Origin of the sequence: Stutzerimonas degradans (assembly GCF_024448505.1) — a bacterium.
Taxonomy (GTDB): Bacteria; Pseudomonadota; Gammaproteobacteria; order Pseudomonadales; family Pseudomonadaceae; genus Stutzerimonas; species Stutzerimonas degradans.
This window is the reverse complement of the sequence record NZ_JAMOHV010000005.1, coordinates 1-230686: the sequence shown is the minus strand read 5'-3', so window position 1 is coordinate 230686 and position 230686 is coordinate 1. Positions and strand designations below refer to the sequence as shown.

General features: G+C 63.2%; 191 protein-coding genes, 7 tRNA genes and 1 pseudogene (1 of these 199 cut by a window edge). 85 read left to right on the top strand and 114 right to left on the bottom strand.

Annotated elements, in window-relative coordinates; all coding sequences use genetic code 11:
• The 19 genes from NAV27_RS09680 to NAV27_RS09590 all read right to left on the bottom strand — a co-directional run.
• Nucleotides 1-324, bottom strand: the 5' portion of a protein-coding gene (locus tag NAV27_RS09680; protein ID WP_146029400.1) for a hypothetical protein. Its footprint begins 1116 nt before the window's first position; 324 of the gene's 1440 nt are visible here — the first part of the coding sequence; it begins with the start codon at nucleotides 322-324; its stop codon lies off the left edge, out of view.
• A complete protein-coding gene (locus tag NAV27_RS09675) occupies nucleotides 321-5375 on the bottom strand; it encodes an AAA domain-containing protein (RefSeq protein WP_102829210.1) in 5055 nt (1684 codons plus the stop codon). Before NAV27_RS09675 ends, NAV27_RS09680 begins: the two co-directional genes overlap by 4 nt.
• A 178-nt stretch (nucleotides 5376-5553) precedes the next feature.
• Entirely contained in the window at nucleotides 5554-5748 is a 195-nt protein-coding gene (locus NAV27_RS09670; RefSeq protein WP_102829211.1) for a helix-turn-helix transcriptional regulator, read from the bottom strand.
• Between the two features lies 1 nt (nucleotide 5749).
• Nucleotides 5750-7861 (bottom strand): DEAD/DEAH box helicase, encoded by a 2112-nt coding sequence (locus tag NAV27_RS09665; protein ID WP_102829212.1) that lies wholly within the window; start codon nucleotides 7859-7861, stop codon nucleotides 5750-5752.
• A 24-nt stretch (nucleotides 7862-7885) separates the two neighbouring features.
• Complete coding sequence (gene brxD, locus NAV27_RS09660; protein WP_040259326.1) at nucleotides 7886-9205, bottom strand: BREX system ATP-binding protein BrxD; 1320 nt, start codon at nucleotides 9203-9205, stop codon at nucleotides 7886-7888.
• A 15-nt stretch (nucleotides 9206-9220) separates the two neighbouring features.
• Nucleotides 9221-12010 carry a BREX-2 system phosphatase PglZ gene (gene pglZ, locus NAV27_RS09655; protein WP_102829349.1) on the bottom strand — a complete coding sequence of 930 codons (2790 nt, stop codon included), beginning with the start codon at nucleotides 12008-12010 and terminating at the stop codon, nucleotides 9221-9223.
• Nucleotides 12011-12014: 4 nt separating this feature from the next.
• Entirely contained in the window at nucleotides 12015-15689 is a 3675-nt protein-coding gene (locus NAV27_RS09650) for a DUF6079 family protein (protein ID WP_102829213.1), read from the bottom strand.
• Between the two features lie 16 nt (nucleotides 15690-15705).
• Nucleotides 15706-19431 carry a BREX-2 system adenine-specific DNA-methyltransferase PglX gene (gene pglX, locus NAV27_RS09645; RefSeq protein ID WP_102829214.1) on the bottom strand — a complete coding sequence of 1242 codons (3726 nt, stop codon included), beginning with the start codon at nucleotides 19429-19431 and terminating at the stop codon, nucleotides 15706-15708.
• A gap of 43 nt (nucleotides 19432-19474) precedes the next feature.
• A complete protein-coding gene (gene pglW, locus NAV27_RS09640; RefSeq protein WP_102829215.1) occupies nucleotides 19475-23656 on the bottom strand; it encodes a BREX system serine/threonine kinase PglW in 4182 nt (1393 codons plus the stop codon).
• A gap of 255 nt (nucleotides 23657-23911) precedes the next feature.
• A tRNA-Pro gene (locus tag NAV27_RS09635) sits at nucleotides 23912-23988 on the bottom strand.
• 89 nt (nucleotides 23989-24077) lie between these two features.
• Nucleotides 24078-24434 (bottom strand): MerR family transcriptional regulator, encoded by a 357-nt coding sequence (locus NAV27_RS09630; protein ID WP_008569016.1) that lies wholly within the window; start codon nucleotides 24432-24434, stop codon nucleotides 24078-24080.
• Nucleotides 24415-24717: an integration host factor subunit alpha gene (ihfA, locus tag NAV27_RS09625; RefSeq protein ID WP_003282572.1), complete on the bottom strand. Its 303-nt coding sequence runs from the start codon at nucleotides 24715-24717 to the stop codon at nucleotides 24415-24417. Before ihfA ends, NAV27_RS09630 begins: the two co-directional genes overlap by 20 nt.
• A gap of 3 nt (nucleotides 24718-24720) precedes the next feature.
• Entirely contained in the window at nucleotides 24721-27099 is a 2379-nt protein-coding gene (pheT, locus tag NAV27_RS09620; RefSeq protein ID WP_102829216.1) for a phenylalanine--tRNA ligase subunit beta, read from the bottom strand.
• Nucleotides 27100-27133: 34 nt separating this feature from the next.
• Nucleotides 27134-28150 (bottom strand): phenylalanine--tRNA ligase subunit alpha, encoded by a 1017-nt coding sequence (pheS, locus tag NAV27_RS09615; protein ID WP_102829217.1) that lies wholly within the window; start codon nucleotides 28148-28150, stop codon nucleotides 27134-27136.
• A gap of 175 nt (nucleotides 28151-28325) precedes the next feature.
• Nucleotides 28326-28682: a 50S ribosomal protein L20 gene (gene rplT, locus NAV27_RS09610; RefSeq protein WP_008569012.1), complete on the bottom strand. Its 357-nt coding sequence runs from the start codon at nucleotides 28680-28682 to the stop codon at nucleotides 28326-28328.
• 27 nt (nucleotides 28683-28709) lie between these two features.
• Nucleotides 28710-28904 (bottom strand): 50S ribosomal protein L35, encoded by a 195-nt coding sequence (rpmI, locus tag NAV27_RS09605; RefSeq protein ID WP_003298367.1) that lies wholly within the window; start codon nucleotides 28902-28904, stop codon nucleotides 28710-28712.
• A 61-nt stretch (nucleotides 28905-28965) separates the two neighbouring features.
• Nucleotides 28966-29517 (bottom strand): translation initiation factor IF-3, encoded by a 552-nt coding sequence (gene infC / locus NAV27_RS09600; protein ID WP_177313814.1) that lies wholly within the window; start codon nucleotides 29515-29517, stop codon nucleotides 28966-28968.
• On the bottom strand, nucleotides 29517-31439 hold the full coding sequence (gene thrS, locus NAV27_RS09595) for a threonine--tRNA ligase (protein WP_102829218.1): 1923 nt from the start codon (nucleotides 31437-31439) through the stop codon (nucleotides 29517-29519). Before thrS ends, infC begins: the two co-directional genes overlap by 1 nt.
• A 223-nt stretch (nucleotides 31440-31662) precedes the next feature.
• A tRNA-Val gene (locus NAV27_RS09590) sits at nucleotides 31663-31739 on the bottom strand.
• A gap of 170 nt (nucleotides 31740-31909) precedes the next feature.
• On the opposite strand from NAV27_RS09590, the gene NAV27_RS09585 reads away from it, so the two are divergent.
• Nucleotides 31910-33193 carry an NAD(P)/FAD-dependent oxidoreductase gene (locus tag NAV27_RS09585; protein WP_102829219.1) on the top strand — a complete coding sequence of 428 codons (1284 nt, stop codon included), beginning with the start codon at nucleotides 31910-31912 and terminating at the stop codon, nucleotides 33191-33193.
• A 5-nt stretch (nucleotides 33194-33198) separates the two neighbouring features.
• On the opposite strand, the gene NAV27_RS09580 is transcribed toward NAV27_RS09585, so the two are convergent.
• Together NAV27_RS09580 and NAV27_RS09575 are read right to left on the bottom strand one after the other, a co-directional pair.
• Nucleotides 33199-34149: a PA2778 family cysteine peptidase gene (locus NAV27_RS09580; protein ID WP_180981453.1), complete on the bottom strand. Its 951-nt coding sequence runs from the start codon at nucleotides 34147-34149 to the stop codon at nucleotides 33199-33201.
• On the bottom strand, nucleotides 34146-34547 hold the full coding sequence (locus NAV27_RS09575) for a PA2779 family protein (protein ID WP_008569006.1): 402 nt from the start codon (nucleotides 34545-34547) through the stop codon (nucleotides 34146-34148). Before NAV27_RS09575 ends, NAV27_RS09580 begins: the two co-directional genes overlap by 4 nt.
• A 197-nt stretch (nucleotides 34548-34744) precedes the next feature.
• Here NAV27_RS09575 and NAV27_RS09570 point away from each other — a divergent pair, with 197 nt between their 5' ends.
• Nucleotides 34745-35038, top strand: a complete 294-nt coding sequence (locus NAV27_RS09570; protein ID WP_232249130.1) for an I78 family peptidase inhibitor — start codon at nucleotides 34745-34747, stop codon at nucleotides 35036-35038.
• 52 nt (nucleotides 35039-35090) lie between these two features.
• Here NAV27_RS09570 and NAV27_RS09565 read toward each other — a convergent pair whose 3' ends face one another.
• On the bottom strand, nucleotides 35091-36122 hold the full coding sequence (locus NAV27_RS09565; protein WP_102829351.1) for an acyltransferase family protein: 1032 nt from the start codon (nucleotides 36120-36122) through the stop codon (nucleotides 35091-35093).
• A 340-nt stretch (nucleotides 36123-36462) separates the two neighbouring features.
• On the opposite strand from NAV27_RS09565, the gene mobA reads away from it, so the two are divergent.
• The 3 genes from mobA to NAV27_RS09550 all read left to right on the top strand — a co-directional run bounded on the left by mobA (nucleotide 36463) and on the right by NAV27_RS09550 (nucleotide 37559).
• Nucleotides 36463-37044 (top strand): molybdenum cofactor guanylyltransferase MobA, encoded by a 582-nt coding sequence (mobA, locus tag NAV27_RS09560; RefSeq protein ID WP_102829221.1) that lies wholly within the window; start codon nucleotides 36463-36465, stop codon nucleotides 37042-37044.
• 65 nt (nucleotides 37045-37109) lie between these two features.
• The gene (locus NAV27_RS09555) at nucleotides 37110-37331 is read left to right on the top strand and encodes a YgdI/YgdR family lipoprotein (RefSeq protein ID WP_008569001.1); all 222 of its coding nucleotides are present in this window, start codon (nucleotides 37110-37112) and stop codon (nucleotides 37329-37331) included.
• 151 nt (nucleotides 37332-37482) lie between these two features.
• A tRNA-Pro gene (locus NAV27_RS09550) sits at nucleotides 37483-37559 on the top strand.
• Nucleotides 37560-37666: 107 nt separating this feature from the next.
• Here NAV27_RS09550 and NAV27_RS09545 read toward each other — a convergent pair.
• A complete protein-coding gene (locus NAV27_RS09545) occupies nucleotides 37667-37906 on the bottom strand; it encodes a glutaredoxin family protein (RefSeq protein ID WP_008569000.1) in 240 nt (79 codons plus the stop codon).
• A gap of 410 nt (nucleotides 37907-38316) precedes the next feature.
• Between NAV27_RS09545 and NAV27_RS09540 the strand changes: the two genes are divergently transcribed.
• From NAV27_RS09540 to NAV27_RS09515, 6 genes are all read left to right on the top strand, one after another.
• Nucleotides 38317-39585 (top strand): OprD family porin, encoded by a 1269-nt coding sequence (locus NAV27_RS09540; RefSeq protein WP_102829222.1) that lies wholly within the window; start codon nucleotides 38317-38319, stop codon nucleotides 39583-39585.
• Between the two features lie 190 nt (nucleotides 39586-39775).
• Complete coding sequence (locus NAV27_RS09535; RefSeq protein ID WP_102829223.1) at nucleotides 39776-40180, top strand: ElaB/YgaM/YqjD family protein; 405 nt, start codon at nucleotides 39776-39778, stop codon at nucleotides 40178-40180.
• Between the two features lie 13 nt (nucleotides 40181-40193).
• Nucleotides 40194-40574 (top strand): phage holin family protein, encoded by a 381-nt coding sequence (locus tag NAV27_RS09530; RefSeq protein ID WP_102829224.1) that lies wholly within the window; start codon nucleotides 40194-40196, stop codon nucleotides 40572-40574.
• Nucleotides 40571-40891 carry a hypothetical protein gene (locus NAV27_RS09525; protein WP_008568996.1) on the top strand — a complete coding sequence of 107 codons (321 nt, stop codon included), beginning with the start codon at nucleotides 40571-40573 and terminating at the stop codon, nucleotides 40889-40891. Before NAV27_RS09530 ends, NAV27_RS09525 begins: the two co-directional genes overlap by 4 nt.
• Before the next feature lie 136 nt (nucleotides 40892-41027).
• The gene (locus NAV27_RS09520; protein ID WP_102829225.1) at nucleotides 41028-42359 is read left to right on the top strand and encodes a deoxyguanosinetriphosphate triphosphohydrolase; all 1332 of its coding nucleotides are present in this window, start codon (nucleotides 41028-41030) and stop codon (nucleotides 42357-42359) included.
• Between the two features lie 2 nt (nucleotides 42360-42361).
• The gene (locus tag NAV27_RS09515; RefSeq protein ID WP_102829226.1) at nucleotides 42362-43459 is read left to right on the top strand and encodes an FUSC family protein; all 1098 of its coding nucleotides are present in this window, start codon (nucleotides 42362-42364) and stop codon (nucleotides 43457-43459) included.
• On the opposite strand, the gene NAV27_RS09510 is transcribed toward NAV27_RS09515, so the two are convergent.
• A complete protein-coding gene (locus NAV27_RS09510; protein WP_102829227.1) occupies nucleotides 43443-43787 on the bottom strand; it encodes a YggL 50S ribosome-binding family protein in 345 nt (114 codons plus the stop codon). The two genes, NAV27_RS09515 and NAV27_RS09510, sit on opposite strands and share 17 nt — an antisense overlap.
• Nucleotides 43788-44058: 271 nt before the next feature.
• On the opposite strand from NAV27_RS09510, the gene dacB reads away from it, so the two are divergent.
• Nucleotides 44059-45516, top strand: coding sequence for a D-alanyl-D-alanine carboxypeptidase/D-alanyl-D-alanine endopeptidase (dacB, locus tag NAV27_RS09505; RefSeq protein ID WP_102829228.1), 1458 nt, complete (start codon nucleotides 44059-44061; stop codon nucleotides 45514-45516).
• Nucleotides 45517-45568: 52 nt separating this feature from the next.
• Here the strand turns inward: dacB and rlmKL are convergent, their stop codons facing one another.
• Nucleotides 45569-47746 carry a bifunctional 23S rRNA (guanine(2069)-N(7))-methyltransferase RlmK/23S rRNA (guanine(2445)-N(2))-methyltransferase RlmL gene (gene rlmKL / locus NAV27_RS09500; protein ID WP_102829229.1) on the bottom strand — a complete coding sequence of 726 codons (2178 nt, stop codon included), beginning with the start codon at nucleotides 47744-47746 and terminating at the stop codon, nucleotides 45569-45571.
• 356 nt (nucleotides 47747-48102) lie between these two features.
• Here rlmKL and rmf point away from each other — a divergent pair, with 356 nt between their 5' ends.
• Nucleotides 48103-48318, top strand: a complete 216-nt coding sequence (gene rmf, locus NAV27_RS09495) for a ribosome modulation factor (protein WP_003289553.1) — start codon at nucleotides 48103-48105, stop codon at nucleotides 48316-48318.
• Nucleotides 48319-48425: 107 nt separating this feature from the next.
• Here the strand turns inward: rmf and NAV27_RS09490 are convergent, their stop codons facing one another.
• Nucleotides 48426-49457 carry a quinone-dependent dihydroorotate dehydrogenase gene (locus tag NAV27_RS09490; protein ID WP_102829230.1) on the bottom strand — a complete coding sequence of 344 codons (1032 nt, stop codon included), beginning with the start codon at nucleotides 49455-49457 and terminating at the stop codon, nucleotides 48426-48428.
• A gap of 90 nt (nucleotides 49458-49547) precedes the next feature.
• On the bottom strand, nucleotides 49548-49769 hold the full coding sequence (locus NAV27_RS09485) for a DUF2835 domain-containing protein (protein ID WP_054093161.1): 222 nt from the start codon (nucleotides 49767-49769) through the stop codon (nucleotides 49548-49550).
• 187 nt (nucleotides 49770-49956) lie between these two features.
• Between NAV27_RS09485 and NAV27_RS09480 the strand changes: the two genes are divergently transcribed.
• Entirely contained in the window at nucleotides 49957-50853 is an 897-nt protein-coding gene (locus NAV27_RS09480; protein ID WP_180981450.1) for a DUF6685 family protein, read from the top strand.
• A 44-nt stretch (nucleotides 50854-50897) separates the two neighbouring features.
• On the opposite strand, the gene NAV27_RS09475 is transcribed toward NAV27_RS09480, so the two are convergent.
• The gene (locus NAV27_RS09475) at nucleotides 50898-55760 is read right to left on the bottom strand and encodes an NAD-glutamate dehydrogenase (RefSeq protein ID WP_102829232.1); all 4863 of its coding nucleotides are present in this window, start codon (nucleotides 55758-55760) and stop codon (nucleotides 50898-50900) included.
• Nucleotides 55761-55945: 185 nt separating this feature from the next.
• On the opposite strand from NAV27_RS09475, the gene NAV27_RS09470 reads away from it, so the two are divergent.
• The 8 genes from NAV27_RS09470 to NAV27_RS09435 all read left to right on the top strand — a co-directional run bounded on the left by NAV27_RS09470 (nucleotide 55946) and on the right by NAV27_RS09435 (nucleotide 64626).
• Entirely contained in the window at nucleotides 55946-56905 is a 960-nt protein-coding gene (locus NAV27_RS09470) for an AAA family ATPase (RefSeq protein WP_003289560.1), read from the top strand.
• Nucleotide 56906: 1 nt separating this feature from the next.
• Nucleotides 56907-57866: a DUF58 domain-containing protein gene (locus NAV27_RS09465; protein WP_102829233.1), complete on the top strand. Its 960-nt coding sequence runs from the start codon at nucleotides 56907-56909 to the stop codon at nucleotides 57864-57866.
• Nucleotides 57863-58363, top strand: a complete 501-nt coding sequence (locus NAV27_RS09460) for a DUF4381 domain-containing protein (RefSeq protein WP_043297045.1) — start codon at nucleotides 57863-57865, stop codon at nucleotides 58361-58363. Before NAV27_RS09465 ends, NAV27_RS09460 begins: the two co-directional genes overlap by 4 nt.
• The gene (locus NAV27_RS09455) at nucleotides 58356-59375 is read left to right on the top strand and encodes a vWA domain-containing protein (protein WP_102829234.1); all 1020 of its coding nucleotides are present in this window, start codon (nucleotides 58356-58358) and stop codon (nucleotides 59373-59375) included. The genes NAV27_RS09460 and NAV27_RS09455 overlap by 8 nt, the downstream gene beginning before the upstream one ends.
• Nucleotides 59372-61087 (top strand): VWA domain-containing protein, encoded by a 1716-nt coding sequence (locus NAV27_RS09450; RefSeq protein ID WP_102829235.1) that lies wholly within the window; start codon nucleotides 59372-59374, stop codon nucleotides 61085-61087. Before NAV27_RS09455 ends, NAV27_RS09450 begins: the two co-directional genes overlap by 4 nt.
• Entirely contained in the window at nucleotides 61084-62706 is a 1623-nt protein-coding gene (locus NAV27_RS09445) for a BatD family protein (RefSeq protein WP_102829236.1), read from the top strand. The genes NAV27_RS09450 and NAV27_RS09445 overlap by 4 nt, the downstream gene beginning before the upstream one ends.
• A gap of 109 nt (nucleotides 62707-62815) precedes the next feature.
• Nucleotides 62816-64036 (top strand): CmpA/NrtA family ABC transporter substrate-binding protein, encoded by a 1221-nt coding sequence (locus NAV27_RS09440; RefSeq protein WP_102829352.1) that lies wholly within the window; start codon nucleotides 62816-62818, stop codon nucleotides 64034-64036.
• Nucleotides 64036-64626, top strand: coding sequence for an ANTAR domain-containing response regulator (locus NAV27_RS09435; protein WP_102829237.1), 591 nt, complete (start codon nucleotides 64036-64038; stop codon nucleotides 64624-64626). The genes NAV27_RS09440 and NAV27_RS09435 overlap by 1 nt, the downstream gene beginning before the upstream one ends.
• A gap of 16 nt (nucleotides 64627-64642) precedes the next feature.
• Here the strand turns inward: NAV27_RS09435 and NAV27_RS09430 are convergent, their stop codons facing one another.
• Nucleotides 64643-65587 (bottom strand): 1-phosphofructokinase family hexose kinase, encoded by a 945-nt coding sequence (locus NAV27_RS09430; protein WP_102829238.1) that lies wholly within the window; start codon nucleotides 65585-65587, stop codon nucleotides 64643-64645.
• 362 nt (nucleotides 65588-65949) lie between these two features.
• On the opposite strand from NAV27_RS09430, the gene NAV27_RS09425 reads away from it, so the two are divergent.
• Together NAV27_RS09425 and NAV27_RS09420 are read left to right on the top strand one after the other, a co-directional pair.
• Nucleotides 65950-67161 (top strand): MFS transporter, encoded by a 1212-nt coding sequence (locus tag NAV27_RS09425; protein ID WP_102829239.1) that lies wholly within the window; start codon nucleotides 65950-65952, stop codon nucleotides 67159-67161.
• A 17-nt stretch (nucleotides 67162-67178) separates the two neighbouring features.
• Nucleotides 67179-68852, top strand: coding sequence for a bifunctional protein-serine/threonine kinase/phosphatase (locus NAV27_RS09420; protein ID WP_102829240.1), 1674 nt, complete (start codon nucleotides 67179-67181; stop codon nucleotides 68850-68852).
• Here NAV27_RS09420 and NAV27_RS09415 read toward each other — a convergent pair.
• Nucleotides 68839-69147 carry a class I SAM-dependent methyltransferase gene (locus tag NAV27_RS09415; RefSeq protein WP_008570146.1) on the bottom strand — a complete coding sequence of 103 codons (309 nt, stop codon included), beginning with the start codon at nucleotides 69145-69147 and terminating at the stop codon, nucleotides 68839-68841. The two genes, NAV27_RS09420 and NAV27_RS09415, sit on opposite strands and share 14 nt — an antisense overlap.
• Before the next feature lie 474 nt (nucleotides 69148-69621).
• Between NAV27_RS09415 and nirB the strand changes: the two genes are divergently transcribed.
• The 17 genes and pseudogenes from nirB (at nucleotide 69622) to nuoN (ending at nucleotide 91163) form a co-directional block, all read left to right on the top strand.
• The gene (gene nirB / locus NAV27_RS09410; protein WP_102829241.1) at nucleotides 69622-72072 is read left to right on the top strand and encodes a nitrite reductase large subunit NirB; all 2451 of its coding nucleotides are present in this window, start codon (nucleotides 69622-69624) and stop codon (nucleotides 72070-72072) included.
• 24 nt (nucleotides 72073-72096) lie between these two features.
• A complete protein-coding gene (nirD, locus tag NAV27_RS09405; protein WP_102829242.1) occupies nucleotides 72097-72423 on the top strand; it encodes a nitrite reductase small subunit NirD in 327 nt (108 codons plus the stop codon).
• 82 nt (nucleotides 72424-72505) lie between these two features.
• Entirely contained in the window at nucleotides 72506-75211 is a 2706-nt protein-coding gene (locus tag NAV27_RS09400; RefSeq protein WP_102829243.1) for a nitrate reductase, read from the top strand.
• A 25-nt stretch (nucleotides 75212-75236) separates the two neighbouring features.
• Nucleotides 75237-75965, top strand: a pseudogene (cobA, locus tag NAV27_RS09395) (uroporphyrinogen-III C-methyltransferase); the annotation flags it as partial.
• A 242-nt stretch (nucleotides 75966-76207) separates the two neighbouring features.
• Entirely contained in the window at nucleotides 76208-76615 is a 408-nt protein-coding gene (locus NAV27_RS09390) for an NADH-quinone oxidoreductase subunit A (RefSeq protein ID WP_003289584.1), read from the top strand.
• Between the two features lie 10 nt (nucleotides 76616-76625).
• Nucleotides 76626-77300: a NuoB/complex I 20 kDa subunit family protein gene (locus NAV27_RS09385; protein WP_008570150.1), complete on the top strand. Its 675-nt coding sequence runs from the start codon at nucleotides 76626-76628 to the stop codon at nucleotides 77298-77300.
• 69 nt (nucleotides 77301-77369) lie between these two features.
• Complete coding sequence (gene nuoC, locus NAV27_RS09380; protein ID WP_102829244.1) at nucleotides 77370-79151, top strand: NADH-quinone oxidoreductase subunit C/D; 1782 nt, start codon at nucleotides 77370-77372, stop codon at nucleotides 79149-79151.
• Between the two features lies 1 nt (nucleotide 79152).
• The gene (gene nuoE, locus NAV27_RS09375) at nucleotides 79153-79647 is read left to right on the top strand and encodes an NADH-quinone oxidoreductase subunit NuoE (protein ID WP_102829245.1); all 495 of its coding nucleotides are present in this window, start codon (nucleotides 79153-79155) and stop codon (nucleotides 79645-79647) included.
• A complete protein-coding gene (nuoF, locus tag NAV27_RS09370; protein ID WP_102829246.1) occupies nucleotides 79644-80996 on the top strand; it encodes an NADH-quinone oxidoreductase subunit NuoF in 1353 nt (450 codons plus the stop codon). The genes nuoE and nuoF overlap by 4 nt, the downstream gene beginning before the upstream one ends.
• A gap of 128 nt (nucleotides 80997-81124) precedes the next feature.
• Nucleotides 81125-83854, top strand: coding sequence for an NADH-quinone oxidoreductase subunit NuoG (nuoG, locus tag NAV27_RS09365; protein ID WP_102829247.1), 2730 nt, complete (start codon nucleotides 81125-81127; stop codon nucleotides 83852-83854).
• On the top strand, nucleotides 83851-84843 hold the full coding sequence (gene nuoH, locus NAV27_RS09360) for an NADH-quinone oxidoreductase subunit NuoH (protein ID WP_008570156.1): 993 nt from the start codon (nucleotides 83851-83853) through the stop codon (nucleotides 84841-84843). Before nuoG ends, nuoH begins: the two co-directional genes overlap by 4 nt.
• Before the next feature lie 11 nt (nucleotides 84844-84854).
• Nucleotides 84855-85403 (top strand): NADH-quinone oxidoreductase subunit NuoI, encoded by a 549-nt coding sequence (gene nuoI / locus NAV27_RS09355; protein ID WP_003289595.1) that lies wholly within the window; start codon nucleotides 84855-84857, stop codon nucleotides 85401-85403.
• 78 nt (nucleotides 85404-85481) lie between these two features.
• Nucleotides 85482-85982, top strand: coding sequence for an NADH-quinone oxidoreductase subunit J (gene nuoJ, locus NAV27_RS09350; RefSeq protein ID WP_102829248.1), 501 nt, complete (start codon nucleotides 85482-85484; stop codon nucleotides 85980-85982).
• 3 nt (nucleotides 85983-85985) lie between these two features.
• Nucleotides 85986-86294 carry an NADH-quinone oxidoreductase subunit NuoK gene (gene nuoK, locus NAV27_RS09345; RefSeq protein WP_008570159.1) on the top strand — a complete coding sequence of 103 codons (309 nt, stop codon included), beginning with the start codon at nucleotides 85986-85988 and terminating at the stop codon, nucleotides 86292-86294.
• Nucleotides 86291-88135, top strand: a complete 1845-nt coding sequence (nuoL, locus tag NAV27_RS09340; protein ID WP_102829249.1) for an NADH-quinone oxidoreductase subunit L — start codon at nucleotides 86291-86293, stop codon at nucleotides 88133-88135. Before nuoK ends, nuoL begins: the two co-directional genes overlap by 4 nt.
• A 21-nt stretch (nucleotides 88136-88156) precedes the next feature.
• Entirely contained in the window at nucleotides 88157-89686 is a 1530-nt protein-coding gene (gene nuoM, locus NAV27_RS09335) for an NADH-quinone oxidoreductase subunit M (RefSeq protein WP_102829250.1), read from the top strand.
• A 7-nt stretch (nucleotides 89687-89693) separates the two neighbouring features.
• Nucleotides 89694-91163 carry an NADH-quinone oxidoreductase subunit NuoN gene (gene nuoN / locus NAV27_RS09330; protein WP_102829251.1) on the top strand — a complete coding sequence of 490 codons (1470 nt, stop codon included), beginning with the start codon at nucleotides 89694-89696 and terminating at the stop codon, nucleotides 91161-91163.
• A 92-nt stretch (nucleotides 91164-91255) separates the two neighbouring features.
• Here nuoN and NAV27_RS09325 read toward each other — a convergent pair whose 3' ends face one another.
• Together NAV27_RS09325 and NAV27_RS09320 are read right to left on the bottom strand one after the other, a co-directional pair.
• Nucleotides 91256-92434, bottom strand: a complete 1179-nt coding sequence (locus NAV27_RS09325; protein WP_102829252.1) for a cytochrome P450 — start codon at nucleotides 92432-92434, stop codon at nucleotides 91256-91258.
• A gap of 53 nt (nucleotides 92435-92487) precedes the next feature.
• The gene (locus NAV27_RS09320; protein WP_081002722.1) at nucleotides 92488-92886 is read right to left on the bottom strand and encodes a MarR family transcriptional regulator; all 399 of its coding nucleotides are present in this window, start codon (nucleotides 92884-92886) and stop codon (nucleotides 92488-92490) included.
• A 114-nt stretch (nucleotides 92887-93000) separates the two neighbouring features.
• Between NAV27_RS09320 and NAV27_RS09315 the strand changes: the two genes are divergently transcribed.
• Nucleotides 93001-93561: a YIP1 family protein gene (locus NAV27_RS09315; RefSeq protein ID WP_102829253.1), complete on the top strand. Its 561-nt coding sequence runs from the start codon at nucleotides 93001-93003 to the stop codon at nucleotides 93559-93561.
• 69 nt (nucleotides 93562-93630) lie between these two features.
• On the opposite strand, the gene NAV27_RS09310 is transcribed toward NAV27_RS09315, so the two are convergent.
• The 6 genes from NAV27_RS09310 to NAV27_RS09285 all read right to left on the bottom strand — a co-directional run bounded on the left by NAV27_RS09310 (nucleotide 93631) and on the right by NAV27_RS09285 (nucleotide 102113).
• Nucleotides 93631-95592, bottom strand: a complete 1962-nt coding sequence (locus tag NAV27_RS09310) for a PhoX family protein (protein ID WP_102829254.1) — start codon at nucleotides 95590-95592, stop codon at nucleotides 93631-93633.
• Nucleotides 95593-95613: 21 nt separating this feature from the next.
• Nucleotides 95614-96411 carry an energy transducer TonB gene (locus tag NAV27_RS09305; protein WP_102829255.1) on the bottom strand — a complete coding sequence of 266 codons (798 nt, stop codon included), beginning with the start codon at nucleotides 96409-96411 and terminating at the stop codon, nucleotides 95614-95616.
• On the bottom strand, nucleotides 96408-96881 hold the full coding sequence (tolR, locus tag NAV27_RS09300) for a protein TolR (RefSeq protein ID WP_008570167.1): 474 nt from the start codon (nucleotides 96879-96881) through the stop codon (nucleotides 96408-96410). The genes NAV27_RS09305 and tolR overlap by 4 nt, the downstream gene beginning before the upstream one ends.
• Before the next feature lie 11 nt (nucleotides 96882-96892).
• Nucleotides 96893-97609, bottom strand: a complete 717-nt coding sequence (tolQ, locus tag NAV27_RS09295; RefSeq protein WP_102829256.1) for a protein TolQ — start codon at nucleotides 97607-97609, stop codon at nucleotides 96893-96895.
• A 64-nt stretch (nucleotides 97610-97673) separates the two neighbouring features.
• A complete protein-coding gene (locus NAV27_RS09290; protein WP_102829257.1) occupies nucleotides 97674-99572 on the bottom strand; it encodes a phytase in 1899 nt (632 codons plus the stop codon).
• 60 nt (nucleotides 99573-99632) lie between these two features.
• Nucleotides 99633-102113 (bottom strand): TonB-dependent receptor, encoded by a 2481-nt coding sequence (locus tag NAV27_RS09285; RefSeq protein ID WP_102829258.1) that lies wholly within the window; start codon nucleotides 102111-102113, stop codon nucleotides 99633-99635.
• A gap of 347 nt (nucleotides 102114-102460) precedes the next feature.
• On the opposite strand from NAV27_RS09285, the gene NAV27_RS09280 reads away from it, so the two are divergent.
• Both NAV27_RS09280 and NAV27_RS09275 read left to right on the top strand, forming a co-directional pair.
• Nucleotides 102461-103375, top strand: a complete 915-nt coding sequence (locus NAV27_RS09280) for a GGDEF domain-containing protein (RefSeq protein ID WP_102829259.1) — start codon at nucleotides 102461-102463, stop codon at nucleotides 103373-103375.
• Between the two features lie 10 nt (nucleotides 103376-103385).
• Nucleotides 103386-104408: an AraC family transcriptional regulator gene (locus NAV27_RS09275; RefSeq protein ID WP_102829260.1), complete on the top strand. Its 1023-nt coding sequence runs from the start codon at nucleotides 103386-103388 to the stop codon at nucleotides 104406-104408.
• 186 nt (nucleotides 104409-104594) lie between these two features.
• On the opposite strand, the gene NAV27_RS09270 is transcribed toward NAV27_RS09275, so the two are convergent.
• From NAV27_RS09270 to NAV27_RS09260, 3 genes are all read right to left on the bottom strand, one after another.
• Nucleotides 104595-104679 (bottom strand) — tRNA-Leu (locus NAV27_RS09270).
• Nucleotides 104680-104731: 52 nt separating this feature from the next.
• A tRNA-His gene (locus tag NAV27_RS09265) sits at nucleotides 104732-104807 on the bottom strand.
• Between the two features lie 33 nt (nucleotides 104808-104840).
• Nucleotides 104841-104917 (bottom strand) — tRNA-Arg (locus tag NAV27_RS09260).
• A 275-nt stretch (nucleotides 104918-105192) separates the two neighbouring features.
• Between NAV27_RS09260 and folD the strand changes: the two genes are divergently transcribed.
• Nucleotides 105193-106047: a bifunctional methylenetetrahydrofolate dehydrogenase/methenyltetrahydrofolate cyclohydrolase FolD gene (folD, locus tag NAV27_RS09255; protein WP_102829261.1), complete on the top strand. Its 855-nt coding sequence runs from the start codon at nucleotides 105193-105195 to the stop codon at nucleotides 106045-106047.
• A 58-nt stretch (nucleotides 106048-106105) separates the two neighbouring features.
• Here the strand turns inward: folD and cysS are convergent, their stop codons facing one another.
• Both cysS and NAV27_RS09245 read right to left on the bottom strand, forming a co-directional pair.
• Nucleotides 106106-107491, bottom strand: coding sequence for a cysteine--tRNA ligase (gene cysS, locus NAV27_RS09250; protein WP_102829262.1), 1386 nt, complete (start codon nucleotides 107489-107491; stop codon nucleotides 106106-106108).
• Nucleotides 107491-109161, bottom strand: coding sequence for a glutamine--tRNA ligase/YqeY domain fusion protein (locus NAV27_RS09245; protein ID WP_102829263.1), 1671 nt, complete (start codon nucleotides 109159-109161; stop codon nucleotides 107491-107493). The genes cysS and NAV27_RS09245 overlap by 1 nt, the downstream gene beginning before the upstream one ends.
• 187 nt (nucleotides 109162-109348) lie before the next feature.
• On the opposite strand from NAV27_RS09245, the gene NAV27_RS09240 reads away from it, so the two are divergent.
• Nucleotides 109349-109843: a peptidylprolyl isomerase gene (locus NAV27_RS09240; protein WP_102829264.1), complete on the top strand. Its 495-nt coding sequence runs from the start codon at nucleotides 109349-109351 to the stop codon at nucleotides 109841-109843.
• Nucleotides 109844-109849: 6 nt separating this feature from the next.
• On the top strand, nucleotides 109850-110572 hold the full coding sequence (gene lpxH / locus NAV27_RS09235; RefSeq protein WP_102829265.1) for a UDP-2,3-diacylglucosamine diphosphatase: 723 nt from the start codon (nucleotides 109850-109852) through the stop codon (nucleotides 110570-110572).
• Nucleotides 110573-110576: 4 nt separating this feature from the next.
• On the opposite strand, the gene NAV27_RS09230 is transcribed toward lpxH, so the two are convergent.
• Complete coding sequence (locus NAV27_RS09230; protein WP_102829266.1) at nucleotides 110577-111224, bottom strand: MiaE family protein; 648 nt, start codon at nucleotides 111222-111224, stop codon at nucleotides 110577-110579.
• 168 nt (nucleotides 111225-111392) lie between these two features.
• Here NAV27_RS09230 and uspL point away from each other — a divergent pair, with 168 nt between their 5' ends.
• A complete protein-coding gene (uspL, locus tag NAV27_RS09225; RefSeq protein ID WP_102829267.1) occupies nucleotides 111393-112253 on the top strand; it encodes a universal stress protein UspL in 861 nt (286 codons plus the stop codon).
• A gap of 31 nt (nucleotides 112254-112284) precedes the next feature.
• Here uspL and NAV27_RS09220 read toward each other — a convergent pair whose 3' ends face one another.
• Nucleotides 112285-112761, bottom strand: coding sequence for a DUF1289 domain-containing protein (locus NAV27_RS09220; protein ID WP_102829353.1), 477 nt, complete (start codon nucleotides 112759-112761; stop codon nucleotides 112285-112287).
• Between the two features lie 402 nt (nucleotides 112762-113163).
• Between NAV27_RS09220 and acnB the strand changes: the two genes are divergently transcribed.
• Nucleotides 113164-115773 carry a bifunctional aconitate hydratase 2/2-methylisocitrate dehydratase gene (gene acnB, locus NAV27_RS09215; RefSeq protein WP_102829268.1) on the top strand — a complete coding sequence of 870 codons (2610 nt, stop codon included), beginning with the start codon at nucleotides 113164-113166 and terminating at the stop codon, nucleotides 115771-115773.
• A 236-nt stretch (nucleotides 115774-116009) separates the two neighbouring features.
• Here the strand turns inward: acnB and NAV27_RS09210 are convergent, their stop codons facing one another.
• From NAV27_RS09210 to ppsA, 7 genes are all read right to left on the bottom strand, one after another.
• Nucleotides 116010-116999, bottom strand: a complete 990-nt coding sequence (locus tag NAV27_RS09210) for an OmpA family protein (protein ID WP_102829269.1) — start codon at nucleotides 116997-116999, stop codon at nucleotides 116010-116012.
• A 98-nt stretch (nucleotides 117000-117097) separates the two neighbouring features.
• Entirely contained in the window at nucleotides 117098-117688 is a 591-nt protein-coding gene (sigX, locus tag NAV27_RS09205) for an RNA polymerase sigma factor SigX (RefSeq protein WP_008570187.1), read from the bottom strand.
• An 82-nt stretch (nucleotides 117689-117770) separates the two neighbouring features.
• A complete protein-coding gene (locus NAV27_RS09200; RefSeq protein WP_102829270.1) occupies nucleotides 117771-118595 on the bottom strand; it encodes a mechanosensitive ion channel family protein in 825 nt (274 codons plus the stop codon).
• Between the two features lie 2 nt (nucleotides 118596-118597).
• Entirely contained in the window at nucleotides 118598-118840 is a 243-nt protein-coding gene (locus NAV27_RS09195) for a CrfX protein (RefSeq protein WP_083862562.1), read from the bottom strand.
• 56 nt (nucleotides 118841-118896) lie between these two features.
• On the bottom strand, nucleotides 118897-119892 hold the full coding sequence (cmaX, locus tag NAV27_RS09190; RefSeq protein ID WP_102829271.1) for a divalent cation transporter CmaX: 996 nt from the start codon (nucleotides 119890-119892) through the stop codon (nucleotides 118897-118899).
• A gap of 74 nt (nucleotides 119893-119966) precedes the next feature.
• Nucleotides 119967-120455, bottom strand: a complete 489-nt coding sequence (rraA, locus tag NAV27_RS09185) for a ribonuclease E activity regulator RraA (RefSeq protein WP_102829272.1) — start codon at nucleotides 120453-120455, stop codon at nucleotides 119967-119969.
• Nucleotides 120456-120649: 194 nt separating this feature from the next.
• Nucleotides 120650-123019 (bottom strand): phosphoenolpyruvate synthase, encoded by a 2370-nt coding sequence (gene ppsA, locus NAV27_RS09180; RefSeq protein ID WP_102829273.1) that lies wholly within the window; start codon nucleotides 123017-123019, stop codon nucleotides 120650-120652.
• Nucleotides 123020-123171: 152 nt separating this feature from the next.
• Between ppsA and ppsR the strand changes: the two genes are divergently transcribed.
• Nucleotides 123172-123990, top strand: a complete 819-nt coding sequence (gene ppsR / locus NAV27_RS09175) for a posphoenolpyruvate synthetase regulatory kinase/phosphorylase PpsR (protein ID WP_102829274.1) — start codon at nucleotides 123172-123174, stop codon at nucleotides 123988-123990.
• An 84-nt stretch (nucleotides 123991-124074) separates the two neighbouring features.
• Here ppsR and prpF read toward each other — a convergent pair whose 3' ends face one another.
• From prpF to NAV27_RS09150, 5 genes are all read right to left on the bottom strand, one after another.
• Complete coding sequence (gene prpF / locus NAV27_RS09170) at nucleotides 124075-125262, bottom strand: 2-methylaconitate cis-trans isomerase PrpF (protein WP_102829275.1); 1188 nt, start codon at nucleotides 125260-125262, stop codon at nucleotides 124075-124077.
• 107 nt (nucleotides 125263-125369) lie between these two features.
• Nucleotides 125370-127979 carry a Fe/S-dependent 2-methylisocitrate dehydratase AcnD gene (gene acnD, locus NAV27_RS09165; RefSeq protein ID WP_102829276.1) on the bottom strand — a complete coding sequence of 870 codons (2610 nt, stop codon included), beginning with the start codon at nucleotides 127977-127979 and terminating at the stop codon, nucleotides 125370-125372.
• 75 nt (nucleotides 127980-128054) lie between these two features.
• Nucleotides 128055-129182, bottom strand: coding sequence for a bifunctional 2-methylcitrate synthase/citrate synthase (gene prpC, locus NAV27_RS09160; protein WP_054093198.1), 1128 nt, complete (start codon nucleotides 129180-129182; stop codon nucleotides 128055-128057).
• 83 nt (nucleotides 129183-129265) lie between these two features.
• Nucleotides 129266-130153, bottom strand: coding sequence for a methylisocitrate lyase (gene prpB, locus NAV27_RS09155; protein ID WP_043297102.1), 888 nt, complete (start codon nucleotides 130151-130153; stop codon nucleotides 129266-129268).
• Entirely contained in the window at nucleotides 130150-130869 is a 720-nt protein-coding gene (locus tag NAV27_RS09150; protein ID WP_102829277.1) for a GntR family transcriptional regulator, read from the bottom strand. The genes prpB and NAV27_RS09150 overlap by 4 nt, the downstream gene beginning before the upstream one ends.
• Before the next feature lie 284 nt (nucleotides 130870-131153).
• On the opposite strand from NAV27_RS09150, the gene rloA reads away from it, so the two are divergent.
• The 4 genes from rloA to pabB are packed head-to-tail and all read left to right on the top strand — an operon-like array spanning nucleotide 131154 to nucleotide 135613.
• Complete coding sequence (gene rloA, locus NAV27_RS09145) at nucleotides 131154-131690, top strand: retropepsin-like aspartic peptidase RloA (RefSeq protein WP_008570199.1); 537 nt, start codon at nucleotides 131154-131156, stop codon at nucleotides 131688-131690.
• Nucleotides 131691-131695: 5 nt separating this feature from the next.
• Complete coding sequence (rloB, locus tag NAV27_RS09140) at nucleotides 131696-133222, top strand: osmotic stress tolerance membrane protein RloB (protein WP_043297104.1); 1527 nt, start codon at nucleotides 131696-131698, stop codon at nucleotides 133220-133222.
• A 4-nt stretch (nucleotides 133223-133226) separates the two neighbouring features.
• On the top strand, nucleotides 133227-134210 hold the full coding sequence (locus tag NAV27_RS09135) for an alpha-L-glutamate ligase-like protein (protein ID WP_008570201.1): 984 nt from the start codon (nucleotides 133227-133229) through the stop codon (nucleotides 134208-134210).
• A gap of 59 nt (nucleotides 134211-134269) precedes the next feature.
• On the top strand, nucleotides 134270-135613 hold the full coding sequence (pabB, locus tag NAV27_RS09130; RefSeq protein ID WP_102829278.1) for an aminodeoxychorismate synthase component I: 1344 nt from the start codon (nucleotides 134270-134272) through the stop codon (nucleotides 135611-135613).
• Nucleotides 135614-135664: 51 nt separating this feature from the next.
• Here pabB and thrH read toward each other — a convergent pair whose 3' ends face one another.
• Nucleotides 135665-136282 (bottom strand): bifunctional phosphoserine phosphatase/homoserine phosphotransferase ThrH, encoded by a 618-nt coding sequence (gene thrH, locus NAV27_RS09125; RefSeq protein ID WP_102829279.1) that lies wholly within the window; start codon nucleotides 136280-136282, stop codon nucleotides 135665-135667.
• Here thrH and NAV27_RS09120 point away from each other — a divergent pair.
• A complete protein-coding gene (locus NAV27_RS09120; protein ID WP_256055299.1) occupies nucleotides 136166-137203 on the top strand; it encodes a phosphoadenylyl-sulfate reductase in 1038 nt (345 codons plus the stop codon). The two genes, thrH and NAV27_RS09120, sit on opposite strands and share 117 nt — an antisense overlap.
• Nucleotides 137204-137251: 48 nt before the next feature.
• Here the strand turns inward: NAV27_RS09120 and cysB are convergent, their stop codons facing one another.
• Both cysB and NAV27_RS09110 read right to left on the bottom strand, forming a co-directional pair.
• Complete coding sequence (gene cysB / locus NAV27_RS09115) at nucleotides 137252-138226, bottom strand: HTH-type transcriptional regulator CysB (RefSeq protein WP_008570207.1); 975 nt, start codon at nucleotides 138224-138226, stop codon at nucleotides 137252-137254.
• Between the two features lie 254 nt (nucleotides 138227-138480).
• On the bottom strand, nucleotides 138481-139440 hold the full coding sequence (locus tag NAV27_RS09110; RefSeq protein ID WP_102829281.1) for a putative 2-dehydropantoate 2-reductase: 960 nt from the start codon (nucleotides 139438-139440) through the stop codon (nucleotides 138481-138483).
• Nucleotides 139441-139686: 246 nt separating this feature from the next.
• On the opposite strand from NAV27_RS09110, the gene NAV27_RS09105 reads away from it, so the two are divergent.
• A complete protein-coding gene (locus NAV27_RS09105) occupies nucleotides 139687-140763 on the top strand; it encodes a 3-deoxy-7-phosphoheptulonate synthase (protein ID WP_102829282.1) in 1077 nt (358 codons plus the stop codon).
• Between the two features lie 37 nt (nucleotides 140764-140800).
• Here NAV27_RS09105 and NAV27_RS09100 read toward each other — a convergent pair whose 3' ends face one another.
• Nucleotides 140801-141094, bottom strand: a complete 294-nt coding sequence (locus NAV27_RS09100; RefSeq protein ID WP_102829283.1) for a GNAT family N-acetyltransferase — start codon at nucleotides 141092-141094, stop codon at nucleotides 140801-140803.
• A 396-nt stretch (nucleotides 141095-141490) separates the two neighbouring features.
• On the opposite strand from NAV27_RS09100, the gene NAV27_RS09095 reads away from it, so the two are divergent.
• Nucleotides 141491-141745 carry an Lpp/OprI family alanine-zipper lipoprotein gene (locus tag NAV27_RS09095; protein WP_008570211.1) on the top strand — a complete coding sequence of 85 codons (255 nt, stop codon included), beginning with the start codon at nucleotides 141491-141493 and terminating at the stop codon, nucleotides 141743-141745.
• A 90-nt stretch (nucleotides 141746-141835) separates the two neighbouring features.
• On the opposite strand, the gene NAV27_RS09090 is transcribed toward NAV27_RS09095, so the two are convergent.
• The 3 genes from NAV27_RS09090 to NAV27_RS09080 all read right to left on the bottom strand — a co-directional run bounded on the left by NAV27_RS09090 (nucleotide 141836) and on the right by NAV27_RS09080 (nucleotide 143852).
• Complete coding sequence (locus tag NAV27_RS09090; protein WP_008570212.1) at nucleotides 141836-142801, bottom strand: L,D-transpeptidase family protein; 966 nt, start codon at nucleotides 142799-142801, stop codon at nucleotides 141836-141838.
• A gap of 67 nt (nucleotides 142802-142868) precedes the next feature.
• Complete coding sequence (locus NAV27_RS09085; RefSeq protein ID WP_008570213.1) at nucleotides 142869-143150, bottom strand: hypothetical protein; 282 nt, start codon at nucleotides 143148-143150, stop codon at nucleotides 142869-142871.
• 84 nt (nucleotides 143151-143234) lie between these two features.
• Entirely contained in the window at nucleotides 143235-143852 is a 618-nt protein-coding gene (locus NAV27_RS09080) for an arylesterase (RefSeq protein ID WP_102829284.1), read from the bottom strand.
• A 10-nt stretch (nucleotides 143853-143862) separates the two neighbouring features.
• Between NAV27_RS09080 and NAV27_RS09075 the strand changes: the two genes are divergently transcribed.
• The 5 genes from NAV27_RS09075 (at nucleotide 143863) to NAV27_RS09055 (ending at nucleotide 149886) form a co-directional block, all read left to right on the top strand.
• Nucleotides 143863-144549: an ABC transporter ATP-binding protein gene (locus tag NAV27_RS09075; protein WP_102829285.1), complete on the top strand. Its 687-nt coding sequence runs from the start codon at nucleotides 143863-143865 to the stop codon at nucleotides 144547-144549.
• A complete protein-coding gene (locus NAV27_RS09070) occupies nucleotides 144546-147050 on the top strand; it encodes an ABC transporter permease (RefSeq protein ID WP_102829286.1) in 2505 nt (834 codons plus the stop codon). Before NAV27_RS09075 ends, NAV27_RS09070 begins: the two co-directional genes overlap by 4 nt.
• 63 nt (nucleotides 147051-147113) lie before the next feature.
• Nucleotides 147114-147611, top strand: coding sequence for a transcription elongation factor GreB (gene greB / locus NAV27_RS09065; RefSeq protein ID WP_008570218.1), 498 nt, complete (start codon nucleotides 147114-147116; stop codon nucleotides 147609-147611).
• A gap of 298 nt (nucleotides 147612-147909) precedes the next feature.
• A complete protein-coding gene (locus tag NAV27_RS09060; protein ID WP_102829287.1) occupies nucleotides 147910-148836 on the top strand; it encodes a triacylglycerol lipase in 927 nt (308 codons plus the stop codon).
• A gap of 48 nt (nucleotides 148837-148884) precedes the next feature.
• Entirely contained in the window at nucleotides 148885-149886 is a 1002-nt protein-coding gene (locus NAV27_RS09055; RefSeq protein ID WP_102829288.1) for a lipase secretion chaperone, read from the top strand.
• 140 nt (nucleotides 149887-150026) lie between these two features.
• On the opposite strand, the gene NAV27_RS09050 is transcribed toward NAV27_RS09055, so the two are convergent.
• Nucleotides 150027-151436: an MltF family protein gene (locus NAV27_RS09050; RefSeq protein ID WP_102829289.1), complete on the bottom strand. Its 1410-nt coding sequence runs from the start codon at nucleotides 151434-151436 to the stop codon at nucleotides 150027-150029.
• A gap of 158 nt (nucleotides 151437-151594) precedes the next feature.
• Here NAV27_RS09050 and NAV27_RS09045 point away from each other — a divergent pair, with 158 nt between their 5' ends.
• Together NAV27_RS09045 and NAV27_RS09040 are read left to right on the top strand one after the other, a co-directional pair.
• On the top strand, nucleotides 151595-152410 hold the full coding sequence (locus NAV27_RS09045; RefSeq protein ID WP_102829290.1) for a TatD family hydrolase: 816 nt from the start codon (nucleotides 151595-151597) through the stop codon (nucleotides 152408-152410).
• A 63-nt stretch (nucleotides 152411-152473) separates the two neighbouring features.
• Nucleotides 152474-153946, top strand: a complete 1473-nt coding sequence (locus tag NAV27_RS09040) for a methyl-accepting chemotaxis protein (protein WP_102829291.1) — start codon at nucleotides 152474-152476, stop codon at nucleotides 153944-153946.
• 39 nt (nucleotides 153947-153985) lie between these two features.
• Here NAV27_RS09040 and NAV27_RS09035 read toward each other — a convergent pair whose 3' ends face one another.
• From NAV27_RS09035 to NAV27_RS09020, 4 genes are all read right to left on the bottom strand, one after another.
• On the bottom strand, nucleotides 153986-154783 hold the full coding sequence (locus NAV27_RS09035) for an acyl-CoA thioesterase (RefSeq protein ID WP_102829292.1): 798 nt from the start codon (nucleotides 154781-154783) through the stop codon (nucleotides 153986-153988).
• 130 nt (nucleotides 154784-154913) lie between these two features.
• On the bottom strand, nucleotides 154914-156902 hold the full coding sequence (locus tag NAV27_RS09030) for a transglutaminase TgpA family protein (protein ID WP_102829293.1): 1989 nt from the start codon (nucleotides 156900-156902) through the stop codon (nucleotides 154914-154916).
• On the bottom strand, nucleotides 156899-157861 hold the full coding sequence (locus NAV27_RS09025) for a DUF58 domain-containing protein (RefSeq protein WP_180981451.1): 963 nt from the start codon (nucleotides 157859-157861) through the stop codon (nucleotides 156899-156901). Before NAV27_RS09025 ends, NAV27_RS09030 begins: the two co-directional genes overlap by 4 nt.
• A 40-nt stretch (nucleotides 157862-157901) precedes the next feature.
• Complete coding sequence (locus tag NAV27_RS09020) at nucleotides 157902-158819, bottom strand: AAA family ATPase (protein ID WP_003289818.1); 918 nt, start codon at nucleotides 158817-158819, stop codon at nucleotides 157902-157904.
• A 166-nt stretch (nucleotides 158820-158985) separates the two neighbouring features.
• Here NAV27_RS09020 and NAV27_RS09015 point away from each other — a divergent pair, with 166 nt between their 5' ends.
• On the top strand, nucleotides 158986-161670 hold the full coding sequence (locus tag NAV27_RS09015) for an HAD-IC family P-type ATPase (RefSeq protein ID WP_102829294.1): 2685 nt from the start codon (nucleotides 158986-158988) through the stop codon (nucleotides 161668-161670).
• Nucleotides 161671-161754: 84 nt separating this feature from the next.
• Here the strand turns inward: NAV27_RS09015 and NAV27_RS09010 are convergent, their stop codons facing one another.
• The 3 genes from NAV27_RS09010 to selD are packed head-to-tail and all read right to left on the bottom strand — an operon-like array spanning nucleotide 161755 to nucleotide 164202.
• Entirely contained in the window at nucleotides 161755-162033 is a 279-nt protein-coding gene (locus NAV27_RS09010; RefSeq protein ID WP_102829295.1) for a hypothetical protein, read from the bottom strand.
• A gap of 25 nt (nucleotides 162034-162058) precedes the next feature.
• Nucleotides 162059-163168: a tRNA 2-selenouridine(34) synthase MnmH gene (gene mnmH / locus NAV27_RS09005; protein ID WP_102829296.1), complete on the bottom strand. Its 1110-nt coding sequence runs from the start codon at nucleotides 163166-163168 to the stop codon at nucleotides 162059-162061.
• A complete protein-coding gene (selD, locus tag NAV27_RS09000) occupies nucleotides 163168-164202 on the bottom strand; it encodes a selenide, water dikinase SelD (RefSeq protein ID WP_102829297.1) in 1035 nt (344 codons plus the stop codon). Before selD ends, mnmH begins: the two co-directional genes overlap by 1 nt.
• A 161-nt stretch (nucleotides 164203-164363) precedes the next feature.
• On the opposite strand from selD, the gene NAV27_RS08995 reads away from it, so the two are divergent.
• Nucleotides 164364-165356 (top strand): patatin-like phospholipase family protein, encoded by a 993-nt coding sequence (locus NAV27_RS08995; RefSeq protein ID WP_102829298.1) that lies wholly within the window; start codon nucleotides 164364-164366, stop codon nucleotides 165354-165356.
• Between the two features lie 16 nt (nucleotides 165357-165372).
• Here NAV27_RS08995 and NAV27_RS08990 read toward each other — a convergent pair whose 3' ends face one another.
• The 8 genes from NAV27_RS08990 to NAV27_RS08955 all read right to left on the bottom strand — a co-directional run bounded on the left by NAV27_RS08990 (nucleotide 165373) and on the right by NAV27_RS08955 (nucleotide 171594).
• The gene (locus NAV27_RS08990; RefSeq protein WP_102829299.1) at nucleotides 165373-166461 is read right to left on the bottom strand and encodes an AI-2E family transporter; all 1089 of its coding nucleotides are present in this window, start codon (nucleotides 166459-166461) and stop codon (nucleotides 165373-165375) included.
• Nucleotides 166462-166510: 49 nt separating this feature from the next.
• Nucleotides 166511-167314: a DUF4892 domain-containing protein gene (locus NAV27_RS08985; protein ID WP_102829300.1), complete on the bottom strand. Its 804-nt coding sequence runs from the start codon at nucleotides 167312-167314 to the stop codon at nucleotides 166511-166513.
• Nucleotides 167315-167470: 156 nt separating this feature from the next.
• Nucleotides 167471-168325, bottom strand: coding sequence for an alpha/beta hydrolase (locus NAV27_RS08980; RefSeq protein WP_102829301.1), 855 nt, complete (start codon nucleotides 168323-168325; stop codon nucleotides 167471-167473).
• Entirely contained in the window at nucleotides 168322-169131 is an 810-nt protein-coding gene (locus NAV27_RS08975; RefSeq protein WP_102829302.1) for an alpha/beta fold hydrolase, read from the bottom strand. The genes NAV27_RS08980 and NAV27_RS08975 overlap by 4 nt, the downstream gene beginning before the upstream one ends.
• Before the next feature lie 121 nt (nucleotides 169132-169252).
• Nucleotides 169253-169681: a hotdog fold thioesterase gene (locus NAV27_RS08970; protein ID WP_008570237.1), complete on the bottom strand. Its 429-nt coding sequence runs from the start codon at nucleotides 169679-169681 to the stop codon at nucleotides 169253-169255.
• Nucleotides 169682-169756: 75 nt separating this feature from the next.
• Nucleotides 169757-170215, bottom strand: coding sequence for a phosphohistidine phosphatase SixA (sixA, locus tag NAV27_RS08965; protein ID WP_102829303.1), 459 nt, complete (start codon nucleotides 170213-170215; stop codon nucleotides 169757-169759).
• Entirely contained in the window at nucleotides 170212-170553 is a 342-nt protein-coding gene (locus NAV27_RS08960; protein ID WP_102829304.1) for a DUF4389 domain-containing protein, read from the bottom strand. Before NAV27_RS08960 ends, sixA begins: the two co-directional genes overlap by 4 nt.
• A gap of 18 nt (nucleotides 170554-170571) precedes the next feature.
• Complete coding sequence (locus tag NAV27_RS08955) at nucleotides 170572-171594, bottom strand: NAD(P)H-dependent glycerol-3-phosphate dehydrogenase (RefSeq protein WP_008570240.1); 1023 nt, start codon at nucleotides 171592-171594, stop codon at nucleotides 170572-170574.
• A gap of 383 nt (nucleotides 171595-171977) precedes the next feature.
• Between NAV27_RS08955 and fabA the strand changes: the two genes are divergently transcribed.
• On the top strand, nucleotides 171978-172493 hold the full coding sequence (gene fabA, locus NAV27_RS08950) for a 3-hydroxyacyl-[acyl-carrier-protein] dehydratase FabA (protein WP_003285418.1): 516 nt from the start codon (nucleotides 171978-171980) through the stop codon (nucleotides 172491-172493).
• Nucleotides 172494-172504: 11 nt separating this feature from the next.
• Nucleotides 172505-173722, top strand: coding sequence for a beta-ketoacyl-ACP synthase I (gene fabB / locus NAV27_RS08945; protein ID WP_102829305.1), 1218 nt, complete (start codon nucleotides 172505-172507; stop codon nucleotides 173720-173722).
• Between the two features lie 112 nt (nucleotides 173723-173834).
• On the opposite strand, the gene sstT is transcribed toward fabB, so the two are convergent.
• The 4 genes from sstT to NAV27_RS08925 form a co-directional block, all read right to left on the bottom strand.
• Complete coding sequence (gene sstT / locus NAV27_RS08940; RefSeq protein ID WP_102829306.1) at nucleotides 173835-175079, bottom strand: serine/threonine transporter SstT; 1245 nt, start codon at nucleotides 175077-175079, stop codon at nucleotides 173835-173837.
• A 237-nt stretch (nucleotides 175080-175316) separates the two neighbouring features.
• Complete coding sequence (locus NAV27_RS08935) at nucleotides 175317-176936, bottom strand: methyl-accepting chemotaxis protein (RefSeq protein ID WP_102829307.1); 1620 nt, start codon at nucleotides 176934-176936, stop codon at nucleotides 175317-175319.
• A 133-nt stretch (nucleotides 176937-177069) separates the two neighbouring features.
• Nucleotides 177070-177534, bottom strand: coding sequence for a DUF3859 domain-containing protein (locus tag NAV27_RS08930; protein ID WP_102829308.1), 465 nt, complete (start codon nucleotides 177532-177534; stop codon nucleotides 177070-177072).
• A 50-nt stretch (nucleotides 177535-177584) separates the two neighbouring features.
• Nucleotides 177585-178619 carry an amidohydrolase family protein gene (locus tag NAV27_RS08925; protein WP_102829309.1) on the bottom strand — a complete coding sequence of 345 codons (1035 nt, stop codon included), beginning with the start codon at nucleotides 178617-178619 and terminating at the stop codon, nucleotides 177585-177587.
• Between the two features lie 240 nt (nucleotides 178620-178859).
• Here NAV27_RS08925 and NAV27_RS08920 point away from each other — a divergent pair, with 240 nt between their 5' ends.
• Together NAV27_RS08920 and NAV27_RS08915 are read left to right on the top strand one after the other, a co-directional pair.
• Nucleotides 178860-179294 (top strand): OsmC family protein, encoded by a 435-nt coding sequence (locus NAV27_RS08920; protein ID WP_102829311.1) that lies wholly within the window; start codon nucleotides 178860-178862, stop codon nucleotides 179292-179294.
• A gap of 92 nt (nucleotides 179295-179386) precedes the next feature.
• Nucleotides 179387-179761, top strand: coding sequence for a YgaP-like transmembrane domain (locus tag NAV27_RS08915; RefSeq protein WP_102829312.1), 375 nt, complete (start codon nucleotides 179387-179389; stop codon nucleotides 179759-179761).
• Nucleotides 179762-179876: 115 nt separating this feature from the next.
• On the opposite strand, the gene NAV27_RS08910 is transcribed toward NAV27_RS08915, so the two are convergent.
• The 4 genes from NAV27_RS08910 to NAV27_RS08895 all read right to left on the bottom strand — a co-directional run bounded on the left by NAV27_RS08910 (nucleotide 179877) and on the right by NAV27_RS08895 (nucleotide 183727).
• Nucleotides 179877-180158, bottom strand: a complete 282-nt coding sequence (locus NAV27_RS08910) for a hypothetical protein (protein ID WP_043297142.1) — start codon at nucleotides 180156-180158, stop codon at nucleotides 179877-179879.
• Nucleotides 180159-180295: 137 nt separating this feature from the next.
• On the bottom strand, nucleotides 180296-181516 hold the full coding sequence (locus NAV27_RS08905; protein ID WP_102829313.1) for an aspartate aminotransferase family protein: 1221 nt from the start codon (nucleotides 181514-181516) through the stop codon (nucleotides 180296-180298).
• Between the two features lie 138 nt (nucleotides 181517-181654).
• Nucleotides 181655-182347 (bottom strand): crotonase/enoyl-CoA hydratase family protein, encoded by a 693-nt coding sequence (locus NAV27_RS08900; protein ID WP_102829314.1) that lies wholly within the window; start codon nucleotides 182345-182347, stop codon nucleotides 181655-181657.
• 93 nt (nucleotides 182348-182440) lie between these two features.
• Entirely contained in the window at nucleotides 182441-183727 is a 1287-nt protein-coding gene (locus tag NAV27_RS08895; protein ID WP_102829315.1) for an HD-GYP domain-containing protein, read from the bottom strand.
• 215 nt (nucleotides 183728-183942) lie between these two features.
• On the opposite strand from NAV27_RS08895, the gene NAV27_RS08890 reads away from it, so the two are divergent.
• Nucleotides 183943-184032, top strand: a tRNA-Ser gene (locus NAV27_RS08890).
• Between the two features lie 70 nt (nucleotides 184033-184102).
• Here NAV27_RS08890 and NAV27_RS08885 read toward each other — a convergent pair.
• Nucleotides 184103-184426 carry an AzlD family protein gene (locus NAV27_RS08885; RefSeq protein ID WP_102829316.1) on the bottom strand — a complete coding sequence of 108 codons (324 nt, stop codon included), beginning with the start codon at nucleotides 184424-184426 and terminating at the stop codon, nucleotides 184103-184105.
• On the bottom strand, nucleotides 184416-185132 hold the full coding sequence (locus NAV27_RS08880) for an AzlC family ABC transporter permease (RefSeq protein ID WP_102829317.1): 717 nt from the start codon (nucleotides 185130-185132) through the stop codon (nucleotides 184416-184418). The genes NAV27_RS08885 and NAV27_RS08880 overlap by 11 nt, the downstream gene beginning before the upstream one ends.
• A gap of 126 nt (nucleotides 185133-185258) precedes the next feature.
• On the opposite strand from NAV27_RS08880, the gene NAV27_RS08875 reads away from it, so the two are divergent.
• Nucleotides 185259-186125 (top strand): LysR family transcriptional regulator, encoded by an 867-nt coding sequence (locus NAV27_RS08875; protein ID WP_102829318.1) that lies wholly within the window; start codon nucleotides 185259-185261, stop codon nucleotides 186123-186125.
• Between the two features lie 16 nt (nucleotides 186126-186141).
• Here the strand turns inward: NAV27_RS08875 and NAV27_RS08870 are convergent, their stop codons facing one another.
• Together NAV27_RS08870 and NAV27_RS08865 are read right to left on the bottom strand one after the other, a co-directional pair.
• Nucleotides 186142-187926 (bottom strand): bifunctional diguanylate cyclase/phosphodiesterase, encoded by a 1785-nt coding sequence (locus tag NAV27_RS08870; RefSeq protein WP_008570259.1) that lies wholly within the window; start codon nucleotides 187924-187926, stop codon nucleotides 186142-186144.
• Between the two features lie 127 nt (nucleotides 187927-188053).
• The gene (locus NAV27_RS08865; RefSeq protein WP_008570261.1) at nucleotides 188054-188494 is read right to left on the bottom strand and encodes a hypothetical protein; all 441 of its coding nucleotides are present in this window, start codon (nucleotides 188492-188494) and stop codon (nucleotides 188054-188056) included.
• Between the two features lie 120 nt (nucleotides 188495-188614).
• Between NAV27_RS08865 and NAV27_RS08860 the strand changes: the two genes are divergently transcribed.
• The 3 genes from NAV27_RS08860 (at nucleotide 188615) to NAV27_RS08850 (ending at nucleotide 190535) form a co-directional block, all read left to right on the top strand.
• Complete coding sequence (locus NAV27_RS08860; protein WP_146029401.1) at nucleotides 188615-188872, top strand: hypothetical protein; 258 nt, start codon at nucleotides 188615-188617, stop codon at nucleotides 188870-188872.
• A gap of 35 nt (nucleotides 188873-188907) precedes the next feature.
• A complete protein-coding gene (locus NAV27_RS08855; RefSeq protein WP_102829319.1) occupies nucleotides 188908-189264 on the top strand; it encodes a rhodanese-like domain-containing protein in 357 nt (118 codons plus the stop codon).
• Nucleotides 189265-189401: 137 nt separating this feature from the next.
• A complete protein-coding gene (locus tag NAV27_RS08850) occupies nucleotides 189402-190535 on the top strand; it encodes a mechanosensitive ion channel family protein (RefSeq protein WP_102829320.1) in 1134 nt (377 codons plus the stop codon).
• A gap of 10 nt (nucleotides 190536-190545) precedes the next feature.
• Here the strand turns inward: NAV27_RS08850 and acs are convergent, their stop codons facing one another.
• The 3 genes from acs to NAV27_RS08835 all read right to left on the bottom strand — a co-directional run bounded on the left by acs (nucleotide 190546) and on the right by NAV27_RS08835 (nucleotide 195036).
• A complete protein-coding gene (acs, locus tag NAV27_RS08845) occupies nucleotides 190546-192501 on the bottom strand; it encodes an acetate--CoA ligase (protein ID WP_102829321.1) in 1956 nt (651 codons plus the stop codon).
• A 491-nt stretch (nucleotides 192502-192992) separates the two neighbouring features.
• Complete coding sequence (locus NAV27_RS08840; RefSeq protein WP_102829322.1) at nucleotides 192993-193991, bottom strand: TRAP transporter substrate-binding protein; 999 nt, start codon at nucleotides 193989-193991, stop codon at nucleotides 192993-192995.
• A gap of 145 nt (nucleotides 193992-194136) precedes the next feature.
• A complete protein-coding gene (locus tag NAV27_RS08835) occupies nucleotides 194137-195036 on the bottom strand; it encodes a LysR family transcriptional regulator (RefSeq protein ID WP_102829323.1) in 900 nt (299 codons plus the stop codon).
• Nucleotides 195037-195213: 177 nt separating this feature from the next.
• On the opposite strand from NAV27_RS08835, the gene NAV27_RS08830 reads away from it, so the two are divergent.
• Together NAV27_RS08830 and NAV27_RS08825 are read left to right on the top strand one after the other, a co-directional pair.
• Nucleotides 195214-196416: a CaiB/BaiF CoA transferase family protein gene (locus NAV27_RS08830; RefSeq protein WP_102829324.1), complete on the top strand. Its 1203-nt coding sequence runs from the start codon at nucleotides 195214-195216 to the stop codon at nucleotides 196414-196416.
• A gap of 103 nt (nucleotides 196417-196519) precedes the next feature.
• Entirely contained in the window at nucleotides 196520-197455 is a 936-nt protein-coding gene (locus NAV27_RS08825) for a hydroxymethylglutaryl-CoA lyase (RefSeq protein WP_102829325.1), read from the top strand.
• Between the two features lie 56 nt (nucleotides 197456-197511).
• Here the strand turns inward: NAV27_RS08825 and NAV27_RS08820 are convergent, their stop codons facing one another.
• From NAV27_RS08820 to NAV27_RS08785, 8 genes are all read right to left on the bottom strand, one after another.
• Nucleotides 197512-198402, bottom strand: coding sequence for an alpha/beta fold hydrolase (locus tag NAV27_RS08820; protein ID WP_102829326.1), 891 nt, complete (start codon nucleotides 198400-198402; stop codon nucleotides 197512-197514).
• A gap of 115 nt (nucleotides 198403-198517) precedes the next feature.
• Nucleotides 198518-199510: a TRAP transporter substrate-binding protein gene (locus tag NAV27_RS08815; RefSeq protein ID WP_102829327.1), complete on the bottom strand. Its 993-nt coding sequence runs from the start codon at nucleotides 199508-199510 to the stop codon at nucleotides 198518-198520.
• A gap of 54 nt (nucleotides 199511-199564) precedes the next feature.
• A complete protein-coding gene (locus NAV27_RS08810) occupies nucleotides 199565-200392 on the bottom strand; it encodes an HpcH/HpaI aldolase/citrate lyase family protein (protein WP_102829328.1) in 828 nt (275 codons plus the stop codon).
• Nucleotides 200393-200412: 20 nt separating this feature from the next.
• On the bottom strand, nucleotides 200413-201618 hold the full coding sequence (locus tag NAV27_RS08805) for a CaiB/BaiF CoA transferase family protein (RefSeq protein ID WP_043297162.1): 1206 nt from the start codon (nucleotides 201616-201618) through the stop codon (nucleotides 200413-200415).
• A 144-nt stretch (nucleotides 201619-201762) separates the two neighbouring features.
• On the bottom strand, nucleotides 201763-203115 hold the full coding sequence (locus NAV27_RS08800; protein ID WP_102829329.1) for an MmgE/PrpD family protein: 1353 nt from the start codon (nucleotides 203113-203115) through the stop codon (nucleotides 201763-201765).
• Nucleotides 203112-203504: a VOC family protein gene (locus tag NAV27_RS08795; protein WP_102829330.1), complete on the bottom strand. Its 393-nt coding sequence runs from the start codon at nucleotides 203502-203504 to the stop codon at nucleotides 203112-203114. The genes NAV27_RS08800 and NAV27_RS08795 overlap by 4 nt, the downstream gene beginning before the upstream one ends.
• 176 nt (nucleotides 203505-203680) lie before the next feature.
• Complete coding sequence (locus NAV27_RS08790; protein ID WP_008570277.1) at nucleotides 203681-204844, bottom strand: acyl-CoA dehydrogenase family protein; 1164 nt, start codon at nucleotides 204842-204844, stop codon at nucleotides 203681-203683.
• 157 nt (nucleotides 204845-205001) lie between these two features.
• Complete coding sequence (locus NAV27_RS08785; protein ID WP_102829331.1) at nucleotides 205002-205823, bottom strand: HTD2 family dehydratase; 822 nt, start codon at nucleotides 205821-205823, stop codon at nucleotides 205002-205004.
• A 124-nt stretch (nucleotides 205824-205947) separates the two neighbouring features.
• On the opposite strand from NAV27_RS08785, the gene NAV27_RS08780 reads away from it, so the two are divergent.
• The 3 genes from NAV27_RS08780 to NAV27_RS08770 all read left to right on the top strand — a co-directional run bounded on the left by NAV27_RS08780 (nucleotide 205948) and on the right by NAV27_RS08770 (nucleotide 209709).
• Nucleotides 205948-206880: a LysR family transcriptional regulator gene (locus NAV27_RS08780; protein ID WP_043297167.1), complete on the top strand. Its 933-nt coding sequence runs from the start codon at nucleotides 205948-205950 to the stop codon at nucleotides 206878-206880.
• Between the two features lie 33 nt (nucleotides 206881-206913).
• Nucleotides 206914-208239, top strand: a complete 1326-nt coding sequence (locus NAV27_RS08775) for a DUF2254 domain-containing protein (protein ID WP_102829332.1) — start codon at nucleotides 206914-206916, stop codon at nucleotides 208237-208239.
• 165 nt (nucleotides 208240-208404) lie between these two features.
• The gene (locus tag NAV27_RS08770; protein ID WP_054093242.1) at nucleotides 208405-209709 is read left to right on the top strand and encodes an MFS transporter; all 1305 of its coding nucleotides are present in this window, start codon (nucleotides 208405-208407) and stop codon (nucleotides 209707-209709) included.
• Between the two features lie 7 nt (nucleotides 209710-209716).
• Here the strand turns inward: NAV27_RS08770 and arfB are convergent, their stop codons facing one another.
• Nucleotides 209717-210130, bottom strand: a complete 414-nt coding sequence (gene arfB / locus NAV27_RS08765) for an alternative ribosome rescue aminoacyl-tRNA hydrolase ArfB (RefSeq protein WP_043297169.1) — start codon at nucleotides 210128-210130, stop codon at nucleotides 209717-209719.
• Between the two features lie 135 nt (nucleotides 210131-210265).
• Between arfB and NAV27_RS08760 the strand changes: the two genes are divergently transcribed.
• Nucleotides 210266-211306 (top strand): metal-dependent hydrolase, encoded by a 1041-nt coding sequence (locus NAV27_RS08760; protein WP_102829333.1) that lies wholly within the window; start codon nucleotides 210266-210268, stop codon nucleotides 211304-211306.
• A 60-nt stretch (nucleotides 211307-211366) separates the two neighbouring features.
• Here the strand turns inward: NAV27_RS08760 and NAV27_RS08755 are convergent, their stop codons facing one another.
• From NAV27_RS08755 to NAV27_RS08730, 6 genes are all read right to left on the bottom strand, one after another.
• The gene (locus tag NAV27_RS08755) at nucleotides 211367-213319 is read right to left on the bottom strand and encodes a HAMP domain-containing methyl-accepting chemotaxis protein (protein ID WP_102829334.1); all 1953 of its coding nucleotides are present in this window, start codon (nucleotides 213317-213319) and stop codon (nucleotides 211367-211369) included.
• 135 nt (nucleotides 213320-213454) lie between these two features.
• On the bottom strand, nucleotides 213455-215233 hold the full coding sequence (locus tag NAV27_RS08750; protein ID WP_102829335.1) for an ABC transporter ATP-binding protein: 1779 nt from the start codon (nucleotides 215231-215233) through the stop codon (nucleotides 213455-213457).
• Complete coding sequence (locus NAV27_RS08745; protein ID WP_102829336.1) at nucleotides 215226-215858, bottom strand: DsbA family protein; 633 nt, start codon at nucleotides 215856-215858, stop codon at nucleotides 215226-215228. Before NAV27_RS08745 ends, NAV27_RS08750 begins: the two co-directional genes overlap by 8 nt.
• 72 nt (nucleotides 215859-215930) lie before the next feature.
• The gene (gene trhO / locus NAV27_RS08740; protein ID WP_102829337.1) at nucleotides 215931-216866 is read right to left on the bottom strand and encodes an oxygen-dependent tRNA uridine(34) hydroxylase TrhO; all 936 of its coding nucleotides are present in this window, start codon (nucleotides 216864-216866) and stop codon (nucleotides 215931-215933) included.
• Nucleotides 216867-217009: 143 nt separating this feature from the next.
• On the bottom strand, nucleotides 217010-217306 hold the full coding sequence (locus tag NAV27_RS08735; protein WP_102829338.1) for a BolA family protein: 297 nt from the start codon (nucleotides 217304-217306) through the stop codon (nucleotides 217010-217012).
• A gap of 10 nt (nucleotides 217307-217316) precedes the next feature.
• On the bottom strand, nucleotides 217317-217823 hold the full coding sequence (locus NAV27_RS08730) for a DUF2059 domain-containing protein (RefSeq protein WP_102829339.1): 507 nt from the start codon (nucleotides 217821-217823) through the stop codon (nucleotides 217317-217319).
• A 145-nt stretch (nucleotides 217824-217968) separates the two neighbouring features.
• Here NAV27_RS08730 and NAV27_RS08725 point away from each other — a divergent pair, with 145 nt between their 5' ends.
• Nucleotides 217969-219363, top strand: coding sequence for a class II fumarate hydratase (locus NAV27_RS08725; RefSeq protein ID WP_102829340.1), 1395 nt, complete (start codon nucleotides 217969-217971; stop codon nucleotides 219361-219363).
• Between the two features lie 137 nt (nucleotides 219364-219500).
• Here NAV27_RS08725 and NAV27_RS08720 read toward each other — a convergent pair whose 3' ends face one another.
• Together NAV27_RS08720 and pap are read right to left on the bottom strand one after the other, a co-directional pair.
• A complete protein-coding gene (locus NAV27_RS08720) occupies nucleotides 219501-220685 on the bottom strand; it encodes a thiolase family protein (protein WP_043297178.1) in 1185 nt (394 codons plus the stop codon).
• Between the two features lie 109 nt (nucleotides 220686-220794).
• The gene (pap, locus tag NAV27_RS08715) at nucleotides 220795-222288 is read right to left on the bottom strand and encodes a polyphosphate:AMP phosphotransferase (RefSeq protein ID WP_102829341.1); all 1494 of its coding nucleotides are present in this window, start codon (nucleotides 222286-222288) and stop codon (nucleotides 220795-220797) included.
• Nucleotides 222289-222375: 87 nt separating this feature from the next.
• Between pap and NAV27_RS08710 the strand changes: the two genes are divergently transcribed.
• A complete protein-coding gene (locus tag NAV27_RS08710) occupies nucleotides 222376-223089 on the top strand; it encodes a 4'-phosphopantetheinyl transferase family protein (protein ID WP_180981452.1) in 714 nt (237 codons plus the stop codon).
• Nucleotides 223090-223098: 9 nt separating this feature from the next.
• On the opposite strand, the gene NAV27_RS08705 is transcribed toward NAV27_RS08710, so the two are convergent.
• Both NAV27_RS08705 and NAV27_RS08700 read right to left on the bottom strand, forming a co-directional pair.
• Nucleotides 223099-224715 carry an ATP-binding protein gene (locus tag NAV27_RS08705; protein WP_102829343.1) on the bottom strand — a complete coding sequence of 539 codons (1617 nt, stop codon included), beginning with the start codon at nucleotides 224713-224715 and terminating at the stop codon, nucleotides 223099-223101.
• Between the two features lie 28 nt (nucleotides 224716-224743).
• Nucleotides 224744-225463: a winged helix-turn-helix domain-containing protein gene (locus tag NAV27_RS08700; RefSeq protein WP_008570295.1), complete on the bottom strand. Its 720-nt coding sequence runs from the start codon at nucleotides 225461-225463 to the stop codon at nucleotides 224744-224746.
• A 681-nt stretch (nucleotides 225464-226144) separates the two neighbouring features.
• Here NAV27_RS08700 and NAV27_RS08695 point away from each other — a divergent pair.
• Together NAV27_RS08695 and NAV27_RS08690 are read left to right on the top strand one after the other, a co-directional pair.
• The gene (locus NAV27_RS08695) at nucleotides 226145-229006 is read left to right on the top strand and encodes a ribonucleoside-diphosphate reductase subunit alpha (protein WP_102829344.1); all 2862 of its coding nucleotides are present in this window, start codon (nucleotides 226145-226147) and stop codon (nucleotides 229004-229006) included.
• A 297-nt stretch (nucleotides 229007-229303) separates the two neighbouring features.
• Nucleotides 229304-230551: a ribonucleotide-diphosphate reductase subunit beta gene (locus NAV27_RS08690; RefSeq protein WP_102829345.1), complete on the top strand. Its 1248-nt coding sequence runs from the start codon at nucleotides 229304-229306 to the stop codon at nucleotides 230549-230551.
• Nucleotides 230552-230686: the final 135 nt, after the last annotated feature.

Below are 230686 nucleotides of genomic sequence, written 5' to 3'. Positions count from 1 at the left end.
CCTAGACCTGACGCTGGGAGAGTCTTCATTTCCTGAGAAAAGTCGAAGCCCTTTTTCTGAAAGACCAATCCGCCCATCTGGCTGGACAGAAACCTCGCCCTTCTGGAAAAAGGGTGTCAGTGCCGTACTCAACTCTTTCGAAGTGAAACCGAAGTATCTAGCTATATCAGCCGACATCAAAGGAGAGACTTTCAACAAACGCAGCAAGAACTCAGAAACGAATGGAAGCCCCCCCTTCTCAATCAGAGAATACTCAATTCTGAACTGCTGCGCTGGCACACAGATATCAACTTCAAACAAAACCAAAGCTTCACCAGCCATCATGCAGCTCCTTTTGCATTTACTACCGACGTGATCCTGTAGCGCTCACCATCCTGACGCTCTTGAATATAAGTGGCAACCCTACCCAACGGCAGGTCCGCGTTCCGCCCTGCCCACATACTCATGTCACCGACAATAACCAAACGATCCATGGCTCGGGACATTGCCACATTTATTCGATTCGGCAACCGCAAGAATCCTGGAGCAAGGTCTGCAGAGGATCGCGTCAGAGAAACAATGACAATGCGATTTTCTTTTCCTTGGTAACTATCAACAGTGTCAATCTTGACCAATTTTTTGAAATCTTCCGACCATGTCTTCTCGGCAAATTTTTTACGAACCAATTTCTTCTGCTCAGAATACATGCAGATGATCCCAATAGGAGGCTCCATAGTTTCTGTCATTTCCTCAACTAATGCTGAGCTGAATTCCATGTCGCTTTCGATATCTTTGAGCATCCTTATTATGGAGTTTGCCTCTGCATGGTTTACCAAGCTCGTACTGCCTTGCTGCTCCGAGTGATTAGCTTGTTTCCCGAGAACGCCCGTATCCAGCCAAGTTACGATTGAACCGATAACATTTGGGGCATTCGAAAAGCATTCCGGCACAGGCCGCGCACCAGTCATTAGCTCACCACCGTAGAAAACCTCCGAAACTAGATCCCCGATCGGTGGTTGCATACGGTACTGAACCTTCAGTGTGGCACTGACACCTCGGCCATAAGCAGACTCAAAAGCGCGCTCGAAATCGCTACGCATGATCCGCCGAAACTCGTCTGACTGACTATGCAGTCCCAAATCACGGGCGATGGCCTTGAGATGCTCGTCTGCATAGGTTGGGGGAAGCTGCCGATGATCCCCTACCAACAGAATTCGGCTTCCCACCTGCATGGCAATCGCCAGCTCGCTGGGTGAAGAACGTGCAGCCTCATCGATAATGACCCAGTCAAACCGGTTTTCAGCAAGTTTCAAGTGCGGTAGACCAACGCCTACACAGGTACCGCAGACCAGTGTTCTGGCGCGCATCAGAAACTCATCGTAATTAGCGCCATCAGTGGCAATACGTTGCAGCAACTCCTCAGACAGCTTGATCAGATCCATGCATCGCTTAAATTCATGCGGCCTGACACCATGGCTGGCGGTAACACTGGCATAGGCCTGCTCAAGCATATTCCGAGCAGTAGACTCTGGGGCTGCAGAGATACCATAGTCATTGGCAAGCGCCTCAAGCAGATCCTCCTGCATTCGACTCAGGCTTGCGGTCAATTGCTTGGACTCGAGAGTGCCCTCACCAGCATCTTGCAGATCCTTATCCAGGCGTTCAATGCTTTTGACCAGTCCGTGAATCCTCGACTCAAGCTCAACCAGGCTCGCGATAAATCCGGCGCTAACCCCAAGCGAGGGGGCCATCAGAGACAAACGCCTTTTTAGCTCAGCGCTAAAGCTCGATTGTTGCTGGGTAACAATCGACTTGGAATAGACATCCTGCAACTCATCTGAGACTACCTGTTCGCGGTTACTGAAACGCACAACATCGAGATCGGTATTCAATCTGCGGCAGTGGGCACGAATGCGCTCTGCCGCAGTATTTACAGCCTCATGCGACTGGCTAACAAGAAGGATATTCCTAGCCCCCTCTTCACTTATCAGGTAGTGGCAGAATGCGGCAATAAACTCAGTCTTACCGGTACCGGGCGGCCCCTGCAAAAAACCTACTGGCCCGTTTGTTATCAACTTTGAAAAAGCATCCTTCTGCGCATCGTTTAAACCAACAATCTGCCCACTTGAAGTCTCTCGCTGGTAGACTGCGAAACCTTCCTCAGTTGGCGGCACAGAAAATCGCTCAGGAACTATACTGCAGCCTTCGTCAAAATAATCAACCAACCCTGTTACAACTGATTGACGGCCCAATATACGCTCTATCGCCCGCTTACGACGAGTCAGCGAGGACCTGTTCTTATTGCTTTGAAGATAGAGCACATCATCAGTCTTTATAGCAGCCCTGGTTTTTCCTGAGTACACTAAACACAGGGCAGACTTTGTGCTTTTGCGAAGATCTACCTCACCAATATTGATTTGCTTTTCACCGTCCTTCTTGATGAGATTAATTTTGTCATCAACCTCGAACGACTCTAAAATCTCCCCATTGGCTGTATATGGAATCATGAGACCAGTTTTGTCTTTATTAAAGACAGGCTCACCCGACACTTCAAGTGTTGGCAGCCCCTCGACCTCTGTATCCATAATAGCCTTCCAGACTTTACTAGTCTGAATAGACCTCACTTTTATCTCTGGAACATGCTCTTCTGGGGTATCACTGTCAGCAGCCAAATCGGTGGAGTTTTGCGCACCTTCGTCCCCCTGGTTTTCTGAGGAAGCACGGGCAGCATCTAGAATACTGGCAACAAGCTCATCAAACGCCAGATTACTCCCCATAAAGGCTGACAGCTCTTTAAGGCTGCTAATTTTTGTAACAGCAACATTAATTTCGACATCAATCTCAAAGTCTGCGTTACGCTCGATCCAGTGCGGCACAGCCTCCTGCTGACTGGGCTTAAACCCCCTAACAAAGGATTTCGAGGCCCTCTCATATGCAGCTGAAAAACTTCCACCCACGCCACTAAAAGTAACAACAGCCTGTTTAGTATCCTTGGCATCAGGCTTGACACTGACAAAAAGGCGTCCATTGTCAGGATAAATCGCGTAATTGAGCGGGTCATTTCCGCGAACATCTACTGAGATGATCTGCCTAACTTGCTTCGGACAGAACTCGCGATTAAGAGCGTCATTAAATCGCTCTAGCGCAACGAAGCCTGAATCGCTCTGTAACTCCTCATCAATTGCCTTACGCAGCTCAGCCAGATCATGTTCCCCTGACTGATCCCAGTCCATACCGAGTAACTCTACCGCCATACGCATAACAGCAAAATTATCACGCTCGAAAGGTGTGCAACTTTCAGCGAGTGGACTGTATCGATTATTGAAAGGTTCGTCTCCTGAAATCGCGAGATCTGGAAGGTCAAGTAGGTAAATCTGAGCAGACTGCTCGCAATCAACCGGCACTACGACTTTGATATTCCCAGGATGGAGATCTCCGTGACTCAACTGCTGCTCATGCAGGCACTCAACTGCAGCAATCAACTTACGGATCAGCTCTTCGGCTCGCCGCGAACTCAGTGGTGATAATTCGTTCCAGTGTTGGCCATCAACAAACTGTTGAACTAGAAAAGGAGTACCGCTCCGCTCGTACCCAAACTGCTCTATCCCTGGTAAAAACTCGTAGCCACTTTTTTTCAGCAACTCGATCTTTTCAAAAAAACTGAGCAATAAAGGCCCCTGCCCCCCCTGTGGAGCATCTGCATGGATCGTAGGCCATAGTTTTACAATGCAATCACCCGACCGATAGACCTCCTTTTCAGGGGTATCAATGACTTCCTCATCCTCTGGGTAAATTTTGTAAATCCTGACACTTGAAGCGGAAAAACGCTCAAGTTGTGACTGATCGAAAGCAAACTGTGCTGTATCTTCCGGTGTTAGCTGGTTCAACTCGTCCAGCAGCTCACCCGCGTTGGCGTAGCGTGAGCATGGATTGTGTTCCACCGCCTTGGCGAGAACACCTGCGTACCATGTATCCGAACCCAGGATGTCATCCCGAATGCTATCGATGTAATCGGCATTCAGCTTGAGAGGTAAGGACTTGGCTTGAGCCAAGTGCCAGCAAAGGAGTCCAAGCGCGAAAACGTCACGATGGAACGGCGTACCACCGTGCCCTTCATCAGTACGATCTTCTGGAAGAGCAATAGAGCCAATACTCAGCTGGTCACGACGCGGTCCAACCGTCCCTGCTGGCTGATGATAGGCTGCAATGAAGTTGGACAAAGCAATGGCGCTGGATGGCGAGAACCATACGCTATGGTCGCCCAAATCACGGTGAGCGACCTTAAATCCGTGCATGGCAGCGAACTGCGCGACCAAGTTTTTGGCCAACTTTACCCGATCACTCTCGTCAAAGTTCTGCGCATACCGATTGATGAACTCGTTGAGCCGGTAGTGACTTGCCGGAAGCTCGCACAGTTCAGAAAACTCCTGAGTGACGGACTGCACGGAGGGGTTTCTGATAGGGCGCAGACAACGCTTGGCCAGCTCATGATCCCGCTGCCCCAGATAGACCAAAACATCTCGCTCCCTGGAAAGAATCTTGAAGCGCCCCTCTGGGGTTTTGGCATCTACATCATCGAGCTTATTGAAGTCCCACAAACGTAAAAGAGCACGATCGGCCTTGTTATTTTCGTTTGCAGCCTCGTACTCAACATAAACCTCCCCGGGATGCTTGAAAATCGGCTCCCCCTGCGCTCGAAACCCATCAACCATGAGTTCCTTCGGCTTGACACTTCCCTGATTGAGCAGCTCATCAAACACATCAAAATATTGATTCAGACCTGCCGCCTCGGGATGCGGGCGAAACTTATTATTAAATTGACGCTCGTTGGCCAGCTTCAAGAAGTCATCGAGATGCATTACATGCTCGCGCTCATTGTCAGGTAGCTGATCAAACGTACACTTACCGCTCAAGACCACACAAAATTTTATATTTGGCACAATCCCCTTCGGGAATTTCTGCCTAACTGCATTGAGCTTTTTTTTGAGTAGAAAGACTTTATTCTGAGTAACCGAGATTGGTGAGCGATCACGCTCATCACCATTCTGGTACCACTTGCCACCATGGCTGGTGATAACACCATTCCAATGCTTTAGCTCGACGATGATGACGTTTTTATGGGTCACAACGACGAGATCGAACTCGCCTTCTTTTCCGCGCGAGTCCGCAAAACGAAACCCTGCATACCCCTTCCAGGGCCACATACCAGAAGGATGATCGGCCCCTTTGCCTTTCAGAGACAGATTACTGAGCTGCTGAGCCAGAGACTTACCACCCGTTGGAGCGACCGTACCAGGTTGTTCTAGTTCAGGCTCGCCCTTGAAGGCCTTACGCATGCTCTCGATAGCTTCGACCTCATGCCGCAGCAGGCCTCCTTCCCAGTAACGTACTTCCATTTCTAATCTCCATAACTGCACCACCGCAGCTCATTTGGGCGGAGCAAAACTTCTGTGTCGAGCGCAGCTTACTGATACAAACAAGCGAGGCTCAGCTCGAAGGTAAGACAATCTATTACTAAATCGCCGACTGATTGAAAGATAACGGCGAAATATCATCGACCTCGCCGGTATCAAGTTATCGGCGAGGGTTAAGATCTCGCGCTGCAATCCTGCTCTTAATCCACTCCTGGACCTCGCTCTCAAGCCAACCAACACTACGGCCTACCAATGGGACGGGCCTCGGAAACCCGTCCTCACTGATGAGCTTGTAGATTGTTGATCGAGCAAGGCCGGTCGTCTCGATAACTCCGCTGAGACGGATAATTTTCATATCAGGCTTCTTCCTTCACCCACAGAACGGCGAGCGAGATTCGGCTGAACTGGTTGAAATCACTATCCACTGAGTAGCGTTCTCCCAGCTCACGATCAATTTCCTTCTGGCTCAAGCACTCAGAAAATTTCAGCTCTTGCACAAAGGCTTCATCCAGCAGAACCGCCAAATCATGAGCGTCACCCACAAGAATCTCTCGAATAGCACTCACCAGCGCCTCGGCTGAGTAGACGTGGCGAAAGCTCAAGCACTCGTTGTCGGCGATGAGCTTATCTGCCTCATCAGCCAGCAGATCCTTCATGGCCGAATTCAGCAGCTTGCCTGCGAAGTTCCACCAAACTGCATTGCCATCGGCATCAAAGATCAGAGTGCTTCTACCCGACTCCATCCATCCGTACTGATCACGGAGATCGGCAAGCAGCCCTTGAGCCCTGGATGAAAGACCTTCTGGAACGAGATCTGAAATCAACACATCAACAATCGCACGACACAGCTCATATCTCAAAGGTTGCGCATCACTGACCCATTGCGACTTACCACGCACCTCGGATGGCTCAACAAAGGCCTTTTTCCGCGGCCAGTCGATATAGGTCGTTTGCCAACTGCGTCCACCAAGAGTAAGCAGCGCCGGGCCGTTATCACGGACAGCGAAGGTCAGTTGGTGAACCTCACCTAGCTCCTGCTTACCCCAAAAAACCTTGACCATGGGGGGCGTCGTGAAGACCGAAAAGAGCTCCATGAAATTCTTCTCGCCAAACGTCCTCTCTCCGGCCTTGCCAATCCCGATGAGTCCCTCATCAGAGTGCAATATGCCGGCCCCAAGCATGTAGCTGATAACACCAGCCCGGTCATCCAACGTGACTCCAGCAAAACCCGGCATGCGCCCAACCCACCGGTCGACGTCGGCAGCGATGATGCCTTTTTGCTGAAGCGCCAATGCCATCGTTTGCTGGGCATAGATGTGCATTGGCCTCGCGGGCGGCTCGATAGGTTCGACATACCCCTTCCGCCATAGCTGCAACAATGCCAAAGCGCGAAGAAACGCATCTTCCTTGGTAGCCAGAAACAGACAGTTTCGAGAGCTGCCCGAGCGTCTGCCAGTGCGGCCAATACGCTGCAGGAACGAAGCAACCGTGTACGGGGCATCGATCTGGATCACCCGATCGAGGTCGCCCACATCGATACCCAACTCCAACGTCGAAGTAGAAACGATGACGCAGTCATTACCCTGGGAGAACGCTTCTTCAGCAGCTCTCCGCTCCTCCAGGCTTAAGGAACTGTGGGAGATGTAGGTGGCAACACCAAGGCACCGTAACTCAACAGCGAGCTCCTCAACCTTGGATCGGCTATCCACGAAGACGAGGCGCTTCTCGCCTTTGTGCAATCGTGAAATCACAACTGCTGCGTTTTTCAGCGATCCGACCCAATCGACTTGGACGTCAGGAATCACATTGTTCTCTGCAGGAGGGTTGATCACGCTTCTTCGGGCATTACAGCTACCGGCAAGCCAATCGCAGAGCGTGTCAGGATTACCTACGGTTGCTGAGAGTCCTAAGCGCTGGATCTCTCGGCCTGCTAGAACGCTGATTCGCTCCAGGACAGACAGCAAGTGCCAGCCACGGTCATCACCGGCAAAGGCATGAACCTCATCAATAATCACTGTCCGCACGTTGGCAAAAAACTGCTGATGATCAACCTTGTTGGAGACAAGCATGACCTCCAACGACTCAGGTGTTGTCAGCAGAATGTCTGGTGGCGAGGCCACAATCTTGGCCTTACGCGCGGCACTGATATCGCCATGCCATAGGGCGACGCTGCGCCCCAGGAGATGTCCGTAGTAACTCAATCGCTGCTCAAGGTTATTGAGCAGCGCCTTGATCGGGCAGATGTAGAGAACAGAAAGGCCTTCCCAGCTCTCACTGAGCATGCGTGAAAACACCGGAAAGCTTGCCGCTTCGGTTTTTCCGCCAGCCGTTGGCGCCAACAGAATCGCGTGCTCGCCATCCAGAACGGGCTGAATGGTGGCCTCTTGCAAAGGCCGCAAACCGTTCCAACCCAGAGAGTTGACGATGTGGTGCTGCAAGGCAGGGTGGAGCTTGTCGAACTCACTCATGCAACAAAGCTCCAATCAGGCAGCTCAAAGATCGAGCTCGATATCATCTACCGAGCTTGCCGCACTGGTAGCGCGCTCGACCGATGTCAGCTCGGTATCTGAAATGGTCAATGCGTAGTGCTGTCGCGGATTGAAGTCTTCGAACTGGTCAATACGATCCAGGACCTCACCCACCAGCTTTTTCAGGAAAATCCGCGGTGCAATTCCGACCTTGCCGCCCAGCTTACCGGTCACCGCCTTTGCCAGCTCAGCGATGTAATCATCGTCTGCCAGCCGCAGAATGCGGTCAGCCGTAACGCTGTTATCGGCATACAGGTTGCGCACCTTGCGACCAACCTCCTCCAGAGACTCCTGACTGAACCCACGGAGACGAATTTGCACGGCGCGAGGATTATCGAACCGAGCATCAGTGGTGAAGTCGACTGCCAGACGCTGAGCTAGAGGAGACAGCCGCTGGACACCCATAGGGCCATCGTAGAAGGCTGGAGTACCTGTGATAACCAGATAAAGGCCAGGGAATCGCCCAGAGTCGACCTCATCCATCAACTGACGCAGTGCGTTCAGGCTCTTGTCGCGAACATCTCCGCGCATACGCTGGAGTGTTTCAACCTCGTCGAGCACCAGTAGCAGACCAGGATGCCCTGAATCCTTGAGTATGGTTAGAACACCTTGCAGGAAGCTCAACGCGCCGAAATGATCGATGTCGCCCTTGATCATTGCATAGCGCTTAACCGCAGCAGAAATGTTCGGCTGACCTGCCATCCAGGCCAAAAGCCCGTTGGCGATCTCTTCCTGGCCTTCTAGGAGAGCTCTCCGGTAGGCACGTAGAGTTAGGGCAAATGCAGGTGCAGAGCGCACGACTTCGCCCAAGCGCTTTTCCATCAGTAAATCAGTGGCATCGATCAACGCTTCGGAGTCATTCGGATCGATGTCATGCTGGGCCAGCACATCCTCTTCAAGGGTGTAGAACCAGGCTTCGACGATATTCTGAAATGCGCCCGAGGGCATATCTGGCGTCGTCAAACGCTCCATCAGACGTCGATAGACCGTCTCCAGGCGGTGCAGCGGCGTCTCAGTCTCGGAAATTTGTACCTCGGCGCAGGCAAAGCCGAGTCGGTGTGCTTTTTCACGGAGCCAACGTGACGCAAAGGTTTTACCGCTGCCGTACTCGCCACGAATAGCCTTGAATACCGCCCCGCCTCGACTGACCTTTTCCAGCTCTTCATCAAAGGCGCGCTCGAAGGGCAACAAGCCAACAGCTAAGGCATCTAAACCATACTGCGGCACAGTTCCACGCCGCAGAGCGTCCAGAATATCCTGACGACGTTGTTGGCTAATCGACATGCCTACACCCTGTAGTTATTGAATTTCAAACTGCTTCTTCAGATCTGCAACGTTCAAACGCACTGTCTGGGAATCACGCTCGACTGAAAGGATCGGATAGCCATCCACATTGAGCAGTTTCTGTGCACCCGCGAGGAACCCACGAATCCGCAGTTTCGGGATCAGCAACTCGGAACAAAGCACCGCCTCCATAACCTGCCAGCGGTGCTTTTCCATCAGCCTCAGCAGCGCCTGCATTTGTTCATCGCTGATCGCTGTGCGGCCTGCTCTATCGCGAACTTGGCCATAGACCGGCGAACTGAGCAACTCAGCAACCCAATCGCTTGTAGCGACCACCGGAACGCTTTTGCTCAAGGCTTTCGCTGGCGATGCAAAGCCGAACATGTCCTCGACAACCTCAGCCACAGCCTGCTTCTTGCCAGCTGATTTCTTGGTGGGTGCTTCGACAGATACGGTGGGCTCATCAACCGCGCTCGGCGTGTCTGACTGAATGGCCTTCGTCGAATACCACCAAGCTGGCAGTCGTCGAGGCACCTCACGCCAACCCTCTACCCTTTGCCGCGTGGCGGCATTGATATAGACCCCAAGCGGTATCACAACCTCCTGGAGCGAACCACCACCGTGGTAACCATGGCTCTTACTTCGGGTGTAACGCAGGCGTTCTGACCAAGGCAGGATCACCTGCTTATTCGCCGTCACGACACGCTCACCCGACAACTGGACTTCCAGCTCAGAGGGAACAATGCCAGGGGCCACCGGGTGATAGCGCTCGCCGTTTTCGTCGGCGGACTGCTGGTAAACCGAATCATGATCCAGTACGTGGCCGTGATCACTGGTAATGATCACCACGCGACCCGCCTCGCGAGCGGCCTCCATGACATGCCGCAGCAAGGCCACGGTTTCAAAGGACCAATCGACCTTAACTTGCGAGCTACTGGACAGCTGATCATCGATCGCATTGATCACCACCGCCAGAACTCGGTGTTCCGTACCCGCAATTATCCCCCGAACGCTGCTATGCAAACTGCCAGATCCAGACTGGGACAAATCCTGCTTATGGAACACTTGCGGTGGAAACTTGGTGGAGGCCAGCTTTTTTAGCTGAGGGTGGCTACTGAAAGCCTTCTTCTCGTCGTTAGCATTGCCCTCACACAGAGCCCCCGATAGCAGCGAGCAACGGCTGACCTGAGTCACAGTGGGCAAGGCTGCAACCAGACATGCATCGCCCTGTGCACCAACGGGCTGTAGCTCCAACCAATGATTACGGGTGAGGTCTGCACTTAACTGCCTGTAGACGGCTTCGCTCATTCCATCCAGCACAAGCAAAAGCACTTGTCCCTGCTCGGCCAATGGTGCAACCAGATCATCCAGGGCGCGCTCGACAGGAATGAATCGAGCAGGCAGATGATCACCGCGAGCGATGCTTGCCAGTTGCTGCCCGAAAGCCTGGTTTTGCCGTTCCCTGTAACGCCCAACATGCTGCGAGAGCTTCTGGTACACCGTACTCAGGGACTCCTCAGCATCTCCCGCCCAAATTTCGGTTCGTGCCCAATCACAAAAACCACCCTGCTCGATGTAATCGCCGATCAGGCTAACTGCAGTTCCGTCCGCGTTCGGCGCCTTCTTGAGCCAACGTAGAAGGCGCATGGCCATATTGGCCCGAGCAACAGTCTCGCTATAGCGATCCAAGCCAGCCAGACGATGCCCCTCTATCTGCTGCAGAGCGAAATCCGCAGCCATGGAGTCCCCACCATCCAGAGCTTGATCCAAGGCAGAAGCAAAAGCGCTAAAGCGAGCATGTAAACCGCAAGGCAACAGCGAGGAATGCTCGGCGGCAGCCTGCATATCTAAGCTCGCAAGAATCTGCTCTGCTTTGGACAAGAAACGTGCATAGCTAGGGAAACCGAGAGCACCTATCCACTGCCTTACCAGAGTAACTGCGACCTCGCCCAGCGGCTGCAGGACTCGGAATTCGATCTTCTTCCCACCCAAAAAGCGCTCACGGAAAATCCCACGACTGATATGCAGCTGGGTTAAATCAAGCGCTTGCAGACGTTCAATGTCGGAGGAAAACAGCACGGAGCAGGCCAAGGCGACGGCGAGTAGATCACTCCCCTGATCATTCAGAAGCAACGTCGATACCACCTCATGAGTGTCGGGCAGGCCGCGGGCCAACCAATCCCCAAGGTTGTCTCGAATATCGCCTGGCAGAGCCGTAATCAGTGCACTGACATCACCCTTAGTGCTCCAGCTCAACACCGACTGCAGATCCAACGTGGCTTCTTGGTAGTTCAGATGAGCCATGGCGATAGAGCGCCAGGCTGTCTCCTCATCCAGAATCTCTCCGAAGCTGATTTTCCCCTGATAGCGTTCAACACCATTGAGCATCGCCTCAGCTACCCAACGGCTCTGCTTGCGTGTTAGGCGAGGATCAATGTCCCGGACACGAATCAGCTGCTGCAGGGTCTTCCAAGGGCTTATCCGTTGCGGCTCGTTGCGCCAAATTCTGGCCAACACGTCCATAGCTAGATCCGTCTCGGCAAAGCCGGACAGCAGCACAAGACGCTCGGAGGTTTCCTTTCGATCCTGGTGATGCTTGACCAAGGCCTCTCGCATCGCCAACTCAGAGACGCAGTAGACGGCCCTGACTTTTCGCCCTTCAACAACTTGCTCTACAGCTAAAGTCGCTAAAGGGTTTGGCCACACTAATGCCACGCAGTCAGCCTCAGCGTCACGCTGAAAAACTGCCTGCAGTTGGGTCACCACCGGCATCGGCAATGTCGCGCTCGCCTGCATGATCGACATCACCTCAATCCTCTGCCCCATCCATGCGCACAATGCTGTAGCTCACATCCAGCACATAGCCGTCCTGCAATTTACTCTCAATCTCGGCGAACAAAGTGCGCGCCTGCTTGCTGGTCAAACCGCTCTGCTGAACCTGCTCCAGCACCTTTCTGCCACCGGCACCTTTGATACTGGAATCGGCAGGCGGAACGTTCTGAACGGCCGGAGGAACGACGTTTCGCGTCAACTGCGATGTAGCATCTGCCTGAGCCTGTCGAAGCGCTTGGGCCAGCGCCGTCACCAGCTCATCTGCGGTCAGCGCAGCACTGACACGCTGCTTAATCTGCAGCGCCTCAGCTGCCCCTGACTTCCACACGGTTTCCAGCAGTTGCCAGTTATTGTCCTGGATCGCCTGGGTCACGCTGGCAGCGCTGACGATACTTTTGGCGAGAGCCATCGCGTTGGTGGGCGGCTGAATATCCGCCAGCGCAGCGATCAGGTCTGCCCCCTGCTTACCCTGCAAGGTCTGCAATAGACTCACGGCATACTCAGCATTACGCAGACGATTGCATTGTGTCCCCTGATTAACCCGGTTCAATGCACCTCTGAGCTCAGTAACCAGTTCCTCACAATGCCCAAGCTGGCGCTTAACCTCATCCTGCACATCTTTTTCCAGTGCATTCTGATGGTTGGCGGTGCGCAGCTTGTTAGGCGTCAGGCCGAAGATGGCGGAGGCGTTATCTACGCCCAGCTTCCAGATGTTCGGCTCGGCCAAATCCTGCTTGGTCAGTAACAGGTTATCCGGCATGTCCTTGAGCGTCGGCTCATAGTCCTGACCATGCAACGAAAAAGCGTACTGGCCATGCTCGGCAAACACCATGATCAGCAGGTTCTGCACAATGTCCGGCAGCCCTTTGGGTGTCGGCTGATCAATGGCCGAACGTAGGCGCCTCACCGTCACTGGATCCCCGGCGTATTCATCCTTGGCCAGCTCTCGAGTCATGTGCTTCGGCCAATCATCCTTGAAGATGAAATGCCGCTCATGCATCTCGCCAAGCTTCAGTGGCTGTGCAATCGAACGCATGATCGAGCGCAACGGCGTGTCGATATCGATGCGACCATTACTGGCATGCACAGCCCGACGCAGCTGCTCCATCACCTTGCCCAAGTCTGCCAGCCTGACCTCACCGTCAAACTCAGGGTGATCCGGATACTGGAAGCTCAGCGCCTGGTTAAGTAGGTGCTCGAAGGCCGCACGCAGATTACTGCCCACCGGCAGCTGCGGAGTAAATCCGGGCTCCAGCGAATAAACCTGGCTTTCCAGTTGTACCGAATCATCCAGCGAGCCCGGGATCGGTTGTGCCGCACCGAATGCACCCATGAGGTAATCACGAATGCGCTGGCGTAGCTGGCTACGCTGGTTATCGAGAAGCGTCCGCGCTTGGGCCCGCTCAAGTGGGCTCAGATGCTTACTAAAGGAGACGAAGCGATCTTCGCTTTTCAGTACGTGCTCAAGGGTCACCAAGGTTCCCAAATCACGCTGCGCCGACTGGCTAAAGAAATACGGCAACCAGCACAGCGTCTGTGTCGCATTACCAGTGGCTTCGTACTCCTGGATGCGTGCCCTATCGCTCGCGGGAGAATGGTTGCCCTGGTCAAAGGGAAAGTCGACCAGCACCTTCCAATCATCACCACGCGCCTCAAAGGTGGTGAAGTCGGAAATCTCGCGAATGTTCTGAAACATCACCTCTACGGTACGACGAGTGCCGCGCCAGGCAAATGGATGCTCAATAAACAGCTGATTGTCATCCTGAACGCCGAATGCCTCGAACAGCAAATCCTTGGTCAGCTTGCGACGTGCGCCATCGTTGTCATGGATTTTCGCCTGCTCAAGAATGCTCTCGGTATCGACGCCGGAAAGCTGAATCGCGATAACCGGGTTGGAGTCATCACTGATCTTGATCTCACCGACTCGCCCCGCCCATTTGCGGCACTTCTGCAAAACCGTCTGCGCTTCACGCCCTGGGATCGGTGATTTGATGGTGCCGTGGTTCAACGCAGCGAGCTTATTGGCCGTGAGCTGCTTGAAGCACTCCACCTCCGGAACCAGCGCCGACAGCAACAAGGTCTTAATCAAGCGCATGTCGTTGATAAAGGCGCGACGGCCTGGATCGTTCGCAGGCAGCTCCAGCAGCTGATCCAGCTTGAGGTTGTGTTCTTCCTCGAGTAGCGGCACCAGCTTGCGCTCGAACAGATGGCGAGCATTGTCGAAATGCATACGCATCACTTCTGAGAACGGCTCGGCCTCGGAGGCAATTACGTCGTAAAGGTCACCGACCGGAATGCAGCCGCCGAGCTCCAGGGTTTCGCGCTGATCGACCAACAGCATCAGCATGACCTTGAGCGCAGTACGCTCGCGCTGCAGCGCTGAAGACAGCGCCACCAGCGCCTGCACCAGAGCAGGACTGAAGGGGTACAACGAGCGGAACATCTCGCGGTCACCCTGGTTGGTCAGCAGGATTTCCTGCACCTCGCTGCGCAAACCCGCATCCATGGCCGCAAAGGCATTGTCGATTTCCGCCTTGGCAGCTGCATTGATCGGCTTGAGCAAGCGGCGCTCAGCGATCACTGGCAGGTTGCGGTCTTCCAGAGTGATGGTGTGGAAACGACCATCCCAGTACTTAAGCGAGTCGCTCAGTGCTTGCTGCTCCGCGCCGTTGTACTGATCACCCACAAATTCACGCAGATCACGCTGGCGAGCAATAAAGCTGGCCATGGGCAGTGCACGTTGCTCACTGGCTTCAACCAGCTTCACCACTTTCTGAATGTTGTTGGCGATAAAGCGCTGGTCAGAAAGATGGCTGGCCAGCCAGAGGATCAGCTCATCGAGGAACAAGATGATCGCGTCGTAACCGAGCGCTTTGGCATGCTCCGTCATGATGCGTAGGCCTTCATCGAAATCGACGTAGCCGCCGTACTCGCTGTTGGCCATATCCGCCATGGAGCTGTAGAAGGTGCCGATCAGATCCCCAACCAGACGAGCCTTATCGTCCGCGCCAGCTTGGTCGTTGAGCACTGCATCGAAACTCGCTGCATCCCAACCAGTCGACAGATCGCCCCAGCCGTCGTCCTCAGCCGCTGCTGCGCCTTTGTTCAATGTGGCGAAGAAATTCGCATCACCCATATTGCTGCGCAGTTGCCGAGCATCACGAAACAACCGGTCACTCATGTAGAAGCCAGGTACCGAGGCATCGGGATGCAGGTGCTTGATATGTCGCGCGTAGCCACCCAACACTCCCGCCTCAATACTGGCTGCGCCGATCATGTGGTAAGGCACCAACAGGATATTGGTTTGCTGCAGCCACTCATCATGCTTGGCTACAGCCGGCGCCAGCTCGTTGATCGCCCGGGCTTGGGGATTGCCCTGCAACAGCAGGTGCAGCACCGCCATAAAGTGCGACTTACCGCTACCGAAGCTACCGTGCAGATACGCGCCCTTCTGACGGTTCTGGTTGCCCACCACGGTACTCTTGATAAAGCTCAAGGCATCGTCGAACGAACGCTGCAGCTGCGGCGTCACCACATACTGCTCAAGCGTTTGGCTGATAGCTGCATCAGCCAAACCACTGGACAGGTTAAGAACGAAATCACCCCGTTGAACCTTTTCTGGGATCTCGATCAGCTCTTTAATCAATGTCATGCGTCAAACCCCAGAATCAGTTCTGCTCGGCCACTTTCTTTTTACGACCGCCACGTTTTCCAGCGACTGCAGCCGGCTGCCAGCTCAAAAGGTCGGCCCGAGTGATTTCCAGATTACGCAGTTCTTCGAGGAGGAAGCCTTCGTAGTAGTCGCCCATGCGAGCACCGAACTCAGCATCCACTTCGTTGTGCCATTGTTTCAACCAAGGGATCAGCTCATCCAGCGCCACCAGCATTGGCATAAGGCGCTCTGCTTCCCAGCCCTCACCCTCTTTGCGATCCAGATACCAAGCGGCAATGGCCTGAGCTCGTTGCAAATGGTTCAAACCGGCCCAGCCGATGACCAGTGTGGTATCTCCGCCTTTCTCGCAACCAGGCAGCGAGAAGAAACGCTCTTTGGGAACATCAAGCTTACCGCGCAGGCTCCAGTAAGAAGGCTTACGAAAGTCAGCTGACTTATACTGAGGAGGCAAAGGGATTTCGCCAACTTTTTCAGCTTTCTCCAGCCTGGCTTTAGTCAAGGCTAAATCGTACTTATTTTTCTTTTCAGGATCCCGAGCATCTTCTCCCGACAGAGGCCGACCAACACCATATTTGATATCAATAACATCCTCATCATGCTGCATCGCCCATATATCTTGCCAAGCGCGAAACTTGGGCATCGCAGTATGCTTTAGTCGTTCACAAGCAATTTGTGGAACATTATTTTCAGAAATCAGCTGAATTACAAACTCCTGCACATCCAGAAAACCCTCACCACTACAAGCTTTCAAAATCTCAAACGCACCATTATCAGCACGTAATCTATCTGCCAGCTGAGCACAAGTCTGCAATTGAGCAGAACCACACATTTCCTCAAGACGACCTAGAACAAACTCTTTCAGAGCAGCTTTCAGCATCTCTCCCCAGTTAATTTCCATCCAACGCCTTTTATACTCAGGGCGTTCAAGGATTTTTATCCAGGGATTAACATCCATAGCCTCCAACCGAAGCTTGATAAGCTCTTTATAATCCCTAGGAAAATCAGATGGTATTTCAGGACAAGGCTTATAACCGTGACGTTCAAACCAAATCAGATTACTCTCTCCCTCCCCTTCCACCCTAAGGTCTTTAGCCATCTTAATTTCGAATGCTCGCTGCCCCATACGGACCGCCGGCAGATCACCATCATAGCAATAGCCAGAGTCGGTCAGCCCATAGAGACTGTATACACACCAATCCAACTCTTCCTGAAGGGCAACAAGCTTATATTCACAATCCTTATATCTTAGCGCCGCAGAGTGAAGGGCACTCTCCAAACCTACCGCAGACTTTAAACCAATAATCTTGCTTGGCCGCAACTCAGACATCTCACGAGATACGAGCTCTATTTTCTCGACAATTCGCAAAACGTTGCGACCGAGATCCTTGGCAATAGGGAATTTTTTCATTCCTGTACCAGCTAGCTGATAACGTTCATCCCAGAGAGTTTTTCTGACACGAGCACCTTCACCCCCAACGTGATCTCCGCCTTTTGGATAAAAAACCTGCTTCATCCAAAAACACGCAACAGAGCTATTCAAAAAACCAAAAATATCGAGATAATCATTCTCAGCAGCATCGGAACGCAGCTTTATTACAGGAGCCGTACGATTGAAAATCTTACCCTCCCGATCAAAAGCAAAGTGATTATGAGTAGCAACCTCACCATAACAAATACTCAGAGGATCCTTATTTCGATCCCTAGGTATTTGATGGTATTCAGCAAAATGCCGACCCGCCTCTTTAAATGTTTTATCACCAAATGTATTTCGCAACCACAACAAACTACGAAGAGGCCAAAGATACTTATACTGAGAAGGAGAAATATCGAAATCCATATTCGAGTCATATGGAAACAGGACTTCAGAAGCAGGCTCAATCATCCAATTTCTGACTTTTTCCCCATCAACCATTGGACGGCGCTCTGAAGAGGTTAAAATTTCCCCAACGCGCCCCTTGGGCAAAACAAATGCTTCATCCTCGCCAAGAATTGCGCCAAATCCAATGACATCTATCCTGGAACTCAAAAGCTCCTTCTCATCCTCAAGCAACTCTTTTAAATCTGATGCTCCACCACCGCCCACACTCCATGGATGGCAACTAAAAGAAGATCTATCCTGATCCACAACACTAACATATTCGTTTTCAGAACCACCGAAAGGCAACAAACCCACTATGGAAGACCAAACTTTTGCTAGAGCGGGATTTTCAGGAACCTCCGTCTCCCCTCTAATGCCCAAAACCGCACGAACACAATCCGATTTTGGCAACTGGTTCCTACCAAACAAGACCACAGTAGGCGTTCCATGACCAGGGATATAAGCCACTGAAGTATCTATCACATGAGTCAAATCTTTGCGCGGAAGATAATCCTCAATTAATTTCTTACCAAACTCACGCTTCATGAAGCTATTGGCAGTAATCAACCCTATGAACCCAGCAGGTCGATTACTTTCCGTCGAAATTGCCAAGTCGAAGAAACGCTCAGTAAACGGAACGCCCAGAGAATATTTACGATGACAGGTTGGGTATCTGTCACGGTACGCTTGATTCAGCGCTTTATCTTTCACCGTGATGTACGGCGGGTTACCCACAACTACGTGATAACGCTGCCCGAGAATCTTATTTAGCCTTCCAGAATCTTCAACTTCGTATACGTGCTTCTTTTCCTCATCCAGCAAACCAGCCTGGATACCCTGCCCCTGCCACTCAAATCGACGGCCATGCAACAGTGAATCACCACAGGCCAGATTGAAATGAAAGTCGGGCGCACCCTTGATCTTGGTACTGCCTGCAGCCTTCATGGCAGCAATCAATAGACGAAATCTACAAATAGCTATGGCATAAGGGTTGATATCGGTGCCATGCACTACGTTAAGCGCTCGCTGTGCCAGCTCACGGGTATTAGTTCCTGGCTCGCGCTTCAACCACTGATTGAAAACCCGCTCGAAGGTCGTCAGCAGAAAGTGCCCTGAACCGCATGTAGGATCGATTAGGCGCAGCCCCGGCAGACCGAAAGTCTGAATCGCCGGCTCCAGGGTGTAATCGAGAATAAAGCTCTCAACGAATTCCGGGGTTTGCAGCAGCGCATAACGCTTGCGCACGGATTCAGAAAGATCCTGATAGAGGTCGCCAAGGAAGCGGGTATCCCATTCCCGGTCGGTAAAGTCGTGGAGGATCTCACCGCTGTCTGCATCGATCTTCTGGAAGAAGTCGATCAGACGTTTGGCACCATCAGCCGAAATCGGAATCTGCCAAAGAGGGTTATGGCGATGATCCAAAAGCTCTGCGATCACCGGATATTTTTCCAGCTCCGCGAATAGATCCAGCAGGTAGTGGCGCTCTTCAAAGGTGGGGTTCTCATTGAAGTAAGCCACCATGCGTTCTTTAGCCTGCTGCAAGGCATTACGCCCCTGCGCATCACTCACCGGGCCAGCCAAAACTGGCTCGTTCAGTAAGCCGTTGTCTTCAAGAAAACGCACAAACACACAGGTCAAAACCCAGGCCACTGCGGCCTGGGTTATTTGCGCTTCACGCCAGGAAACGAAGTGCTCGGCGGTGCGTTCAGCCTCAACCGCCGCGCGATATTCGCTCTGCAAATGTTCACTGAGCTCCACGCTGGACTCGCTGTAGGCGAGGATGTCCTTCTCAATATGCGGTAACAGGGACTGCAGGTTTTTCAGAAGATCGGCACGATTAATCACAGGTAAATCCTTGTGCATGTGGCCCAATACCTGCTGGCACTGGGTCTGCTATCAATTTTTATTAGGCAGTGGTTTTAACTGCCTCAGGTAGTAGCTGAGCATCGCCCAGCCAGCTACTGGGAATATGGGCAAACTCTTTGCTACCGGCGCCTGTAGGCACCAATACGTCATCGATCATGGCCGCGGAACGCTGCGCATCCACGGCGATGAGCAGAACCAACCCAGGCAACGCAATGCCACTGCGACCGCTAACGTTCATCAACTGTTGGCGCAGATCATTCAGCCATGTTGTCACCAGCTCATATCGCGCCAGCAGCCCTGGCTCCGTCAGAAGCACTGGTTGACCGGCCTGCAGAATCTCCTCAGCCATGCCCGGTAACGCACGCTGCACCAGACGCTGCAGGTTCTGCCAATCACGAGAACTGTGCTCACAGGCGTCTGCTTTGAGCACCACCTGCCAGTCCGGCGCTTTGGGCATGCTGGCGCATACAGCCTGTACATGGCGAAGGAGTAGCTCATCAAAGCTGATGAGCTTAAACGGATAGTCTCGGCAGAGTTTTTCCTGCGCTTGCCACCACTGACGCGGCCGGACGGTTAGCGCGAGGAAGTGAGAGGCAGTCACTGCCTTCTCCAGCATCAAACCCAGTTCTTTAACCGACTTGATTGTGGTGGTGTCGTCTTCGCCTTGTTGAGTCTGGCTGTAGTGAGTAGACCCAGCTGACGCGAAGCTGGTCATCCCTGCGCTTGGCAGGCAGTACCCCCCCCTATCGCCGTTGGCAAACTCAAAGCTGCCATTCCACTGGAAACCGATATCCAGGGAGCGCACCAGCTCATCAAGCTCAGGGCGGCCAGGTAGCTCCTGTGCTGCGGGATAGCGGCCGGCTACTCGGGTCTGAATATCTTTGACAGTAAGCGCCTTGCTGCCCAATAGCGCGCCTTGGGCCAACTCCAAAGCAAGCTTGGAGGGCATCCCTCGCGGATAGAATTCCACACGGCTGGATAGCGCTGCACTCTCGGATGCAGCTGCAGCCAAACGCAGAAGTCGGTGGTTGCTCAGACCTGCAAATGATTCTGGCGCTGGCACAGCACGGATCTTCTCCAGCGTACGAACGGGAGCCAGCAGTGGCAGCTGGCGAGCACACTCATCTGCCAGGCTGCCCAGGTCGCAAGCGTAATCGGCCAGTTCCTCCCCTCGCCCCTGGCGATTATCGGCAATCAGGAAGCGGTTACCGGAGCGACGCAAAAGCCAACGAGGCTCCTGCTTACTCAACTCCGTTTCCACGGCTGCCCGCACAACGGCATAGGCCCAGCGCTCACGCAGTGGGCTGTCTTGTACCGAGCCGCGACGAAGTAGGATGGCGTCAGCAACTTCGACCGCTGTCATCACACCGCCGTTATCTTCCAGCAGGCCGACGATGTCCTCTCTCAAGTCCGTAATCGCTTTGGTCTTACCCCACTGGGTCAGAACCTTATCGACCAACTCGCGCACCAGCAGAGTCTCAATGCCGAGGTGGCCGCTGATGGCTGCCGGCGTAGGCCAATGAACGTTGTGAGAGCCCTTTGGCGCATCCTCGTCCAATCGACCTAGGTATTCGTTAAGAAAGCTCAACCGAGTCTGATCAGTGGACTTCGGCAGAACGTGCTGGAACAGACGGTCGACACTTACAACGCTGGTGTCACCGGTATCCAATTGCTGAACTTGTTGACCGTCCAGAAGACGCGCCTGAAGCTGACCAATCACATCGGACAGCTCATTACGGGTCTTTACCCCCACCCCAGTCCAGACACGGACGCGGGAGCGGTTCAGCTTGATGAGGTCAGCAACGCTATTGATATTCCGACGACTGAGGGTATCCAGCGCTTGTGGGCTCAGAGCCAACAGGCCGATCTGCGTATCCAACTGAGCCTCGCTGATGGGGCACGTACGCTCCTGTGGCTGCTGGGTCGTGTGCAGAGACTCACTGCGCGCATCATGGAATGTCTTGCGCCACTCACGCAGCATCTCGCCGGCACTGGCAAAGCGCTTGCGCACATCACGAACCAAGGCCCGTTTGAAGAACTCAACCATGCGGTCGCGAATGCTCGGATCGAAGACGGTTCGATCAACCTCCAGCTCACCTTCGAGTTGATGTGGCAGCCCTTCAGAGGACGTCCACCCGGGCAAAGCCCCTGCAGCCATCTCGTAAAGGGTCAGCGCAACAGAGAAACGCTCTGCATGGTCGTCCCAACGACGGCGGCCAGGATCACGGATGAACGGATCCATGTAGGCCAGAGTGCCGGCACTGATATTGTCAGCACCGACACTGGACAGGGAGAAGTCAAAAAGCATGAGGTGAAGGACGCTGCCTTGCATCACCAAGCCGATGTTCTCCGGCTTGATATCACGATGCACTAACGCCTGGTTCTCTAGATGCACAACCGCACTGAGCAAGTCGTCACCGAAGCGCTCAAGCAACTCCAGCTGCACAGCGCCGACATGGCGGAGGCGCTGTGCCAGGGTGCCCTCGGTCGCGTAGTCGAGTAGCAGAGCGGTATGGCCAACGATATCTAGGGTTTTGTAGTAAGGAACAATGGCCTGGTGACGCAACCTGGACAGCACCTCGCCTTCTTTCGTAAGACGGCTATTGTGGTCAGGTGTCGAAGCGATCTTTAGAACGCGAGACTGCCCCTGGTAATCGACCAGGAATACGACTGAGCACGCACCTTTGCCAAGTGGCTGAACAACCTGGAAGCCTCCCGGCAGGAAGTCACCTTTACGGGCTTCAGTTGGGTTAGATCGAAGCGTGTTCGGCTGGCTAACCTCATCTTCAAGGTCATCCAGCCGTTTGATGAACTCACTGACCGATTCCAAGCGGCTGCCGACATCAGGGTGCGTGGCGTATTGCACCAGGTACTGCATAGCCTCGCTTGCACCGTTGATCTCATCGGTAACCTGCAGACCGCTGCCTCTGCGGAGCTTGTCCAGTAACTCGATGTCGGTTTGCGCGGGCTTTTTGCCTGTAAATAAGTGGTAGGCGATCGCACCCAGGGAGAAAACATCTAAGTGCACGCCGTCTGCAGCGCCAGTGTGCGCTTCCAGCGCGACATAAGGCCCTGCCTCTTCATGCACGAGGTTACTCAAACGGGTCAGCGCGCTGATATTGCGCGACTCACTCTCAAATATCCGCTCGGCAGTGGCCCAGTTGCTGATTTTGACACTGTACTTCTCTTCGCCCAGAGGCCTGACCCAGATGCACTGAGGGCTCAGGCCACGGTGATAAAGCTTTTGCCCATGCGCATACTGCACAGCCTCAGCAATTAGACGAAGCAGGTAGGTGGCCTGAACGGTATCCAGGCGCCGATCCTTACCCAGATGCATGAGAAGATGGTCAAGACGAAATGCCTTGGGATCATGCTCATAGACCAGTGCGGGGCCGCTGTCGTGATTCTGAAATTCGTGCGCTCGCAGGATTCCTGGATGCTCAATACCCTCAAGCAGGCGGAACTCAAGCTTGGCCGCTTTTTCGAGCCGAGAAACCTCTTCCTGCGGCTTACCCTGGGTCAGATAAATACGAACCTTGCGCTGCGCTCCAAGATCCGGGTGCAAGGCGAGCCAATCCTGATAGGTATCGGATTCGTCGAGTAGGCTCTGAAGCTCATAGCTGCCCACACGACGCATGCGCACGGACTCTTTAATGCCCGCTTCCTCTACAGCGCGTGAGATGACTTTGGCTGCATAAGCGGTAATCTGCCGATGCCTCCAGTTCTCATCGATTAGGGTGATTTCGCGGAGCAGCTCTTGCCGATTGACCACACCTTGGCGCGCATTACCTTCCAGCTTGATGACCAGGTCCTCTGCAGAGAGGAACACCAAAGCATCAATAAAAGGCACGGTTTCCTTGCTTCGATGAAATGAAGGCTGCAGCTTAAGCAGAGACGCCAGCTTTTGCGCTTTGCGCCGAGCAAGCAAGCGCGGATTATCGAAGATCTTCTGCCCACCCTTAGGCAAAGGTCTTTCCCAAACCCAGTTGGCAGCGTCACCACTAATGGTTCCAGGATGGGATTTGATCTCAATGAGGTACATCCCCTTGGGGGTGAGCACCATGAGATCAACTTCGTTGATGGAGCCGTCTTGGGCAATGAACTCAAAATTGGCCCACGCACGATAAGGATCGTGGTCAGGGAGCAGCTGCTTGGCAAACTCCAGCGCTTCCCGCTCCCATGTGTAATCGGATTGGGTGATCTGCTTCCAGAGTTTGTCCATCAATGGCCATCCTTGTTAATCGGCTGACGTTGGGAAGGTCAAGAGTATCCGTAAGGGATCGCTTACCATTTCCGCTCTACTTACTGCGGTTTCGCCCCAGCTCTACTCTTCAAGACTACCGTAAGCGAGTACCTAACATTTAGCTAACGGTGACCCAACGGTGACCAGCATGAGCAAAATCTTAACCTGCGGCAATAAATAGCGGGCATAAAAAAATCCAGTCACCGCTAAGTGACTGGATTTCTTGAGGATTTTTGGTCGGGACGGAGTGATTCGAACACTCGACCCCTTGCACCCCATGCAAGTGCGCTACCAGGCTGCGCTACGCCCCGTAGTCTTCTGTGAAAGCTGAAGACGGACGAAATTATACATTAAGCGACTGAAAATGTGAAGGTTTTTCTTCCGTTGGCTTTGCCCTGCTCTACTTACGCAGAACTTGTAGTACTTCCTCCAACTCGCAGATCATCTGGCGAATCAGTTGCTTGTATTGCGTGGTGTCTTCGCGCGCCTCATCACCTGACAAGCGCAGCCTAGCTCCACCAATAGTGAATCCCTGCTCGTAAAGGAGTGCACGAATCTGACGGATCATCAACACATCCTGTCGCTGATAGTACCGCCGATTGCCTCTTCTCTTCACAGGGTTGAGCTGTGGAAACTCTTGCTCCCAGTAACGCAGTACATGGGGTTTCACCGCGCAAAGCTCACTGACCTCACCGATAGTGAAATAGCGCTTGCCAGGGATGACGGGCAGTTCGTCGTTATGACTTGGTTCCAGCATAGGCCTCGACTCTGGCTTTGAGTTTTTGCCCTGGACGGAAAGTTACGACGCGGCGCGCCGTGATCGGAATTTCTTCGCCTGTCTTCGGGTTACGACCAGGGCGCTGGCGCTTATCGCGCAGGTCGAAATTGCCAAACCCTGACAATTTCACCTGCTCGTTATGTTCCAGCGCCTGACGAATTTCTTCGAAAAAAAGCTCGACCAACTCCTTGGCTTCACGCTTATTCAAGCCTAGCTCTTCGTATAGACGTTCCGCCATTTCAGCTTTCGTCAGAGCCCCCATACGCTATTTCCTTAACGTGGCGTTGAACCTTTCTTCCAGCGAGGTCAGGATGCTCTGCATAGCAGCGCCAACCTCTTCGTCATTAAGAGTGCGTGAAGGGTGTTGCCAGGTCAAGCCGACTGCCACACTTTTGCTAGAGGGATCAATACCTTTGCCCTGATACACATCAAATAGCTTGAGGTGAACCAAGTATTCCCCAGCCGCCTCGCGAATACACTGCGTCACCGCCTCAGCTGCGACGTCGCGGTCGACGAGCAGAGCAATATCCCGCCGCACTTCAGGGAATCTCGACAGCTCGCTGAACTGTGGGAGTCGCCCTTCGACAATTTCTGAAACGAGCAATTCAAACAGATATACCGGCTGATCGATTCCTAGATTACCGGCCAACTCCGGATGCAGTCTGCCGATGTAGCCGACCAGTCGCCCGTCCCGCTCAATACGAGCGGTCTGCCCAGGATGCAGAGCCGAATGCTCGGCAACAACGAACCGATACGACCCACCATCACCCGCGTAGGCCAGCAACGCCTCGACGTCCGCCTTAGCATCGTAGAAATCGACCAGTTCGCGTTCGTTAGCCCATCCCTCAGGCAAACGACTGCCGGACACCACACCGGCCAGCATGCATTCCTGTTTCAGCCCGTCCAGCTGGCCAACGAAACGCAAGCCGGCCTCGAACAAACGTACCCTCGACTGCTGACGATTGAGATTGTGCTGCAACGCTTTGATCAGGCCCGGCCACAGCGATACACGCATCACTGCCATATCAGCGGAGATCGGATTAGCCAATTGCAGCGGCGTTACCCCAGGCGCGAACAGCTCAAACAGTTTCGGATCGATGAAGCTGTAGGTGATTGCCTCCTGATAACCACGTGCGACTAGCAGACGCCGCAGAAGCGGCAACTCTGCACGAGCTTCAGCCTTCGCTTCCGGTGCAAGACGCGCCTGCGGATAGCGCACGGGAAGACGATCATAGCCATACAGCCGGCCCAGCTCTTCGATCAGATCGACCTCTAGGCTGATATCGAAACGATGACTGGGAACGCCGATCTGCCAACGGCCGATGCCGTCGTCGGTAACGCTCAAGCCGAGCGAGGTCAACAACCGAACCACCTGAGTAGGCTCGAGTTGCAAACCCAGCATCTGGCTGATGCGCTCTGCGCGCAACGTAATCGGAGCAATTTTCGGCAGATCGACTTCGCTTACTACCTCTGTGATTGGGCCTGCTTCGCCGCCAACAATCTCAAGCAGCAACGCTGTGGCACGCTCCATGGCGATTCGAGCCAATTGAGGATCGACACCACGCTCATAGCGGTGCGACGCGTCGGTATGCAAACCATAGGAGCGAGCCTTACCGGCCAAGGCGATGGTGTCGAAGAACGCGCTCTCAAGGAAAATGTCTCGGGTTTGCGCGGCCACACCGCTATGCTCGCCACCCATTACACCGGCGATGGCTAAGGCTCGCTGATGATCTGCGATCACCAACGTATCAGCGCGCAGCGTCACTTCCTGGCCGTCCAGCAAAACCAGTTTTTCGCCTTCGTCAGCCATCCGCACTCGAACGCCGCCGTTGATCTGCTTCAGATCGAAGGCATGGAGTGGTTGTCCGAGCTCAAGCATCACGTAATTGGTGATATCGACGACCGCATCAATGCTGCGCACGTCAGAGCGACGCAGACGCTCCACCATCCACAACGGCGTCGGGCGCGAGCAATCAATATTACGAATGACACGCCCCAGATAACGCGGGCAGGCTTGTGGGGCGGCCACTTCAATAGAAAGACGCTGTTCGTGGCTTTCCGCAACAGCCGGAACAGACGGAACGTTCACTGCGACGTCATATATCGCACCCACTTCGCGCGCCAAACCTTTCAGCGACAGACAATCCCCCCGATTCGGAGTCAAGCCGATTTCGATGGTCGCATCATCCAGCCCCAAGTAGTCACGTAAGTCGCGTCCAACCGATGCGTCATCGAGCAATTCCATCAAACCGCTGTCATCGTTACCGACCTGCAGTTCGGTTTCCGAGCAAAGCATGCCGTTGGATTCGATTCCGCGCAGCTTGGCCTTCTTGATCTTGAAGTCACCCGGAAGCACCGCACCGATCATGGCGAAAGGGATCTTCAATCCGGCGCGCACATTCGGCGCACCGCACACCACCTGGAAGGCTTCGACACCGTTGCTGACCTGACAAACACGCAGCTTATCGGCATCGGGGTGCTGCTCGACACTCAGCACTTGGCCGACCACCACGCCGCTGAACATGCCGGCAACGGGAGTAACGGCATCAACCTCGAGGCCAACCATCGACAGGCGAGCTACCAGTTCGTCACGAGAAACCTGCGGATTAACCCAGCTCCGCAGCCACTGTTCACTAAATTTCATTCTGTTCTCCTAAATCCGTTGACGGGCACCGCGCCTAGCGAAACTGCGCCAAGAACCGCAGGTCGTTGTCGAAGAACAGGCGTAAATCATTGACGCCATAGCGAAGCATGGCCAGGCGCTCGGCACCCATACCAAAGGCAAATCCTTGGTATTTCTCCGGGTCGATGCCGGACATCCGCAATACGTTCGGATGCACCATGCCGCAGCCCATGACCTCAAGCCAACCAGTCTGCTTGCATACCCGGCAGCCCTTACCGCTGCACATCACGCACTGCATGTCCACTTCGGCCGAAGGCTCGGTGAACGGAAAGAAGGAAGGTCGAAAGCGCACACCGAGCGGCTTTTCAAAGAACACCCGCAGAAATTCCTCGATGGTGCCTTTTAGGTCGGCGAAGCTGATGCCCTCGTCGATCAGCAAGCCCTCTACTTGATGGAACATCGGCGAATGAGTGATATCAGAATCGCAGCGATAGACTCGCCCCGGACAAACGATCCGGATTGGCGGCTGGCGGGACTCCATAGTTCGTACCTGAACCGGAGATGTATGGGTCCGCAACAGCATATTGGCGTTGAAGTAGAAGGTATCGTGCATCGCCCGCGCCGGGTGATGGCCCGGGATGTTGAGGGCCTCGAAGTTGTGATAGTCATCCTCAACTTCAGGCCCTTCGGCAACCCTGTATCCGATGTGGCTGAAGAACTGTTCGATGCGCTCGAGCGTACGGGTCACCGGATGCAGGCCGCCCGAGATCTGGCCACGCCCAGGCAGGGAAACGTCAATGCGCTCAGCTGCCAGCTGAGCGCCCAGCGCCACCTGCTCAAGCTCAGCCTTGCGGGCGTTGAGAACGTCTTGAATCTGGGATTTGGCCGCGTTGATCAATGCGCCTGCCTTGGGTCGCTCCTCCGGCGAAAGCTTCCCCAATGTTTGCATCACCAGAGTCAGCTCGCCCTTCTTTCCCAGGTACTGGACCCGAATCTGCTCCAAGGCGTTGACGTCTTCGCTTCGTTGCACAGCCTCGAGCGCTTGCGAGACCAGTGCCTCCAGGTTTTCCATGTACACAACCTCCAGAGGTTCTTGCAGAACCGCACTGGCCGCCGATCGAGGCGCAGATCGGTGCCACGCGCACTTTTGCAAAAGCCCCTCGCAAATACAAAATAGGGGAAGAGCATGAGACTCTTCCCCTATTGATGACGTTGCAGCAGGCTAGAAAGCCTGTGATTGCCGGGGCTTAAGCCAGAGAAGCTTTCGCTTTTTCGACAATCGCAGCAAACGCCGCTTTCTCATTCACTGCCAGATCGGCCAGAACCTTACGGTCGATCTCGATGGCCGCCTTTTTCAGGCCAGCGATGAAACGGCTGTAGGACAGACCGTTAACACGCGCACCGGCATTGATACGAGCGATCCACAGAGCGCGGAACTGACGCTTGCGCTGACGGCGGTCGCGGTAGGCATATTGGCCAGCCTTGATTACCGCCTGCTTGGCGACGCGGAACACGCGCGAACGCGCACCGTAGTAGCCTTTGGCGAGTTTCAGGATTTTCTTGTGACGGCGACGGGCAACGACGCCACGCTTAACACGAGCCATGAGTTATTCCTCTGAGTCTTGACCGGATTAACGAACGCGCAGCATGCGCTCCACTTTTGCAACGTCGGACGGATGCACTTGCGAGCAACCGCGCAGCTGACGCTTACGCTTAGTGGTCATCTTGGTCAGGATGTGGCTCTTGAAAGCGTGCTTGTGCTTGAAGCCGTTAGCAGTCTTCTTGAAGCGCTTCGCAGCACCACTTTTAGTCTTCATCTTTGGCATGTTCGATCTCCACAGTGTGGGTGATTACAAATAACCGCAAGGCCTGCCAGTGCCCTGGTGATTACTTTTTCTTCTTGGGAGCGATGACCATGATCAGCTGGCGTCCTTCCATCTTCGGATGCTGTTCTACGGAACCGTATTCAGCCAGATCGGTTTCGACCCGCTTCAACAACTCCATTCCCAGCTCCTGATGTGCCATCTCACGACCACGGAATCTCAACGAAACCTTGGCCCTGTCTCCCTCGCTAAGGAAACGAATCAGGTTGCGCAGCTTGACCTGATAGTCTCCCTCTTCCGTCCCTGGACGAAACTTGATTTCTTTTACCTGGATCTGCTTCTGGTTTTTCTTCGCCGCTGCGACCTGCTTCTTCTTCTCGAAGAGATGCTTGCCGTAATCCATGATCCGGCAAACCGGCGGAACGGCATCAGCGGAAATTTCCACCAGATCCAGTTTTGCTTCTTCTGCTACTCGAAGCGCTTCATCAATCGAGACGATGCCAATCTGCTCGCCGTCAGCACCAATCAAACGGACCTCACGAGCCGAGATATTCTCGTTGATCGGGGCCTTGGGTGCGGTTCGTTTGTCTTGTCTCATTTCACGCTTAATAGCTATTACTCCAAATCTTGGCGACCACGCCGGGAAACCGCCTGCGCCAGCAGCTGCGCGAATTGCTCGAGGGGCATGGAGCCCAGATCGACGCCTTCGCGGGTGCGCACAGCAACGGAGCGAGTCTCAACCTCCCGATCCCCGATAACCAAGAGATAAGGAGTCTTGAGCAAAGTATGCTCGCGGATTTTAAAGCCGATCTTCTCGTTTCTCAAGTCGGACTTGGCACGAAACCCGCTTTGACTCAAGGTTCTTTCAACTTCGAGAGCAAATTCGGCCTGCTTGTCGGTGATATTCATCACCACCGCCTGAGTCGGTGCCAGCCAGGCCGGGAAGGCTCCTTCGTAGTGCTCGATCAGGATACCGATGAAGCGCTCGAATGAACCGAGAATTGCGCGATGCAACATCACCGGATGCTGGCGGTCATTGTTTTCACTGACGTATTCAGCACCCAGACGAATAGGCAGATTGAAGTCCAGCTGCAACGTACCGCATTGCCAGACCCGGCCGAGGCAATCTTTCAGCGAGAATTCGATCTTGGGTCCGTAGAACGCACCTTCACCCGGCTGCAGATCGTATGCCAGTCCAGCGCTGTCGAGCGCCGCAGCCAGAGCCGCCTCAGCCCGATCCCACAGCTCATCGGAACCCACGCGCTTTTCCGGGCGAGTCGACAGCTTGAGCTGGATATCGTCGAAACCGAAATCAGCATACACCGCCTGAGTCAGCTTGATGAATGCCGCGGACTCGGACTGCATTTGCTCTTCGGTACAGAAGATATGCGCGTCATCCTGAGTGAAGCCGCGCACCCGCATAATCCCATGCAACGCGCCGGATGGCTCATTGCGGTGGCAGGCACCGAACTCAGCCAGCCGCAACGGCAGCTCGCGGTAGCTCTTGAGCCCCTGGTTGTAGACCTGCACGTGGCACGGGCAGTTCATCGGCTTGATCGCGTAATCACGACTCTCCGACTCGGTGGTGAACATGTTCTCGGCGTAGTTCGCCCAATGTCCCGACTTTTCCCAGAGAACCCGATCCACCACCTGGGGCGTCTTGATCTCCAGATAGCCGTTATCGCGCTGCACGGCACGCATGTACTGCTCAAGCACTTGGTAGAGCGTCCAGCCGTTCGGATGCCAGAAAACCATGCCCGGCGCTTCTTCCTGCGTATGAAACAGATCAAGGCGCTTGCCGATCTTGCGGTGATCGCGCTTCTCTGCCTCCTCGATGCGCTGGATGTAGGCCGCCAGCTGCTTCTTGTCCGCCCAGGCCGTACCGTAGATACGCTGCAGCTGCTCGTTCTTGGCATCGCCACGCCAGTACGCGCCCGACAGCTTGGTCAGCTTGAAAGCCTTAAGAAAGCGGGTATTAGGGACGTGCGGACCACGGCACATGTCCACGTATTCCTCGTGGTAGTACAGGCCCATCGACTGCTCGTCCGGCATATCCTCGATCAAGCGCAGCTTGTATTCCTCGCCACGCGAACTGAAGACATCAATCACTTCCTGGCGCGGAGTGACCTTCTTGACGACATCGTAATCCTTGTCGATGAGTTCGCGCATTCGCGCTTCGATCGCGGCGACGTCATCCGGCGTAAAGGGACGCTCGTAGGCGATGTCGTAATAGAAGCCCTCGTCGATCACGGGCCCGATCACCATCCGCGCCGTCGGATACAACTGCTTCACCGCATGCCCGATCAAGTGCGCACACGAGTGACGGATGATTTCCAGCCCCTCGTCATCCTTCGGCGTGATGATCTGCACGCTGGCATCGCGCTCGATCAGATCACAGGCATCGACCAGCCGGCCATCTACCTTGCCGGCGAGCGTCGCCTTGGCTAGTCCCGCACCGATGGACTGCGCAACCTCCGCAACGGACACCGCATGATCGAACGAACGCTGACTGCCGTCAGGAAGAGTAATGATGGGCATGGCGCCTCCTCTCCTAGTGGTGACCCCTACCAAAGGCCACATGGGTTGGGATGAGCCAGGAAAGCGATTCAGCGAATCTCCTGCCGCACAGTGGCAGATGCCGGTAGGCTCGAGCCGCACAAACCGAAGTCACTGGAAGAATGAAACAGACATGCTTTCAGAAAGCCACGCACCCTGACAAGCAAGCCAAAAAAAAGGGTCGCTTTCGCGACCCTTTCCGAATTGGTAGGCACAATTGGATTCGAACCAACGACCCCCACCATGTCAAGGTGGTGCTCTAACCAACTGAGCTATGTGCCTTCGATGGGGGCGCATTCTATAGCCAGCCCCGCGAGAGTCAAGCTTTTTTTCAGCTAAGCCGCTGATATCTGAAAAATTTACCGGGACGCGAGCGGATGGAGCGGCAGCGCTGGCGGAGCACCAGCGGTCGCGCTAGCATCGCGTCAAATATATACAACAGGTATATCGAAATGCCGCACACACCCTACCCCCCGTCTTTCTATGCTGCTTCAGCGAATCCAGCACCGGAACGGCCGCCATTACGTGAAAGCAAGCACGCCGATGTCTGCGTCATCGGCGCCGGCTACACCGGCCTTTCCGCCGGCCTGTTTCTCGCCGAACAGGGCTATCAGGTAGTGGTCCTGGAGGCGGCCCGGGTAGGCTTCGGGGCCTCTGGGCGCAACGGCGGCCAGATCGTCAACAGCTACAGTCGGGATCTCGACAGCGTGGAGCGCAGTGTTAGCGTCAACGAAGCGCGCCTGATCGGCGCGATGGCGTTTGAAGGCGGAAGGATCATTCGTGACCGCATCACGCGTTACGGCATCCAGTGCGACCTCAAGAACGGCGGCGTTTTCGCAGCCTTCACGCACAAACAAATGCACCACCTCGAGCAGCAGAAAGCGCTCTGGGAGCGCTATGGCTACGACCAGTTGGAAGTACTCGATCAAGATGCCATTCGCGAGATCGTCGCTTGCGATCGCTACATCGGCGGGACCCTGGACAAGCTGGGCGGCCACATCCACCCACTTAACCTTGCGCTGGGCGAGGCTGCGGCGCTGGAGTCGCTGGGCGGAATCATTTATGAGCAAAGCCAGGCAATCCGTATCGATCGCGGTCCCGCGCCAGTAGTGCACACCGCGCAAGGCTCGGTACATGCAAAATTCTTGGTAATTGCCGGCAACGCCTACCTTGGCGGACTGGTACCCGAACTCGCCGCCAAATCGATGCCGTGCGGAACCCAGGTAATTGCGACCGAACCGCTGGACGGTGATCTCGCCCACCGTCTACTGCCGCAGGACTACTGCGTCGAAGACTGCAACTACCTACTCGACTATTACCGACTCTCTGCCGACAAACGCCTCATCTACGGTGGTGGCGTGGCATATGGGGCACGCGATCCAGCCGATATCGAATCGATCATTCGCCCCAAGATGCTAAAGACCTTTCCACAGCTACAGGACGTCAAGATCGAATACAGCTGGACCGGCAATTTCCTGCTTACGCTGTCGCGGTTACCGCAGGTCGGACGCCTGGGAGACAACATTTACTACTCGCAGGGCTGCAGCGGCCACGGCGTCACCTACACCCACCTGGCCGGCAAGATCATCGCCGAAGCCTTGCGCGGCCAGGCGGAACGTTTCGATGCTTTCGCTAGTCTGCCGCACCATCCCTTCCCTGGCGGCCATCAGCTACGCGTGCCGCTGAGCGCGCTTGGCGCGCTGTACTACAGTCTGCGCGATAGATTGGGCATCTGATTAGATTAGCGACAGGCAGGAATCGCCTGGCAAGCCTGTCGCGCACCAGCGACGGGCAACGGCAGAGGCTCGGCAAAGCGCGTGTCCTGCGGCGAGATACTCGCCGCGCAAGTGCGCGCCTGCTGCGCTTCGTTGAAGCATCCTTTTTCTGCCAATACATGCGAAAGGTTGAACCAGCCGGGAGCGAATCCGGCGTCGCGGCTCACGCTGATGCGCAGCGCCTGCTCTGCAGCCTGCCGATCACCCAGTGCATATTCGCTGTTAGCTAGCGCAAACCACGGCATGCCGCCAGGCCAGCGCTCGCCGGCCACGCGATAGGCCACTTGCGCTGAATCCACCAGCCCCACCTGCTCAAGGTCATTCGCTGCCCGCAGCCAGACCGCCTCCTCGGCCGTCGCTGGCAATCGATCCGGCCTAACCGTCACGATTGCCCAGCGATCCCCCTTCGCCCAGCTACGCTCGAACTGGTGAAAACTGCCGACCCAACGCCGAGTGGTCCCGGAGCGCAGAATGATCTCTTGCTCGCCCAGGTCGTAGCCGATCACCACAGCGAAATGCCACTGCGGCCAGCGATCGAAGGCCAGGTTCTGCAAAACCAGAACCGGATTACCCGCGGCCACTTCCTCCAAGAGCGTTTCCAGCCGCGGGCGCAACGGATACACCAGCATCCCGTTCGCACGCGCAGCGGCCACCATCTCTACCTGCAGGCTTCCACGGCGCTGCGGGATATAGACCTGATCGACCAACTGTTCAGGAGTGACTGGCCGTCCGCCATGCGCCAGCATTGTCGCCAGCGCCGCAGGTCCGCACTGATAATCCTCCTGCGCGAAGAATGGCGTATCGACAAGTTCGATCCGCTCCGGCAGCTGCGCACTACCGATGTTCAGCGGTTTGTGTGCGCAGCCGCCGAGTAGAACGACGACCAGCAATACCAGCCAACCAAGGCGTCGGGTCAACGGTTGATGCAATTGACGAAATTGAAAATGTTAGTTGCACAAAGCATATCCGTGATGATGAAGATCACCAGGAACAGCACGATTATCCCAACCACACCGGCACCGGCCGGGGCCTGGTCGAGCTGCTGGTTGAACTGCGCCAGTTCTGCGGGGGTCAGGCTGTTAATACGCTTCTCTACCTGCGTCCGATCGACGCCCATCGACTCGAGTTTCTTCTGCACGTCCTGATCGTCCAACATCGTAAGCAGCTGTTGGCGATCGACTTGCTGTTGCTGCTCGGCAATCACTTCGGGCGTACCGATCATCGCCGCCTGCGCCATCGGAATCTGCGCAACCAGCATGAAATGCAAAGCCGCCACAACGGCAGCGACACGCTTGAGCAGGGATGAGCTGAACATGGTGCTACTCCTTTTTCGAGATCGGCCTGTGCAACTGCAAAAGGCCATCACCAGTAAGACGAACGACAGCCGCTTCGGTTCCCGCTTGTCAGGTATTTCGTGACGGACTTTGGTTGGCCGGCATTTTACCTTTTGCTTGTCCGTCACTAACGTTGATCGTAGTAGATCGAATTCAATCAGCCTAAATGGGAAAGCACATGTCCAAACCGCGTTGCGTAGTGTTGCTATTCGTCGCGTCATTTCTTGCAGGCTGCCAGTGGCATCCTGTAACCACCGAAGCCGCCGGCAATATGTGCGACTCGCAGCACGTGCAGCACCTACTGGGCCGAATCGCCACCCCACAATTGCTTGAGCAGGCACGCGAACTGGCCGGAGCTCAATCCGCACGCCTGCTGCGCCCGGATCAGGTCGTTACTCTGGAGTACGATTCACGGCGACTGAACATCCACACCGACAAGAATCTGAAGATCCAACGACTAACATGCGGTTAAGAACGCGCCCACCGGCAGGTGACCGCGCCCTAAACCTTCGGCTACGCCGCAGTTACTGCGCCATCGCCCTGCGCACGCGGAGATTGGATGCTGAAACGGGCTTGGGCGGTGTGAGAAGAAAACCAAGCCGGTAGCGATTGATCACGATCTGGGCAAGCAGCGGCGCCGCGATACCAACCAGCGTTCCCAGCACCAGATGCACCGGTATCGAATCGATACCTAGGAAGCTGGCAAGAATTACGCGCACGCCACTGCCTGCCAGGATGTGCATCAGATAGATCGTCATTGACGACGCACCGAGGAACAGCAACCAGCCCACCCGGAACTGCCCCAGCCACATGGAGAGCGCGACCATAAAGAAGATCGAAATGGTCGCCAGCGCCAGCACCGGCAAGCCACCGTCCACATAGTTCATCCCGAACGTTATGTGGAACAGGTACTGCCCGACCAGAAAAAGCGCTCCGAAGAACAGCGTCAGCTGTACGCAGCGCGCCAGAAAGAACTGTTTAACCTCGTTGAACCAGATGCCCAACGCGAAGAAAACGGTATTGCCGAGGATGAACTTGGTCGCCGTATTGCCCGTGAGCGCGTCCTTGAATATGAAAAGCACGCCAAACAGAACCACCATCGGTAAGAAGTAACGACGGTCAGCTCGCGCGTATAGAAAGGAGCAGAGCACGAACACCAGGAACAGCGCATACAGGAACCAGAACTGGGCTCGCGGCATCCACAACAGGGAGAACACCTCGGCCAGTGTTACCTGACCATTGGTGTAGTTGGAAAGCACAACCTCGATCAGACCTTGCAACAGCGACCAGACGATAAACGGGTAAACGATGGTATCGACCTTGTTGATGATCAACCCGCCCTTGCCACGTTTTTGCAGCGAGTCGAAGAAGAAAAGCCCCGACAGAAAGAAGAACAATGGCATGTGGAAGCTGTAGATAATGCTGTCCACCAGTACGTAATTGGCTTCATCCATAGGCAGGCCCGCGTTGAACACCCCGCGCGCGACGTGCCCATAAACGACCAGGATGATCCCTATCGCCTTGGCATAATCGACCCAGACATTTCTCTCCTGCATCATCATCGTTCTCCTTGTTGTGAAGGCATCGGAAAGCCGGCGCTCAGCCGGCGCTTGAGAGCGGATGCTGCAGATAGACAATGCTTTCGAGGATTTGTTTGGGCCTCGGCAAACGGACAGCCTGCAGCGGCGAGCAGCCATAACACTCAGCCCCGCTCACCAAATGAATAATCGACGTCAGAGGCATGCGAAACGTCTGATCCAGCAAGCACTACAGCGCGTTACCACGGAGAAGCCACACGCGAAAGCGTCATCGAAGCGATCGATCGCGACCTGGCGCACCCAGTTGTGATGCAAACAGACCGGGTGTATATCACTGCCTTTTTTCTCGGAGCCTGCTATGAGCAACCGTCTTCTGCCTGCGTGCTCCATCCTTTTGCTTGCCGGCGGTCGCGGCCGGCGTATGGGCGGCCAGGACAAGGGATTGATCGAGTGGCACGGACGACCGCTGATTGCCTGGGTGCATGAGACCGTTCGCGCACTAACCGACGATCTGTTGCTGTCATGCAACCGCAACCAGACCGCCTATGCACCTTACGCGGATCGCCTGCTCTCAGATGAAGAACCCGATTATCCCGGGCCATTGGCCGGGATTCGGGCGGGGCTTGCCGCTGCACATCATGATTGGCTGATGGTCTTGCCCTGCGACGCTCCGATGATCGATGCGCTGCTGCTGCGGAGCCTCCACGCAATTGCCACGCAAGATCGTCTGCATCCGTTGATGGTGCGCCGCTCGGCGCAGTGGGAGCCGTTGTTCAGCATGATTCCAACACACCTGGCTGCGCGTCTCGAAGCAGCTTGGCAGGCCGGAGCTCGCAGCCCTCGCCAGGTACTGCTGGCACTAGGATCACGAGCATTGGATCTAGCCGAGGACGATCCACGCCTGGCCAACCTCAACACCCCGGAACTACTCGAACGCTGAGGTTTCGGGAACTTAGCCTGGCGGACGCCCGTCCCACTTGCATCATAACCAAGGAGGCAAGGACCATGACCTCACGCATTATTCCTGCATTGCTTGTCATCGTCGGACTGGGAGCACTCACCGGATGCGCCAATCCGAGCGTTATCACCCTCAACGATGGCCGAGAAATCCAGACGCTCGACCACCCCGAGTATGACGATGAATCCGGCTTCTACGAGTACGAACAGCTCGACGGCAATCCTGGCAAGGTCAACAAGGATCAGGTTCGGACCGTCCGCGAACTCTGAGTATCCGCCCGATGGGTTGGCGCCCCCCTTCCGCCAACCCCCGGCTCTTCGCCAGGCCCAGTGCCTGATCGACCGCAGCCAAGCGCCCTCAAAAAAATCCTTACTAAGCCCTTGTGCGACAAAACTTTTTCTGTAGAATGCGCGCCATCTTCGGAGCGTAGCGCAGCTTGGTAGCGCGTCTCGTTCGGGACGAGAAGGTCGCTGGTTCGAATCCAGTCGCTCCGACCAATTCCCGAATCTCTTGCACGATCCAGCGCAAGATTAAAAAAAAGCCGACCTTGAAGTCGGCTTTTTTCGTTCCGCGAAATATGTCGCCATACAGTCGGCACGGAGCCTCAGACCTGCAGAAAACCCACTATCTGCTCAGCCTCGAACGGCCAATCCAATTCCGCTCCGGTATCAACTCGACGCAACACCGGAATGCGCAGACCGTAATCATCAACCCACTCCGGCCTTTCAGCGATATCCAGTAGCTCGACCAGCAGGCCATGCTCAACCAGCGGCATCAATATCTCCTCGGCCTGCTCACACAAGTGGCAACCAAGGGTTCCGAAAAGCTGACACTCAGGCAGCATAAGCGACTCATTCATATTTCCAGTTATGAAACGCATTCTAGCAGTCGCTTCGCGATTGGATGCCCTCGGTAGCCGCGTCCCCTCCGCATGATTTTGTGAAGCTCCACGCATCGCTCGGCTTGATTAACCGCAAAATTCGACTCTCGCGCACCGAAACGCTAGGATGCCGCAACCCGAAGCAACGGACAGATTGCAGGGTAATTCACATCCGACAGATGCCGCTTCGACAGTCAGGTGCGATATCACCGGAGCAGTCGATGCGGGGAACATACAGACCGCGCTGTCTAAACACGTTGACTGTGAGTTCCTGAAGACTAAAGTCTAAAGGTTGAAATTGTCCTGTAATGTTTTATTGCAGGACGCCGTAAAGAGCGACTTTCAGAGCATCATCCAACGAGGAGAAATAAGAAATGCTCAAGACCCCCATCGCCCGGGGCGTGGCCCTCGCCACTCTGGGAGCAACACTGGCTATCCCGACCATGGCTCAAGCTGCCTTTATCGAAGACACCAAGGCCGGCCTTGAACTGCGTAATTTCTATTTCAATCGCGACTGGCGCCAAGACGGCGGCAACAGCGGTCAATCAAAAGCCGACGAATGGGCACAAGGTTTTCTGCTGCGCGTTGAATCCGGTTATACCGAAGGTACCGTGGGTTTCGGTGTTGACGCCCTTGGTCTGCTCGGCGTGAAGCTTGACTCGAGCCCTGATCGCGTTGGTACAGGTCTGCTGCCTAGCGACGTTCAGAAAGTTAATGGTGCGCCGGATGACTACTCCCAATTGGGGCTGACTGCTAAGGCCCGAGTTTCCAAGAGCATTCTGAAGGTCGGCACACTGCAACCCAAGAATATGGCTATTGCAACCAGCGACAGTCGCCTGCTGCCGGCTACGATGCGCGGCGCCCAACTGGTCTCCAACGAGATTGACAACCTTACTCTGGATGTTGCCTATTTCGACCAGTTCAATGATCGTAACTCCACCGACGATCAGGACATCACTATCAATACCACAGGTAAAGGTATTGATGGCAATAAGGAGTCGGACGAGTTCGTTTACCTCGGCGGTACTTACAAGCTCACCAAGGATCTGAGCGCCTCCTACTACTACAGCAATCTGGAGGATAACTATAAGCAGCACGCAGTGAACCTGATTCACGTGCTGCCGATCGCTGATGGTCAGTCTTTGAAGACCGATCTGCGTTATCAGCGATCGAAGGATGATGGCAATACAAACGTCGATAACAAGGCGTTCGGTGCAATGGTCACCTACTCCATCAGCGGCCACAGTTTCGGCCTGGGTTATCAGAAGATGTCCGGTGACACCGGTTTCGCCTATATCGGCGGTGGCGTGGACCCCTATCTGGTCAACTATGTGCAGATCGGCGATTTCGCGCAGCCTGACGAAAAATCGTGGCAAGCTCGCTACGACTATAATTTCGCTGCCATCGGCATTCCTGGCCTGACCTTCATGACTCGCTATGTCACTGGCGACAACTTCGAGCGTGCTGGCGTCTCGGAGGGTAAGGAATGGGAGCGCGATACTGACATCGGCTACGTAATTCAGGATGGTGCGCTCAAGAACCTGGGACTCAAATGGCGTAATGCCACCTTCCGCAGCAATGGTGCAGCCAACGATATCGACGAGAATCGTCTGATCGTCAGCTATACCATCCCGTTGATGTAATCGCGTCTTTGCTGCATTGCAGCAAAAAAGAAACCCGCCTCGGCGGGTTTCTTTTTATTTGATGAGAAATTTAAATCCAACACCCACCGCGCTATCCCATGGAGCGAAGCGGGAACCTTACCTGCGGGCTATGCTCGAAACTTGCAGCACTGGAACACATCGTTCCGGCACAATCTCGAGGAGCCGCCCCATGTCTACCGAGTCTACCTTCGGCACTACCGACGAAACCCCGATTCCCGATGCATCTCATGAGCATCACACACCGCTGTTCGACAAGTCGGCTCATCGGCGCAATCTGCACAATGCGCAAAATGCCCTGATTGACGAATTTCATACGCTGATAGGGGATACCGAGCGCCTGCTCAAGCACACTCAGGAAACTGCCGGCGTACAGAGCGAAGAGCTGCGCGGCAAGATCAACGAGAACCTGGTTCGGGCAAAAGCGCTACTCAAGGAACGCGAAGCCTCCATGCGCGAGCAGAGCCAAGCCGCGATTCAGTGCACCGAAGACTATGTCCAGAGCCACCCCTGGCAATCGGTAGGCATTGCTGCCGGTGTCGGCTTCCTGCTGGGCCTGCTTTCTTCACGTCGCTAAGTCGAGGTAGTCAATGGAGGTCGAACCCGGCGAAGAGGCACCAAAGCCTTCGCTGAAAAAACTGGGCGGGGCGTTTGTCGGCCTGCTGCAAGGGCATCTGGAACTGCTCGGCATCGAATTTCAGGAGGAAAAAGCCAGGACAGTGCGGCTTTTTCTCCTCGCCGGGGTCAGCCTGATTCTGGGGCTGCTGGTGCTGATCGGCCTTTCCGCAGCATTGGTGATCGTCTTCTGGGACAGCTACCGAATCACCGCAATTCTGGTGCTTTGCGCCATTTACGCTGTCGGCATGGCGATCTGTATCGGTCGTGCGCTGAAGCTTGCCAAAGCGTGCGCCTCACCCTTTCAGGCCACGATTGAAGAACTTACCCGCGACCGGGAGCGCCTATTACCATGAGCCAGCAACTGAGCACCGCTAGCGATCTGGATATGCGCAAAGAGCTGGTTCGCCTGCGGATGGAAATGCACCGGCAGCAGTTGCTCTACCATGCGCAGCCGTTGAGCCATCCATTCGAACAGGCGCGAAGCATGCTGGCCAGACGTCGCGAAAGTGTGGACGGGGGCACAGGGAAGAAACCGCTAATGATGGCCGCGACCGTGGTCCTGGCGCTGTTTGGTCGTCGGCTGGGCAGAATCGGTACGCTTGCTCGCGTCGCTATCACGCTTTATCCGCTGATCAAAGGGCAGCAGAAGTTGCGCAGCAAATTGCGCTAGGAGTTGTGCTTCACGCGGAGCCATGGCAAAGCACCGTAAAACCTGCATCGATGCGACGGGACCTTAGCCGCATCGGTGTATGGCGACTACTGTGCTAGCTTAGTCGCGCCCGCTGGAAGCCATATGGAGATAGTCCTTGGACTGGCATACCCTGCTTACCCGTGAACGACTCGGCAAATCCACCCACAGCAGCGAGGAGCTGGGGCGGAGCCCGTTTCACAAGGATCATGACCGCATCATCTTCTCCGGCGCGTTTCGTCGGCTGGGTCGCAAGACCCAGGTTCACCCGGTTTCCAGCAACGATCACATCCACACACGCCTGACCCATTCGCTGGAAGTCAGCTGTGTCGGTCGCTCGCTCGGCATGCGGGTCGGTGAAGTGTTGCGCGACGGGTTGCCCGAATGGTGCTCTCCGGCCGATCTGGGAATGATCGTACAGTCCGCTTGCCTCGCCCACGACATCGGCAACCCGCCCTTCGGCCATTCGGGCGAAGACGCAATTCGTCACTGGTTCCAGCAGGCTGCGGATCGCGGCTGGCTGGATGACATGAGCGATTTCCAGCGTTCGGACTTCCTTAACTTCGAAGGAAACGCCCAAGGCTTTCGGGTGCTTACGCAATTGGAGTACCACCAGTTCGACGGCGGCACACGACTCACCTACGCCACGCTGGGGACATACCTCAAGTATCCATGGACCTCGCGGCATGCCGAGGCGCTGGGTTACAAGAAGCACAAGTTCGGCTGCTATCAGAACGAGCGACCGCTGCTCGAACAGATCGCGCTGAAGCTCGGCCTGCCATTGGTGGAGGATCAGCGCTGGGGTCGTCATCCGCTGGTCTACCTGATGGAAGCGGCAGATGACATTTGTTACGGGCTGATCGACCTTGAAGACGGCCTGGAAATGGAGTTGCTCGACTACCCGGAGGTCGAAGCCCTGCTGCTCGGCCTGGTTGGCGACGATCTGCCGGAAACCTATCGCCAGCTCGGCCCGAAGGACTCTCGGCGACGCAAGCTGGCAATCCTGCGGGGCAAGGCGATCGAGCACCTCACCAACGCCGCTGCTCGCGCTTTCGTCGCGCAGCAGCACAACCTGCTGCGCGGGCAATTGCCGGGCGATCTGGTCGAGCACATGCACGGCCCCGCCAAACAGTGCGTGCTGCAGGCCAAGGCGCTGGCGCGCGAGAAGATTTTCCAGGACAAGCGCAAGACGCTCCACGAGATCGGCGCCTACACCACGCTCGAAATTCTCCTTAACGCGTTCTGCGGCGCCGCACTGGAACAGCATCGCGGGCGCAGCCTCTCGTTCAAGAATCAGCGCATTCTCGATCTGCTGGGCCGTAATGCACCTAATCCGAACGCGCCGCTGTATCACTCCTTCCTGCGAGTGATCGATTTCATCGCCGGCATGACTGACAGCTACGCAACGGAAATGGCCAGCGAGATGACTGGCCGTTCCAGCCCGGTGTAGCCATGAGGCATCTGCTGACCGAAAGCCTGCGCTGGCATCCCGGGCGCCCCGCCTGGGGCGCGGCCGCGGTTGCCACGCTGGGCTGCGCCCTGCCCTTGTTGCTCGGCCTGTTCAGCGGGCACCCGGGGTTTCTATGGGCGACGGTGGGGGCATTTCAGGCCGCCAAGGCCAACCCGCTGCATCGCTTCGGCATGCTACGCATGTTGCTGCTAATCGCCCTGGGCGCCTGCAGCGCCGGACTGGGCTTCTGGTCCGCCACTCATCCGCTGATCAGCCTCGGCCTGTTTGCCTTCTACGGCCTGCTGCTGGCTTGGCTGCAGCGTTATGGCAACGAAGCCGGCAAGCTGGGCATCGGCCTGGCGATCTGCCTGTGCCTGGGGCAGGGCCAGTACGGCATCGCCGATTTCAACAACCCTTATGCGATTGCAATATTGTTTGCGCTCGGTGGGCTGTGGGTGACGCTGCTCGCGTTCGGCATGCGCGGCGTACATGGCTTGCGCATGTGGCCTTACATGCCGCGTCTGATGAGCCTGCTGCGCGTGCTGCGACGCCATGCACGGCGTACGCCGATCCGTCAGTGGAGGCAACATGCGCTGACCTATGTGCTGGCCTGTGCGCTCGGCGGCGCGATCGTCGAACTGGCGGACCTGCCACGCGGCTACTGGCTGACGCTGGCGGTATTCACCACGCTGCAACTGGATATGGAACGGAGTCTGATGCGGGCGCTACAGGCTTGCCTGGGCGTTCTCGGAGCGGCGGCCATCCTGATTTACATGGGGCACAGCCTGGCGGATCCACCGTTGATGGTGATGATCCTGCTGCCGCTGATCTTTTTCGGACGGGCGTTCCAGGCGCATCACTACGGACTGTTCGTCCTGCAGGCGACGCTTGGCTTCCTGCTGCTGGCCGAAACCCTGGCGCAGGACTGGAACCTGCCGCAAATGCGGTTGATCAATGCGACCATCGGCGTCGGGATCGCCCTCGGCGCAACGCTGGTCATGTACCTGCTGCGCCGACTCATCACCAGGCGGTCGTCGAAACGACCGCAGGCGACGGCTCAAGAGGACCAGGCGCGAGACGCGACTACGCCTCGGTCCTGATCGGGTTTTCCGGGTACCAGACATCCATCAGCGGACTGACGGAGTATTCGGCCAGCTCGGCACGCCCCTTCAGCCAGGCATCCACTTGCGCACGCTGCTCTTCGCTGACCGAGCCGCGACGAGCGAGGCAAACGAAACCATAATCTTCGCCACCGATATAGCCGAGACCCTTGGCTTCCATCGCTTCGGTAACGAACTCCTCAAGGAAGTCATCCACGGCCTTGGCGTCCACGCCTTCGCGATAGGTCAGGTTGATCTCGAAGCCGAGCTCCTGGAATTCGTCGACACAGAGCTTCTTGCGCAGGCGACGCGAACGGTTGGTAGCCATCTGGAGTGATCCTTTTCTAGTTTGATAACGGCGCGCACTGTACCAGCTACGCCGCGCTTAGGCGACGAAACCACCCTGCCCGCAGCACTGGCCGCCAATATTCATCGCACTGCCCTTTTGCAGGATGATGGCCTGCCCGGCTACGCTTATCGGAGTGGGGGCACCGTGCCTCCGGTGCGCAGGCATAATGCCCGCACCTTTTCCCTTGAAGCAGTGGGAATCCATATGCCGCGATCAGCAATTCGTGCCCGTTTTTCAGAGGCGCCGTCAGATGAATAACTTTCTCCGCTGCATGGCCATCGCCGCACTGGCGGCGCCGCTGGCCTGGCCCGCGCACGCTGCGCCGGTCAACCAGAACCTGCCGCCGCAGGTAGTCAAGGCGCTCAAGGCCAACAAGATCGAGACCAATGCCCTGTCGGTGGTGATGCTGCCGCTCAACGCCAAAGGCGCACCGACCTTCGTCAACGCCGACGTCTCGGTCAACCCCGCATCCACGATGAAACTGGTGACGACCTACGCCGCGCTGGAACTGCTCGGCCCCAGCCACCAGTGGAAGACCGAATTCTATGCCGACGGCCCGCTGGTCGACGGCACGCTCAACGGCAACCTCTATCTCAAGGGTGGCGGCGATCCGAAGCTGAACATGGAGAAGCTCTGGCTGCTGCTGCGTGATCTGCGGGCCAACGGCGTGCGCAAGGTCACCGGTGATCTGGTGCTCGATCGCAGCCATTTCATCCAGCCCGAACTGCCAATTTTCAATGACGATGGCGGCGACCAGAACAAACCCTTTCTGGTCGGCCCCGACTCGCTGCTGGTCAACCTAAAGGCGCTGCGCTTCATCGTGCGCAACGATGCAGGCAAGGTGAGCGTGGCCGTCGAACCGCCGATTGCCAACGTGAAGATCGACAACCGCGTCAAGCCGCTGCCAGCCGCCAAATGCCCAGGCTGGCCGGACGTGCTGTTCAATCCGGTCCGCGATGCCGACAGCGTGACGGTGGTGGTCAGCGGCAAACTGGCCGCCGGCTGCCGGTCCCAGACCTACCTCTCGCTACTTGACCATCCCAACTACGCCGCCGGCGCAGTGCGCGCAATCTGGCAGGAACTGGGCGGTAGCATTCTCGGCCAGGATCGCGTCGCCCAGGTGCCGGAGGATGCGCGCCTGCTCGCGCGGGCGTTCTCGCCGGACCTGGTGGAGATCATCCGCGATATCAACAAGTACAGTAACAACACGATGGCCCGGCAGCTGTTCCTCAGCCTCGGCGCGGAGTTTCGCAACGAAGCGGATGGCGACGACTCCAAGGCCGCGCAGCGCGTCATTCGGCAGTGGCTGGCGAAGAAGGGGCTGATTTCCCCGCATCTGGTCATCGAGAACGGCTCCGGCCTTTCGCGCGCTGAACGCGTGAGCGCACGCGAACTGGCCAGTCTGTTGCAGGCCGCGTGGCGCAGCCCCTATGCAGCGGAATTCATCTCCTCGATGCCGCTCGCTGCAGTGGACGGCACCATGCGCAAGCGTCTGCGCAACACCGAAGTCGCCGGCAAGGCGCACATCAAGACCGGTACGCTCAACACGGTGCGCGCGATTGCCGGCTACAGCCGCGACGGTGACGGCAACACCTGGGCGGTGGTGGCGATTCTCAACCATCCCCGCCCGTGGGGCGCGTCATCTATCCTCGATCAGGTGCTGGTCAGCCTGCACAACCAGCGTCACGCGGACACAGCCCAGCGCTGATTAATGCATGAGGGCGGCCTTCGGGCCGCCCTCATGCAATCGGCCAGTACCGTCAGCGAGCCTGTAGTCGCCAGGCGCGGTGGATCTTCGGGTTGCGCCGGAAATCCTCATCCAGCGTAGCGGCGCTGATCTCTTCCACCGCGTAGCGCTCGGCGATACTCAGGTCGAGCTCGAACTTGCGGAAATTGTTGGAGAAATACAGCGTGCCACCAGCCGCGAGCCGCGCCATCGCCAGGTCCAGCAGGGCGGCATGGTCACGTTGCACGTCGAACACCCCCTCCATTCGCTTGGAGTTGGAGAAGGTCGGCGGATCGATGAAGATCAGATCGTATTCGCCGCGATCAGCCGCCAGCCATTCCATGACATCGGCCTGTTCCAACCGCTGGCGATCAGAGAAACCGTTGAGCGAAAGATTGCGCCGCGCCCAGTCCAGGTAGGTGCGCGACAAGTCCACGCTGGTGGTGCTGCGGGCGCCGCCCTTGGCCGCGTGCACCGTAGCCGTCGCGGTGTAGCAAAACAGGTTGAGAAAGCGCTTGCCCGCTGCCTCGCGCTGGATGCGCAGGCGCAGCGGCCGGTGATCGAGGAACAGCCCGGTATCGAGGTAATCGGTGAGATTGACCAGCAGCTTCACGCCGCCTTCGATTACCTCCAGAAATTGCCCTTGCGCCGCTTGCCGTTCGTACTGGCGCGTCCCGCTCTGCCGCTCGCGACGCTTGACCACAACCTTCTTGCGCGGCACACCCAGCGCCTGCGGAATGGCCGCCAAGGCATCAAGCAGACGCGCCTGGGCCTTGTCCGGGTCGATCGAGCGCGGCGGCGCGTACTCCTGCACATGCACCCAGTCGCGATACAGGTCCACCGCCACGGCGTATTCGGGCATGTCGGCGTCGTATAGGCGGTAGCACTCGATACCCTCGCGGCGCGCCCATTTCCCCAACAGGCGCAGGTTCTTCTGCAGGCGATTGGCAAACATCTGCCCGCCTTCGCTCAGCCGCGCCACTTCGACGGGCGCCGGCGCGGCGTTTGGCTGCGGCGGCGCGGTGCGATTGTCGGTCACGAACTGGTCGAGCTCGACCTTGATTAGCAGCAGCTTACACGGCAGCGCGCCGTTCCAGAAGGCGTACTGCTTGTGGCTACGAATGCCCATGCGTTTTCCCAGGTCAGGCGCCGCGGTGAAGATCCCCGCCTCCCAGCCGAGGCAAGCCTGGCGCAGGCGCTCGCCGAGGTTCTGATAGAGATACAGCAGGCTCGCTTCGTCGCCCAGGCGCTCGCCATAGGGCGGGTTGCAGATGACCAGCCCCTTCTGGTTCTGGTCGGGACGCGGCTCGAACGTCGCCACATCACCCTGATAGATGCGAATCCAGCTCCCCAGCCCGGCACGCTCGATGTTGTTGCGTCCTGGCTGGATCAGGCGCGGATCGGCCTCGTAGCCCCGAATCCACAATGGCGGACGCGCCAGACCGGCCGCAGCGCGAGCCTCGGCCTCATCATGCAAGCGGTGCCATAGCGCCGGCACATGTCCGAGCCAGGCGCTAAAGCCCCAGCGCTCGCGCTTGAGGTTGGGCGCGATGTCCGCGGCGATCATGGCGCCCTCGATGAGGAAAGTACCCACGCCGCACATCGGATCGGTCAGCGCGCCGCCTTCCGCCGCAATGCGCGGCCAGCCGGCGCGGATCAGCACCGCCGCCGCCAGGTTTTCCTTGAGAGGCGCAGCGCCCTGCTGTAGGCGATAACCGCGCTGATGCAGGCTGTGCCCGGACAGATCGAGCGACAGCACCGCCTCGCCCTTGTCCAGGCGCAGGTGCACGCGCAGGTCGGGGTTCAGCTTGTCGACCGTGGGCCGCTCGCCGCTGGCGGTGCGCAGACGGTCGACGATGCCATCCTTGACCTTGAGCGCACCGAAGTGAGTGTTGTCGATACCCGACCCGCGCCCGCTGAACTCGACCGCCAGGCTGCCGCCAGGTTCCAGATGCTCGGCCCAGTCCACGCTGCGCACGCCTTCGTAAAGGGTCTCAGCGGTCGTGGTCGGAAAGCGGCTGATCACCAGCAGCACGCGATTGGCCAGGCGCGACCAGAGACACAGACGGTACGCGACTTCCAGGGCGCCGAAACCGCGGATTGCCGCGGTCTGCTCACGCGCGTCCTCCAGTCCCAATTGCCGGGCTTCCTCCAGCAACAAACCTTCGAGTCCCTTGGGACAGGTGAGAATGAGTTCGTGACGGTCGGTCATGGATGCTTCCAGTGAGTGTTCGAAGCGGAACGATCCGACCCTTCGTCGGAATGGCCCAGCAAAAAATTGCCCTGCGTCACACAGACGCGCGCCGGCGCTGTCGCACGGTTGCGGGCGGGTGGCTCTAGGCCCGGCAGTACACACTGCTTATGGGCTGAACCATAGTTTGGTTACCTACTTATGACAAAACGATCATTCCAGCCTCTCGGCCATTGGGTTAGAACTCGTCCCAATCGACCATCGCAATGAGGTCGATGGCGTCCGCCACGCCGGCAGCGGACCCAACGGCAGCCTGTCTGCCCGGTCTCGCCATGAGGCCACCAGGAACACCAGTCAACCACTGAGGGCAATACCCAATGAGAAGACTCAAGCGTGATCCGATGGAACGAGCATTCCTGCGCGGTTATCAACACGGCATACATGGCAAATCTCGCGACCTGTGTCCTTTCACCCATCCCACTGTGCGCCAAGCCTGGATCAACGGCTGGCGGGAGGGTCGCGGCGACAACTGGGATGGTCTGACCGGCACCGCCGGTCTGCATCGACTGAACGAACTCCACGCGGTCGGCTGATTACCCGACCTGACCGACTCTTCATCGCACGCCCCATCCGGGCGGCGGGCTAGAAGCCCAGGGGCTCCGATCCGGAGCCCCGCATCGGGCCGATTCCGACCTCTTAGTCACTGCACCTTCGCGCGCAACTCGGCAATTGCGTCCACCGCCTCGCGAATCAGCGCCGGCCCCTTGTAGATGAATCCCGAATACAACTGAACCAGGCTCGCCCCGGCGGCGATCTTCTCAGCGGCATGGCGCCCCTCGGTGATCCCGCCCACGGCGATGATCGGCAATCGCCCGCTGAGGGTCTGCGCCAGCACGCGCACGGTATGGGTGGATTTCTCGCGCACCGGGGCGCCCGACAATCCGCCTGCTTCGTCGGCATGCGCCAACCCTGCAACGCCCTCACGGCTCAACGTGGTGTTGGTCGCGATGATCGCATCCATTCCCGCTTGCAGAACCGCCTCGGCTACCAGCACGGTTTCGTCGTCGGTCATGTCCGGGGCGATCTTGATCGCCAGCGGCACCCGCTTGCCATGCTCGATCTCCAGATCCTCGCGGCGCAGGCGCAACGCTTCGAGCAGGCGCTTGAGCGAGTCGCCGAACTGCAGGCTGCGCAGCCCCGGCGTATTGGGCGAGCTCACGTTGACGGTCACATAGCTGGCATGGTGGTAAACCTTGTCCAGGCACAGCAGGTAATCCTCGTCGGCGCGCTCCACTGGCGTATCGAAATTCTTGCCGATGTTGATACCCAGCACGCCCTTGAAATGCGCGGCATCCACCCGTGCGAGCAGCGCATCGACGCCGTGATTGTTGAAGCCCATGCGATTAATGATCGCCTCGGCTTCCGGCAGGCGGAAAATGCGCGGCTTCGGATTGCCCGGCTGCGGGCGCGGCGTGACGGTGCCGACTTCGATGAAACCGAAGCCCAGCTGCGACAATCCGCAAATGGCCTCGCCGTTCTTGTCCAGGCCTGCAGCGAGCCCGACCGGGTTCGGGAAATCGATTCCCATGACGCGCACCGGCAGGCTGGCCGGCGACTTGCTCAGCAACCGGTTGATACCCAGACGGCCGCCCGCGCCAATGAGATCGAGCGACAGCTCGTGAGACGTTTCCGGGGACAGCTTGAACAGCATCTGGCGGGCCAGGTTATACATACGCAGCCTAGAATCTCGGGAAGTGATGGCCGCGGAGTATAGCAGGCGACGCGGTGTTTCAGCCGCCTGCAAGGCTGCTCAGAAGGCACCTCAGCGCAAGCGATGCAGGCCGACCAGCTGGCCTTGCTCGGCAAATTCCAGCTCGAAGGAACCAAATACCCCTTCGCGAGTCACAAAGGGCCGCAGATGATGAACCGGTAGGCTGATTCGTCTGCCGTCGCGGCTGCGTAGCAGGACGCGGTTGGCGTGCCCTTGATAGGCAGCCAGCAGGCGTTCGGCAGGTAGTGCGATATCCAGCACCAGGCTAGGCATGGAGGCTCCTCGTGTTCAATTGCAACAATCCTCGCACATCGGCGTACCGTTCCGGCCGCCATAGCCGATCGACTCGTCGCTACCCGGCCCATCATGCGCGCAAGGCAGGTGCGCTTCGCGGCTCGGTCTGCCACACTCCCAAGCGTACTTTCCGAGCTCAAGCATCGTGACGAGCCTGCCCGAGTCCATGCCTTCACTGTCCACTCACCTCACCCGCCTGGCCCAGCGCCTGGGGCTGCGCGCGCAACCCGGCCATCAGACGCTCGAGCGTGCGAGTCGGCTGAACCTGCCTTTCGCACCGCTTTACGAGCCGGAGCCAAGCATTTTCTGGAACGACGGTCCGTGCCTGCAGCGTCTACTGGAGCTGCCGCGCGGTGCGCTTTCGGGTCCGGTACAGGAAGACAAGGCGCGCGCGCATGCTGCGCTGAGCCGGTTGATTCAAAAAGACAGCCAGTCTCTGACCAGCATGGACCTGCGCCAGATCGACGGCCTCGGCGGCCAGAGCCCAGACGGGATCGCCTATTCGAGCATCGAAGCATTCGCCGCCACCGAGGCTTGCCGGCGCACTCGCATCATCAGCTACAAGGACTTCCTGCGTACCCTCGGCATCGCCCTGCCCGGCCATGCACAGGGTGAGCCCATCGAGCTGCGCCAGGCCGGCTGGCTGGGCGAGCGCTTGTACTGGGCGGGTGAGCACCATGTCGAGGCATTCGCCAGTGCGGTGGCCTACGCGCGCCTGCGTGGCCTGGAGCTGCTCATGCCTGCCGAGCTTGTCGTCTATCGCCTCGACCGGGCCGGACTGCGCGCGCTGGACGAGCAGTACCACGCCATCGCGATGCCCGCCCAGGCCTGGAGCGATGCGGAGTTCATGGCGCTGCTGCTCGACACGCAGGTGCCTTATGCGCGCCTGACCGTGCTGCGCGACGCCAGCAACTCGGAATTGCTGCTGTTGGAGAAACACCACCCCACCGCCAGCGCCATCGGCGAAGGGCTGAAACGTGCCGGCGCGCCGGACATGGTGCGCTATCTGCGCAACCTGCCGCAGATCACCCGCTTCAAGCTCGGCCAGCCGCAAGACTCCTAAAACAGTCCGCAGTGGCGGCTATCCTCAGCCGCCACCCTCGCCATTTATTCACCATGCCTCACGGGCGCCTGCGCCAGATCCTGCAGCTCGCGGCTGGCTACGACGTACATCGCGTAGTCGGGCGTGCTGGTGGCGCGCAGCTCGGCCAGCATGCCGCGCCAGCGATCGACGTGATAGCCACGCTGCTCCAGCCATTCCATGACGCAGGCGGCCGGCTGCTGTGCGCCACTCTCCATCTGCAGAATCGACACGGTGATGGCGCGCTGCTGGCTGTCGAGATCGTCACGAAAGCCCTCGCGCGCCAGTGCCTGCCAGGTGCTCTCCACCGGCAGGCTGGTGAGTTGCTGCAGATACCAGGGCAATTCCAGCGCACCGCCGACGGCGAAATAGGTCGACGCGACCTTGATTGGCGGCTGCCCGGTTTCGTCTGCCGCTTCGAGAATCGGCAGCAGCGTATACAGGTGACTGGTGCCGGCGACCATTCGCGCGAGCAATTCCGGAACACCCGCCGCGGTGTAACGCTGGTAGCGCGACTGCCAGAGTTCGCGCGTCGAACCTTCGAGCAACCCGTCAAGTTTGAGCCCCAGCGCGGCGACACGCGGGCCGAAATGCGCAACGTCGCGGGCGGCGTCCAGCTCGCTGCGACGGTTGCGCAGGAACCAGCGGGTTGCCCGGCGGCCGAGCCGGACCAGCTCGTCCATCAGCCGCAGCTGCAACTCGGCCGGCACCTTGTAGTCCAGCGCCTCGATCTGCCGGAACCAGTGCGGCAGATGGAAGATGTCGCGCACGATCACATAGGCACCGGCAACGTTGGCCGCACTCATGCCGGTAGCCTCGCTGAGCCGCTGAACGAAGGTGATGCCCATATGGTTGACCAGATCGTTGGCGATCTGCGTGCTGACGATCTCGCGTCGCAGGCGATGGCGCAGCATGACGTCGCGGTGGCGCTCGCCGAGCAGCTGCGGAAACGCACTCTCCATTTCGCGGGCAAGGTAATCATCGTCCGGCACGCGTGATTTGAGCAGCGCCTCCTTCAGCTCGATCTTGCTGTAGGAGATCAGTACCGACAGCTCCGGACGGGTCAGCCCCTTGCCCAGCGCCGCCCGTTCGGCGAGCGCGTCGTCGCTGGGCAGGAACTCGAGCTTGCGATCGAGCAGCCCTTCGCTTTCCAGCGCCGCGATCAGCCGCACGTATTCACCGGCGCGCTCACGCGAGCGGTATTGTGCCTGTGACAGCGCCTGGGTTTGCTTGTAGTTGTCGTACAGCACCAGCTCGGCGACCGCGTCGGTCATCTCGTGCAGCAGCTGATCGCGCTGCTTGCCGGTCATGTCGCCGGCGGCCAGCAGCTCGTTGAGCAGAATCTTGATGTTCACCTCGTGGTCGGAGCAGTCCACGCCGCCGGCATTGTCGATGAAATCGGTGTTGCTGCTGCCACCGTGCAGTGCGTACTCCACACGCCCCAGCTGGGTCATGCCGAGGTTGCCGCCCTCGCCTACCACCTTGGCGCGCAGCTCGTTGCCGTCCACGCGCACCGCGTCGTTGGCCTTGTCGCCCACGTCGGCGTGGGTTTCCGTGCTGCTCTTGACGTAGGTGCCGATGCCGCCGTTCCACAGCAGATCGACCGGCGCCTTGAGCAACGCATTGATCAGCTCGTTCGGCGTCAGTTGCTCGGCATCGATGGCAAAGCGTTCGCGCATCTGCGCGGTGATGACGATGCGCTTGGCCGAACGGGAGAACACGCCGCCGCCGGACGAGATCAGCGTGCTGTCGTAATCGGTCCAGGCCGAACGCGGCAACTCGAACAGCCGCCGGCGCTCGGCAAAGCTGCGTGCCGGGTCCGGATCGGGGTCGACGAAGATGTGCAGGTGGTTGAACGCCGCCACCAGCTGCACGGCAGGCGACATCAGTAGGCCGTTACCGAACACGTCGCCGGCCATGTCGCCGATGCCGATCACGCTGATGGCATCGCGCTGCACATCGATCCCGCGCTCGCGAAAGTGCCGTTGCACCGAGACCCAGGCGCCGCGCGCCGTGATGCCCATCTTCTTGTGGTCATACCCGGCCGAGCCGCCGGAGGCGAAGGCGTCGCCGAGCCAGAAGTCGTACTCGGCGGCGATGCCATTGGCGATATCGGAGAAGCTCGCCGTGCCCTTGTCCGCAGCCACCACCAGGTAGGGATCGTCCGCGTCATAGCGCAGCACGCCGGCCGGCGCCACCACCTGGCCGTCCTTGAGATTGTCAGTGAGATCCAGCAGACCACTGATGAAAATGCGGTAGCAGGCAATCGCCTCGGCCTGGATCTCGTCGCGCGAACCGCCGGCCGGCAGGCGGCGCGGGATGAAGCCGCCCTTGGCACCCCCCGGCACGATCACGGCGTTCTTCACCTGCTGCGCCTTGACCAGGCCGAGCACCTCGGTGCGGTAGTCCTCCTCGCGATCGGACCAGCGCAAACCGCCGCGCGCCACCTTGCCGGCCCGCAGGTGCACGCCCTCGACGCGCGGCGAATAGACGAATATCTCGAACATCGGGATCGGCCGCGGCATTTCCGGGATCGCGCGCGGATCGAACTTGAAGCTGAAGTACTCCTTGGCCCGGCCATTCGCGTCCGGCTGGTAGAAGTTGGTCCGCAGGGTCGCCTTGATCAGCGCCAGGTAGCGCCGCAGGATGCGGTCCTCATTGAGCACCGCGACCTCGTCCAGCGCGGTCAGGATGGCTTGTTCCAGCCGCTGTTGCTTGTCGGCCAGGTCATCCTCGCCGAGCTTGCGCGCCAGGTAGAAACGCATCTTGAACAGGCGCACCAGCTCGCGAGCGATATCGGTGTGGTTGAGCAGCGTGCTGGCGATGTAGCCCAGGTCGAAGCCCATGCGAATCTGCTTGAGGTAACGCGCATATGCGCGCAGCAGCGCCACCTCGCGCCAGGTGAGGCCGGCCGTCAGCACCAGGCGGTTGAAGGCATCGTTCTCCGCCGCGCCGTTGTTGATGTTGACGAAGGCATCCTGCAGCGGCTCGTTGATTTCCAGCAGGTCGATTTCCAGCCCTGCCGCATAGGTAAACGCGAAATCGTGAATCCAGCACTCGCGCCCACTCTTGTGCTGCAGGCGGAACGGAAATTCACCCAGCACGCGCAGGCCGAGGTTCTCCATGATCGGCAGCACATCCGACAGCGGCAGCGGCGTATCGATGTGGTAGAGCTTGCAGTGCAGGCGGTTCTCCTCGGCGGTGATCGGCTGGTAGAAGCTCATCACCAGCGGGCGCTCGTCACTCAGGCTGAGCACGTGCTGCATGTCCACCACCGCCGACTGCGCCGAGAAGCGCTCGCGGTAGCCCGCCGGAAAGCCCTTGGGATAGTCGCCGAGCAGGTTGATGCCCTGCGCTTCGCCGAAGCGTTCGACCACCAGCCCGGCGTACTCGTCCTGCCAGCTGCGGCAGGCCTGCAGCACTTCCTGCTCCAGCCGTTGCGGATCGACTTCCGGCAACCGGCTGGGGTCCAGGCGCAGGATGAACTGCACGCGAATCAGCACCGACTCGGAAAAGTAGGTGGAGAACTCGCAATCACTGGCCTGCAAGCGATCCAGCAGAACCTGCTGCATGCGCATGCGCGACTCGGTCGAATAGCTGTCGCGCGGCACGTAGACCAGGCAATAGCAGAAGCGCCGGTACGGATCGAAGCGCAGGAACAGGCGCAACCGCGCCCGTTCCTGAATCTGCACGATGGCCACGGCGTTCTCGTAAAGCTCCCGCTCGGAAGCCTGGAACAGCTCGTCGCGCGGCAACATCTCCAGCACCTGCACCAGCTCCTTGGCCAGATGCGTCGAACCGCCGAAGTCGGAACGCCGCACCACCGCATCGACCTTGCGCCGGATGTAGGGGATGCGCCGCACGCTCTGCGTGTACACCGACGAGGTGAACAGGCCCATGAAACGGCACTCGCGCACGACCTGGCCGTGGGCATCGAACTCCCGTATCGAGACGAAATCCGGATAAGCCGGACGATGCACGCGACAGGGCGTCGACGACTTGGCGAACGACAACAGCAGCGGCTCGCGCAGATAAGCCAGCGACGACGGCAGCAGCGAGCGTTCCTCAGCGCTCAGATCGACCCGCAGCTTGCGCGACAGTCCGAGCAGAGAGCCCTCGTCGTAGACAATGCAGCCGCCTTCGGGCGAGTCGCTGAGAGTGAATTCCTCGTAGCCGAGGAAGGTGAAATGATCATCGGCCAGCCAATCGAGAAAATCCTCGATTTCCGCCAGCTCGTCGCCATCGATGCGCTGGGCCAGATCGCCGGCTTGCACCAGGGTGCGCACCTCCGCCACCTTGCTCTTCATCGCATGGAAATCACCAACCGCCAGCCGCACATCGGCCAGCACGCCGAGCAGCGCCTGCTCCAGCTCACGCAGATCAGTTGGGCTGGCGCAGCGGTCGATCTCGATGAAGATCAGCGACTCGACCGAGCTGTCGTCAGCGACCACATCCGCCGGCAACAGCTCGAGCAGGCTGCCATCGGCCGCGCGGCGCACCTGCAGCACGCTATTCTGCAGGGTGTGGATGCTGTAGCCGCGGCGCGTCAGTTCCATGCGCACCGAGTCGACCAGAAATGGCATGTCCGGGTGCAGCACCTCGACCACGCTGTGCGTCGACTGCCAGCCGTGCTTCTCGTAGTCCGGATTGAATACCCGCACCTGCGGATGCTCCGGCTCGAAGCGCTCCAGCAGGCGCCAGGAGGCCAGGGTCGAGCCGACCAGATCGCTCATGCGTCGCTCGGTGAGTTCGGCCAGCGCAACGATACCGAAGAACTGCTCGGCGAACAGCGCCAGCTGGGCAAGCAGCTGTCCGTCTACGTGTTGTGCCAGCGCCGATTGCAACTGCTGCTGGAAATCGGCCTTGCTGGCAGCGGTGAAGAACGCCATGAAATGCTCCATCTGGCTTGCAGAAAGGGGGACCGTCGGTAGTGACCGAGGCCACAGGCTCATGGTTCAACGTTAGTCCAGATGCCCGCAAATGCAGTAAAGTGCGCGCTCGTCGGCGCGGCGCGGGGCCGCACGCCAGCAGCCGGGCACGCCGGCGTTTCCTCCCCACCGGAAGCCTTGAAACGATGGATCATCGTGAATCGATAATCGCGCTGCGACAGTTCCTTTCCACCCAGATCCTCGGGCAGGACCGCCTGATCGAGCGTCTGCTGATCGCCCTGCTCGCCGATGGTCACATGCTGGTCGAAGGCGCCCCCGGCCTGGCCAAGACCCGCGCGATCAAGGAGCTGGCCGAAGGCCTGGAAGCCGAATTCCACCGTATCCAGTTCACCCCCGACCTGCTCCCGGCGGACATCACCGGCACCGAGATCTACCGCCCGGAAACCGGCAGTTTCGTCTTTCAGCAGGGGCCGATCTTCCACAACCTGGTGCTGGCCGACGAAATCAACCGCGCGCCGGCCAAGGTGCAGTCGGCGCTGCTCGAGGCGATGGCCGAGCGCCAGGTCAGCATCGGCCGCAGCACCTACGACCTGCCGCCGCTGTTTCTGGTCATGGCCACGCAGAATCCCATCGAGCAGGAAGGCACCTACCCGCTGCCCGAGGCGCAGCTCGACCGCTTCCTGCTGCACGTCAAGATCGGCTTTCCCGACGCCTCGGTGGAGCGTCGCATCCTGCAGCAGGCGCGCGGCGAGGCCATCAATGGCGAAACCGCGCCGGAGCACCGCGTCAGCCAGCAGGCGATCTTCGCCGCACGCAAGGAAATCCTCGGGCTGTACATGGCCGACGCGGTGGAGGAATACCTGGTGCAGCTGATCATGGCCACGCGCACCCCGGCCAAGTACGACGCCGAGCTGGCCGAATGGATCGCCTACGGCGCCAGCCCGCGCGGCTCGATCTCGCTCGACCGTTGCGCGCGGGCGCATGCCTGGCTGGCCGGACGCGATTTCGTCAGCCCGGAAGACATCCAGGCCATGCTCTTCGATGTGTTGCGCCACCGCCTGATCCTCTCGTTCGAGGCCGAAGCCGCCGGCATCGACCAGGACCGCGTGCTGCAGCGCATCCTCGACGTGGTCGCGGTCGCCTGAAATGCACCCGGCCGCGCAGCCCTCCGCGCCGCCGGCCGAAACCGGCGTGCGTACCAGCCTGAAAGCACTCATCGACCTGCGCCATCGCGTGCGCGAGGTGCCGCTGTTCTCCACGCCGCACCGGCGCAGCCCGCTGGTCGGCCTGCATCACTCCAAGCTGCGCGGGCGCGGCGTGGACTTCGATCAGGTGCGTGTCTACCAGGCCGGCGACGACGTGCGCACCATCGACTGGCGCGTCACCGCGCGCACCCAGGAGCCCCACACCAAGCTGTTCCACGAGGAACGCGAGCGGCCCATCTACCTGCTGGTCGAACAGAGCCGCCGGCTGTTCTTCGGTAGCGCGCGGGTGTTCAAGTCGGTGCTTGCCGCCGAGGCCGCCAGCCTGATCGGCTGGGCCGCGCTGCTGCACAACGACCGGGTTGGCGGGCTGGTGTTCGGTAACGCCGAGCACCACGAGATCAAACCGCGGCGCAACAAGCAGAGCCTGCTGCAACTGCTCGACCGCCTGGCCCGCGCCAACGGCCGGCTCGACAGCGATACGCCCATCGAAGCGGATGCCTTCGGCCTGGCCCTGCGCCGCGCGCGGGAGGTGCTGCGTCCGGGCAGTCTGGCGGTGATCCTGTGCGACGAACGCACCCTGACCGACACCGCCGAGCAGCAGCTCAGCCTGCTGGCGCGGCACGTCGATCTGCTGCTGCTGCCGGTCTTCGATCCGCTCGACCACGCCCTCCCCGCCGCCGGCCTGCTGCGCTTCGCCGAGCGCGGCGCGCGACTGGAGCTGGACACCCACGACGCCACGCTGCGCCAGACCTACCGTCAGCTGGGCGAGGCGCGCAGCACTCGCTGGCAGCGCCTGGCCGACCGCCTGCGCGTGCCGCTGATGCCGCTCGACACGCAGCGCGACCCGGTCGAACAACTGCGCGAACACCTCAGCGTGCAGCACGCGGGGGCACACGCATGAACCCGCTCGATCAGCTCGCACCGCCGATCCTGCCGGCCGCGATTTCCTGGTGGCCGCCGGCACCGGGCTGGTGGCTGCTGGCGCTGCTGCTGATCGGCACTTTTGCCGGTCTGTGGCACCAGCGCTACCGTCTGCTGCAGCGGGTGCGCCCGCGCCGCGCACCCGCCGAAGCGCCGCTGGACCCGCAGCGCCAGGCCGCACTGATCGAACTGGCCAAGCTCATCAAGCCGTACGGCGGGCAGCCCGCGAGCCACTGGCTGCAACAGCTCAACGCCCTGCTCAAGCGGCTGTGCCGCACGCGCTACCCGGACAACCACCCACATACGCTCAGCGGTCGCGCCTGGCTGGCGTTTCTCGACAGCCGCTGCCCGGCCGCCGGCCTGACCCGCTGGATGGTGCTGGTCGAAGGCTCCTACCGCGCCGAATGCCGGCTCGACGACAAGGCCATCGACGGGCTGGAACAAGCCGTCGAAACCTGGATTCGCAAGCATGTTTGAGCTGGCCTGGCCGTGGATGCTGCTGCTGTTGCCGCTGCCCTGGCTGCTGCGCTGGCTGCTGCCCGCGGCCGACAGCGGCGAAGCGGCGCTCAAGGTGAGTTTTCTCGCCGAGCTGGAAACCCTGTCCGGCCGCCGCGCACGGGTCGCGCTTCCGGCGTGGCGTCAGCAGCTGCCCTACCTGACGATCTGGCTGCTGCTGCTGTTCGCCGCCGCCCGCCCGCAATGGCTTGGTGAGCCGCTGCCGCTGCCCACCAGCGGGCGCGACCTGCTGCTGGCGGTGGACGTGTCCGGCTCGATGGATTACCCCGACATGCAATGGCAGGACGAGCAGATCAGCCGTCTGGAGCTGGTCAAGCTGCTGCTCGGCGACTTCATCGAGGCCCGCCACGGTGATCGCGTCGGGCTGATCCTGTTCGGCAGCAAGGCCTATCTGCAATCGCCGCTGACCTTCGACCGACGCACCGTGCGCACCTGGCTGGACGAAGCCGTGGTCGGCATCGCCGGCAGCAACACCGCCATCGGCGACGCCATCGGCCTGGCCGTCAAGCGCCTGCGCGAGCGCCCAGCGCACAGCCGGGTGCTGGTGCTGATCACCGATGGCGCCAACAACGGCGGCGAGATCGCACCATTGATCGCGGCACAGCTGGCTGCCGATGAGCAGGTGAAGATCCACACCATCGGTATCGGTGCCGACGCCGAGGAAGGCGGCGTGCTCAGTCGCTTCGGCTTCAATCCCGGACTGGAGCTGGACGAGGCGACCCTGCAGGCCATCGCCGAGCGCACCGGAGGTCGCTATTTCCGTGCGCGTTCGAGCGCCGAGCTGCAAGCCATCGGCGATACCCTCGATCGTCTCGAACCAGCGGCGCAGCAGCCCGCCCGCGCCCGCATCGCCCAGCCGCTGTACGCCTGGCCGCTCAGCGCAGCGCTGCTGATCAGCCTGCTGCTGGTCGCCGCCGATCTCTGGCAGGCGCCGCTGCAACGCCTCGCCGCGGCTCTGGAGCGACGTCGATGAGCGCGTTCTGGCCGCATATGCTGCGGCCCTTCTGGCTGCTGATCGTACCGCTGCTGATCTGGCTGCTGTGGCGGCTCTGGCACCGCCAGCGGCAGATCGGCCGCTGGCAGCGCCTGCTTCCCGAGGCGTTCCACGCCGCGCTGCTAACCCGCGGCCGCCTGCGCAACAGCCGCCTGCCGTGGGTCGCCCTCGGGCTGGCCTGGCTGCTGGCCTGCCTGGCCCTGCTCGGGCCGAGCTGGCAGCGCCTGGAGCAACCCAGCCTGAAACGCGCCGATCCGCTGGTGGTGCTGCTCGAAACGACGCCCTCCATGCTTGCCGCCGACAGCCCGCCCTCACGCCTGGAACAGGCCAAACGCAAGCTGCTCGACCTGATCGAAAGCCGCCCGGACGCGCAGACGGCCGTGGTCGTCTATGCCGGCAGCGCGCACACGCTGGTGCCGCTGTCCGACGACCTGGCCACCACCGCCAACCTGCTGAACGTGCTGAGCCCTGCACTGATGCCCGAACCCGGGCGACGCGCCGACCTCGCCGTGGCGCAAGGCCTGGCGCTGCTCGAACAGGGCGCGCAGGGCCGCGGGCGACTGCTGCTGATGACCAGCGCGATCGACGATGCGGCGCAGCAACACATCGCCGAACTGCTGGGCGGGCGCGGCGAGCGCCTGGCGATCCTCGGCATCGGCAGCGAACAGGGCGCGCCGATCGCCGGCGAGGACGGCAGTTTCCTCAAGGACGAACACGGCGCCATCCTCATCCCGCGGCTGGACAACGCCGGTCTGCGCCGCTTCGCCGCCGAACTGGGGGCCCGCTACCAGCAGGCACGCCTGGACGATGCCGACCTGCGCAACCTCGGCCTGCTGGAGGCCAGCGGCGGCATGCTCAAACAGGACGAAACCACCCGCCTGGACGCCTGGCTCGATCAGGGCTACTGGCTGCTGCTGCCGCTGCTGCTGCTCGCCGCCTGCGCCGGGCGCCGCGGCTGGCTGTTCTGCCTGCCGCTCCTGCTGCTGCAGCCGCAACCGGCCAGTGCCCTGGAGTTCACCGACCTCTGGCTGCGCCCGGATCAGCAGGGCCAGCGCCTGCTGCAGGCGCAGCGACCGGCCGAGGCCGCGAAACGCTTCGACGACCCGCGCTGGCAAGGCATCGCGCTCTACCGTGCCGGTGAATACGCGGCCGCCGCCGAACGCTTCGCCACTGGCAACAGCGCCAGCGATCACTACAACCGCGGCAATGCGCTGGCACGCAGCGAACAGCTGGAGGCCGCCCTCGAAGCCTACGAACAGGCGCTGGAGCGGCAACCCGACCTGGCGCCGGCACAGCGCAACAAGGCGCTGGTCGAAGAACTGTTGCGTCAGCGCCAGCAGGAGTCAGCACCCGAGCAGCCGCAAACCGGCGAGCAACCCGGTGCCACATCACCGCCGCCGCCCACCTCACAGACCAGCCCCACCACGCCGGACACCACACAGCCGGCAACGCCGCCGCCCAACGCCGAACCGGGCGCCAGCGAAGCGCCCGCCAACGCGTCGCAGGCCAGCGAACCGCCGCCAGCCGAGGCGGATACCGAGGCCCCCGCAACGCCGCTCGAAGACCTGCCAGCCCGTGAGCGCCAGCAGGCGATGGAGCAGTGGCTACGGCAGATTCCGGACGATCCGGGCGAGCTGCTGCGCCGCAAATTCCTTTACGAACAACGCAAGCGCCAGGAACTGAATCGATGATCCGCCTGATGGCCTTTGTACTGCTCGCTCTCCTGGCTGTCCCGAGCCACGCCGCGGACCTGCATGCCAGTGTCGATCGCACGCAGCTGAGCCTCGATGAAACCCTCGAACTGACCCTCGAGGTGCGCAACGCCACGGTCTTCGGCAAGCCCGACCTGCAGCCGCTGGACGAGCTGTTCGAGGTCTTCGATACCCGCCAGCTCAACAGCCTGTCCAACGTCCAGGGCGAAACCCGCTCGACCACCCGCTGGCTCACCACCCTGCGCCCCCGGCGCAGCGGCCAGCTGGTCATTCCGCCGCTGCAGCTGGGCGAGCTACGCAGCGAGCCGATCACGCTGCTGGTAAAGGATTCGGGCAACACGGATGACGGCGACCAGCTGGCACCGATCTTCATCGACGCCAGCCTCGACCGCGACAGCGTCTACGTTCAGGCGCAGGTGATCCTCACCCTGCGCATCTTCCACTCCGTGTCGCTGTACGACGACAGCAACCTGTCACCCTTGCAGATGCAGAACGCGCGAGTGGAGCGCCTCGGCGAGCCGCGCACCTACGAAAAGACCATCAACGGCCTGCGCCACGGCGTCATCGAGATCCGCTATGCGCTGTTCCCGCAGCAAAGCGGCGATCTGCTGATTCCCAGCCAGCTGTTCAGCGCCACCACCGTCGCCAGCGGCAGTTCCCTGCTCGGCCCACGTCCGGGCAAGGCCACCCAGGTCAAGTCGCCGAGCATCCCGCTGCACGTCAAGCCCAGGCCCGCCAGCTATCCGGCTGACGCCCCCTGGCTGCCGGCCACCCGTGTAACCCTGGTGGAAGCCTGGAGCCCGGAGCCGGATCAGGCCATGCATGGCGAAGCCCTGACCCGCAGCCTGCTGCTCAAGGCCGAAGGCCTGTCCGGCGCGCAGCTGCCGTCCATCGGCACCGCGCGTATCGCCGGCCTGCGGCGCTATCCAGACCAGCCCAACCTCGCCGACGAGGTCGACAGCAACGGCCTGATCGGCAGCCGCGAGGAACGCGAGGCGCTGGTTCCGACCGGCAGCGGTGAGCTGCGGCTGCCGGCCATCGAAGTGGTCTGGTGGAACACCCTGGAGGATCGTCTCGAACGCACCACGCTCGCCGCGCGCACCCTGCAGGTCGCGCCCAACGCCAACCTCGACCAGCCACCGCTGGAACCGCTGCCGGCCGGCACGCGCACCCGTCCGCGCGCACTGCTCTGGCCGTGGCAGCTGAGCACCGCGCTGTTCGCGCTCACCACCGCACTCGGCTTCGCGCTGTGGTGGCGTGCACGGCGCCAGCCGGCCGTGCGCACCCTGCAGCCCGGGCCCACCCCCCGCAGCCTGCTGGATGACCTGCGTCGGGCCTGCCAGGCCAACGACACCCAGGCCACCCGCCAGGCGCTGGACGCCTGGGCGCGGCAGCAACCGGAAACCCTCGCCGATATGGCGGCGCGCTTCGTGCCGCTGTCCGATGCGCTCGACGGCCTCAACGGCGCCCTGTACAGCGAAACCGGCCAGCGCTGGCAAGGCGACGCGCTCTGGCAGGCGATCCAGACCCTGCCGCCGGCGCAGACTCCCGCCGCCGAGCAGGAACCCGGCGTGCTGCCGCCGCTGTACCCACGCTGACCTCCCCGCCGATGTGCCTGGCCGCAGCGGCCCTGGCATATCGCTTGCTACGGAGCTGACCGAAGCCGGTGCGAACTGCGTGCCGGCCCGCACCAACAAGGTCGCCCGCATGCCCGCAACGCCCCGCTCACCGCGCCATGACGCCCTCGCCTGGGTCGCCGGAAGCGATGCTCCGGAGAAAAGCAGCATCAACCTCGGCTTCATGGCGCTGACCGATGCCGCCTCGCTGATCGTCGCCGCTACCCAAGGCTTCGCCCAACCGTTCGGGCTGACGCTCAACCTGCGCCGCCAGCATTCCTGGGCCGGGCTGCGCGACAAGCTGCTCGGCGGCGAGCTGGATGCCGCCCACGGGCTCTACGGCCTGATCTATGCCGTGCACCTGGGCATCGGTGGCAGTGCGCCGGTGGACATGGCCGTGCTCATGGGGCTGGCGCAGAACGGCCAGAGCATCAGCCTTTCGATGCCGCTCAAGGAAGCCGGCGTGACCGATGCCGAAGCGCTGCACCGCTGCGTGCGCCAAAGCGGTGCACGGCTGACCTTCGCCCAGACCTTCCCCACCGGCACCCACGCGTTGTGGCTGTATTACTGGCTCGCCGCCCACGGCATCCATCCGCTGCGCGACGTGCGCACCCTGGTGGTTCCGCCGGCCCAGATGGTGGGCTACCTGCGCCACGGTCGCATCGACGGCTTCTGCGCGGGCGAACCCTGGGGCGCGCAAGCCGTGGCCGAACAGACCGGTTTCACCCTCGCAACCAGCCAGTCGATCTGGCCGGATCACCCGGAAAAAGTCCTCGGCTGCACCCGTGCGTTCGTCGAGCAATACCCCAATACCGCCCGCGCGCTGATCATGGCGGTACTCGCCGCCAGCCGTTTCATCGAGCGCAACGACGAGAACCGCCGCAGCACCGCGCAGCTGCTCGCCGCCCGCGACTACGTCGACGCACCGCTGACGGCCATCGCGCCGCGCTTTCTCGGGCATTACTGCGACGGCCTCGGCAACGCCTGGCAGGACGCCCATCCGCTGCGCTTCTTCGCCGACGGCGCGGTGAACATGCCGTTCCATTCCGACGGCATCTGGTTCATGACCCAGCTGCGCCGCTGGGGCCTGCTGCGGCATGACCCGGACTACCACGCCGTGGCCCGCGCCGTGCAGCAGACCGCGCTGTATCGGGACGCCGCCGGTGCGTTGGGTGTTGCCGTGCCTGTTGCGTCGAATCGCAGCAGCCGGCTGCTGGGCGACAGCCATTGGGACGGCAGCGATCCAGCCGCCTATGCCCGCAGCTTCGCCCTGCATGCGCTGGCCGATGATGTCTCGGGAGGTAGCCGCTGATGCAGAGCGACGTACTGCGCATCCTGCTGGTCGACGATACGCCGAAGAAGGTCGGGCGCCTGCGCAGCGCGCTGGTCGACGCCGGCTTCGAGGTCATCGACGCCTGCAGCTCGATCATCGACCTGCCCGAACGCGTCGAGACCGTGCGCCCGGACGTGGTGCTGATCGATACCGACTCCCCCGGCCGCGACGTGATGGAACAGGTCGTGCTGGTCAGCCGCGATCGCCCGCGGCCGATCGTGCTGTTCACCGACGACGACGACCCAAATACCATGCGCCAGGCCATCGGTGCTGGGGTCAGCGCCTATATCGTCGAGGGCATCCACGCGCGGCGCTTGAAGCCGATTCTCGACGTGGCGATGGCGCGCTTCGAGAGTGACCAGGCGCTGCGTGCCCAGCTGCATGCCCGCGATCAGCAGCTTGCCGAGCGCAAGCGCATCGAGCTGGCCAAGGGCATGCTGATGAAGCTGCGCGAATGCAACGAGGAGGAGGCCTACACGCTGATGCGGCGTCAGGCCATGAGCCGCCAGCAGAAGCTGATCCAGGTGGCCGAACAGATCATCGCGATGAACGAACTGCTCGGCCACTGAGCGGCAGGCGGCGGGCTCACGCGCCGGCGTCGAGCGGCCGTCCGGCGAACAGCCGCTCGACATCCGTGCGCAGGCAGAGCTGGGTGCCCGGACGCATCACCGTCGCCGCGCCAGCCGCCGCGCCAAAACGCACGGCCGCACCCAGCTCATAGCCTTGCGCCAGGGCATGCACGATGGCGCCCAGCATGCTGTCGCCGGCACCCACCGCGCTGACCACCGGCACCGCCGGTGAAGGCAGGCGTTCGAGCCGGTCGCCACAGGCGAACAGCGCGCCCTGCGCCCCCAGCGACAGCACGATGATCTCGGCGGCGCCACGCTGGATCAGCTCACGCAGCGCCGCCGCCTGCGCCGCCTCGCTTTCCAGCGGCCGCCCCATGAGACCGGCGAGTTCGTTCAGGCTCGGCTTGACCAGGTAAGCGCCTCCGCGCCGCGCGGCGTAGGCCAGCGGCTCGCCGGACAGATCGATCACCAGCCGCGCGCCGATCTGCCGCGCCAGCGCCAGCATTTCATCGAAGAACGCCGGCTCGATACCGGGCGTGAAGCTGCCGCTGACCACCAGATAGCCCGGCGCCGGATGCAGCCCGCGCAACGCGGCCAGGCAGCCCAGGCGCTCCTGCTCGCCGAGCACCGGACCGGGCAGCACGAAGCGGTACTGCAGACCGGTTTCCTGCTCGTCGACGGTGAAACTCTCGCGGGTGTCGCCGGCGATCGCCACCGGCAGATGCGCCAGACCGATGTCGTCCAGCGCGCGGCGCAGCAGATCGCCGAACGGGCCGCCGGCGGGATAGACGGCCAGCGAGTCGCCCCCGAGGATGCGCACCACCCGCGCCACGTTGATGCCGCCGCCACCGGGGTCGTGACGCGGATGCGCGCAGCGCAGCTTCTCGGTGGGCAGCACCCGTGCCGTGCTGACAGCCAGGTCCATCGCCGGGTTGAGGGTCAGCGTGGCGATACGCGTCATCGTTCACTCCTTGCAGCTTGCAGTCGCTTTGCGGCAAGCCTACCAGCAGCCCGGCGCCGTGCGTCAGCGCCCCGATTTGCACCCAGCATGCGCCATAAGCGCGCGTCGGCCACGCAAACCGGCCACCAGGGTTGCCCGCACGCCGCGCCACAGCACGCTCCGCCGCCTGGCACGCTTTCTGCTCAACGCTCTGCAACGGTAACCAACGGCGGCTACCGACCCCCGACAAAGGCGTCGCATCACCCTGTTCTGGCAGGTGTGCTGCGGCGCCTTTGTCGTTTCCGCCCCGCTGTCGGGGCCACGAAGCAACCGCCTCATGCGCGACGGCAGCGCCGCCGCGCCTTCCGAACTGGAGCCGAACGATGAACACGAGTTTCTGGAAATCCGGCCATGCGCCGACCCTGTTTGCCGCCTTCCTCTACTTCGACCTGAGCTTTATGGTCTGGTACGTGCTAGGCCCACTCGGCGTGCAGATCGCCGCGGACCTGGGCCTGACCACCCAGCAACGCGCCTTCATGGTCGCCACGCCGATCCTTTCCGGCGCGGTGCTGCGCCTGCTGCTCGGCATGCTGGCCGACCGCACCTCGCCCAAAAGTGCCGGGCTGCTGGGCCAGGTCGTGGTGATCGGCGCGCTGCTGGTGGCCTGGCTGCATGGCATCCGCAGCTACGAGCAGGCTTTGCTGCTCGGCCTGTTCCTCGGCATGGCCGGCGCTTCGTTCGCCGTGGCGCTGCCGCTGGCCTCGCAGTGGTATCCGCCGCAACACCAGGGCAAGGCGATGGGCATCGCCGGCGCAGGCAACTCGGGTACCGTGCTGGCGGCGCTGTTCGCGCCGGTGCTGGCGTCGATGTTCGGCTGGAACAATGTGTTCGGCCTGGCGCTGATCCCGCTGGTGCTGACGCTCGGTATCTTTGCCAGCGTGGCGAAAAACGCGCCCAACCGGCCCAAAGCGAAATCCGTCGCCGACTACCTGAAGGCGCTGGGCGACCGCGACAGCTGGTGGTTCATGTTCTTCTACAGCGTGACCTTCGGCGGCTTCCTCGGCCTGGCCAGCACCCTGCCCGGCTACTTCCACGACCAGTACGCCTTCGACCCGGTGAAGGCCGGTTACTACACCGCAGCCTGTGTGTTCGCCGGCAGCCTGCTGCGCCCGCTCGGCGGCGCCCTGGCCGATCGCATCGGCGGCATTCGCGCGCTGCTGGTGATGTACACCGTGGCGTCGATCTGTATCGCCGCGGTTGGCTTCAACCTGCCCAGTGCCACGGCTGCGCTGGCACTGTTCGTGGTCGCCATGCTCAGCCTGGGCGCCGGCAACGGTGCGGTGTTCCAGCTGGTGCCGCAGCGTTTTCACAAGGAGATCGGCGTGATGACCGGGCTGGTCGGCATGGCCGGCGGTATCGGTGGCTTCCTGCTCACCGCCGGGCTCGGCGCGGTCAAGCAGTCCACCGGCGATTACCAGCTCGGCCTGTGGCTGTTCGCCAGTCTCGGTGTGGTGGCCTGGTTCGGCCTGCAGGGCGTCAAGCGCCGCTGGCGCACCACCTGGGGCTCGGCGGCCGTAACCGCCGCGCGGGTCTAGCGCGGCCGGAGGTTGCCGTGTCTTTACAACTGTCTTTCGGCGAAGCCAGCGCCACCGGCCCGCGTGAAGAGAACCAGGACGCCATCCGCGTGGCGACCCCGCTGCCCGGGTTGGCTGCCAGCAAGGGCTGCCTGTTTGCCCTGGCCGACGGCGTCAGCCAGTGCACCGACGGTGGGCTGGCCGCGCGGGCGACGCTGCAGGCGCTGGCGCTGGATTACTACGCCACCCCGGAAACCTGGGCAGTGGCCCAGGCGCTGGACCGCGTGCTGGTCGCGCACAACCGCTGGCTGCAGGCCAGTGGCGGCGGCCAGCCGTTGCTGACGACACTCACCGCGCTGGTGCTGCGCGGCCGGCGCTTTACCCTCGCGCATATCGGCGACTGCCGCGCCTATCGCTGGCAGGGCGGGCAGCTGCAGCGGCTGACCGAAGACCACGTGTGGGAACAGGCCGGCATGCAGCACGTGCTCAAGCGCGCGTTGGGGCTGGATCAGCATCTGCGGATGGACTATCTGGACGGCGAGCTGCACGTCGGCGACTGCTTCGTGCTGCTCAGCGATGGCGTCTGGGCGAGCGTCGACGAGCGCACCATCGCGCGACTGCTGGGCGAACAGCCGGATCTCAACGTGGCGGCTCGCACGTTGATTCAGCAGGCCCATCGCAACGGCAGCCAGGACAACGCCAGCGCCCTGCTGCTGCGCATCGACGCCCTGCCCGACGCAGTGCTGGCCGACGCCCTCGCGCAGCTGCCGCACTGGCCGTTGCCGCCGCCGCTACGCACCGGCCAGCTGTTCGAAGGCTGGCGGGTGGAAAGCCTGCTGCACACGTCGCGCCAGTCGCTGCTGTATCGCGTGCGCGACGAGCAGGCCCAGGCCTGGCTGCTGAAAACCCTGCCGGCGACTCGGCGGGACGACCCCGAGGCGGCGACGGCGCTGCTGCAGGAGGAGTGGTTCATGCGTCGCGCCGCCGCACGCAGCGTCGCCCAGTTGCACCCGCTGCCACAACGCCAGCAGCTGTACTACGTGCAGCGTGAATACGCCGGCCAGACGCTGGCCGAGCGCGTGCAGCAAGCCGGTCCGCTGAATCTGGACGAGTGGCTGCCGCTGGCCACGCAACTGATCCGCGCGGTGGGCCTGCTGCATCGACGCAACATCCTGCATCGCGACATCAAACCGGAGAACCTGCACATCGGCGACGACGGCGAGCTGCGCATCCTCGATTTCGGCCTGGCGTTCTGCCCGGGGCTGTCACGCCATGCACCCGGCAGCCTGCCCGGCACACCGAGTTTTCTCGCCCCCGAGGCGTTTGCCGGCGCCGCGCCGAGCGTGGCCCAGGATCTCTATGCCGTCGGCGTCACCCTCTATTACCTGCTCAGCGGACAGTTTCCGTACGGTGAAATCGAACCCTTTCAGCACCGCCGCTTCGGCGTGCCGACGCCGCTCGGCCGCTATCGCCCGGACCTGCCGACATGGCTGGAAGCAATGCTGGCGCAGGCGGTCGCCGCCGATCCGCAACAGCGCTTCGAAACCGCCGAGCAATGGCTGCTGCGCCTCGAACAGGGGGAATGTCTGGCTACGCCGGAGCGCCCGCGCCCCTGGCTGGAGCGCGAACCGCTGAAAGTCTGGCGTGGCCTGGCGCTGCTCTCGTTGCTGGCGAATCTGCTGTTGTGGCTGGTGCTGCTCAGCGACGGGTGATCAAGCCCTGCCGCGCCACGCGGGTCAGTTCGCGGATGCATTCGTCGAGATTGTCCGGCGAAGGCGACTGGATCACCGCGAGGTCGAAACTGTCGTCGGCGAAGCGCGCCAGCGACTCATCGGCACCGGCGAACTGCACCAGCAGCGCACGCGAGCGACTGTTGCGCCGCGGCCAGCCATCGAGGTAGCGCAACAGGGACGGCTGGTGAGCGCCGCCAAGAAGAACCTTGGGATTGGAACGGATCAGGCCGCTGGTGATCGGGGCCAGGCGTAGCTGTGCGTGCGTTGCGTTCATGCTTTGGAGATTCCGCCTCACGAGTTCCGCTGGGCAGCGGTGGGAGGCTTCACCGGAACCAGCGCTTTAGCGGTATTTCGAAACCTCTCGGTTCCCGGCGCCCCGCAAGTAGCTGACTAAATCGGCGCATGGGCACGACTTTATGCAAGCGGCCGCGCGCCTGTCAATCGGCGCTCCGCTACAACAAGGGCGCACCAGCAGCGCGCATAAGGCCTCGCCGTGGTGCGTCCGGCAGCTGCACAGATCCCTCTCGCGCCCGCCTTCACCGGCATTTACGGCTCGCGACGAATTGGCATGGCATCTGCTATACCAATCACCAGCGAACATAGCGCCAGCCCCTCAACGACGAGAGCCTGGCTTCCCGATCGAGCGGGACACGGACAAAGGCGTCCTCACCGGATAACCGGTGGGACGCCTTTTTTGTTGTTGAAAAATTTCGAGCAGGCCGGACGGCAGCTGGCACGGAGAACGGGCATGAAGAAACTCAAACTGGTGATGATCGGCAACGGCATGGCCGGCGTACGAACCCTGGAGGAGCTGCTCAAGCTCACCCGCGACCTCTACGACATCACGGTGTTCGGCGCCGAGCCGCATCCCAACTACAACCGCATCCTACTCTCGCCCGTGCTGGCCGGCGAACAACAGTTCGAAGAGATCGTGCTCAACGACCTGAACTGGTACGCCGAGAACGACATCCGCCTGATGCTCAACCGCAAGGTGGTGAAGATCGACCGCGTCAGACGCCGGGTCATCGCCGATGACGGCAGCGAGGCGGAATACGACCGCTTGCTCATCGCCACCGGCTCCAGCCCGTTCATCCTGCCGATTCCCGGCAAGGACCTGCAGGGCGTAATCGGCTACCGCGACATTGCCGACACCCAGGTGATGATGGAAACAGCCAAAACCCACAAACACGCGGTGGTCATCGGCGGCGGCCTGCTCGGCCTGGAAGCGGCGAACGGCCTCAAGCTGCGGGGCATGGACGTCACCGTGGTGCACATCGGTGACTGGCTGATGGAACGCCAGCTCGACAAGACCGCCGGCACCCTGCTGCAGAGCGCGCTGGAAAGCCGTGGCCTGAAGTTTCTCCTGCCGAAGCACACCGCCGAACTGCTCGACAACGGCGAACGCCGGGTCTGCGCGGTCAAGTTCAAGGACGGTGAAGTGATCCCCGCCGACTTGGTGGTGATGGCCGCCGGCATCCGCCCCAACAGCGAACTGGCCGAACAGGCCGGCATCCCGTGCAATCGCGGCATTCTGGTCAACGACACCCTGCAGACCTACGACCCGCGCATCTACGCTGTCGGCGAATGCGCCAACCATCGCGGCATCGCCTATGGCCTGGTCGCGCCGCTGTTCGAACAGGCCAAGGTCTGCGCCAATCACTTGGCCATGCTCGGCTTCTCCCGCTATCTGGGCTCGGTGACCTCGACCAAGCTCAAGGTCACCGGCATCGATCTGTTCTCGGCCGGCGATTTCATCGGCGGCGACGGCACCGAGACCATCACCCTCTCCGACCCCATCGGCGGCGTCTACAAGAAGCTGGTGATCAAGGACGACGTACTGGTCGGCGCCTGCCTCTACGGCGACACCGCCGATGGCGGCTGGTACTTCCGCCAGGTCCGCGAGGGCCAGAACGTCGCGCAGATCCGCGACCATCTGATGTTTGGCGAGGGCGCCATCGGCGATGCCGGCCATCAGGGCCAGAGCAAGGCCATGTCCATGCCGGACGACATGGAAGTCTGCGGCTGCAACGGGGTGTGCAAGGGCACCATCGTCAAGGCGATCCAGGAACACGGGCTGTTCTCGGTGGACGAGGTGAAAAAGCACACCAAGGCCGCCAGTTCCTGCGGTTCCTGCACCGGGCTGGTCGAACAGATTCTGATCAACACCGTGGGCGGCGCGGCCGACGTCAAGCCGAAGAGCGAGAAGGCCATCTGCGGCTGCAGCGACCTCAACCACGGTCAGGTGCGCAAGGCCATTCGCGAGCACCACTTGACCAGCATCCCGGCGGCCATGGCCTTCATGGATTGGCGCACGCCAAACGGCTGCGCCACCTGCCGGCCGGCGTTGAACTACTACCTGATCTCCACCTGGCCGGGCGAAGCCAAGGACGACCCGCAATCGCGCTTCATCAACGAGCGCGCCCACGCCAACATCCAGAAGGACGGCACCTACTCGGTCATCCCGCGGATGTGGGGCGGCGTCACCAATGCCGCCGAGCTGCGGCGCATCGCCGATGTGGCGGACAAGTATCAGGTGCCGATGGTCAAGGTCACCGGCGGCCAGCGCATCGACCTGCTGGGCATCAGGAAGGAAGACCTGCCGGGTGTCTGGAAAGACCTGGATATGCCTTCCGGCCACGCCTACGGCAAATCCATCCGCACAGTGAAGACCTGCGTCGGCAGCGAGTTCTGCCGCTTCGGTACGCAGAACAGCACGCAGATGGGCATTGACCTGGAACACGCCCTTTTCAACATGTGGTCGCCGCACAAGGTCAAGCTGGCCGTCTCCGGCTGCCCGCGCAACTGCGCCGAATCCGGCATCAAGGACGTCGGCATCATCGGCGTGGACTCCGGCTGGGAGCTGTACATCGGCGGCAACGGCGGCATCAAGACCGAGGCCGGCGAGTTCTTCGTCAAGGTGAAGACGGCCGAGGAGGTCATGGAACACAGCCTGGCGTTCCTCCAGCTCTACCGCGAGGAAGCCTTCTACCTCGAGCGCACCGTGCACTACATGCAGCGCGTCGGCATGGACCACATCAAGAAGGCCGTGCTGGACGACGCCGAGCGACGCAAGGCGCTGCATCAACGGCTGTTGTTCTCGCTCTCCTTCGAGCAGGACCCGTGGCAGGAGCAGCTTTCCAAGCCGCAGCTGAAGAAGGAATTCGACCGCATCGCCGTCAAGCAGCTGGAAAACGCCTGAGAACCTGATCTGGAGGAACACCGCATGAACTGGCTCGATATCTGCGCACTGGATGAAATCAACCCGCTCGGCTCGCGCATCGTCGCCGGCCCCAAGGGTGATATCGCGATCTTCCGCACCGCGGACGATCAGGTCTTTGCCCTCGACGACCGCTGCCCACACAAGGGCGGCCCGCTGTCGCAGGGGATCGTCTACGGCAAGCAGGTCGCCTGCCCGCTGCACAACTGGCAGATCGATCTAGCCAGCGGCGAGGCGCTTGCACCCGATGTGGGCTGCGCACACCGCCACGAGGCACGCGTCGAGAATGGTCGCGTACAACTGGCGCTGAATAGCGCAGCCAAATGTGCCTGATACGACCGACGAAGCGGTGGACAAGCGAAGCGTTGTCCACCCTACGACGTCGCACCCGCTCGACCTTCCAGGAGACCACGCCATGCGTATGACAACCGCCTCGACCTGCTGCTACTGCGGAGTCGGCTGTGGCGTGCTGATCGAGCACGACGGCGAGCGCATCCTCGACGTGGCTGGCGACCCCAGCCATCCGGCCAACCTTGGCAAGCTGTGCAGCAAGGGCTCGACCCTGCACCTGACCGGCGACCTGGGGGCCCGCGCGCTCTACCCTGAGCTGCGTCTGGGCAAGGGCCTGGCCCGCAGCCGCACCGACTGGGACAGCGCGCTGGAGCACGCGGCCAACGTTTTCGCCGAGACCATCCGCGAACACGGGCCGGACAGCGTCGCCTTCTATGTCTCCGGCCAGCTGCTGACCGAGGACTACTACGCCTTCAACAAACTGGCCCGCGCCCTGGTCGGCACCAACAACCTGGATTCCAACTCGCGGCTGTGCATGTCCTCGGCGGTGGTCGGCTACAAGCGCAGCCTGGGCGCCGACGCCCCACCCTGCTCGTACGAGGACATCGAGCTGGCCGACTGCCTGCTGATCGCCGGGAGCAACATGGCCTATGCGCATCCGGTGTTGTTCCGCCGTCTGGAAGAAGCCAAGGCGAAGCGACCGGAGATGACCCTCATCGTCGTCGACCCGCGGCGCACCGACACCAGCGAGCTGGCCGATCTGCACCTGCCGATCCTGCCCGGCACCGATGTCGCGCTGTTCCACGGCCTGCTGCATATCCTCATGTGGGAAGGCTGGATCGACCGCCGCTTCATCGATGCCCATACCGAAGGCTTCGATGCGCTGAAAAGCCTGGTGCGCGACTACACTCCGGCGATGGTCGCCGACCTCTGCGGCATCCCGGTAGATTATCTGCAAACCTGCGCGCGGCTGATTGGAAGCGCACCAGCCTTCCTCTCCCTGTGGTGCATGGGGCTGAATCAGTCAACCGCCGGCAGCGCCAAGAACAGCGCGCTGATCAACCTGCACCTGGCCACCGGACAGATCGGCAAGCCGGGTGCCGGCCCTTTCTCGCTCACCGGCCAACCGAACGCCATGGGCGGACGCGAAACCGGCAGCCTGTCCAACCTGCTGCCCGGCCACCGCGACGCGGCCAATGCCGAACACCGCGCTGAAGTGGCGGGCTACTGGGGTGTCGAGCAGCTGCCGAAACAGCCTGGACTGTCCGCTATCGAGCTGTTCGAGGCGGTGCGCGCCGGCAAGATCAAGGCGCTGTGGATCGCTTGCACCAACCCGGCGCAGTCACTGCCGGACCAACAGAAAGTCCATGAGGCTCTGGCCGCCTGTCCCTTCGTCGTGGTGCAGGAAGCCTTCTTCACCACCGAAACCTGCCGCCACGCCGACCTGCTGCTGCCGGCCGCGAGCTGGGGCGAGAAGGAAGGCACGGTGACCAACTCCGAGCGCCGCATCAGCCATGTGCGTCGCGCCGTGCCGGCGCCCGGCGAAGCGCGCGCGGACTGGGCGATCACCTGCGATTTCGCCCGACGGCTGGAACGTCGCCTGCGCCCCGGCGAGCCGAGCCTGTTCGCGTTCGAGAATGCCGAGGCGCTGTTCGAGGAGTACAAGCCGCTCACCGCCGCCCGCGATCTGGACTACAGCGGCCTGAGCTACGCACTGATCGACACGCTCGGTCCGCAGCAGTGGCCATTCCCGCCGGGCAGCCAACAGGGCACCGCGCGGCTGTATGGTGACGGTGTGTTTCCCACTGCCACTGGTCGTGCGCGCTTTATCGCCGAGCACTACCAGGCGCCGAAGGAAAAGCGCGAGGCGCGCTACCCGCTAACCCTCAATACCGGCCGGCTGCGCGACCAGTGGCACGGCATGAGCCGCACCGGCACCGCGGCGCGGCTGTTCGGCCATGTCGAGGAAGCTCTACTCGGCATGAACGCCGAGGATATGCGTCGCCGACGTCTGCTGGACGGCCAGCTGGTACAGGTGAAGAGCCGGCGCGGCAGCCTGATCCTGCCGGTGCAGAAGGATGAAAGCCTGCGCGCCGGCCAGGCCTTCCTGCCGATGCACTGGGGTGATCGATTCCTCAAGGGGCTGGGCTGCAACGTGCTTACCCTGGCCAGCGTCGACCCTTTGTCGAAGCAGCCCGAACTCAAGCACGCCGGCATTGAAGTGGAACAAGCCGAATTGCCCTGGCAGTTCTTCGCGCTGGTTGAGGGCGATGTGCAGCGACGCTTCGAGGCGTTGCGGCCATTGTTCGAAACCTTCGACTACGCCAGCTTCAGCCTCGGCGGTCGCGAGCGCTCGGCGCTGCTGATCCGCGGCGCCCGAGATGCGGCGCCAACGGCCGTCGAGCTGGATACCATCGACCACCTGCTCGGCCTCGATGAAGGTCCGATGCTGGCCTATGACGATCCCCGCCGTGCTGTCGGCAAGCGCGTACGCATCGAGGACGGCCGCATCGTCGCCCTGCGCCTGGCCGGCGAAACCGTCGCCCGGCAGTGGCTGCGCGGGCTCTGGGAAAGCGGCAGTGCGGACGCCGAACTGCGCCGCTGGCTGCTGGCGCCACTCAGCGCGCCACCTGGCGGCGCGACCATCAGCACCGACCGTATTCTGTGCAACTGCATGAACGTCAGCCAGAGCAAGGTCCGTGCAGGCATCGAGCGCGGTCTCGATCTGACCGGCCTCAAGCAGGAGCTCGGCTGCGGCACCAGCTGTGGCTCCTGCGTACCCGAAATTAAGCGTCTGCTGGCCAGCCAGCCGGAACGCGCACTTCTCTGATACCAACCAAGACGAGGATTACCCCATGAGCGCAAAAGTCTGGCTGGTAGGCGCCGGCCCCGGCGACCCGGAACTGCTGACCCTCAAGGCCGTGCGCGCGCTGGGCGAGGCACAGGTGGTGATGATCGACGATCTGGTCAACCCCGCCGTGCTCGAACACTGCCCGAACGCTCGCATCATCCCGGTGGGCAAGCGCGGCGGCTGCCGCTCCACACCGCAAGCCTTCATCCACCGTCTGATGCTGCGTTACGCCCGCCAGGGCAAGTGCGTGGTGCGCCTCAAGGGTGGCGATCCGTGCATCTTCGGCCGCGGTGGCGAAGAAGCCGAATGGCTGTCGGCACGCGGCATCGAGGTCGAGCTGGTCAACGGCATCACCGCCGGCCTGGCCGGCGCCACGCAATGCGGTATCTCGCTGACCCAGCGCGGCGTCGCCCGCGGCGTCACCCTGGTAACAGCGCACACGCTCGACGACAGCAGTCCGGAATGGCAGGCGCTGGCCAAAAGCGGCACCACGCTGGTGGTGTACATGGGTGTGAGCAAGCTGGAGCAGGTGCAGGCCGGGCTGCTGGAAGGTGGTCTTGCCGCTTCGACGCCAGTGGCGATGATCGAGAACGCCTCATTGCCGCAGCAGCTCGAATGCCGCTCCAGCCTCGCCGACATGTACCGCGACGCCTTGACCTTCAAGCTGAAGAGCCCTGCGATTCTCGTGATCGGCGAAGTCGCAGCAAGAAGTAGCGACGGGGCTTTTTCTCGCGCCGACCACCATCGTAATTCGAAGCTGGCACGCACCCCAGACGGCCTGGTGCGGATGATGTCGAACTACGCTGCGAGCATTGATGAAATCAATTAAAGCTAGAGAAAACCTCAATAAGTTTCATACAGAAACATGTACTTAATTTTTGCAGACGCATAGAATGCCCGGCCATTAGGAGTTGCGACGCATGGTCGCTGTCGCAAGCTGGACTTATTCAAGCCGTTCCGTTAAAGGGGCCCGGCATGCCTGATGTAGCTCTGTCCCACAATTGGGGCTTCGCAGTATTTCTTCTTGGTGTCATCGCCCTTTGCGCTTTCATGCTCGGCGCCTCCAGCCTGCTGGGCAGCAAAGCCTGGGGCCGTGCCAAGAACGAACCCTTCGAATCCGGCATCGTCCCCACTGGCAGCGCCCGCCTGCGACTCTCCGCAAAATTCTATCTGGTCGCGATGCTCTTCGTGATCTTCGACGTTGAAGCCCTTTATCTCTTTGCCTGGGCCGTATCAGTGCGCGAAAGCGGCTGGGCGGGCCTCATTGAAGCTACCGTATTCATAGCAATTCTGTTGGCAGGTCTTGTCTACCTTTGGCGGGTCGGGGCGCTCGATTGGGCACCTGCGAGCCGTCGCGAGCGACAGGCGAAGCTAAAACAATGAGGCTCTTCACATGCAATACAAACTTACCCGGATCGATCCGGATGCGGTCAATGACCGCTATCCGATCGGTCAGCAGGAGACTGTTGCCGACCCACTAGAAGGACAAGTCCATCGCAACATCTACATGGGCAAGCTGGAAGACGTACTGAGCAATGCGGTCAACTGGGGACGCAAGAACTCCCTTTGGCCATATAACTTCGGTCTGTCCTGCTGCTACGTGGAGATGACGACTGCCTTCACCGCTCCGCATGACATCGCCCGATTTGGTGCCGAAGTGATTCGAGCATCACCGCGTCAGGCCGATTTCATGGTCATCGCCGGCACCTGCTTCATCAAGATGGCGCCGATCATCCAGCGTCTCTACGAACAAATGCTCGAGCCCAAGTGGGTCATCTCGATGGGCTCGTGCGCCAATTCCGGTGGTATGTACGACATCTACTCGGTCGTTCAGGGGGTCGACAAGTTCCTCCCCGTCGACGTCTACATACCCGGCTGCCCGCCCCGTCCTGAGGCATTCCTGCAAGGCTTGCAACTGCTGCAGGACTCCATAGGCAAGGAGCGCCGCCCGCTGTCCTGGGTCGTTGGCGACCAAGGCATCTACCGTGCCGAAATGCCTTCGCAGAAAGAACAGCGACGCGAACAGCGTATCCAGGTAACCAACCTGCGCAGCCCCGACGACGTGTGATCCAGCTTCCGCCTTCCCTCGCGGGAAGGTCTGCTCGCACCCCAACGTTGACCGAAAGCGACCGAGATCATGACTGCAGACAGCGCTCTGTACATCCCGCCCTACAAGGCTGACGACCAGGATATCGTCGTCGAACTGAATGCGCGCTTTGGCGCCGACCTCTTTACCGCGCAGCCCACCCGCACTGGCATGCCGGTCCTCTGGGTGCCACGCGAGCGCCTGATCGAGGTCCTGAGCTTCCTGCGCCAGGTACGCAAACCCTACGTAATGCTCTACGACCTGCACGGTGTCGACGAGCGCCTGCGCACCCAGCGCCAGGGTCTGCCCGCCGCGGACTTCAGCGTCTTCTATCATCTGATGTCGCTGGAGCGTAACAGCGACGTGATGATCAAGGTCGCACTGTCGGAGAAGGATCTCAGCCTGCCGACTGCTACCGGTGTCTGGCCGAACGCCAACTGGTACGAGCGCGAAGTCTGGGACATGTATGGCATCGACTTCACCGGACATCCTCGTCTTGCGCGCATGCTCATGCCGCCGACCTGGGAAGGGCATCCGCTGCGCAAGGACTACCCGGCACGCGCGACCGAGTTCGATCCCTACAGCCTAACCGCCGCCAAGCAGGACTTGGAGCAGGAGGCCCTGCGCTTCAAGCCCGAGGACTGGGGCATGAAGCGCAGCGGCCCTCATGAGGACTACATGTTCCTCAACCTCGGCCCGAACCACCCCTCGGCGCACGGCGCTTTCCGCATCATCCTGCAACTCGATGGCGAGGAAATCATCGATTGCGTACCGGAGATCGGTTATCACCATCGCGGCGCCGAGAAGATGGCCGAGCGCCAGAGCTGGCACAGCTTCATTCCCTATACGGACCGTATCGACTACCTCGGCGGGGTGATGAACAACCTGCCCTACGTGCTGGCGGTGGAGAAACTCGCCGGCATCAAGGTGCCGGACCGCGTCGACTTCATTCGCGTGATGATGGCGGAGTTCTTCCGCATCCAGAACCATCTGCTGTACCTGGGCACCTATATTCAGGACGTTGGCGCCATGACGCCGGTGTTCTTTACCTTCACCGACCGCCAGCGCGCCTACCAGGTGATCGAGGCGATCACCGGTTTCCGTATGCACCCGGCCTGGTACCGCATCGGCGGTGTGGCGCATGACTTGCCGCGCGGTTGGGACAAGCTGGTCCGCGAGTTCCTCGACTGGATGCCCAAGCGCTTGGCCGAGTATGAGAAGGCCGCGCTGAAAAACAGCATTCTGATCGGTCGCACCAAGGGCGTGGCTGCCTACAACACCAAGGAGGCTCTGGAGTGGGGCACCACCGGTGCTGGCCTGCGCGCTACCGGCTGCGACTTCGACATCCGCAAGGCACGCCCCTACTCGGGCTACCAGCATTTCGAGTTCGAGGTTCCGCTGGCGGTTAATGGCGATGCCTACGACCGCTGCCTGGTGAAGATGGGCGAGATGCGCGAAAGCCTGCGCATCATCGAGCAGTGCCTGAAACACATGCCCGAAGGTCCTTACAAAGCCGATCACCCGCTGACTACGCCGCCGCCGAAGGAACGCACGCTGCAGCACATCGAAACCATGATCACGCACTTCCTGCAGGTATCGTGGGGGCCGGTGATGCCGGCCAACGAGAGCTTCCAGATGATCGAGGCGACCAAGGGCATCAACAGCTATTACTTGACCAGCGACGGCAGCACCATGAGCTATCGCACGCGCATTCGCACGCCGAGCTTCCCGCACCTGCAGCAGATCCCGGCCGTGATCCGCGGCAGCATGGTCGCGGACCTCATCGCCTATCTGGGCAGTATCGATTTCGTCATGGCCGACGTGGACCGCTGATATGAGCACGCTTATCCAGACTGACCGTTTCGCCCTCAGCGCAGCCGAACGCTCGGCCATCGAGCATGAGATGCACCACTACGAAGACCCGCGCGCGGCTTCCATCGAAGCCCTGAAGATCGTGCAGAAGGCCCGCGGCTGGGTGCCGGACGGTGCCGCCGATGCGATCGGCGAGCTGCTCGGCATTCCCGCCAGCGATGTCGAGGGCGTGGCGACCTTCTACAGCCAGATCTTCCGCCAACCGGTGGGTCGCCACATCATCCGCGTCTGCGACAGCATGACCTGCTTCATCGGCGGCCACGAATCGATCCTCGAGGCACTGCAGCATCAGCTGGGCATCGCACCGGGTCAGACCACCGCCGACGGCCGCTTTACCCTCATTCCGGTGTGCTGTCTGGGCAACTGCGACAAGGCCCCGGCACTGATGATCGACGATGACACCTTCGGCGATGTACGCAGCGAAGGCGTCGCCGCCCTGCTGGAGGCCTACCCATGACGCGCAGCACGACGAAAATGCTCGCCTCCCTCGGCCCGGCCAACCGCGTGGCGCGCAACGAGGAAACCCACCCGCTGACCTGGCGCCTGCGCGACGACGGTCAGCCGGTCTGGCTCGACGAATACCAGCAGAAAAACGGCTACGCTGCCGCGCGCAAGGCGCTGGCCGAAATGGCCCAGGTCGACATCGTGCAGACGGTAAAGGATTCCGGACTCAAGGGTCGCGGCGGCGCCGGCTTCCCCACCGGCGTCAAGTGGGGCCTGATGCCAGCAGACGAAGCGCAGAACATCCGCTACCTGCTGTGCAATGCCGACGAGATGGAACCCAATACCTGGAAGGACCGCTTGCTCATGGAGCAGCTGCCGCACCTTCTGGTCGAGGGCATGCTGATCAGCGCCCGGGCGCTCAAGGCCTATCGCGGTTACATCTTCCTGCGCGGCGAATACGTCGATGCGGCGCACAACCTCAACCGCGCCATCGAGGAAGCCAAGGCCGCCGGCCTGCTCGGCAAGAACATCCTCGGTTCCGGCTTCGATTTCGAGCTGTTCGTACACACCGGTGCCGGACGCTACATCTGCGGTGAAGAAACCGCATTGATCAACTCCCTCGAAGGCCGCCGCGCCAACCCGCGCGCCAAACCGCCCTTCCCTGCCGCCGTCGGCGTCTGGGGCAAGCCGACCTGCGTGAACAACGTCGAAACGCTGTGCAACGTGCCGGCGATCATCGGCAACGGCGTGGACTGGTATAAAGGCCTGGCGCGGCCGGGCAGCGAAGACATGGGCAGCAAGCTCATGGGCTTCTCCGGCAAGGTCAAGCACCCCGGCATCTGGGAGCTGCCCTTTGGCATCAGCGCCCGCGAGCTGTTCGAGGACTACGCCGGCGGCATGCGCGACGGCTACCGCCTCAAGTGCTGGCAGCCCGGCGGCGCAGGCACCGGCTTCCTGCTGCCCGAGCATCTCGAGGCGCAGATGTATGCCGGCGGCATCGCCAAGGTCGGTACGCGGATGGGCACCGGGCTGGCGCTGGCGGTGGACGACACCATCAACATGGTCTCGCTGCTGCGCAACATGGAAGAGTTCTTCGCCCGCGAATCTTGCGGCTGGTGCACGCCATGCCGCGACGGCCTTCCGTGGAGCGTGAAGATCCTGCGTGCGCTCGAACGCGGTCAGGGGAGCCGCCAGGACATCGATACGCTGCTGCAACTGGTCGACTTCCTCGGACCGGGCCGCACCTTCTGCGCCCACGCGCCGGGCGCGGTGGAGCCGTTAGGCAGCGCGGTGAAATATTTCCGACATGAGTTCGAGGCAGGCGTCGCGCAAGAGGCGAAGGCGCCTATGCAGCCGGCATAGAGAATTGAACGACGCAGAGCGCGAAAGGCTCGACGCGAGGCGCATTCAGCCCGTCAGCCTCAGCGCTCCGCCTCAGAAGCAGATTTCCTATTAGCCTGACCCGCGCAAGCGGATGAGAAGACCTAGAAATGGCCACGATCCACGTAGACGGCAAAGCCTACGAGGTCGACGGTGCGGACAACCTGTTGCAGGCCTGTCTGTCCCTCGGACTCGACATTCCCTACTTCTGCTGGCACCCGGCGCTGGGCAGCGTCGGTGCCTGCCGCCAATGCGCGGTCAAGCAGTACAGCGACGAAAACGATACCCGCGGTCGCCTGGTCATGTCCTGCATGACCCCGGCCACCGACAAGACCTGGATCTCCATCGACGACGAGGAAGCCAAAGCCTTCCGCGCCAGCGTGGTGGAGTGGCTGATGATTAACCACCCGCACGACTGCCCGGTGTGCGAGGAAGGCGGTCACTGCCATCTGCAAGACATGACGGTGATGACCGGCCATAACAAGCGCCGCTACCGCTTCACCAAGCGCACCCACCAGAACCAGGAACTCGGCCCGTTCATCGCCCACGAGATGAATCGTTGCATCGCCTGCTATCGCTGCGTGCGCTACTACAAGGACTATGCCGGCGGTGAAGACCTTGGCGTGTTCGGCGCGCATGACAACGTCTATTTCGGTCGCGTCGAGGACGGCGTGCTCGAGAGCGAGTTCTCCGGCAACCTGGTCGAGGTCTGCCCGACCGGCGTGTTCACCGACAAGACCCACTCCGAACGCTACAACCGCAAGTGGGACATGCAGTTCGCCCCGAGCATCTGCCAGCAGTGCTCGGCCGGTTGCAACATCAGCCCCGGCGAGCGCTATGGCGAGATCCGCCGCATCGAGAACCGCTTCAACGGTGCGGTGAACCACTATTTCCTCTGCGATCGCGGCCGCTTCGGCTACGGCTACGTGAACCGCAAGGATCGTCCGCGCCAGCCGCTGCTGCGCGCCGGACAGGCCCAACTGGGCGTCGACGCCGCACTGGACAAGGCCGCCGCGCTGCTTGCCGGTCGTCGGCTGATCGGCATCGGCTCGCCGCGCGCCAGCCTGGAAAGCAACCATGCGCTACGCGAACTGGTCGGCGCGGACAACTTCTATTCCGGCATCGCCGCCCAGGAACTGCACAACCTGCAACTGATCCGTGAGCTGTTGCAGAACGGCCCGCTGCCAACGCCGTCGATGCGCGAGATCGAAGAACACGACGCCGTCTTCATCCTCGGCGAGGACCTGACCCAGACTGCTCCGCGTCTGGCGCTGTCACTGCGCCAAGCCGTCAAGGGCAAGGCCACCGAAATCGCCGCCGCGGCGAAGATTCCCGGGTGGCATCAGGCCGCCGTGCAGAACGTTGCCCAGCGCGCGCTGAGCCCGCTGTTCATCGCCTGCGTGAGCGAAACCCGCCTGGACGATGTGGCGGCCGAAAGCGTACAGGCCGCGCCCGACGACCTGGCCCGACTGGGCTTCGCCGTCGCACACGCCATCGACCCCAGCGCACCAGCGGTTACCGGCCTGGAAGCCGACGCGGTGCAACTGGCGCAACGCATTGCCGACGCCCTGCTCGCAGGCAAGCGCCCGCTGATCGTCTCCGGCGCGTCGCTCGGCTCCGAAGCCGTGCTCAAGGCCGCAGCGAACATCGCCCAGGCGCTGAAGAACCGCGAGAAGAACGCCTCGATCAGCCTGGTGGCTGCCGAAGCCAACAGCCTGGGCATGGCCCTGCTGCTGGCCGACGAGCGCGCCGACAAGTCGGTGGACGCCGCGCTGCAGGCGCTTCGTAGTGGCCAGGCCGATGCCGTGCTGGTGCTGGAAAATGATCTGTACCGCCGCGCCGCACGCGCCGAGGTGGACGCCGCGCTGGATGCCGCGCACGTGCTGATCGTCGCCGACCACCAGCATACCGAGACCGCCGCGCGCGCCGATCTGTTGCTCCCGGTCGCCAGTTTCGCCGAGGGCGACGGCACCCTGGTCAGCCAGGAAGGCCGCGCCCAGCGTTTCTTCCAGGTGTTCGAGCCGAGCTACTACGACAGCAGCATCCTGATCCGCGAAGGCTGGCGCTGGCTGCATGCACTGCAGTCGACCCGCGAGCATCGCCCGGTGGACTGGACCCGCCTCGATCAGGCGACCGAAGCCTGTGCCTCCAGCCATCCACTGCTGGCCGCGATTCGTGATGCGGCGCCGAAGGCCGAATTTCGCATCAAGGGTCTGAAAATGGCCCGCGAGCCCCTTCGCTACAGCGGTCGCACGGCGATGCGTGCCGACATCAGCGTGCACGAGCCGCGCCAGCCACAAGACATCGACTCGCCGTTCGCCTTCTCCATGGAAGGCTATTCCGGCTCGGCCGAAGCACGTCAGCAAATCCCGTTCGCCTGGTCGCCGGGATGGAACTCGCCGCAGGCCTGGAACAAGTTTCAGGACGAGGTCGGCGGCCATCTGCGCGCCGGCGATCCGGGCGTACGCCTGCTCGAATCGCGCGGCGCCACGCTGCCCTGGTTCGCGCCGACCGCAGCCTTCGCTCCGCAACCGGGGCATTGGCAGGCCGTGCCGCTGTATCACCTGTTCGGCAGCGACGAAACCTCGTCACTGGCCGCGCCGATCCAGACGCGTATTCCGCAACCGTATGTGGCACTGAACGAAGCCGAAGCCGCACGTCTGGGCGTCAACGACGGTGTGCGCTTGGCCCTGCTGGTGAACGGACATGAGCTGCACCTGCCGCTGCGTATCGTTGAAGACCTGGCGGTCGGGCTGGTCGGGCTGCCGGTCGGCCTGCCCGGCGTGCCGGCAGCGTTCGCGGGCGCGATCGTCAGCAATCTGCAGGAGGCTGCGCAATGAGCTGGCTGACTCCCGAAATCATCGACGTGATCATCCAGGTGCTCAAGTCCCTCGTCATCATGCTGGTGGTGGTGGTGGCCGGTGCGCTGCTGAGCTTCGTCGAGCGCCGTCTGCTCGGTCTCTGGCAGGATCGCTACGGTCCGAACCGGGTCGGCCCCTACGGCCTGTTCCAGCTCGCCGCCGACATGCTGAAGATGTTCTTCAAGGAGGACTGGACACCGCCCTTCGTCGACAAGCCGATCTTCACCCTGGCGCCAGTGGTGGCGATGGGCTCGCTGCTGATCGCCTTCGCCATCGTGCCAGTGACACCAACCTGGGGTGTGGCCGACCTGAACATCGGCCTGCTGTTCTTCTTCGCGATGGCGGGCCTCACCGTCTATGCGGTGCTGTTCGCCGGCTGGGCCAGCAACAACAAGTTCGCCCTGCTCGGCGCCCTGCGCGCTTCGGCACAGACGGTGTCCTACGAAGTGTTCTTGGGCCTGTCGCTGATGGGCATCGTCGCCCAGGTCGGCTCGTTCAACATGCGCGACATCGTCGAGTACCAGCAGCAGAACCTCTGGTTCGTCATCCCGCAGATTCTCGGCTTCGCGACCTTCTTCATCGCCGGTGTCGCGGTCACCCACCGTCACCCGTTCGACCAGCCAGAAGCCGAGCAGGAATTGGCCGACGGCTATCACGTCGAATATGCCGGCATGAAATGGGGCATGTTCTTCGTCGGTGAGTACATCGGCATCGTGACCATCTCGGCGCTGCTGACCACGCTGTTCTTCGGCGGCTGGCACGGTCCGTTCCTCGATACCCTGCCGTGGCTGTCGTTCTTCTGGTTCGCGCTCAAGACCGGCTTCTTCATCATGCTCTTCATCCTGCTGCGAGCGTCCCTGCCCCGGCCACGCTACGACCAGGTAATGGCTTTCGGCTGGAAGTTTTGCCTGCCGCTGACGCTGCTCAACCTGCTGGTGACCGGCGCGCTCGTGCTGGCCGCGCAGTAAGGAGAAAATTCATGTTTAAGTACATTGGCGAGGTGCTCCACGGCACCTACACCCAGTTGCGCAGCCTGGTAATGGTGTTCAGCCATGCCTTCCGCAAGCGCGACACACTGCAATACCCCGAAGAGCCGGTCTACCTGCCACCGCGCTATCGCGGCCGCATCGTACTTACCCGCGACCCCGACGGCGAAGAGCGCTGCGTGGCCTGCAACCTCTGTGCGGTGGCCTGCCCGGTAGGCTGCATCTCGCTGCAGAAGGCCGAGACCGAAGATGGTCGCTGGTATCCGGAATTCTTCCGCATCAACTTCTCGCGCTGCATTTTCTGCGGCCTGTGCGAGGAGGCCTGCCCGACCACCGCAATCCAGCTCACTCCGGATTTCGAGATGGGCGAGTACAAGCGCCAGGACCTGGTCTACGAGAAGGAAGACCTGCTGATCTCCGGGCCCGGCAAGAACCCGGACTACAACTTCTACCGCGTTTCCGGCCTGGCCATCGCCGGCAAGCCGAAAGGCGCCGCGCAGTGCGAAGCCGAACCGATCAACGTCAAGGGGTTGCTGCCGTGACCGTATCGCCGCGCCCCCGCTCCTTCCGCCCGCTCGCCTCATGGGCGAGCGACGCCACAGTTTCGAGGACCTGACGTCATGGACTTCGCGTTCTACTTCTCCGCCGGTGTAGCGGTGGTGTCCACCCTGCGGGTGGTCACCGGCACGAATCCGGTTCACGCCCTGCTCTACCTGGTCGTCTCGCTGCTGGCGGTCGCCATGTGCTTCTTCAGTCTCGGCGCGCCGTTTGCCGGTGCGCTGGAAATCATCGTCTACGCCGGCGCGATCATGGTGCTGTTCGTCTTCGTGGTGATGATGCTCAACCTCGGCCCGGCCATTGCCCAGCAGGAGCGAGCCTGGCTGACACCACGGATCTGGATCGGCCCGTCGCTGCTGGCCGGTGTGCTGCTGCTGCAACTGCTTTGGGCGCTGTTCGCCGAACCGAGCAATGCACCGCTGGCGCTCACCAGCGTTGGTCCCAAGGAAGTCGGCGTATCGCTGTTCGGGCCCTACCTGCTGGCGGTCGAACTGGCCTCGCTGCTGCTGCTCGCGGCGCTGATCGCGGCCTACCACCTGGGCCGCCATGAGGCGAAGGAGTAATTCATGCAAAGCATTCCTCTCGAACACGGGCTGGCAGTCGCCGCGATCCTCTTCTGCCTCGGGCTGGTCGGTCTGATGGTTCGGCGCAACATCCTGTTCATGCTGATGAGCCTGGAAATCATGATGAACGCTGCGGGCCTGGCCTTCGTCGTCGCCGGTAGCCGCTGGGCACAGGCGGACGGGCAGATCATGTTCATTCTGGTGATCACCCTGGCGGCGGCTGAAGCCGCCATCGGCCTGGCGATCCTGCTGCAGCTATACCGCCGCTTCAATACCCTCGATGTCGATGCCGCAAGCGAGATGCACGGATGAATCTTCTATTCCTGACCTTCGTTTTTCCGCTGCTCGGCTACTTCCTGCTCGCTTTTTCCCGCGGACGGATTTCCGAGAACCTTGCTGCGACCATCGGCGTCGGCTCGGTGGGGCTCAGCGCGCTGACCAGCGCCTGGATCATCTGGCAGTTCAACACCACGCCGCCGGCCGAGGGGGTCTTCACCCTGCAGCTATGGCAGTGGCTGGACGTCGCCAACCTGCAGGCATCCTTCGGCCTGCATCTGGACGGCCTGTCGCTGACCATGCTCGGCGTAGTCACGGGCGTGGGCTTCCTGATCCACCTGTTCGCCAGCTGGTACATGCGGGGTGAAGAGGGCTACTCGCGCTTCTTCGCCTACACCAACCTGTTCATCTTCAGCATGCTGCTGCTGGTGTTGGGCGACAACCTGCTGCTGCTGTACTTCGGCTGGGAAGGCGTGGGGTTGTGCTCCTACCTGCTGATCGGCTTCTACTTCAAGGAGCGCAAGAACGGCAACGCGGCGCTCAAGGCCTTCATCGTCACCCGCGTGGGCGACGTGCTGATGGCCTTCGGCCTGTTCATCCTGTTCGTCCAGCTCGGCACGCTGAACATCCAGGACCTGCTGACGCTGGCGCCGCAGAAGTTCGCCGAGGGCGATCTGTGGATCACCCTGGCCACCCTGGCGCTGCTTGGCGGCGCAGTGGGCAAGTCGGCACAACTGCCGCTGCAGACCTGGCTGGCAGATGCGATGGCGGGCCCGACGCCGGTGTCCGCGCTGATCCACGCTGCCACCATGGTCACCGCCGGTGTCTACCTGATCGCCCGTACCCATGGCCTGTTCCTGCTGGCGCCCGACGTGCACGAGCTGGTCGGCATCGTCGGCGGCGTGACGCTGGTGCTGGCCGGCTTCGCCGCACTGGTGCAGACCGACATCAAGCGCATCCTGGCCTACTCGACCATGAGCCAGATCGGCTACATGTTCCTTGCCCTCGGCGTTGGTGCGTGGGACGCAGCGATCTTCCACCTGATGACGCACGCCTTCTTCAAGGCTCTGCTGTTCCTCGCGTCCGGCTCGGTTATCCACGCCTGCCACCACGAGCAGAACATCTTTCGCATGGGTGGCCTGTGGAAGAAGCTGCCGCTGGCCTACGCCAGTTTCATCGTCGGCGGCGCCGCGCTGGCCGCGCTGCCGCTGATCACCGCGGGCTTCTACTCCAAGGACGAAATCCTCTGGGAAGCATTTGCCAGCGGACACAACGGGCTGCTCTATGCCGGTCTGGCAGGCGCTTTCCTGACTTCGCTGTATACCTTCCGACTGATCTTCATTGCCTTCCACGGCAAGCCGCAGACCGAGGCGCATGCCGGAAGCGGCCTCGCCCACAACCTGCCGCTGGCGGTGCTGATCGTGCTTTCCACGGTGGTCGGCGCGCTGATCACCCCGCCGCTGGCCGGCGTGCTGCCTGAGAGCCTCGGCCATGCCGGTGGCGAGGCCAAGCACAGCCTGGAGCTGGTGTCCGGCGCCGTTGCAATCGCCGGCATCCTGCTCGCCGCAGCACTGTTCCTCGGCAAGCGCGGGCTGGTCACGTCCATCGCCCAAAGCGCACCCGGACGCCTGCTGAGCACCTGGTGGTTCGCCGCGTGGGGCTTCGACTGGATCTACGACAAGCTTTTCGTGCAGCCCTATCTGTGGCTGTGCCGCCTGCTCGCCCGTGACCCCATCGACGCCACCATCGGTCTGGTGCCGCGCACCGCCCGTGGCAGCCACGCCGCCCTGAGCCGCAGCGAAACCGGCCAGTTGCGCTGGTATGCCCTGTCCATCGTCGGCGGAGCCGTGCTGCTGCTCGGCATCATCCTGCTCTGAATTGCCCAAGGACTCGAAATCGTGATTCTGCCCTGGCTAATCCTGATTCCCTTCATCGGCGGCTTGCTCTGCTGGCTGGTCGAACGCTTCGACCAAACCCTGCCACGCTGGATCGCCCTGTTCACCATGACGCTGCTGTTCGGTCTGGGCCTCTGGCTCTGGAGCAACGGCGATTACAGCCTGGCGCCGACGCCTGAAGCCGGCTCGACCTGGGCGCTGGAGTTCAAGCACGTCTGGATCGAGCGCTTTGGCATCAACCTGCACCTGGCACTCGATGGTCTGTCGTTGCTGATGGTGCTGCTCACCGGCCTGCTCGGTGTGCTGTCGGTGCTCTGCTCGTGGAAGGAGATCCAGCGCCACGTCGGTTTCTTCCACCTCAACCTGATGTGGATCCTCGGCGGCGTGGTCGGCGTGTTCCTCTCGCTGGACTTGTTCCTGTTCTTCTTCTTCTGGGAAATGATGCTGGTGCCGATGTACTTCCTCATCGCGCTCTGGGGTCACAGCTCCGAAGGCAAGCGTTCGCGGATCAACGCGGCGACCAAATTCTTCATCTATACCCAGGCCAGCGGCCTGATCATGCTGGTGGCGATCCTCGGGCTGGTGCTGGTGAATTACCACAACACCGGTGTACTGACCTTCGATTACGCCCTGCTGCTCGACGCCGAGCTCGATCCGAAGATCGAGTTCCTGCTGATGCTCGGCTTCTTCATCGCCTTCGCGGTTAAGTTCCCGATCGTACCGCTGCACGCCTGGTTGCCGGCTGCCCACGCCCAGGCCCCGACCGCAGGCTCCGTGGACCTGGCCGGCATCCTGTTGAAAACTGCCGCCTACGGCATGATCCGCTTCGCCCTGCCGCTGTTCCCCGAGGCTTCGGCGGACTTCGCGCCGATCGCCATGACGCTCGGCCTGATTGGCATCTTCTACGGTGCACTGCTGTCGTTCGGCCAGACCGACATCAAGCGTCTGGTTGCCTACTCCAGCATCTCGCACATGGGGTTCGTGCTTATCGGCATCTACTCGGGCAGCGAGCTGGCGTTGCAGGGCGCGGTGGTGTTGATGATCGCCCACGGCCTGTCGGCTGCTGCGCTGTTCATCCTCTGTGGCCAGCTCTATGAGCGCCTGCATACCCGTGACATGCGTGAGATGGGCGGTCTGTGGTCGCGCCTGCCGTGGCTGCCGGCGCTGAGCCTGTTCTTCGCCGCCGCCTCGCTGGGCCTGCCCGGTACCGGCAACTTCGTCGGCGAGTTCGTGGTGCTGTTCGGTGCTTTCGGCCAGTGGCCGTGGATCGTGGTGATCGCCACCTTCGGTCTGGTGCTCTCCTCGGTGTATTCGCTGGCGATGATCCATCGCGCGCATTTCGGTCCGGTCAAGGCCGAGGGCAGCCTGCGCGGGCTGGACGCGCGCGAGGTCGGCATGATTCTGCTGCTGGCGGCGCTGCTGGTGCTGCTCGGGGTCTATCCGCAGCCGGTATTCGACACCTCGCTGGCCACCATGAGTGGCGTACAGCAGTGGTTCAGTACCGCTTTCTCCCAACTCGCTTCGGTCCGGTAGTCGCGCTATGGAATTCACTCAACAACACTTCATCGCCCTGCTGCCGTTGCTCATCGTCAGTGCCACCACCGTGGTGGTGATGCTGGCGATTGCGTGGCGTCGCAACCATGGCCTGACCTACATGCTGACCGCAGCCGGGTTGGTTCTTGCGCTGCTATCGATTGCGCCAGCGTTGCAGGTAGCGCCGCTGGAGGTTACCCAGCTGCTGCAGCTGGACCGCTTCGCCTACTTCCACATGGCGCTACTGCTGCTGGCCACGCTGGCCTGCGTCACCCTGGCGCATGCCTATCTGGGCGAGAAGCCGGGCGGCCAGGGCTTCCCAGGCAATCGCGAGGAACTCTATCTGCTGATGGTGCTGTCGGCCCTCGGCGGTCAGGTGCTCGTGTCCAGCCAGCATCTGGCCGGTCTGTTCATCGGCCTGGAGCTGCTTTCGGTGCCGGTCTACGGGCTGGTCGCCTACGCCTTCTTCAACAAGCGTTCGCTGGAAGCCGGAATCAAGTACATGGTGCTGTCGGCCGCCGGCAGCGCGTTCCTGCTGTTCGGCATGGCGCTGCTGTACGCTGAGTCCGGTAGCCTGAGCTTCGCCGGCATTGGCGCCAGCCTGGCGGCGCAACAGTCGACCGTTCTGGTGCAGGCCGGCATTGGCATGATGCTGGTCGGGCTGGGCTTCAAGCTTTCGCTGGTGCCCTTCCATCTGTGGACGCCGGATGTCTACGAGGGCGCTCCGGCACCGGTTTCCGCATTCCTCGCCACTGCCAGCAAACTCGCCGTGTTCGCTGTGCTGCTGCGCCTCTACCAGCTGTCGCCAGCGACCAGTGGCGGCTGGCTGAACGATGGTCTGACGCTGATCGCCATCGCCTCGATCCTGATCGGCAACCTGCTGGCGCTGAATCAGAGCAACCTCAAGCGCCTGCTCGGTTATTCGTCCATCGCCCACTTCGGCTACCTGCTGGTGGCGCTGATCGCCAGCGAAGGCCTTGCTGTCGAGGCAGTCGGCGTTTACCTGGCGACCTACGTGCTGACCAGCCTCGGTGCCTTCGGTGTGATCACGCTGATGTCCAGCCCATTCCAGGGCCGCGACGCCGATGCCCTGTACGAGTACCGCGGCCTGTTCTGGCGCCGGCCGTACCTGACTGCGGTGCTCACCGTGATGATGCTGTCGCTGGCTGGCATTCCGATGACGGCGGGCTTCATCGGCAAGTTCTACGTGATCGCCGCTGGCGTGCAATCGCAGCAGTGGTGGTTGCTGGGCAGCTTGATCATCGGCAGCGCCATCGGCCTGTACTACTACCTGCGCGTGATGGTGACGCTGTATCTGGTCGAGCCCGGCATACGCCGTCACGACGCACCGCTCAACTGGGGTCAACAAGCCGGTGGCATCATGCTGCTGGCCGTCGCCGCCCTCGCCTTCCTCCTCGGTGTCTACCCGCAGCCACTGCTGGAACTGGCTCAGCATGCGATCTTCGCTACGCTCTGAGCACCGCACCAGATAACGAAACGCCCCGATTACTCGGGGCGTTTCTGTTTTCGGACTTCAACCTCAGGCACTGCGCGAGGTGCGCTCGTCGCTCAGCCGTGCGGGGTAGCGTTCTCGGCCTTCTCGATATGCAGGGGTAGCGAAGAAAACCCGCTGGCGGGAAAGAACGCCTTTACCGGTTGCTGATCCGCCAGCAGCGCCATTCGGCGGGTGCGCCCCAGCAGCTCCTCCATCACAACGCGCAGCTCCAGCCTGGCAAGCGGGGCTCCGGGACAGACATGGATGCCGGCGCCATACAGCAGATTCAGCTGCGGCTCGCGGTCGAGACGAAACTCATCGGGATCGCCGAACACCGCTTCGTCGCGATTGGCCGATGCCCAGATGAGCGCCAGACGCGTACCGGCCGCCAACGTGCGCTCACCCAGCGTGACCTCTCTGGTGGTGACCCGCCGGTTCATAACGAGCGGCGCGTGGATGCGCAGTATCTCGTCGATGGCGGCCGGCAGCAGCGCCGGCTGCTCGCGCAACTGCTGCTGCAACGCGGCATGGCCGGCGAGGTAATGCACGAGGATGCCGATCGAGGCGGCAATGGTACCCAGCTCGCCGACCGTCCAGTTACGCAGGATGCTGACGATTTCATCGTCGGTCAGCGGTCTGCCCAAGGCCTGATCGCGCAGCAGACGGGTGGTCACGTCGTCTGGCGCCGCGCTACCGGCGTTGCGGCGCGCCGTGAGCAGATCCTTGATGTAGCCGTCGAATTCTAGCGCAACCGCACTCATCGCCGCTTCGTCCCTGGCCAACGTCGCCGCCTGGTTCTTCAGCGTCCACAGGCGCAGCGGCTCGTGCAGCTCCACCGGCCAGCCCAGCCAGGCGCACTGAATCTGCAACGCGAAAATCTGCGCAAAGTCCGCCATCAGCTCGACATCCGCCTGCTCCGGCAAGGCCTGCACCAGCCGTACCGCAACCTCCCGGCACACCGGCGCGAAGGCTTCCATCTGCTGCGGCTCGAAGTAAGGCTCGATGAGCCGCCGGTACGCCGTATGCTCCGGCGGGTCCATGCCGTTGGGCACGGAGGGGAAACGCGAGACGGCGTTGCTGTAGGTCTCGTGGTCCATCAATACGTGCATGACATCCGCGTGTCGGAACAGCGAGGTGTAGCCGTAACGACTGGTTGCCACCGGGCAGCGACGGCGCATGTCGTCGTAGGTGGCCAACTGGTCCTTGAGTACCGCCTCGGATCTCGGATCCCAATCGGCTGATTTATTCTCCATAGCAACTCCTCTTGCGGACCTCTCGATAATCGGACCGCCTCGGTGGTGATGAATTATTCGGCCCTGTCCCAACCCGGCAGGCTGAACTCCGCACGCAGCAGTTGCACCTCTTCCTGATGCAATTCGGCGATGCGCGCCAGCAGCTCCTCGCCGGCAGGCAGCAGGTGAACCTCAACCTGACGCCGGTCTTCCCGCCCCGCCTTTCGCTCGACCAAGCCCATTTTTTCGCAGCGGTCGATCAGCGCCACGACGCTGTTATGTTTCGATTGCAGCTGTTCGGCGAGCTCACCAACCGTCGCCCAATCACGCGCCGAAGCGCCACGAATCTGGAGCAGCAGCTGGTACTGCAGCGCCGTCGCACCGTTTTCCAGGCACAGCAACTCGCTGTTGCGCAGGAATCGGCGCAGGCGATGACGGAAATGCGCCAGCCGCTGGTAATCGGATTTTTCCAAGAGACGATTTCCTCGTTGACCTTTTCGCAGCATTGTGCACGATATATATCACACCACGATATATATTTCACCGGAACCGCCCAGCCGATTCCGTCCGCCCCAGAAAGGAACGTCATGAATCTCCTTGTCCTCATGCGCATGCTGTTGTGCAGTGCACTCGCCCCTTCCGACTGGACGAGCGATCAACTGCCGCCTCGAATCCGGCTCTGGGCATTCATCGTGCCGCTGTCGCTGTTGCCGCCGACGATGATCGCCCTGCTGGACGCACCGCTGAGCGCCTACCTGCCCATCTTCCAGATCCAGCCCTCGACGGGCACGGCCGGCCTGTTCTTCGGTGGCGAAATATTTTCGGTGTTCGTGATGGGCTGGCTGATCAAACACGTCGCCCACGCCTGCAGCCACGACGTGACCTATGCCGAAGCTTATCTGGTAGCCACTATCGCCTGCGTGCCGCTATGGCTGTCATCTCTCGGCCTGCTGGTGAACAACCCGTTTCTGAACACGGTGCTACCGCTCAGCGCGCTGGCCTCGTGCTGCGTCCTGCTCTACCAGGGCACCTGTTCGCTGTGCCGGGTGGACGACCGCCTGGAGGCGGCCGCCATCACCCAGACGGCGTTCGGCGCGGCCGTCATCGTCTGGATGATGGTGCTGCCGTTCTTCTGGACGGCCGCCTGACGGCGATCTCGGGCCAACGAAACCGTTACAAGCCTCTAGCCACATCGCGCGGGCCGCGCCACAACAGCCTCAGGTGCCGATCACGCCACCATCGTCCCGCGTAATCAGCACCGTCGAAGAGCGCGGTCGCGACTGACCATCACTGGCCGGGAAGCTCAGCTCGGGGTGCTGCACGTTGATCCACATGGCGCGGTAGTCCGGGCTCCAGGTGATGCCGGTGATCTCGCAGCCACGCGGCCCGACCAGAAAGCGACGCACCTCACGCGTGCCGGGATCGGCGCATAGCAGCTGGTTGGTCCCCATGACCTGCATCGCCGGTTCGTCGTCGCCGTAGTCGGTCTGTATCCACAGCCGGCCATCGGCATCGAAGGCCAGACCATCCGGCGAGGAGAACGCATCGCCCTCGATGGTGCCGGTCAGATGTGCAGGCACGGGTTTGCCGTCCGCACCGCGCGCGCCCTTTCGCTCGCCAGCGAGCAGGAAAATTTCCCACTCGAAGCGCGTCGCCGCGGGGTCGCCTCCCGCCTCACGCCAGCGCAGGATCTGCCCGTGCAGGTTCTGCGGGCGCGGGTTCGCCTTGTCGACCGCCGCCTTGTCCCCGCGTTGATCGTTGTTGGTCAGGGTGACGTAGACCTCGCGCGTACGAGGATGCACCGCGACCCATTCCGGGCGGTCCATGGGCGTTGCGCCGAGCCGGTCGGCTGCGGCGCGCGCGTTAAGCAGCACCTCGGCCTGGCTGGGGAAGCCATGCTCGGCGGTCAGGCCGTTCTGCCCGTGAACCAGCGCCAGCCAGCGACCGCTGCCATCGGCGTCGAAACGCGCAACGTAGAGCGTGCCGTCATCGAGCAGCTGGCGATTCTGCTGATCCGCGCCGGGTACATAGCGGCCGCTGGGGACGAACTTGTAGATGTACTCGCCGCGCGAGTCGTCGCCGGAATAGAACGCCATGCGTCCGTCCTCCCCCAGCGACAACACCGCGCATTCGCGGCAGTAGCGACCGAATGCGGTGCGTTTGACCGGCTGCGCCTGCGGATCGAAGGGATCGATCTCCACCACCCAGCCGAAACGGTTCGGTTCGTTGACATAGCCGCCGTGCGGCAGGCTGGCATCGGGTGTGGCATCGAAGCGCTCGTCGGCACTTTCCCAGCCGTAGAGCTTGCTGCGCTCACCGCCGGCAACGCCGTAGCGGGCGTGCGCGGTACGTGCGGCCAGGTCCTCGGCATCGCGATTGAGGAAGTAGTTGTGCCAGTTTTCCTCGCAGGTCAGGTAGGTGCCCCACGGCGTGAAGCCGCTGGAACAGTTGTTCAGCGTGCCAATGATGCGGGTGCCGCTCGGATCGGCGGCGGTTCGGAGCAGTTCGTGCCCGGCCAGCGGGCCGCCGACGGCCATCGGCGTCAGCGTGCTGATGCGCCGGTTGTAGCGCGACGGATGGACCCGCTGCCACTGGCCGGAGGCATCCTTGCGCACCTCGATGATGCTGACGCCATGCGCCGCCTGCTCCTTGCGCACCTCTGCCAGCGGCCGGCGGCCATCCACCAGGCTCATGCCGTCGGGGTGCAGCGGCGGATTGACGTACTCATGGTTGATCGCCAGCAAACCGTGCTCGGTCGGCGCGTCCGTGAACGGGAAAAAGTGCATGCCGTCGTGATTGTCCCCGGCCTGCAGCAGTTGTGCCTGCCAGTCGTCGCTGGCATCGGCTTTCCATTGCGGTGCGTCGGTCTCCACCCGGTCGCCCCAGGAAAAGAACACCCGCGCACGATAGCCCGGCGGTACCTGCACGCTGTCGAAGGCCGGATCCAGCTGCGCCGGAACGGACTCGAAACCCAGCAGCCGACTGCGTGCCGCAACCGCTCCACAAGCGGACAGCCCGCCGCCGAGAAAGGCCATGCCCGCCAGGCCCAGGCTGCCCTTGAGCAGCCCGCGCCGGCTGTGGTCGACCAGATCGCTCAGGCTCGGCTGGCGGCCCGGATTGATCGACTGATCGTCGAGCGCCGCGAGGGCGGCGTGAAAGTCGCGAAAATCCTGTTTCATATCGATTGAATCCTGAACGCGTCATTCGATGCGGTAGTGAAAGGTGTTCTGTACGCCACGCACCGTCACGGCCTGGCCGTCGACGATGCGCGGGTGGTAGCGGAAACGCTTGGCCGCCTCGAGCGAGGGGCGGATGAACAGCGGATGGCACTGCCCCGCCACTTGCGGCGACACCACGCGACCGGTCGGATCGACGTCGTAACTGACCGTGCATTCGCCCTGCACGCCCGAGTCCAGCGCGCGCTGCGGATACACCGGCGGCGCCTTGGCGATGGGCAGGTACTGCCGGTCCGCCGCGGCGGCGGCCTCGCGCCGCGCCTGTTCGGCCGCCGCGACACGGGCTCGCTCGGCTTCGATTCGGCGCCGGGCCTCGGCAGTGCGTTCGGCCTCCTGAGCCAGACGCTGCTGTTCACGCTCGCGGGCCTGCCGCTCGCGCTCGACGGTCTCGCGCTGCTGGCGCAACTGCTGTTGGCGGGCCGCTTCGGCGACCCGCTTCTGCTCGGCCCGCTTGAAGGCCAGCTCGGCTTCGGTCGGTGCCGTGGGCTCCGCCACCGGCTCCGGTGCGGCAGCTTCGGGGGGCGGCTCGACCGGCGTTTCGGGCAGAGCTTGCGGCTCGACCGGCACCGGCAGGCTCACCAGCTGGGTGCGCAGGATTTGCGCATTGCTCGGTGCCTCGAATGTCGGCGTCCAGCTATTCAGCAGCACTGCTGCACCCAACGCCAGGTGCAGGCCGATCGCCCCCAGCAGCGCCAGCCCTTGCGAGGCGTGGGACGGCGCAGGTTCGCGCAGCATCGCCGCGTCCATCAGCGCCGCATTCATGGCTGTCCAGCCCCCGGCGCCAGCGTATCCGGCGCTTCAGTGATCAGCCCGAGGTTGACCACCCCGCCGCGCTGCAACTCGGCGATGGCGGCGACCACGCGCCCGTAGTCCGCGGCATCGTCGGCACGAACATAGACCTGGGCATCGCCGTGCACGGCGATGAGCGACGCCACCTTGGCGCGCATCTCCGCCAGCTCCACGGCCGTGTCCGCCTGTTGCTCGATGTCGATCTCGCTGCCCAGGTTCCAGTAGAAGCTGCCGTCCGCCTTGACCGAGAGGGTGAGCAGCTTGCGCTCGTTCTCCGTCGGCAGCGCCTCGGCGGCGACCTTGGGCAGCTCGATGTTCACGCCCTGCACCAGCATCGGTGCGGTGACCATGAAGATCACCAGCAACACCAGCATGACGTCGATGTAGGGCACCACGTTCATTTCCGCCTTCGGACCGTGCTTGCGCTGAGGCCTGACTAGCATGGGCGTTCTCCTCAGGCCGCGGCGGCGGCGAAGCTCGGCGCGCTGGCATGCAGTCGCGGCAACAGACGGGCTTGCAGTTCGTTGGCGAAGGCGTAGTAGCGGCCGGCGAGCGCTTGACCGCGGGCGGCGAAGCGGTTGTAGGCGATCACCGCCGGAATCGCCGCGAACAGGCCGATCGCCGTGGCGATCAGCGCTTCGGCAATGCCGGGCGCCACGGTGGCAAGGGTGACCTGCTGTACCTGGGAAAGCCCGATAAAGGCATTCATGATCCCCCACACGGTGCCGAACAACCCGATGTACGGGCTCACCGAGCCGATGGTGGCGAGTGCCTGCAGGCCGTGGTCCAGACGCTCCTCCTGCTCGGCGACCGCCACATAGAGGCTGCGATCCACCGCTTCGCCGAGCGTCTGCGGGGCAAGGCCGGGCTGGCGCTGCAGCTGGCTGAACATCTGCAGACCATCGCGGAAGATGCGCTGCAGCGCAGCCTCCGGCAACCGCGCCTGGTGCTCGACGTCGCGCTGCAGCTGGGCCAGATCAGCGCTCTGGCGGAACTGACGCAGGAACTCGCGCAGCAGGCGCTCACTGCGCCTAAGCACCACGCTGCGCTGGATGATCAGATACCAGCTGGCCACCGACGCCAGCACCAGAATCGCCATGACGGCCTGAACCACCACGCTGGCCTCGCTGACCAGCCCCCAGATCGACATCTGTTCGACTGCATGTTGCATCGCTGCTTCCTCCTGCCCGGCCGGGCAGCTGTAAGTGAATGACGGCCGCGTTACCGGAAGATGACTATTCCAGGCCCAGGGCATCGGCCACCGCGGTCCACGGCAGGTACTTGTAGTTCTGCGTGCCCTCGGGCATCCGCTTGCGCCCGTCCTGCACTACCAACAGCCCCTGGCTCCACGGCCCGCCGAGGTTGACCGAGGTGACTTCCAGACCATCGGTTTCCGAGGCGCCGTCGATGCCGTGCGCAGCATTGAGGCCGATGCGGAACGCACCACGCACGGCATAGGGCGCCGTGGCATCCAGCACCACGTAGCTGTCGTTGCCCTGGCTGGAGATCACCAGATAGTCGGCGCGCTGGCCGTGGTACAGCGCCAGCCCTTCGATATCGTCGTGCACGCTTTCGCCCACGCCGATGACCTTTTCCAGAGCGGTCGGCGCGTTGGCCGCGGCACCCAGCGTCCACACAGCAACGTCTTCCTCGCCGATGAACAATCGCTCGCGGCGGTCGTCCGCCACACAGCCTTCCGGCTGGCTGTCGACCTTGAAGCGCCGTACCAGCTCACCCCGGGGCTTGCCACTGCGCCCATCGAGGCGGTACTGCAGGAAGGTGCCGTCCTTGTCGTTGGCGAAGGCATGGATGGCGCCCTGGCGATCCTTGAACAGGCAAAGTCCGTAGATGTCCGCGAGCGGCGTGGCGATCTGGCCGATGTTCTCCAGCCGGCCGTTGGCCGGATCAATGGCGAACAGATGCAGGCTGTTGCGATCACGATTGCTCGCCACCGCCAGATCGACCTGGCGCTGACCGAGACGGAAGCCGTCGCGTACATCGACGTTGTTCAGCCGCCCTACTGGCAGGCTCTGCACCTGGCGGCCCTGCAGGTCATACACCACCAGCCCGCCCTTCTTGTCGGTGCCCAGCACCCGGCTTACGCCCGGTTCGCTGCGGTTGACCCAGATGGCCGGGTCGTCAGCCGCATCGCCCAGGCTCGGTACCGGGCCGCTCTCGACCTCGGCCGGCAGCAAGGGCAACGGCGGCTTGCGCGCGACCGGCCGTGGCGTCCAATCGAGAGCAGCCTGGCGGCTACCGCGATCATCCACCAGCAGCAGCGCCAGGCCCTCGGGCGTCGCTCGCGCGCTGATCTGCTCAGGCTCGTCGAAGCCCTTCAGCGCCAATACCTGACTGGCCTGCCAGCCATCGGCCTGCTCCTGATAAAGGTGCAGCGCCGCGGCTTCGGCATCCAGCAGCAGCACGCCACCGGGCACCAGCGCCATGCCTGCGGCGCCCTCTGCAAGCCCACCAAAGGGAGCGCGCAGGTCCACCGGAACCCGTTCCAGCGGCGCCTCGGCGTTGGCGGGATAGGTCCAGAGGCCGACCGCTTCCTCGTTGACGAACAGCCGCCCGGCCGCATCGTCGACCTGACAATGACTGCTGCCCGGCGGCAGGCTCAGGCCGCGCACACGACGGGCCTCGCCCAGCAGTTGGCCGTCCGCGCCAACCAGCCATTGCTCGCCGACGCCTTCCTCACCGACGAGGAACAGAAAGTCGTTGCGACCGGCATCGCGGAACAGGCACAGCCCTTCGATGGCGAAAGTCGTCTTGGGCAGAAACAGCGGTGCGCTCCACTGCCCCCCGCGAGTCAGCCCGACGAGCATCGCCTGCTGGCGTTTGCGCTCGACGGTCGCCAGCAGCAGCCCCTCGTCACTCTCGCGGTGATCGAGTCCCTCGAAACGTCCAGGGAGGTTGGCCCGCACCTGCCCCTGTGGGTCGAGCAGTCGCAGGCCCTGGCCGTCCAGTTCGACACGGTCGAACCCGTCCGTGCCCAGCAGCCGTGCGGCCTCGATCACAGCGGGTGCGGCCGCGGCGACGGACAAGGTAGCCGCGGCGCGCTCACCCGTGCTTTGGCAGGCGGCCAGCGCGATGCAGGTGGCCAGCAGGAGTTTTCGTTGCAGATGTACGTACATGAAGTGTTCCAGTCAGGCAGCCGCCCGCCGTCACCCGAGTGGGTGACGGGACGGCAAGGGTCAGAAATGGGTGAGCGTCAGGCCGAGCTTGTAGGTCGGGCCGTACTCTTCGTACTGGGCGTTGTAGCGCTGGCGGCCGGCGTAGACGAAATAGGCTTCGTCGGTCAGATTCAGCGCCTCGAAGGTCAGCTGCAGGCTGGGCGTGATGAAGTAGCCGGCCTTGAAATCGACGAACAGCTGGCCGTCCACATACAGGTCATGCGCGGCATCGTCGACGCCGGAAACCTCGGCCAGGTACTCGGACTTGTAGTTGGCCGCCAGGCGCGTGTTGAAGCGCTCGTTCTCCCAGCCAATCATGAGGTTGCCGACGGTATCGGAGTGATTCGGCAGGTCGATGCTGCGCTTGGCGCCCTGTCCTTCGATATCCGCATCGGAGCGACTGAACGTGGCGTTGGCGCCCAACAGCAGGCCGTTCCAAGGGGCCGGCAGCCAGTCGAATTTCTGCGAATAGGCCAGCTCGATGCCATAGAGCGTGGCGCCACTGCCGTTCTCGTAGCTCAGCGCCTCGGCGAAGTTCGCCCACTGGCCGGTTCCGGCCAGGTCGGTGTTGTAGATGAAGTTGTCGATGTCCTTGTAGAACAGGAACGCCGAGACGGCGCCGGCCCGGCCCATGTAGTGCTCGATGCCCAGATCGTAGTTCACCGACTCCAGCGGTTTGAGGTTCGGATTGCCGAACTCCGCCTCGTCGTCCTCGATGACGAAGCCGGGCGCCAGCTGGCCGAACGTCGGTCGCACCACGCTGTTGGTCCAGGCTGCACGCAACTGCGTGCTGGGGCTCAGCTGGTAGCGAGCGTGCAACCCCGGCAGCCAGTGCTCGTAGCGTCGGCTGCTGGATATCGTCTCGAAAACCCCGTCACGCACACCCGTACCCTTGGCACTGAAGTCGGTGCCCTCGTAGCGCATGCCCGCGATGAAGCGCCAGCGGTCCAGATCCAGGGTGTTCATCACATAGGCGGCATCGATGTCCTCGCGCATGTCGAAGTCGTTGATGCGCGACTGTTCCTCGTCATAGAACTCGCTGGCGTCGAACCCACCGATCAGGCCCTTGATGCCCGATGCACTGATACCCGGACCGAAGCGACCGAGGCCGTAATCGACGCGTCCAGCCTGGAAATCGGCCAAGGTCAGGTCATCGAAATCGTCGTAGACCCAGATCTCGCTGTCGTTTGACTTGTCGCGGCGGCTGAGCTTGCCGCCGAACTTGAGCTGCGCCGCGTAGCCCTTAAGGTCGTAATCGCGCGCCAGATCCAGGCGGATGTTTTTCTCGCGGTCGCGGGCATCGCTCTTCTCCCACTCCACCTCGTCAAGCTCGAAGCGGGACGGATCGTAGAAACCCGATTCGACGGCCAGCCGCGGCTTGCGCGTGCTGGAAAAGCCCGCATCGCTGAAGTCGCCCTCGAACACGGCACCGGCGATACCGCCGGGGTTGCGCTCGCGCGACTCGCTGTAGCCGGTCTGGCCGCTCAGCGTCCACAGGCCAAACAGGCGTTCACCACCGAACACATAGGATTGGATGGTCTGGGTGTCCTCGCGCGATTTGAGTTCGCGCCAGCCCTCGGCGTCACCGCGCTCGCCGGCCTGCTGCGCCTCCTCGAAGGCGACCCCGGCGGCGTTGCGCGTCTCGGTGTCCTTGAAGCGGCTGTAGAGCGTGCGCAGATAGTAGCTGCTGAGATCATCCGGCTTGTAGTCGAAGTTGAGGCCGAAGCCGGTGCGCTCGCGGGTGATCTCATAATCGCGCTGTTCCAGCTCTTCGAGCCGCGCGCCGTCCTCAAAATCCCATTTGCCGCCGGTTTCGACGTTGTCCGAACCGAAATCGCGCTCCTGCCAGCTCAGCGCCGCGGCCACGCCGAAGTTGTCGACACCATCGCCCAGGCTGAAACGGTTGCTGAAGGCGCCGGAGAATTTCGGGCTGGTCTTGCCGACGTTGTCATCGTGGCTGCCTTCGCCGCTGATGCTGTAGAACAGACCGTCATGATCGAAGGCCGACAGGCTTTCCACTTCGATGGTGCCGCCCAGGGAGTTGGCGTCCATGTCCGGGGTGAGCGTCTTGACCACCGACAGCGACTGCACCAGTTCCGACGGCAGTACATCGAGCGCCACGGCCCGCCGGTCGCCTTCCGGCGAGGGCACCAGGGTGCCGTTGATGGTCACGCTGTTCAGGTCCGGCGCAATACCGCGCACGCTGACGAAGCGGCCCTCGCCCTGATCGCGCTCCACCGACAGCCCCGGAATGCGCTGCAGCGCCTCGGCGGCATTGTCGTCCGGCAGCTGGCCGATGCCATCGGCATGCACCACGCTCTTCACGCTGTCGGAACTGCGCTGTTCCTTGAGCGCCTTGTCGATGCTCACCGCCTGGCCGACCACTTCGACGTGCTCGACACCTGCCTCCTGCGCCAGCGCTGCCGAGCTGGCGGCAATCGCCAGCGCCAGTGCGCTGATCCTGAATCGCTGTTTTCGCTGTTGGTAGCAATGAGCGCTCATCCCGTCCCCTCTCCGGAACCCATCCGGGCCGATCCCGGAACTGCAGCGGACGGTAGGCAGGCACCGTGGCAGTTCTGTGACAGCGCGGGTGCGGCAAGCGCGAATCAGCGGCGTAATAGGCTGTTTCTGCCCACTTTTGAGCCGAATTGACCTGTCTGGCCGACGATCAAGAGCGGCGTCGCGGGCTACCACGGCGTTGAGCGCGACTGCCAGCAAACCAAATGCCTTCGATTGCCCCCGCGACGTGCAATTGAGCTGAGCCGAATTGACCCCCGGGGTGCGTAACCCGACTGTCACAGCGATCTGCTTAGGTGCCGAGTTCAACCACTAGCGACGGGCCGGAGCCGATGAAATCGTTTCTCAGACTGCACACCTGGCCCCTGGTGTGTCTCGCCATCGCCGCCAATCTCGGCCTGCAGCTCTACCTCGCCACCGGTGAGCTGAAAGAATGGGCGCAAATCGACTGGATGGACGTCGCCGGCGAAGGCGGTTCGGCCGTGCTGGCGCTGGTCTGGCTGGTCATGCTGCTGCGCAGCCGACCGGCGGGCCGGGTGACCCGGCTGCTGACGCTCGGACTCGCCTGCATCTTCTTCGCCTGGTGGATGGATACGCTGGACGAGTTCGTCCAGATGCCGCAGCAGGTCGCCTGGGACAACTGGCTCGAAACGGCACCGATGCCCGTCGGTCTGCTGCTGCTCACGCTCGGCATCTACCACCTCAACCAGGAACAGCGCGCTATCAGCCAGCAGATGAGCAAACGCGAGAAGCTGTTTCGCGAACATCGCCTGTTCGACAAGGTGACGCCGCTGGGTGCCGCCGAATACTTGCGCCAGCAAATCCAGCATGCCCTGGCGGAGGCCCGCGAGAACGAGCAGCCGCTGTCGCTTGTCGCCGTGGACCTGGACGACTTCGACGCCATCAACCGGCGTTTTGGTCAGAACGAAGGCGATGCCGTGCTGCAGGCCATCGCGCAGCTGCTGATGCTCAATTTGCGCCGGCAGGATCTGCTGTGCCGCCTGGCGGGGGATCGCTTCGTCGCGGTGCTGCCCAACACCGGCGAAGCCCAGGCGCGGATGATCGCCGACGAGTTGCAGCAGGCAGTAGCCAGCCTGGCGCACCGGACCGGGCAACATGGCGAACGCCTTGTGCTGCGCGCCAGTACCGCAGCCGTGATGGCGCTGGACGATGATTCGGAGCAGTTGCTCAGGCGCCTCAACCTCGGTCTGGCCAAGGCCAAGCAGCAACTACCGCGCTGCGCGTGAGGACCGGACGATGGTGATCGGCTACGAATGCGATACCCGCTTCATCCCCGCGCATCATCAGCCGGCGCTGTTGATCGACCTGGCGCTGTCACGAGGGATCGACAGCCATCGGCTGCTGCGCGGCACAGGGCTGTTCTATGCCGATATCGCCGAGGGGCGCGCCAAGCTCAGCCCGGAGCAGTTCGTCACACTGATCGGCAACGCCCAGCGTCTGCTGGATGCTGACGACAGCAGCTTTCTGTTCGGCCAGCGGTTGCTACCCGGCCATTACGGCGAGGCCAGCCATACGCTGGAAAACGCCTGCACACTGCACCAGGCATTGGAGCGGCTGCAGTGCTTTCGCGCGCTGCTCAGCCCGCTGTTCACGCCCCGCTTGCTGCTCGACGACAAGCAGGCGTACCTCTACTGGCTCGACAGTTGCGGCACCGGACATTCACGGATCTTTCTGGCCGAAGCCTGCATGACTGCTGTTGTTGCCATGAGCCGCCGGCTCTCGGCCGAGCGCCTGCCCTGGCGTTTTCATTTCAGCTACGCCAAACCTCGCTACATCGAGCAGTACTGGGTCCATCTGGGCGAGGAGCTGACCTTCGACAGTCAGCTGACGATGATGAGCCTGCCACGCGAGTATCTGCATCGCCCCAGGCCGGATGCCTCGGCGACGGCCGGCCAGGTCGCCGAGCTGGCCAGCCAGACGCAGCTGGCGAGCCTGGGCTGGCAGTGCAGTTTTCTCGATCGGCTATACGAGTACCTGCAGGCCAACATCCGCACGCCGTTGAACCTCGAACGGGTCGCCCTGGCCTTCGGGATGAGTCCGGCAACGCTCAAGCGCAAGCTGCAGAAACACGACACGCACTTTCAGGAGCAGCTCGACCTGGCGCGCAAGCACGTGGCGCTGTATCTGTATCAGGTCAGAGGCTATGGCAACGACGAGGTCGCGGCTTACCTGCGCTTCACCGACACCACCAACTTTCGCCGTTCCTTCAAGCGCTGGACCGGCATGGTGCCGAGCGGTTTACGACGACTGTTCGGGTAGCACCGCAAAGCCGCGCAAACAGAAACGGCGGGGGCTAACTCGCCAACGCAACGTGCGCGGTTATGTTCGTCAAGCAATGGCAGGGCCGGGCCGCGGCCGGAAGCGGTATCCATCGGGCACAAAAAAGCCCCGATGACGGGGCTTTGAGCGTGTTTCGGGAATCGTTGACTCCTCGAAACCATGTAGTGGTGCGGACGGAGAGACTCGAACTCTCACACCTTGCGGCGCCAGAACCTAAATCTGGTGTGTCTACCAATTTCACCACGTCCGCCAAGCGGGCTTGAAACGAAAACGCCAGGCAATGCCTGGCGTCTTCTGGAATATGGGGTGGACGAAGGGGATCGAACCCTCGACACCAGGAGCCACAATCCTGTGCTCTACCAACTGAGCTACGCCCACCATATTGCATTTGCTTGTGCCAGAAGCCCGACATGGCGCACCCGGCAGGACTCGAACCTGCGACCATCCGCTTAGAAGGCGGATGCTCTATCCAGCTGAGCTACGGGCGCTTTTATCTGCATTCTGTTCGGAGCGCAGACTTGAAGCTCCGGCTGTAGAAGAAGTGGTTTTCTTCGCAAGCCATCTTACCCAGCAGCAGGCTGTGCTCGACAAGCGGGGCGAATGTTATAGAGGCTCCCGATAGTCGTCAACAGCAAAGCTGAAAAAAATTTCAGCTAGATAAAGGGGTTACACGTGGCTGCGGCCCCTCCGCCTTTGCCACATCGTCTCGGCGTGAGAGAATGCGCGCCCTTTCCAAGTTCTTTCCGGTGGTTAACCAAGCGTCATGACCGCACAACTGATCGACGGTAAAACGATTGCAGCCAACATTCGCCAACAGATCTCCGGTCGTGTTGCCGAACGTCGTGCGCAGGGACTTCGCGCGCCAGGTCTGGCAGTGATTCTGGTGGGCAACGATCCCGCCTCCCAGGTGTACGTGGCGCACAAGCGCAAGGATTGCGAGGAAGTGGGCTTCAACTCCATCGCCCACGACCTTCCGGCCGATACTCGCCAGGAGGATCTGCTGGCGCTTATCGACCAGCTCAATGACGACGCTTCCATCGACGGCATACTCGTCCAGCTGCCTCTGCCCAAGCACCTGGATGCCTCGCAACTGCTCGAGCGGATCCGCCCGGACAAGGATGTGGATGGCTTCCATCCCTATAACGTCGGCCGTCTCGCGCAGCGCATGCCACTGCTACGTCCGTGCACACCGAAAGGCATCATGACCCTGCTGGAAAGCACCGGCATCGACCTGCACGGCCTGGATGCCGTGGTCGTAGGCGCCTCGAACATCGTCGGCCGCCCGATGGCGCTGGAATTGCTGCTGGCCGGCTGCACCACCACGGTGACGCACCGCTTCACCCACAACCTCGCCGAGCACGTCAGACGCGCGGACCTGGTGGTCGTCGCCACCGGCATTACCGACCTGGTCAAAGGCGATTGGATCAAGCCAGGCGCGATCGTCATCGATGTCGGCATCAACCGCCAGGCTGATGGCCGCCTTCTCGGTGACGTGGAATTCGAGCCCGCCAGCGAACGTGCCGCCTGGATCACTCCGGTGCCGGGCGGAGTCGGCCCGATGACGCGCGCTTGCCTGCTGGAAAACACCCTGCACGCCGCCGAGCACCTGCATCGCTAGGTCACGATCCACCAATAAAAACGGCGCCCTATGGCGCCGTTTTTTTATGGCTTCGAAATCACTCAGCCAAACGCCAGGTCGTTCCGCCCTTGCCGTCCTCCAGCACCACGCCCATGGCGGTGAGCTGGTCGCGAATGCGGTCGGATTCGGCCCAGTTCTTCTCGGCGCGCGCGGCCAGGCGCGCCGCGATCAGCGCCTCGACCTCGGCGGCATCGACCTTACCAGCGGCACCGGCCTGCAGGAAGGCGTCGGGGTCGAGTTGCAGCACACCGAGCACACCGGCCAGTTCCTTGAGGCGCGCGGCCAGCGCGGCAGCGGCGTTCAGGTCGCTGTCGCGCAGGCGGTTGACCTCGCGGATCATCTCGAACAACACCGCGCAGGCTTCCGGCGAGTTGAAGTCGTCGTCCATCGCCGCGCCGAAGCGCGCGACGAACGCCTCGCCACCGGCAGGCGCCGCCTCCGGCAGGCCCTTGAGGCCGTTGTAGAAGCGCTCCAGGGCGCCCTTGGCCTCGCGCAGGCTGTCCTCGGAGTAGTTGATCGGGCTGCGGTAGTGGCTGGACACCAGCAGGTAGCGCACCACCTCGGGGTGGTACTTCTCCAGCACCTCGCGGATGGTGAAGAAGTTGCCGAGGCTCTTGGACATCTTCTCGCCGTCGACCCGCACCGCGCCGGCGTGCATCCAGGCATTGGCGTACAGCTTGCCGGTGGCCGCCTCGCTCTGCGCGATCTCATTCTCGTGGTGCGGGAACACCAGATCCGGGCCGCCGCCGTGGATGTCGAAGGTCTCGCCCAGGCAGCAGGTGGACATCACCGAGCACTCGATGTGCCAGCCCGGGCGGCCGGGGCCCCAGGGCGATTCCCAGCTCGGTTCGCCAGGCTTGGCGCCCTTCCACAGCACGAAGTCGAGCGGGTCTTCCTTGGCCTCGTCGACCTCGATGCGTGCGCCGATCTTCAGGTCCTCGATCTTGCGCCGCGACAGCTTGCCGTAGCCCGCGAACTTGCCGACGCGGTAGTAGACGTCGCCGTTGCCCGGGGCGTAGGCGAAGCCCTTGTCGATCAGGGTCTGGATCATCGCGTGCATGCCGGCGATGTGGTCGGTGGCGCGCGGCTCGATGTCCGGGCGCAGCACATTAAGGCGCGCCTCGTCCTCGTGCATCGCGGCGATCATGCGCGCGACCAGGTCCTGGAACGACTCGCCGTTCTCGTTGGCACGCTTGATGATCTTGTCGTCGATGTCGGTGATGTTGCGCACGTAGGTCAGCTCATAGCCGCGATGGCGCAGCCAGCGGGCGACCACGTCGAACGCCACCATCACCCGCGCATGGCCGATGTGGCAGAAGTCGTAGACGGTCATGCCGCACACGTACATGCGCACCTTGTTGCCTTCCAGCGGCTTGAACGCGTCCTTGCTCTTGGACAGCGTGCTGTAGATGGAAAGCGTCATCACTGCCCCCAGGAGTCGCGCAGGGTCACGGTACGGTTGAACACCGGGGCGCCCGGCTTGGAGTCCTTCAGGTCGGCGCAGAAGTAGCCTTCGCGCTCGAACTGGAAGCGCTCTTCCGGCGCGGCATTGGCCAGCGACGGTTCGGCGCGGCAACCCTTGAGCACCACCAGCGATTCCGGGTTGATGTTGTCGAGGAAGCTGCCGCCTTCCTCGTCGGTCTTTTCCGGGTTAGCGGCCTTGAACAGACGGTCGTACAGGCGCACCTCGCACTCGACGCTTTCGGCGGCCGGCACCCAGTGGATCACGCCCTTGACCTTGCGGCCTTCCGGGTTCTTGCCGAGGGTGTTCTCGTCGTAGGAGCAGCGCAGCTCGACGATATTGCCCTTCTCGTCCTTCACTGCCTCGTCGGCGCGGATCACGTAGCTGCCGCGCAGGCGCACTTCGCCGCCGGGGATCAAGCGCTTGTAGCCGGCCGGCGGGACTTCCTCGAAGTCGCTGGCGTCGATGTAGATCTCGCGGGAGAACGGCAGCACGCGCACGCCCATGTCCTGCTTGGGATGCCGCGGCAGCTCGAGGTTCTCGACCTGGCCTTCCGGGTAATTGGTGATGACGACTTTCAGCGGCTTGAGCACGCACATGGCGCGCGCGGCGTTGGCGTCCAGGTCCTCGCGGATGGCGAACTCCAGCATGCTCATGTCCACCACGCCACCGGCGCGGTTGACGCCGATCATGTCGCAGAAGCTGCGGATCGACGCCGGGGTATAGCCACGACGGCGGAAGCCGGACAGCGTGGACATGCGCGGATCGTCCCAACCATTCACGTGGCCTTCATCGACCAGCTGCTTGAGCTTGCGCTTGCTGGTGATGGTGTAGTTCAGGTTGAGGCGGGCGAATTCGTACTGACGCGGCTTGGCCGGCACCGGCAGGTTGTCAAGGAACCATTCGTACAGCGGGCGGTGATCCTCGAACTCCAGGGTGCAGATCGAATGGGTGATGCCTTCGATGGCGTCCGACTGGCCGTGGGTGAAGTCGTAGCTCGGGTAGATGCACCACTTGTCACCGGTCTGGTGGTGATGGGCGTGGCGGATGCGGTAGAGGATGGGGTCGCGCAGATTGATGTTCGGCGAGGCCATGTCGATCTTGGCGCGCAGCGAGCGGGCGCCGTCAGGGAACTCGCCGGCCTTCATGCGCGCGAACAGGTCGAGGTTTTCCTCGACACTGCGCTCGCGGAACGGGCTGTTCTTGCCCGGCTCGGTCAGGCTGCCGCGGTAGGCGCGCATTTCCTCGGCATTGAGGTCGCAGACGAAGGCCTTGCCGGCCTGGATCAGATAAATCGCCCACTCGTGCAGCTGGTCGAAATAGTCGGAGGCATAGTGCTCTTCACCGGCCCACTTGAAGCCCAGCCACTCGACGTCGGCCTTGATCGCATCGATGTATTCCTGGTCTTCCTTGGCCGGGTTGGTGTCGTCGAAGCGCAGGTTGCACTGACCACCGAACTCCTCGGCCAGGCCGAAGTTCAGGCAGATCGACTTGGCGTGGCCGATATGCAGGTAGCCGTTGGGCTCCGGCGGGAAGCGGGTGATGATCTTGGCGTGCTTGCCGGCTTCCAGGTCAGCCTGAACGATCGGGCGCAGGAAATTGGCGGCTTTTTCGACGATTGGCTTGCTCATGGTGTCCTTAGCGATCAGCGATGCGGCTCAGGGTAGGCCGACCAAAACAAAGCGCTTATGATAGCGAACCCGTCAACCCCCTGACAGAGCAAAGCGCCTCGCGTACGTCTGCCATGCGGGGCGGCGAACCATCCTCGATGTGGCCCGCCGCATCTTCTTTGCCCGCCATCGAAACGGAACTCTGCACATGATCAAACTGCATACCAACTACGGCGTCATCACCGTCAAGCTGTTCGAAGACAAAGCGCCGGAAACCACGGCCAATTTCAAGGAATACGTGAAGAGCGGCCATTACGACGGCACCATCTTCCATCGCGTGATCGGCAACTTCATGATCCAGGGCGGCGGTTTCGAGCCGGGCATGAAGCAGAAAGCCACCCGCGCGCCGATCAAGAACGAGGCCAACAACGGCCTGTCCAACAAGACCGGCACCCTGGCGATGGCCCGCACGATGGAGCCGCATTCGGCTTCTGCGCAGTTTTTCATCAACGTCAAGGACAACGACTTCCTCGATCACAGCACACCAACCGTTCAGGGCTGGGGTTACGCCGTGTTCGGCGAAGTGACCGAGGGCATGGATGTGGTCGAGAAGATCAAGGGCGTGGCTACTACCATGAAGTCCGGCCATCAGGACGTCCCGGTGGACGACGTGGTGATCGAGAAGGCAGAAATCGTCGAGTAACGTCGAGTGATCCTGCTGATCTCCGATCTGCATCTCGAAGAGGAACGCCCGGATATCACCCGGGCGTTTCTGCATTTTCTCCAGACGCGCGCGCCTCAGGCCGAAGCGCTGTACATCCTCGGCGATTTCTTCGAGGTGTGGATCGGCGACGATGCCATGACGCCGTTTCAGCGATCGATCGCGCAGGCCCTGCGCACGCTGAGCGAACGCGGCACCCGCATCTATCTGATGCACGGCAATCGCGATTTCATGCTCGGCAAACATTTTTGCCGGGCCGCCGGCTGCGAACTGCTGGCCGACCCCACGGTGGTGAGCCTACAAGGCGAGCGCACCCTGCTGATGCACGGCGACAGTCTGTGCACCCGAGATGAGGGTTACATGCGCTTGCGGCGCCTGCTGCGTAACCCGCTCACCCTGGTCATCCTGCGCAACCTGCCACTGGCCACGCGCCAGAAGCTGGCGCGCAAGTTGCGCAACGAAAGCCGTACGCAAACCCGCATGAAGGCCAGCGACATCATCGACGTGACACCCGAGGAAGTCGTGCGAGCCATGCGCGAACATCGGGCGCGCCGCCTGATTCATGGCCATACACATCGCCCCGCCATCCACGCGCTGGAGCTCGATGGCCAGCCAGCGCAACGCATCGTGCTGGGGGATTGGGATCGGCAAGGCTGGGCGCTACAGATCGACGAGCAGGGCTTCAACCAAGCCCCATTCGAACTGGCCTGACGCCTCAGGCCGCGAGCGGCACTCCGCTGTGAAAGCGGAATTCGCTGTCCGGGCTCTCGATCAATTCCCGCTCAACCAAGCGCACCCGTTCGATCGAGCGATCGACATCGGCGGCCTCCCCGTACTGGTAGGCGAAGCGCAGGTAATTCTGGAAGTGCCGCGCCTCCGACTTCAGCAGGCCAAAATAGAACCGGCCCAGCTCCTCATCCAGGTGCGGCACCATCGCCTCGAAGCGTTCGCATGAACGCGCCTCGATGAAAGCCCCGACCACCAGCGTATCCGTCAGCTTGTGCGGCTCATGAGTACGCACGACGGCGCGAAGCCCGGACGCGTAGCGACTGGCCGAGACGGGACGCAGAGCGATCTTGCGGCGCTTGAGAAGCCTCAGCACCTGCTCGTGATGCACCAGCTCTTCGCGCGCCAGACGGGACATGTAGTTGATCAGATCCAAGTGCTGGCCGTAACGGGCAATCAGGCTCAGCGCGGTGGAGGCGGCCTTGAATTCGCAGTTCTTGTGATCGAGCAGCATCACATCCTGCTGATCCAGGGCAGAAGCGACCCATGCGTCAGGCGTCCGACAGCCCAGGAATTCGTGTATTTCAGGCAGCACAGCCGCCCTCCTCGTCGTGATGTCTGATTGTTTCGGTGTCATAACCGATATTCACGCCCGAAACCGGCAGCCGTAATGCGTCCGGGCCGTTTGGCGGCGTGCATTATACGAATGCCCCGCGGCCCGGCCAGCTCCGCTTGATTTACATCAGCGCCAACGCCGCCGGCTTGTCTATAGTTGAGCAACCGCATCCAGGAAACGGAGCCGAACATGTTGGCCATTCGCTGCATTCTCGTGGTAATTGACCCTAACCATCCAGATTCGCTGGCACTCAAGCGCGCCCACCTGATCTCCAGCGTCAGTCAGTCACGTCTGCATCTGCTGGTCTGCGACAACAAGCACGATCACGGCGCTTATCTCGAATCGCTGCGCGAGCGACTGACAAGCGAAGGCCATCAAGTCAGCGTCCAGCAGGCGTGGCACGAGAATCTTCACCAGACCATCATCACCGTGCAGCAAGCCGAAGGCTGCGGCCTGGTGATCAAGCAGCATGTTCCGGACAGCCCGCTCAAACGCGCACTGCTTACCCCCGAAGACTGGAAGCTGCTGCGCTATTGCCCCTGCCCCGTGCTCATGGTGAAAACCGATACGCCCTGGAAAGGCCGCAACATCTTGGCTGCCGTCGACGTCGGCAATGCCGATCTCGAGCACCGTACGCTGCATGCGACCATCGTCAGTCACGGTTACGAGATAGCCGGCCTCGCCGACGGGCAACTGCACGTCATCAGCGCACACCCGTCAGCCATGCTGTCGGCCGCCGATCCGGCATTCCAACTGAAGGAAACCATCGAGGCGCGTTACCGTGAGGCCTGCAAGCGTTTCCAGGCCGACTACGACATCCCCGACACGCAGCTGCACATCGAAGAAGGCCCTGCCGATGCGCTGATTCCGCGTATCTGCCACCAGTTGCAGGCGGCAGTGACCGTCATCGGCACAGTGGCGCGAACCGGCTTTTCCGGCGCACTGATGGGCAACACCGCTGAAGTGGTGCTCGACACACTGGAAAGCGATGTCCTCGTACTCAAGCCCGATGAAATCATCGACCATCTGGAAGAGTTGGTCCGCCATTGACCTCCGTGCCGGCCGCCCGTAGCGGCCGGCGCTAGGCAAACCGATCGGCGCGTGGAGCGAGAAAGCGCGGAGCCATGTAACGCTCGTAATGCGCCTCGGAAAGCAGGAAGAACTCACGGTCGATGGCATCGCGCAACTGCGGCAATGACCACTGACGAAACTCGGGCAACACCACCACGCCATACGCCTCGATCTGCTGAATGACACGCGAGCCGCGCGCAATAAGCTGATACGCCCAACAGTAAGGAGATTGTTCGGCCACGAAACGAATCTGGCGTGACTCCAGTTGCCGGCGCAGCAGGTCCGCATCGAACACATCCACCTTCGCCGCCATCACCTGCGCCAGCAGGGTTTCCAGCCTCCGCCAGACCGCCCGTTTCTCTTCGTCCCGATAGGCATTCCAATTCACCACCTCTTGGTGAAAGCGCTTGCACCCACGACAGACGAGATCGCCGTAAACCGTAGAGCAAAGGCCCACGCAAGGAGTCTGGATACGTTGATTGGACATGGCGCCACCCAGCGACAAATCGGCCGCGCATCTTAGACTTTTGTCCAACCGTGGTCATCCGGGATGATCAACGTCAAGACTGCAAACCCGCTCGAAAGCCCACGCACCGCGCGCTCGAGAGCATCGCGGCCAGCATATGTCCGGACGCCAGAAGCCAAGCGGCGCGCGGCATTCGACTTAACTTTACAGGCCCGTTCCAGTAGTATTGGCCCGCCGTTTTCGGCGCCTACTCCACACGAAGCTGTTTTCAAAGCGTCACGAGCACAGTTGGTCCGGTCACACGCCGGGTGGGCAGACCCTCATTACTGCCAACCCGGCCACCTCAGCCGGCGTAAAACTTTGAAAACAGCTTCCGGACGCGCGTCCCGAAACTCCCAAGGGACCAATGATGAGGGTAAAACTGTGCTTGAAGCCTATCGCAAACACGTAGAAGAGCGTGCCGCCCAGGGCGTCGTGCCCCAGCCGCTGAACGCCGAACAGACCGCAGGCCTGATCGAGCTGCTGAAGAACCCACCGGCTGGCGAAGAAGAATTCCTGCTTGACCTGATCACCAACCGCGTTCCCGCGGGCGTCGACGAAGCCGCCTACGTCAAGGCCGGCTTCCTCTCCGCCATCGCCAAGGGTGAAGCCACTTCCCCGCTGATCGACAAGCAGCGCGCAGTTGAGCTGCTGGGCACCATGCAGGGCGGTTACAACATCGCCACCCTGGTCGAGCTGCTGGACAGCCCCGAACTGGCCAACGTCACCGCCGAACAGCTGAAGCACACCCTGCTGATGTTCGACGCCTTCCACGACGTCGCCGAGCGCGCCAAGAAGGGCAACGCCGCCGCTCAGGCCGTGCTGAAGTCCTGGGCCGAAGGCGAGTGGTTCCAGAACCGCCCGGCGCTGGCTGAAAAGATCACCCTGTCCGTGTTCAAGGTCACCGGCGAAACCAACACCGACGACCTGTCCCCGGCTCCTGATGCCTGGTCGCGCCCGGACATCCCGCTGCACGCCCTGGCCATGCTGAAGATGGCTCGCGACGGCATCAACCCGGACGCTCCCGGCTCGGTCGGCCCCATCAAGCAGATGGAAGCACTGAAGGCCAAGGGTTTCCCGGTTGCCTACGTCGGCGACGTAGTCGGTACCGGTTCTTCCCGCAAGTCCGCCACCAACTCCGTGCTGTGGTTCTTCGGTGACGACATCCCGTACGTGCCGAACAAGCGCGCCGGTGGTTTCTGCTTCGGCACCAAGATCGCCCCGATCTTCTACAACACTATGGAAGACGCCGGCGCCCTGCCGATCGAGTTCGACTGCACCAACCTGGCCATGGGCGACGTCATCGACGTGTACCCGTACAAGGGCGAAGTCCGTCGTCACGACAGCAACGAGCTGGTCACCACCTTCCAACTGAAGACCGACGTACTGCTGGACGAAGTTCGCGCCGGCGGCCGTATCCCGCTGATCATCGGCCGCGGCCTGACCGAGAAGGCCCGCGCCGAGCTGGGTCTGGCTCCGTCCACCCTGTTCAAGAAGCCGGAAGCGCCGGCTGACAGCGGCAAGGGCTTCACCCTCGCCCAGAAGATGGTCGGCCGCGCCTGCGGTCTGCCGGAAGGCCAGGGCGTGCGCCCGGGCACCTACTGCGAACCGAAGATGACCACCGTCGGTTCCCAGGACACCACCGGCCCGATGACCCGCGACGAGCTGAAGGACCTGGCTTGCCTGGGCTTCTCCGCCGACCTGGTGATGCAGTCCTTCTGCCACACCGCCGCCTATCCGAAGCCCATCGACGTCAACACCCACCACACCCTGCCCGACTTCATCATGAACCGCGGTGGCGTGTCCCTGCGTCCGGGTGACGGCATTATCCACAGCTGGCTGAACCGCATGCTTCTGCCCGACACCGTCGGCACCGGCGGCGACTCGCACACCCGCTTCCCGATCGGCATCTCCTTCCCGGCCGGTTCCGGCCTGGTGGCCTTCGCCGCCGCCACCGGCGTCATGCCGCTGGACATGCCGGAATCCGTGCTGGTGCGCTTCAAGGGCAAGATGCAGCCCGGTATCACCCTGCGTGACCTGGTGCATGCCATCCCCTACTACGCCATTCAGCAGGGCCTGCTGACTGTCGAGAAGAAGGGCAAGAAGAACATCTTCTCCGGCCGTATCCTGGAAATCGAAGGTCTGACCGGTCTGACCGTCGAACAAGCCTTCGAACTGTCCGACGCCTCCGCCGAACGTTCGGCTGCCGGTTGCACCATCAAGCTGCCGGAAGACTCGATCGCCGAGTACCTGAAGTCCAACATCACCCTGCTGCGCTGGATGATCAGCGAAGGCTACGGCGATGCCCGCACCCTGGAGCGTCGCGCCCAGGCGATGGAAGCCTGGCTGGCCAAGCCGGAACTGCTGGAAGCCGACAAGGACGCCGAATACGCAGCCGTTATCGAGATCGATCTGGCCGACGTCAAGGAGCCGATCCTGTGCGCCCCGAACGACCCGGACGACGCCCGTCTGCTGTCCAGCGTTCAAGGCCGCAAGATCGATGAAGTGTTCATTGGCTCCTGCATGACCAACATCGGTCACTTCCGCGCCGCCGGCAAGCTGCTGGACAAGGTCAAGGGTGGCATTCCGACCCGTCTGTGGCTGGCTCCGCCGACCAAGATGGACGCCCACCAGCTGACCGAAGAAGGCTACTACGGCATCTACGGCAAGGCCGGCGCGCGCATGGAAATGCCGGGTTGCTCGCTGTGCATGGGTAACCAGGCTCGCGTACAGACCGGTTCGACCGTGGTCTCCACCTCGACCCGTAACTTCCCGAACCGTCTGGGCGACGCCACCGACGTATTCCTGGCCTCCGCCGAACTGGCAGCGGTCGCTTCGATCATCGGCAAGCTGCCGACCGTCGAGGAATACATGGCCTACGCGAAGGACATCGACAGCATGGCTGCCGACGTCTACCGCTACCTGAGCTTCGACCAGATCGCCGAGTTCCGTGAGGCTGCGGAAAAAGCGAAGATCCAAGTTATCGAAGTCTGACGTCGTGAAATAAAAAAACCCCGCTTCGGCGGGGTTTTTTTATGCTCAGCGAACATGCAAGAACGAAAGACCCGGTATTAATTGCCAAAGAGCACCTCGCCAAACCTCTGCTGAGCTTACCGCTATAGAAATCAAGCACAAAAAAACCGATGCCAGAAGTCTGGCATCGGTTTTTTGGGCTAAGACCGACAGAGCAGAGAGGCTACCCTAGAGTCGGCTTCACCAGAATACTCAGATTACTTAACCTGAGCTTCCACTTCAGCTTCAACACGACGGTTGATCTGACGGCCTGCATCGGTAGCGTTGTCCGCAACCGGACGAGACTCACCATAACCCACCGAATTCACACGACCACCTTCAACGCCGTACTGGTTGACCAGAACATCGCGAACCGCTTCGGCGCGACGCTCGGACAGGCGCTGGTTGTACTGATCGGTACCAACGGAGTCGGTGTGACCTTCAACGGTGGTGCTGGTCTGCGGGTACTGCTGCATGAAGTCAGCCAGGTTCTTGATATCGCCATAGCTTTCTTCACGGACGCGCGACTTGTCGAAGTCGAACTTCACGTCCAGCTCAACACGCACCACTTCCGGAGCCGGTTCCGGCTCGGTGTCGACGAGCGGAGCCGGTGCCGGCTCCGGAGTCGGCTCGACAGCCGCAACCTGACGCGCACCGCCACCGAAGTTCAGACCGACGCCCACGCCAGCCATCCACTCGGAGTCGCCGCGGTCGATGTTGTGCATGCCGTCCACGCTCGCCTTGGCGAACAGGTTCTCGGTGAAGTAGTACTTCAGGCCGGCACCGATGTTGGCGTAGGTGCTGTGATCACGACCGCTGCGAGCGGCCTGGCCGATGCTCTGGTGAGCCACACCAGCGGATACGTACGGACGCAGACCAACGCCCGGCGCGCCGAAGTGGTAAGCCGCGTCCAGCGAGGTCAAGCTGCCCTTGATGTTTTTGTGACCGTCAGCATTGACCGGATTGTCGGAGGTTACGTCGTGGTATTCACCATACGACAGACCCAGCGAGACGTCGTCGGTCAGGAAATAGCTGGCGCCCGCGCCGTACAGTTCGCCCTCGTCTTCGAAGCCGCGCGAGCTATCGGAGAAATAGTGCTTACCGAATGCTTCGACCTCGACAGCCCCCTGGCCCTGGGCCAGCGCGCCGAACGAAGTAGCGGCTACCATCGAGCCAATCACAACGCCCAAGGTATTCTTAAGTTTCATCCGTAAATCCCCATCTGGTGGTTAGAGTCAGAACAATCTAAGGAGACCGGCTGTCTTGTGCCCAAGCTGTTCGCTACGGATAAGACAACCATTTCCCATTAAGTTTCGATTGGTTCGGAAAAATTTTCTCTTAGTTTATCCAATGCACGCTTGTAGCGCATCTTCGTTGCACTTAATCCCATATGCATTATGTCGGCGATTTCCTGAAATTCCAGTTCTGCGACAAATCGCAGCACCAATATTTCCCGATCAATAGGATTGACATGCACTAGCCATCGATCAAGCCCGCCCTTCTCCTCAACACGAGGCGCTTTCTCTTCGGAGGCTTCTTCGAGCGGGTCTAGGCTAAGCGCATCGAGCAGGCGGCGCTTGCGCCGCTCCTTGCGATACTGGGTAATGCATTCATTATAAGTAATGCTATATAGCCAGGTCTTGAACTTCGATTTTCCTTCAAAGTTCTTCAGGCCATACAAAACCTTGAGCATGACCTCCTGACAAACATCGTCGGCGTCCCGATCGTTGCCCAAATAACGCGCACAGACATTGAACAGGGTGCGCTGGTAGCGACGCATCAACTCCTCATATGCCCGAGTTATATGAAACAACTCGACGCGGGCATATTGCACCAACTCTTCATCGCTGAGTTGGCGAGGATCGTAGCGCGGGATGGTCGATTGGGTTTTAGTCAATACGCTTCGAGCCAGCAATCAGGTCGCGGCCGCCTGTCAGGGAAACCGAAAAAAGGCGCCGCATTCTACCAGAAAACAGCTGTCAGCGGCTGCCTACCCGCGTTTCCAGCAGAACCCGATTGGCTACGGAGACCAGCTCGCCATCACTGCACAATAGCAGCGTTTTGACAGTGCCGATTTCCTCGATCTGCCCCTCGATATCTTCGAGGGTGACATGCTGTCCCACCTCGTAAAGCTCGCGCACATAGATTCCAGCAAGGATCTGGCTGACAAGCTCACGACTGCCGAGACCGAATGCCAAAGCCACTGCCAGCCCTACCGAGATCAGCACGATGGCGATGACGTAGTTCAACAGTTCGGTTTTGATTTCCAGCTGCCCGATCGACACGGAAATGGCGATGATGATCACCAGCCCCTGCGCAATGCGAGCCAGGCCGTTGGCGTAGTCGATACCAACGCTCTCTGCCGCGCCCCGGACCACGCCACTGAACAGCTGAGCCAAAAGCACACCAGCGACGAGAATCAGCGCTGCGCCGAACACCTTGGGAACGTAGAGCGCCAGGACGTCCAGCGTGGCCGATACCCGCTCCAACCCGAGGGACTCGGCTGCCGAGACGAGGAAGATTAGTAGGACGAACCAATAGACCACCTTGCCGATCAGCACCGAGACTGGAACCCGAATTCCGGCACGCCCCAGCAACTTCGTCAGCCCGGTGCCAGCCATCAGCCGATCCAGCCCCAGCTTCGCAAGCACCTTCGACAGCAAGGTATCGAGCAGTTTGGCCACCACGAAGCCGAGCAGTACGACTACGAGCGCGCCAAACAGGCGCGGAATGAATGCCGCTACGGAAGCCCAGAGCGAGCTCATCGCGGACAGCAAACTCTGAGTCCAGGGATCGAATTCCATGATCAATCGGCCTTATCGAACGAACGGTTGGATGAATGACGACGGGAAACAGGTGCAACGTGGCCCGCTCCACTGTTGACTGCTATCAGCAAGCCCTGCAGCCAATGCCCCATGAGACCGAAAAGGTCCCCAACGCCAACCTGGCGGTTCGCGGTCTTGAGCACTCGGCCGAGGCGCTCAGCCTCATCCTGTGCCGATGGCTTGTTGAGCAGATCACGCAATGATTCTTCAAAGGGATCGCGCATGTATACCTCGCTGGAACATGTCCGCTAGACGGCCCGTGGTTGACTCCGAGTCACATTCAGATCCAACGCAGACGGCGAAAGATCCACCACTGAAACAATGCGATGAGGCCGATCAGAAGACAGGCGATGGCAAAACCGTACGGGCTTTGTGCACCCGGAATCCCACCGACGTTGACGCCCAAAAGGCCAGTCAGAAACGTCATCGGCAGGAAAAATCCGGTAATGATACCGAAAATGTACATGGTGCGGTTCATTCGCTCACTGAGCCGGCGCCGCTCGGACTCGAGTACGAGATCGATTCGCTCACGCACCAGATCCAACTCTTCGAGGTAGCGGATCAGTCGGTTGCTCAGTTCGTTCCAGTAATCAGCGTCGTCCTCTACGAACCAGCTCAGGCGATTGCGAGTGAGCTGGGCGTAGATTTCACGCTGGGGCAGCAGGAACCGTCTCAGACTTGCCGCCCGGCGGCGCAGCGAAAGCATACTGTCGTGCTCCGGGCCGTAGCGCTCGTCGAGCTCCAGACGCTCCTCTTCCTGATCAACGCATTCGGTCAGCCGCACCACGAGATCATCTACCCGATCAGTCATCGAATCAGCCAGATAGACCAGTACCTCCGACGCCGTCTTCGGACCCTTGCCTTCCATAAGCAGGCGAATGACTGCCTCGGTCGAACGCAAGGGTCGCAAACGCAACGAGATGACACGTCGCGCATCGGCAAACACGCGCAGCGAAATCATGTCTTCCGGGGCAGAATCGGGATTGAGGTTCACGCCTCGAAGGAAAAGAAGAAGCTCCTCGTTCGGCAGCGCCAGTACACGTGGCCGCGTGTTTTCTTCCAGCAGGACATCGCACGCGAAGTCGTTGAGACCGCTCTGACCGCGCAGCCAGGCCTGTGCCGCCGGATGGCTGCGATCCCAATGCAGCCACAGGCTTTGGGTGTCACTCAGCTGCAGATCGCGCAGGTCCGCGTAGGCGATGGCGCGCGCGCCACCCCGCCCATCCAGAACAAAAGCATGAACCAGCCCCCACTGCTGCGTATCACTCAGCTGCATGAACGTCCCCCTGATATGAAAAGCCCGGCATCGCCGGGCTTGGTATTACGGTGCTTCAACGCAAGCGCGATGGATCACTCCGGCATCTTCAGCGCCTCGGGCGAGACGATGATGCCGTTATTGTCCGCGTAGACATATTCGCCGGGGCGGAACGTGACACCGCAGAAGGTCACCGGCACGTTGAGATCGCCGATGCCACGCTTGTCGGTTTTCATCGGATGACTGGCTAGCGCCTGGACGCCGAGATCGGTCTGTGCGATCACATCGACATCGCGCACACAACCATAGACAACGATCCCTTCCCAGCCGTTGCGCGACGCCTTCTCGGCCAGCATGTCACCAAGCAGCGCGCGGCGCAGCGAGCCGCCGCCATCGACAACCAGCACCTTGCCACGGCCATCCGTATCGACCTGATCCTTGACCAGGGAGTTGTCCTCAAAGCACTTAACGGTGACGATCTGGCCACCGAAGGAATCGCGGCCGCCGAAATTGCTGAAAATCGGCTCGACCACCTGTACCAGCTCCGGGTAGGCGTCGCACAGATCAGGAGTGACGTATTGCATGGAAAGCTCCTTTGCTTGGGAATTCGTGGACATCGCCTAGCCGTTTCACCCTCTCCGCCAATCGGCTGGTATCGATGCGCGCCGCGTCATGTTAGCCGCAGGGCGCGATCAACGAAATGCCGAGTCGAAGGCACGGAAGCCGAAAACGCGACAGGGCGGAAATTCCGCCCTGTCGTCATGCTTCAAACCGCAGTTCAGACCTGCGCGTCAGCCAGGAAGAACCAGGTATCAAGTACCGAATCCGGATTCAGCGATACGCTCTCGATACCCTGGTCCATCAGCCAGCGTGCCAGGTCCGGATGATCCGAAGGCCCCTGACCGCAGATGCCAATGTACTTGCCAGCCTTGTTGCACGCTTGGATGGCATTGGCCAGAAGCTTCTTGACTGCCGGATTACGCTCGTCGAACAGGTGCGCGATGATGCCCGAATCACGGTCCAGACCGAGCGTCAGCTGGGTCATATCGTTGGAGCCAATCGAGAAGCCATCGAAGTACTCGAGGAACTCGTCGGCCAGCAACGCGTTGGACGGCAGCTCACACATCATGATGACACGCAGACCATTCTCGCCACGCTTGAGGCCATACTGGGCCAGCAGGTCGATCACCTGCGATGCCTCGCCGAGCGTACGCACGAAAGGCACCATCAGCTCGACGTTGGTCAGCCCCATAACGTCGCGCACCTTGCGCATGGCACGGCATTCCAGCTCGAAGCAATCGCGGAACGAATCGCTGATATAGCGCGACGCGCCGCGGAAGCCGAGCATCGGGTTCTCTTCTTCCGGCTCGTAGAGCTTGCCGCCGATCAGGTTGGCGTATTCGTTGGACTTGAAGTCCGACAGACGCACGATGACCTTTTTCGGCCAGAACGCTGCGGCCAGCGTGCTGACGCCTTCGACGAGCTTCTCGACGTAGAAGTTGACCGGATCGTCGTAGCCGGCGATGCGCTTCTCGACGCTGCTCTTCACGTCAGCCGGCAGACCGTCGAAGTTCAGCAGTGCCTTGGGATGCACGCCGATCATCCGGTTGATGATGAATTCGAGACGCGCCAGGCCGACGCCTTCGTTAGGCAGGTGGGCGAAATCGAAGGCGCGGTCCGGGTTGCCGACGTTCATCATGATCTTGAACGGCAGTTCCGGCATCGCATCGATGGAGTTCTGGCGGATGTCGAAGCCCAGCTCGCCATCGAAGATCAGGCCGGTGTCGCCCTCGGCGCAGGAGACGGTCACGCGCTGGCCGTCCTGCAGCAGTTCGGTGGCGTTACCGCAGCCGACGACCGCCGGAATGCCCAGTTCGCGGGCGATGATCGCCGCGTGGCAGGTACGCCCGCCGCGGTTGGTGACGATGGCGCTGGCGCGCTTCATCACCGGCTCCCAGTCCGGATCGGTCATGTCGGAAACCAGCACGTCGCCCGGCTGGACCTTGTCCATCTCGCTGACGTCGTGAATGACCTTGACCGGGCCGGCGCCGATGCGCTGGCCGATGGCACGGCCTTCGACCAGCACGGTGCCTTTTTCCTTCAGCAGGTAACGCTCCATGACGTTAGCGCTGCTGCGGCTCTTCACGGTTTCCGGACGCGCCTGGACGATGTACAGCTTGCCGTCGTCTCCGTCCTTGGCCCACTCGATATCCATCGGGCGACCATAGTGCTTCTCGATGATCAGGGCCTGCTTGGCGAGGTTGGTCACCTCTTCGTCGGTCAGACAGAAGCGTGCGCGATCGGCAGCATCGACTTCGACGGTCTTGACCGACTTGCCGGCCTTGGCTTCGTCGCCGTAGACCATCTTGATCGCCTTGCTGCCCAGATTGCGGCGCAGGATCGCCGGGCGCCCGGCCTCCAGCGTCTGCTTGTGCACGTAGAACTCGTCAGGATTGACCGCGCCCTGCACGACAGTCTCGCCCAGACCATAGGCGCCGGTGATGAACACCACGTCGCGGAAGCCGGATTCGGTATCGAGGGTAAACATGACGCCGGCGGTGCCGGTTTCCGAGCGAACCATGCGCTGCACGCCGGCAGACAGGGCGACCAGCTTGTGGTCAAAGCCCTGGTGCACACGGTAGGCAATGGCGCGGTCGTTGAACAGCGAAGCGAAGACTTCCTTGGCCGCGCGGATCACGTTGTCCACACCGCGAATGTTCAGGAAGGTTTCCTGCTGGCCGGCAAAGGATGCATCCGGCAGGTCTTCGGCGGTCGCGGAAGAACGCACGGCGACCGCCATGTTGTCGTTACCACCGGACATCTCGGCGAACGCCTTGCGAATGTCGGCATCCAGCTGCGGCGGGAACTCGGCGTCCATCACCCACTGACGAATCTGTGCACCAGCCTTGGCCAGCGCGTTGACATCGTCGACATCGAGTGCATCGAGCAGCGCATGGATCTGATCGTTCAGACCGCTCAGCTCGAGAAAATCGCGATAGGCCTGAGCCGTGGTGGCGAAACCGCCCGGTACGGAAACACCGGCACCGGCGAGGTTGCTGATCATCTCGCCCAGGGAGGCGTTCTTGCCCCCTACACGCTCAACATCGTGGTTGCCGAGCTTATCGAGGGAAACTACGTACTCTACCAAGGTGAACTCTCCGTTAGGTGTTGGAACTCAACCGGAGCCCTGCCGCATGGCTGTGGCCTGACCCTGCAAAATAAGTAACAATGCCCGCCAACCGGGCTCGGCGAAGGGCCTACTATAGCTGGGAACCGTTCTCGACTTAAGGCCGAAGGTACATGAAACGAACCGCTTTCTTCATTTCCGATGGCACTGGGATCACGGCGGAAACCCTGGGCCAAAGCCTCCTGGCGCAATTCGAGAACATCTCTTTCACCAAGCTCACCCGCCCGTACATCGACAGCGCGGAAAAAGCCCGGGCAATGGTACAGCAAATCAACAATGCCGCGGACAGGGACGGTGCCCGCCCGATCATCTTCGACACTCTGGTCAACCAGGAAATCCGCGACATCCTCGCCGAATCCAACGGCTTCATGATCGACATCTTTTCCTCGTTCCTGGCTCCACTGGAACACGAACTCATGTCGCGTTCCTCGTACTCCGTTGGCAAATCCCACTCCATCAGCCACAACACCAACTACATGGAGCGGATCGACGCGGTCAACTTTGCCCTCGACAACGATGACGGCGCACGCACTCGTCATTACGACAAGGCCGACCTGATTCTCGTCGGCGTTTCACGCTGCGGCAAAACGCCAACCTGTCTGTACATGGCCATGCAGTATGGCATCCGCGCCGCAAACTACCCGCTGACCGAGGACGACATGGAGCGACTGCAACTGCCCTCCTCGCTCAAGCCGTACAAGGACAAGCTGTTCGGCCTGACCATCGACTCCGACCGCCTGACCGCCATCCGCAACGAACGCAAGCCCAACAGCCGTTACGCCAGCTTCGCTCAGTGCGAATTCGAAGTTCGCGAGGTGGAAAACCTGTTCCGCCGCGAGAACATCAACTACATCAACTCGACGCATTTCTCCGTCGAGGAAATCTCCGCCAAGATCCTTGTGGAAAAAGGCGTGGAGCGTCGACTCAAGTAAGTGCCGCTTCGCTAGACAACAAAAAGTCCGCTTGGTGCGGACTTTTTGCATTTACCGCGCAGAAAACCACTGCGCATTCTCAACTCAAAACGCGTCGCCCGGTACGCGGACCCAGCCTTCCATCAGGATGCGCGCACTGCGGCTCATGATGGCTTTGGTCACTGTCCACTGGCCGTCGACCTGCCTCGCCTCGGCGCCGACTCGCAAGGTGCCGGACGGATGGCCGAAGCGTACCGCCTGACGCTCACCGCCACCGGCGGCGAGGTTCACCAGCGTGCCCGGCACGGCTGCTGCAGTCCCGATGGCGACCGCACAGGTACCCATCATTGCGTGGTGCAGCTTGCCCATCGACAGCGCCCGCACCAGCAAATCGACCTCACCCGCGTCGATGATCTTGCCGCTGGAAGCCTTGTAACTCTTGGGTTTGCTGACGAAGGCGATCTTCGGGGTGTGCTGACGGGTCAACGCTTCGTCCGCCGTCTTGATCAAACCCATGCGCAGCGCGCCAGCGACACGAATGGCTTCGAAACGCGCCAGCGCTTCGGCGTCGCCGTTGATGTCTTCCCGCAGCTCGGTGCCGTGGTAACCGATGTCCTCGGCATTGACGAACACGGTAGGGATGCCGGCGCTGATCATGGTGGCCTTGAGCGTGCCGATGCCGGGGACTTCCAGATCATCGATCAGGTTGCCGGTGGGGAACATCGAGCCGCCCTCCTCGCCATCGTCGGATGGGTCGAGAAACTCCAGCACGATCTCCGCTGCCGGGAACGTTACGCCGTCCAGCTCGAAGTCACCGGTCTCCTGCACCTGCCCGTTGCTGATTGGCACATGGGCGATGATCGTTTTCTGGATATTGGCCTGCCAGATGCGCACCACGCAGGTGCCGTCTTGCGGAATACGCGCCGGATCGACCAGCCCGGCATGGATCGCGAACGCGCCAGCGCCGGTAGAGAGGTTGCCGCAGTTACCGCTCCAGTCGAGGAACGGCTTGTCGATGGAAACCTGACCATAGAGGTAATCGACGTCGTGATCGGGCTGGCTGCTCTTCGAGAGGATCACGCACTTGCTGGTGCTGGAAGTCGCCCCGCCCATGCCATCGATATGTGCGGCATAGGGATCGGGACTGCCGATCACCCGCATGAACAGCCTGTCGCGGGCCTCACCCGGCACCTGACAGCGCTCGGGCAGATCCTGTAGACGAAAGAACACACCCTTGCTGGTGCCGCCACGCATGTAGGTGGCGGGAATCTTGATCTGAGGTTGATGAGCCATGAGAGCGTCCTGGCTGGAGAATGAATGGATCGTAGGGTGGATCGCGCCTCGCCGAGCCATCGAGGGACCGGAACGGTGGATGGAGAAACGCCATCCACCCTACGAAATCAGGCGGCCGAGCCTTTCAGGAAATCCTGGGCGAAGCGCTGCAGCACGCCGCCGGCCTGGTACACATGAACATCGGCGGCGGTATCCAGGCGGCAGGTCACCGGCACACGGATGGTTTCACCGCTCTTGCGGTGAACAACCAGCGTCAGATCGCAGCGCGGCGACAGTTCGCCTTCGATGTCGTAGGTCTCGGTGCCGTCAAGGCCGAGGGTCAGACGGGTGGTGCCCGGCTTGAACTCGACCGGCAGTACGCCCATGCCGACCAGGTTGGTACGGTGGATGCGCTCGAAGCCTTCGGCGACGATCACTTCCACACCGGCCAGGCGCACGCCCTTGGCCGCCCAGTCACGCGAGGAGCCCTGACCGTAGTCAGCGCCGGCGACGATGATCAGGTTCTGCTTGCGGTTCATGTAGGTTTCGATGGCTTCCCACATGCGCATGACCTGGCCTTCCGGCTCGACGCGCGCCAGCGATCCCTTCTGCACCTTGCCGTCGACCACAACCATCTCATTCACCAGCTGCGGGTTGGCGAAGGTGGCACGCTGGGCGGTCAGGTGGTCGCCGCGGTGGGTGGCGTAGGAGTTGAAGTCCTCCTCCGGCAGGCCCATCTTGGCCAGGTACTCGCCGGCCGCGGAGCTGGCCAGGATCGCGTTGGACGGCGACAGGTGATCAGTGGTGATGTTGTCCGGCAGGATCGCCAGCGGACGCATGCCCTTGAGCGTGCGTTCGCCAGCCAGCGCGCCTTCCCAGTACGGCGGACGGCGAATGTAGGTGGACATCGGACGCCAGTCATACAGCGGGCTCTTGGCTTCCTCGATGCTGCCCAGATCGAACATCGGGATGTACACCTGCTTGAACTGCTCCGGCTTGACCGAGGCGGCGACGATGGCGTCGATTTCCTCGTCGGACGGCCACAGGTCCTTCAGGGTGATGGCGTTGCCATCCTTGTCATGGCCCAGTACGTCCTGCTCGATGTCGAAGCGCACGGTACCGGCGAGGGCGTAAGCCACCACCAGCGGCGGCGAAGCCAGGAAAGCCTGCTTGGCGTACGGATGGATACGGCCGTCGAAGTTGCGATTGCCGCTCAATACGGCAGTGGCGTACAGATCGCGGTCGATGATTTCCTGCTGGATCTTCGGATCCAGCGCACCGGACATGCCGTTGCAGGTGGTGCAGGCATAGCCGACGATGCCGAAGCCGAGCTTCTCCAGCTCCGGCAGCAGGCCGGCGTCTTCCAGGTACAGCTTGGCGACCTTCGAGCCCGGGGCAAAGGAAGTCTTGACCCACGGCTTGCGGACCAGCCCCAACGCGTTGGCCTTCTTCGCCAGCAGACCGGCTGCGACCACGTTGCGCGGGTTGGAGGTGTTGGTGCAGCTGGTGATGGCGGCGATGATCACCGCGCCGTCCGGCAGCAGGCCTTTGGCCTCCTCGGCCTTGGCGGCAGCCAGCTTGGCTTCGTCGGCGATGCCACGCTCGTGCAGGGCCGAGGTCGGCAGGCGGCGATGCGGGTTGCTCGGGCCTGCCATGTTGCGTACTACGCCGGACAGGTCGAACTCGAGCACGCGCTCGTACTCGGCGCCGGTCAGCGCACTGGCCCACAGGCCGGTTTCCTTGGCGTACTGCTCGACCAGCGCGACCTGCTCCGGCTCACGGCCGGTCAGCTTGAGGTAATCGATGGTCTGACCGTCGATGTAGAACATCGCCGCGGTGGCGCCGTACTCCGGGCACATGTTGGAGATGGTGGCTCGGTCGCCGATCGACAGGCTGTCGGCGCCCTCGCCGAAGAACTCGACGTAGGCACCCACCACGCGCTCCTTGCGCAGGAACTCGGTGATCGCCAGGACGATGTCGGTGGCGGTAATGCCGGGCTTGCGCTTGCCGGTCAGCTTGACGCCGACGATGTCGGGCAGACGCATCATCGACGGATGGCCGAGCATCACAGTCTCGGCCTCCAGACCGCCAACGCCGACGGCGATCACACCGAGGGCATCAACATGCGGCGTGTGCGAGTCGGTACCGACGCAGGTGTCCGGGAAGGCCACGCCTTCGCGCGCCTGAATGACCGGTGACATCTTCTCCAGGTTGATCTGGTGCATGATGCCGTTGCCGGCCGGGATCACGTCGACGTTCTTGAACGCGGTCTTGGTCCACTCGATGAAGTGGAAACGGTCTTCATTGCGGCGGTCTTCGATGGCGCGGTTCTTGTCGAACGCATCGGGATCGAACCCGGGCGCCTCGACAGCCAGCGAGTGGTCGACGATCAGCTGGGTTGGTACCACCGGATTGACCTTGGCTGGATCGCCACCCTGCTCGGCGATCGCATCGCGCAGGCCGGCGAGATCGACCAGTGCGGTCTGGCCGAGGATGTCATGGCAGACCACACGGGCCGGGTACCAGGGGAAGTCCAGGTCACGCTTGCGCTCGATGATCTGCTTGAGCGAGTCGGTCAGCATGGCCGGATCGCAGCGACGCACCAGCTGTTCGGCCAGTACGCGCGAGGTGTAGGGCAGCGTGTCGTAGGCGCCCGGCTTGATGTCCTCGATCGCCGCGCGGACGTCGAAGTAATCCAGCTGGGTGCCTGGCAGGTGTTTGCGATAGTCGGTGTTCATGCCGTAGGGACTCGATCGGTAAGTTCGGAAACAACTAATAAAGGAAGGACGCCGACAAGGCGCCCCTCCGCGCTCTCAACGCTGAGCGAGCGGCACCACCTTGCGCTGCTCGACGCCGACGTATTCGGCACTCGGGCGGATGATGCGATTGTTGGCGCGCTGCTCGAACACATGGGCAGTCCAGCCGGTCACTCGCGAACAGACGAAGATCGGGGTGAACAGCTTGGTCGGGATACCCATGAAGTGGTACGCCGACGCGTGATAGAAGTCGGCGTTGGGGAACAGCTTCTTCTGCTCCCACATGGTTTCGTCGACAGCGACGGAAACCGGGTACAGCACGGTGTCGCCCACTTCCTCGGCGAGCTGCTTGGCCCAGACCTTGATGACCTCGTTGCGCGGATCGGAAACGCTGTAGATCGCGTGGCCGAAGCCCATGATCTTGTCCTTGCGCTCCAGCATGCCGAGGATGCCGGCACGAGCTTCTTCCGGCGACTTCCAGCGCTCGATCATGTCCATCGCCGCCTCGTTGGCACCGCCATGCAGCGGACCACGCAGCGAACCGATGGCGCCGGTGACGCACGAGAAGATGTCGGACAACGTGGATGCGCACACCCGAGCAGTGAAGGTCGAGGCGTTGAACTCGTGCTCGGCGTAGAGGATCAGCGAGACGTTCATCACCTTCACGTGCAGCTCGCTCGGCTTCTTGCCGTGCAGCAGCGCGAGGAAATGACCGCCCAGGGTGTCCTCGTCGGTGGTGCAATCGATGCGTACGCCCTCATGACTGAAGCGGTACCAATAGACCATGATCGCCGGGAATGCCGCGAGCAGGCGGTCAGCCTTGTCGCGCTGCTGCTCGAAACTCTCCTCCGGCTCCAGGTTGCCGAGCATGGAGCAGCCAGTGCGCATCACGTCCATCGGGTGCGCATTGGCCGGAATACGCTCGAGCACTTCCTTGAGCGCCTGCGGCAGGTCGCGCTGGCCCTTGAGCTTGGTCACATAAGCCTGCAGCTGCGCCTTGTTCGGCAGCTCGCCGTACAGAAGCAGGTAAGCCACTTCCTCGAATTGCACCTGGTCGGCCAGATCGCGGACATCGTAGCCGCGATAGGTCAGACCGGCGCCTTCCTTGCCGACGGTGGACAGGGATGTCTGGCCGGCGATCTGACCGCGCAGCCCTGCTCCACTCAGTACTTTTGCTTCAGCCATTGCTATCTCCTTCTTGGATTTGTTCTGGATACCGCTCAATCACGTCAGTCGAAGGCTCCGTCGAAGCACGCGGAGCCGCAGACTCAGCTCTTTTTCTGCGCGAACAGCGCGTCGAGGTGCTGCTCGAACGCGTGGTAGTTGATGCGATCGTAAAGCTCCATGCGGGTCTGCATGGTGTCGATCACATTCTTCTGCGTGCCGTCGCGACGCAGCGCGGTGTAGACATTCTCCGCCGCCTTGTTCATCGCACGGAACGCCGACAGCGGGTAGAGCACCAGCGACACGTCGACGCTGGCCAGCTCCTCGGTGGTATACAGCGGGGTGGCACCGAATTCGGTGATGTTGGCCAGAATCGGCGCCTTCACGCGGTCGGCGAAGGTCTTGTACATCGCCAGCTCGGTGATCGCCTCGGGGAAGATCATGTCGGCACCGGCCTCGATGCAGGCAGCCGCGCGATCCAGTGCCGAGTTCAGGCCCTCGACGGCCAGCGCGTCGGTACGCGCCATGATCACGAAGCTATCGTCGGTACGCGCATCGACGGCGGCCTTGATACGGTCGACCATTTCCTGCTGAGACACGATTTCCTTGTTCGGGCGATGGCCGCAGCGCTTGGCGCCGACCTGGTCCTCGATGTGAATCGCCGCGGCGCCGAACTTGATCATCGACTTGACGGTACGCGCAACGTTGAACGCCGAGCTGCCGAAGCCGGTGTCCACGTCCACCAGCAGCGGCAGATCGCAGACATCGGTGATGCGGCGCACATCGGTGAGCACATCGTCCAGACCGGTGATGCCGAGGTCCGGCAGTCCCAGCGAGCCGGCCGCAACGCCACCGCCGGACAGGTAGATGGCCTTGAAGCCCGCGCGCTTGGCCAGCAGCGCATGGTTGGCGTTGATCGCACCGACGACCTGCAGCGGATGCTCACTGGCCACGGCGTCACGGAAACGCTGACCGGCAGTAGTAAGAGTCATGCATTACCCCTTTCATGTGGTTGTTGCGAAGCGCCACGGAAGTGGCGCTCGACATTGCGCTTGGAAGCGGCGATATGGCGGCGCATCAGCAGCTCCGCCAGTTCGCCATCGCGGTCGGCGATGGCATCGAGGATACGGTGATGTTCGGCGAACGCCTGATGCGGCCGGTTCGGCGTGGTGGAGAACTGGATGCGGTACATGCGCACCAGCTGATAAAGCTCGTCGCACAGCAGCTTGGCCAGGGTGCGATTGCCACTGCCCTGGATGATCCGGTAATGGAAATCGAAATCGCCTTCCTGCTGGTAGTAGCCGACGCCGGCCTGGAACGCCTCGTCGCGCTCATGAGTACCCAGCACCCGGCGCAGCTCGTCGATCTCGGCCTCGCTCATGCGTTCGGCGGCCAGGCGGCAGGCCATGCCTTCGAGCGATTCGCGGATCTCGTAGAGTTCGATCAGCTCGGCATGGCTGAGAGAAACCACCCGGGCGCCCACATGCGGCACGCGAACTAGCAGCTTCTGCCCTTCCAGCCGATGCATCGCTTCACGCAGCGGGCCACGGCTGATGCCATAGGTACGCGCCAGCTCCGGCTCGGAGATCTTGCTGCCCGGAGCGATCTCCCCTTTCACGATTGCCGCCTGGATATGACGGAAAACATGCTCGGAGAGCGTTCCACTATCGACCTGAGCACCGGCGGGTGCATCTAACGAATCCTGCATATTGTCGACACTTGAAGTTAAGGCTCAGGGAAAATTACGCCAGCAACACGCGTCGGTCAATCCTCGAACCCATGGATTGTCAACAATCGAACTAAAGTCGAATGCCGCCCCGCTCTTGCGAACACGCGTGGCTGACAGGTTATGACCACTTGTCGCGACCCCCAAATCGCCATGCTAGAATGCGAGCCCTTCGCGGCGCGCCGCGGCACCCCGCCTCGCTGCGAGGCGCTGCGCTCAGCCAGTCCTCGTCCTCCCTGTCTTCCTTTTAAACGTACTCGGGATATATGAGAGTCAACGCCTACGCCCTATCACTCTGCCTGCTGCTCGTTCCCGGTATTGGCCACGGCGCCGAGAAAACCATCTATGGTCTGAACGAGCACATCGCGATCCCGGAGTTCAACCTCGAGTTGTCGGCCAAACTGGATACCGGTGCGCAGACCGCCTCGCTGAGTGCGCGCGACATTTCCCGTTTCAAGCGCAACGGCGAAACCTGGGTGCGCTTCTATCTGGCCGTCGACAGCGCACATGCGCACCCGATCGAGCGACCGCTGGCACGCATCAGTAAGATCAAGCGCCGCGCCGGCGATTTCGATCCACAGGAAGACAAGACTTACACGGCCCGCCCGGTCATCGAACTCGATCTGTGCATGGGCAAGACCAAACGCAGCATAGAAGTGAACCTGACCGACCGCAGCGCTTTCCAATACCCGCTTTTGATTGGCTCCGACGCGCTTACCCGCTTCGGCGCCCTGGTCGACCCAAGCCGTACCTACGTCGCCGGCAAGCCCGGCTGCACCAACAAAACCGACGCTGACGAGTAATACCCATGCGCGCACTGACCCTGCATCTGAAAGTCCTGATCTTTGTGCTCGTCGCCCTGGGCATATCCATTACGGCGTACCAGATCTTCGTTCTCGGCATCCCGGTGACCGAGGATGAAACCGACGACCTGTGGAATATCGACGCCAAGGTCGAATTCCTTGCCAGCCCACGCGAGCCGGTGAAACTCCAGATGTTCGTGCCGCCGCTGAACCAGGAGTTCGTCAGCCTTAACGAGAGCTTCATCTCCAACAACTACGGCGTCAGCATCAACCGCGCCGACGGCAACCGCCGTGTCACCTGGTCGGCACGCCGCGCCAGCGGCAAGCAGACGCTCTATTACCGGCTGGTTCTGACCAAGCGCTATAGCGGCGAGCAACCGAAGGTCACCGGACCGATCTTCCGTGACAGCATTCCGGTCGAAGGCGCCGAGAAGATCGCCGCCGAAGCGTTGCTGTCGCCCATCCGCCAGCACTCGGCCGACGTCGAGACGTTCATCAGCGAAGCGATCAAGCGCGCCAACAACGTCGAGGACGACAACGTCAAACTGCTGCTCGGCGGCGACGCCTCGCCTGCCAACAAGGCGCATGTGATCGAACTGCTACTGTCCATCGCGCACGTACCGATGGAGCGCGTCCACACCGTGCGCCTGCTGGCCGAACAGCAGCAGACGCCGGAACTCTGGCTGCGCAGCTTCAACGGTGACAAATGGCTGTACTTCAACCCGGAAACCGGCGAACAGGGTCTGCCGAAAGACCGCCTGGTCTGGTGGACCGGCGACCAGCCGCTGATCAACCTCGAAGGCGGACGCAACCCGCAGGTCTCGTTCACGCTGAACAACAGTGAGATGAACGCGATTCGCCTGGCCAAGCTGACCGACGAGAACACCGACGCCGACTTCCTCGAATACTCGCTCTACGGCCTGCCGCTGCAGACCCAGCAGACCTATCAGATCATGATCATGATTCCGATCGGAGTGCTGGTGATCCTGATCCTGCGCAACCTCGGTGGTCTGCAGACACTCGGCACCTTCACGCCAGTGCTTATCGCCCTGGCCTTCCGCGAGACGCAGTTGGGCTTCGGCATTGCGCTGTTCACCGTAATCACCGCACTCGGGCTGTCGCTGCGCTCCTATCTGGAACACCTCAAGTTGCAGATGCTGCCGCGCCTGTCGGTGGTGCTGACCTTTGTCGTGGTGCTGATCGCGGTCATCAGCCTGTTCAGCCACAAGCTCGGTCTGGAGCGCGGGCTGTCGGTGGCGCTGTTCCCGATGGTGATTCTGACCATGACCATCGAACGCCTGTCGATCACCTGGGAAGAACGCGGCGGTACCCACGCCTTCAAGGTCGCCATCGGCACCCTGGTGGCCGCGACCCTGGCGCACCTGCTCATGAGCATTCCGCAGCTGACCTACTTCATCTTCACCTTCCCGGCGGTGCTGCTGATCATGGTGGGCTTCATGCTGGCGATGGGGCGCTACCGCGGCTACCGCCTGACCGAACTGTTCCGTTTCAAAGCCTTCCTCAAGGACTAAGACCATGTTCGGCCTGATCAAGACGTGGAAGGCCCTTGAAGCCAAAGGCATCATGGGCATCAACCGGCGCAATGCGGACTACGTGCTCAAGTACAACAAGCGGCACCTGTACCCGATCGTCGACGACAAGATCATCACCAAGCAGCGCGCCATCGAGGCGGGCATCCACGTGCCGGAAATGTACGGGGTGATCGAGACCGAGAAGGACATCGAGAAGCTCAAGGACATCGTCCGCGACCACCACGATTTCGTCGTCAAGCCCGCGCAAGGTGCCGGCGGTGACGGCATCCTGGTGATCGCCGACCGTTTCGAGGGTCGCTACAAAACCGTGTCGGGGAAGATGCTTAGCCACGACGAGATCGAGCATCAGATTTCCAACATCCTCACCGGCCTTTACTCCCTCGGCGGCCACCGCGACCGCGCACTGATCGAATACCGCGTCACACCCGACCCGATCTTCAAGAGCATCAGCTACGAAGGGGTGCCGGACATCCGCATCATCGTGCTGATGGGTTATCCGATCATGGCCATGCTGCGCCTGCCGACTCGCCAGTCCGGCGGCAAGGCGAACCTGCACCAGGGCGCTATCGGTGTAGGGGTCGACCTGGCAACCGGCATCACGCTGCGTGGAACCTGGCTGAACAACAAGATCACCAAGCACCCGGACACCGGCAATGCTGTGGACGGCGTGCAGCTGCCCAACTGGGACGGTTTCATGAAGCTGGCCGCCGGCTGTTACGAGCTGTGCGGGCTGGGCTATATCGGCGTCGACATGGTGCTGGATGTCGACAAGGGCCCGTTGATTCTGGAACTCAACGCACGTCCCGGCCTGAACATCCAGATCGCCAATGACTGCGGCCTGACCCACCGGGCGCACGCCGTGGAAACCCGACTGGCCGAACTCAAGGAGAAGGGCATTCAGGAAACCCCGGAAGAGCGCGTCAAATTCTCCCAGGAGCTGTTCGGCCACGTTCCGGCCCACAGCTGACGCCGCACATCGAGTCGCCCGGCCTTCGTGGCCGGGCCCGACTCGCCAAGACGACCGCCATGCCCATCTGCACGCTCCACCCGCTGCCCTATCACGCCGATCCCGGTCACTGGTTTGAACGCATTCACGACGCCCCCGGCGCGGTACTGCTGGATTCCGGCCGGCCACAGGCGACGCGTGGCCGCTACGACATCATCAGCGCCTGGCCGGAGCAGATTCTCACCCCGGCGGCCGATGAAGGCGGTGTGGCGTTCTTCCAGCGCCTGCGTCTGGCGCTGGCCAGCCTCGGCCCGGCGGACGCTCCCGACGCTTACGAGCTGCCGTTCCTTTGCGGCCTGATCGGCCTGCTTGCTTACGACTTCGGTACCCGCCTGGAAGAACTGCCGCAAACGGCGGTGGACGATCTCGCTCTGCCGGTCGCGCGCTTCGGGCTCTATGCCTGGGCCTTGATCAATGACCACCAGCGGCGCACGGCGCACCTGCTGTTCCACCCCGCCCTCGCGCAGGCTGAGCACGCGCGCTTGCTGAGCCTGTTCCAGCAGCCTGCCGCTGCACCGAGTGCCCAGCCATTCAACCTGCGGTCGCGATTTGGTGGTGATCTCGACAGAGAGCGCTATCGCTGTGCCTTCGAGCGCATCCAGGACTACATCCGCGCCGGCGACTGTTATCAGGTGAACTTCACGCAACGCTTTCGCGCCGCCTACCAGGGCGACCCCTGGCTTGCCTATCGCGCATTGCGCGCGGCCTGCCCCACCCCGTTCGCCGGGTTTGTCGCACTGGAAGATGGCGCCATCGCCAGCCTGTCCCCGGAGCGGTTTCTGCAGCTGAGCGACGGCACGGTGGAAACCCGTCCGATCAAGGGCACACGTCGCCGTCAGGCGGATCCGGCCGCGGACCTGGCGCTGGCCGAGGAGCTGCTCGCCAGCGAAAAGGACCGTGCCGAGAACCTGATGATCGTCGACCTGCTGCGCAACGACCTGGGTCGCAGCTGCGAGATCGGCAGCGTGCATGTGCCCGAACTGTTCGCGCTGGAAAGTTACCCCAACGTGCATCATTTGGTCAGCGCCGTGCGCGGCACGCTGGCCGCCGGCAAGGATGCCTTCGACCTGTTGGCCGGCAGCTTTCCGGGTGGCTCGATCACCGGCGCCCCGAAGATCCGCGCGATGCAAATCATCGACGAGCTGGAGCCAACCCGCCGCTCGATCTACTGCGGCTCGCTGCTGTATGTGGATGTACGCGGAAGGATGGACAGCTCGATCACCATCCGCACCCTGTCGCTGCGCAACGGCCAGGCATGCTGCTGGGGTGGCGGCGGCATCGTCGCCGATTCGCAATGGGAGGCGGAATATCAGGAGTCGATTGACAAGGTGAAGGTGCTGCTGGAAACCCTGGAGGGGCTGTAGCACTAGGCTGGAAGCGACCGGCCGGAGCCGGTCGCCGAGTCGGAACGGCTGTCAGAGCACCAGTTTGCGATTCGAGGCCTTGAGGAACTCTTGTTTCAGATCGGCGTAGCTATGTACCGCCGGGAATTGCGGGAACTCGGCGATCACGTTGTCCGGCGCGTGGAACAGGATGCCCGCATGCGCTTCGCTGAGCATGGTGGTGTCGTTGTAGGAATCGCCGGCTGCGATCACCCGGTAATACAGGCTCTTCAGCGCGATGACCGACTGACGCTTGGGGTCCTTCTGGCGCAGCTGATAATCCACCACGCGGTCGGTGTCATCGGTGATCAGGCGGTGGCACAGCAGCGTCGGGAAGCCCAGTTGACGCATCAGCGGCTGCGAGAACTCGTAGAAGGTGTCCGACAGGATCACCACCTGGAAACGCTCGCGCAGCCAGTCGACGAACTCCACTGCACCTTCGAGCGGCTTGAGTGTGGCGATTACCTGCTGAATGTCCGAGAGCTTGAGGCCGTGCTCGTCGAGAATGCGCAGACGCTGCTTCATCAGCACGTCATAGTCGGGAATGTCCCGCGTGGTCGCCCGCAGCGACTCGATTCCGGTGGCCTCTGCAAAGGCAATCCAGATCTCCGGAACCAGTACGCCCTCCAGGTCGAGACAGGCTATTTCCAAGGGCCACTCCTCATTCATGTAGAAAAGAAAGGCGGCACTCTATCGGCAACGCAGAGGCGGCGCAACGCGGCGCTTATAGCCGAAACGCACTATATATGCGAACAAAGGTTATTTAGTGACATAACTGCTCTTTGCTACCATCCGCCGCCACAGAGCGCCCAGCGCCGATCAAAGGAAAGCCGCCCGATGAGCCCATCTATCGACGTCGCCGAACTGGCCGCCGCCTATGCCACCAAATCGCCCCAGGACATTCTCAAGCTCGCCTTCGACTTGTTCGGCGACGAGCTGTGGATTTCCTTCAGCGGCGCCGAGGACGTGGTGCTGGTTGACATGGCTTGGAAACTCAACAAGAACGTCAAAGTATTCAGTCTGGATACCGGGCGCCTGCATAGCGAAACCTATCGCTTCATCGAACAGGTCCGCGATCACTACGGGATCGCCATCGAGATCATGTCGCCGGACCCTGCACTGCTCGAGCCGCTGGTAAAGGAAAAGGGACTGTTCAGCTTCTATCGTGACGGTCACAGCGAATGCTGTGGCATCCGCAAGATCGAGCCGCTGCGGCGCAAGCTCGCCGGAGTGCGAGCCTGGGCGACCGGCCAGCGGCGCGACCAGAGCCCCGGCACACGCAGCCAGGTCGCCGTGCTGGAAATCGACAGCACCTTCTCGACCACGGAGCGCACGCTGTACAAGTTCAACCCGTTGGCGCAGATGACCAGTGAGGAAGTCTGGGGCTATATCCGCATGCTGGAAATCCCCTATAACAGCCTGCATGAGCGCGGATTCATCAGCATCGGCTGCGAGCCGTGCACTCGGCCGGTGCTGCCGAATCAGCACGAACGGGAAGGCCGCTGGTGGTGGGAAGAAGCCACCCACAAGGAATGCGGGCTGCACGCCGGCAATCTCATCGCCAAGCAATAACGCGGCAAGGCGGCGCGTGCGCCGCCTGCCTCAGCGCACTCCTACCAACTAGTAGACGGGCAGTTCCACGCCCTCGAACAGCTCATCCAGCTCGACCTTGTTGCGGCACTGAATGGCCTTGTCGAGCATCGTCCGATCGAGATGCGGGGCGAACTGCTCGATGAAGTCGCACATGAATCCACGCAGGAACGTGCCGCGGCGAAAGCCGATCTTGGTCACGCTGGATTCGAACAGCTCGCTGGCGTCGAGCACCACCAGGTCGGCGTCGAGTCTGGCGTCGACCGCCATCCGCGCGACGATCCCTACCCCCAGTCCCAGTCGGACGTAGGTCTTGATCACGTCGGCATCCGCCGCGGTGAACACCACTTTGGGCGACAGGCCATGATGGCTGAAGGCCTCGTCGAGCTTGGAGCGACCAGTGAAGCCGAATACGTAGGTGACGATCGGATGTTCGGCCAGCGCTTCGAGGGTGAGTTTCTCCAGCTTGGCCAGGGGGTGCCCCTGCGGAACGATCACGCAGCGATTCCAGCGGTAGCACGGCATCATGATCAGGTCGCCGAACAGCTCCAGACCTTCGGTAGCGATGGCGAAATCGACAGTCCCGTCCGCGGCCATCTCGGCAATTTGCGTGGGCGACCCCTGATGCATGTGCAGCGACACATCCGGGTACTGCTTGATGAACGTGCTAATGACCCTCGGCAGGGCATAGCGCGCCTGGGTGTGCGTGGTAGCGATGCTCAGCGTGCCCTTCTTTTCGTTGGAGAACTCCTGCGCGATCTGCTTGATGCTTTCACATTTGCGCAGAATTTCGCCAGCCGTGGTAATGATGCGCTCGCCAGCGGGCGTGACTCGGGTCAGGTGCTTGCCACTACGGGCGAAAACCTCGACGCCCAACTCGTCTTCGAGCAGGCGAATCTGTTTGCTGATACCAGGTTGTGAAGTGAACAGGCTTTGTGCAGTCGCCGAAACATTGAGGTCATGGTGCGCCACTTCCCAGATGTAACGCAGTTGCTGGAGCTTCATAGATAACCCTCAAAGACAAAGACGCCACGCTGGATGCTGATCCGCCATTCTTATAACCGAATTAGCATTTTTTTATTGGATGATATATCTATCCGCGACTTTCTACTGCGCGACCTTCGTCGCGCAAGCCCTTACAGAAAACACGGCTTCACGTTGAGCTTAGCAGCCCGAAGGCGCCGCGGAGCCGCGTCAGCCGGGGGCCAGCGCCTGCCCCTGAATGTTTTTGCACGCGAAGCCTGCGCGACGGAAGGCCGTCAGCGACGATCCGTCGCATAGCGCGCAAGGAACGACAATGCCCGGTACAGCGCCTGCGTGCGCGGCATGGCACAGCTGGCCTGCTCGGCTGCGGCCAGCGGCGCGGCATAAAGAGCCGTCAATTCCAACGGTCGCCGATGCGCATGATCGTGATACATGCTCGGCAGATAGTCCGGCAGCTGCGCGGTGCCTTCGATCAACTTGTCCGCCAGGCCGGACGGCAAGGTGAAGCCACAGGCCACTGCCGCAGCAACCACTTCATCCATGATCGAGCGGATCAGCGCACGGCTGTCGACATCCGCCAGCAGCGCCGCCGTGCCGGCATTGAGCAGCACCGAGAGACCGTTGAACGGTACGTTCCAGACCAGCTTGATCCAGCGCGCCTGCTCCAGGCTGGACATGGCGACCGACCCCACACCGGCCGCCTTGAGCATCGCGACACCCGCAGCGAGCACGGCCTGGCGCGCCTCGTCACTATCGGCCGGCCCTGAGTGATAACCGAGGTTGATGCTACCCAGCGCCTGATGCTCGACCACACCGGGCGCGCTGCGATGGGCATAAATGGCGCACAGCCCGCCCAGCAGATGCACTCCGGCCGGCAGCAATGGGCGGATCTCGTCTTCGACTGCCAGGCCGTTCTGCAACAGCACTACTTTCGCCCCAGGCGCCGCGACCTGCGCGATGGCGGGCAGCAGAGCCGTCGTGGCGGTGCTCTTGGTCGCGACGAACAGCCAATCACAGGCCGGCATCTGATCGGCGCTGCGATAAGCCTGCACATTCGCCAGATGCTGGCTGCCGAACACCGCGCTGTTCACCCGCAAGCCGCGCTCACGCACCGCCTCGTACTCGCTGCGCAGCAGGAAATGCACGTCGTGCCCGGCCAGTGCCAACTGCATGCCGTAGTAGCCACCGATGGCGCCGGTACCAATGATTGCAATGCGCGGGCGAGATTCAGACATCCAGGAACTCCGATATAAAGAAGGCGATGCGGCACGATAACAGCCGGCGACGGAGCGGCACAGCGCCGCCCTGCTGCCGCCAGCGGCGCCAACCGGCCAACTCCTGGCGCATCGGCGGCGGCACTGAATGTCGTTGTCGAGCCTGCATGTTTAGCGCTAAGGTTCCGTCTCCCCCGCTGCGCCCCATGCCTGCTCCGCCGCACCGGGATGGCTGGCGGACGGCACCCGAGACCTGACGAGTAACACATGGCCGATTTACCCATCAACGACCTTAACGTCGCCTCTAACGTCACCCTGATCACCCCGGAACAGCTCAAGCAGGAACTTCCCCTGACCGACTCCGCCTTGCGCACCGTCGCCCATGGGCGCCAGGTCGTGCGGGATATCCTCGACGGGAAGGACCATCGCCTGTTTCTCGTGGTCGGCCCCTGCTCGATTCATGACCTGAAGGCCGCGCACGAATACGCCGAACGTCTCAAGGTGCTTGCCGAGAAGGTGTCCGACAGCCTGTTCCTGATCATGCGGGTGTATTTCGAGAAGCCGCGCACCACGGTGGGCTGGAAAGGTCTGATCAACGATCCTTACATGGATGACTCGTTCAAGATCCAGGATGGCTTGCATATCGGCCGCAAGCTGCTGCTCGATCTCGCGGAAATGGGCCTGCCGACGGCCACCGAGGCGCTGGACCCCATCTCTCCGCAGTACCTGCAGGACCTGATCAGCTGGTCGGCCATCGGCGCACGCACCACCGAGTCGCAGACCCACCGTGAAATGGCGTCCGGCCTGTCATCGGCGGTCGGTTTCAAGAACGGCACCGACGGCAGCCTGACCGTCGCGATCAACGCCCTGCAGTCGGTTTCCAGCCCGCATCGTTTCCTCGGCATCAACCAGGCCGGTGGCGTATCCATCGTTACCACCAAGGGCAACAACTATGGGCACGTCGTGCTACGTGGCGGCAACGGCAAGCCCAACTACGATTCGGTCAGCGTGACGGTTTGCGAGCAGGAGCTGACCAAGGCCGGCATCCGCCCGAACATCATGATCGACTGCAGCCACGCCAACTCCAACAAGGATCCGGCACTGCAGCCACTGGTGATGGACAACGTCGCCAACCAGATTCTGGAAGGCAACGCTTCGATCGTCGGCCTGATGGTGGAGAGCCACCTGGGCTGGGGTAATCAGCCGATCCCCAAGGATCTGGCGGAACTGACCTACGGCGTCTCGGTCACCGATGCCTGCATCGACTGGGAGACCACCGAGAAAGCCATACTCGGGATGCACGCCAAGCTGCGCGAAATCCTGCCCAGCCGCCGACGCGGCTGACAGGATTCAACAGAACGCCGGCCCTTGCCGGCGTTTTTCATTCCTGCTCGTCTTGCTGTCCGCCTGGCGAGTTCTGCCGCTCAATGTAACGCTCCACATAGGAGCAGGACGGGATGACGCTGTAACCCTCCTGCTCGGCGAACTCCAGCGCGTGCTGTGCCAGCACCGCCGCGATGCCGCGACCACGCAGTGCATCCGGAACGAAGGTGCGATAGATGTCCAGCGTCTGCTTGCCGAGGTCCATGTAAGCCAGATAAGCGCAATGGCCCTCGACGTTGACCTCGAACCGATGTCCGCTCCGATCATGGTGCACGGTAAGTGTGTCGCTCATTTCGACTCCTCAGCAGGATCAGCCAATCTTGTTATTGTTCGCCCGGTTGCATGCATGGGCACTCGGGCTGCCTGAGAACCAGCGTTCTTTTCTACCCGCTTCTGTCGATTTCGACCAGTGTTGGCGTCAATTCCGGCCGCAGGAAAAGCGCACGGCCTTTGCCAACATTCAGCACAAGCCGATGGCGTTCACTACACTGCGTCAAGTAAACAGACCTGTACTGGATGTTTTTTATCCAACTTACAGTCGAGGAGCCGAGGGGCTGCCGGAGTTTTCCAAAAAAACGCTCATGCAGCTCGTCGACTCGGTTTACTTAAATGAAGTTACAGGTAGTATGTGCGCGCAAACTTTCCATAACGGAAGTTGCTTATGGATTTCCACCTTAAGGGGAACACGATGAACAACGTTCTGAAATTCTCTGCTCTGGCTCTGGCCGCAGTTCTGGCTACCGGTTGCAGCAACAGCATGACCAAAGAAAGCGAAGCCCGTCTGACTGCTACCGAAGACGCCGCTGCCCGCGCTCAGGCTCGTGCCGACGAAGCCTACAGCAAGGCTGACGAAGCTCTGGCTGCTGCTCAGAAGGCTCAGCAGACCGCTGACGAAGCTAACGAGCGCGCTCTGCGTATGCTGGATCGCGCCAGCCGCAAGTAAGCTTCAAGGCAACAAAAAAAGCCGACCTACAAGGTCGGCTTTTTTATTTGCCGCAATGCGCCCCGCGGACAACGCCACGGGGCTTAAAGTTCAAAAAACTTGCTCTTCATGACTGGCTATGGATACCGATTGCTGATCGGCAATCTCGATCGGCAAACCGTCTTCGCCAGCGACGATATCCCGGATCATCTCCCAATCCAGATGCAGAGTGCGCATCTGCTCGTCGCGCTTGAGCAGTGTATTGACGACTACGGCGTGCTTGTCCATCAGCGTCAGTTTCTTCTCTTCGTCTTCCAGCGGCGCATGGGCCTCCAGGTAAACCTTGCCGTCGCTCACGCCAAACTTGTACGGCTCGTCGATGATGCGCACCGGCGTTCCCACCTTGACCATGCGGGACAGCTCGAGGACGTTGTTGTTGAGCATACGGAAACAGCCGTGGCTGACGCGCATGCCGATGCCGAACTTCTTGTTCGAGCCATGAATCAGGTAGCCCGGGATGGCCAGACTCATCTTGTACGGGCCCAGCGGGTTATCCGGTCCCGGCGGCACCACCGTCGGCAACGGATCGCCGTCCGCCGCGTGCTCTTCGCGAATGGACTTGGGCGGATACCATGCCGGGTTGGCGGTCATGGCGGAAATACGTGTGCTGCCTACTGGCGAACCCCAACCTTCGCGCCCGATACCCAGCGGATAGGTGTGGACCACGCTGCCACCGGCCGGGTAGTAGTACAGGCGGTACTCGGCGATGTTGATCACGATGCCCTCACGCGGCCCTGGCGGCAGAATGAAGCGCGTCGGCAGGATGATGTCGGTCCCCTCGCCCGGCAGCCACGGATCCACGCCCGGATTGGCTGCCACCAGTTCGGAGTAGCCCAGATCGTTGGTTTCGGCAATCGCAGCGAAGGTGTCTTCGTACTTCGCCTTGATCACGCGGATCTGTCCGACTACATCTTCGCCCTCAGGCGGCAAAGGCAGCTCCAGCGCGACGCTCTGGCCAGCCGCCAGCAAAGCCGCAAGGGACAAACAGGAGGCGACAGCAGACGCACGCGAAAGCATTACGGAAAACCCTTGGCTGATTGATCGAATTGACGGCGATTGTACTCGAAGCCGGCGTTGCCGGCGCCTACCAGGCACTTACCGCGGACGGAAGGCCCTTGCTGCGCGCATCCAGCAACTGCAGACAGGCCGGACACAGGCGCCGGTCCTTCAGCGTCTCGCGCTGCAGGTCCTGCCAGCGCGGCTGCGCCGGCAGCAGGCCACCGCACAGCGTGCGATCCGCGTTACCACTCAGCTCCAGCTGGCGCAGCGCCAGATGCAGACGATTCTCGCGGCAGGCGAACAGGTCAAACTGCTCGTCCGGCACGATGAGTCGATAGGCATACAGGGTCTTGGCTGAGCGCGGCATCGAGTGCTCCCGTTCGAGGGGCGCGACAGTAGCTTCGCGCTCGCGCCAGCGCAAGGGCCTCGGGGGCCTCGGGCAGACCAGCGTTCAGCGCTGTGGGGCGAGTAATGGCGCAAGCGCCGGCCAGACGTTATCAAGAAGCTGAGCTTGCGCCGACGCGGTCGGATGCACGCCGTCGCCCTGCATCATGCCGGGCTCTCCGGCGACCCCTTCGAGCACGAACGGAACCAGCGCCACGTCGCGCTCATCGGCCAGCTCGTGGTACACCCGGGCGAAGGCCTCGGTATAGCGGCGCCCATAGTTCGGCGGCAGACGCATGCCCAACAGCAGCACCTGGGCGTCGGCCTGCTGCGACTGCTCAATCATCGCCGCAAGATTCTGTTTCAATTGCGCGGGCGACTGACCACGCAAGCCATCGTTGCCGCCCAGCTCGAGAATCACCACTTCCGGCCGGTGCTCCGCGAGTAGCGTTGGCAACCTGGCGAGCCCGCCAGCACTGGTGTTCCCGCTGATCGAGGCGTTCACCACGGAGCGCGGTCGGGCCTGCTCGGCGAGGCGCTGTTGCAGCAGATGCACCCAGCCCTGGCTGGTTTCCAGGCCGAAAGCGGCGCTGATACTATCGCCGACCACCAAGACGGTTCCCGCCAGCGCGCCCTGCGCCCACATCACCAGCAGCAGGACCCCGCCTTTCAGCCAACTTCGCATCGGATTCTCCATGAGCGCCAGCATTCTCATCGCCCGGCACCTTAACAAAGTGGTTCCCAGCGCGGAAGGCGAGCTGCATATCCTCAGCGACCTCTCGCTGGAGCTGGCGAAGGGCGACAGCCTGGCCATCGTCGGCACTTCCGGCTCGGGCAAATCCACCCTGCTCGGCCTGCTCGCCGGGCTCGACCTGCCCAGCGCTGGCGAAGTACAACTGGCCGGCCACTCGCTCGGCATGCTGAACGAGGATCAGCGCGCGCGGGTTCGGGCCGAGCATGTCGGTTTCGTTTTCCAATCCTTCCAGCTGCTCGACAGCCTCGATGCGCTGGAGAACGTGATGCTGCCGCTGGAACTCGAAGGCCGTCGCGACGCCGCCCAACGCGCCCGGCAGTTGCTCGAGCGTGTCGGCCTCGGTACGCGCCTGCATCACTATCCACGCCAGCTGTCCGGGGGCGAGCAGCAGCGTGTGGCGCTGGCACGCGCCTTCGCCGCGGAGCCCGACGTCCTGTTCGCCGACGAGCCGACCGGCAACCTCGATAGCCATACCGGCGCGCACATCAGTGACCTGCTGTTCGAGCTCAATCGCGAGCGCGGCACCACCCTGGTACTGGTGACGCACGATGAGCGCCTGGCCCGCCGCTGTCGCCATCTGCTGCGTCTGGAAGGCGGTCACCGCGTCGACAACGGGCCTGCCGCATGAGGCGTGTGCCGATCCGTCGTCTCGCGGCGCTGGCATTTCGACAACTGCTGCGTGACGCCCGCGCCGGCGAGCTGCGCGTGCTGTTCTTCGCCCTGCTGATCGCCGTCGCGGCGAGCACTGCAATCGGCTATTTCGGTGCGCGCCTGAACGACGCCATGCAACTGCGCGCCAGCGAATTCCTCGGTGCCGACCTGGTGCTGCAAGGCAGCGCCGAAGCCCAGCCCCAGCAGATCGAGGCTGGCCGACAACTGGGACTGACGCACGCGCGCGTGGTCGAGTTCTCCAGCGTGGTCGCCACCGACGACAAGCTGCAGCTCACCAGCGTCAAGGCCGCCGACAGCGCCTACCCGTTGCGCGGCGAGCTGCGCAGTGCCGCCGCACCCTACGAACAGGAGACACCGGGGCCAGGACCGCGACCGGGCGAAGCCTGGGCCGAGTCCCGCCTGCTCACCGCCCTTGAGTTGGAAATCGGTGATCTGATCGAGGTCGGCGACAAGTCGCTGCGCCTGACCCGCGTGCTGACCTACGAGCCGGATCGCGTCGGCGACTTCTACAGCCTGACCCCGCGCGTGCTGATGCACATGGACGACCTGGCCGCCACCGGCGTGGTGCAGCCGGGCAGTCGAGTGCGTTACCGCGAGCTGTGGCGTGGGCCGGCCGAGACGCTCGCCACTTACCGGCAACAGCTCGAACCGGGGCTGCTGGCTCATCAGCGCATCGAGACGGCCGGCGACAGCAACCGGCAGATCGGCGGCGCGCTGGGGCGCGCCGAGCGTTATCTGAATCTGGCGAGCCTTGCCGCGATCCTGCTGGCCGGCGTTGCCGTGGCGCTGTCGGCCGCGCGCTTCGCCGCGCGCCGCTTCGATGCCAGCGCGCTGTTGCGTTGCCTGGGGCTCTCGCGACGGGAAACGCTGCTGCTGTACGCCCTGCAACTCGGGCTGCTCGGCGCGCTGGCCAGCGTCGTCGGCGCACTGCTCGGCTGGGGCGCGCAACACGGGCTGTTCTATCTGCTGCGCGACGTGCTGGCGCAGGAAATTCCGCCCGCCACCCTGTGGCCGGCACTGGCCGGCATCGCCACCGGTCTGGTCGCCCTCGCCGGCTTCGCCCTGCCGCCGCTGGCGGCGCTCGGCCGTGTCCCGCCGCTGCGGGTACTGCGGCGCGATCTGCTGCCAGTGCCGCCGAGCAGCTGGCTGGTGTACGGCACGGCGATTCTCGCGCTCGGCCTGATCATGTGGCGGCTGAGCCTGGACCTGAAGATCACCCTCGCCCTGCTTGGCGGCGGGCTGCTGGCCACGCTGCTGCTAGGCGGCCTGCTGCTGCTCGGTCTGCGCGGCCTGCGCCGGTTGCTGGCAGGTGCGGCGCTGTCCTGGCGGCTGGGCCTGGGCCAGTTGTTGCGACACCCGTTGGCGGCGGCCGGGCAATCCCTGGCGTTCGGCCTGATCCTGCTGGCGATGGCGCTGATCGCTCTGTTGCGCGGTGAGCTGCTCGATACCTGGCAGGATCAGCTACCGCAGGACGCCCCCAACCATTTCGCACTCAACGTGCTGCCGGCGGAAAAGGATGCCTTCGCCGCGCGCATCGCCAGCCTGTCGACGGTGGCGGCACCGCTGTATCCGGTCGTTCCCGGGCGGCTGGTGGCGATCAATGACGAACCGGTGCGCCAGCTGGTGAGCAAGGATTCGCAGGGCGACCGCGCCGTGCGCCGTGACCTCAGCCTGACCTGGTCGGCCGAACTGCCGGCCGACAACCACCTGACCGCCGGAACCTGGTGGCAACCCCAGGCCGCGCAGCAACTCCCCGGCGTGTCGGTCGAAGCCGAACTGGCCGAGAGCCTCGGCGTGCAACTGGGCGATCGCCTGACCTTCAGCGTCGGCGGCCTCAGCCGCGATGCCCAGGTAACCAGCCTGCGCGAAGTCAACTGGGACAGCTTTCAGCCCAACTTCTACATGATCTTCGAGCCCGGCACCCTGCAGGACATGCCCGTCACCTACATGACCAGCTTCTATCTGCCACCCGGCAAGGAGCGCGAGCTGGTCGAGCTGGCGCGCGCCTTCCCCGCCACTACGCTGCTGCAGGTCGAAGCGCTGCTCGCACAGTTGCGCAGCATCCTCACCCAGGTGTCGCTGGCGGTGGAGTACGTGCTGCTGTTTGTCCTCGCGGCCGGGCTCGCCGTGCTGTTCGCCGGCCTGCAGGCCACGCTGGACGAGCGCATCCGCCAGGGTGCGCTGCTGCGCGCGCTGGGTGCCGAGCGCAGTCTGCTGCTCAGGGTGCGTCGCGCCGAGTTCGGCATGCTCGGCGCGGCCAGCGGCGTGCTCGCCGCGCTGGGTTGCGAGCTGGTCAGCGCGCTGCTCTATCGCTTCGCCTTCGAGCTGCCCTGGCAGCCGCATCCCTGGCTGTTTTTGCTGCCGCTTCTTGGCGCGCTGCTGGTCGGTGGTGCGGGTGTGCTCGGCACCCGCCGCGCGCTCGATGCCAGCCCGCTCGGCGTGCTGCGCGAGGGCTGACGACTCGCCCTCGGCGCCCGGTTCGTCCTACACTTTGCGGCCCTTTCGCCACACGGATCGACCATGAGCCGCTATCGTCCGCCACGTCCCGCCGGAACCCCGCTGATCACCCCGGAAGGCGAAGCGCGCCTGCGCGCCGAGCTGCACGAACTGTGGCATGTCAAACGCCCACAGGTGACGCAATCGGTGAGCGAAGCGGCTGCCCAGGGCGATCGCTCCGAGAATGCCGAGTACACCTACGGCAAGAAGATGCTGCGCGAGATCGACAGTCGGGTGCGCTTTCTCACCAAGCGCCTGGAAAAACTCAAGGTGGTCAGCGAGCGGCCGAGCGATCCGGACAAGGTGTATTTCGGCGCCTGGGTGACACTGGAGGACGAAGACGGCAACGAAGCCCGCTACCGTATCGTTGGCCCCGACGAACTGGACCTCAAGCAGGGCCTGATCAGCATCGACTCGCCGCTGGCCCGCGCCCTGGTCGGCAAGGCGCTGGATGCCGAAGTGCAGGTGCAGACGCCGACCGGCCCCAAGTTGTGGTACGTGGTGGCAATCGAGTATCCGTGACCAAACGGTTTCGGATCGACCAAACAGTCGCAAATTGCCGCGATCACGCGATTAAGTTCCCCCATCTTGCCGAGTAACAACCCACAGCGGAAACCGTTCCCCCCGGTAACAGCGCACATATCTCGATTGCAGCGGCCTTTGGCCAGCACCGCAGGGTAGCAGCCGCTCTAGGCTGTACTTTCGTGACAATTAACTGGCGTCTGGCACGATTGCTGCCATCGAAACGGCGCAGTACGCGCCCGGCGCGGTGAACGGCAATGGAATGCCCGCTTGCCCACCCCTTTTTCGAGAGTGCGTCATGAATAACAACAAGACACTGCTTGCCCTCTGTATCAGCGCACTGGCCCTGGCCGGCCAGGCCCATGCCTCCACCGGCTATACCCAGACCCGCTACCCCATCGTGCTCGGTCACGGCATGCTCGGTTTCGACAGCCTGCTGGGCGTCGATTACTGGTACGGCATTCCCGCAGCACTGCGCCGCGACGGCGCGCAGGTGTACGTCACCGAAGTGAGCCAGCTCAACACCTCCGAGCTGCGCGGCGAGGAGCTGCTGGCGCAGGTCGAGGAAATCGTCGCGCTCAGCGGCAAGCCCAAGGTCAATCTGATCGGCCATAGCCACGGCGGGCCGACCGTGCGCTATGTGGCCGCCGTGCGACCGGACCTGGTGGCCTCGGTCACCAGCGTCGGCGCACCGCACAAGGGCTCGGACGTGGCCGATTTGATTCGCAACATTCCCGAAGGCTCCGCCGGCGAGGCGATCGTCGCCGGGCTGGTGAACGCGACGGGCGCGCTGATCAACTTTCTCTCCGGCAGCAGCAGCTCCGCGCCGCAGAACTCGCTCGGCTCGCTCGAATCGCTCAACAGCGAGGGCGCGGCACGCTTCAATGCGAAGTTTCCGCAGGGCATCCCGACGACCGCCTGCGGCGAAGGCCCCTACGTGGTCAACGGCGTGCGCTACTACTCGTGGAGCGGCACCAGCCCGCTGACCAATCCGCTGGATATCAGCGACGCGATGATGGGTGCCGGCGCCCTCGCCTTCGATGAGCCGAACGACGGACTGGTGGGGCGCTGCAGCTCGCATCTGGGCATGGTCATCCGCGACGACTACCGGATGAACCATCTCGACGAGGTGAACCAGGTGCTCGGCCTCACCAGCCTGTTCGAGACCGATCCGGTCACCTTGTATCGCCAGCACGCCAACCGGCTGAAGAACGCCGGCCTCTGAGCCAGCGGCGGGACGGCCGCGTCCCGCCTCCTCCTGCAAGGCAGAACCATGAAGACACTTCTCGGCCTATTCCTCGCTTCGCTGGCATTCAGCCTGGTCGTGCTGCTGGCGCCGCCCGCGCATGAACCGCCGCCCGCCTCCAGCGCGGTAACGGCACCGGCGCATGCAGCCCAGCCACCGGCGCCCGCGCCGATCACCGCCGTCAGCGACGCGACCGCGCAACAGCCGGCGCGGCTCGGCGAGCTACCGCGCTCGTTCAACGGCACGCGGATTGACGGGCGTCTGCAACAGGACGCTGCGGGCAACCTGATCATTGATGGCGACGTCCGCCGGCTGTTCGACTACTTCCTCAGCGCCATCGGCGCCGAGCCGCTAACCCACAGCGTGCAGCGCCTGCGCCAGTACATCGACGCGCAGTTGCCGGAGCCGGCGCAGACTCAGGCGCAGAACCTGCTGGATCAGTACCTGGACTACAAGCGCGAGCTGCTGGCGCTGGACTCGGCGGCCCGCCCCCACAACCTGCCAGCACTGCGCGAGCGTCTTGCCGCGGTACAGGCATTGCGTGCGCGAATCTTCAGCCAGACCGCGCACCAGGCGTTCTTCGCCAACGAAGAGGCCTACGACCGTTTCACCCTCGAACGCCTGGCCATCCAGCTGGAGCCGGGGTTCGATGCGAATGCCAAGGGTGCTGCGCTCGACCGCTTGCACGCGGCGCTGCCAGCCGAACTGCAGGACGCCCTGGTGCCGCAATTGCAGACCCAGCTGCGCCAGCAGACAGCCGCGCTGCAAGCGCGTGGCGGCGACGCCGCGCAGCTGCGTCAGTTGCGCCAGCAGCTGGTCGGCAATGCGGCGACCAAGCGCCTGGAGGCGCTGGACCGCCAGCGGCAGGCCTGGCAGCAACGGCTCGCCGAATTCGAACAGGAGAAGAGTCGCATCGAGCGGAGCCAGGGCCTCGGCGAGGCCGACAAGCAGGCCGCCATCGAACGGCTCGCCGAGCAGCGCTTCGACAGCAGCGAACGCCTGCGCCTGCAGGCCCGTCGGGAAAGCTAGCAGGCCGTTGAAAACGTAGGCGAGGCAGCCAGGGCAAGGCGAGAACAGGCGAAAAAAGCGCAGTTTACCCGCTGTAAATGAGCATTTTGGCGCCTGTTCTTAACGCCGCCCTGGCTACGCAGGTAGTTTTCAACGGCCTGCTAGCGCGAGGCGCTACGACGTGCGGATTCGGCTTCCAGCAGATAACGCTCGCGATGGAAAGCGAGATAGTACTTGTTGACGCTATTGACGTAGCCCACCACGCCCATGCCCACGGTTTCCAGGGCGATACGCTCGACCTGGAAGAACCACTGGTCCGGATTCAGCCCGCGTCGCCGCGCTTCGGCGCGCATGCTTTGTACCCGCTGCGGTCCCAGGTTGTAGGCCGCCAGCACGAAGGCCATGCGCTCGCGCTCGTTGAGCCGCGGGCTGGCGAAGAACTTGCGGCGAATACTGGCCAGATACTTGGCGCTGGCCTGCACGTTGTTGTCCAGTTGCTGGATATTGCCCACGCCCACGCTGCGCGCGGTCGCCGGCGTCACCTGCATCAGCCCGGTGGCGCCGCCGGCACCGCGCGCCGCCGGGTTGAGGGTGGATTCCTTGAAAGCCAGCGCGGCGAGGTTGAGCCAATCCAGATCGATCTGCTCGGCGTAGCGCTGCAGCACAGGACGCACCTTCTCCAGACGCTGCCGGCCGGTACGGTCGAGTGGGTAATGCACCTTGTACAGGCGCCGGTAGACACGCTCGAAGGCCGCATCCTGATTTTGCGGTGCGCGGTAGTCCTTGAGAAAACCGTCGGCACTGGCGCGCAGCATGCTGGCCTCCTTGCGTACGAACCAGTGCATGTCAGCCTCGTCGGCCAGCGCCACCTGGCGCTCGATGCGCAACTTGGGCATCACCCGCGCCCAGCGTTCGGCGATGGTCTGCTCGACCGCCGTGACCGGATAGATGCCGGCCTGCACCATTTCCAGCACGTCCTCGACCGCCAGCGTCGGATCGACCCACTCGACCACTACCGGCGCACGGTTACGCTTCATCAGCTGTTCGTTGAGTCGGGCGACTGCGGCACCGGCGGCGCTACCCGCCGGCAGCGCCAGGCTGCGCCCGGACAGGCGCTCCAGGCTGGCGTAGCGTGGCCCACCCTGGCGGCCAACCAGTACCAGCGCAACATCGCTGACCACCGAGCGGGTGCGGCTCACGCCGCGCATGCCCTTGAGATCGAGCAGCTCGCCGGGCGCCACCAGATCGCCCTCGCCGCGCTGCAGCGCAGCCAGCAGCTGATCCTTGGCCTTGGGGATGATCTTCAGGCGGATGTCGCGCTCGGACTTTCGGTTCAGGTAACGCTCGAAGGCGCGCAGCCGTGCATACTCCACGCCGATGGCTTCGCCCTTGACCTCGCCGGAGCTGTTGCGGCTCTGGTTGACCAGCACCCGCAGCACACCGCTGCGGCGTATCTCGGCCAGATCGCGCACCGTGGCCGGCGCCTTCCACGCCTCCGGCCCCATCACCCGCGCAGCCGCCGGCCAGGGCGCGAGCGCCAGCAGACAGAGGATCAGCAGCAGGCGAAACATGACTCGTACATACCAGGCTCGAACCGGGCAACGGCGGCGAAAAAAGTAGCGAAGCCTCTCACAGCCGGGTCCGATCTGCCAATTCAGGCATGATCAACGGTTTGCTGGCCATGCGTATCGCGTTGATTTTCAAGTGAATAACCTTAGTAGGAGTCTCGATGGAGCTTGTCGATATCGGCGTCAATCTGACCCATCCCAGTCTGGCCAGGCAGGCCAGCGAAGTGCTCGAACGCACCCGCGCGGCAGGCGTCGCGCAATGCGTGCTGACTGGCACCAGCCTCGCCGAAAGCGAAGCCGCGCTGGGACTGTGTCGCGCGCTGGACGACAGTCACCAGCGGCTGTTCTGCACCGCCGGCGTCCACCCGCACGACGCAAGCCAGTGGAACGCGGACAGCGCGGCGCAGCTGCGCGATCTGCTGCGCGAACCGCCGGTGCGCGCCGTGGGCGAATGCGGGCTGGACTTCAACCGCGATTTCTCACCACGGCCACAGCAGGAACGTGTGCTGGAAGAACAGCTGGAGCTGGCGGTGGCGCTGCAACTGCCGGTGTTCCTCCACGAACGCGAGGCCGACCAGCGTCTGGTGGAGATCCTGCGACCGTTGCGCGACCGCCTCGGCGCCGCGGTGGTGCATTGCTTCACCGGCGAGAAACGCGCGCTGTACGCCTATCTCGACCTCGACCTGCACATCGGCATCACCGGCTGGATCTGCGACGAGCGTCGCGGCACCCACCTGCATCCGCTGGTGCGCGAGATACCGCGCGGCCGGCTGATGCTGGAAAGCGACGCGCCCTACCTGCTACCGCGCACGCTGCGACCCAAGCCGAAATCCGGTCACAACGAACCGGCCTACCTGCCCGAGGTGCTGCGCGAGGTGGCGCGCCATCGCGGTGAAAGCGAAGCCGAGCTGGCTGCCCACACCACGCTCTGCGCCCGACGTTTCTTCGACCTGCCGGTGCCGGACGCAACGCCGTGAAAATGTGCTCAAGCTCACGCCGTAACGGCCGTTAAGCCGACAACAAAACGCAAGAGAGCCGTCATGTTCGTCTGGGTCCGCGATCTGTCACTGAAATACAAATTCTGGGCGCTCAACATGGTCGCCTTCGTCATCAGCCTGTTGCTGGTGCTCTACGCCGTGCATGTGGAACAGCAGTCGCGCAGCGCCGATGCCCAACGCAGCGCGCAGAGCACCGCCGAACTGCTGGCGGCCTGGCCTGCCACCGCCGAGCTGCCCGCCAGGCCGGAGGCGGTCCGCTTCGCCGCTGGCGAGCGGATGCAGGTCCAGGGCCAGACGCTGGCGCAGAGCGCTGGCTGGACGGCGCTGGCGCATGATCGCCTGTTCGCCCGCGACCCGCTGATCGGCGCGCAGAGCGTCACCCGCGCCGACGGCCAGACGCTCGCCGTGCTGGCGCGAACCCCCAGCGTGTTTCAGGTCCTGGGCGAACACTTCTTCAGCTACGCCGGCGCCGTGGCGGTGCTCATGCTCGGTCTGCTCGGCGCCTCGCAGCTGCTGATCAGCTTTCTGCTCAGCCACCTCAACACGCTCAAGGACGTCATGCTGCACGTCGAGCGCTCCGGCGATCTCAGCGCGCGTGTGCCACTCGAAAGCGGTGACGAGGTCGGCCAGATGGCCAGCGCCTTCAATGCGATGCAGGGCGGCTACCAGCGCATCGTCGGCACCGTGGCGCAGGCGGCCGCGCGCCTGGATGACGGTGCCGGGCGCCTCGCCGCCAGCATGAGCGACGTGCGTCAGGGCATGCTCGGTCAGCAGAGCGAGACCGACCAGGCCGCCACCGCGATCAACGAAATGAGTGCCACGGTGTTCCACATAGCCGAGCACGCCAGCGACACCCGCGACCGCTCGCAGCACGCCGACCAGCTGGCCAGCGACGGCCAGCGCGTGGTCGCACGGGTGGAACAGTCGATCGCCAACCTGTCGGTCGGCGTGCAGCAGACGGCCGAAACCATCGGGCAGCTGGCCGCCGACAGCCAGAAGATCAACGGCGTGGTCAGCGTCATCCACAGCATCGCCGAGCAGACCAACCTGCTCGCGCTCAACGCCGCCATCGAAGCCGCGCGCGCCGGCGAGGCCGGCCGTGGCTTCGCGGTAGTCGCCGATGAGGTACGCAACCTCGCCAGACGCGTGCAGGACTCCACCGACGAGATCACCGGCATGATCGGCAATCTGCAGGCGATGACGCGCGATGCCGTCGAGTTCATGCAGGAAAGCTCGTTCAAGGCCGACGATTGCGTGCGCGAGGCGCGCGAGGCGGCGCAGGCACTGGAGTCGATCACCACTGCAGTGGCGCAGATGCGCGAGAGCAACACGCAGATCGCCGTCGCCGCCGCGCAGCAGAGCGAGGTGGCCGAGGAACTCAACCGTTCGGTGACCGGCATCCGCGACGTCACCGAGCAGACCGTGCAGCAGACGGTCGACTCCGCCAGCACCAGCTCGCAGCTGGCCGCACTGTCGGGCGAGCTGAGCCGGGCCATCGGCCAGCTCAAGCTCTAACCACCTGCCAGGAAAATGCGGGGCGGCGCCCCGCCCCGGCTAGCCGAACACCGTAACCGTCTGCCGGCTCAACGCCACCAGCTCGCCGGTCGGCGTCCACAGCGCCGCCGCGCAATGCCCGTAGCCGTCGCGTGCGTGCTCGATCACCGCGCGGTACTGGCACCAGTCATGCGTATCCAGCGCGGGCAACGGCTGCACGAACTCGACGGTCCAGGTCAGCGAACTGCCCGGCGCGAAGCCCTTGAGGTGCGACAGCACCGCTGGCGGCCAGGCGTCGATCAGCGCCAGCAGGTGCGCCTCGCTCATCGGTTCGCGCTCGACCTCGCCGCGCTGGCGCACCCAGCCACCCATCTCGCGGGAGGTGTTGCCGGAGAACGGCAGGCCACCGACGCCCCAACGCATCTCCAGATAGCGGGTGAATTCCGGCGTGGCACCCGGCACGAAGGGCAGCGTCTGGCAGGCTTCGACCGGCGGCATGGCCGGCGCTGCCTCGGCAGCGACGGCCACCGCGGACTCGCGCGCGGCGCCGAAGCTGCCCTGGACGATGGTCACCACTTGGCCATCCTGTACCGCCCGGCCCAGCATCTGGCTCACCGCCTTGCCCTCGCGCAGCACCTCGGCCTCGAAGCTGGCCGGCTTGTCCAGCGTCAGCGGCGCGACGAAGGTGATCGCCAGTGAACGCAGCGCGCGCTCCGGCGGCACCTTGGCGCGCATCGCCTCGTACACCAGCGCCGCCACCAGTCCGCCGAAACCGGCCCGGCCCTGCCCCCAAGTGGCGGGAATGGTCAGCTGCTGTGGATGCTCGCGTACGCCGCGCAGCAGTTCGGAAAGGGTCATGAGCACCTCTTTTCATTGTTTTGTGGGGGCCGATGGTAAGGCCGGCGCTTGCCGGCACGCGAGGACGCAAGCGCCGTAGACGCCCCTGGAAATGCCACGCCATTGCGGGCGGCAATCATGAACGGTCGGCTCAGCGCCGGGCACGCCGCCAGGGCAACTGGCGGCGCAGCGCGCGCAGCGCCTGGCGCAACTCGGTGGGCGCGGCATCCGCGGCGGCGTAGCGCTGCTGCTCGTAGGAGCGCAGGAAGGCATGAATCGCCTCGGCCTGGGCCGGTAACCGGCACGCCGCGCGCACGGCGAAGGTCCGCGCACCCTCGCCCGGCTCGCGTCGCAGGCCGTGGCGCGCCAGCGTCCGCTCGAAGGCGAGGAACAACCGCTGCTGCACGTCGCGCTCGCGCCGCCAGGGCTTGAGCAGCCACAGCGCGAGCAGGCCGAGCACCGCGGCGAGCGCGCTCACCAGGCCGATGCCGAGCGCGGTGGCGTCGACCTTGCCGAACCAGCGCTGCAACAGCTGTAGCTGGAGCTCGCTCTGGTAATCGAGCACCCAGCGCTGCCAGCCGTAGTTGAGTTCGTCCCAGCGCAGGCGCAGCTGGTTCAGCCAGCCGATATCGCGGTACCGCAGCAGCGACATCGGCGAATCCTCGAGAAAGCCTTCCTGACCGGCCAGCGCCTGTTCCAGCCCCTGCTCGACCCGTTCCGGCGCCACCTGGAAGGTCGGATCGACGCTGACCCAGCCGCGCTCGGCAGTCCAGTATTCCACCCAGGCGTGCGCATCCAGCTGGCGTACCGAGAGATAGTTGCCGGCCGGATTGACCTCACCGCCCTGGTAACCGGCCACCACCCGCGCGGGGATGCCGGCGGCGCGCAGCACGAAGGTCATCGCCCCGGCGTAGTGCGCGCAGAAGCCGCTGCGGGTGCTGAAAAGGAAATCGTCGACGATGTCCGCGCCGACTGCCGGCGGCTTCAGCGTGTAGTGGTACGGCTCGCGTTTGAAGTGGCGCAGCAATGCCTGCACCACCGCCTCGGGCTCCTGCAGCGTGCGGCGCAGCTCGCCGGCCCAGGCATGGCTGCGCGGATTGCCCTGCGCCGGCAGCTGCAGCGCGCGGCCGAGGCTCGACGGCGCGCGCTCGGCCTCGCGCCGTGCTTCGGGCCAGGAGGTCACGCGATAGAGCAGCGGCTGGTTCACCGGCTGGCGGCGCTGCAGGTGGAAGTCGGCCATCAGCTGAGCATCGTCGGCCGCCATGCGCGGCACGTCGAGGGCGAACAGCCAGGGCTGGCCGCTGGGCTGCATGACGATGCTGTAGCGCAGCGGCTGGCCGGTCGCCTGCCAGTGCGGCTCCTGCGGCACCTGCGCGGCGAAGGACTGCGACCAGCGCCGGCCATCGAACTGCTCGAAGGTCACGGCGCGCCAGTACAACTGGTCGCGCGGCGGTATCTCGCCCTCGAAGCTGACGCGAAACGCCAGCTCGGCGGACTGGCCGAGCCGCGCAATGTCGCCCGGCGCCATGTGGTCGGCCAACCCGGTGAGGCCACGCGGCCCCGGCTGTGGCAGCGTCCACAGCGGCGCCAGCCGCGGGAAGAACAGGAACAGCAGGATCATCAGCGGTACCGCCTGCAGCAACAGGCTGCCGGCCAGTCGCAGCGTCGGCCACGGCTGCGTCATCCGCGCGCCCTGCTGCAGGCCGATCAGCGCCGCCAGCAGCGCCGTCACCGGCAACAGGCTGTACAGCCCGGCCAGCAGGCCGTCCTCGAACAGGTAGCTGGTCACCACCGCGAAGAAGCCGAGGAAGATCAGCACCAGCGCATCGCGTGCGGTGCGCATCTCCACCAGCTTGAGGATGAACGCCGCAATCAACAGCACCACGCCGGCCTCCAGCCCGACCAGACTGCCGCGCGAGAAGTACACGCCGAAGCCGGCGCCGATCATCAGCGCCGCCTTGGCCCAGCTGTTGGGATAACGCAGGCGCATGCGGAAGATCTGAATCCGCCAGGCGGCACAGCCCAGCCAGAGGCCGGTGATCCACAGCGGCAAATGCGTCAGATGCGGCAGGATCACCAGCACCTGAGCCACCAGCAGCCAGATCAGCGCATTGCGCGGGATACCGGGTTTCGCGCTCATGCACCCTGCTCCGTACCGATACCGTGCAGCGCCAGCGCACGCAGGCAGGCGTCACGGTGGGCCTGACCGCTATCCGGGCCGAGTGTCACGGCCGGCAGGCGCAAGGCGAACGGCTGGTGCGCGGCGCTGAGTTCCACGACCCAGTGACACAGCCGCGAGAGGCGCTCCTCGCTGTCGCCCGTCAGCGCATCGAAATCCAGCAGCGGTTCGTTGCCGAGCAGGCTGGCGAACTCCTTCACCAGCAGACCCTGGCCGCGCGAATAAGCCTTCCAGTGCAGGCGACGGCGCGAATCACCGGGTTGCCAGGCCTTCAGCCCCTGATAATCGTCGACGCCTGCGCCTTGCGCCCGCGCGCCGCCCTCCTCGTCCTGCGCCGCCTCGCCCTGCTGCGCCAGCTCACCCGCCAGCGGCTGCGGATAAATCAATGCCGCCAGCTCCAGGTCGATCCAGCTCCAGGCCACCAGCAATCCCAGCGGGAAGCGACTCTCCACCCGCACGCGGCCGGGACGCAGCCAGCCACGGCGCTGCGCCGGCAGGTTCAGCTCGACTTCCACCACGCCGCCGGCCGGTACATCCACCAAGTGCAGACCGCTGGCCGGCCAGCCGACGGCCACAGCCTGGTAGGCGCGCCCCTGGCTTTCCAGCCGCACACGCAACCGCGCCTGCTCGCCGACGAAAGCGGCACTGGCGCCGCCGCTGTGCAGCACCAGCCCAGCGAGATTGCGCCAGGTGTGCAGGATGGTGACCAGATACAGCGCGCCGAGCAGGAAGGTCAGGCCGTAGGCGAGGCTGTTCTGGTAGTTGATCGCCGTCAGCAGCATCAACCCCAGCGCCGCGAGGAAGGCCAGTCCGACGCGGGTAGGCATGATGAAGATGCGGCGCTGATCGAGCCGCATGCTCGGCGCTGGCGGAATCCGCCGCAGCAGCCAGCGCTCGCGCAGACGTGGCAGCAGCCTCACGCGCTGCGCCCGTCCAGCCGTGGCGTCATCGCCGGCGCCATCAGAGCGCCGGCACTTCGCGCAGCAGCCACTGCACCAGCGCGCCACCGCCGTGGCCGGACGCATCGGCGCGTTCGCGCAGGCGATGGCCGACCACCGTCGGCAGCACCGCCTGCACGTCCTCGGGAATCGCGTAATCGCGCCCGTCGAGAAACGCCCAGGCACGCGCCGCCGCCAGCAGCGCCAGGCTGCCGCGCGGCGACAGGCCCCAGGCGAACTGCGGCTGGGTACGGGTGGCTTCCACCAGACGCAGCACGTAGTCGACCAGCGCATCGCTGACCCGCACGCCGGCCACGGCATCCTGCAGCGCCAACAGCTCGGCGCGTTCGAGCAGCGGCGCGAGCCGCGCCAGCAGGTCGCGCCGCGATTCGCCGAGCAGCAGCGCCTTTTCCGCGGCGCGGGCCGGATATCCCAGCGAGACGCGCATGAGGAAACGATCGAGCTGGGATTCCGGCAGCGCGAAGGTGCCACCGGAACTCACCGGGTTCTGCGTGGCAATGACGAAGAACGGTTCCGGCAGCGCGCGGGTAGCCCCCTCGATGGTGACCTGGCCCTCCTCCATAGCTTCGAGCAGCGCGCTCTGGCTCTTGGGCGTGGCGCGGTTGATCTCGTCGGCGAGGATCAGCTCGGCGAAGATCGGCCCGGGGTGGAAGACGAACTGGCCGCTGTCCTTGTCGAACACCGACGTGCCGAGGATGTCGCCGGGCAGCAGATCGGAGGTGAACTGGATGCGCTGGAACTCCAGCCCGAGCACCTTGGCCAGCGCATGGCTGAGGGTGGTCTTGCCCATGCCGGGCATGTCCTCGACCAGCAGGTGACCCCGTGCCAGCAGGCAGGCCAGTGCCAATCGCACCTGTGCTTCCTTGCCGAGCAGTACTTCATTGACCGCGCGCAGACAGGCGTCCAATCGGGTGCGCATGCGACTCTCCTCTGTAGGTCCGGCCGATGCTACTGATCGACGACGGACAGGCAAAGCGTTGGACATGCCGGGTAACGAGTTTGTGACCCGACGCTTGATCCAGAACCATGCAGCGGTTCGCCGACCCGCCTAGGCTTGACGTCTCTCTAGTCGACCGGAGGCTTCGATGGCCGAACCAGACAGCTGGCATGCGCAACCCGCCGAGCAGATCCTGCAGCAACTGGACAGCACCCACAGCGGCCTGAGCGCCGAACAGGCGCAGCAGCGCCTGCAGCAGTTCGGCCCCAACCGCTTGCCGCAGCGCCAGGGCAACGGCGCGCTCAAGCGCCTGCTGCTGCAGTTCCACAACCTGCTGATCTACGTGCTACTGCTCTCGGCGCTGGTCACTCTGGCACTCGGCGAATGGCTCGACAGCACGGTGATCGTCGCCGTGGTGGTGATCAACGCGCTGGTCGGCTTCATTCAGGAAGGCAAGGCGGAACAGGCCATGCGCGCCATTCAGAAGCTGCTGACGCTCGACAGCCGCGTGCGCCGCGCCGGACACACGCTCAGCGTGCCGGCCGAGGAACTGGTACCGGGCGATCTGGTGCTGCTGGAACCCGGCGACCGGGTTCCGGCCGACCTGCGCCTGCTCGAATGCCGCGACCTGCGCATCGAAGAGGCCGCCCTGACCGGTGAATCGCTGCCCAGCAGCAAACAGGTCGAGCCGGTCAGTCATGACGCCAGCCTCGGCGATCGCAGCAGCATGGCCTACTCCGGCACGCTGGTCAGCGCCGGCAACGGCTACGGCGTGGTGGTGGCAACCGCCGGACAGACCGAGCTGGGCCGGATCAGCCACATGCTCGGCGAAGTGGTCAGCCTGCAGACGCCGCTGCTGGGCGACATCGCGCGCTTCGCCAAGGTCCTCACCGTAATCATCCTGGTGCTGGCGCTCGGCACCTATGTGTTCGGCGTCACGCTGCGCGATTACTCCTCCAGCGAGATGCTGCTGGCGGCCGTTGGCCTGGCGGTCGCGGCGATTCCCGAGGGCCTGCCCGCCGTGCTGACCATCGCCCTGGCGCTTGGCGTGCAGCGCATGGCACGGCGGCGGGCGATCATCCGCCGGCTGCCGGCGGTCGAGAGCCTCGGCGCGGTGACGGTGATCTGCTCGGACAAGACCGGCACGCTGACGCGCAATGAAATGACCGTGCAGCAGGTCTTCACCGCCGAGCATCGCTATCACATCCAGGGCGTCGGCTACGCGCCGACGGGCGCGGTCAGCAGCGGCGACGGCCAGCCCTGCGAGCCGGAACAGGCCAGCGACCTGCTGGAGCTGGCCCGCGCCGGGCTGCTGTGCAACAGCGCCAGCCTGCTGCGCGAAGGCGATGGCTGGTGCATCACCGGCGACCCGACCGAGGCGGCACTGCTCACCCTGGCCGGCAAGCTTGGTTTGCAGACCACTCACGAGCACACGCATATGCCGCGCGTCGACGGTATTCCGTTCAGCTCGGAGCGGCGCTGCATGGCCAGCCTGCATCACGACCACGCCGGCCACGGGCTGATCTATCTGGTCGGCGCGCCGGAGCGGCTGCTCGAAGTGTGCAACCGCCAGTTCGCCGCCGGCAGCACTGAGCCGCTGGACCCGGCCCACTGGCACGCCGTACTCGACGATGGCGCCCGCCAGGGTCTGCGCATGCTCGGCCTGGCGATGCGCGCACTGGGCACGCCGCAGCATGAGCTGGCCTACGAGGATCTCGAAGGCGACTTCGTGCTGCTCGGGCTGGTCGGCATGCTCGACCCGCCACGCGAGGAGGCCATCGCTGCCATCGCTGAATGCCAGCGCGCCGGCATCGCCGTGAAGATGATCACCGGCGACCATGCCGCGACCGCCGCCGCCATCGCCCAGCGCCTCGGGCTCGGCGAGCAACCGCCGCTCACCGGCGCGGAGCTGGATCGGCTCAGCGATGCGGAGCTGGACGCACGCCTGGCGCAGACCGCGGTGTTCGCCCGCACCAGCCCGGCGCACAAGCTGCGCCTGGTGCAGCGCCTGCAGGCCTGCGGCGCACGGGTGGCGATGACCGGCGATGGCGTCAACGACGCGCCAGCGCTCAAGCGCGCCGATATCGGTGTGGCGATGGGCATCAAGGGCACCGAGGCGGCCAAGGAGGCGGCACAGATGGTGCTGGCCGACGACAATTTCGCCACCATCGCCCATGCGGTGGAGGAAGGCCGCACGGTCTACGACAACCTGAAGAAATCCATCATATTCATCCTGCCTACCAACGTGGGCGAGGCGCTGGTGTTGCTGGTCGCCATCGCGCTGGGGCTGACGCTGCCGATCACGCCGCTGCAGATTCTCTGGCTCAACATGATCACCGCGGTGACGCTGGCGCTGGCGCTGGCGTTCGAACCCGGCGAGGCCGACCTGATGCGCCGCCCGCCCCGCGATCCGAGCGCGCCGCTGCTGGGGGCGCAGCTGCTCTGGCGCGTGATGCTGGTCTCGCTGCTGATGACGGCGGCCTGCATCGCGGTGTTCCTCTTTGCCCAGCGGCAGGGCTGGAGCCTGGAGGTCAGTCGCACGCTGGGGGTCAACACGCTGGTGTTCTGCGAGATCGCCTACCTGTTTGCCAGCCGCCAGATCAACGCACCGGCGCACTTCGGTTTGCGTGGCAATCCGATGGTCTGGAGCATGGTCGCGCTGCTGCTGGTGCTGCAGGTAGCGTTCACCCACTGGTCGCCGCTGCAGCGGTTGTTCCAGACCGCCGCGCTCAGCCCGCAGGCGTGGGCCATCTGCGTGCTGGCCGGGGGCACGTTGCTGGCGGTGGTGGAACTGGACAAGTGGTGGCGCCGACGCCGTGGCCGGCAGCTGTGAGCGGCCCCGGTGCCGGGACCGCAGTCTTCAGTGTGGTGCCGGCTTTGCCTGCGGCTGACCGGCCCCCGTCCTGCAGGCTGCCGTTCAGCGACCGGCGCGCGACTCTCTCAGGTAGAAGCGCGCCTTCTGCGCCTTTTCCACGCAGCCGTGAAATGCCTCGAACTGCTGCTGGGTCTTGGCGCCGGTAAGCAGGGCCATGGCCTTGGAATAGCTCACGGTGCCGGCGAATCCTTCGGCTTCAGCCAGGCTCTGCTCCTTCCACGCGGCGTCCAGCTCGGCGGCGCAGCTGTCACGGTAGGCGGTCTTGCCGGCGCAGCCGACCAGCAGCAGTGCCAACAGGGGTACGGATAGCCAGACGTTCATCGTTCATCCCTCCGTTGCTTTCGAATCAATGCGAGACAGCCGTGCGGGCGCGCTGCTGCAGGTATTCGACCACCGCCTGCTGCTCGCCGGCGAACTCGATACGCTCGGCCTTGCTCTCGCGCTGGTAGGCGTACATCGGATCGTAGTACTCGCCGAGCAATCCTTCGATCCAGCCACGGTGCAGATCCACCGCACCACTGCGCGCCTGCTCGGCCAGCGCCTGGTCCATCAGCAGCGCCAGACGCTGATAGCGTTCACCGCCCAGGCGCTTCTGGATATTGACCAGGCTTTGCTGCAAACGCTCGGCGAACGCAGCGAAACCGGCCTCGCCCTGCTCGCCGATGAACTCGGCGCAGAGGTCGATCACGTAGTCCTTGAGAATCCGTTCGATGCGGCCCTCGAGGCTGTCTTCCAGCCACACCAGCGGAAACTGCTGCATGCCTTGAAACAGCGGCAGCGGAATCGAGCAGCGCCCTACCAGCCGCGCCTCGTCTTCCAGCGCGAAGCGTTCGACACCGGCAGCGCGCAGTTTCAGCAGGCGGATCGCCAGCAGGTTTTCGAAATCGATCTGGCCGGGCTGCGGCGTAGCACGCTTGCCGAAGCTGGAGCCGCGATGATTGGCCAGCGCCTCCAGGTCCACGCTGTTGTTCAGCCGCGCCAGCACTTCGGTTTTGCCAGTGCCGGTCATGCCGCCGACCAGCACGAAGTCGCACTGCTGCACCGCCTGTTCGAGGGTTTCGAGCAGGAAATGGCGCAGCGCCTTGTAGCCGCCGACCACCCGCGGATAGTCGATGCCCGCCTCGTCGCGCAGCCACTGCTGGACAATCTGCGAGCGCAGTCCGCCGCGGAAGCAGTACAGGTAGCCATCGGGGTGCGCGCGGGCGAAATCGGCCCAGGCCTGCATCCGCTCGGCCTTGACCTTGCCCGAGACGAGCTGGTGGCCCAGATCGAGCGCGGCCTTCTGCCCATGCTGCTTGTAGCAGGTGCCGACCTTCTGCCGCTCGCTGTCGTTCATCAGCGGCAGATTGACCACGCCGGGAAACGCGCCCTTGGCAAACTCCACCGGCGCACGGGCATCCATCATCGGAATGTCGTTGAGGAACAGCGCCCGGTAATCAGCGGTATCGCCACGCATCAGCGCACCTCGACGGCATGGCCGCGCGCGTCGACCAACTGGCCAATCGGCTCCAGCGCCAGGCCCAGCTCCCCGGCAACGGCCAGGAACTCTGCCTCGCCTTCCGGCGCCACGGCCACCAGCAGCCCGCCGCTGGTCTGCGGATCACACAGCAGTTGCTTGTGCGCCTCGTCGAGCGCGGCGATACGCTCGCCGTAACTGTCGAAATTGCGCTGGGTACCGCCGGGCACGCAGCCCTGTTCGAGGTAGTACTCCACGCCTGGCAGACGCGGCACGCGCGCGTACTCGATCTCGGCCGTCACGCCGCTGCCGTCGGCCATTTCCACCAGGTGGCCGAGCAGGCCGAAGCCGGTGACATCGGTCATCGCACGCACCCCTTCGAGCTTGCCGAAGCGGCTGCCGGCGGTGTTGAGCGTGCACATCCAGTCGCGCGCCAGGCCCACGTCTTCGGCACGCAGCTTGGCCTTTTTCTCGGCAGTGGTGAGGATGCCGATGCCCAGCGGTTTGGTCAGGTAGAGCTTGCAACCGGCGGTGGCGGTGTCATTGCGCTTCATCTGGCGCTTGTTCACCAGGCCGGTGACGGCCAGACCGAAGATCGGCTCGGGCGCATCGATCGAATGTCCACCGGCCAGCGGAATGCCGGCGGCGTCGCACACCGCGCGACCACCGGCGATGACCTCGCGCGCCACTTCCGGCGGCAGTACGTTGACCGGCCAGCCGAGGATGGCGATGGCCATCAGCGGGTCGCCGCCCATTGCATAGATATCGCTGATCGCGTTGGTCGCGGCGATACGACCGAAATCGAAGGGATCGTCAACGATCGGCATGAAGAAGTCGGTGGTCGAGACGACGCCACGCTCTTCGTCGATACCGTAGACCGCCGCATCGTCGCGCGAAGCATTGCCGACCCACAGCCGCGGGTCGAGGTTCTGCGCGCCGCTGCCGGCAAGAATCACGTCCAGCACTCTGGGCGAGATCTTGCAGCCGCAACCGGCGCCATGGCTGTACTGGGTGAGGCGGATCGGTTCGCTCATCGGACTCTCTCGTGCTGCATGCAAAACGGGCCGCGATTGTAGCAAAGCCTTCAACGAGCGGCGGCAAACGGGGTGGTGGACGGCCTGCTTTGGTATAGCGCCCCTTGCGGCGTACCCGTGCGCGGCGAGAAGCTAACGACACAGAACGGGGGGAAAGCCGCATGAGCAAGAAAGTAGCGCTGGTATTGGGCTCGGGAGGCGCGCGTGGGTATGCGCACATCGGCGTCATCGATGAAATCCTGGCACGTGGCTACACCATCGACTGCATCGCCGGCTGCTCGATGGGCGCCGTGGTCGGCGGCATCTATGCGGCCGGCAAGCTCCGCGAGTACCGCGCCTGGATCGAGGGGCTGGATTATCTCGATCTACTGCGCCTGGTCGATCCGAGCTTCAGCCTCGGTGCGATTCGCGGCGAGAAGGTCTTCGGCCGGGTGCGCGAAATGCTCGGCGAGGTGAACATCGAGGATCTGCCGATCCCCTTCACGGCGGTGGCCACCGACCTCACCAACCAGCAGGAGATCTGGTTCCAGGAAGGCAGTCTGGAGCTGGCGATGCGTGCGTCTGCGGCGATTCCCAGCCTGTTCACGCCGGTGGTGCAGGACAACCGCGTGCTGGTCGACGGCGGCCTGCTCAACCCGCTGCCGATCGTGCCGGTGGTGTCGAGCCACTGCGATCTGATCATCGCGGTCAACCTCAACGCCAACAACCACAAGCAATATTCGCTGCCGGAAATCGAACGGCCGGGGCGCTTCGATTCGATGCTGACGTCGATCAGCTCGCACATCCCGTTCTGGCGCAAGGATGGTGGCGGTCTTTCGCCGCAACACATCGCCGACATCCGCGCCGGCGAGCTGCTGCGCGGGGACCAGCCGCCCGCGGCGCCGTCCAGCGAGACGGCACCGAAGTCGGCCGCCGGCTCGACCGTCGTGGATGTCGGCGGCCCCGCCTCGTTGCTGGAGCTGATCAACCAGAGCTTCGACGTCATGCAGTCGTCGCTGGCGCAATACAAGATCGCCGGCTATCCGCCGAACGTGCTGGTGAACATTCCCAAGCGCGCCTGTCGCTTCTACGAATTCGACAAGGCGCCGGAGCTGATCGAACTGGGACGCATCGTCGCCCACGACGCCCTGGCGCGCTACGAGCTGGAGCTGTAGCGCCGTCCGCTGGCCCTTAGCACTGCGGCTTGTCAATCGGCTCGCCGGTGCTGTCCTTCTCGGTGGTTTGCGGGACTTCCTTGATCAGCCAGTCGCCCAGCAGGCTGAAGGCTACCGCCAGCAGCGTCGGCCCGAGGAACAGCCCCATGAAGCCGAAGGCCAGTACCCCGCCGAACACGCCGAGCAGCACCACCACCAGCGGCAGGTTGCCGCCGCGGCTGATCAGGTAGGGTTTGAGGATGTTGTCCACCCCGCTGATGATGAACATGCCCCAGATACCGAGAAACACCGCCATGCCGTAGTCGCCCTGCCATACCAGCCAGGCGACCGCCGGCCCCCAGACCAGCGGCGGCACCATCAGGAAACTGAACGCGAAGGTGAGCAGGCCGAGCACCAGCGCCGCCGGCACCCCGGCGATGCTGAAGCCCACATAGGCCAGTACGGCCTGCGCCGCTGCGGTACCGATGACACCGTTGACCACGCGCTGCACCGTGCCGGCCACCAGCTCCAGGTAGTGATCGGCACGCTCGCGGCCGATCAGCCGGTCCAGCAGGCTATGGACGAACGCCGCCAGGCGCGGCCCGTCGCGATAGAAGAAGAACACCAGTACCAGGCTCAGTGCCAGCTCGAGCATGCCGCCACCGATGCGCGCGCTGCGCACCAGCAGCCAGTTGCCGACCTGGCCGATGTACGGGCGGGCGCTGGCCAGCAGCGCCGTGCCCTGCTCATGGACCGTGCTCCACAGCGTGACCAGGTTGTCGCCGATCAGTGGCAGTTCGCCGAGCCAGGTCGGCGGCGCTGGCAGGCCGTCGACCTGCAGGTTGTGCAGCAGCGCGTTGGCCTCGCGAATCTGATCGGCGATGTTGAAGCCAAGCCAGACCAGCGGCACGGCCACCAGCACCATCCAGCAAAAGGTCAGCAGCCCCGCCGCCAGGCTTGCGTTGCCGTTCAGCTGACGGGTCAGCAGGCGCATCAGCGGCCAGCTGGCAAACGCCAGCACTGCCGCCCAGAACAGCGCCGAAGCGAATGGCGCCAGTACCCAGAGGCAGGCACCGAGCAGGACCAGAAGCAGGATCTGCACCAGCAGGCGGTCGTTGTTGAGCATGCGCGGTTACTCTCTGGAAAGGACGGCTATTGCAGCCCGACGAAGCGTCTTAGCGCAATAGCCTGATGAGCAGCCCGGCCTCGGCCGAATCGTCTAGCTCGAGCCGCCGGGCGCCGATCCGCTCAGCGATCAGGGCTTCGCGCCAGGCGCCGCCGGCACGCCCGGCCAGGCTGACGCGAAGGGTGCTGTCCAGCCGCATGAGTTCGGCAAGCAGCGCGCTCCACTCGGCCGACGGTTCATCCGGCAGGCGTGGCAGGCGCAGCTCGCCACTGTCGCGCAACTGGCGCAGCAGGGTCGCCGCGTTCGGCAACAGTTCACCGAGCGGCGCGCTCGGCTCCAGCTGCTCGGCATGAAGATAGGAGCGGCCATTGCCGCGCGTGACGCCATAGAGCGCGAGCAGGCTGTCACCGGCCTGTGGCAGGCGCGCCAGCAAGTAGGCCTGCTGACCCTCCGGCCCGTAGAGCTTGGCCTTGCCAAACACCGCGTTGGCCCACAGGCTGCTGGAGCCGCACTCACGGCCTTCGCACCAGAACAACAGCTCTGCTCCATCATCGAGCACGGCGCGCCGGGACTGGGTGAAGGCTTCGATGCCACTGTGGGTGTCGGGAAGCTGATAGGTAACGACGGTCAACTGACCGGCTGCGCTGACCTGGCTGGCCATGCGCAACTTGCCGCTGATACGGCGGAGCGAGTCCTGCGGATAGATCCGCTCGCTCACCGACGCCTGCCGGTAATCGACGATCTCTGCCTGCGGGTAGCGCGCCAGAACCGCGAGATCGGCGCTACCGGCGACGTCCGCCGCCAGCAACGGCGTGCCCGTCAGCAACAATCCCAGCAGGCCTGTCCATCGCATCGCTCTTTTCAACGCATCACCCTTGCTTGCACGAGTTTCATCCGGCATCTGGCCGCCGCCGATGGAGGCGGCCAGATGCCGACTGGCGGTCAGCCTCGCCAGTTGCCAAAAGCAAGTCAAGCAGGCGATTGCCACAGCATCTTGCGTGACGGCGCGCTAACGAAAGAAGGGTTCGAAGCACGCGGCGACCGCAGCGGCGCCGGCATCGTCGTCCAGATGCAGATGATGCCCACCGGGCAGGTAGTGCTTGTCGAACGGCAGTTGCGCGGTCAGTTCACGCAGTTGCGGTTCGGTCATCAGCCCCTGCTCGGCCAGTACAAGGGTGGTTGGGCAGGTGACCTGCGCGACGAACGCCAGCGCGTGCGCGCGGGTCAGCCGCAGCGGCGACGGCAGCATGAGCCGCGCGTCGGTACGCCAGGTGTAGCCACCCGGCACCGGCATCAGGCCGCGTTCGGCCAGACGCTCGGCGGCCTCGCGGCTGACCGCACCGACACCTTTCATGCGCGCGGCGACGGCCCGCTCGAAGGTCGCATAGACCGGCTTGCGCTTGTCGTCGATCGCCAGCAGCGCATCGAGCGCGGCACCCAGCCGCTGCGGTGCCTCGTCCGCCTCACCGGTATAGGGAATCACCCCGTCGATCAGCGCCAGCCGCTCGACCCGCTGCGGCAGCGCGCCAGCCAGCAGCACCGCGACGATCGCGCCCATCGAGTGACCGAGCAGGGAAAAACGCTGCCAGCCGAACTGTTCGGCCACCTGCAACACATCGAGCACGTAGTCCCAGATGTTGTAGCCCGCGCCCAGCGGACGATGCGCCGAATGGCCGTGTCCCGGCAGATCCAGCGCGACGATACGCAGCCCCGGCAGGCGCGGCGCCAGCCGGCTGAAGCTCGCCGCGTTGTCCAGCCAGCCGTGCAGCGCGATCACCGGGCGGCCGTCCTGCGGTCCGTACAGGTGCGCAGCCACTTCGATATGCGGCAAGCTCAGCCGGACCTCCTCGAATGCCACACTCATGCGGCACCCCGGTTCGCGACAGCCGGGTTCCAGCGAGCCAGCAGACGACGCAGCAGATCGGCGGTTTCCGTCGGACGCTCCAGTGGGAACATATGTCCGCCGGGCAGGCGATGCGCCTCGCCGCGCGCCATTAGGCGCAGCAGATAGGCGTGATGCGGCAGCACCACGCGGCTGTCGCGGCCGCGCACCATCGCCAGCGGAAGCTTCAACGCCGGCGGCCAGCCGGGCGTGACATGCGGCACGCTGCGGTAGATGTCGATTTCGGTCTGCGGGTCGAAACGCAGGCGCATCCCCTGCCCGGCGGGTTCAAGGCCATGCTCGATATAGGCGGCCAGGCAGTCGGGGTCGAAGCTGCTAAACAACGTCTTGCCGGCGAAGTAGGCATGCGCTTCCTCAGCGCTGCCGAACTGCTCGCGACGGCCCAGCGTGCGCCCGGCCGGCGTCAGCTGATCGATGAAGCCAAGCCGCTTGGCGGCCCAGATCAGCGTCTGGTCGAACCAGGTCGGCAGCGGCGAATCGAGCATCACCACGCCGTGATACAGCTCCGGGCGCAGCAGCGCCGCACGGTAATGCAGCATGCCGCCGAAGGAATGACCAACGCCCCAGACCGGCTCGCCCAGCCGCTCCAGCTGCTCGAACAGTTCCTGCAGCAGGTTGTGCCAGTTGTCGTCCACTGGAAAGCGCGGATCGTGGCCGTGCCGGTCCATGTGCACCACACGGTATTCCGGCGCCAGCGCGGCGAACAACTTGCGGTAGGTGGCCGACGGGAAGCCGTTGGCATGGGCGAAGAAGATGCGTTGCGACATGGACACGGCCGACGATAAAGGTCAGGCCATTGTAGGCGGCCACCCCTGCCGGACAATCGCGCCGACGCGCCCGCGTGAGCGGCATTCATGCCAAACAACGGACCGGGGCGGGTCGCCTGCGTTATTCGGCGAGCGGCACTATCGCCACCGTCAGCCGCGAGATGCAACTGGGCTTGCCATCTTCGCCATGCAGACGAATGTCCCAGACATGCGTCGAGCGCCCCAGATGCACCGGGCGGCACACGCCGGTGACTCGCCCGCTGCGCAGCGCGCGCAGGTGGTTGGCGTTGACTTCGAGCCCGACGCAATAGAAGCGGCTGGTGTCGATGCAGTGATAGCTGGCCATCGACCCGAGGGTCTCGGCCAACACCACCGACGCCCCGCCGTGCAGCAGGCCGTACGGCTGATGGGTACGCGCATCGACCGGCATGCTCGCGGTGATGGACTGGTCGTCGAAGGACTCGAAGCGAATATCCAGCAGTTCGCTGATGGTGTTCTTGCGGTTGCTGTGCAGGCTGTCCAGATCGGGCTGACGCTTCCAGATACTCAAGGGCACGCACTCCATTTCCATGTTGTTGTTATCGAATGGCACGTTTGCCGGCTGCCGGCAGGCTTGGTCCGACGCTCAGCGTGCGTGGCGCAGCGAGACCAGGCGCATCAGGCCGGCGGCCAGCGCTTCGCCTTCCAGTTCGGCGAGGCTGGAGGTCGCCATCGGCAACGACTCATCACGCTGGCCATGCACCAGCCAGCCACCGAGCGTACCGACGAAAGGCTGATGCGTCACCAGCAGCAGATGCTGTTCAGTGCGTCGGTCCAGATACAGCATGGCTTCGCGCAGGTCCGAATCGGGCGTCGCCCAGGGCACGGTCTCGAACGCACCGCTGAAACCCAACTCCTGACGAACGATTTCCGCCGTCTGCTGGGCGCGCTGATAGGGGCTTACCAGAATCGTCTGCAACGGCTGGTTGCGCAGATGCACGGCAATCGCCCGCACATCGAGCCGCCCCTGCTCGGTCAGATTGCGCTCGGCGTCCGTACGCGCCCGCGGCTCGGCCTCGCCGTGACGTAATAGCCAGAGTTTCATGGCGTTGGCTCTTGTGGCGTGGCGGGCGTCGACGGCGCCGTCGGCGCGCTCGGCAGGTCGGCGGCACGCGGTGCCGGCCAGTCCGACAATGGCCAGGGTTTTTGCTCGGTATTGAAGGTGCCGAAACGGCCGATTTGCGCGATGTACTGGCTCAGGCTGTCGCCAAACCTCTGCAGACTCGGATCCGGCTGGCCCTTGAGTACACGCAGGACCAGCTGCAGCAGCACGACGACCAGCAGCACCAGCTCGGCCAGCTGCCAGACGAGAAAGAACAGCAGCATCCAGACGATCCGCAGAATCAGCGACTCACGCTCGGCGCCGTGATTGGATTGGTTCATGGTTTTCTCTTGTCCTGTTCAGAAGCCGTCGGTGGAAATGAAGTCGATATCGGTCTTCGGCTCGCCACGCATCAGCGCGCCGATCACCTGATCGAGCGTACGCCCCTCGAAAAGCACCGCATGCAGCCCCGCGACCAGCGGCATATAGACCTGCATCTCCTCGGCCTTGGTCTTGAGCACCTTGATGGTGTTGACGCCCTCGGCGACTTCGCCCAGGCGCGACACCGCTTCCTCGAGACTCAGCCCCTCTCCCAGTGCATGGCCGACCTGGAAGTTGCGACTCTTGGGCGAGGTGCAGGTGACGATCAGGTCGCCGACCCCGGCCAGACCGAGAAAAGTCATCGGATTGGCGCCGAGCTTGACCGCGAAGCGCGTCATCTCGGCGAGTGCGCGGGTGATCAGCATGCTGCGGGTGTTCTCGCCCATGCCCAGCGCCGCCGCCATCCCCGCCATGATCGCGTAGACGTTCTTCAGCGCCCCACCCAGCTCGACGCCGAAGCGGTCGGCGCTGGCGTAGACGCGAAACGTGCGCCCATGCAGGACTGCCTGCACGTTGCGACATAGTGCCTCATCGGCGCTGGCCACCACGGTGGCGGTGAGCGCATGTTCGGCAACTTCGCGCGCCAGATTCGGCCCGGACAGCACACCGATGCGTGCCTGGGGTGCGATTTCTTCGAGGATCTGGCTCATCAGCTTGAAGCCGTGTGCCTCGATACCTTTGGTCGTGCTGACCAGCTGCTTGCCCGCCAACTGCGCGGAAAACGGCTGCAGCGCCTGGCGCAACGCGCTGGACGGCAGTGCGACGAAGATCAGTTCGCACGCATCCAGGGTCTGCGCCAGATCGGTGGTCGGCTGCACCTGCGGCAGGATGGTCACGCCCTTGAGATAGCGCGGGTTCTGCCGCTGACTGCGAATGCTCTCAGCCTGCTCGGGGTCGCGCATCCAGAGCCGGACATCGTGCCCGTTCTCCGCCAGCAGATTGGCGATCGCAGTACCGAAACTGCCGCCGCCGAGCACGGCGATGGGTTGCTTAGCTGTCATGTGGTTACCGTAATGAGCCATTCGCGATGGCAATAGCTGGACATTATACGTTGCACATCGCACGCAGCCACCGCCCAACCGGGCCAGGCGGTACTTCGCGGCGCGTTGGCGAGGTCACCGCATTCCTGCGCTGAACGTTGGTCTATGACACGAAGCCGCTGCAAAATCCTCGTGATGCGGCAAGGAGTGTTAAAGTAGCCCGCCATCTCCGTCCTCACTTTGCTGCAGCGGCGGGCTGGAGAACTGATGACCGACTGTCCACGCTGTGACTTTAGCCACAACGCGACAGTCTATGACTAGTCTTTATAACCAGGCTCCGCTTGCCGGCGCCGGTCAGTGAGCAGCGAAAAGCCCTGCATAGAAGGGCCCATTGAGGAATACGCATGACCAAACAACACGCCTTTACTCGGGAAGACCTGCTTCGTTGCAGCCGCGGCGAGCTCTTCGGTCCCGGTAATGCGCAACTGCCCGCACCGAACATGCTGATGGTCGATCGTATCGTTCACATCAGCGAAGTCGGCGGCAAGTATGGCAAGGGCGAGCTGGTCGCCGAACTGGATATCAACCCTGATCTCTGGTTCTTTGCCTGCCACTTCGAAGGCGATCCGGTCATGCCCGGTTGCCTGGGCCTGGACGCCATGTGGCAGCTGGTTGGCTTCTACCTCGGCTGGCAGGGTAACCCCGGTCGCGGCCGCGCTCTCGGCTCGGGCGAAGTGAAATTCTTCGGCCAGGTCCTGCCGACCGCCAAGAAGGTCACCTATAACATCCATATCAAGCGCACCATCAACCGCTCGCTGATCCTCGGCATCGCCGACGGTACTGTCAGCGTCGATGGCCGCGAGATCTACAGTGCCGAAGGTTTGCGCGTCGGCCTGTTCACTTCTACAGACAGCTTCTGAAGGACATCCGCATGCGTCGCGTCGTGATCACTGGCCTGGGTATCGTTTCCTGCCTGGGCAATGACAAAGAGACCGTCTCCGGCAACCTGCGCGCCGGTCGCCCCGGCATCCGCTTCAATCAGTCCTATGCAGACATGGGCCTGCGCAGCCAGGTTTCCGGCTCCGTCAATCTGAACCTCGAAGAGCTGATCGACCGCAAGGTCCTGCGCTTCATGGGCGACGCTGCCGCCTATGCCTACCTGGCCATGGAGCAGGCAGTGAAGGACGCAGGCTTCAGCCTCGATGACATTTCCAACCCGCGCATCGGCCTGGTGGCCGGTTCGGGTGGTGCGTCGACCATCAACCAGATGGAAGCCATCGATATCCTGCGCGACAAGGGCGTCAAGCGCATCGGCCCATACCGCGTGCCGCGCACCATGAGCAGCACCGTGTCGGCCTGCCTGGCCACACCGTTCCGCATCAAGGGCATCAACTACTCCATCGCCTCGGCCTGCGCCACCAGCGCGCACTGCATCGGCCACGCGATGGAGCAGATCCAGATGGGCAAGCAGGACGTGGTCTTCGCTGGCGGCGGTGAAGAAGAGCATTGGAGCCAGAGCTGCCTGTTCGACGCCATGGGTGCGCTGTCCAGCCAGTACAACGAGACCCCGGAAAAGGCCTCCCGCGCCTACGACGCCAAGCGTGACGGCTTCGTCATCGCCGGCGGTGGCGGCATGGTGGTGGTCGAGGAACTGGAGCACGCGCTCAAGCGCGGCGCACGCATCTATGCCGAGATCGTCGGCTACGGCGCGACCTCCGACGGCTACGACATGGTCGCACCGAGCGGCGAAGGCGCGCTGCGCTGCATGCAGCAGGCGATGTCCACCGTCGACGGCCCGATCGACTACCTCAACACCCACGGCACCTCCACTCCGGTGGGCGATGTTGCCGAGATCCGCGCCGTGCGCAACATGTTCGGCGACAAGATCCCGGCCATCAGCTCGACCAAGAGCCTGTCCGGCCACTCGCTGGGCGCCGCAGGCGTGCACGAAGCGATCTACTCGATGCTGATGATGGAAGGCAACTTCATTGCCGGCTCGGCCAACATCGACGAGCTGGACCCGGAAGTCACCGACATGCCGATCCTGCGCGAAACCCGCGAGAACGTGCAGCTCGACACCGTGATGAGCAATAGCTTCGGCTTTGGCGGCACCAACGCCACACTGGTGCTCAAGCGCTGGAAAGGCTGATTCGACCAGCGTCTGCAACACATGAAAACGCCCCGATCTTCGGGGCGTTTTCGTTTGTACGGCTATATCACCTCGCGTCGACGGAGCGCTCCGCCGACGCCGCGATGGCCGATCAGCTCAGCGGCTGGTCGTCCACTTCGATGCTGTCGTTGTGGGCAATGCAGGATGCCGCGGTGAACAGCACATCGGTTGAGGAATTCAACGCGGTCTCGGCGGAATCCTGCACCACGCCGATGATGAATCCGACTGCAACTACCTGCATCGCCAGGTCGTTGGAAATGCCGAACAGACCGCACGCCAGCGGAATCAGCAGCAGCGACCCTCCTGCCACACCCGACGCACCGCAGGCACAGACCGCGGCTAGCAGACTCAGCAGCACCGCCGTTGGCAGGTCGACCGGGATACCTAGCGTATGCACCGCAGCCAGTGTCAGCACGCTGATGGTGATCGCCGCGCCGCCCATGTTGATCGTCGCGCCCAGCGGAATCGAAACCGAGTAGGTGTCCTTGTGCAGGCCAAGGCGCTGGCAGAGCTGCAGGTTCACCGGGATGTTCGCCGCCGAGCTGCGCGTGAAGAAGGCCGTGATACCACTCTCGCGCAGGCAGGTGAGCACCAGCGGATACGGGTTGCGGCGAATCTGCCAGAACACGATCAGCGGATTGACCACCAGCGCGGTGAACAGCATGCCGCCAACCAACACCAGCAACAGCTGCATATAACTCAGCAGCGTCTCGAAACCGGAAGCAGCCAGCGTGTTGGCAACCAACCCGAACACCCCCAGCGGAGCCGTCCGGATCACCACCTTGACGATCAGCGAGACCGCACTCGACAGATCGTTGACCAGTTGGCGGGTACTCTCACCCGCATGGCGAAAGGCGAAGCCAAGACCGATAGCCCAAGCCAGGATGCCGATGTAGTTGCCTTCGATCAGCGCATTCACCGGATTGTCCACGACATTGAACAGCAGCGTGCGCAGCACGGCGCTCACTCCGGCTGGCGGCACCACGTCGGCGGCCTGGCGCACCAGCACCAGCTCGGTGGGAAACAGGAAGCTCGCGGTCACTCCGACCAAGGCCGCCGCCAGCGTACCGATCGCGTAGAGCATGATGATCGGACGAATATGCGTCGGCTGGCCGTGCTGGTGACTCGCAAGCGACGCGGTGACCAGGACAAACACCAGCACCGGCGCGACCGCCTTCAGCGCGGCCACGAACAGGTCGCCCAGCAGCCCCACCGACTGCGCCGCCGATGGCCACAATACGGCCAGCAGGCAGCCCAGCACGAGACCGACGACGATCTGAGCGACCAGACTGGTACGGTTGATGAATCGGAAGAAACGGGTTGGCAGGTCAGACATGATACTGCTCTCGAAATTGACGGGGCCGGACAGCCTGCACCGGCCCACCCCGCTCGCTGCGACTTGCGGGCCGAGAGCCGTTTGCCGCCCGGAAAGCGCCGGATACTACGCCGCTCGCGCGTGCAAGCCCAGCCTTGCCATCGCGTACCGACCCGGTGAAGCGTAGCAGTCTCCGGCCGGGTGTTCGTGGGAACACCCGGCCGGCACGGCACGAACGCCGCTCACGACACGGGATCTTCAGACACGGAAGCGCGTCACCAGCCCATTCAGATCGACCGCCAGGCGTGCCAGTTCCTGACTGGCGGCACTGGTCTGATTAGCGCCCGCGGACGTCTGCAGGGACAGGTCTCGAATATTGACCAGATTGCGATCCACCTCGCGTGCCACCTGCGCCTGCTCTTCCGAGGCGCTGGCGATTACCAGGTTGCGCTCGCTGATCTGACCGATCGCCTGGGCGATGGCGTCCAGTGCGGCGCCGGCGGCCTGTGCCACTTCCAGCGTAGTGCGGGCGCGCTGATTGCTAGCCTGCATCGCCTGTACGGCCTGGTCTGTACCCTGGGAAACATCGCCGATCATCTGCTCGATTTCCTGGGTCGACTGCTGCGTGCGGTGCGCCAGCGCGCGCACCTCGTCGGCAACCACGGCGAATCCGCGTCCTGCATCACCTGCCCGCGCCGCCTCGATGGCGGCGTTGAGCGCCAGCAGATTGGTCTGCTCGGCAATTGCACGGATCACATCCAATACCTTGCTGATCTCGCGCACACGCCCGGCCAGTTGCTCGACCACCGTGGCGGTATGGGTGACGTCGTTCGCCAGCAGGCCGATGGAGTCGACGGTTCGGATCACCTGCTGGCGCCCCTGCTGCGCCGTCTCGTCGGATTCGCGCGAGGCTTCGGACGTAGCCACGGCATTGCGCGCCACCTCGTCGACCGCGGTGGTCATCTCGTTGACAGCGGTGGCAGCCTGCTCGATCTCGGTGTTCTGCTGGTGCAGGCCACGGGTGGAGTCCTCGGTCACCACATTCAGCTCCTCAGCCGCCGAGGCAAGCTGGTTGGACGAATCGGAAATCCGCTGGATCGTCTCGCGCAGGCTGCCCTGCATCGCCTTCAGCGCTATCAGCAGCCGCGCCGGCTCGTCGCTGCCGGCGATCTCGATTGGCTGGGACAGATCGCCACCGGCAACGACTTCCGCAACCTTCACCGCCTCCCCGAGCGGTTGCACGATGCTGCGGGTGAAGAGCCAGGCCAGCAACCAGGTCAGCAGCCCCGCAACCACCAGCATCGCGACCATCCAGGCACGCGCCTGGGTGAAATAGTCTTGCGCATTTCTGGCAGAAAGCTGGGCCTGGGTGTCATTGAACCTCACCAACTCGCGCACCGCCTCGCTCATCGCCGAGGCTGTCTCGTTGAGCTGGGAGCCGACCACCTCTACCGCAGCTTCCAGCTGCCCGCTGCTCTCCAGTCTCTGCACCTCATCGAGTACGCCATCGAAACGCTGGCGCGCGTTCACGTAGCCGTCGAAGAGCGCCTTTTCCTCAGACATGAAAATGGTTTTCGCATAGGCATTTTCCAGCGGCTTCAGCTCGCTGCGGAATTTGCTGACGACCGCCCGGTTGGCCTCGAGGCGCGAGCGGTCGATCAACAGACGCAGCGTGTGGATGCGGATGCGCAGCGTATGCTGATTGAGCTCACCCAGTGCGGTGATGCTCGGCAGCCACTGATTGCTGACCTTCGCCGCCTCATCGCGAATCATGGTCATCTGCCGCAGGGCGAAGACGCCCAGCAGCAGCACGATTAGCCCGATCAGGCCGAACCCCAGGGCCGAGCGCCTGGAGATATTCATATTGCGGATAAACATGGGACGTCCTCGCTCCATGACGAATGTTTCTGGCAGGCAGACTGCCAACTCGGTCACATTATCGGAGCGACTGTTACGAACCTTGAATAATTGACGTCAAGAAACCAACATTTTGCGACCAAAGGTCGAGTGGTCAACGCACGTCGAAACGCTGCTCCACGAGCTTGCGATCACCCTGGAACACCATGAAATGCCATTCGCCGCGCACCAGCTCGTGGTGTTCGGTGAATTCGAACGCCATCACGTCATCTGCCGCCCCCGGAACCAGCGCCTGCACTACTTCCAGCTTGTCGTGGCGCTCGCCGTCCGGGGTAACCAGGCCCGGCGTGAAATAGAGCAGCGTCAGCGGCGTATCGCCTTCGCGTTTGCCGGCCAGGCTGTAGCGCAAGCCGAACTTGGTGCCCAGCTTCGCCGGCACAACGGTGGTGCGCTCGATCGGCTGCTTGCCGGTGCGCAGGATGCGCTGCCCGGCCTCCAGCTCGCTCTGCGGGCTTTCGAAAACACCGTATTCGACATCGCCGTCCAGGCGCACCTCAGCCACGGCGCTACCGCCAAACAGCAAAGCGGCACTCAGGCAGATCACAGATTTCAGTCGCATATCCAGCCTCTGATTCGTATGGAGAGGCTGGAGAATATGACGCGATCATTTCAGCGACGTGACACGCCCTCGTCGCCTGCGCCGGTGCGCGGCAGCAGCGCGAGGAAATTGTCCCGCGCCACCCGGCGCGCGGTCTTCTCCTTCAACGCATCGAGAAACGGCGCGAATGCCGCCATCCCCGCTCCCAGGTTGTCGAAGTGCCCGACCACATCCGAGCCCAGCACGAAGCGCGTCGGGTGCCGTTCGACCAGCGCCACCCATTGCGCGTCAGGCTTGCCGTCGCCATCGAGCAGATAGGGTTCGAGCATCGTCCAGGACAGATCGATGTAGAGATTGGGATAGTCGTCGAGCAGCCGCTTCACCGTCGGCAGGAGAAACTCCAGTTTCTCCTGATGCCGATGCAGCTCCATGCTGGTGCCGGCATGCGCCCAGATGAAGCGCGTATGCGGATGGTTGCGCAACGGCTCTTCCAGCTCCTGCAGGTAGAGCGGATTGCGCTCGCGCTTGGAGGTGATGTTGGAATGCAGCAGCACCGGCAGATCAAACTCGGCCGCAAGGTGATAGACCCGCGCCAGCGCCTCGTTGTTGGCGCGCGGCGTGTCGCCCTCGGTCAGCGCGGTGACGTCATCGTGACGGGTGAATATTTCGCCGATGCCCTGCCAGATGCCCGGATGCAGCTCGAGCATGCGGCGGATATGCGCATCGGCATTCTTGTCGTTTGGATTGAACCCCGAAAGGAATGGATGAAAACGCTTGCGCTGCGCGGGATCCAGCTCCTCCAGCGCCGCAGCGACCAGCACGTCGGTCGCGCTGTACCAGTACACCGGCGCGTCGTCACCGGCGTAATAGCGCGGACGCTTCGGTTCGTTCTCGTGCCACTTCTTCGCCACCGGAATGCCGCTGATCATCACGTGATCGATGCCTCCCGCGTCCATCGCCGCGAGCAGTTTGGGCATGCCATCGCTCTCCTGGAAGAAGTCGACGTAGTGCAGATGGGCATCGCTGTAGCGATAGTCACGCGCCTGCGCGGTGCAGGCCAGGCCGAATAGGCAGCAGGTGATGAAGCAGAAACGTACGATCAACAACTCAGGTCCTCCAGGCAACCAGCCTGGTAGACCATGACGCCTGCCGACCGTTCGGCTTGGCGAGCGGCTTCACCGGGCCTCGCAAGCCGACCACGAACGAGAATACAGCTGCACCGAATACCCCCACCAGTATTTGATCGATATCAAACGCACCAGCGTTCGCCCTCGCTAGGATCAGCGAATCGCTGCGCGGCAATGGTGTTGCCAGCATTCGCAACCTCGCTCCGAAGGAATCCAAGCATGGCCATGAAAACAATCAGTGCACGCGGACAGATGCAGGCTGGCATGAGCATCGAAGTGGAATGCGGACATCATCGTCTGGTGATGGACCAGCCCAAGCATGCCGCCGGACAGGACCTCGGGCCGACGCCACTGGAAGCCATCCTCGCTGCCGTCGCCGGTTGCTTCGGCACCATTGGCCGCTTCGTCGCCCATCAGCAGAAGATCGAACTGCGCGGCATGCGTTTCGAACTCGAGGCCGACTACGATCCGGCCGGACTGCTCGGCCGCGATCCCGATGTACGTCCGGGCTTCCAGGAGCTACGCGTGAAGGTCGACATCGACGCCGACCTGAGCCGGGCAGAAAAGCAGGCTCTGCTCGAACTGATCGAACGGCGTTGCCCGGTAGCCGACAACCTGGCGCATGGCACCCGCCTGGTCAGCCAGTTGCTCTAGGCGAACGTCGTTTGTGAGTCCGTCGGTCCAGTACCGCGAACGGCGCGCATCGGTTCGAGTCAGTCATTGAGAACGTCCTCGGAGCTTTCACCATGAACTCAACCTCCTCGAACCGATCCAGCCAAAACGTGCACGGCTGGGAGCGCGCCGCCTCGCTCGCCGGCGGCCTTTACCTGCTCGGCAAGGGCCTGCGCCGCGGCGGGCTGGGTGGCCTGTTGCAGCTGGCCATGGGCGGCATGGCGCTGACGCGCGGCATAACCGGGCACTGCGAAGCCAAGCGCATCTTCAACGAGATCGATGAACAGGCCGGTATGGCCGAAGGAACATCCCGCTATCTGCCGCTGGAGCCGAGCGAATCCGATCGCCAGCGCCTGCGCAGCAATGCCCGGGCGGCCACGGCGACCGCGACGGTAACCGGCAATACGGGACTGGAAACGCCGGCAGGCGGTTCAACCGGCCTCGGCTAGATCGCGAGACCACGCATGCATACCGCCCGGCGCTGTCGATACGCCTGGCCTGCTGCCGCGTCAGCCACTTCCTTGCGAAGTGGCTTTAGTTACGCGGCGCACGCAGGCATGCGGGTCAGTGATTGCAGTCAGGACCGTGGACGTGCCCTTCGTCACCTTCCTCGATCGGCTCCATCTCCAGCTCCAGGCTGACCAGATTGGTCGCCAGCGGACGCAGCAGCAGATTGGCGTACTCGGTATCGCCCTCCTCCACGTCCACCCCGATCATTAGCTGGTTGTTGCCGACCTGTTGAATCCACACCTCACGGCCTTGCCAGATCACCGCAAAGCGGGTGCAGGATGTTTCCAGCTGGGTTCCGTCGACATCTTCCAGAACCAGTCGCAGGCTATCGCTCATTTGCAAATACTCTCGTTCGTTGAAAAAAATCGCCGGCATCGCTGCCGGCGTTCAGCTGATGACGGCAGGCCCCGATCCAGCGGACCGGCAGTGAAAAGCGCCAGGCGCCTTGCACGCTGCCTGCATCCAGAAATCGTTCAGGCCTGGACCAGCGCGGCGATCGCGCGCTCGAACCGCTCCAGCCCTTCGTCGATATCGGCATCCTCGATCACCAGGCTCGGCGCCAGGCGCACCACGTCCGGGCCGGCCTGCAGCACCATCAGGGCCTGCTTTTCCGCCGCCGCACAGAAGGCTCCCGCCTTGCCCTTCCACGCCTCGCTCAATACGCAGCCGATCAGCAGACCGCGGCCACGCACCTGGCTGAACACACCATAGCGCTCGCCGAGCTGCAGCAGCCGGGCCTTGAAGCGCTCGTGCCGCGCTTGGACCCCGTCGAGCACTTCTGGCGTGTTGACGATGTCCACCACCGTCTCCGCCACGGCGCAGGCCAGCGGATTGCCGCCATAGGTGGTGCCGTGGGTGCCGACGCTCAGGTGCGCTGCCGCCTCGTTGGTGGTCAGCATGACGCCGATGGGGAAGCCGCCGCCCAGGCTTTTGGCATTGGTCAGCACATCCGGCGTGACGCCGTAGTGCATGTAGTCGAACAGTTTGCCGGTGCGGCCCATGCCGGTCTGCACTTCGTCGAAGATCAGCAGCGCGTTGTGCTCGTCGCACAGCTGGCGCGCGCCTTCCAGATAGGCCTGCTCGGCCGGCAGAATGCCGCTCTCGCCCTGGATCGGCTCCAGCACCACGGCGCAGGTCTTGTCGGAAATCGCTGCCTTCAGCGCCGCGAGGTCGTTGTAGGGCACGTGGGTGATGCCCTCGATCTTCGGTCCGAAGCCATCGGAGTATTTCGCCTGGCCGCCCACGGTGACGGTGAACAGCGTCCGTCCGTGGAAACTGTTGACTGCCGAGATGATCTCGAACTTCTGCGGACCGTGAACATCATGAGCGTAGCGGCGCGCCAGCTTGAACGCGGCCTCGTTCGCCTCGGCGCCGGAATTGCAGAAGAACGCGCGGTCGGCGAAGGTCGCAGCGACCAGCTTCTTGGCCAGGCGCAGCGCCGGTTCGTTGGTATAGATGTTGGAGACATGCCAGAGCTTGCCGGCTTGCTCGGTCAGCGCCGCCACCAGGGCCGGATGCGCATGGCCCAGCGCGTTGACCGCGATGCCGCCGGCGAAGTCCACCAGTTCTCGACCGTTCTGATCCCACACTCGCGAACCCAGACCGCGGACCGGCACGAAGGCCGCGGGGGCGAAGGTGGGAACAATGACCTGGTCGAAATCGGCGCGTTCTACCGGGGTATGCGGGGCGGACATCGGGGCTCTCCTGCGAGGCGACACGGATAGGAAATGAAAACGCCCCGCCAGCGGCGGGGCGTTACAGGCGCAGTGTAAACGCAGGATCACCGTGATTGCGCGGTCGCGAGAAAATTTCTCGCGCCGCAACGCAGCCGCTTACAAGGCGAAATGCTGCTGGTCCAGCTCGATTGCCTGATCGAGCGCTTCGAGCAGCGCCTCGCGGACCTTCAGCTTGGTATTGCGGTGCGCAACCATGTTGATCTTCTTCAGTTGCAACGCTGCCGCCTTGGCCACCGCCATGACTTCACCCACCGGCACCACACGGTCGAGGAAGCCGGCCTGCAAGGCGCCCAGCGGGTCGAACAGCTCACCGTTGATCACCGAGCGCTGGAATGCCGCCTTGTCCAGCCGATCGCGCGCCAGTTCGATACCGGCATGGTGCATCGTCATACCGATCTGCACTTCGTTGAGCCCGATATTGAAGGCCCCCTCGGCGCCGATACGGTAATCGGCCGCCAGCAGCAGAAACGCCCCCTTGGCGATGGCATGCCCCGGACAGGCGACGATGATCGGGAACGGGTGAGCCAGCATCCGGCGGGTGAAGCGCGATCCGGTGGCGACCAACGCCATCGCATTCTGCGGCCCGGAAGTCATCACCTTGAGGTCGTAGCCGCCGGAAAGGATGCCCGGCTGCCCGGTCAGAATCACCACGGCGCGATCCTGCTCGGCGCGGTCCAGTGCAGCATTCAGCTCATCGAACATGGCGGGAGACAGCGCGTTGACCTTGCCGTTGGCGAGGGTCAGCGTCGCGATGCCGTCTTCGATCTGGTACGAAATCAGCTCACTCATGGCGAATTCCTTGTTCTTGAAGTGCGCAGACGTTACCCACCGCCACCGCCCCGGTAAAGCGCCAAGACTGACCGAACGGTCACCAATCTGCTGCTATCCGACCTCAAGTTCGGCTAGCGATTCGGGATGCAAGATGGCTTGCACCTGTGCATCGGCGATGAACACACCGTACGCGCCGTCGGCCAGGCCATTGCCGATCCGGTAAGGCGTGCCCTCGGCATCCACGGTGATGCGCGCCAGGTCCAGGTAGCGCGGCGCGCAGGGATTCTTCTGCGCATCACGCAGCACCACCACCTTCGGCCGCAGCTGCAGTTGCACGTGCCGCTCCAGCACCAGCGCGACCTCGCCGGTGTGCAGCTCCACCAGCGAGCCGACCGGAAAAACCCCCAGCCAGCGAATGAATTCATCCACCAGACGGTCATCGAAATGCCGATCGCTGCCGCCGCGCAGCACATCGTAGGCGGCCTGGATCGGCCGGGCGTGGTCATAGACCCGGTGGCTGGTAATCGCATCGAAGGTGTCGACGATGGTCACCACGCGCGTGATGAAAGGGATCTGATTGCGATCGAGCCCCTGCGGGTAGCCACCGCCATCCAGTCGCTCGTGGTGACCGTGAGCCGCCTGCAAGGCCGCCCCCGGAATGTCCGATTGGGCGCACAGTGCCTGATAGCCGAACGACGGGTGCTGCTTGATGTGCTCGAACTCCTCGGCCGTGAGCTTCCCCGGCTTGTTCAGCACCTGCGGATCGATCTTCATCTTGCCGACATCGTGCAGCAGCCCGGCCATGCCGAGCAGCTCGATCCTGGCATCCGGCAGCCCGAGGTGCTTGCCGAATCCCATCGCCAGAATGGACACCGACAGGCAATGCAGGCTGGTGTACAAATCCTGCGTCTTCAAGCGCGTCAGCCAGAGCATCGCACTCTCGTTGCGCAGCATGCTTTCCAGGTTGCGCCGGACTACCGCATGGCAGGCCTTGGTGTCGATCGGACGCCCCAGCTGCACGCTGGCCAGTACCTGATCGATCAGTTGCGCACCCGCATGGAAGGCCTCGTGAGCGCGCTCGACCTCCTGCGAAAGCGGCGTGCTCGCTGCGCTGCGCTGCACTCGCCCGGGCGCAGTGGATAGCCCGCCCCGGCCACCATTATCCAGCGGCACGTAGCGGGTATCGTCGACATAGACATGCTCGCAGCGCTCACGCAACAGGCGAAGCTGTTCGACGTCACGCAGGGCAAAGCCCTGGAACAGGAAATCCGTCTCGCGCCACGGGCGATCAAGCTCGCAGACATACATGCCCAACTCCAGCTGGCCGACCGGCAGCTGCCGCCGGGTGGGCACATGGACGGCATCGCGATGCCTGCGCTTGTTCTCGAAAAACTTCACCTGACCACTCCTGACTCCCCCGCATCCCACCCCTGACATAGCTGAAACGCAGCGAGGGCGACAGTAAACCAGACGGCCGGCACCGCTCCATGGCAACTTTCCCGACACCGAAGCTGCTGCTTAAACACATGAAAAAACTGAAAAAAGTTTTTGCCATCTGAATACTGTTCGGCTAAATTAGCGCGCCTCGACGGACAGCATGCCCGTCGAGATCCGGTGAGGTGTCCGAGCGGTTGAAGGAGCACGCCTGGAAAGTGTGTATACGAGAAATCGTATCGAGGGTTCGAATCCCTCCCTCACCGCCAGACCATAAAGCTAAAGCCCTGAAAAATAAGATTTTTCGGGGCTTTTTGCTTTTTACCCTCGCTACCGGCGCTAAATCGCGCCATTTCCGAACTGTCGGACCAGCGCCGCGACCAGAATGCCGACGGCGATCGCTGGCAGCGGTTTCTTCACCACCAGCATGACTGCCGCGGTCGCGAGCAAGGCCAGCCGTGCGCCGAGATCACCTTCCAGCGCCAGCGGTGCCAGCAGCGCCACCAGCACCGAACCGGACATGGCGCTGATGAACCGCCGAACCCGCGCCCCCAACGGCACGAACGACATCACGTACACGCCGCCCCAGCGGGTCGCCAGGGTTACGCCGGCCATGACCAGTACCAGAAGCAGCGCGCCAAGCCCGGTGGTTTCAACGCTCATTGGTTTTCTCCGCCCACAACAGCCCGGCACCGCCGCCCGCCAGCGCCCCCACGACGACATGCGTGTTCTCGGGCAGGTACCGATAGGCCAGCAACGATGCGCACGCGGCGACGCTCCAGATCGCGAGGGTGCGCAGGTTCTTCTCGCCACCCACCACCATCGCCAGCAGGAAGCAGCCCATCACCATGTCCAGCCCCAGCTGTCTGGGCTCCTGGATGGCGCCACCGAACTGCACGCCCAACCAGGTACCCACTACCCAGAATGACCACAGCGCGATGCCGCCGCCCAGCAGCAAGCCGATACCGGGCTTGCCCCGGTTGAATGCCTGCAGCGACATCGCCCAGTTGGCATCGGACGCCACCAGCATCACCGCGTAGCGCTTGCCCGGTGGCAGCTGGCGCAGCCACGGATATAGCGTCGCGCCCATCAGCAAGTGGCGGGCATTGATCGCGAACACCGTGATCACCAGCGTGAACAGCGGCACCTGCGGGCCCCACAGTTCCAGCGTGGCGAACTGCGAAGCACCAGCGAACACCAGCGTGCTCATGGCGATGATGATCGAATCCGCCAGCCCCGCCTGCACCGCAGCGAGCCCGAAGGCTGCCCCGAACAAGGTGACGAATAACGCCAGCGGCACGAGCTGGCGGAAACCGGTCCAGACCATTCGCCGGTCGAACTCATGCAGATTGGTATCGGCTTCGAACATCACGCAATCTCCGGTTGCTCTGCGCTGGCGCTCAGAGGTGCCGATTACTATGCATTCGGAGATTTGGCAAGAGAACCGCATACTTCAGCTACAAGCCATTCGCTTTTCAAATAGATAGGCGTACCGATGAATCATCAGGACCTGCAGATCGACTGGCTGAAATGCTTCGTGGCCGTGGTGGATGCCGGCTCGCTATCGGCCGCCGCGCCGCAGGTGCACCGTTCCCAGTCGGCAATCAGCATGCAGCTCAAGAAACTGGAAGCAGCCCTGGGCTGCCAACTGCTGCTGCGCGGGCCGCGCCAGCACCAGCTCACGCCGCAGGGGCAACTGCTGCTGGGCTACGCGCGCCGCATGCTCGACGTGCATGGCCAGGCGCAGGCGGCCTTTCATGGTGAAGAGCTGACCGGGCGCATCCGCCTCGGCGTGCCGGATGACTATGCCGCGCGCTACCTGACGCCCGTGCTCAGACGCTTTGCGCCGCATCACGGCGCGGTGGAAATCGAGCTGATCTGCGAGCAGTCGACCGCACTGATTCCGCGCGTCGAGCGCGGCGACCTCGATCTGGCGCTGGTCTCGCGGGATCACCCGCGGCACGGCACGCTGCTGTTTCATGAACCGATGGTGTGGGTCGGCGCCGACACGTTCCAGCTCTGGCGACGCGACCCGCTGCCCATCGCCGTCTACGAAGACGCCAGCCTGGCCAGGCGCAGCGCCATCCATTCCCTGGCGTTGCAGGGCCGGCGCTACAAGGTCGTGTACAACAGCTCCAGCCTGGCCGGGCAGATCGCCGCCGTCGAGAGCGGACTGGCCGTCGCGGTACTGACCCAGTGCAGCGCGCCGGCACACCTGCGGATACTTGGCCGCGACGAGGGTCTGGGGCCGCTGGAGCCGATGGAAGTCGCGGTTTACCGCAGCCGGGCCTCGCACGGCGCCAAAGCCGTGGACAGCCTGTATGACCTGCTGATCAAGACGCTGCGGCTCTCACCGGCCTGAGCGCCGCGCCCGCCGCCTACGAAACCATCGCCGCCGCGCCAGCGGCCCGCACGGCCTGCGGGGCAAGGCGATGCAGGCTGTAGCCGGCCTGCTTCTTCGCCGCGCGCTTGGCGTCCGAGGCCAGCGCGGCAAGACTGCCGGCGTCCAGCCCGTGCGGTTGCTCGCCGTCCAGCAGCACCACGCCGATCGACAGCGACAGCAGCGGATAGCGCTCCGGCTGGCCCGCCCGATCCTCGGCGACGAAGCAGCCTTCGGCCAGGTGATCGGCACGGTAGAACTGGCGCACCCGCTGCTCGAAATGAGCGAACAGGCGTTCGAGCCGCGCATGCCAGTCGTCGCAGCGCAGCACCAGCATGAAATCGTCACCGCCGATATGCCCGATGAACTCGCTGACCGGGTCGATCGCATCGTTGAGGCACTGCGCCAGGCACAGCAGCACCTCGTCGCCCTTGGCATAGCCGTAGAGGTCGTTGAAGGGCTTGAAGTTGTCGACGTCCACGTAGCAGATCGCCGCCTCGCAGTGCTGCTGCAACAGGCGCGACAGACTCTGCTGGATCGGCACGTTGCCCGGAAGCAGCGTCAGTGGGTTGGCATGCCGCGCCTGCTGGATCTTCATTTCGGTGATCAGCTTGAGCAGGTCCATCACGCGCCCGAGCCCCTGGTAGCGGCCGTCGAGGGTAATGATGAAATCCTCGTCGACGCGCTGGCGTGCGCGGCTGGTCAACAGGCGGCTGACCTGCTGCAGCGACTGGCTGATTTCCACCGACAGGTAATCGGTGCTCATCAGGCGGCTGACCGGCTTGCGCGCCAGCAGCTCGGTGGCGAACGGCTTGAGCAGCGCATCGGAAATCAGATGCCGATGCACGATGCCGACCGGGCGCTGTGCATCGTCCAGCACAGCGAGAGAGCCGAGGCTCGGCTGCAGGCGGAAGATCTCCAGCAGCTCGGCGATCTGCCGTTCGGCGCCGATCGCCTGCTGCTCGATCAACAGCGGTGCCAGCGGCGAAGCGTTCTCCTGCGACTCGGCGGCCGCGGCAATCGCCGAGGGCAGCACCTCCTCGGCATCGAGCAACGGCCGCTCCTGCGGACGTCCCAGCAGATAGCCCTGCACCAGATCGACGCCCATTTCCGTCAATACGGCCAGCTCTTCGGGCAGCTCGATGCCTTCGGCAATCACCTCCGCCTTCGAGGCACGGGCGATGCGCAGGATCGACTCGACGAACTCGCGCTTGAGCCGGTCCTGGTGGATGCCATCGATGAAGTAACGATCGATCTTCACGTAGTCGGGGCGCAGTTCCGACCACAGGCGCAGACTCGAATAACCCGCGCCGAGATCGTCCAGCGCAATCAGAAAGCCCATCGCCCGATAGTGGTGCAGGGCAGCGTGCAGAACCTCGAAATCCTCGGTGGGCGACTGCTCGGTGAGCTCGATGACCACCTGGCTGGCGGGAATGCCGTAGGTCTGCAGCAGCGCCAGCGTGCGGCCGGCGCGGTGGTCATGGTCGAGCAGCGAGTCCGGCGAGGCATTGAGGAACAGCTTGCCCGGCAGTGCGCCCTCGCGGAAACGCCGGCAGGCGTTCTGCCGGAAGCTCACCTCCAGCGCGTCCAGGCGCCCGGCGTGACGGGCCGCAGCCAACAGGTTGATCGGCGAATGCAGGGCGCTGTTGGACGGCCCGCGGCTCAGGGCTTCGTAGCCCAGTACGCGGCGTTCGGACAGCGACACGATGGGCTGAAACAGCGTGGTGATGTCGCCGTGGGCAAGAATGCGGTTGAGTGTGCCCAACTGCTCGGTGACGGTCATGGAGGTTCTCGTTGGCCTGGAAGACGCCGCGCATGACGGCGCAGCGTATTCCATGCCTCCTACGTTGCAATCTGATGACAAGATGGCAAATTGCAATCACTCAAGCCCTTCCAAGCCCGCCAGGCAGTTACGGTCGCGCCGCGCCACCGCCGGTCGGCCCGCCTTGGGTCGCGCCGTTACCGCCACCTGTTCCCATTTCACCCGCAGCGCCGTTGGCGGGCGGAACGGGTGTTGGCGTGGTGGCCGGTCGGTCCGGCGCGAGGGGCCGTTCGTCGCGTGGATCGCCACTGGCCGAATCGTCGAGTCGCGGCACGCGCGGCGCGCGGCGCACATCGCTGGCGGGACGATCCGGCGCGGTGGCATCGCCGGCCGGCGCGCCAGAGGAGTCGATGACCTGGTCGAGCTGCTGGCGCTGCCGCTGCATCTCCACCCCGCTGCGCTGGCGCTCTTCGCGCATTTCCATGCCGCTGCGCTGGCGTTGTTCCTCCAGGGTTGGGGCGTTTTGAGCCAGCGCCGGCGGTATCGCCACGACGCTCAGCAGGAACAGCGAAAGCGGATGAATCTTCATGAGGATGCCTCCACGGGCGGCTGTGCTGTTCCCCTTGGACAACAGGCAAACGTCGCCCGCTGCACCGTTCGCCGGACGCGCGCGGTACGGAACTTGCTGCGACCCTGCCAACCGGAGTCGATGTTGCGAACCGTGACGTTCGCACATGCTGACCGCGCATCGCACAGAGGAAATGACGCCACGATGATTGCCTCTAAAGACCTGCCAGCCGCCTGCGCTTCGCGCCGGCTGGAGCATGTCGAGCACGCCGCGGCGCATTCAGAACAAGAAGAAGGCCACACGATGTTCAAGCAGAAAAAGTTCCGGCAGGCCACACTGATCCTCGTCGCCACTGCGGTGATATTGATCCTGCCCAACCTCACCCGGCTGTTCGGTTGAGGTACGCGGCGGGAAGTCAGCACGAGGACTCCGCCATGCGCCTGTTACCCCTCCTTCTCACCCTTTCGCTGAGCCTGCCGGTCGTGGCCGGCGAAATCGACCGCCCGGCCGCAGTCCAGGCGCTGCAGATGCCGGACACGCTGTTGATCGACGTGCGCAGCAGCGAAGAATTCGCCGAAGGCTCGATTCCGGGCGCCATCAACATCGAGGAATCCGCGCTGGCCGGCAGCATCGCCGAGGTCGCGCCCGACAAGGACGCCACCGTGGTGCTCTACTGCCGCACCGGGCGGCGCTCGTCGGTAGCGCAGGACGAGCTGCAGGCGCTGGGCTATCGCAACGTCATCAATGGCGGCGGCTACGAAGAATTGCTGCCGTTGCTACCGCTCGACTGATCCGCCACGCGGCGCCCGTCCGCCGCACCCGCCTCCCACGCCCAGGGGAACTTCTCGGCGACAGGGGCTACTGAAAACCGTAGCCCTTTGCCCGCGCGCCACCCGGCGCGCGCCGTCGCCGTGGAGGATTCGAATCAATGAAGTGGGACGTTCTGCTGGACGAAACCCTGTGGGTCAACATCGCCATCGTCGCTGCCATCACCGTGGTCAGCTACATACTGCTGCGCGCCATCCTGAAACTGGTCACCAACCGCCTGAAGCGCATGCTCAACGGTTCGCGCAGCGGCTTTACCGGGATCGCCGCGCAGATGCTGGAGAACACCAGCAGTCTGCTGATTCTCGCCTTCTCGCTGCTGATCGGCCTGAAGGTGGTGGAGCTGCCCGAGCGTTGGGAATCGGCGATGTCCCACGGCTGGTTCGTCGCCCTGGCGTTCCAGATTGCCCTGTGGCTGGACACCGCGGTGCGCCTGTGGATGGACAGCCTGACCCGCGACGGCAAGGCGCGCAATCCGGTGACCACCACCATCATCGGCATCATGCTGCGCCTGGTGGTGTGGACCATGATGCTGCTGTCGATCCTCGCCAACCTGGGCGTGAACATCACGGCGATGGTCGCCAGCCTCGGCGTCGGCGGCATCGCCATCGCGCTGGCGGTACAGACGCTGCTCAGCGATATCTTTGCCTCGCTGTCGATCGGCATCGACAAGCCGTTCGAGATCGGCGACTTCGTGGTGTTCGGCGAGGTGGCCGGCACCATCGAGCACATCGGCCTGAAGACCACGCGCATCCGCAGCCTGAGCGGCGAGCAGGTGGTATGCGCCAATGCCGACCTGCTCAAGCAGATCCTGCACAACTACAAGCGCATGAACACCCGGCGCATCGTCTTCAAGTTCGGCATTTCCTACCGCACGCCGTCGGCCAAGGTGCGCGAGGTGAGCGCGCTGGTGCGGCGCATCATCGAAGGGCTGGAGGCGGTCAAGTTCGATCGTGCGCACTTTCTCTCATTCGACGAAAGCCAGCTGACCTTCGAGGTCGTCTACATCATGCAGACGTCCGACTACAACCAGTACATGGACGTGCAGCAGGAGATCAATCTCGCGCTCATCGACGGTCTGAAGGAGCTGGAAGTGGACTTCGCCCACCCGACCCGCCGGATCGAATTCATTGGCGGCAGCTTCCCGGAACTGAGCGTCGCCGGGCTCGCAGCCGGGCAAGCGGACGCAAGCCCGGCGCGCGAGCAGGCCGGGCCGCGGCTGGCGCCCGGTCGCTGATGCCGGCGGCTCAGCCGCGGTGCATCGCCCGGTGCGCATCCACCAGCTGCTGCACCACCGCCGGATCGGCCAGCGTCGAGGTGTCGCCCAGGCCGTCGTAGTCCTGCGTGGCGATCTTGCGCAGCAGGCGACGCATGATCTTGCCCGAGCGCGTCTTCGGCAGCCCGGGCGCCCACTGGATGGTATCCGGCACCGCAATCGGGCCGATCTGCCGGCGCACCCACTGCTGCAGCTCCTGACGCAGTCGGTCGCTCGGCTCGACGCCCGCCAGCAAGGTCACATAAACATAGATGCCCTGCCCCTTCAGCGCGTGCGGCACTCCGACCACCGCCGCCTCGGCGACGTTCGGGTGGGCGACCAGCGCGCTCTCGATCTCCGCGGTGCCCATGCGATGGCCGGAGACGTTGAGCACGTCGTCGACCCGTCCGGTGATCCAGTAGTAGCCATCCTCGTCGCGCCGCGCACCGTCGCCGGTGAAGTACATGCCGCGGAAGGTCTTGAAGTAGGTGTCGACGAAACGGTCGTGGTCCTTGTAGATGGTGCGCATCTGCCCGGGCCACGAATCGAGGATCACCAAATTGCCCTCCGCCGGCCCCTCCAGCAGGTTGCCGAGGTTGTCCACCAGCCCCGCCACCACGCCGAAGAACGGCCGCGTCGCCGAGCCGGGTTTGAGCGCGGTGGCACCCGGCAACGGGCTGATGAGGATGCCGCCGGTCTCGGTCTGCCACCAGGTATCGACAATCGGGCAGCGCGACTGGCCGACGGTCTCGTAGTACCAGTGCCAGGCCTCGGGGTTGATCGGCTCGCCGACGCTGCCGAGCAGGCGCAGGCTGGAACCGTCGGCGCCCCGCACCGCCGCGTCGCCCTCGGCCATCATCGCGCGGATCGCCGTTGGCGCCGTGTAGAGGATGTTGACCTTGTGTTTGTCGATGATCTGCGCGATGCGGGTGACGTCCGGGTGATTCGGCACGCCTTCATACATCAGCGTGGTCGCGCCGTTGGCCAGCGGGCCGTAGATCAGGTAGCTGTGCCCGGTGATCCAGCCGATATCGGCGGTGCACCAATAGATTTCGCCGGGCCGATAGTCGAACACCCGCTCGTGAGTCAGCGCGGCGTACAGCAGGTAGCCGCCGCAGGTGTGCAGCACGCCCTTGGGTTTGCCGGTGGAACCGGAGGTGTAGAGGATGAACAGCGGCTCCTCGGCGCCCATCTCCTTCGGCGCGCAGACTTCGCCGGCCACCCGCATGAGGTCGTCGTAGCTGATGTCGCGATGCTTGTGCCAGCGGATATCGGTGCCGGTCCGGCGTACCACGATGATCTTCTGCACGCAGCCGGTCTGCGGGTTGGTCAGCGCCTCGTCGACGTTCTCCTTCAGCGGCACGGCCTTGCCGCCGCGCAAACCTTCGTCGGCGGTGATCACCACTTTCGACTGGCCGTCGATGATGCGCCCCGCCAGCGCCTCCGGCGAAAAGCCACCGAACACCACCGAGTGGATCGCGCCGATGCGCGCGCAGGCCAGCATCGCCACGGCCGCCTCGGGAATCATCGGCATGTAGAGGGTCACCACGTCGCCCCGATGCACATCCTGGCCACGCAGGGCGTTGGCGAACTTGCTGACCTCAAGGTGCAGTTCGCGGTAGGTGATCTCGCGGTGCTCGGAAGGATCATCACCTTCCCAGATGATCGCCACCTGATCGCCGCGCTCGTCCAGATGGCGATCCAGGCAGTTGGCCGCGACGTTGAGGGTGCCGTCGGCGAACCATTTGATATCAACATGGTGATCGTCGAAGGAGGTGCGTTTGACCTCGGTGAACGGCTTGATCCAGTCCAGCCGCGCGGCCTGCTCGCGCCAGAAGCCGTCGGGATTGATGACCGATTGCTGATACAGCGCCTTGTAGGTGGCTTCGTCGGTCAGCGTATGGGCGGCCGCCTCGGGCCGTACGGGATAGAGTGACGCAGCATTCATGGGGAATTACCTCATGTCGGTCCGGTAACGCTCATCAAGTTGTGCAAACCCTGTCCTACAGGCGAACCCTACGAACCCGAGTGACTGGCGGGACTGCGCGTACGCAATCCTGGCCAGCCGACAACCAAACGCCTGACGACATGTTCGCCGCACACCGACCGCACACGGTGGCGGATGACTAGAGGATAGACAGTGGATCGGTCGCGCATTTCCCTGCGCGCGACGGAGAATGCCGCCGGCGGGTGCAACCATCCCAGCGCACACGGCGGCGTGGCGTGCGCGGACGGTCGCGGCGCCTGTCGGTACAGCCGGCGACCGTTTTGGCGAGGCAAAAAAAAGGGCGACCCCATTCAGGACCGCCCGTCCAACCAGTTAACCGGTTAGCACACACTTAATATCGGATCACGCAGATTCGATGCCGGCCATTGTGCGGCGCCGCCGGGGCAGCGGACACTGCACGTTGGTCTAACAGACCATCGTCACGCTCTGCTTCAGCTCTCGCGGTTCGCCGCGCGGGCCGCTTCGATCAGGTCCTTGCCGATCTCTTCCTCGTACTTCTTCCAGGCCGGCTGCACCGCTTCGCGCCACTTGGCGCGCTGCTCGTCGGTCAGCACCAGGATCTCGCTCTTGCCCGAGTCGATGACGCCCTGCTTGGCCTTCTCGTTCAGCGCCTCGGCCTGGCGGTTCACCTCTACGGTGACCTCGTCGATGATCGCTTCCAGCTCGCCGCGCACATCCGCGGGCAGGCCGTTCCAGAACTTGGTGTTGGTGATCAGCAGGTAGTTGCCGATGCCGTGACCGGACTCGGTGATGTACTTCTGCACCTCGTGGTACTTCTGGCTGTAGATGTTCGACCAGGGATTGTCCTGGGCATTAACCACGCCGGTCTGCAGGCCCTGGTAGATCTCGGCGAAGGCCATCTTGCGCGGCACCGCCCGCAGGGCGGTGTACTGGGCGGCCTGCAGGTCCGAGGGCTGTACGCGGAATTTCAGCCCGCGGGCGTCGGCCGGCTCGCGCAGCGGCTTGTTGGCAGTGAAATGGCGCATGCCGTTGAGCCAATAGGCCAGTCCGGTGATGCCCTTGTCCTCCATGGATTTGAGCATGGCGCGGCCCTTGTCCGACTGCTGGAAGCGCTGCGCGGCGGCCATGTCGTCGAACAGGAACATCAGGTCGAACAGCTGCAGCTGCTTGGTGTACTGCTCGAGCTTCGACGGTGCCGGCGCCAGCAGCTGCACCTCGTTCATAAGCAGCGCCTCCATCTCCTTGCCGTCACCATACAGCGAGGAGTTGGCGAACACCTGCACCTCCACCTGGCCGGGCAGGCGCTCTTCCACGAGCTTCTTGAACATCAGCGCGCCCTGGCCCTTCGGCGTGCTGTCGGCGGTGATATGGGAGAACTTGATCAGGATCGGATCGGCCTGGGCGCCGAGGACGCTAAACAGCGCCGAAGCGGCAAGCAGACGGGTGATGCCACGGGAAAGTCGTGCCATGGGAAGCTCCGTTTTGTAGTTGTGTGAGCCATGCAGCTGGCCCGACTCTACCCCGGCACCGCCACCCACTGAATTGCTATTTGGCCAAGCGCGACTTCGCGTTTGGCGAAGGCAGAGTCGTAATCACCTCGCCGCCCCGCATCGTTCAGGCCTCGCCTTCGCGAAGCGTGAGGTGTTCGAGCATCTGCCGGGCGGTCACCGACAGGCTCTCCAGATTGCGCACGCAGAGCTTCAGCTCGCGCCGCGCCCAGGCATCGGTCAGCGGCACCATGGCCACGTCCAGCGCCGGCAGGTAGTTGCGCACCACCTGCTCGGGCAGCACGCCGATACCCATGCCGGTGTGGATCATCCGGCAGATCGCCTCGAAGCTGCGTACCTGGATGCGCAGGCGCAGCGGCGTGCCCATCTGCTGCGCCGACTGCTGCAGCAGCGCGTGCAGCGAGGCGTCCTGCTGCAGACCAATGAAGTCGAAGCCGGCGGCATCGCGCAGGGCGATTTCTGCACGCTCGGCCAGCGGATGCTCGCGTGGCGTGACCAGCACCAGTCGGTCCTCGCGGTAGGGAAACACCTGCAAGTCATCAGCCGGCAGGTGTCCGGCGAAGATGCCGATATCGGTCAACCCCTCGCGCAGGGCGCGCAGGGTGTCACTGCTGACGCGCTCCTCCAGGTCGATCTTCACTTCCGGATGCTGGCGAGCGAAGGCGCTCAGGTCTTCGGGCAGGAACTCGATCACCGCCGAGGTGTTGGCGTGGATGCGCACATGGCCCTTCACGCCTTGGCTGAACTCGCTGAGGTCGGCGTCCAGCTGTTGCAGGTTGTCAAGCAGGTTGCGCGCGTGGTGCAACAGCGCATGGCCGGCCGGCGTCAGCTCGACACCCTTGGGCTGGCGATAGAGCAGACTGACGCCGAGCTGCCCTTCCAGGTCGCTGACGCGCTTGCTCACTGCCGCCAGCGCCAGATGCTCGCGCTCGGCAGCGCGCGTCAGGCTGCGAGTCTCGGCAATGGCGACGAACAGCCGAAGGGTGACGAAATCGATGCGGCGCATGGGCAAGCTTCCGTATTCGCGGGTGACGAAGCATGCGCTGCTCAAGCCGAGCTTTTCAAAGCGCCTTTCGTCTTAGGCTTCGTGGAACACGAAGCCACGCTTGGCCAACGGCCAATTGTCCGCCGATGGCGCCTCGGTCATGCTCGGCACCATGAATCAACCGGCACAGGTGTCGTGATGAGCGAACAGACAGACAAGAACCTGCCGCTGCAGGGCCTCAAGGTGATCGAGATGGGCCAGCTGATCGCCGGCCCCTTCGCCAGCAAACTGCTCGGCGAATTCGGCGCCGATGTGATCAAGATCGAACCACCGAAGGTCGGCGACCCGTTGCGCAAGTGGCGCAAGCTCAAGGACGGCACCTCGCTCTGGTGGCATGTGCAGTCGCGCAACAAGCGCTCGGTGACGCTCGATCTCAAAGCCGCGGAAGGCCAGGAAATCGTCCGCCAGCTGGTGGCCGAAGCCGACATCCTGGTGGAGAACTTCCGCCCCGGCACACTGGAAGAATGGGGCCTGGGCTGGGATGAGCTGTCGAAGCTGAACCCTCGGCTGATCATGCTGCGCATTTCCGGCTACGGCCAGACCGGCCCCTATCGTGACCTGCCGGGCTTCGGTGTGATCGGCGAAGCCATGGGCGGCCTGCGCCACCTCTCCGGCTACCCCGGCCAGCCGCCGGTGCGGGTTGGCGTCAGCATCGGCGACTCGCTGTCCTCACTGTATGGGGTGATCGGCGTATTGCTCGCCCTGCAGGAGCGCAACCGTAGCGGCCAGGGCCAGGAGATCGACGTGGCGCTGTACGAGTCGGTGTTCGCCATGATGGAAAGCCTGGTGCCCGAATACGACGCCTTCGGCTACGTTCGCGAGCCGGCCGGCAGCGCCCTGCCCGGCATCACCCCGTCCAATTCCTATTTGTGCAACGACGGCGCCTACGTGCTGATCGCCGGCAATGGCGACAGCATCTACAAGCGCCTGATGACCCTGATGGGCCGCCAGGACCTCGCCGACGATCCGCGCTTCGCCCACAACGACGGCCGCGCCCAGCACGCCGAGCTGATCGATGCCGCCATCGGCGAATGGACCCTCCAGCACAGCCGCGACGAGGTGATCGAAGCACTCAAGGGCGCCCGTGTGCCGGCCGGCTATCCCTACACCGCCGCCGATATCGTCAAGGACCCGCACTACCTGGCGCGGCGGATGATCGAGCAGGTGCAGACCTTCGCCGGCCCGCTCAAGGTACCGGGCGTGCTGCCCAAGCTGTCACGCACGCCGGGACGTATCGGCGAAGGCGGCCCGCAACTGGGCGAGCACACCGACGACGTGCTGGCCGGCCTTGGCCTCACCGATGAACAACGCCAGGGCCTGCGCGAACGCGGGATCATCTGACACTGCCCGTAGGGTGGACAACGCGAAGCTTGTCCACCTCCGAGCCAGCCGAAAAGGTGGATGGATGAAGCGTCATCCACCCTACGAAACCCAGGATTCACTTATGAAAAAGCGCCTGTACATCCAGGAAGTCGCCACCCGCGACGGCTTCCAGATCGAAGCGAGCTTCGTGCCGACCGAAGCCAAGATCGCCCTGATCGACCGCCTCTCGCAAACCGGGCTGGCGAAGATCGAGGTCACCTCCTTCACCTCGCCCAAGGCCATCCCCAACCTGCGCGACGCCGAAGAGGTGATGCGCGGCATCCGTCGCGTGGAGGGCGTCGAGTACACCGTGCTGGTACCCAACGTGAAGGGCTGCGAGCGCGCGCTGGCCTGCGAGGTGGACGAGATCAACCTAGTGATGTCAGCCAGCGACACCCACGGCCTGGCCAACCTGCGCATGACGCCCGAACAGTCGCTGGTGCAGTTCCGCGAGATCATCGAGGTTACTCGTGGCAGTGGCGTGTTCATCAACGCCTCGCTATCGACCACCTTCGGCTGCCCGTTCGAGGGCGAGGTGCCGGAGCGGCGCGTCTATGAGCTGGCGCAACGCCTGCTGGAGATCGGCGTGCAGGGCATCACCCTCTGCGACACCACCGGCATGGCCGACCCGGCGCAGGTCGAGCGCATCTGCCGTGAAGCGCTGCACAGCTGGCCGGAAGCCGTATTCACTGCGCATTTCCACAACACCCGCGGCATGGGCCTGGCCAACGCCCTGGCGGCGCTGAACGCCGGCATCGACCGCTTCGACGCCTCTCTCGGCGGACTCGGCGGTTGCCCTTACGCGCCGGGTGCCAGCGGCAACATCTGCACCGAAGACCTGGTGCACATGTTCCAGCGCATGGGCCTGAACACTGGCGTCGATCTCGACCGACTGCTGCAGTGCGCCGCCGACCTGCCGCAACTGGTCGGCCACGACGTGCCGGGGGCGGTACTCAAGGCCGGCAAGGCCGATCGCCGTTATCCGAAACCGAAGTGGATGCAGGAAGCGGGCGTTTGAACGCAGCGGACGACCGAGGGCGTGAGAGTTCGAGTCTCTCCGCCCTCACCCTGTGATCAATCCGCCTGACAGAACCGCAGAATCGCCTCAGCCACCGCCTGCGGCGCCTCGCGCTGAGGGAAATGCCCTACTCCAGGCAGCAACTGTCGGTGGTAGGGCCCGCTGAACATGGCTTCGCGCCCGGCCGAGGTTTCCGGTGCGTTGCAGGTATCCGCCTCGCCATGCAACACCAGCGTCGGCACAGCGAGTACCGGGGTCGGTTGCAGCAGCGCCTCGTCCGATGCATATGCAGGATCGCCGTCGACTAAGCCCCAGCGGTGGCGATAGGAATGCAGTACCACGGCGGCCCAGTCCGGGTTGTCGAATGCCTCCAGCGCCTGGATGAAATCAGCCTCCCTGTACCAGCCGGCCGGTGACCAGGTATCCCACAGCAGCCGCGTGAAGGCTGCGCGATCCTCAACTACCGTGCGCTCGCCGCGCGGGGTGGCCATGTACCAGTGGTACCAGTAGTTGCGCGCCTGGCTGAGCGAGATGTGCTGGTTCGGGTCATTGGTGCCGTAGCCCACCGCGAGCATTACCAGCCGTGCGGCGGCGTGATGGCGCAGCCCGCAGGCATTGGCCACCGCCCGCGCGCCCCAGTCATGGCCGACCAGCACTGGCTGATCGAGGCGCAGCGCATCGATGAAATCCAGCAGATCGCGGCCCAGTGCCGCCAGCTGACCGCTGCGTGGGGTCAGCGGATCGATGAAACGCGTCTGGCCGAAACCGCGCAGTGTCGGGCACAGCACGCGGTAGCCGGCCGCGGCCAGGCGCTCGGCCACGGGCGTCCAGCCTTCCGGGCAATCCGGCCAGCCATGCACCAGCACCGCGACCTGCTGGCCACGAGGATTCCATTCGAGATAAGCGATATCCAGCACCGGTGTGCTGACCCTGGCGTAACGACTCATGCCGGCGTCTCCTTGCGCGTTTGCCGGCCAGCATAAGCCAGCCAGACATGAAAAACGGGCCGGTCGAATTCGACAGGCCCGTTTGTTTTTCCGGCGCTTTGGCGCCACCCATGGCTCAGGAGCGGTTGGCTGACTGCGCCGCTTCGATCAGCTCGGCACCGATATCACCCTCGAACTTCTTCCACACCGGCTTCATCGCCTCGCGCCATTTGGCGCGCTGCTCGGGGGACAGTTCGATGATCTCGGTCTTGCCGGAGGCGACGATGGCCTGGCGCGCCTGCTGGTTGAGGTCGTCGGCCTGGCGGTTCACCTCGGCGGTGACCTCTTCCATGATCGTTTCCAGCTCGCCGCGCACGTCTTCCGGCAGACCGTTCCAGAACTGGGTGTTGGTGATCACCATGTAGTCGATCAGACCGTGATCGGAGGCGGTCATGTAGGGCTGTACCTCGTGCACCTTCTGGCTTTCGTAGTTCGACCAGGTGTTCTCAGTGCCGTTGACCACGCCGGTCTGCAGGCCCTGATAGACCTCGGCGAAGCTCATCTTGCGCGGGTTGGCGCGCACCGCCTTGAACTGCTCGTCGAGCACGGCGGAAGCCTGCACGCGGAATTTCAGCCCGCGGGCATCCTTCGGCTCGCGCAGCGGCTTGTTCGCAGAAAGCTGCTTCATGCCGTTGTGCCAATAGGCCAGGCCGGTGATGTTCTTGTCTTCCATCGCGCGCAACAGCGCCTTGCCTTGCGGGCCGCTCTGGAAACGATCGGCAGCCGCCAGGTCATCGAACAGGAACGGCAGGTCGTAGATCTGGATGGCCTTGGCGTAATGCTCGAACTTGGCCAGCGACGGCGCCAGCATGTGCACGTCACCGAGCAAAAGGGCCTCCATTTCCTTGCCGTCGCCGAACAGCGAGGAGTTCGGGTAGACCTCGACCTTCACCTTGCCCGGCAGGCGTTCCTCGGCGAGTTTCTTGAACAGCAGCGCGCCCTGCCCCTTCGGTGTGTTGTCCGCCACTACGTGGGCGAATTTGATGGTCACGGGGTCGGCGGCATGCACCAACCCGGCGACGGTGAAAGAAAGCGCGCAGGCGAGTGCCTTGAGCTTGTTACTCAGCATGGAAGTACCCTCTTGTTTTTGTCGGTTGGTACGTTTCGCGGGCAAGCGTTGCGGTCAGGGCACCGCTTGCCCGGCACGTTGCAGCAGGCGACGGGCACGGCCGATGACGGGGGCGTCGACCATCTGTCCGTCCACCACGAAAACCCCATCGCCGGAAGCTCCGGCGGCGAGGATGCGTTGCGCCCAGTCCAGTTCCGCGGCACTGGGCATCAGGGTTTCGTGCACCACGGCCACCTGGCTCGGGTGGATGCACAGCAGGCCGCCAAAGCCCATGTCGCGGGCGTCGGCAGCGGCACGGGTGAGGCCATTGAGGTTCTTGATGTCGGGAAAGACGCTGTCCAGCGGTGCTGCCAGCCCGGCCAATCGCGACTGCAGCAGCAGCGCATAGCGTGCCTGGTCAAGCATGCGCTCGGCGCCGGCGGTGCCATTGGCCAGGCCGAGATCGAGGCCCAGGTCCAGCGCGCCGAAGGACAGCCGCTCGACACCCTGGGCGTGGGCAATTTCCGCCAGATTGGCCAGCCCGCGGGCACTTTCGACGATTGGCCAGACCGGCTTGCCGCAGCTGGCCGCCAGCGCAACCTGCACCGCGCTTTCGACCTTCGGCAGCAGCACGCCGGTGACACCGGCATGACGGGCACAGAGCGCCAGGTCCGCGGCCTGCTCGGCATGGGTTGGCGCGTTGATGCGCACCAGCAGGCGCGCCGCCGGGTTGGCCGCGAGGAAGGCATCGAGGTTGCCCCTCGCCTCTGCCTTAAGGTTCTCCGCGACCGCATCCTCAAGGTCGACAATGACCGCGTCGGCGCCGCTCGCCAGCGCCTTGGAAATGCGCTCCGGGCGGGTCGCCGGGACGAACAGCGCGCTACGGATGATCGATGAGTTCATGGGCTGGCTCCTGGGCACGCTCATACCGCGCCCTGCTCGTGCAGGCGCTGGATATCGCCCGGCGCGTAGCCGAGTTCGCTCAGCAGCGCGTCGGTGTGCTGGCCCAGCGCGGGGATCGGGTCCATGCGCGGGGCGAAGGCGCTGTTGCGCCCCGGCGGCAGCAGCGCAGGCAAGCGACCGGCCGGGCTGTCCACCTCGCTCCAGCGCTGGCGCGCCTTGAGCTGCGGATGCGCCCAGACACCGGCCATGTCGTTGACATGCGCATTGGCGATGGGCGCGGCATCCAGCCGGGCGATCACCTCTTCGGCGCTCAGGTGGCTGAACGCCTCGACGATGAGCGCACGCAATTCGGTGCGATGCTCCGAACGCCGGGCGTTGCTCGAGAAGCGCTCGTCCTGCGCCAGCTCCGGCTGCAGCAGGACCTTGTCGCAGAACGCCAGCCACTCGCGCTCGTTCTGCAGACCGAGCATCACCGTGCCGCCGTCGCCGGTGGGGAACGGGCCGTAAGGGTAGATGGTGGCGTGGGCGGCGCCGGCACGCGGCGGCGGCGTCGCGCCCTTGTAGGCGTAGTACAACGGGTAGCCCATCCACTCCACCAGGCTTTCGAGCATGGAAACGTCGACGCGGCTGCCCTCGCCCGTCTTGTCGCGCAGCATCAGCGCCGAGAGCACACCGGTGTAGGCGTACATGCCCGCGGCGATATCGGCGATGGAGCAGCCGGCCTTGGCCATCTCGGTTTCACCCGGCCCACCGGTGACGGAGAGAAAGCCGCCCTCGCTCTGGATCAGCAGGTCATAGGCCTTCTTCTGCTCGTAAGGGCCGCCCTCGCCGTAGCCGGAGATGTCGCAGACGATCAGCCGCGGAAAGCGCTCGTGCAGCGCCTCGAAGGAGAGCCCCATGCGCGCCGCGGCGCCCGGTGCCAGGTTCTGCACCAGCACGTCGGCCTTGGCCAAGAGCTGGTCGAGCACCTGGGCAGCGGCGTCCTGCTTCACGTCCAGGCTCAGGCTTTCCTTGGAGCGGTTGGTCCAGACGAAATGCGAGGCCAGGCCGTCGACCCGCTCGTCGTAGCCGCGGGCGAAGTCGCCGGCACCGGGCCGCTCGATCTTGATCACCCGTGCGCCGAGGTCGGCCAGCTGGCGCGTGCAGAACGGCGCGGCGATGGCGTGCTCGAGGCTGACCACGGTGATGCCATCGAGTGGGCGGGGTTTGACTTGGGTGTCGTTCATGTTCGGTTCCTGCAAATTCGGCGTAGGGTGGAAATCGGCGAAGCCATTTCCACGCGTTTGTTCAGGTCCATCCGGCTCCAAGCGATGCGACGGGGTGCCGTACAAACCGGTGGAAAAGACCTGCGGTCGTTTTCCACCCTACGTTCAGGCCAGCGCGTCCAGCCGCTGCAGCTCGCGCAGCCGCCAGACCGTGTCGATCAGCACGCTCGCCTCGCCTTCGCTGCGTGCGCCGGAGAACTGCAGCAGGCGGCGGAACTTGTCCTCCAGCTCGGCGCGGCTCAGCGTGTTGCCCGGGTCGCCCTTAGGTTCGTCGATGGCGCCGCGCAGCGTGCGGCCGTCGGTGGTGGCTACCTCGACGCGACCGAGCCAGCGCGCGGGATAAGCGCCGTCCACCTCGGGATCGAGGGTCATCGAAACCTTCTCGCGGAACTGCCCGACGCGCGGATCGCTGAGTGCATGCGTATGGAATTCGGTCAGCCCGGCCTTGCCGTACAGGGCGATCAGCCCGAGCACGGTGCCCATGCTGAACTTGGCCTGGTGCACGGTCTGCGGCACCGTCACGCGGCCGAGCACGTCGATCGCGCCCTGGTGCACGCGGGTGGTCACGCTGGCGATGTCATCCGCCTGCAACCCCTCACGCTGCATCAGCGCCAGCAGTGCATCGGCGGCCGGGTGGGTGTGGCGGCAGGAGGCGTGGAACTTGAACGAGGTTTCCGCCAGCGCCCAGCGGCTGCCGAGGCGATCCGACAGCGCGCTCGGATTGGCGTCCTTCGACATGCCCGCGGCCATGCCCTGCTCGCCTTCGAGGATGTTCTGCGCGCCGGTCAGGCCATCGGCCGTGAGGTACGCAGCGAGCAGGCCATCAGCCGCCGCCTTGGCGGTGTGCAGCTGCTTGGAATCCGCCGCATCGCGGAGGAATTCCCACAGCCCCGCCGCTTGCGTACCGGCGCTGCCGAGCAGATGGGTGAACTGCTGCTGGTCGAAATCCATCAGCTTGCCGACTGCCACCGCTGCGGCCAGCGTGCCGACCGTCGCGGTGGTGTGGAAGATGCGGTAATGCGAGCGGCCGAGGAATTCGCCGATACGAATGCCCGCCTCGTAGCCGGCCACGGAGGCCACCAGCAACTCACGGCCGGACTTGCCCAGATCCTGCGCCGCCGCCAGCGCGGCCGGGAAGACCACGGTGGCCGGGTGCAGCACGGAGCTGTTGTGCAGATCGTCCTGTTCCACCAGATGCGAGCTGGCGGCGTTCACCAGCGCGGCGAAATAGGCGCTGCTGCTCTGGCCGTTGACCAGGATGCGCGCCGGACCATCGGCCGGGCCCATCTTCTGCGCGTAGCGCTCGAACAGCGGGATCGGGTGCGCGCCGGCGCTGGCCAGCGCGGAGCCGAGCCAGTCGAGAAACAGGTCTTCGGTGCGGGCGAGCACCGCGTCGGGAATCTGCTCGTAAGCGAGTCCGGCGAGAAATTCGGTCAGGGCGCGGGTGTGCTGGCTCATGCGCTCGGCTCCAGGGGGTTGGATAGTTCGATCAGATTGGAATCGGGGTCGCGAACGTAGACCGAGCGGATCGGCCCGGTGGCGCCGGTGCGCTGCACCGGACCTTCGAGAATGGCGACCTGCTGCGCCTTAAGGTGCGCGATTACATGCTCCAGCGGCGTGGCGACGATGAAGCACAGGTCCGCCGAACCGGGCGTGGGCCGTTCGGCCTTGGGCTCGAACTCGCGGCCGGCCTGGTGCAGGTTGATCTTCTGCTGGCCGAAGACGAGCGCCTTGCGCCCTTCGCCGAAGGTCACCGCCTGCATGCCGAGCACGCGGGTGTAGAAGTCCACCGTCGTCTCGATGTCAGCGACGGTCAGGACCAGATGGTCGAGGTGGTCGATTTGCATGGTTGCCTCTTTGATCAATGCCCGCGTGGATGTGCTTCGCGACATCCACCCTACAAACCCGCCGTCGTAGCGTGGAAAACGGCGAAGCCTTTTCCACGCATCTGTCCGAATCCGCTCAACTGCATCGCCTGTTGAACGCGCGTGGAAAAGACCTGCGGTCGTTTTCCACCCTACCGTCAGAAACTGCGCGGCAGCTCCAGCAGGTGCTCGGCTACATAGGACAGGATCAGGTTGGTGGAGATTGGCGCGACCTGGTACAGCCGCGTCTCGCGGAACTTGCGCTCCACGTCGTATTCGTTGGCGAAGCCGAAGCCGCCGTGGGTCTGCAGGCAGGCGTTGGCCGCCTCCCAGCTGGCCTTGGCCGCCAGGTACTTGGCCATGTTCGCCGCAGCACCGGCGTTACGCCCGGCGTCGTATTCCTCGCAGGCGCGCCAGCGCATCAGGTCGGCCGCTTCCAGCTCGATGTGCGCCTCGGCAATGGGGAACTGCACGCCCTGGTTCTGCCCGATGGGCCGGCCGAACACCACGCGGTCGCGGGCGTACTGCGCCGATTTCTCGACGAACCAGCGGCCGTCGCCGATGCACTCGGCGGCGATCAGCGTGCGCTCGGCGTTGAGGCCGTCGAGGATGTAGCGAAAGCCCTTGCCCTCCTCGCCGATCAGGCTGCTGGCCGGGATTTCCAGGTTGTCGAAGAACAGCTCGTTGGTCTCATGGTTGACCATGTTGGCGATCGGCTGGACGGTCAGGCCGTTGCCGATGGCTTCGCGCAGGTCGACGAGGAAGATCGACATGCCGTCGGCCTTGCGCTGCACCTCGGCCAGCGGCGTGGTGCGCGCCAGCAGGATCATCAGGTCCGAATGCTGGATGCGCGAGATCCACACCTTCTGCCCGTTGATGACGTACTTGTCGCCCTTCTTCACCGCCGTGGTCTTGATCTTGGTGGTGTCGGTACCGGTGGTCGGCTCGGTGACGCCCATCGACTGCAGGCGCAGCTCGCCGCTGGCGAGTTTGGGCAGGTAGTAGCGTTTCTGTTCCTCGCTGCCGTTTCTGAGCAGGGTGAACATGTTGTACATCTGGCCGTGGATGGTCCCGGAGTTGCCACCGCAGTGGTTCACTTCCTCGAGGATCACCGAGGCTTCCGCCAGGCCCAGGCCCGAGCCGCCGTATTCTTCGGGGATCATCGCCGACAGCCAGCCGGCTTCGGTCATGGCCGTGACGAAGGCTTCGGGGAAGCCCTTTTCCTCGTCGATCTTGCGCCAGTATTCGGCGGGGAAGTCGGCACACAGGGCGCGTACGCCTTCGCGGATGAAGTTCAGTTCTTCGGTCTTGTTCGGGGTCATCTCGATTCTCACCACTTCTGGTTGTCGCGGCAGGCGTAGGGTGGATCGCGCTTCATCGATCCACCGGGTGGCGTTCCACCGGGTGGCGAATCCACCGGGTGGAACGCCACCGCCGGGCTTTCGGTGGATAAGGCTGCGCCGTTATCCACCCTACGATTCAGTCGAATTCCACTTCGGCTTTCTGCGCCAGGCCGTTGTGGTCGCCGGCCCAGAGTTCGGCCTGGCCCGGCGCGACGATGCGCCCGCCCACCTCGAACGGCTGCGGCGCGATCAGCGGCCGCACGCCGCGATAGGCGAAACGGCGCAGGCGGGCCTCGGGGTTGGCACGGCAGAACGCGCGCAGGTTGAGGGTGGCGATCAGCGGGCCGTGCACCACCAGCCCGGCATAGCCTTCGCTCTCGGTGACGTAGGGCCAGTCGTAATGGATGCGGTGGCCGTTGAAGGTGACCGCCGAATAGCGGAACAGCAGCGTCGGCGTCGGCGTCACCGCTTCGCGCCAGTCACCGGCGACCATCGGCTCGCCGCTGCTGGCCTTGGGCGGAGTGGGTTCACGGTAGACGATGTCCTGCTCCTCGCGGATCGCCAGACGGCCGTCTTGCAGGTAGTCGTGCTGCACGGTGACGAACAGCAACGCGCCGCTGCGGCCGTGCTTTTCTTCGATGTGCTTGATGGTGGAAACCCGCCGTGCCTCACCGCCGGCCTCCAGCGGACGAAGGAACTCGACCCGGCCGCCGGCCCACATGCGGTTGCGGTCGGCGGCCGGTGGCAGGAAGCCGCCGCGCGCCGGATGGCCGTCTTCGCCGAGACCGCTCTCGAACACCGGCTCCTGGAAGAAACACCATTGCCACAGCGGTGGCAGCGCCTCGCCGTGCGCAGGCGTCTTCTCGCCGAGCGTGGCGGCAATGCGCATCAGCAGGTTGCGGCTGAGCTGGTCGTGGACTTCTTCGGTGCGGCCAATCCAGGCAGAAATATCGGTCATTGCGCTGTCCGGTTGTTGTCTTGTTTGAATCGAGGATGCAACGGAGCCGGCGTTCCGGGAATTTGTATTTTTCGACACCCGCGTTCGGCTAAGCTGAACGCCAATCACCGTACGAGGCTCGTCCATGCATTTCGATCTGGCCGATCTGCGCCTGTTCATCCATATCGCCGAATCGCCCAGCCTGACTCAGGGCGCCCGCCGCGCGCACCTCTCGCCAGCGGCGGCCAGCGCGCGGATCAAGGCGTTGGAAAGCCAGCTCGACAGTCGCCTGCTGTATCGCGACAGCCGAGGGGTGGAGCTGACGCCGGCCGGGCAGAAGCTGCTGCAGCACGCGCGGCTGATCATGCGCCAGGTGGATTACCTGAAAAGCGAGTTCACCGAATACGGCACCGATTCGGCCGGCCACATCCGCATCTTCGCCAACACCACGGCGGTGACCGAATTCCTGCCGGAAGTGCTGGCCGGTTTTCTTGCCGAGCGCCCCGGCGTCACGGTGGACCTGCAGGAACGGCTGAGCCGCGACATCGTCCGTGGTGTGCTCGACGGCAGCACCGACATGGGCATCATCGCCGGCCCGGTGCGCGCCGAAGGTTTGCAGGTGCTGCACTTCAGCACCGACCGCCTGCTGCTGGCGGTGCCGGTCGGCCATCCGCTGGCCGGCGAATCGAACCTGACCCTGCGCCAGACCCTGGCCTACCAGCACATCGGCCTGCACGAAGGCAGCACGCTGCTGACCTTCCTGCGCGATCAGGTGGAAAAACTCGGCGGTCAGCTGTCGTTGCGCATCCAGGTGTCGAGCTTCGAGGCGGTGTGCCGGATGATCGAGGCCGGTGTCGGCATCGGCATCATTCCCGAGTCGGCCGCGCGCCGGCACAGCCGCACCATGCAGCTGGCGCTGGTGCAGCTCGACGAGCCCTGGGCGGTGCGCGAACGCAGCATCCTGGTGCGCGAGCTGGACGCCCTGCCCGGTTCGGTACGGGCCCTGATCGCCACCCTGGCGCCCGATGTAGCCGCCGAAACGAACGTTGCCCGGCCTTTGCTGCCGAACGGCGGTTAGGCACGCATCGCCGAACCTCTGCAGGGAGCTGACATGTCCGCACTGACCAACAGGCTGTTTCGCCTGTATCACCGAGTCATCGGCAGCATCGCCTTCTACCCGACGCTTATTGCCCTGGGCCTGGCCTGCCTGTGCCTGATCACCATCGTGCTGGAACTGACCTGGCTGCAGCCCTACAAGGAGCAGCTCGAACTTGGCGTGGTGAAGAACGCCGAGAACGCCCGGCTGATACTCGGCACCCTGGTCGGCGGGATCATCTCGCTGATGGTGTTCAGCTTCTCGATGGTCATGGTGGTGCTCAACTCGGCCGCCTCCTCGCTGTCGCCGCGGGTCATTCCCGGGCTGATCAGCAGCCGCAGTCATCAGCTGGTGCTCGGCGTCTATCTCGGCACGATCATCGGTTCGCTGATGCTCATTTCCACCATTCAGGAAGGCGACGACATCAATGTGCCGAGTCTGGGCGTCTTTCTGGCGCTCTTTCTGGGCGTGATCTGCCTGTGCCTGTTCATCTACTTCATCCGCTCGATTTCGCTGTCGATCCAGGTCGACTACATCCTCAACCGGGTCTACAAGCAGACCCTCGGCCAGCTCCACGCCAGACGCCGCCAGCTTGACGACCGCGACGTGATTCCCTGGCCCGACGACAGCCGCTGGACGACGATCCGCGCGCGACGTTCGGGCTACTTCAAGGCGCTGAACGTCTCTGCGGCGCAGGCGCTGCTGGAAGAGCAGAACGCGCACATGACGATCCAGGTGCATTACGGCTTTTTCGTCATGCCGGGCCACCCGCTGATCCGCCTGGACCGCGAGCTGGACGAAGACTGCGTGAGCCGGCTGCTGGACTGCTTCGACTTCTATGTCGAAGAGTACGCCCACCGACACTTCTTCTTCGGCTTCAAGCAGATCGTCGAGATCGCCATCCGCGCCTTGAGCCCGGGCATCAACGACCCGGGCACGGCGATCAAGGCGATCGACATGCTTGGCGTGCTCTTGGCCGAGCGCATGCGCCTGCCCAACCACGAAGTCGCCCCGATCGAGGGCCAGCCGCGCCTGTTCATCCGCGAGCTGGAGCTGGACGCCATGCTGCAGCTGGCGTTCGGCCCCCTGCGCCGCTACGGCAGCAACGACCTGCAGATACTGATGACGCTGCTGCAGGCCTGCAAGAATCTGCTGTACGCCGCCGGCAACAGCGCCACCGAGCGTGTCCTGCTGCACCACGCCGAAGCGGTCGTCGAACAGGCATCGATCACCCTGTCCGGCGCGCTGGATCGCCAGGCGATGGCCGAGGCGGTGCAGTCACTGAACCAGGCGGTACGTCATGCCGAGCCGCTGTCGCGCACGCTGCTGCGGGAATCCTGAGCGTTTGCTGCTGCCCAACAGCAACACAGGGAGCGGTGTGTTGCGATGAGCCACCCCACCCAATCGATTTTCTACTTTCCAATCAGCAGGTTACGAGCTTTCGCAGGCCCAGGGCCGGCGTACCGAAACTTGCCTTAGCCGATTTCGTTGCCTAGGGTGTCGCCCATGAAGTCCTTGATCGCTCCCATCAGTTCGCTGCTCGGCGGCGTGGCCTTGCTGCTGCTCGGGCACGGTCTGCTCAACACCCTGCTGACGCTGCGCGGCATCGCCGAGGGCTATTCGACCGGCATGGTCGGCCTGCTGATGTCCGGCTATTTCGGCGGCTTCCTGATCGGCACCTGGCTCGCGCCCTCGCTGATCCGGCGTATCGGCCACATCCGCACGTTTTCCTTCTACGCCGCGCTGGCGGCGACCGCCGTGCTGCTGCACGTGCTGATCGTCAATCCCTGGGTGTGGCTGGTGCTGCGGGTGATGTACGGGGTCGCGCTGGTGACGCTGTACATGGTCATCGAGAGCTGGCTGAACGCGCAGGTCAGCGGCGAGAAGCGCGGCCAGGTGTTCGCGGTGTACATGGCGGTCAACCTCGGTTCGCTGGCGGCGGCGCAGCAGTTGCTGGGGCTCGACAGCCCGATGGAATTCACCCTGTTCGCCGTGGCGACCATCCTCATCGGCGCGGCGATGATGCCGATCACCCTCACCCGCCAGCCGCAACCGGCACTGCCGGACGTGCCGCCGACCGACCTGCTACAACTGGCGCGCATCGCCCCGCTGCCGTTGATGGCGGCCGGCATCTCGGGCTTCTGTCTGGGCGGGTTCTGGGGGCTGGCTCCGGTCTATGCGGGGCAGGTCGGCTTCGATGACGCCGGGATCGGCCTGATGATGAGCGTGACCATTCTCGGCGGCGCGCTGCTGCAATGGCCGATCGGACTGCTGTCCGACCGCTTCGAGCGGCGCAGCGTGCTGCTCTGGGTAGTCACGCTGGCCGCAGCGTTGCCGCTCGGCCTGGCGCTGCTCGACGCCGGCCCGGTGTTGCTGGGTGTAATGTTCGTCTGGGGCGGGCTGGCGTTCTCGATCTATTCCATCGCCGTCGCGCAGATGGTCGACCACCTCAACCCGGACGAGATTCTCTCCGGCTCCAGCGGCCTGCTGCTGGTCAACGGCTTCGGCGCGGCGCTCGGCCCAGTGATCGCCGGCGGCCTGATGCACCTGGCCGGCCCGGTGGCGCTGCCGCTGTTCTACACGGTGTCGCTCGGCGTTCTGGCGTTCTACGCCTTCTATCGTCCGCGCAAGGTCATCGATCTGGTCACCGAACCGCACGGCCACTTCACGCCGATGCTGCGCACCAGCCCCACGGTGATGGAGCTGATGCCCGATGCGCCGGAAAGCGTGCCTGCCGAACCGCTCAGCGAGGAGCCTCTGGACGATCTGCCACCCGAAGAGCCGCCGGCGGAGCAACGCACCGGCACCTGATGGCGCTTCAGTAATCCACCTTGCCGCGCCCGGCCTTGATCGCACCGCGTTTGCTCTTGCCCTCCAGCCGGCGCGTCTTCGAGCCCAGCGTGGGCCGCGTCGGGCGGCGCGCCTTCTCGACCTTGGCGACGCTGCGAATCAGCTCGGCGAGCCGTTCGAGCGCATCGGCACGGTTCAGCTCCTGCGTGCGATAGCGCTGGGCCTTGATGACGATCACGCCATCGGCGGTGATGCGGCTGTCGCGCAGCGCCAGCAGGCGTTCCTGGTAGAACGCCGGCAGCGACGAAGCCTTGATGTCGAAACGCAGGTGCAGCGCACTGGATACCTTGTTGACGTTCTGCCCACCGGCGCCCTGGGCGCGAATTGCGGTGAACTCGATCTCGGCATCCGGCAGCTGCACGGCGTTGGAGATTTCCAGCATGGGACCTTCGCGCAATCGGGAGTCGCGGCGATTGTCCTACGCGCGCGCCGTCACGGACAGGTTTGAACACAATTGGCCGGCAAAGCGCGCCGGGGTTTCGGCTAAGGTAATCCACCTCGCGTACGGAATTATTTGATGGACTCGATCACCCAGGCGGTACTCGGCGCCAGCGTGCAGGCGGCCCTGCTCGGCCGCTGGCAGGGCCGCAAGGCGCTGCTGTATGGCGCCGCGCTCGGCACCCTGCCGGATCTCGACGTAGTCATCGACTACGGCGATGCGGTGGCCAACATGACCTATCACCGCGGTTTCAGCCATTCGCTGTTCGTGGTCAGCGCCGTCGCCCTGCTGCTGACGGCACTGATCCGCCGCTGGCGACCGGATGCCGGCTACTCCGGCACGCGCCTGCTGCTCACGCTGTGGCTGGTGCTGCTCACCCATGTGCTGCTCGATGCGTTCACCAGCTATGGCACGCAACTGCTGTGGCCGTTGCCGACGCCGCCGATCGCCTGGTCGAGCGTGTTCATCATCGATCCGCTGTACAGCGTGCCACTGCTGCTGGCGGTGCTGGTCGGTGGCCTGTTCGGCCTGCGCGGGCGTGCCGCGCGCTGGCCGGCGGCGGCGCTGCTGCTGTCGTCGCTGTACCTGGGCTTCACCGTCGCCGGCAAGCAGATGGCCGAGCAACGGGTCGAGGCCGCGATGGCACGCGCGGGCATCCAGGCCGAACGGCTGTTCAGCACGCCAACGCCGTTCAACAGCCTGCTCTGGCGGGTGATCCTGATTGACGGCGCGCAGTACCACGAGGCGCTGGTCGGCTGGTTCGACGACGCGCCGCCGCAGTTCGTGAGCCTGCCGCGCGGCGCGGCGCTCGCGCAGGTGCTGGCCGATTCGCCGCAGCACGCGCGCCTGCAATGGTTCAGTGGCCGTTTTCTGCGCTACGACGAGGAAGACGGTCAGTTGCTGGTCACCGACCTGCGCCTGGGCATGACCGGCTACCACCCCTTCCGCTTCCCCCTGGCCGAACGCAACGGCAGCGGCTGGACGCTGCTGCATGAGGCCGCGCGGCTCCCCGCCGAGCGTGGCGATCTGGCGCGGCTGGAAGTGCTCTGGCGACGGATCTGGCAGCAGCATCCGGAAGTGCCGCTACAGGCCTGGGCGGCCGACCTCGGCCAGCGCTGAGCGACCCGGAATAAAAACCCCGGCGTGTGGCCGGGGTCGTTGTGGCTGGGCGGCCAGGTGTCAGATACGGAACTGCCGGACCAGCGCCTGCAACTCACCCCCCAGGCGCGCCAGCTCGGCGCTGGCGGCGGCGGTCTGCTCGCTGGCGCTGGCGCTCTGCTCGCCGATGTCGCGCACACGGGTAACGCTCTCGGAAATGTTCTCCGCGACCGCGCTTTGCTGCTCGGCGGCGGCGGCGATCTGCTGATTCATCTGCTCGATGGTCGACACCGACTCGGTGATCCGGCCCAGCGCCGCACCTGCCTCGTTGGCCAGCTCGACGGTGCTCTGGGTCAGGCCGCGGCTGGTTTCCATCTGCTCGACCGCCTGGCGCGCGACGCGCTGCAGGTTACCGATCAGCCCCTCGATCTCCTCGGTGGAATCATGCGTGCGCCGCGCCAGCGCGCGCACCTCGTCGGCGACCACGGCGAAGCCGCGCCCCTGCTCGCCGGCACGCGCAGCCTCGATGGCGGCGTTGAGCGCCAGCAGGTTGGTCTGCTCGGCTACCGCGCGGATCACCTCCAGCACGCTGCCGATGCGCCCGCTTTCGCTGTTCAGCTCCTCGATGGCACGCGCCGACTGCTCGACCTCGGTAGACAGGTTGCCGATGCCGTCGATGGCGCTGCGCACCACCTGATCGCCCTGGCGCGACTGCTGGTCGGCCTGCTGCGCGGCGAACGAGGCCTGCTCGGCGTTCTGCGCCACTTCCTGCACGGTGGCGGCCATTTCGTTCATGGCGGTGGCGACCTGATCGGTTTCCTCGCGCTGACGCTCCACCCCGGCGCTGGTCTGCGCGGTGACGGCCGACAGCTGTTCGGCAGCCGCCGCGATCTGGCTGACGCCGCCGCCGATGCGGCCGATCAGTGTGCGCAGGCTGTCGGTCATGTCGTGCATGGCGTTCTGCAGCTGGCCCAGCTCATCGCCGCGCTGGCTGGCCTGCGATTGGGTGAGGTCGCCAGAAGCCACCCGCTGCGCCTGCTGCACGGTGTGGCGCAGCGGCACGACGATCATCCGCGAGATGCCCGCCGCGGCGAGCAGGCCGATGAGAATCGCCAGCGCACCGATCACCGCCAGCAGCAGGTAGGTGCTCGAGCGCTGCGCGTGCATCTGCTCGGTGGCCGCGGCCAGCGTCTGCTCGGCGGCGGCGATCACCACGCGCGACTGCTCGGCCATCTGCTGCTCCACGTCGAGGCGCTTGGCGCGATTCGCGCGGAACTCGTCGAACGCCTGGCGATAGGCCTCCAGCTCGGCGAGCGCGGTGTCCATCGAGGTTTTCTGCTCGTCGTTCAGCCAGATCTTCAAATTGCTGCCGATGGTGACGACATCGGTGTGCAGCGATTGCCAGTTGCGGGCGTTCTCCTCGGCGCTGGTGGCGACGTAGGCGTTCTCCTGGGTACGCAGGTCGAGGATGTTCTTGGTCAGCCCCGAGGTGGCCTCGGCGACAGTCAGCGGATCGCTGCCTTTCAGGCGATCCCCCTCCAGACGCAGCGCCCGCACGGCGTCGTACATGTCCAGCTCGATGAACTCGAACTCTTCGCGGCTGGTCTGCGCCGCCGTGCCCATACGCACGCGCAGCTCGGCGCCACGGATAATCAGCTGGCGATACTGGTCGAACAGCCGGCCGTATTCCTGCGCGGCCTGGCGAATCTGCTGCAGGTTGGCCTGCTCGGCCGTGCCGGCGTCCGCCGCCAGGGCATCCAGCTCGCGATTCAGTTTTCCCAGCACCTCGCCGAGCGCGGTGGCTGACTGCTCCTGGCGGGTCAGCGCGTAATCGCGCTCCAGCCCACGGGCGTCGAGGATATCGGCGTTGATCTGCGCCACCTGGCTGATCTGCTGCGAACGCGCCACGGTGGCGTCTACCGCAACAAAGCCGGTGGCCGCCACGGCGAGGGTCAGCAGCAGCACCATGCCGAAACCGAGAGCCAGCTTCTTACCGACGGACAGATGAGTGAAGAGTTGGGTAAGCGATCGCATCAGAGAACTTCCGTTTGGTCAGGCACGGAGTGCAAGTCGGCCGAGCTTACTAATAGTTGAGTAAATAATTAAATAATTAGATTTTTTTGGCGCCAGGCGACTGGCGGCCAGACAGCCGGGCTGCGGGCGTCCCCGTCAATGCTGAAGATCGCCGTAGAGCCTGGCGTAGAGCCCGCCCTCGGCGATCAGCTGGCGATGCTCGCCCTGTTCGGCGATGCGCCCGCCATCGAACACCAGCACGCGGTCGGCCTGCTTAACCGCCGACAGGCGGTGGGCGATGATCAGCGTGGTGCGGCCTTCGAGGAAACGCGCCAGCTGCTGATGCAGCGCATATTCGGTGGCCGCATCCAGCGCCGAGGTGGCTTCGTCGAGGATTACCACCTTGGGCTCGGCCAGCACCATCCGCGCCACCGCCAGGCGCTGGCGCTGCCCACCGGACAGGCGCACGCCGGAGCGGCCGACGATGCTGTCCAGCCCCTGCGGCAGCTGGCGCACGGTCTCGGCCAGCTGGGCGATCTCCAGCGCGCGCCAGCAACTGGCGTCGTCGCGTTCGCGGCCCATGCAGAGGTTGGCACGCACCGTGTCGTTGAACAGTGCCGGGTGCTGCAGCACCACCGCGACGTTGTCGCGCACGGTGTTCAGGCCGATGTCCGGCAGCGGCACGCCACCGAAGCGGATTTCCCCCGCCTGCGGCTGATACAGCCCCAGCAACAACTGCACCAGCGTGCTCTTGCCGCCGCCGCTGGCGCCGACGATGGCCACCTTCTCGCCGGCGGCGATGGTCAGGTCCAAGCCCTCCAGTACCGGCTCGTCCTGATAGGAAAACTGCAGCCCGCGCACCTCTATGGCCACGGTGTCGTGCCCGGCGAACGGGTCCTGGCTGCCGGCGTACTGCGGTTCGTCGGCGCGTGCCAGCAGCTGGTTGATGCGCGTCAGCGCTCCTCCGGCGGCGTAGTAGGCGTACTGCAGGCTGAGCAGCTGCTCCACCGGGCCGATCATGAACCACAGGTAACTGAACACCGCGAGCATCTGGCCGATGGACAGGTCGGAGAACAGCACGGTGAGCATCGCCGCGGCGCGAAACACGTCGATGCCGAACTGGAACAGCAGGCCGCTGGCGCGGTTGGAGGCATCGGTCTTCCATTGCGAGGCTACGGCGTAATCGCGAACCTCGCGCGCCTTCAGCCCCAGCCGGCCGAGGAAGAAGCCCTGGCGATTACCGGCGCGCACCTCCTGGATCGCGTCGAGGGTTTCGGTCAGCGCCTGGGTGAAGCCGGCGGTGCTGTCGTTTTCCAGCTTCTTCAGGTGTTTGACACGCTTGCCCAGCTGCACCGTGGCGTAGATCACCAGCGGGTTGAACAGCAGGATCAGCAGCGCCAGCTGCCAGTGCATCCACACCAGGATCGCCGCGGTGCCGACGATCGACAGCAGCGCCACCAGCAGGCGACTGAGGGTCTCGCCGATGAATTTGTCGATGGTTTCCAGATCGGTGACCAGGTGCGCCGCCACCGTACCGCCGCCAAGACTTTCGTACTCGGCCAGGGCGATGCGCTTGAGCCGTTCGATCAGTCGCACGCGGATGCGGTAGACGATGTCCTTGGACAGCCGCGCGAACAGCCGGGCCTGCAGGACGTTGAACACCAGCGCCGAACTACGCAGTAGCAAGGTCACGCCCAGCATCAGGCCGATGTAGCCGGCCGCCGTCTGCCAGTCCGCCGGCAGCAGCCGGTCCATGACCCGCAGCGCGCTGTCGCCCTGCCCCAACAGCACTTCGTCGACCAGCAGCGGCAGCAGCAGCGGAATCGGCACACTGCACAGCGTCGCCAGCACGGCGACCAGGTTGGCGAGGATCAGCGCCTTGCGGTGACGCAGGGCGAGGCGGCGAATCTCCGCCCAGCTGAGCCGATCAGGCATGGGCGTTGCGCTCCAGCCAGCGCGCCAGCAACGGCGCGAGCTGCTCCAGCGATTGATAGCCGTTGGTCAGCAACGCCAGCTGGCCGTGGCGCTCGGCGAGCAGGGTCGGGAAGCCGGCGATGCCGAGGTTCTGTGCCCAGCTGAAGTCGCCTTCGGTGGCGGCGCGGCTGTCCGGCGAATCGAAGCGCTCGGCGAATTCGATGCGCGGGATGCCGGCGGCCTCGGCCAGCTCGACCAGCTGCGCCGGCAGAGTCACATCGCGCCCCTCGACGTAGAAGGCCTGCTGGATCAGTTGCGCCAGCGGCCAGACGCGCTCCGGTTCCAGGCTGCGCGCCGCCACCAGCGCGCGACAGGCCGGCTCGGTGTCGTAGACCAGTCCTTCGGGCAGGCCGGCGTCGAAATTGAACGGCTGACCGGTGGCATCGTGCACCGCCTGCCAGTACGACAAGGTGCGTGTCCGACCGGCCTGATCCATCGCCGCACGTTCGCGACGCAGGCCACCGACCACCAGCGTCAGCGGCACGTCGCGTGCCTGCGCCTGTTCGGCCAGCGCCTGCAGCACCGGCGCGAAGCCCCAACACCAGGAACACATCGGGTCCATCACGTAGATCAGTCGAGCGCTCATGGTTTCTCCGGGATGGTGGTCGATGTTCGGTCGGATGGCGGCGCGCAGACTAGGCCGCCATCGCCGCGGTGGTCATGCGTCCGGTTGCCGCGGGTCGCGGCCGATAGGCGACGGCTGGTTGCGCTGACGCGCCAGTTCGATCTGCTTCTGCCGTTCGCGGGCGCTGGCGCGGGTCTTCTCGCTCAGGCTGTCCCAGCAGTGCGGGCAACTGATACCGGCAGCGTAGTGCGGGGACTGGCGGTCTTCCACGGAGATCGGGCTGCGGCAGGCGTGGCAGAGGTCGAAATCGCCAGCCGACAGGTCGTGGCGCACGGTCACGCGGTTGTCGAACACGAAGCAGTCGCCACGCCAGCGGCTCTCGGCCTCCGGCACTTCCTCGAGGTATTTGAGGATGCCGCCCTTGAGGTGATAGACCTCCTCGAAGCCCTCGCCGAGCATGTAGCTCGACGCCTTCTCGCAGCGGATGCCGCCGGTGCAGAACATCGCCACCTTCTTGTGCCGGGCCGGGTCGTAATGCGCCTTGATGTACTCGGGAAACTCGCGGAAGGAGGCGGTCTTGGGATCGACCGCGCCCTCGAAGGTGCCGATCGCGACTTCGTAGTCGTTACGGGTGTCGATCAGCAGCACTTCGGGATCGTCGACCAGCGCGTTCCAGTCTTTCGGTTCGACGTAGGTGCCGACGCGCTGGTTGGGATCGACCCCGGGCACGCCGAGGGTGACGATTTCCTTCTTCAGCTTGACCTTGGTGCGGTAGAACGGCTGCTCGTCGCAGTACGACTCCTTGTGGTCGATATCGGCCAGCCGTGGATCGCGGGCGAACCAGGCGAGCAGCGCATCGATCGCCGCGCGGCTGCCGGAAACGGTGCCATTGATACCCTCCTCGGCCAGCAGCAGCGTGCCGCGGATGCCGTGGGCGGTGAGCGTGTCGAGCAGCGGCTGGCGCAGCGCGACGTAGTCCGGCAGGGCGACGAATTTATACAGCGCCGCGACGACGATCTTCGCAGTCATGCCGATTTCCTCCGGTGGTCGCCCTCGCAAAGGGCGGACGGGACAGCGAAACGAAAGCGCCGGCGTGAGCCGGCGCGGGGTGCGGATTCTAGCAAACAAGTCGCCGCTGGCGCGCTCGCAGGCGCCGAACGACCTCGGCGAGGTTACTTGTGCCCGCCGGCGCACACCGGCGAGGCCGGCACGGCGTTCTGCTGTGCCCACTCCTCGGGGGTATAGGTATGCAGCGCCAGCGCATGCACCTGCTGCATCAGCTCGCCCATGGCCGCATAGGCCTTCTGATGGCGCTTGACCGAATTGAGTCCGGAAAATTGCGGGCTCACGATCACCGCCTTGTAGTGGGTTTCCTGGCCGCGGCTGTGCATGTGGCTCTCGTCGAACACTTCGAGGTGCTGCGGTTCGAGCGCCTGCAGGGCGTTCTGGATCAGTTCGAGCTTGGACATTCTGGCTCCATCAGGGCTTCTGGGTATCGAGTTCGGCCGTCATCTCGGCCAACAGCTTGTTCACTTCCGGCACGGCGGCTTCGAGCTTCTTCTGCGTCAGCTGGGCCGAACGCGCGTTGAGCTCCGGCAGCTTGTCGAGCATCTTCTTGCCCAGCGGCGATTCGTAGAATTCGATCAGCCCGGCCAGTTCCTGCTCGGTGAACTGCGAGGTGTAGAGGTTGACCAGCTCGGGTTCGAGCTTCTTCCAGCCGATGGCCTTGTCCAGCGCCGTATCGGCTTTGGCCTGATAGCGCTCGAGCAGCGCCTTCTTGTTCTCCGGCGCCTGGGTTTCGGCGAAACGCTGGGCAAACATCTGCTGCACCTGGGCATACACCGGCACGGCGAGCCGGTCGGCGTTGGCCAGCTGCAGGAAGCGCTCGGCATTGCGCGCATGGCTGGCCTGGTCGGCATTAGCCGCGACGCTGGCAAGGGAGAGAATGAGGGCGGTGCAGACACTGAAAACACGCAACATGGACATTGGATTTTTCCTGAATGGGCGATAGGTGCCCTCAATGGACACATTCTGCGCCCGGAGTTCCAATGCCTCAAGAACCGGTCCCGCCGCACGGAACCCGTAGTGCCGCCAGGCAGCCTAACCTTCGATCACTTATCAGGAGCACGGCATGACACGCACTGAAACCGACAGTCTGGGCCCGATCGAGGTACCTGAGCAGGCCTACTGGGGGGCGCAGACGCAGCGCTCGCTGGTCAATTTCGCCATTGGCGACCAGCGCATGCCGCTGGCCGTGCTGCACGCGCTGACGCTGATCAAGAAGGCCGCGGCGCGGGTCAACGACCGTATCGGCGACCTGCCACCCGACGTGGCCCGGCTGATCGAACAGGCCGCCGACGAGGTGCTGCACGGCCAGCATGACGACCAGTTTCCGCTGGTGGTGTGGCAAACCGGCAGCGGCACGCAGAGCAACATGAACGTCAACGAGGTGATCGCCGGGCGCGCCAACGAGCTGGCCGGCGGCACTCGCGGCGGCAAGAGCCCGGTGCACCCCAACGATCACGTCAACCGCGCGCAGAGTTCCAACGACTGCTTCCCCACGGCGATGCACATCGCCACCGCGAAGGCGATCCATGACCTGTTGCTGCCAGCCATCGCCGAGCTGTCCGGCGGCCTCGCCGAGCAGGCGGCACGCTATGGCAAGCTGGTCAAGACCGGGCGCACGCACATGATGGATGCCACGCCGATCACCTTCGGCCAGGAACTGTCGGCCTTCGTCGCCCAGCTGGATATCGCCGAGCAGGCGATTCGCCATGCCCTGCCAGCGGTCTACGAGCTGGCCCAGGGCGGCACGGCGGTGGGCACCGGGCTGAACGCGCCGCACGGCTTCGCGGAGGCCATTGCGGCGGAACTGGCGGCGCTGTCGGGATTGCCCTTCGTCTCGGCACCGAACAAGTTCGCCGCGCTGTCGGGCCACGAACCGCTGGTGGCGCTGTCCGGCGCGTTGAAGACGCTCGCCGTGGCGCTGATGAAGATCGCTAACGACCTGCGCCTGCTCGGCTCCGGTCCGCGTGGCGGTTTCGCCGAAGTGCGCCTGCCGGCCAACGAGCCCGGCAGTTCGATCATGCCCGGCAAGGTCAACCCGACCCAGTGCGAGGCGCTGTCGATGCTCGCCTGCCAGGTGATGGGCAACGACGTGACCATCGGTTTCGCTGCCAGCCAGGGTCACCTGCAGCTCAACGTGTTCAAACCGGTGATCATCCACAACCTGCTGCAATCGATCCGCCTGCTGGCCGATGGCTGCCGCAATTTCAACACGCACTGCGTGGTGGGATTGGAGCCGGACCCGACGCGCATGGCCGAGCACCTGGAGCGAGGGCTGATGCTGGTCACCGCCTTGAACCCGCACATCGGCTACGACAAAGCAGCGGAGATCGCCAAGAAGGCCTACGCCGAGAACAAGACGCTGCGCGAGGCGGCGCTGGAGCTGCGCTACTTGACCGATGAGGAGTTCGACCAGTGGGTGCGCCCGGAAAGCATGCTCGAATCCGGCAAGCAGGGTTGAGCAGGCTCGCCTGATGCGGCGGGCGACTCCGCCGGTGGATAACGCTGCGCGGTTATCCACCCTACGGAATCCGGTCGGAGCGTAGGGTGGATGGCCGCAGCCATCCACCGGTTTGCCAGAACGCCTCGCCCTCGCCGTCAGCGCACCGCTTCGAACAGCCCCGAAGCGCCCATGCCGCCACCGACGCACATGGTCACCACGCCGTAGCGCAGGTTACGCCGCTGCAGCTCGCGGATCAGGTGGCCGGCGGTGCGCGAGCCGGTCATGCCGAACGGGTGGCCGATGGAAATCGAACCGCCGTTGACGTTGAACTTCTCGTTGTCGATTTCCAGCTTGTCCCGGCAGTACAGGCACTGCGAGGCGAAGGCTTCGTTGAGCTCCCAGAGGTCGATGTCGTCGATCTTCAGCCCCTTGGCCTTGAGCAGGCGCGGCACCGAATACACCGGACCGATGCCCATCTCCTCCGGCTCGCACCCGGCGACGGTGAAGCCGCGGAAGAACGCGCGCGGCTTCAGGCCCAGTTCGATGGCCTTCTGCAGGCTCATGACCAGGGTCATCGAAGCCCCATCGGAGAGCTGCGAGGCGTTGCCGGCGGTCACCGAGCCGTCCTCGGCGAATGCCGGCTTGAGCCCGGCCAGGCTTTCGTAGCTGGTATCCGGGCGGTTGCAGTCATCGCGATCGACCACGCCGTCGTGCTCGGTCCGCTCGCCGGTGGCCTTGTCCTCGGTGAAATAGCGCACCTGCATCGGCACGATCTCGTCGACGAACAGACCCTCGGCCTGCGCCCGCGCGGTGCGCTGCTGGCTCTGCAGCGCGTAGCGGTCCTGCTGCTCGCGGGTGACGTTGTAGCGGCGGGCGACCAGCTCGGCGGTCTGGCCCATGCTGTGGTAAATGCCGGGCACCCGCTCCTGGATGATCGGATTGTAGAGGTGGTCGGTGTTGCGGCTCTTGGCCGTGAGGGTGATCGATTCCACCCCGCCGGCGACGATCACGTCGCTGCAGCCGGAGGCGATCTGGTTGGCGGCGATGGCGATGGCCTGCAGGCCCGACGAGCAATAACGGTTGAGCGTCATGCCCGGGCAGTCGATGCCCAGCCCCGACAGCACCGCGACGTTGCGCCCGATGTTGTAACCCTGCGCGCCCTCGTTGGAACCGGCGCCGACGATGCAGTCCTCGACCAGCCGCGGGTCGAGGCCGTTGCGCGTCAGCAGCGCATCGACGCAATGCGCCGCCATGTCGTCGGGACGGGTCATGTTGAACTTGCCGCGAAAGGACTTGGCCAGGCCGGTCCGCACGCTGTCGACGATTACCACTTCACGCATGGCTCACCTCGGTGATCTTGTTGTTGGCGTTGCGCCGAGCATAGAGGTGCCCGCGCGGCGCTGACGATGACCATTCAGCCCGCCTATGCATGACCATCGTGCGCTGCCGTTACCGGGCGATGGCCGCCCCCAGCGCCTCGTTGAGCGTGCGCAGCACCTTGACCCGGGCGAAGCGCTTGTCGTTGGCCTCGACCAGCGTCCAGGGGGCAATCTCGGTACTGGTACGGTCGACCATGTCGGCCACGGCACCGGCATAGGCGTCCCACTTCTCGCGGTTGCGCCAGTCCTCCTCGGTGATCTTGAAGCGCTTGAAGGGCGTCTCCTCGCGCTCCTTGAAACGCTGGAGCTGGGTGTCCTGATCGATCGACAGCCAGAACTTCACCAGCACCACGCCGGCGTCTACCAGCTGCTCCTCGAAGTCGTTGATCTCGCTATAGGCACGCAACCACTCGTCCGGCGTGCAGAAGCCCTCGACGCGTTCGACCAGCACGCGGCCGTACCAGGAGCGGTCGAAGATAGTGAACTTGCCGCGCTCCGGCACGTTGCGCCAGAAGCGCCACAGCCAGGGCTGGGCGCGTTCGTCCTCGCTCGGTGCGGCGATCTGCACGGTGCGGTACAGACGCGGATCGAGCGCCCCGGTGACCCGGCGGATGGCGCTTCCCTTGCCGGCCGCATCGTGCCCCTCGAACAATGCCAGCACGCCACGCTTGCGGATGCGCCGATCACGCAACAGCCGCGACAGGCGCGCCTGCTCCTCGGCGAGCTGCAGCTGATAGCTGTCCTTGTCGAGCTTCTGGCTGAGGTCGAGGCTGCCGAGCAGCGTCAGGCGGTCCAGATCGAGCGCGAGCGGCGCCGAATGTGGATGCGAAATTCCATTCACCGGTTGTTCCGCCGCTGCCAGCGCGGCCTGCAGTCCCTCGAGCAGCAGCCGGCCAACCGCCAGGCTGCGGTAACGCTCGTCGACGCCCTCGATCACGTACCAGGGCGCGAAGTCGCGGCTGCTGCGGCGCAACACCTGCTCGCCATAGCGCACGAACTTGTCGTAGGTCTTCGATTGCTGCCAGTCCAGCGGGCTGATGCGCCAGCTATGCAGCGGGTCGTCCTTGAGCGAATCCAGGCGCGCCTTCATCTGCGCCTTGGACAGGTGGAACCAGAACTTGAAGATCAGCGTGCCCTCGTCGCAGAGCATGCGCTCCAGCCGCTGCGCGCGGGCGATGGCCAGCTCCAGTTCGGCCTTGTCGATGCGCCCGTGCACGCGGTCCTCGAGCATTTTGCTGTACCAGTCGCCGAAGAAGATGCCGGTATGCCCCTTGGGCGGCATACGCCGCCAGTAACGCCAGGCTGGCGGACGCGACAGCTCCTCGTCGCTCGGCACCTCGAAGCTCTCGACGGTGATCAGCCGCGGGTCCATCCATTCATTGAGGAGCTTGACCGTCTCGCCCTTGCCGGCGCCTTCGATGCCGTTGATTAGGATCAGCATCGGAAAGCGCGCCTGTTCGCGCAGTCGGTACTGCGCCTGCAGCAGCGCTTCGCGCAGCACCGGCACTTCGGCGTCGTAGGTGGCCTTGTCGACCGCGTGGCCAATCTCGGCGGATTCGAACATCGCTTTCTCCCTGTCTGGCAATGCCGTTCACCCTAGCAGGCCGGTGGCGGCGCGCGCGAGCGGCGTGCTTGAGGCACAATGCGCGGCATGAACGCGCACCCACCCCTGCCCCGCTGCTGCACCGCCCTGGATGACCGCTGGCCGCTGCCGCGCGCGTTGGCCGGCGTGCATCTGCTGAGCACGCGCTTCGATCCGGCGTTGCTCGATCCGGAAGATTTTCCGCGTTGGGGCATCCCGACACCGCGAGGCGTGAGCAAGCGCCAGGCGGAATTCCTCGCCGGCCGGCTGTGCGCCCGTCAGGCACTGCTGCGGTTGACCGGCGCGCCAGCGGTGCCGACGGTTGCGGCCGATCGCTCGCCATGCTGGCCCGCCGGTGTGGTCGGCTCGATCACCCACGGTGCCGGCTGGGCCGGCGTGGTGGTCGCGCACCAGCAGGCCTGGCGTGGCCTGGGGCTGGATATCGAGCAGCAGCTGGAGCCCGAGCGGGCCGACCGGCTGGCGAGCGAGATCCTCACCGCAGACGAGTTGCAAGGCTACGCCGCGCTGCCCGCCGTGCAGCGCGCGCAGCGGGTGACGCTGACGTTCTCGCTCAAGGAAAGCCTGTTCAAGGCGCTCTATCCGCTAGTCAAGCGGCGCTTCTATTTCCAAGACGCCGAACTGGTGGCCTGCGACGCCAGCGGCTTCGCGCGCCTGCGTCTGCTCACCGAACTGTCGTCGCAATGGCGCCACGGCGCGGAGCTGGAAGGCCAGTTCAGTGCGTTCGACGACCATCTGCTGACGCTGGTGAGCATTCCCGCCTGACCGACGCGCTCAGGCCTCGCCCACCCGCGGCGGGTGGCGACTGGGCCAGCGCAGGCTGAAACAGGCACCACCCAGTTCGCTGCGGCCGATCAGCGCGCGGCCGCCGTGCCAGTAGATGATCCGCCGCACGATGGAAAGCCCCAGCCCATGCCCGCCGGAAGCCCGCGTACGGCTGTCGTCCAGGCGCAGGAAGGGAGTGAACACGCGCTCCCAGTCCGCCTCCGGCACGCCGGGGCCGTCGTCCTCGACGCGCAGCCAGACCTGCCCGGCGTCGAAGGCGTAGCTCACCCGCACCTGCGTTTCGGCATGGCGGGCCGCGTTGCTGATCAGATTGCTCAGCGCACGGCGCAGGTATTGCAGCTCGGCGTCGGCGCGGCTGCTGCCGTCCGCCGCCGGCACGCAACGGCCACGCTCGATGCGAATCGTCGGTCGCAGCGGCGCCAGCTCGCCGATGACCTGATCGACCAGCGCCTCCAGGTCCACCGGCGCGAACTTCAGCGTCGGCAGTCCCTGCTCCAGGCGGGTGTACACCAGCATCTCGTCCACCAGCCGGTCGAGATCGTCGATATCGGCATCCATACCCGCCAGATGCTTGCGCCGCGCCTCGTCGTTCTGCGCGTCGGCGCTCATCTCCAGGCCGAAGCGCAGGCGCGCCACCGGCGTGCGCAGTTCATGCGCCACCGCGCTGACCATCTCGCGCTGTACCGCCAGCAGGCGCTGCAGCTGCCTGGCCATGAGGTTGAACGCTGCCGCCAGACGCCCCACCGAATCGCTGCCGGCATCGGGCACATGCGCGCTCAGGTTGCCGCTGGCGATGCGCGTGGCCGCCGCCTCCAGCACGCTGAGGCGCTGCTCCAGCTGACGCACCAGCAGGTAAACGGTCAGGCCGATCAGCGACAGACCGAGCAGGCCGATCAGCAGCAGCAGATGCGGCGGATAGGCATCCAGCGGATACAGCGGGCCGAGCTGCATGATCCACGAAGTACCGGCGACGGCGGCGAACACGCGGATGGCGCCGCCGCCCTGGTCCAGCGCCATCACCGTGTCGCCCTCGTCGAGGCGCCGGCGCTGATCGTCGTCGAGGTTGGCACTGTCGCGCGTCAGCAGTTGCAGCGGATAGCCGAAGCCGCGCGCTTCCTTGAGTTCGGCCAGATGCCGCGGCTGCTCGCTCTCGGGATAGCGGATCAGCTCGTCGATCAGCAGGTAGATGGTCGCCCGTGCCAGCTGCTCGCTGACCTGCTCGACCTCGCCGGTGAGTACCAGCCCGTCGCGGGCGCTGACCAGGCTGAACACCGTGGTGCTCTGCGGGCGCAGCTGTTCGACCAGCACCTGACCGCGCAGCAAGCGGGTTTCCAGACGGTCTTCGAGATCGACGTCGTCCAGCGTGCGCACCCGCAGCGGAATGCCCAGCAGGCGCCCCCACAGGTTGGCCGCCTGGCGCCGCTCAACCGGGGTCATGCTGCTCATGTTGTGCGCCATCAAACGGAAAGTGCCGCCGGCCAGACGCTCGCGGTGCGCATCGGCACGCACCTCGTTGAGCAGCTGCAGGCCCCCGGCACCCAGCAGCGCCACCAGCACCAGCACCGCCAGCACGCCGCCATAGATGCGCAGGAAGATCGAATTCATTCAGACAGCGCTCTGCGGGCGCGGCACGTCAGGCCAGCGCCTCGGCGGCTTCGGAGACGAACAGGTAGCCCTTGCCGCGCACGGTCTTGATCAGGCGCGGATGCTCCGGGTCGTCACCGATCTTCGGCCGGATGCGGGAGATGCGCACGTCGATGGAGCGGTCCTGGCCGTCGTATTCGATGCCGCGCAGCTGAGCGAAGATTTCCTCGCGCGAGAGGATGCGGCCGGCGTTGGAGGTCAGCAGCCAGAGCAGATCGAATTCGGCGCCGGTCAGCTCGATCTGCTTTTCACGCAGCCAGGCCTCGCGCAACGCGCTGTCGACCACCAGCGGGCCGAACTGCAGGCGCTTGGCGCTGCCCGCCGCTTCCGGCGTTTCGCGCCGCCGCAGCAACGCGCGGATGCGCGCCAGCAACAGGCGCGGGCGCACCGGCTTGCAGACATAGTCGTCGGCGCCGGTTTCCAGGCCCAGCACCTGGTCCAGGTCATCGGCCCGTGCGGTGAGCATGAGAATCGGCCCGTCATACTGTTCACGCGCGCGCCGGCAGATGGACATGCCGTCCTCGCCGGGCAGCATCAGGTCGAGCACCACCAGATCGGGACGCTCGCTGACGATGCGCTCGACCGCGCGCGCGCCATCGGCCTCGATGGACACCTCGAACGCGCCATCGCCCTGCAGGTATTCCTGAGTCAACTCCGCCAGCCGCCGATCATCCTCGACGATGAGGATTCGCCACGTTTCCTGCTCCATTGATGCCTCCGCCGACACTGCAAGACCGATCCGAACGCCGGCGCATTGTACCCAACCGCGTCGGGGAAAGAGCCTGCAGAACCCGCCTATCACAAACACAACATATAGTGATGGCCGCTTTTCGCGTCGGCGCGACGAGTGGCGCGGTCGACCCGTCTTTTTTCCGCCTCCGGGGCTAGCTTCGATGGCACGGGGGTTTGCCTGGCGGAGTGCTTTTTAACCCACAAAACACCCACATCTTATCCACAGCTTGCTCAGAGAAGGCCGGTTGCAAAGGCGCGCCAGCGGCATTAAGGTGTCGCCCCCTCGCAGCCAGAACCCCATATCTTGGGGTTTAACTCAACCAGAGACACAAATCGCTTGGCGACGCCACTTGTCACCTTCCTTCGGCCTGCAACTCGCCAACGGGCGCTTGAGCAGAGCCGCATGCGCCGCTGAGATGCCAGGCTCTGCGCGACAGCCTGCCATCCCCGACCGCTCGCACCGGTAGTACCGACCAGATCAACAGACACTAGATATTGTGTTGACAGTGTTTTTCACGAAGCTATTCTTCCCGACATTCTTGCGCCCTTGACCGACGTCATTGGCGCCAACCGAACAGCAACGCTCGACCCGAACCAACCTTGCGGGCACAAGCCCAACCAGCCCCATTACCGCGACCAAGAGAGACCCGGAGCCCCCATGCAGAACCCAACCACTCGCGAGAACCCGCTATCAGCCGATGCACCGGATCTGGCGGCCACCGCCCCGGGCCAGCTGCGCGTGATCAAGCGCAACGGCACCGTCGTCCCCTACACCGACGACAAGATCACCGTTGCCATCACCAAGGCCTTTCTCGCAGTGGAAGGCGGTAACGCTGCCGCTTCCTCGCGCATCCATGACACCGTCGCACGCCTGACCGAGCAGGTCACCGCCACCTTCCGTCGCCGCATGCCCTCGGGTGGCACCATCCACATCGAGGAAATCCAGGACCAGGTCGAACTGGCTCTGATGCGCGCCGGCGAGCAGAAGGTCGCCCGTGACTACGTGATCTATCGCGAAGCCCAGGCTGCCAAGCGCAAGAGCGCCAACGACAGCAGCGACATCGCCCAGCCGCACCCGAGCATCCGCGTCACCCGCGCCGATGGCAGCCAGCAGCCGCTGGATATGGGCCGTCTGCGGACCATCATCACCGAGGCCTGCGAAGGCCTGGCCGAAGTCGATGGCGCGCTGATCGAACGCGAGACCCTGAAGAACCTCTACGACGGCGTGGCCGAGAAGGACGTCAACACCGCGCTGGTGATGACTGCCCGCACCCTGGTCGAGCGCGAGCCGAACTACAGCCAGGTCACCGCGCGTCTGCTGATGGACACCCTGCGTGCCGAAGCCCTGGGCTTCCTCGGCGTAGCAGAGTCCGCCACTCACCACGAGATGGCCGATCTTTACGCCAAGGCCCTGCCGGCTTACATCGAGAAAGGCGTCGAGTTCGAACTGCTCGATTCCAAGCTCAAGAGCTACGACCTGGCCAAGCTGGGCGCCGCGCTCAACCATGAGCGTGACCAGCAGTTCACTTACCTCGGCCTGCAGACCCTGTACGACCGCTACTTCATCCACAAGAACGACATTCGCTTCGAACTGCCGCAGATCTTCTTCATGCGCGTGGCCATGGGCCTGGCCATCGAGGAAGAGCAGAAAGAAGCGCGCGCCATCGAGTTCTACAACCTGCTGTCGTCCTTCGACTACATGGCCTCGACGCCGACCCTGTTCAACGCCGGCACCCTGCGCCCGCAGCTGTCCTCCTGCTACCTGACCACCGTGCCGGACGACCTGGGCGGCATCTACGACGCCATCCGCGATAACGCGCTGCTGTCCAAGTTCGCCGGCGGCCTGGGCAACGACTGGACCCCGGTACGCGCACTGGGCGCCTACATCAAGGGCACCAACGGCAAATCCCAGGGCGTCGTGCCGTTCCTGAAAGTGGTCAACGACACCGCCGTGGCGGTCAACCAGGGCGGCAAGCGCAAGGGCGCCGTCTGCGCCTACCTGGAAACCTGGCACCTGGACATCGAGGAATTCCTCGAGCTGCGCAAGAACACCGGTGACGACCGTCGCCGTACCCACGACATGAACACCGCCAACTGGATTCCGGACCTGTTCATGAAGCGCGTCTTCGACGACGGCCAGTGGACCCTGTTCTCCCCGTCCGACGTACCGGACCTGCACGACCTCACCGGCCGCGCCTTCGAGGAGCGTTACGAGTACTACGAGGAGCTGACCAAGTACGGCAAGATCAAGCTGTTCAAGACCCTGCCGGCCAAGGACCTGTGGCGCAAGATGCTCTCGATGCTGTTCGAGACCGGCCACCCGTGGCTGACCTTCAAGGACCCGTGCAACCTGCGCAGCCCGCAGCAGCACGTCGGCGTGGTGCACAGCTCCAACCTGTGCACCGAGATCACCCTGAACACCAACAAGGACGAGATCGCCGTCTGCAACCTGGGCTCGATCAACCTGGTCAACCACATCGTCGACGGCAAGCTGGATTCGGCCAAGCTGGAGCGCACCGTGCGCACCGCTGTGCGCATGCTCGATAACGTCATCGACATCAACTACTACAGCGTGCCGCAGGCGCAGAACGCCAACTTCAAGCACCGCCCGGTGGGCCTGGGCATCATGGGCTTCCAGGATGCCCTGTACCTGCAGCACATCGCCTACGGCTCCGATGCCGCCATCGACTTCGCCGACAAGTCCATGGAAGCCATCAGCTACTACGCCATCCAGGCCTCCTGTGACCTGGCCGACGAGCGTGGCGCCTACTCCAGCTTCGAAGGCTCGCTGTGGTCCAAAGGTATCCTGCCGCTGGATTCCCAGCAGATCCTCATCGAGGCCCGTGGCCAGAAGTACATCGACGTCGACCTGACTGAATCCCTGGACTGGGCGCCGGTGCGCGAGCGCGTCAAGAAAGGCATCCGCAACTCCAACATCATGGCCATCGCGCCGACCGCGACCATCTCCAACATCGTTGGCGTATCGCAGTCCATCGAGCCGACGTACCAGAACCTGTACGTCAAATCGAACCTGTCCGGCGAGTTCACCGTGATCAACCCGTACCTGGTCCACGACCTCAAGGCCCGCGGCCTGTGGGACCCGGTGATGGTCAACGACCTCAAGTACTACGACGGCTCCGTACAGCAGATCGAGCGCATCCCGCAGGACCTGAAGGACCTGTACGCCACCGCCTTCGAAGTGGAAACCAAGTGGATCGTCGAGGCGGCCAGCCGCCGCCAGAAGTGGATCGACCAAGCCCAGTCGCTGAACCTCTACATCGCCGGCGCCAGCGGCAAGAAGCTCGACGTGACCTACCGCATGGCCTGGTACCGCGGTCTGAAGACCACCTACTACCTCCGTGCCCTGGCCGCGACCAGCACCGAGAAGTCCACCATCAACACCGGCAAGCTGAATGCCGTGAGTTCGGTGATCGACGAAAGCCTGAGTGCCGAGCCGAAGCCGGCTCCGGTGCCGCAGGCGTGCAGTATCGATAACCCCGACTGCGAAGCCTGCCAGTAATAGAAGTCGCGCGTAGCTGAGCGGCGTCTGCGGCGTTGCCCGGCGAGTCGGCCCCCATCGCGTACATCAGTACGCTCAGGGGCTCCTCCTCGCCGAGCGCCTTGCAGCCACTCGCTCAGCTTCACGCTCGCACCGAGTGGCCTGATTCGTAGGGTGGATGCCGCTTTTCGCATCCACCGTGCCGCCCACTCCCACGGTCAGGAGTGACCAACAAATTTCGCGCTTTTGCGTGCACAAGCAAAGCCACCCATACACCCGACCGGCCAAGCCCCGGTCCCCAATCAGGAGCAACCGCACATGCTGAGCTGGGACGAATTCGACGAAGAAGAAACTACCACCGCCGCGCCGGCCACTGCTGCCGCGCAGCCGGCGAGCCAGGCCACCGCCAAGCTGGACAACGAAGCCGCCGGCTCCGTGGAAGAAGCCCGCGCCGTTGCCGCTGACGACTCCGACGCCATCGCCCGCGCCAAACGCGCGCTGGACGAGCTGGACGTGCGCGAAGGCCTCAACGAACTGGAAGGCGAAGCCGCCCGCGTGCGCGTCGACGAGAAGCGCATGATCAACGCCCGTGCCGACCTCAACCAGCTCGTCCCCTTCAAGTACGACTGGGCCTGGCAGAAGTATCTGGATGGTTGCGCCAACCACTGGATGCCGCAGGAAGTGAACATGAACGCCGACATTGCCCTGTGGAAGAGCAAGGACGGCCTCAGCGAAGACGAGCGCCGCATCGTCAAGCGCAACCTCGGCTTCTTCTCCACCGCCGACAGCCTGGTCGCCAACAACCTCGTGCTGGCCACCTACCGCCTGATCACCAACCCCGAGTGCCGCCAGTACATCCTGCGCCAGGCCTTCGAAGAGGCGATCCACACCCACGCCTACCAGTACTGCATCGAATCGCTGGGCATGGATGAAGGCGAGATCTTCAACATGTATCACGAGATCCCAAGCGTCGCGAAAAAAGCCAGCTGGGGCCTCAAGTACACCCGTTCCATCTCCGACCCGACCTTCCAGACCGGCACCCCGGAGACCGACAAGCAGTTCCTGCGCAACCTCATCGCCTACTACTGCGTACTCGAAGGCATCTTCTTCTACTGCGGCTTCACCCAGATCCTCTCCATGGGCCGCCGCAACAAGATGACCGGCACCGCCGAGCAGTTCCAATACATCCTGCGTGACGAGTCCATGCACCTGAACTTTGGCATCGACATGATCAACCAGATCAAGATCGAGAACCCGCACCTGTGGGACGCCGAGATGAAGGACGAAGCGACCCAGATGATCCTCCAGGGCACCCAGCTGGAAATCGAATACGCCCGCGACACCATGCCCCGTGGCGTGCTCGGCATGAACGCCGCGATGATGGAGGACTACCTCAAGTTCATCGCCAACCGTCGCCTGACGCAGATTGGGTTGCCTGAGCAGTACGCCGGCGCAACCAACCCGTTTCCTTGGATGAGCGAGATCATGGATCTTAAGAAGGAGAAGAACTTCTTCGAGACGCGGGTGATTGAATATCAGACTGGTGGGGCTTTGAGCTGGGATTGATTCTGGTGACTCACTAAAGAGATTAAGAGCGCTTTACCTGAAATGGATATTGGGGTAGCGATCAGCACGATCAAAAGCCCCGCCTAGTGCGGGGCTTTTTTATTACGAGAAACGTCATGACCGACAAACAAAAAA

What these genes read in the sequence shown, in the direction of transcription:
- NAV27_RS09675 (WP_102829210.1), bottom strand. Translation starts at nt 5,375, where the DNA reads ATGGAAGTACGTTACTGGGAAGGAGGCCTGCTGCGGCATGAGGTCGAA.
- NAV27_RS09670 (WP_102829211.1), bottom strand. Translation starts at nt 5,748, where the DNA reads ATGAAAATTATCCGTCTCAGCGGAGTTATCGAGACGACCGGCCTTGCT.
- NAV27_RS09665 (WP_102829212.1), bottom strand. Translation starts at nt 7,861, where the DNA reads ATGAGTGAGTTCGACAAGCTCCACCCTGCCTTGCAGCACCACATCGTC.
- brxD (WP_040259326.1), bottom strand. Translation starts at nt 9,205, where the DNA reads ATGTCGATTAGCCAACAACGTCGTCAGGATATTCTGGACGCTCTGCGG.
- pglZ (WP_102829349.1), bottom strand. Translation starts at nt 12,010, where the DNA reads ATGTCGATCATGCAGGCGAGCGCGACATTGCCGATGCCGGTGGTGACC.
- NAV27_RS09650 (WP_102829213.1), bottom strand. Translation starts at nt 15,689, where the DNA reads ATGACATTGATTAAAGAGCTGATCGAGATCCCAGAAAAGGTTCAACGG.
- pglX (WP_102829214.1), bottom strand. Translation starts at nt 19,431, where the DNA reads ATGCACAAGGATTTACCTGTGATTAATCGTGCCGATCTTCTGAAAAAC.
- pglW (WP_102829215.1), bottom strand. Translation starts at nt 23,656, where the DNA reads ATGGACAAACTCTGGAAGCAGATCACCCAATCCGATTACACATGGGAG.
- NAV27_RS09630 (WP_008569016.1), bottom strand. Translation starts at nt 24,434, where the DNA reads ATGCTGGAACCAAGTCATAACGACGAACTGCCCGTCATCCCTGGCAAG.
- ihfA (WP_003282572.1), bottom strand. Translation starts at nt 24,717, where the DNA reads ATGGGGGCTCTGACGAAAGCTGAAATGGCGGAACGTCTATACGAAGAG.
- pheT (WP_102829216.1), bottom strand. Translation starts at nt 27,099, where the DNA reads ATGAAATTTAGTGAACAGTGGCTGCGGAGCTGGGTTAATCCGCAGGTT.
- pheS (WP_102829217.1), bottom strand. Translation starts at nt 28,150, where the DNA reads ATGGAAAACCTGGAGGCACTGGTCTCGCAAGCGCTCGAGGCTGTGCAA.
- rplT (WP_008569012.1), bottom strand. Translation starts at nt 28,682, where the DNA reads ATGGCTCGTGTTAAGCGTGGCGTCGTTGCCCGTCGCCGTCACAAGAAA.
- rpmI (WP_003298367.1), bottom strand. Translation starts at nt 28,904, where the DNA reads ATGCCAAAGATGAAGACTAAAAGTGGTGCTGCGAAGCGCTTCAAGAAG.
- thrS (WP_102829218.1), bottom strand. Translation starts at nt 31,439, where the DNA reads ATGCCCATCATTACTCTTCCTGACGGCAGTCAGCGTTCGTTCGATCAT.
- NAV27_RS09585 (WP_102829219.1), top strand. Translation starts at nt 31,910, where the DNA reads ATGCCGCACACACCCTACCCCCCGTCTTTCTATGCTGCTTCAGCGAAT.
- NAV27_RS09575 (WP_008569006.1), bottom strand. Translation starts at nt 34,547, where the DNA reads ATGTTCAGCTCATCCCTGCTCAAGCGTGTCGCTGCCGTTGTGGCGGCT.
- NAV27_RS09570 (WP_232249130.1), top strand. Translation starts at nt 34,745, where the DNA reads ATGTCCAAACCGCGTTGCGTAGTGTTGCTATTCGTCGCGTCATTTCTT.
- NAV27_RS09565 (WP_102829351.1), bottom strand. Translation starts at nt 36,122, where the DNA reads ATGCAGGAGAGAAATGTCTGGGTCGATTATGCCAAGGCGATAGGGATC.
- mobA (WP_102829221.1), top strand. Translation starts at nt 36,463, where the DNA reads ATGAGCAACCGTCTTCTGCCTGCGTGCTCCATCCTTTTGCTTGCCGGC.
- NAV27_RS09555 (WP_008569001.1), top strand. Translation starts at nt 37,110, where the DNA reads ATGACCTCACGCATTATTCCTGCATTGCTTGTCATCGTCGGACTGGGA.
- NAV27_RS09545 (WP_008569000.1), bottom strand. Translation starts at nt 37,906, where the DNA reads ATGCTGCCTGAGTGTCAGCTTTTCGGAACCCTTGGTTGCCACTTGTGT.
- NAV27_RS09540 (WP_102829222.1), top strand. Translation starts at nt 38,317, where the DNA reads ATGCTCAAGACCCCCATCGCCCGGGGCGTGGCCCTCGCCACTCTGGGA.
- NAV27_RS09535 (WP_102829223.1), top strand. Translation starts at nt 39,776, where the DNA reads ATGTCTACCGAGTCTACCTTCGGCACTACCGACGAAACCCCGATTCCC.
- NAV27_RS09530 (WP_102829224.1), top strand. Translation starts at nt 40,194, where the DNA reads ATGGAGGTCGAACCCGGCGAAGAGGCACCAAAGCCTTCGCTGAAAAAA.
- NAV27_RS09525 (WP_008568996.1), top strand. Translation starts at nt 40,571, where the DNA reads ATGAGCCAGCAACTGAGCACCGCTAGCGATCTGGATATGCGCAAAGAG.
- NAV27_RS09515 (WP_102829226.1), top strand. Translation starts at nt 42,362, where the DNA reads ATGAGGCATCTGCTGACCGAAAGCCTGCGCTGGCATCCCGGGCGCCCC.
- NAV27_RS09510 (WP_102829227.1), bottom strand. Translation starts at nt 43,787, where the DNA reads ATGGCTACCAACCGTTCGCGTCGCCTGCGCAAGAAGCTCTGTGTCGAC.
- dacB (WP_102829228.1), top strand. Translation starts at nt 44,059, where the DNA reads ATGAATAACTTTCTCCGCTGCATGGCCATCGCCGCACTGGCGGCGCCG.
- rlmKL (WP_102829229.1), bottom strand. Translation starts at nt 47,746, where the DNA reads ATGACCGACCGTCACGAACTCATTCTCACCTGTCCCAAGGGACTCGAA.
- rmf (WP_003289553.1), top strand. Translation starts at nt 48,103, where the DNA reads ATGAGAAGACTCAAGCGTGATCCGATGGAACGAGCATTCCTGCGCGGT.
- NAV27_RS09490 (WP_102829230.1), bottom strand. Translation starts at nt 49,457, where the DNA reads ATGTATAACCTGGCCCGCCAGATGCTGTTCAAGCTGTCCCCGGAAACG.
- NAV27_RS09485 (WP_054093161.1), bottom strand. Translation starts at nt 49,769, where the DNA reads ATGCCTAGCCTGGTGCTGGATATCGCACTACCTGCCGAACGCCTGCTG.
- NAV27_RS09480 (WP_180981450.1), top strand. Translation starts at nt 49,957, where the DNA reads ATGCCTTCACTGTCCACTCACCTCACCCGCCTGGCCCAGCGCCTGGGG.
- NAV27_RS09475 (WP_102829232.1), bottom strand. Translation starts at nt 55,760, where the DNA reads ATGGCGTTCTTCACCGCTGCCAGCAAGGCCGATTTCCAGCAGCAGTTG.
- NAV27_RS09470 (WP_003289560.1), top strand. Translation starts at nt 55,946, where the DNA reads ATGGATCATCGTGAATCGATAATCGCGCTGCGACAGTTCCTTTCCACC.
- NAV27_RS09465 (WP_102829233.1), top strand. Translation starts at nt 56,907, where the DNA reads ATGCACCCGGCCGCGCAGCCCTCCGCGCCGCCGGCCGAAACCGGCGTG.
- NAV27_RS09460 (WP_043297045.1), top strand. Translation starts at nt 57,863, where the DNA reads ATGAACCCGCTCGATCAGCTCGCACCGCCGATCCTGCCGGCCGCGATT.
- NAV27_RS09455 (WP_102829234.1), top strand. Translation starts at nt 58,356, where the DNA reads ATGTTTGAGCTGGCCTGGCCGTGGATGCTGCTGCTGTTGCCGCTGCCC.
- NAV27_RS09450 (WP_102829235.1), top strand. Translation starts at nt 59,372, where the DNA reads ATGAGCGCGTTCTGGCCGCATATGCTGCGGCCCTTCTGGCTGCTGATC.
- NAV27_RS09445 (WP_102829236.1), top strand. Translation starts at nt 61,084, where the DNA reads ATGATCCGCCTGATGGCCTTTGTACTGCTCGCTCTCCTGGCTGTCCCG.
- NAV27_RS09440 (WP_102829352.1), top strand. Translation starts at nt 62,816, where the DNA reads ATGCCCGCAACGCCCCGCTCACCGCGCCATGACGCCCTCGCCTGGGTC.
- NAV27_RS09435 (WP_102829237.1), top strand. Translation starts at nt 64,036, where the DNA reads ATGCAGAGCGACGTACTGCGCATCCTGCTGGTCGACGATACGCCGAAG.
- NAV27_RS09430 (WP_102829238.1), bottom strand. Translation starts at nt 65,587, where the DNA reads ATGACGCGTATCGCCACGCTGACCCTCAACCCGGCGATGGACCTGGCT.
- NAV27_RS09425 (WP_102829239.1), top strand. Translation starts at nt 65,950, where the DNA reads ATGAACACGAGTTTCTGGAAATCCGGCCATGCGCCGACCCTGTTTGCC.
- NAV27_RS09415 (WP_008570146.1), bottom strand. Translation starts at nt 69,147, where the DNA reads ATGAACGCAACGCACGCACAGCTACGCCTGGCCCCGATCACCAGCGGC.
- nirB (WP_102829241.1), top strand. Translation starts at nt 69,622, where the DNA reads ATGAAGAAACTCAAACTGGTGATGATCGGCAACGGCATGGCCGGCGTA.
- nirD (WP_102829242.1), top strand. Translation starts at nt 72,097, where the DNA reads ATGAACTGGCTCGATATCTGCGCACTGGATGAAATCAACCCGCTCGGC.
- NAV27_RS09400 (WP_102829243.1), top strand. Translation starts at nt 72,506, where the DNA reads ATGCGTATGACAACCGCCTCGACCTGCTGCTACTGCGGAGTCGGCTGT.
- NAV27_RS09390 (WP_003289584.1), top strand. Translation starts at nt 76,208, where the DNA reads ATGCCTGATGTAGCTCTGTCCCACAATTGGGGCTTCGCAGTATTTCTT.
- NAV27_RS09385 (WP_008570150.1), top strand. Translation starts at nt 76,626, where the DNA reads ATGCAATACAAACTTACCCGGATCGATCCGGATGCGGTCAATGACCGC.
- nuoC (WP_102829244.1), top strand. Translation starts at nt 77,370, where the DNA reads ATGACTGCAGACAGCGCTCTGTACATCCCGCCCTACAAGGCTGACGAC.
- nuoE (WP_102829245.1), top strand. Translation starts at nt 79,153, where the DNA reads ATGAGCACGCTTATCCAGACTGACCGTTTCGCCCTCAGCGCAGCCGAA.
- nuoF (WP_102829246.1), top strand. Translation starts at nt 79,644, where the DNA reads ATGACGCGCAGCACGACGAAAATGCTCGCCTCCCTCGGCCCGGCCAAC.
- nuoG (WP_102829247.1), top strand. Translation starts at nt 81,125, where the DNA reads ATGGCCACGATCCACGTAGACGGCAAAGCCTACGAGGTCGACGGTGCG.
- nuoH (WP_008570156.1), top strand. Translation starts at nt 83,851, where the DNA reads ATGAGCTGGCTGACTCCCGAAATCATCGACGTGATCATCCAGGTGCTC.
- nuoI (WP_003289595.1), top strand. Translation starts at nt 84,855, where the DNA reads ATGTTTAAGTACATTGGCGAGGTGCTCCACGGCACCTACACCCAGTTG.
- nuoJ (WP_102829248.1), top strand. Translation starts at nt 85,482, where the DNA reads ATGGACTTCGCGTTCTACTTCTCCGCCGGTGTAGCGGTGGTGTCCACC.
- nuoK (WP_008570159.1), top strand. Translation starts at nt 85,986, where the DNA reads ATGCAAAGCATTCCTCTCGAACACGGGCTGGCAGTCGCCGCGATCCTC.
- nuoL (WP_102829249.1), top strand. Translation starts at nt 86,291, where the DNA reads ATGAATCTTCTATTCCTGACCTTCGTTTTTCCGCTGCTCGGCTACTTC.
- nuoN (WP_102829251.1), top strand. Translation starts at nt 89,694, where the DNA reads ATGGAATTCACTCAACAACACTTCATCGCCCTGCTGCCGTTGCTCATC.
- NAV27_RS09325 (WP_102829252.1), bottom strand. Translation starts at nt 92,434, where the DNA reads ATGGAGAATAAATCAGCCGATTGGGATCCGAGATCCGAGGCGGTACTC.
- NAV27_RS09315 (WP_102829253.1), top strand. Translation starts at nt 93,001, where the DNA reads ATGAATCTCCTTGTCCTCATGCGCATGCTGTTGTGCAGTGCACTCGCC.
- NAV27_RS09310 (WP_102829254.1), bottom strand. Translation starts at nt 95,592, where the DNA reads ATGAAACAGGATTTTCGCGACTTTCACGCCGCCCTCGCGGCGCTCGAC.
- NAV27_RS09305 (WP_102829255.1), bottom strand. Translation starts at nt 96,411, where the DNA reads ATGAATGCGGCGCTGATGGACGCGGCGATGCTGCGCGAACCTGCGCCG.
- tolR (WP_008570167.1), bottom strand. Translation starts at nt 96,881, where the DNA reads ATGCTAGTCAGGCCTCAGCGCAAGCACGGTCCGAAGGCGGAAATGAAC.
- tolQ (WP_102829256.1), bottom strand. Translation starts at nt 97,609, where the DNA reads ATGCAACATGCAGTCGAACAGATGTCGATCTGGGGGCTGGTCAGCGAG.
- NAV27_RS09290 (WP_102829257.1), bottom strand. Translation starts at nt 99,572, where the DNA reads ATGTACGTACATCTGCAACGAAAACTCCTGCTGGCCACCTGCATCGCG.
- NAV27_RS09285 (WP_102829258.1), bottom strand. Translation starts at nt 102,113, where the DNA reads ATGAGCGCTCATTGCTACCAACAGCGAAAACAGCGATTCAGGATCAGC.
- NAV27_RS09280 (WP_102829259.1), top strand. Translation starts at nt 102,461, where the DNA reads ATGAAATCGTTTCTCAGACTGCACACCTGGCCCCTGGTGTGTCTCGCC.
- NAV27_RS09275 (WP_102829260.1), top strand. Translation starts at nt 103,386, where the DNA reads ATGGTGATCGGCTACGAATGCGATACCCGCTTCATCCCCGCGCATCAT.
- folD (WP_102829261.1), top strand. Translation starts at nt 105,193, where the DNA reads ATGACCGCACAACTGATCGACGGTAAAACGATTGCAGCCAACATTCGC.
- cysS (WP_102829262.1), bottom strand. Translation starts at nt 107,491, where the DNA reads ATGACGCTTTCCATCTACAGCACGCTGTCCAAGAGCAAGGACGCGTTC.
- NAV27_RS09245 (WP_102829263.1), bottom strand. Translation starts at nt 109,161, where the DNA reads ATGAGCAAGCCAATCGTCGAAAAAGCCGCCAATTTCCTGCGCCCGATC.
- NAV27_RS09240 (WP_102829264.1), top strand. Translation starts at nt 109,349, where the DNA reads ATGATCAAACTGCATACCAACTACGGCGTCATCACCGTCAAGCTGTTC.
- NAV27_RS09230 (WP_102829266.1), bottom strand. Translation starts at nt 111,224, where the DNA reads ATGACACCGAAACAATCAGACATCACGACGAGGAGGGCGGCTGTGCTG.
- uspL (WP_102829267.1), top strand. Translation starts at nt 111,393, where the DNA reads ATGTTGGCCATTCGCTGCATTCTCGTGGTAATTGACCCTAACCATCCA.
- NAV27_RS09220 (WP_102829353.1), bottom strand. Translation starts at nt 112,761, where the DNA reads ATGTCCAATCAACGTATCCAGACTCCTTGCGTGGGCCTTTGCTCTACG.
- NAV27_RS09210 (WP_102829269.1), bottom strand. Translation starts at nt 116,999, where the DNA reads ATGAAACTTAAGAATACCTTGGGCGTTGTGATTGGCTCGATGGTAGCC.
- NAV27_RS09200 (WP_102829270.1), bottom strand. Translation starts at nt 118,595, where the DNA reads ATGGAATTCGATCCCTGGACTCAGAGTTTGCTGTCCGCGATGAGCTCG.
- NAV27_RS09195 (WP_083862562.1), bottom strand. Translation starts at nt 118,840, where the DNA reads ATGCGCGATCCCTTTGAAGAATCATTGCGTGATCTGCTCAACAAGCCA.
- cmaX (WP_102829271.1), bottom strand. Translation starts at nt 119,892, where the DNA reads ATGCAGCTGAGTGATACGCAGCAGTGGGGGCTGGTTCATGCTTTTGTT.
- rraA (WP_102829272.1), bottom strand. Translation starts at nt 120,455, where the DNA reads ATGCAATACGTCACTCCTGATCTGTGCGACGCCTACCCGGAGCTGGTA.
- ppsR (WP_102829274.1), top strand. Translation starts at nt 123,172, where the DNA reads ATGAAACGAACCGCTTTCTTCATTTCCGATGGCACTGGGATCACGGCG.
- prpF (WP_102829275.1), bottom strand. Translation starts at nt 125,262, where the DNA reads ATGGCTCATCAACCTCAGATCAAGATTCCCGCCACCTACATGCGTGGC.
- acnD (WP_102829276.1), bottom strand. Translation starts at nt 127,979, where the DNA reads ATGAACACCGACTATCGCAAACACCTGCCAGGCACCCAGCTGGATTAC.
- prpC (WP_054093198.1), bottom strand. Translation starts at nt 129,182, where the DNA reads ATGGCTGAAGCAAAAGTACTGAGTGGAGCAGGGCTGCGCGGTCAGATC.
- prpB (WP_043297102.1), bottom strand. Translation starts at nt 130,153, where the DNA reads ATGACTCTTACTACTGCCGGTCAGCGTTTCCGTGACGCCGTGGCCAGT.
- NAV27_RS09150 (WP_102829277.1), bottom strand. Translation starts at nt 130,869, where the DNA reads ATGCAGGATTCGTTAGATGCACCCGCCGGTGCTCAGGTCGATAGTGGA.
- rloA (WP_008570199.1), top strand. Translation starts at nt 131,154, where the DNA reads ATGAGAGTCAACGCCTACGCCCTATCACTCTGCCTGCTGCTCGTTCCC.
- rloB (WP_043297104.1), top strand. Translation starts at nt 131,696, where the DNA reads ATGCGCGCACTGACCCTGCATCTGAAAGTCCTGATCTTTGTGCTCGTC.
- NAV27_RS09135 (WP_008570201.1), top strand. Translation starts at nt 133,227, where the DNA reads ATGTTCGGCCTGATCAAGACGTGGAAGGCCCTTGAAGCCAAAGGCATC.
- pabB (WP_102829278.1), top strand. Translation starts at nt 134,270, where the DNA reads ATGCCCATCTGCACGCTCCACCCGCTGCCCTATCACGCCGATCCCGGT.
- cysB (WP_008570207.1), bottom strand. Translation starts at nt 138,226, where the DNA reads ATGAAGCTCCAGCAACTGCGTTACATCTGGGAAGTGGCGCACCATGAC.
- NAV27_RS09110 (WP_102829281.1), bottom strand. Translation starts at nt 139,440, where the DNA reads ATGTCTGAATCTCGCCCGCGCATTGCAATCATTGGTACCGGCGCCATC.
- NAV27_RS09105 (WP_102829282.1), top strand. Translation starts at nt 139,687, where the DNA reads ATGGCCGATTTACCCATCAACGACCTTAACGTCGCCTCTAACGTCACC.
- NAV27_RS09100 (WP_102829283.1), bottom strand. Translation starts at nt 141,094, where the DNA reads ATGAGCGACACACTTACCGTGCACCATGATCGGAGCGGACATCGGTTC.
- NAV27_RS09095 (WP_008570211.1), top strand. Translation starts at nt 141,491, where the DNA reads ATGAACAACGTTCTGAAATTCTCTGCTCTGGCTCTGGCCGCAGTTCTG.
- NAV27_RS09090 (WP_008570212.1), bottom strand. Translation starts at nt 142,801, where the DNA reads ATGCTTTCGCGTGCGTCTGCTGTCGCCTCCTGTTTGTCCCTTGCGGCT.
- NAV27_RS09085 (WP_008570213.1), bottom strand. Translation starts at nt 143,150, where the DNA reads ATGCCGCGCTCAGCCAAGACCCTGTATGCCTATCGACTCATCGTGCCG.
- NAV27_RS09080 (WP_102829284.1), bottom strand. Translation starts at nt 143,852, where the DNA reads ATGCGAAGTTGGCTGAAAGGCGGGGTCCTGCTGCTGGTGATGTGGGCG.
- NAV27_RS09075 (WP_102829285.1), top strand. Translation starts at nt 143,863, where the DNA reads ATGAGCGCCAGCATTCTCATCGCCCGGCACCTTAACAAAGTGGTTCCC.
- NAV27_RS09070 (WP_102829286.1), top strand. Translation starts at nt 144,546, where the DNA reads ATGAGGCGTGTGCCGATCCGTCGTCTCGCGGCGCTGGCATTTCGACAA.
- greB (WP_008570218.1), top strand. Translation starts at nt 147,114, where the DNA reads ATGAGCCGCTATCGTCCGCCACGTCCCGCCGGAACCCCGCTGATCACC.
- NAV27_RS09060 (WP_102829287.1), top strand. Translation starts at nt 147,910, where the DNA reads ATGAATAACAACAAGACACTGCTTGCCCTCTGTATCAGCGCACTGGCC.
- NAV27_RS09055 (WP_102829288.1), top strand. Translation starts at nt 148,885, where the DNA reads ATGAAGACACTTCTCGGCCTATTCCTCGCTTCGCTGGCATTCAGCCTG.
- NAV27_RS09050 (WP_102829289.1), bottom strand. Translation starts at nt 151,436, where the DNA reads ATGTTTCGCCTGCTGCTGATCCTCTGTCTGCTGGCGCTCGCGCCCTGG.
- NAV27_RS09045 (WP_102829290.1), top strand. Translation starts at nt 151,595, where the DNA reads ATGGAGCTTGTCGATATCGGCGTCAATCTGACCCATCCCAGTCTGGCC.
- NAV27_RS09040 (WP_102829291.1), top strand. Translation starts at nt 152,474, where the DNA reads ATGTTCGTCTGGGTCCGCGATCTGTCACTGAAATACAAATTCTGGGCG.
- NAV27_RS09035 (WP_102829292.1), bottom strand. Translation starts at nt 154,783, where the DNA reads ATGACCCTTTCCGAACTGCTGCGCGGCGTACGCGAGCATCCACAGCAG.
- NAV27_RS09030 (WP_102829293.1), bottom strand. Translation starts at nt 156,902, where the DNA reads ATGAGCGCGAAACCCGGTATCCCGCGCAATGCGCTGATCTGGCTGCTG.
- NAV27_RS09020 (WP_003289818.1), bottom strand. Translation starts at nt 158,819, where the DNA reads ATGCGCACCCGATTGGACGCCTGTCTGCGCGCGGTCAATGAAGTACTG.
- NAV27_RS09015 (WP_102829294.1), top strand. Translation starts at nt 158,986, where the DNA reads ATGGCCGAACCAGACAGCTGGCATGCGCAACCCGCCGAGCAGATCCTG.
- NAV27_RS09010 (WP_102829295.1), bottom strand. Translation starts at nt 162,033, where the DNA reads ATGAACGTCTGGCTATCCGTACCCCTGTTGGCACTGCTGCTGGTCGGC.
- mnmH (WP_102829296.1), bottom strand. Translation starts at nt 163,168, where the DNA reads ATGCGTGGCGATACCGCTGATTACCGGGCGCTGTTCCTCAACGACATT.
- selD (WP_102829297.1), bottom strand. Translation starts at nt 164,202, where the DNA reads ATGAGCGAACCGATCCGCCTCACCCAGTACAGCCATGGCGCCGGTTGC.
- NAV27_RS08995 (WP_102829298.1), top strand. Translation starts at nt 164,364, where the DNA reads ATGAGCAAGAAAGTAGCGCTGGTATTGGGCTCGGGAGGCGCGCGTGGG.
- NAV27_RS08990 (WP_102829299.1), bottom strand. Translation starts at nt 166,461, where the DNA reads ATGCTCAACAACGACCGCCTGCTGGTGCAGATCCTGCTTCTGGTCCTG.
- NAV27_RS08985 (WP_102829300.1), bottom strand. Translation starts at nt 167,314, where the DNA reads ATGCGATGGACAGGCCTGCTGGGATTGTTGCTGACGGGCACGCCGTTG.
- NAV27_RS08980 (WP_102829301.1), bottom strand. Translation starts at nt 168,325, where the DNA reads ATGAGTGTGGCATTCGAGGAGGTCCGGCTGAGCTTGCCGCATATCGAA.
- NAV27_RS08975 (WP_102829302.1), bottom strand. Translation starts at nt 169,131, where the DNA reads ATGTCGCAACGCATCTTCTTCGCCCATGCCAACGGCTTCCCGTCGGCC.
- sixA (WP_102829303.1), bottom strand. Translation starts at nt 170,215, where the DNA reads ATGAAACTCTGGCTATTACGTCACGGCGAGGCCGAGCCGCGGGCGCGT.
- NAV27_RS08960 (WP_102829304.1), bottom strand. Translation starts at nt 170,553, where the DNA reads ATGAACCAATCCAATCACGGCGCCGAGCGTGAGTCGCTGATTCTGCGG.
- NAV27_RS08955 (WP_008570240.1), bottom strand. Translation starts at nt 171,594, where the DNA reads ATGACAGCTAAGCAACCCATCGCCGTGCTCGGCGGCGGCAGTTTCGGT.
- fabA (WP_003285418.1), top strand. Translation starts at nt 171,978, where the DNA reads ATGACCAAACAACACGCCTTTACTCGGGAAGACCTGCTTCGTTGCAGC.
- fabB (WP_102829305.1), top strand. Translation starts at nt 172,505, where the DNA reads ATGCGTCGCGTCGTGATCACTGGCCTGGGTATCGTTTCCTGCCTGGGC.
- sstT (WP_102829306.1), bottom strand. Translation starts at nt 175,079, where the DNA reads ATGTCTGACCTGCCAACCCGTTTCTTCCGATTCATCAACCGTACCAGT.
- NAV27_RS08935 (WP_102829307.1), bottom strand. Translation starts at nt 176,936, where the DNA reads ATGTTTATCCGCAATATGAATATCTCCAGGCGCTCGGCCCTGGGGTTC.
- NAV27_RS08930 (WP_102829308.1), bottom strand. Translation starts at nt 177,534, where the DNA reads ATGCGACTGAAATCTGTGATCTGCCTGAGTGCCGCTTTGCTGTTTGGC.
- NAV27_RS08920 (WP_102829311.1), top strand. Translation starts at nt 178,860, where the DNA reads ATGGCCATGAAAACAATCAGTGCACGCGGACAGATGCAGGCTGGCATG.
- NAV27_RS08915 (WP_102829312.1), top strand. Translation starts at nt 179,387, where the DNA reads ATGAACTCAACCTCCTCGAACCGATCCAGCCAAAACGTGCACGGCTGG.
- NAV27_RS08910 (WP_043297142.1), bottom strand. Translation starts at nt 180,158, where the DNA reads ATGAGCGATAGCCTGCGACTGGTTCTGGAAGATGTCGACGGAACCCAG.
- NAV27_RS08905 (WP_102829313.1), bottom strand. Translation starts at nt 181,516, where the DNA reads ATGTCCGCCCCGCATACCCCGGTAGAACGCGCCGATTTCGACCAGGTC.
- NAV27_RS08900 (WP_102829314.1), bottom strand. Translation starts at nt 182,347, where the DNA reads ATGAGTGAGCTGATTTCGTACCAGATCGAAGACGGCATCGCGACGCTG.
- NAV27_RS08885 (WP_102829316.1), bottom strand. Translation starts at nt 184,426, where the DNA reads ATGAGCGTTGAAACCACCGGGCTTGGCGCGCTGCTTCTGGTACTGGTC.
- NAV27_RS08880 (WP_102829317.1), bottom strand. Translation starts at nt 185,132, where the DNA reads ATGTTCGAAGCCGATACCAATCTGCATGAGTTCGACCGGCGAATGGTC.
- NAV27_RS08875 (WP_102829318.1), top strand. Translation starts at nt 185,259, where the DNA reads ATGAATCATCAGGACCTGCAGATCGACTGGCTGAAATGCTTCGTGGCC.
- NAV27_RS08870 (WP_008570259.1), bottom strand. Translation starts at nt 187,926, where the DNA reads ATGACCGTCACCGAGCAGTTGGGCACACTCAACCGCATTCTTGCCCAC.
- NAV27_RS08865 (WP_008570261.1), bottom strand. Translation starts at nt 188,494, where the DNA reads ATGAAGATTCATCCGCTTTCGCTGTTCCTGCTGAGCGTCGTGGCGATA.
- NAV27_RS08860 (WP_146029401.1), top strand. Translation starts at nt 188,615, where the DNA reads ATGTTGCGAACCGTGACGTTCGCACATGCTGACCGCGCATCGCACAGA.
- NAV27_RS08855 (WP_102829319.1), top strand. Translation starts at nt 188,908, where the DNA reads ATGCGCCTGTTACCCCTCCTTCTCACCCTTTCGCTGAGCCTGCCGGTC.
- NAV27_RS08850 (WP_102829320.1), top strand. Translation starts at nt 189,402, where the DNA reads ATGAAGTGGGACGTTCTGCTGGACGAAACCCTGTGGGTCAACATCGCC.
- acs (WP_102829321.1), bottom strand. Translation starts at nt 192,501, where the DNA reads ATGAATGCTGCGTCACTCTATCCCGTACGGCCCGAGGCGGCCGCCCAT.
- NAV27_RS08840 (WP_102829322.1), bottom strand. Translation starts at nt 193,991, where the DNA reads ATGGCACGACTTTCCCGTGGCATCACCCGTCTGCTTGCCGCTTCGGCG.
- NAV27_RS08835 (WP_102829323.1), bottom strand. Translation starts at nt 195,036, where the DNA reads ATGCGCCGCATCGATTTCGTCACCCTTCGGCTGTTCGTCGCCATTGCC.
- NAV27_RS08830 (WP_102829324.1), top strand. Translation starts at nt 195,214, where the DNA reads ATGAGCGAACAGACAGACAAGAACCTGCCGCTGCAGGGCCTCAAGGTG.
- NAV27_RS08825 (WP_102829325.1), top strand. Translation starts at nt 196,520, where the DNA reads ATGAAAAAGCGCCTGTACATCCAGGAAGTCGCCACCCGCGACGGCTTC.
- NAV27_RS08820 (WP_102829326.1), bottom strand. Translation starts at nt 198,402, where the DNA reads ATGAGTCGTTACGCCAGGGTCAGCACACCGGTGCTGGATATCGCTTAT.
- NAV27_RS08815 (WP_102829327.1), bottom strand. Translation starts at nt 199,510, where the DNA reads ATGCTGAGTAACAAGCTCAAGGCACTCGCCTGCGCGCTTTCTTTCACC.
- NAV27_RS08810 (WP_102829328.1), bottom strand. Translation starts at nt 200,392, where the DNA reads ATGAACTCATCGATCATCCGTAGCGCGCTGTTCGTCCCGGCGACCCGC.
- NAV27_RS08805 (WP_043297162.1), bottom strand. Translation starts at nt 201,618, where the DNA reads ATGAACGACACCCAAGTCAAACCCCGCCCACTCGATGGCATCACCGTG.
- NAV27_RS08800 (WP_102829329.1), bottom strand. Translation starts at nt 203,115, where the DNA reads ATGAGCCAGCACACCCGCGCCCTGACCGAATTTCTCGCCGGACTCGCT.
- NAV27_RS08795 (WP_102829330.1), bottom strand. Translation starts at nt 203,504, where the DNA reads ATGCAAATCGACCACCTCGACCATCTGGTCCTGACCGTCGCTGACATC.
- NAV27_RS08790 (WP_008570277.1), bottom strand. Translation starts at nt 204,844, where the DNA reads ATGACCCCGAACAAGACCGAAGAACTGAACTTCATCCGCGAAGGCGTA.
- NAV27_RS08785 (WP_102829331.1), bottom strand. Translation starts at nt 205,823, where the DNA reads ATGACCGATATTTCTGCCTGGATTGGCCGCACCGAAGAAGTCCACGAC.
- NAV27_RS08780 (WP_043297167.1), top strand. Translation starts at nt 205,948, where the DNA reads ATGCATTTCGATCTGGCCGATCTGCGCCTGTTCATCCATATCGCCGAA.
- NAV27_RS08775 (WP_102829332.1), top strand. Translation starts at nt 206,914, where the DNA reads ATGTCCGCACTGACCAACAGGCTGTTTCGCCTGTATCACCGAGTCATC.
- NAV27_RS08770 (WP_054093242.1), top strand. Translation starts at nt 208,405, where the DNA reads ATGAAGTCCTTGATCGCTCCCATCAGTTCGCTGCTCGGCGGCGTGGCC.
- arfB (WP_043297169.1), bottom strand. Translation starts at nt 210,130, where the DNA reads ATGCTGGAAATCTCCAACGCCGTGCAGCTGCCGGATGCCGAGATCGAG.
- NAV27_RS08760 (WP_102829333.1), top strand. Translation starts at nt 210,266, where the DNA reads ATGGACTCGATCACCCAGGCGGTACTCGGCGCCAGCGTGCAGGCGGCC.
- NAV27_RS08755 (WP_102829334.1), bottom strand. Translation starts at nt 213,319, where the DNA reads ATGCGATCGCTTACCCAACTCTTCACTCATCTGTCCGTCGGTAAGAAG.
- NAV27_RS08750 (WP_102829335.1), bottom strand. Translation starts at nt 215,233, where the DNA reads ATGCCTGATCGGCTCAGCTGGGCGGAGATTCGCCGCCTCGCCCTGCGT.
- NAV27_RS08745 (WP_102829336.1), bottom strand. Translation starts at nt 215,858, where the DNA reads ATGAGCGCTCGACTGATCTACGTGATGGACCCGATGTGTTCCTGGTGT.
- trhO (WP_102829337.1), bottom strand. Translation starts at nt 216,866, where the DNA reads ATGACTGCGAAGATCGTCGTCGCGGCGCTGTATAAATTCGTCGCCCTG.
- NAV27_RS08735 (WP_102829338.1), bottom strand. Translation starts at nt 217,306, where the DNA reads ATGTCCAAGCTCGAACTGATCCAGAACGCCCTGCAGGCGCTCGAACCG.
- NAV27_RS08730 (WP_102829339.1), bottom strand. Translation starts at nt 217,823, where the DNA reads ATGTCCATGTTGCGTGTTTTCAGTGTCTGCACCGCCCTCATTCTCTCC.
- NAV27_RS08725 (WP_102829340.1), top strand. Translation starts at nt 217,969, where the DNA reads ATGACACGCACTGAAACCGACAGTCTGGGCCCGATCGAGGTACCTGAG.
- NAV27_RS08720 (WP_043297178.1), bottom strand. Translation starts at nt 220,685, where the DNA reads ATGCGTGAAGTGGTAATCGTCGACAGCGTGCGGACCGGCCTGGCCAAG.
- pap (WP_102829341.1), bottom strand. Translation starts at nt 222,288, where the DNA reads ATGTTCGAATCCGCCGAGATTGGCCACGCGGTCGACAAGGCCACCTAC.
- NAV27_RS08710 (WP_180981452.1), top strand. Translation starts at nt 222,376, where the DNA reads ATGAACGCGCACCCACCCCTGCCCCGCTGCTGCACCGCCCTGGATGAC.
- NAV27_RS08705 (WP_102829343.1), bottom strand. Translation starts at nt 224,715, where the DNA reads ATGAATTCGATCTTCCTGCGCATCTATGGCGGCGTGCTGGCGGTGCTG.
- NAV27_RS08700 (WP_008570295.1), bottom strand. Translation starts at nt 225,463, where the DNA reads ATGGAGCAGGAAACGTGGCGAATCCTCATCGTCGAGGATGATCGGCGG.
- NAV27_RS08695 (WP_102829344.1), top strand. Translation starts at nt 226,145, where the DNA reads ATGCAGAACCCAACCACTCGCGAGAACCCGCTATCAGCCGATGCACCG.
- NAV27_RS08690 (WP_102829345.1), top strand. Translation starts at nt 229,304, where the DNA reads ATGCTGAGCTGGGACGAATTCGACGAAGAAGAAACTACCACCGCCGCG.